Origin of the sequence: Winogradskyella eximia, from assembly GCF_003386165.1 — a bacterium.
GTDB classification, from domain to species: Bacteria; Bacteroidota; Bacteroidia; order Flavobacteriales; family Flavobacteriaceae; genus Winogradskyella; species Winogradskyella eximia.
The window spans coordinates 1,097,998-1,285,026 of the sequence record NZ_QRDV01000001.1; the positions used below are offsets into that span (position 1 = coordinate 1,097,998).

The 187,029-nt window shown below is 32.3% G+C and carries 173 protein-coding genes and 3 tRNA genes; 89 read left to right on the forward strand and 87 right to left on the reverse strand.

Going from position 1 to position 187,029, the window contains the following annotated elements; all coding sequences use genetic code 11:
- Nucleotides 1-282 precede the first annotated feature (282 nt).
- The 4 genes from DFQ10_RS04525 to DFQ10_RS04540 all read left to right on the forward strand — a co-directional run bounded on the left by DFQ10_RS04525 (nt 283) and on the right by DFQ10_RS04540 (nt 3,273).
- Entirely contained in the window at nt 283-816 is a 534-nt protein-coding gene (locus DFQ10_RS04525) for a hypothetical protein (protein ID WP_147299174.1), read from the forward strand.
- 78 nt (nt 817-894) lie between these two features.
- Nucleotides 895-1,353, forward strand: coding sequence for a hypothetical protein (locus DFQ10_RS04530; protein ID WP_115816173.1), 459 nt, complete (start codon nt 895-897; stop codon nt 1,351-1,353).
- A gap of 133 nt (nt 1,354-1,486) precedes the next feature.
- Entirely contained in the window at nt 1,487-2,509 is a 1,023-nt protein-coding gene (locus DFQ10_RS04535; protein WP_115816174.1) for a hypothetical protein, read from the forward strand.
- A gap of 95 nt (nt 2,510-2,604) precedes the next feature.
- The gene (locus DFQ10_RS04540) at nt 2,605-3,273 is read left to right on the forward strand and encodes a leucine-rich repeat domain-containing protein (RefSeq protein ID WP_115816175.1); all 669 of its coding nucleotides are present in this window, start codon (nt 2,605-2,607) and stop codon (nt 3,271-3,273) included.
- A 523-nt stretch (nt 3,274-3,796) separates the two neighbouring features.
- Here the strand turns inward: DFQ10_RS04540 and DFQ10_RS04545 are convergent.
- Genes DFQ10_RS04545 through map form a run of 4 tightly spaced genes read right to left on the reverse strand, consistent with a single transcriptional unit; the run spans nt 3,797 to nt 6,519 of the window.
- Nucleotides 3,797-4,165 (reverse strand): DUF423 domain-containing protein, encoded by a 369-nt coding sequence (locus DFQ10_RS04545; RefSeq protein ID WP_115816176.1) that lies wholly within the window; start codon nt 4,163-4,165, stop codon nt 3,797-3,799.
- 15 nt (nt 4,166-4,180) lie between these two features.
- Nucleotides 4,181-4,945: a class I SAM-dependent methyltransferase gene (locus DFQ10_RS04550; protein ID WP_115816177.1), complete on the reverse strand. Its 765-nt coding sequence runs from the start codon at nt 4,943-4,945 to the stop codon at nt 4,181-4,183.
- A gap of 8 nt (nt 4,946-4,953) precedes the next feature.
- On the reverse strand, nt 4,954-5,688 hold the full coding sequence (locus DFQ10_RS04555; RefSeq protein WP_115816178.1) for a DUF6090 family protein: 735 nt from the start codon (nt 5,686-5,688) through the stop codon (nt 4,954-4,956).
- A 12-nt stretch (nt 5,689-5,700) separates the two neighbouring features.
- Nucleotides 5,701-6,519, reverse strand: a complete 819-nt coding sequence (map, locus tag DFQ10_RS04560) for a type I methionyl aminopeptidase (protein WP_115816179.1) — start codon at nt 6,517-6,519, stop codon at nt 5,701-5,703.
- Between the two features lie 238 nt (nt 6,520-6,757).
- On the opposite strand from map, the gene DFQ10_RS04565 reads away from it, so the two are divergent.
- Nucleotides 6,758-8,023 (forward strand): acetyl-CoA hydrolase/transferase family protein, encoded by a 1,266-nt coding sequence (locus tag DFQ10_RS04565; protein WP_115816180.1) that lies wholly within the window; start codon nt 6,758-6,760, stop codon nt 8,021-8,023.
- Between the two features lie 4 nt (nt 8,024-8,027).
- Here the strand turns inward: DFQ10_RS04565 and DFQ10_RS04570 are convergent, their stop codons facing one another.
- Nucleotides 8,028-8,426: a BT0820 family HAD-type phosphatase gene (locus DFQ10_RS04570; protein WP_115816181.1), complete on the reverse strand. Its 399-nt coding sequence runs from the start codon at nt 8,424-8,426 to the stop codon at nt 8,028-8,030.
- A 195-nt stretch (nt 8,427-8,621) separates the two neighbouring features.
- Nucleotides 8,622-10,139: a 2,3-bisphosphoglycerate-independent phosphoglycerate mutase gene (gpmI, locus tag DFQ10_RS04575; RefSeq protein WP_115816182.1), complete on the reverse strand. Its 1,518-nt coding sequence runs from the start codon at nt 10,137-10,139 to the stop codon at nt 8,622-8,624.
- A 251-nt stretch (nt 10,140-10,390) separates the two neighbouring features.
- Here gpmI and DFQ10_RS04580 point away from each other — a divergent pair, with 251 nt between their 5' ends.
- Nucleotides 10,391-10,786 carry an ankyrin repeat domain-containing protein gene (locus DFQ10_RS04580; protein WP_115816183.1) on the forward strand — a complete coding sequence of 132 codons (396 nt, stop codon included), beginning with the start codon at nt 10,391-10,393 and terminating at the stop codon, nt 10,784-10,786.
- Nucleotides 10,787-10,833: 47 nt separating this feature from the next.
- Here DFQ10_RS04580 and DFQ10_RS04585 read toward each other — a convergent pair whose 3' ends face one another.
- Nucleotides 10,834-11,601: a M48 family metalloprotease gene (locus DFQ10_RS04585; RefSeq protein WP_115816184.1), complete on the reverse strand. Its 768-nt coding sequence runs from the start codon at nt 11,599-11,601 to the stop codon at nt 10,834-10,836.
- Nucleotides 11,602-11,740: 139 nt separating this feature from the next.
- On the opposite strand from DFQ10_RS04585, the gene DFQ10_RS04590 reads away from it, so the two are divergent.
- Nucleotides 11,741-12,166 (forward strand): GNAT family N-acetyltransferase, encoded by a 426-nt coding sequence (locus tag DFQ10_RS04590; protein ID WP_115816185.1) that lies wholly within the window; start codon nt 11,741-11,743, stop codon nt 12,164-12,166.
- A gap of 1 nt (nt 12,167) precedes the next feature.
- Here the strand turns inward: DFQ10_RS04590 and pepE are convergent, their stop codons facing one another.
- Nucleotides 12,168-12,875, reverse strand: coding sequence for a dipeptidase PepE (pepE, locus tag DFQ10_RS04595; RefSeq protein ID WP_115816442.1), 708 nt, complete (start codon nt 12,873-12,875; stop codon nt 12,168-12,170).
- Nucleotides 12,876-13,091: 216 nt separating this feature from the next.
- Between pepE and DFQ10_RS04600 the strand changes: the two genes are divergently transcribed.
- From DFQ10_RS04600 to DFQ10_RS04625, 6 genes are all read left to right on the forward strand, one after another.
- Nucleotides 13,092-13,913 carry a carboxypeptidase-like regulatory domain-containing protein gene (locus DFQ10_RS04600; RefSeq protein WP_115816186.1) on the forward strand — a complete coding sequence of 274 codons (822 nt, stop codon included), beginning with the start codon at nt 13,092-13,094 and terminating at the stop codon, nt 13,911-13,913.
- A gap of 43 nt (nt 13,914-13,956) precedes the next feature.
- Nucleotides 13,957-14,694 carry a peptidase associated/transthyretin-like domain-containing protein gene (locus DFQ10_RS04605; protein WP_115816187.1) on the forward strand — a complete coding sequence of 246 codons (738 nt, stop codon included), beginning with the start codon at nt 13,957-13,959 and terminating at the stop codon, nt 14,692-14,694.
- The gene (locus DFQ10_RS04610) at nt 14,687-15,493 is read left to right on the forward strand and encodes a peptidase associated/transthyretin-like domain-containing protein (RefSeq protein ID WP_115816188.1); all 807 of its coding nucleotides are present in this window, start codon (nt 14,687-14,689) and stop codon (nt 15,491-15,493) included. The genes DFQ10_RS04605 and DFQ10_RS04610 overlap by 8 nt, the downstream gene beginning before the upstream one ends.
- A gap of 46 nt (nt 15,494-15,539) precedes the next feature.
- Entirely contained in the window at nt 15,540-16,049 is a 510-nt protein-coding gene (locus DFQ10_RS04615; protein WP_115816189.1) for a DUF6702 family protein, read from the forward strand.
- Nucleotides 16,050-16,113: 64 nt separating this feature from the next.
- Nucleotides 16,114-18,411, forward strand: coding sequence for a M1 family metallopeptidase (locus DFQ10_RS04620; RefSeq protein ID WP_115816190.1), 2,298 nt, complete (start codon nt 16,114-16,116; stop codon nt 18,409-18,411).
- A gap of 101 nt (nt 18,412-18,512) precedes the next feature.
- A complete protein-coding gene (locus tag DFQ10_RS04625) occupies nt 18,513-18,803 on the forward strand; it encodes a Sec-independent protein translocase subunit TatA/TatB (protein ID WP_115816191.1) in 291 nt (96 codons plus the stop codon).
- A gap of 10 nt (nt 18,804-18,813) precedes the next feature.
- On the opposite strand, the gene DFQ10_RS04630 is transcribed toward DFQ10_RS04625, so the two are convergent.
- The 10 genes from DFQ10_RS04630 to kynU form a co-directional block, all read right to left on the reverse strand.
- The gene (locus DFQ10_RS04630; protein ID WP_115816192.1) at nt 18,814-19,455 is read right to left on the reverse strand and encodes an O-methyltransferase; all 642 of its coding nucleotides are present in this window, start codon (nt 19,453-19,455) and stop codon (nt 18,814-18,816) included.
- A 41-nt stretch (nt 19,456-19,496) separates the two neighbouring features.
- Nucleotides 19,497-20,582, reverse strand: coding sequence for an amidohydrolase family protein (locus tag DFQ10_RS04635; RefSeq protein WP_115816193.1), 1,086 nt, complete (start codon nt 20,580-20,582; stop codon nt 19,497-19,499).
- Between the two features lie 75 nt (nt 20,583-20,657).
- Nucleotides 20,658-21,191, reverse strand: coding sequence for a 3-hydroxyanthranilate 3,4-dioxygenase (locus DFQ10_RS04640; protein WP_115816443.1), 534 nt, complete (start codon nt 21,189-21,191; stop codon nt 20,658-20,660).
- A gap of 28 nt (nt 21,192-21,219) precedes the next feature.
- Nucleotides 21,220-22,002: an SDR family oxidoreductase gene (locus DFQ10_RS04645; RefSeq protein ID WP_115816194.1), complete on the reverse strand. Its 783-nt coding sequence runs from the start codon at nt 22,000-22,002 to the stop codon at nt 21,220-21,222.
- A complete protein-coding gene (locus DFQ10_RS04650) occupies nt 21,999-22,661 on the reverse strand; it encodes a hypothetical protein (protein WP_115816195.1) in 663 nt (220 codons plus the stop codon). Before DFQ10_RS04650 ends, DFQ10_RS04645 begins: the two co-directional genes overlap by 4 nt.
- A 3-nt stretch (nt 22,662-22,664) precedes the next feature.
- Entirely contained in the window at nt 22,665-24,104 is a 1,440-nt protein-coding gene (locus DFQ10_RS04655) for an aldehyde dehydrogenase (protein ID WP_115816196.1), read from the reverse strand.
- Complete coding sequence (locus tag DFQ10_RS04660; protein ID WP_115816197.1) at nt 24,101-24,838, reverse strand: DUF6090 family protein; 738 nt, start codon at nt 24,836-24,838, stop codon at nt 24,101-24,103. The genes DFQ10_RS04655 and DFQ10_RS04660 overlap by 4 nt, the downstream gene beginning before the upstream one ends.
- Nucleotides 24,839-25,273: a RidA family protein gene (locus DFQ10_RS04665; protein WP_115816444.1), complete on the reverse strand. Its 435-nt coding sequence runs from the start codon at nt 25,271-25,273 to the stop codon at nt 24,839-24,841.
- 243 nt (nt 25,274-25,516) lie between these two features.
- Nucleotides 25,517-26,917, reverse strand: a complete 1,401-nt coding sequence (locus DFQ10_RS04670; RefSeq protein WP_115816445.1) for an FAD-dependent oxidoreductase — start codon at nt 26,915-26,917, stop codon at nt 25,517-25,519.
- A 269-nt stretch (nt 26,918-27,186) separates the two neighbouring features.
- Nucleotides 27,187-28,464: a kynureninase gene (gene kynU / locus DFQ10_RS04675; protein ID WP_181897576.1), complete on the reverse strand. Its 1,278-nt coding sequence runs from the start codon at nt 28,462-28,464 to the stop codon at nt 27,187-27,189.
- A gap of 153 nt (nt 28,465-28,617) precedes the next feature.
- Between kynU and DFQ10_RS04680 the strand changes: the two genes are divergently transcribed.
- A complete protein-coding gene (locus tag DFQ10_RS04680) occupies nt 28,618-30,018 on the forward strand; it encodes a sensor histidine kinase (RefSeq protein WP_115816199.1) in 1,401 nt (466 codons plus the stop codon).
- A gap of 156 nt (nt 30,019-30,174) precedes the next feature.
- Here the strand turns inward: DFQ10_RS04680 and DFQ10_RS04685 are convergent, their stop codons facing one another.
- Nucleotides 30,175-30,855 carry a hypothetical protein gene (locus DFQ10_RS04685; protein WP_115816200.1) on the reverse strand — a complete coding sequence of 227 codons (681 nt, stop codon included), beginning with the start codon at nt 30,853-30,855 and terminating at the stop codon, nt 30,175-30,177.
- Nucleotides 30,856-30,894: 39 nt separating this feature from the next.
- Here DFQ10_RS04685 and DFQ10_RS04690 point away from each other — a divergent pair, with 39 nt between their 5' ends.
- Complete coding sequence (locus DFQ10_RS04690) at nt 30,895-31,695, forward strand: class I SAM-dependent methyltransferase (protein ID WP_115816201.1); 801 nt, start codon at nt 30,895-30,897, stop codon at nt 31,693-31,695.
- A 39-nt stretch (nt 31,696-31,734) separates the two neighbouring features.
- On the opposite strand, the gene msrA is transcribed toward DFQ10_RS04690, so the two are convergent.
- The 3 genes from msrA to DFQ10_RS04705 all read right to left on the reverse strand — a co-directional run bounded on the left by msrA (nt 31,735) and on the right by DFQ10_RS04705 (nt 34,455).
- Entirely contained in the window at nt 31,735-32,397 is a 663-nt protein-coding gene (gene msrA / locus DFQ10_RS04695; RefSeq protein WP_115816446.1) for a peptide-methionine (S)-S-oxide reductase MsrA, read from the reverse strand.
- Nucleotides 32,398-32,572: 175 nt separating this feature from the next.
- The gene (locus tag DFQ10_RS04700; RefSeq protein ID WP_115816202.1) at nt 32,573-33,358 is read right to left on the reverse strand and encodes a zinc ribbon domain-containing protein; all 786 of its coding nucleotides are present in this window, start codon (nt 33,356-33,358) and stop codon (nt 32,573-32,575) included.
- Nucleotides 33,359-33,360: 2 nt separating this feature from the next.
- Nucleotides 33,361-34,455 (reverse strand): Nif3-like dinuclear metal center hexameric protein, encoded by a 1,095-nt coding sequence (locus tag DFQ10_RS04705; protein WP_115816203.1) that lies wholly within the window; start codon nt 34,453-34,455, stop codon nt 33,361-33,363.
- Nucleotides 34,456-34,583: 128 nt separating this feature from the next.
- On the opposite strand from DFQ10_RS04705, the gene lpxK reads away from it, so the two are divergent.
- Complete coding sequence (lpxK, locus tag DFQ10_RS04710) at nt 34,584-35,582, forward strand: tetraacyldisaccharide 4'-kinase (protein WP_115816204.1); 999 nt, start codon at nt 34,584-34,586, stop codon at nt 35,580-35,582.
- Here the strand turns inward: lpxK and DFQ10_RS04715 are convergent.
- The 6 genes from DFQ10_RS04715 to DFQ10_RS04740 form a co-directional block, all read right to left on the reverse strand.
- Nucleotides 35,575-37,815 (reverse strand): ATP-binding protein, encoded by a 2,241-nt coding sequence (locus tag DFQ10_RS04715; protein WP_115816205.1) that lies wholly within the window; start codon nt 37,813-37,815, stop codon nt 35,575-35,577. The two genes, lpxK and DFQ10_RS04715, sit on opposite strands and share 8 nt — an antisense overlap.
- Before the next feature lie 50 nt (nt 37,816-37,865).
- Entirely contained in the window at nt 37,866-38,861 is a 996-nt protein-coding gene (gene gap, locus DFQ10_RS04720; RefSeq protein WP_115816206.1) for a type I glyceraldehyde-3-phosphate dehydrogenase, read from the reverse strand.
- Nucleotides 38,861-39,733, reverse strand: a complete 873-nt coding sequence (lipA, locus tag DFQ10_RS04725) for a lipoyl synthase (protein ID WP_115816207.1) — start codon at nt 39,731-39,733, stop codon at nt 38,861-38,863. Before lipA ends, gap begins: the two co-directional genes overlap by 1 nt.
- Before the next feature lie 139 nt (nt 39,734-39,872).
- Nucleotides 39,873-40,418 carry an RNA polymerase sigma factor gene (locus DFQ10_RS04730; RefSeq protein ID WP_115816208.1) on the reverse strand — a complete coding sequence of 182 codons (546 nt, stop codon included), beginning with the start codon at nt 40,416-40,418 and terminating at the stop codon, nt 39,873-39,875.
- Nucleotides 40,409-41,521 carry a glycosyltransferase gene (locus DFQ10_RS04735; protein WP_115816209.1) on the reverse strand — a complete coding sequence of 371 codons (1,113 nt, stop codon included), beginning with the start codon at nt 41,519-41,521 and terminating at the stop codon, nt 40,409-40,411. Before DFQ10_RS04735 ends, DFQ10_RS04730 begins: the two co-directional genes overlap by 10 nt.
- 6 nt (nt 41,522-41,527) lie before the next feature.
- Nucleotides 41,528-41,731, reverse strand: a complete 204-nt coding sequence (locus tag DFQ10_RS04740) for a membrane or secreted protein (protein WP_115816210.1) — start codon at nt 41,729-41,731, stop codon at nt 41,528-41,530.
- A 223-nt stretch (nt 41,732-41,954) separates the two neighbouring features.
- Between DFQ10_RS04740 and aqpZ the strand changes: the two genes are divergently transcribed.
- The gene (gene aqpZ, locus DFQ10_RS04745; protein ID WP_115816211.1) at nt 41,955-42,641 is read left to right on the forward strand and encodes an aquaporin Z; all 687 of its coding nucleotides are present in this window, start codon (nt 41,955-41,957) and stop codon (nt 42,639-42,641) included.
- A gap of 79 nt (nt 42,642-42,720) precedes the next feature.
- On the opposite strand, the gene DFQ10_RS04750 is transcribed toward aqpZ, so the two are convergent.
- The 5 genes from DFQ10_RS04750 to DFQ10_RS04770 all read right to left on the reverse strand — a co-directional run bounded on the left by DFQ10_RS04750 (nt 42,721) and on the right by DFQ10_RS04770 (nt 47,115).
- Nucleotides 42,721-43,512 (reverse strand): anti-sigma factor, encoded by a 792-nt coding sequence (locus DFQ10_RS04750; protein ID WP_115816212.1) that lies wholly within the window; start codon nt 43,510-43,512, stop codon nt 42,721-42,723.
- 11 nt (nt 43,513-43,523) lie between these two features.
- Nucleotides 43,524-44,057 (reverse strand): RNA polymerase sigma factor, encoded by a 534-nt coding sequence (locus DFQ10_RS04755; protein WP_115816213.1) that lies wholly within the window; start codon nt 44,055-44,057, stop codon nt 43,524-43,526.
- A 310-nt stretch (nt 44,058-44,367) separates the two neighbouring features.
- Nucleotides 44,368-45,381, reverse strand: a complete 1,014-nt coding sequence (gene murB / locus DFQ10_RS04760; protein ID WP_115816214.1) for a UDP-N-acetylmuramate dehydrogenase — start codon at nt 45,379-45,381, stop codon at nt 44,368-44,370.
- Nucleotides 45,381-46,571, reverse strand: coding sequence for a pyridoxal phosphate-dependent aminotransferase (locus DFQ10_RS04765; RefSeq protein WP_115816215.1), 1,191 nt, complete (start codon nt 46,569-46,571; stop codon nt 45,381-45,383). Before DFQ10_RS04765 ends, murB begins: the two co-directional genes overlap by 1 nt.
- A gap of 118 nt (nt 46,572-46,689) precedes the next feature.
- Nucleotides 46,690-47,115 carry a DUF1573 domain-containing protein gene (locus DFQ10_RS04770; protein WP_115816216.1) on the reverse strand — a complete coding sequence of 142 codons (426 nt, stop codon included), beginning with the start codon at nt 47,113-47,115 and terminating at the stop codon, nt 46,690-46,692.
- Nucleotides 47,116-47,295: 180 nt separating this feature from the next.
- On the opposite strand from DFQ10_RS04770, the gene DFQ10_RS04775 reads away from it, so the two are divergent.
- The gene (locus tag DFQ10_RS04775) at nt 47,296-49,926 is read left to right on the forward strand and encodes a valine--tRNA ligase (protein ID WP_115816217.1); all 2,631 of its coding nucleotides are present in this window, start codon (nt 47,296-47,298) and stop codon (nt 49,924-49,926) included.
- Nucleotides 49,927-49,984: 58 nt separating this feature from the next.
- On the opposite strand, the gene rodA is transcribed toward DFQ10_RS04775, so the two are convergent.
- The 6 genes from rodA to purH form a co-directional block, all read right to left on the reverse strand.
- Nucleotides 49,985-51,265 carry a rod shape-determining protein RodA gene (gene rodA, locus DFQ10_RS04780; protein WP_115816218.1) on the reverse strand — a complete coding sequence of 427 codons (1,281 nt, stop codon included), beginning with the start codon at nt 51,263-51,265 and terminating at the stop codon, nt 49,985-49,987.
- A gap of 6 nt (nt 51,266-51,271) precedes the next feature.
- Nucleotides 51,272-53,224 (reverse strand): penicillin-binding protein 2, encoded by a 1,953-nt coding sequence (gene mrdA, locus DFQ10_RS04785; protein ID WP_115816219.1) that lies wholly within the window; start codon nt 53,222-53,224, stop codon nt 51,272-51,274.
- On the reverse strand, nt 53,221-53,727 hold the full coding sequence (gene mreD, locus DFQ10_RS04790) for a rod shape-determining protein MreD (RefSeq protein ID WP_115816220.1): 507 nt from the start codon (nt 53,725-53,727) through the stop codon (nt 53,221-53,223). The genes mrdA and mreD overlap by 4 nt, the downstream gene beginning before the upstream one ends.
- A complete protein-coding gene (gene mreC, locus DFQ10_RS04795; RefSeq protein WP_115816221.1) occupies nt 53,720-54,541 on the reverse strand; it encodes a rod shape-determining protein MreC in 822 nt (273 codons plus the stop codon). Before mreC ends, mreD begins: the two co-directional genes overlap by 8 nt.
- 10 nt (nt 54,542-54,551) lie before the next feature.
- The gene (locus DFQ10_RS04800; protein WP_092444594.1) at nt 54,552-55,580 is read right to left on the reverse strand and encodes a rod shape-determining protein; all 1,029 of its coding nucleotides are present in this window, start codon (nt 55,578-55,580) and stop codon (nt 54,552-54,554) included.
- Nucleotides 55,581-55,818: 238 nt separating this feature from the next.
- The gene (gene purH / locus DFQ10_RS04805; RefSeq protein ID WP_181897577.1) at nt 55,819-57,348 is read right to left on the reverse strand and encodes a bifunctional phosphoribosylaminoimidazolecarboxamide formyltransferase/IMP cyclohydrolase; all 1,530 of its coding nucleotides are present in this window, start codon (nt 57,346-57,348) and stop codon (nt 55,819-55,821) included.
- Nucleotides 57,349-57,492: 144 nt separating this feature from the next.
- On the opposite strand from purH, the gene DFQ10_RS04810 reads away from it, so the two are divergent.
- The gene (locus DFQ10_RS04810; protein WP_115816222.1) at nt 57,493-58,746 is read left to right on the forward strand and encodes an ABC transporter permease; all 1,254 of its coding nucleotides are present in this window, start codon (nt 57,493-57,495) and stop codon (nt 58,744-58,746) included.
- A 76-nt stretch (nt 58,747-58,822) separates the two neighbouring features.
- On the opposite strand, the gene DFQ10_RS04815 is transcribed toward DFQ10_RS04810, so the two are convergent.
- The gene (locus DFQ10_RS04815; protein ID WP_115816223.1) at nt 58,823-59,281 is read right to left on the reverse strand and encodes a GAF domain-containing protein; all 459 of its coding nucleotides are present in this window, start codon (nt 59,279-59,281) and stop codon (nt 58,823-58,825) included.
- Between the two features lie 92 nt (nt 59,282-59,373).
- Between DFQ10_RS04815 and xrtF the strand changes: the two genes are divergently transcribed.
- From xrtF to DFQ10_RS04840, 5 genes are all read left to right on the forward strand, one after another.
- The gene (gene xrtF / locus DFQ10_RS04820) at nt 59,374-59,925 is read left to right on the forward strand and encodes an exosortase family protein XrtF (protein WP_115816224.1); all 552 of its coding nucleotides are present in this window, start codon (nt 59,374-59,376) and stop codon (nt 59,923-59,925) included.
- Nucleotides 59,918-60,346 (forward strand): exosortase F system-associated membrane protein, encoded by a 429-nt coding sequence (locus DFQ10_RS04825; protein WP_115816225.1) that lies wholly within the window; start codon nt 59,918-59,920, stop codon nt 60,344-60,346. The genes xrtF and DFQ10_RS04825 overlap by 8 nt, the downstream gene beginning before the upstream one ends.
- A gap of 50 nt (nt 60,347-60,396) precedes the next feature.
- Nucleotides 60,397-60,810, forward strand: coding sequence for an HYC_CC_PP family protein (locus DFQ10_RS04830; RefSeq protein ID WP_115816226.1), 414 nt, complete (start codon nt 60,397-60,399; stop codon nt 60,808-60,810).
- Between the two features lie 73 nt (nt 60,811-60,883).
- Nucleotides 60,884-63,121, forward strand: coding sequence for a TonB-dependent receptor (locus DFQ10_RS04835; RefSeq protein ID WP_115816448.1), 2,238 nt, complete (start codon nt 60,884-60,886; stop codon nt 63,119-63,121).
- A 51-nt stretch (nt 63,122-63,172) separates the two neighbouring features.
- Nucleotides 63,173-63,532 carry a heavy-metal-associated domain-containing protein gene (locus DFQ10_RS04840; RefSeq protein WP_115816227.1) on the forward strand — a complete coding sequence of 120 codons (360 nt, stop codon included), beginning with the start codon at nt 63,173-63,175 and terminating at the stop codon, nt 63,530-63,532.
- 116 nt (nt 63,533-63,648) lie between these two features.
- Here DFQ10_RS04840 and DFQ10_RS04845 read toward each other — a convergent pair whose 3' ends face one another.
- The 9 genes from DFQ10_RS04845 to miaB all read right to left on the reverse strand — a co-directional run bounded on the left by DFQ10_RS04845 (nt 63,649) and on the right by miaB (nt 72,261).
- Complete coding sequence (locus DFQ10_RS04845) at nt 63,649-64,302, reverse strand: DUF6090 family protein (protein ID WP_115816228.1); 654 nt, start codon at nt 64,300-64,302, stop codon at nt 63,649-63,651.
- A gap of 123 nt (nt 64,303-64,425) precedes the next feature.
- A complete protein-coding gene (gene groL, locus DFQ10_RS04850; protein WP_115816449.1) occupies nt 64,426-66,054 on the reverse strand; it encodes a chaperonin GroEL in 1,629 nt (542 codons plus the stop codon).
- Nucleotides 66,055-66,171: 117 nt separating this feature from the next.
- Nucleotides 66,172-66,447, reverse strand: coding sequence for a co-chaperone GroES (locus tag DFQ10_RS04855; RefSeq protein WP_115816229.1), 276 nt, complete (start codon nt 66,445-66,447; stop codon nt 66,172-66,174).
- A 174-nt stretch (nt 66,448-66,621) separates the two neighbouring features.
- A complete protein-coding gene (secG, locus tag DFQ10_RS04860) occupies nt 66,622-66,969 on the reverse strand; it encodes a preprotein translocase subunit SecG (protein ID WP_115816230.1) in 348 nt (115 codons plus the stop codon).
- Nucleotides 66,970-66,971: 2 nt separating this feature from the next.
- A complete protein-coding gene (locus DFQ10_RS04865) occupies nt 66,972-67,931 on the reverse strand; it encodes a hypothetical protein (protein ID WP_115816231.1) in 960 nt (319 codons plus the stop codon).
- Nucleotides 67,932-67,934: 3 nt separating this feature from the next.
- On the reverse strand, nt 67,935-68,462 hold the full coding sequence (locus DFQ10_RS04870; protein WP_115816232.1) for an LptE family protein: 528 nt from the start codon (nt 68,460-68,462) through the stop codon (nt 67,935-67,937).
- A 74-nt stretch (nt 68,463-68,536) separates the two neighbouring features.
- Nucleotides 68,537-69,802 (reverse strand): sigma 54-interacting transcriptional regulator, encoded by a 1,266-nt coding sequence (locus DFQ10_RS04875; protein WP_115816233.1) that lies wholly within the window; start codon nt 69,800-69,802, stop codon nt 68,537-68,539.
- Between the two features lie 41 nt (nt 69,803-69,843).
- Nucleotides 69,844-70,800, reverse strand: a complete 957-nt coding sequence (locus DFQ10_RS04880) for a hypothetical protein (protein ID WP_115816234.1) — start codon at nt 70,798-70,800, stop codon at nt 69,844-69,846.
- A 15-nt stretch (nt 70,801-70,815) separates the two neighbouring features.
- Nucleotides 70,816-72,261, reverse strand: coding sequence for a tRNA (N6-isopentenyl adenosine(37)-C2)-methylthiotransferase MiaB (gene miaB, locus DFQ10_RS04885; RefSeq protein WP_115816235.1), 1,446 nt, complete (start codon nt 72,259-72,261; stop codon nt 70,816-70,818).
- A 252-nt stretch (nt 72,262-72,513) separates the two neighbouring features.
- On the opposite strand from miaB, the gene DFQ10_RS04890 reads away from it, so the two are divergent.
- The 9 genes from DFQ10_RS04890 (at nt 72,514) to DFQ10_RS04930 (ending at nt 83,656) form a co-directional block, all read left to right on the forward strand.
- Nucleotides 72,514-73,299, forward strand: a complete 786-nt coding sequence (locus tag DFQ10_RS04890) for a hypothetical protein (RefSeq protein WP_115816236.1) — start codon at nt 72,514-72,516, stop codon at nt 73,297-73,299.
- 58 nt (nt 73,300-73,357) lie between these two features.
- Entirely contained in the window at nt 73,358-73,789 is a 432-nt protein-coding gene (locus tag DFQ10_RS04895) for a hypothetical protein (protein WP_115816237.1), read from the forward strand.
- A 157-nt stretch (nt 73,790-73,946) separates the two neighbouring features.
- Complete coding sequence (topA, locus tag DFQ10_RS04900) at nt 73,947-76,487, forward strand: type I DNA topoisomerase (protein ID WP_115816238.1); 2,541 nt, start codon at nt 73,947-73,949, stop codon at nt 76,485-76,487.
- A 9-nt stretch (nt 76,488-76,496) separates the two neighbouring features.
- A complete protein-coding gene (locus DFQ10_RS04905; RefSeq protein ID WP_115816239.1) occupies nt 76,497-77,663 on the forward strand; it encodes a formimidoylglutamase in 1,167 nt (388 codons plus the stop codon).
- 165 nt (nt 77,664-77,828) lie between these two features.
- The gene (gene porK, locus DFQ10_RS04910) at nt 77,829-79,175 is read left to right on the forward strand and encodes a type IX secretion system lipoprotein PorK/GldK (RefSeq protein WP_449489485.1); all 1,347 of its coding nucleotides are present in this window, start codon (nt 77,829-77,831) and stop codon (nt 79,173-79,175) included.
- A gap of 82 nt (nt 79,176-79,257) precedes the next feature.
- A complete protein-coding gene (porL, locus tag DFQ10_RS04915) occupies nt 79,258-79,893 on the forward strand; it encodes a type IX secretion system motor protein PorL/GldL (RefSeq protein ID WP_115816241.1) in 636 nt (211 codons plus the stop codon).
- A gap of 46 nt (nt 79,894-79,939) precedes the next feature.
- Nucleotides 79,940-81,514 carry a type IX secretion system motor protein PorM/GldM gene (gene porM / locus DFQ10_RS04920; RefSeq protein WP_115816242.1) on the forward strand — a complete coding sequence of 525 codons (1,575 nt, stop codon included), beginning with the start codon at nt 79,940-79,942 and terminating at the stop codon, nt 81,512-81,514.
- A 67-nt stretch (nt 81,515-81,581) separates the two neighbouring features.
- On the forward strand, nt 81,582-82,493 hold the full coding sequence (porN, locus tag DFQ10_RS04925; protein ID WP_115816243.1) for a type IX secretion system ring subunit PorN/GldN: 912 nt from the start codon (nt 81,582-81,584) through the stop codon (nt 82,491-82,493).
- A gap of 119 nt (nt 82,494-82,612) precedes the next feature.
- A complete protein-coding gene (locus tag DFQ10_RS04930) occupies nt 82,613-83,656 on the forward strand; it encodes an NAD(P)/FAD-dependent oxidoreductase (protein WP_115816244.1) in 1,044 nt (347 codons plus the stop codon).
- A 36-nt stretch (nt 83,657-83,692) separates the two neighbouring features.
- Here the strand turns inward: DFQ10_RS04930 and DFQ10_RS04935 are convergent, their stop codons facing one another.
- Nucleotides 83,693-84,076, reverse strand: a complete 384-nt coding sequence (locus DFQ10_RS04935) for a DUF983 domain-containing protein (protein ID WP_115816245.1) — start codon at nt 84,074-84,076, stop codon at nt 83,693-83,695.
- 111 nt (nt 84,077-84,187) lie between these two features.
- On the opposite strand from DFQ10_RS04935, the gene DFQ10_RS04940 reads away from it, so the two are divergent.
- The 7 genes from DFQ10_RS04940 (at nt 84,188) to DFQ10_RS04970 (ending at nt 93,233) form a co-directional block, all read left to right on the forward strand.
- Nucleotides 84,188-86,098 (forward strand): ABC-F family ATP-binding cassette domain-containing protein, encoded by a 1,911-nt coding sequence (locus DFQ10_RS04940; RefSeq protein ID WP_115816246.1) that lies wholly within the window; start codon nt 84,188-84,190, stop codon nt 86,096-86,098.
- 73 nt (nt 86,099-86,171) lie between these two features.
- The gene (locus tag DFQ10_RS04945) at nt 86,172-87,311 is read left to right on the forward strand and encodes an efflux RND transporter periplasmic adaptor subunit (RefSeq protein ID WP_115816247.1); all 1,140 of its coding nucleotides are present in this window, start codon (nt 86,172-86,174) and stop codon (nt 87,309-87,311) included.
- Entirely contained in the window at nt 87,311-90,508 is a 3,198-nt protein-coding gene (locus tag DFQ10_RS04950; protein WP_115816248.1) for an efflux RND transporter permease subunit, read from the forward strand. Before DFQ10_RS04945 ends, DFQ10_RS04950 begins: the two co-directional genes overlap by 1 nt.
- Complete coding sequence (locus DFQ10_RS04955; RefSeq protein ID WP_115816249.1) at nt 90,498-91,817, forward strand: TolC family protein; 1,320 nt, start codon at nt 90,498-90,500, stop codon at nt 91,815-91,817. Before DFQ10_RS04950 ends, DFQ10_RS04955 begins: the two co-directional genes overlap by 11 nt.
- A 12-nt stretch (nt 91,818-91,829) precedes the next feature.
- Nucleotides 91,830-92,012 carry a CPXCG motif-containing cysteine-rich protein gene (locus tag DFQ10_RS04960; RefSeq protein ID WP_115816250.1) on the forward strand — a complete coding sequence of 61 codons (183 nt, stop codon included), beginning with the start codon at nt 91,830-91,832 and terminating at the stop codon, nt 92,010-92,012.
- Between the two features lie 132 nt (nt 92,013-92,144).
- A complete protein-coding gene (locus tag DFQ10_RS04965; protein WP_115816251.1) occupies nt 92,145-92,987 on the forward strand; it encodes a leucine-rich repeat domain-containing protein in 843 nt (280 codons plus the stop codon).
- 173 nt (nt 92,988-93,160) lie between these two features.
- Nucleotides 93,161-93,233, forward strand: a tRNA-Met gene (locus DFQ10_RS04970).
- Nucleotides 93,234-93,277: 44 nt separating this feature from the next.
- Here DFQ10_RS04970 and DFQ10_RS04975 read toward each other — a convergent pair.
- Nucleotides 93,278-94,621: a sensor histidine kinase gene (locus tag DFQ10_RS04975; protein ID WP_115816252.1), complete on the reverse strand. Its 1,344-nt coding sequence runs from the start codon at nt 94,619-94,621 to the stop codon at nt 93,278-93,280.
- A complete protein-coding gene (locus DFQ10_RS04980; protein ID WP_115816450.1) occupies nt 94,611-95,963 on the reverse strand; it encodes a sigma-54-dependent transcriptional regulator in 1,353 nt (450 codons plus the stop codon). The genes DFQ10_RS04975 and DFQ10_RS04980 overlap by 11 nt, the downstream gene beginning before the upstream one ends.
- Nucleotides 95,964-96,262: 299 nt before the next feature.
- On the opposite strand from DFQ10_RS04980, the gene DFQ10_RS04985 reads away from it, so the two are divergent.
- The 17 genes from DFQ10_RS04985 (at nt 96,263) to DFQ10_RS05060 (ending at nt 119,473) form a co-directional block, all read left to right on the forward strand.
- Entirely contained in the window at nt 96,263-97,513 is a 1,251-nt protein-coding gene (locus tag DFQ10_RS04985; protein ID WP_115816253.1) for an efflux RND transporter periplasmic adaptor subunit, read from the forward strand.
- 88 nt (nt 97,514-97,601) lie between these two features.
- Entirely contained in the window at nt 97,602-98,279 is a 678-nt protein-coding gene (locus DFQ10_RS04990; protein ID WP_092468267.1) for an ABC transporter ATP-binding protein, read from the forward strand.
- Between the two features lie 151 nt (nt 98,280-98,430).
- Nucleotides 98,431-100,830, forward strand: a complete 2,400-nt coding sequence (locus DFQ10_RS04995; RefSeq protein WP_115816254.1) for an ABC transporter permease — start codon at nt 98,431-98,433, stop codon at nt 100,828-100,830.
- 59 nt (nt 100,831-100,889) lie between these two features.
- Nucleotides 100,890-103,307, forward strand: a complete 2,418-nt coding sequence (locus DFQ10_RS05000; protein ID WP_115816255.1) for an FtsX-like permease family protein — start codon at nt 100,890-100,892, stop codon at nt 103,305-103,307.
- Between the two features lie 24 nt (nt 103,308-103,331).
- A complete protein-coding gene (locus DFQ10_RS05005) occupies nt 103,332-105,779 on the forward strand; it encodes an ABC transporter permease (RefSeq protein ID WP_115816256.1) in 2,448 nt (815 codons plus the stop codon).
- Nucleotides 105,780-105,928: 149 nt separating this feature from the next.
- Nucleotides 105,929-108,280, forward strand: coding sequence for an ABC transporter permease (locus tag DFQ10_RS05010; RefSeq protein ID WP_115816257.1), 2,352 nt, complete (start codon nt 105,929-105,931; stop codon nt 108,278-108,280).
- Nucleotides 108,281-108,313: 33 nt separating this feature from the next.
- The gene (locus tag DFQ10_RS05015) at nt 108,314-110,737 is read left to right on the forward strand and encodes an ABC transporter permease (protein ID WP_115816258.1); all 2,424 of its coding nucleotides are present in this window, start codon (nt 108,314-108,316) and stop codon (nt 110,735-110,737) included.
- Nucleotides 110,738-110,753: 16 nt separating this feature from the next.
- Nucleotides 110,754-111,425: an ABC transporter ATP-binding protein gene (locus DFQ10_RS05020; RefSeq protein ID WP_115816259.1), complete on the forward strand. Its 672-nt coding sequence runs from the start codon at nt 110,754-110,756 to the stop codon at nt 111,423-111,425.
- Nucleotides 111,426-111,621: 196 nt separating this feature from the next.
- Nucleotides 111,622-113,043, forward strand: coding sequence for a TolC family protein (locus DFQ10_RS05025; protein WP_115816260.1), 1,422 nt, complete (start codon nt 111,622-111,624; stop codon nt 113,041-113,043).
- 197 nt (nt 113,044-113,240) lie between these two features.
- A complete protein-coding gene (locus DFQ10_RS05030; RefSeq protein WP_115816261.1) occupies nt 113,241-113,771 on the forward strand; it encodes a lipid-binding SYLF domain-containing protein in 531 nt (176 codons plus the stop codon).
- 305 nt (nt 113,772-114,076) lie between these two features.
- Nucleotides 114,077-114,625, forward strand: coding sequence for a helix-turn-helix domain-containing protein (locus tag DFQ10_RS05035; RefSeq protein WP_115816262.1), 549 nt, complete (start codon nt 114,077-114,079; stop codon nt 114,623-114,625).
- Between the two features lie 21 nt (nt 114,626-114,646).
- A complete protein-coding gene (locus DFQ10_RS05040; protein WP_115816263.1) occupies nt 114,647-115,093 on the forward strand; it encodes a response regulator in 447 nt (148 codons plus the stop codon).
- A 3-nt stretch (nt 115,094-115,096) separates the two neighbouring features.
- Nucleotides 115,097-116,878 carry a CHASE3 domain-containing protein gene (locus tag DFQ10_RS05045; RefSeq protein WP_115816264.1) on the forward strand — a complete coding sequence of 594 codons (1,782 nt, stop codon included), beginning with the start codon at nt 115,097-115,099 and terminating at the stop codon, nt 116,876-116,878.
- Between the two features lie 190 nt (nt 116,879-117,068).
- On the forward strand, nt 117,069-117,209 hold the full coding sequence (locus DFQ10_RS05050) for a lmo0937 family membrane protein (protein WP_115816265.1): 141 nt from the start codon (nt 117,069-117,071) through the stop codon (nt 117,207-117,209).
- A 288-nt stretch (nt 117,210-117,497) separates the two neighbouring features.
- A complete protein-coding gene (locus DFQ10_RS18535) occupies nt 117,498-117,638 on the forward strand; it encodes a hypothetical protein (protein ID WP_181897578.1) in 141 nt (46 codons plus the stop codon).
- A gap of 78 nt (nt 117,639-117,716) precedes the next feature.
- Nucleotides 117,717-118,733, forward strand: a complete 1,017-nt coding sequence (locus DFQ10_RS05055) for a helix-turn-helix domain-containing protein (protein ID WP_115816266.1) — start codon at nt 117,717-117,719, stop codon at nt 118,731-118,733.
- Nucleotides 118,734-119,014: 281 nt separating this feature from the next.
- Nucleotides 119,015-119,473: an RNA methyltransferase gene (locus tag DFQ10_RS05060; protein WP_115816267.1), complete on the forward strand. Its 459-nt coding sequence runs from the start codon at nt 119,015-119,017 to the stop codon at nt 119,471-119,473.
- Between the two features lie 101 nt (nt 119,474-119,574).
- Here DFQ10_RS05060 and rho read toward each other — a convergent pair whose 3' ends face one another.
- On the reverse strand, nt 119,575-121,308 hold the full coding sequence (gene rho, locus DFQ10_RS05065; RefSeq protein ID WP_115816268.1) for a transcription termination factor Rho: 1,734 nt from the start codon (nt 121,306-121,308) through the stop codon (nt 119,575-119,577).
- 216 nt (nt 121,309-121,524) lie between these two features.
- On the opposite strand from rho, the gene DFQ10_RS05070 reads away from it, so the two are divergent.
- Nucleotides 121,525-121,935, forward strand: a complete 411-nt coding sequence (locus DFQ10_RS05070) for a DUF4293 domain-containing protein (RefSeq protein WP_115816269.1) — start codon at nt 121,525-121,527, stop codon at nt 121,933-121,935.
- 63 nt (nt 121,936-121,998) lie between these two features.
- Here the strand turns inward: DFQ10_RS05070 and DFQ10_RS05075 are convergent, their stop codons facing one another.
- Nucleotides 121,999-122,493 (reverse strand): metallophosphoesterase family protein, encoded by a 495-nt coding sequence (locus DFQ10_RS05075; RefSeq protein ID WP_115816270.1) that lies wholly within the window; start codon nt 122,491-122,493, stop codon nt 121,999-122,001.
- Between the two features lie 100 nt (nt 122,494-122,593).
- Between DFQ10_RS05075 and truA the strand changes: the two genes are divergently transcribed.
- On the forward strand, nt 122,594-123,343 hold the full coding sequence (gene truA, locus DFQ10_RS05080) for a tRNA pseudouridine(38-40) synthase TruA (RefSeq protein WP_115816271.1): 750 nt from the start codon (nt 122,594-122,596) through the stop codon (nt 123,341-123,343).
- 35 nt (nt 123,344-123,378) lie between these two features.
- Nucleotides 123,379-125,145 carry an ABC transporter ATP-binding protein gene (locus DFQ10_RS05085; RefSeq protein WP_115816272.1) on the forward strand — a complete coding sequence of 589 codons (1,767 nt, stop codon included), beginning with the start codon at nt 123,379-123,381 and terminating at the stop codon, nt 125,143-125,145.
- A gap of 8 nt (nt 125,146-125,153) precedes the next feature.
- On the opposite strand, the gene DFQ10_RS05090 is transcribed toward DFQ10_RS05085, so the two are convergent.
- From DFQ10_RS05090 to folP, 5 genes are all read right to left on the reverse strand, one after another.
- Entirely contained in the window at nt 125,154-125,963 is an 810-nt protein-coding gene (locus DFQ10_RS05090) for a DUF3667 domain-containing protein (RefSeq protein ID WP_115816273.1), read from the reverse strand.
- Nucleotides 125,960-126,751 (reverse strand): DUF3667 domain-containing protein, encoded by a 792-nt coding sequence (locus DFQ10_RS05095; RefSeq protein ID WP_115816274.1) that lies wholly within the window; start codon nt 126,749-126,751, stop codon nt 125,960-125,962. The genes DFQ10_RS05090 and DFQ10_RS05095 overlap by 4 nt, the downstream gene beginning before the upstream one ends.
- Nucleotides 126,751-127,533, reverse strand: coding sequence for a diadenylate cyclase CdaA (gene cdaA, locus DFQ10_RS05100; RefSeq protein ID WP_115816275.1), 783 nt, complete (start codon nt 127,531-127,533; stop codon nt 126,751-126,753). The genes DFQ10_RS05095 and cdaA overlap by 1 nt, the downstream gene beginning before the upstream one ends.
- A gap of 89 nt (nt 127,534-127,622) precedes the next feature.
- On the reverse strand, nt 127,623-128,333 hold the full coding sequence (locus DFQ10_RS05105) for a hypothetical protein (protein ID WP_115816276.1): 711 nt from the start codon (nt 128,331-128,333) through the stop codon (nt 127,623-127,625).
- 3 nt (nt 128,334-128,336) lie between these two features.
- Nucleotides 128,337-129,164, reverse strand: a complete 828-nt coding sequence (gene folP, locus DFQ10_RS05110) for a dihydropteroate synthase (RefSeq protein WP_115816277.1) — start codon at nt 129,162-129,164, stop codon at nt 128,337-128,339.
- A 95-nt stretch (nt 129,165-129,259) separates the two neighbouring features.
- On the opposite strand from folP, the gene DFQ10_RS05115 reads away from it, so the two are divergent.
- The 6 genes from DFQ10_RS05115 (at nt 129,260) to DFQ10_RS05140 (ending at nt 134,267) form a co-directional block, all read left to right on the forward strand.
- Entirely contained in the window at nt 129,260-129,802 is a 543-nt protein-coding gene (locus tag DFQ10_RS05115) for a DUF1599 domain-containing protein (RefSeq protein WP_115816278.1), read from the forward strand.
- 16 nt (nt 129,803-129,818) lie between these two features.
- The gene (locus tag DFQ10_RS05120) at nt 129,819-130,913 is read left to right on the forward strand and encodes a BT_3928 family protein (protein WP_115816279.1); all 1,095 of its coding nucleotides are present in this window, start codon (nt 129,819-129,821) and stop codon (nt 130,911-130,913) included.
- Between the two features lies 1 nt (nt 130,914).
- On the forward strand, nt 130,915-131,991 hold the full coding sequence (locus tag DFQ10_RS05125) for an ABC transporter permease (protein ID WP_115816280.1): 1,077 nt from the start codon (nt 130,915-130,917) through the stop codon (nt 131,989-131,991).
- An 86-nt stretch (nt 131,992-132,077) separates the two neighbouring features.
- Complete coding sequence (gene tpiA / locus DFQ10_RS05130) at nt 132,078-132,827, forward strand: triose-phosphate isomerase (protein WP_115816281.1); 750 nt, start codon at nt 132,078-132,080, stop codon at nt 132,825-132,827.
- A gap of 183 nt (nt 132,828-133,010) precedes the next feature.
- The gene (prmA, locus tag DFQ10_RS05135) at nt 133,011-133,847 is read left to right on the forward strand and encodes a 50S ribosomal protein L11 methyltransferase (RefSeq protein ID WP_115816282.1); all 837 of its coding nucleotides are present in this window, start codon (nt 133,011-133,013) and stop codon (nt 133,845-133,847) included.
- A gap of 147 nt (nt 133,848-133,994) precedes the next feature.
- Entirely contained in the window at nt 133,995-134,267 is a 273-nt protein-coding gene (locus DFQ10_RS05140; protein ID WP_115816283.1) for an ATP-dependent Clp protease adaptor ClpS, read from the forward strand.
- 59 nt (nt 134,268-134,326) lie between these two features.
- On the opposite strand, the gene DFQ10_RS05145 is transcribed toward DFQ10_RS05140, so the two are convergent.
- The 7 genes from DFQ10_RS05145 to DFQ10_RS05175 form a co-directional block, all read right to left on the reverse strand.
- Nucleotides 134,327-134,596: a heavy-metal-associated domain-containing protein gene (locus DFQ10_RS05145; protein ID WP_115816284.1), complete on the reverse strand. Its 270-nt coding sequence runs from the start codon at nt 134,594-134,596 to the stop codon at nt 134,327-134,329.
- Between the two features lie 8 nt (nt 134,597-134,604).
- Entirely contained in the window at nt 134,605-134,808 is a 204-nt protein-coding gene (locus DFQ10_RS05150) for a YgaP family membrane protein (protein ID WP_115816285.1), read from the reverse strand.
- Nucleotides 134,809-134,882: 74 nt separating this feature from the next.
- Nucleotides 134,883-136,289 (reverse strand): MBL fold metallo-hydrolase, encoded by a 1,407-nt coding sequence (locus DFQ10_RS05155; RefSeq protein ID WP_115816286.1) that lies wholly within the window; start codon nt 136,287-136,289, stop codon nt 134,883-134,885.
- A gap of 71 nt (nt 136,290-136,360) precedes the next feature.
- Nucleotides 136,361-137,164 (reverse strand): sulfite exporter TauE/SafE family protein, encoded by an 804-nt coding sequence (locus DFQ10_RS05160; protein WP_115816287.1) that lies wholly within the window; start codon nt 137,162-137,164, stop codon nt 136,361-136,363.
- 1 nt (nt 137,165) lies between these two features.
- Entirely contained in the window at nt 137,166-137,582 is a 417-nt protein-coding gene (locus DFQ10_RS05165; protein WP_115816288.1) for a DUF6691 family protein, read from the reverse strand.
- Nucleotides 137,583-137,584: 2 nt separating this feature from the next.
- Nucleotides 137,585-138,142, reverse strand: coding sequence for a YeeE/YedE family protein (locus DFQ10_RS05170; RefSeq protein WP_115816289.1), 558 nt, complete (start codon nt 138,140-138,142; stop codon nt 137,585-137,587).
- A 57-nt stretch (nt 138,143-138,199) separates the two neighbouring features.
- Nucleotides 138,200-138,835, reverse strand: coding sequence for a Crp/Fnr family transcriptional regulator (locus DFQ10_RS05175; protein WP_115816290.1), 636 nt, complete (start codon nt 138,833-138,835; stop codon nt 138,200-138,202).
- An 87-nt stretch (nt 138,836-138,922) separates the two neighbouring features.
- On the opposite strand from DFQ10_RS05175, the gene DFQ10_RS05180 reads away from it, so the two are divergent.
- Nucleotides 138,923-138,996: transfer RNA gene (locus DFQ10_RS05180), tRNA-Arg, on the forward strand.
- A gap of 147 nt (nt 138,997-139,143) precedes the next feature.
- Here the strand turns inward: DFQ10_RS05180 and DFQ10_RS05185 are convergent.
- Complete coding sequence (locus DFQ10_RS05185) at nt 139,144-141,411, reverse strand: tetratricopeptide repeat protein (RefSeq protein WP_245940616.1); 2,268 nt, start codon at nt 141,409-141,411, stop codon at nt 139,144-139,146.
- Nucleotides 141,412-141,542: 131 nt separating this feature from the next.
- Entirely contained in the window at nt 141,543-141,692 is a 150-nt protein-coding gene (locus DFQ10_RS05190) for an SsrA-binding protein (protein ID WP_115816291.1), read from the reverse strand.
- Between the two features lie 562 nt (nt 141,693-142,254).
- Here DFQ10_RS05190 and DFQ10_RS05195 point away from each other — a divergent pair.
- Complete coding sequence (locus tag DFQ10_RS05195) at nt 142,255-144,216, forward strand: endonuclease (protein ID WP_115816292.1); 1,962 nt, start codon at nt 142,255-142,257, stop codon at nt 144,214-144,216.
- A gap of 79 nt (nt 144,217-144,295) precedes the next feature.
- Here the strand turns inward: DFQ10_RS05195 and DFQ10_RS05200 are convergent, their stop codons facing one another.
- Nucleotides 144,296-146,632 (reverse strand): M56 family metallopeptidase, encoded by a 2,337-nt coding sequence (locus DFQ10_RS05200; protein WP_115816293.1) that lies wholly within the window; start codon nt 146,630-146,632, stop codon nt 144,296-144,298.
- Between the two features lie 2 nt (nt 146,633-146,634).
- Nucleotides 146,635-146,994 carry a BlaI/MecI/CopY family transcriptional regulator gene (locus DFQ10_RS05205; protein ID WP_115816294.1) on the reverse strand — a complete coding sequence of 120 codons (360 nt, stop codon included), beginning with the start codon at nt 146,992-146,994 and terminating at the stop codon, nt 146,635-146,637.
- A gap of 157 nt (nt 146,995-147,151) precedes the next feature.
- Here DFQ10_RS05205 and DFQ10_RS05210 point away from each other — a divergent pair, with 157 nt between their 5' ends.
- The gene (locus DFQ10_RS05210) at nt 147,152-148,102 is read left to right on the forward strand and encodes a calcium/sodium antiporter (protein ID WP_115816295.1); all 951 of its coding nucleotides are present in this window, start codon (nt 147,152-147,154) and stop codon (nt 148,100-148,102) included.
- 73 nt (nt 148,103-148,175) lie between these two features.
- On the opposite strand, the gene DFQ10_RS05215 is transcribed toward DFQ10_RS05210, so the two are convergent.
- Nucleotides 148,176-149,201, reverse strand: a complete 1,026-nt coding sequence (locus DFQ10_RS05215; protein ID WP_115816296.1) for a glutamine synthetase beta-grasp domain-containing protein — start codon at nt 149,199-149,201, stop codon at nt 148,176-148,178.
- A 180-nt stretch (nt 149,202-149,381) separates the two neighbouring features.
- Between DFQ10_RS05215 and DFQ10_RS05220 the strand changes: the two genes are divergently transcribed.
- The 5 genes from DFQ10_RS05220 (at nt 149,382) to DFQ10_RS05235 (ending at nt 155,022) form a co-directional block, all read left to right on the forward strand.
- Complete coding sequence (locus tag DFQ10_RS05220) at nt 149,382-151,568, forward strand: glutamine synthetase III family protein (RefSeq protein WP_115816297.1); 2,187 nt, start codon at nt 149,382-149,384, stop codon at nt 151,566-151,568.
- 225 nt (nt 151,569-151,793) lie between these two features.
- Nucleotides 151,794-151,931, forward strand: a complete 138-nt coding sequence (locus tag DFQ10_RS18540; protein ID WP_181897579.1) for a hypothetical protein — start codon at nt 151,794-151,796, stop codon at nt 151,929-151,931.
- 178 nt (nt 151,932-152,109) lie between these two features.
- The gene (locus DFQ10_RS05225; RefSeq protein WP_245940618.1) at nt 152,110-152,784 is read left to right on the forward strand and encodes a Curli production assembly/transport component CsgG; all 675 of its coding nucleotides are present in this window, start codon (nt 152,110-152,112) and stop codon (nt 152,782-152,784) included.
- Between the two features lie 44 nt (nt 152,785-152,828).
- Entirely contained in the window at nt 152,829-154,007 is a 1,179-nt protein-coding gene (locus DFQ10_RS05230) for an AIR synthase related protein (protein ID WP_115816298.1), read from the forward strand.
- Between the two features lie 10 nt (nt 154,008-154,017).
- Nucleotides 154,018-155,022: a DUF3078 domain-containing protein gene (locus DFQ10_RS05235; RefSeq protein ID WP_115816299.1), complete on the forward strand. Its 1,005-nt coding sequence runs from the start codon at nt 154,018-154,020 to the stop codon at nt 155,020-155,022.
- Between the two features lie 21 nt (nt 155,023-155,043).
- Here the strand turns inward: DFQ10_RS05235 and DFQ10_RS05240 are convergent, their stop codons facing one another.
- Nucleotides 155,044-155,706: an ATP-binding cassette domain-containing protein gene (locus DFQ10_RS05240; protein WP_115816300.1), complete on the reverse strand. Its 663-nt coding sequence runs from the start codon at nt 155,704-155,706 to the stop codon at nt 155,044-155,046.
- Between the two features lie 50 nt (nt 155,707-155,756).
- A complete protein-coding gene (locus DFQ10_RS05245) occupies nt 155,757-156,044 on the reverse strand; it encodes a hypothetical protein (RefSeq protein WP_115816301.1) in 288 nt (95 codons plus the stop codon).
- A 117-nt stretch (nt 156,045-156,161) separates the two neighbouring features.
- On the opposite strand from DFQ10_RS05245, the gene prfA reads away from it, so the two are divergent.
- The 4 genes from prfA (at nt 156,162) to DFQ10_RS05265 (ending at nt 159,654) form a co-directional block, all read left to right on the forward strand.
- Complete coding sequence (prfA, locus tag DFQ10_RS05250; RefSeq protein ID WP_115816302.1) at nt 156,162-157,241, forward strand: peptide chain release factor 1; 1,080 nt, start codon at nt 156,162-156,164, stop codon at nt 157,239-157,241.
- A gap of 33 nt (nt 157,242-157,274) precedes the next feature.
- The gene (gene lepB, locus DFQ10_RS05255; RefSeq protein ID WP_115816303.1) at nt 157,275-157,955 is read left to right on the forward strand and encodes a signal peptidase I; all 681 of its coding nucleotides are present in this window, start codon (nt 157,275-157,277) and stop codon (nt 157,953-157,955) included.
- A 2-nt stretch (nt 157,956-157,957) separates the two neighbouring features.
- Nucleotides 157,958-158,767, forward strand: a complete 810-nt coding sequence (gene pyrF, locus DFQ10_RS05260; RefSeq protein ID WP_115816304.1) for an orotidine-5'-phosphate decarboxylase — start codon at nt 157,958-157,960, stop codon at nt 158,765-158,767.
- A 104-nt stretch (nt 158,768-158,871) separates the two neighbouring features.
- On the forward strand, nt 158,872-159,654 hold the full coding sequence (locus DFQ10_RS05265; RefSeq protein WP_115816305.1) for an ABC transporter substrate-binding protein: 783 nt from the start codon (nt 158,872-158,874) through the stop codon (nt 159,652-159,654).
- A 165-nt stretch (nt 159,655-159,819) separates the two neighbouring features.
- Here the strand turns inward: DFQ10_RS05265 and DFQ10_RS05270 are convergent, their stop codons facing one another.
- Nucleotides 159,820-160,017, reverse strand: a complete 198-nt coding sequence (locus tag DFQ10_RS05270) for a Lacal_2735 family protein (RefSeq protein WP_115816306.1) — start codon at nt 160,015-160,017, stop codon at nt 159,820-159,822.
- 84 nt (nt 160,018-160,101) lie between these two features.
- The gene (locus DFQ10_RS05275; protein ID WP_115816307.1) at nt 160,102-160,809 is read right to left on the reverse strand and encodes a DUF4197 domain-containing protein; all 708 of its coding nucleotides are present in this window, start codon (nt 160,807-160,809) and stop codon (nt 160,102-160,104) included.
- A gap of 224 nt (nt 160,810-161,033) precedes the next feature.
- Here DFQ10_RS05275 and DFQ10_RS05280 point away from each other — a divergent pair, with 224 nt between their 5' ends.
- Complete coding sequence (locus tag DFQ10_RS05280) at nt 161,034-162,164, forward strand: TlpA family protein disulfide reductase (protein ID WP_115816308.1); 1,131 nt, start codon at nt 161,034-161,036, stop codon at nt 162,162-162,164.
- A gap of 364 nt (nt 162,165-162,528) precedes the next feature.
- Here the strand turns inward: DFQ10_RS05280 and DFQ10_RS05285 are convergent, their stop codons facing one another.
- Both DFQ10_RS05285 and purU read right to left on the reverse strand, forming a co-directional pair.
- A complete protein-coding gene (locus DFQ10_RS05285; RefSeq protein WP_115816309.1) occupies nt 162,529-163,629 on the reverse strand; it encodes an OmpA family protein in 1,101 nt (366 codons plus the stop codon).
- Nucleotides 163,630-163,880: 251 nt separating this feature from the next.
- The gene (purU, locus tag DFQ10_RS05290) at nt 163,881-164,735 is read right to left on the reverse strand and encodes a formyltetrahydrofolate deformylase (RefSeq protein ID WP_115816310.1); all 855 of its coding nucleotides are present in this window, start codon (nt 164,733-164,735) and stop codon (nt 163,881-163,883) included.
- Between the two features lie 145 nt (nt 164,736-164,880).
- Here purU and DFQ10_RS05295 point away from each other — a divergent pair, with 145 nt between their 5' ends.
- The 4 genes from DFQ10_RS05295 (at nt 164,881) to DFQ10_RS05310 (ending at nt 170,334) form a co-directional block, all read left to right on the forward strand.
- Entirely contained in the window at nt 164,881-168,294 is a 3,414-nt protein-coding gene (locus tag DFQ10_RS05295; protein ID WP_115816311.1) for a methylmalonyl-CoA mutase family protein, read from the forward strand.
- Between the two features lie 112 nt (nt 168,295-168,406).
- The gene (locus DFQ10_RS05300; RefSeq protein ID WP_115816312.1) at nt 168,407-168,880 is read left to right on the forward strand and encodes an OsmC family protein; all 474 of its coding nucleotides are present in this window, start codon (nt 168,407-168,409) and stop codon (nt 168,878-168,880) included.
- A gap of 245 nt (nt 168,881-169,125) precedes the next feature.
- Nucleotides 169,126-169,665, forward strand: coding sequence for a sigma-70 family RNA polymerase sigma factor (locus tag DFQ10_RS05305; protein ID WP_115816313.1), 540 nt, complete (start codon nt 169,126-169,128; stop codon nt 169,663-169,665).
- A 60-nt stretch (nt 169,666-169,725) separates the two neighbouring features.
- On the forward strand, nt 169,726-170,334 hold the full coding sequence (locus tag DFQ10_RS05310) for a DEAD/DEAH box helicase (RefSeq protein WP_115816314.1): 609 nt from the start codon (nt 169,726-169,728) through the stop codon (nt 170,332-170,334).
- Nucleotides 170,335-170,344: 10 nt separating this feature from the next.
- On the opposite strand, the gene DFQ10_RS05315 is transcribed toward DFQ10_RS05310, so the two are convergent.
- The gene (locus DFQ10_RS05315; RefSeq protein ID WP_115816315.1) at nt 170,345-170,743 is read right to left on the reverse strand and encodes a hypothetical protein; all 399 of its coding nucleotides are present in this window, start codon (nt 170,741-170,743) and stop codon (nt 170,345-170,347) included.
- 117 nt (nt 170,744-170,860) lie between these two features.
- Between DFQ10_RS05315 and DFQ10_RS05320 the strand changes: the two genes are divergently transcribed.
- Nucleotides 170,861-171,304, forward strand: coding sequence for an Lrp/AsnC family transcriptional regulator (locus tag DFQ10_RS05320; RefSeq protein ID WP_115816316.1), 444 nt, complete (start codon nt 170,861-170,863; stop codon nt 171,302-171,304).
- A gap of 41 nt (nt 171,305-171,345) precedes the next feature.
- On the opposite strand, the gene DFQ10_RS05325 is transcribed toward DFQ10_RS05320, so the two are convergent.
- Both DFQ10_RS05325 and DFQ10_RS05330 read right to left on the reverse strand, forming a co-directional pair.
- Nucleotides 171,346-171,723, reverse strand: coding sequence for a VOC family protein (locus DFQ10_RS05325; protein WP_115816317.1), 378 nt, complete (start codon nt 171,721-171,723; stop codon nt 171,346-171,348).
- Nucleotides 171,723-172,934: an MFS transporter gene (locus DFQ10_RS05330; protein WP_115816318.1), complete on the reverse strand. Its 1,212-nt coding sequence runs from the start codon at nt 172,932-172,934 to the stop codon at nt 171,723-171,725. Before DFQ10_RS05330 ends, DFQ10_RS05325 begins: the two co-directional genes overlap by 1 nt.
- A gap of 234 nt (nt 172,935-173,168) precedes the next feature.
- On the opposite strand from DFQ10_RS05330, the gene DFQ10_RS05335 reads away from it, so the two are divergent.
- The gene (locus DFQ10_RS05335; protein ID WP_115816319.1) at nt 173,169-173,768 is read left to right on the forward strand and encodes a DUF1684 domain-containing protein; all 600 of its coding nucleotides are present in this window, start codon (nt 173,169-173,171) and stop codon (nt 173,766-173,768) included.
- A gap of 101 nt (nt 173,769-173,869) precedes the next feature.
- Here DFQ10_RS05335 and DFQ10_RS05340 read toward each other — a convergent pair whose 3' ends face one another.
- The gene (locus DFQ10_RS05340) at nt 173,870-175,390 is read right to left on the reverse strand and encodes an OmpP1/FadL family transporter (RefSeq protein WP_115816320.1); all 1,521 of its coding nucleotides are present in this window, start codon (nt 175,388-175,390) and stop codon (nt 173,870-173,872) included.
- Nucleotides 175,391-175,427: 37 nt separating this feature from the next.
- A complete protein-coding gene (locus DFQ10_RS05345; RefSeq protein WP_115816321.1) occupies nt 175,428-176,474 on the reverse strand; it encodes a hypothetical protein in 1,047 nt (348 codons plus the stop codon).
- A gap of 101 nt (nt 176,475-176,575) precedes the next feature.
- Here DFQ10_RS05345 and proS point away from each other — a divergent pair, with 101 nt between their 5' ends.
- From proS to rpsT, 3 genes are all read left to right on the forward strand, one after another.
- The gene (proS, locus tag DFQ10_RS05350) at nt 176,576-178,054 is read left to right on the forward strand and encodes a proline--tRNA ligase (protein ID WP_115816322.1); all 1,479 of its coding nucleotides are present in this window, start codon (nt 176,576-176,578) and stop codon (nt 178,052-178,054) included.
- Between the two features lie 110 nt (nt 178,055-178,164).
- Nucleotides 178,165-178,236, forward strand: a tRNA-Glu gene (locus tag DFQ10_RS05355).
- Nucleotides 178,237-178,261: 25 nt separating this feature from the next.
- Entirely contained in the window at nt 178,262-178,513 is a 252-nt protein-coding gene (rpsT, locus tag DFQ10_RS05360) for a 30S ribosomal protein S20 (RefSeq protein ID WP_115816323.1), read from the forward strand.
- 100 nt (nt 178,514-178,613) lie between these two features.
- On the opposite strand, the gene DFQ10_RS05365 is transcribed toward rpsT, so the two are convergent.
- Nucleotides 178,614-180,281 carry a formate--tetrahydrofolate ligase gene (locus DFQ10_RS05365; RefSeq protein ID WP_181897589.1) on the reverse strand — a complete coding sequence of 556 codons (1,668 nt, stop codon included), beginning with the start codon at nt 180,279-180,281 and terminating at the stop codon, nt 178,614-178,616.
- A gap of 144 nt (nt 180,282-180,425) precedes the next feature.
- Between DFQ10_RS05365 and era the strand changes: the two genes are divergently transcribed.
- Nucleotides 180,426-181,307 carry a GTPase Era gene (era, locus tag DFQ10_RS05370; RefSeq protein ID WP_115816324.1) on the forward strand — a complete coding sequence of 294 codons (882 nt, stop codon included), beginning with the start codon at nt 180,426-180,428 and terminating at the stop codon, nt 181,305-181,307.
- On the opposite strand, the gene DFQ10_RS05375 is transcribed toward era, so the two are convergent.
- The 4 genes from DFQ10_RS05375 to DFQ10_RS05390 all read right to left on the reverse strand — a co-directional run.
- Nucleotides 181,298-181,798 (reverse strand): GTP-binding protein, encoded by a 501-nt coding sequence (locus DFQ10_RS05375; RefSeq protein WP_115816325.1) that lies wholly within the window; start codon nt 181,796-181,798, stop codon nt 181,298-181,300. The genes era and DFQ10_RS05375 overlap by 10 nt on opposite strands.
- Before the next feature lie 27 nt (nt 181,799-181,825).
- Complete coding sequence (locus tag DFQ10_RS05380; protein WP_115816326.1) at nt 181,826-183,706, reverse strand: OmpA family protein; 1,881 nt, start codon at nt 183,704-183,706, stop codon at nt 181,826-181,828.
- A gap of 10 nt (nt 183,707-183,716) precedes the next feature.
- Nucleotides 183,717-184,658 carry a PorP/SprF family type IX secretion system membrane protein gene (locus tag DFQ10_RS05385; protein WP_115816327.1) on the reverse strand — a complete coding sequence of 314 codons (942 nt, stop codon included), beginning with the start codon at nt 184,656-184,658 and terminating at the stop codon, nt 183,717-183,719.
- 15 nt (nt 184,659-184,673) lie between these two features.
- Nucleotides 184,674-187,029 (reverse strand): gliding motility-associated C-terminal domain-containing protein (locus DFQ10_RS05390; protein WP_147299175.1); only part of this gene is annotated, 2,356 nt, incomplete at its 5' end.

Below are 187,029 nucleotides of genomic sequence, written 5' to 3' on the forward strand. Positions count from 1 at the left end.
AGGTAAAGAAGTATTAAAATCTGAAAATAAAAAGCTAGATGTTTCTAGCTTAGAAAATGGTGTCTTTTTAATTAAAATTGAAGACGAAAACGGAAATGTTTCAACCAAACGTTTTGTTAAGCAATAACGATTAATCGTAGTTATTTTAAATCTCGTAAGTGTTATGCTTACGAGATTTTTTTGTCTTTAGAAGTTGAGATTGTTGTTTCAGAAACTGATACACTAAACCAACGACAGCAACATAGATATTTGTGTTATAAATCTAAAAAAAAACAACCTATTATGAAAACAATTAAAATTTTAAAATTACTCGTTATTACTATTAGTTTCTGTGTCTTAAATTCTTGCGATAGCGATGATTCTGTTACTGTAAAACGAAATGAAGTTAAGGTTAACGCTAATAGTTTTGAAGTTACAAATGCAACACTTTTTGATGATGGAACCTATAATGGAATTACAGAGTTTGAACTTCTTTTAACAGGTTCAGGTATTACTATCGCTTCAAATAGAGATATTAATGGTCATGGAGGTTTTTTGACACTTACGTTATTTTCAAATGAACAAACGGGATTAGCAGAAGGAGATTATAGTTATGATAATCAAAATTCTTTAGGATTTATATTAAATAGAGGTGGCTATATTTTAGACTATGATGCTTCTCTAGGTGATGGTCAAACAGGATCTGTTGATATTGAATCTGGAGATGTTTCTGTTACAGTTGAAAATAGTCAATATACCATTAGCATTGATTTAACAGATGAATTGGGTAATAATGTTACAGGTTATTATAATGGAGACATTACTATTTTAGACTAACAGTATATTGTATAATCTTCATTTTTATTGAAATTATACTAAACTTAGATTCGTATTAAAACCTATAAATACATAATTATGAAAACAATTTTAACCTACCTTATTATAGCATTTACATCATCTATACTTTTTTCTCAAAGTGAAATTCCTACAGAAGCCATTAACGGAACTTACCATTTATTAGAAGCCGAAAAGGGAATAGGCAATAAGCCAACCAAATCTAAGCTTTTTCAATATGGAGAGTTTGCAGGCGATAAGGTATTAGCAATTGCAGTTTGTGCTCAATGTATGCCTGCAATTTATAAGTATCAAAAAGAAGAAAGTAAAGAGTTGGGAATCCCTGTTTTTTATAACGATTACGGACTTTTTGTTATTACATACGACAATGAAAGTTTTGTTATGGTTAAAGCAGCAGATAAAGATAGTGAAGACTGGACGGACTTTAGTTACAGTAATTTTTACAGCAAAAATGAAGCGAAGGTTATTACTATGACACAACAAAAAATTAAAGCGTTTGTTGTAGCGGTTTCAGAATAAATTTCGAATTAATTCAAATTGTTATAAGCCTTATTTTTTAGAAGTTAAAAACGGCATTTCAGAAACTTACTTCATTTTTTAGCTCTGTCATATTCGATATTTGACACGATATAAACTTAAAATTTAACCTATTATGAAAAAAATAATGATAACGGTTGCTCTAATTTTTACAGCAACCATAGCGCAAGCTCAAAAAACCTTTTACGAAGCTCTTGAAGCTAATGGAGAGACAGCAATCTACGAAGGTTTTTCTGGTATATCTATAAATGACGATGGTACCATTGGCATTGTAAGTGGAAAACCAGCGGTAACTATTACCGTAAAAAAATTAGCAACCGGACAACCTGTGGGTTTTGAAGCTAATCCCATTTCAGAAAGTTATGGTGGTTTTGGTATGTCGGAAATAAGCGATTATGGTAGAGTAGATAGTTACCCAAATGTAATGACTATAAAGAATATTCACAAAAGAGGGTTAGATGGTTATATGGTCATTGACGATTTATTATTTAAGATTAGTTACATACCAAGTGAAGGTGTTCCAGAAGTGAAGAATGTCACTGCTGTATATGTTATGGTTAAAGATCGTACTGAAGCAAAAGAAGATTCAGGAAAGAAGAAAGGTGGTTTTTTAGGACGCATGAAAGCTAAGTTAGAAGCTACAGGACAATCACCAACCTATAAGTATATTCAAACGGTAAATATTGAAAAGATATTCAATGATTACGTCACGGCGATGAAAGCCAAACAAGCGAGTCCAATAACGGCCCAAGACAAAAAAGATATTGCAAAAATTAAACGCGCAAGAGAAGCTGGAGACGAAGAAATAAAACGCTACAACGATTCTATAAAGGCTACGCCAGAGTATAAAGACTTGCAAAGAAGAATAAAACAAAATGAGGCAAACTATCAGGCATCAGAGTTAAAAAACACGGTAACACTTCGTAATAACTCGAATCATGAAATTTATGTAGGTAGAGCTGGAAGTAGTAATCCAGGAACAAGAATTAGTGCTGGTGGAACAGCCAGATGGAGCTGTGATCAAGATGCTTATTTACAAAAAATAACGAAGTCTGGTGGAAGTCATGCTTATGATTCTACTAATATCCAAGTGTACCGAAAAAATTCAGGTTGTGGTAATACGGTGTCCATAAACTAATATTCTAGAACAAAGACCAAATAAATTTAAAACTCAAATCGTTATACCATTTCTTGTTTAAAATGAGGAATGGTATAAGCTAAACATTAAAACAAATGAAAATATTTAAACCCGTAACACTACTCTTCGCTATTTTATTAATAACCGCTTGTAATAGTGATGACGATGCCACACCAAATTACGTCTTAGAAAGTGATCGTGATGCACTAATTGAAATTTATAATGCCAATGCAAACAATACCTTATCTTGGGATATTACAACAACCGATGTTTCAACTTGGGATGGTGTTACAGTTGAAGATAGTAGAGTTGCAGTTTTAAGCATAGGAAACTCTAATATTGACGATTTACCTGCAACTGCCTTGCAAAAACTAACGGCATTACGATCTTTGGTAGCAAATAATAATAGTTTTTTAACCATTAATATTAGTCAAAATATTAATCTTAAAAACTTGCAATTATTTAATAATAATCTAACGGCAATTGATGTTTCTAATAATACACTATTAGAACAATTATTGTTAGAAGGTAATAATTTAGAAAATTTAGATGTAAGTATGTTGGTAAATTTAACCGATTTAAAAGGCGGTAGCAATAATTTTACAAATTCTGTAAACATTGCAAACGGAAACAATGCTAATATGTGGAGAATGGAATTGGGATCTAACACTTTAAGTTGTGTACAAGTAGATACTGGAGCTACAGATGGTTTTGCTGGTTGGTCTATTTCTGGTAATGCAAGTTATAGCACACATTGCTTGTAAATACGTGTAATATTAACAGCGTTGCTATTTAATAATTTAAAATAAGTGATTAAGAAAAGTTGGGCTAATTAATTTTAGTTCAACTTTTCTTATTTTAGAATTGTATGAAATACTTAAAACGAAATAAATTAGAACTCTTTCTTTTCTGTTTCTATATTATTATTATTATTATTATTATTATTATTGGGATTTTCTTAATGCGTTTGTTTTATTTATGAAGATGAAAATAAAGAGTTACAAACCTTAAGTTTAAATGTTTTTTCGGAATGAATATCGTTCCTTTTTTTATATTTTTTTAACTGAATAAAGACATTTCTATAGGTTGTCTCTGTGTTAATAAAATGACATTTATTATTTCACATTTTCTTATAATGTATTATTTAAAAAAATAAATTTTTATGTGACCTATCAATAAATTTGGTTTCTTATATGCAAGTGCTATTAGCATTTAAATAAAAAAAAAGTTGTTCCAGGTTAGGGTGGAGCAGCTTTTTTTTTGTTACTAACAACTTTGTCACATTTATTAAAATGTATTAACTAATAAAAGCAACCAGCCTATTACCAAAAGCAATCCACCTATTGGAGTTACAGGACCTAAAAATCGAAGTTTTTTCCCTTTAGTATCTGATAAAACCAATCCGTAAATACTAAAAGAGAATAATATAATACCAATTGTAAAACACCAATACGTTGCTGAGGTCACGTTGGTAGCGCTTAGACCTAAAGCTAGTAATACGATGGCGTGATACATTTGATATTTTACGCCAACTTCAAAACTATGTAATTGATCTGTAGATAAGATTTTCTTTAAAGCATGTGCTCCAAAAGCACCAAAAATTACAGATAACATTCCAAAAAGTGCACCAGTTGCAATAATAATTTGTTGAGTCATTTTAAAAAGTAGTTGTTATTTATAAACCACAGGAATAATTTCACCTTTAGCTAATCGATATTTATCCACAGTTTCATTTGAAAGTTTCGAGGTATAATCCACTTCTTTAACTTTAAAACCTATAGAACGAAGCTTGTTAAAATAATCACGACCATAAACACGAACATGATCGTATTGTCCAAAAATCTTAGCACGCTCATCTCTGTCTGTAATAGAATCATCTTCAAAAGTTACAGCTCTATCTAATTCTTGTGGGATCTGAAAAATACCATAACCACCAGGTCTCATGACTCTGTATAATTCTTGCATGGCTTTAGTGTCATCTGGGATATGCTCTAAGACATGATTACAAAGAATAATATCATAACTATTATCTTCAAAAGGAAGGTCGCAAATATCTGCTTTCACATCCGCAATAGGAGATAATAAATCGGTTGTCGTATATTTTAAGTTTTTAAGCTTTCTAAAACGTTTTAAAAAACATTGTTCTGGAGCAAAATGAAGTACACTTTTTTCTGCAGTAAAGAAATCAGTTTCATTTTTTAAATATAACCACAACAATCTATGCCTTTCTAAAGAAAGGGTAGAAGGTGAAAGTACATTTGGTCGTTGGTTACCGTAACCATACGGTAAAAATGTTTTAAAACTTTTGTTGTCAATGGGATCTGTGAATGTATCTCCTTTTAAAAAGAAAGCTAATATTGGGCGTGCCACGTAGCTTAATCTTATGAGTAAAGGTCTTGGAATTAGATTGAGAATAAGTTTAAAGAGTTTTTTCACGAAAAATTTTAGTCTTTCAAAGCGGTTTCAATACTATTAACTAATTCTTGCGATTGTTGGATTAACTTATCTGCAAAGTTAGTAACGCTATGAGCAAGTGTTAATTCAAGATTAGCTAATCGGTAATATTCCTCAGTCTTCAAATGCTTAAGCATAGTTGGTGTATCAAATACAATATCTGATTCTTTATTTTTTGAGTTATAAGGTCTTAATGAATTTACAAAATTGATATAACCACTGATATAATCCCTTCCTGAAATTTGATATGCATTGCTGTTTTCATAATATGTGATAATATTATTTCTTAAGGAATCACTTTTTATTTTTCTCAAATTACCAGTACTTATAAGTTCGTTATAGGTGTTTGTATTCAGACTCCAATTTACATTTCCAAAAACTCCTCCATAACCAATATCGTCCAAAAATTGTAATGTGTCTTTTATTATATAATTACCTTGGTTGTAGGCTTTACCTTTTTCAAGACATTCTACCTTACGTTCATATCTATTAATGGTAATCCTTTTAAGTAAACTTTGATCATATTCTAAATCACTTTTTAATCTGGTAAGATATTCTTTTTCTAAAATAACATCTTTTCTATTTCCATTCCAATTATTAATTTGAAGCGCAATTAAAATACCAATAACAACAAGAATAATTTCGCCAAGAGCATATTTAATATATTTTCCTGTTTTATTTTTACTTATAAGGTTATATCTAATTTTTCGAAAAAATTTAAGCATTATCAAATATAACTATAAAACAAGTGCATTCTGTCTAAAAGCATCTTCTTCATCTGAAGTAATACCCAAAGCCTCATGCACATAAGCAAAAGTTGAAAGTATTTCTGGTTTCCCATCTACAATAGCAACATCGTGTTCAAAATGTACACTCGGTTTCCCATCTTGCGTTACAATAGTCCAACCATCACTAAGCTGTTTTACTTTATGAGTTCCTAAATTTATCATTGGCTCAATAGCAACTACCATACCTTCAATAAACTTTTTTCCACGACCACGTTTTCCGTAATTTGGCATTTCAGGATCTTCATGCATTTTTCTTCCTAAACCATGTCCAACTAATTCTCTAACAACACCATAGCCTTCCGCTTCGGTGAATTGTTGAATTGCAAAACCAACATCACCAACACGGTTGCCAATTTTTAGTTGTTCAATACCTTTATAAAGTGATTCTTTAGTAATCTGAATGAGTTTCTTAGTCTCCTCTGCAACATTTCCTATTTCAAAAGTATAAGCGTGATCACCATAAAAGCCATTCATAAAAGAGCCACAGTCTACAGAAACAATATCTCCATCTTTTAATGGTATATCAGTAGGTAAACCATGAACAACAGCTTCATTTACACTGCATAGTAATGTTGAAGGACAATCGTATAATCCTTTAAAGCCAGGCAGAGCACCATGGTCTCTAATAAATTCTTCAGCGATAGCATCTAAATGATTAGTGGTAACACCTTCTTTAATCTCTTTAGCTAACATACCTAAAGTTTTAGATACGATGAGCGCACTTTGACGCATTAATTCAATCTCTTCTGCTGTTTTTACTATAATCATAATTTCAAAATATTGAGCGGCAAAGATAGGTAATACCATTTCTTGTTTGAAATTACTATGGGAGAAAATGAGGATTTTTTACTTTAATTAATGACGAAATTGAAAAATGTTGTTTTATTATCCTAATTTCAAATGAGAAATATGACGAGCTAATTAATTTAAAAAATTTTCAAAACATGATGATGGACAGTTTTTAAATAGGCTGTCTATTATAAATTTGCAGTCAAATAAAACTACTATGTATAAAACCGTTACCGCAGAAGAAGCCTTAAAGGTTGTGAAGTCTAATGACCGTATTTATATACAAGCCGCTGCAGCAGCACCTCAAACTTTAATAAAAGCACTGTCTGCTCGCCATGAAGAATTAAGAAATGTTGAAATATGTCAGTTACATACAGAAGGGGAAGCACCTTATGCAAATCCGGAATTAAGAGATAGCTTTCATGTTAATTCTTTTTTTGTTGGAAAAAATGTAAGACATACTATAAAAGCAGGTAACGGATCATATACTCCCGTTTTTTTAAGTGAATTGCCTCGTCTTTTTCAACAACGTATTTTAGAACTCGATGTGGTTTTAATTCATGTTTCGGTTCCAGATCGTCATGGGTATTGTTCTCTTGGTGTTTCAGTTGAGGCTATATTAGCTGCAATAGATAATGCTAAAACAGTAATTGCACAGGTAAATCCACAGATGCCAAGAACACATGGAGCAGGAATTATTCATATCTCTGAAATAGATTTTTTTGTAGAAACAAATGAAGAAATTCCGATACATGAAATGGCAGCTCCTAACGCAATAGAGAGTCAAATAGGAGATTATGTAGCGAATTTAATAGAAGACAGAAGTACATTGCAAATGGGTATTGGTTCTATTCCTAATGCCGTATTAACACGCTTAACAAATCATAAGGATTTAGGATTACATACTGAGATGTTTTCTGATGGAGTTATAGATTTAATTCTAAACAATGTGATTAACGGAAATTATAAAAAGATTAATCGCGGACGCGCACTTTCTACTTTTGTAATGGGTTCTAAACGTTTATATGATTATGTAAATGACAATCCGTTTGTAGAAATGCGTGCTTCAAATTACACAAATAACGCAGCGTATATTAAGCAAAACCCTAAAATGGTAGCAATAAATTCTGCTATTGAAGTAGATCTAACTGGTCAAGTATGTGCAGATTCAATTGGTTCCTCAATATATTCGGGTGTTGGAGGGCAAATGGATTTTATAAGAGGAGCATCACTTAGCGAAGGAGGTAAAGCTATAATAGCATTGCCATCAGTAACTAAAAATGGAATTAGTAGAATTGTACCTTCATTAAAACCTGGCGCAGGCGTGGTAACCACTAGAGCTCATGTACATTATGTGGTTACGGAATACGGAGTAGCCAATTTATATGGACAAACAATAAAAAATAGAGTTAAAGCTTTGGTAGATATTGCTCATCCAGATCATAGAGAAAGTATAGATAGAGCTTATTTTGATATGCTTTAAAATACTAAAACTGCCACCATTTTTTTTTTGCCGTTTTAATTTCTGGTTTTTCGTCAGTAATAAGTTGGTAAACTTCTCCCCAACCTAAAATACCACCTATATTACGATCGTCGATAAAGAGATCAGCATGGATTTTTCGGCTTCTACTATAGTCGTATTTTTCTTCAGGGAAACTTGCGTTTACAGCGTAAAATTCAATGCCGTTTTCTTTACAGAAGTCAACAGCTTCTTGCAATTTTGCGCCACATCTGTAGGTCCAAAGAATTAATCGATGGCCATCTGCTTGTAATCGTTTTAGAGTTTCAAAAGCAAAAATTCGAGTTTTCCCAATTTTAGGATAAGCATCTTCTACGATGGTACCATCAAAATCTACGGCTACTATTAATCTGTTCTGAAAGTTCATGTGGATAATAAATTGAACGGCAAAGTTACAATAATAACAAGTTTTTACCAATTTGAATATCGAATCTTGTAATTAGAGTTGAAATAGTTTTATAATTAATTGACATTAAAACTTATAAGCATACGGATTTTTCGACTAAGGATTTTCAATAAAAAGAAACAAACTCAGACGAAAAATCTTATGCTTAACATGCTATTATACAAGGCTCTTTTGCGTCATTTCTTCTGGCTGAGGTATGCCCATTAATTTTAAAATAGTAGGAGCTATATCTCCTAAAATACCATCTTTTATTTCTTTTAAGTCTTTGTCTATTAATATAATAGGTACTGGGTTTGTAGTGTGAGCTGTATTTGGAGAACCATCTGGGTTAATCATAGTTTCACAATTGCCATGATCTGCGATTAAAATGGTAGTATAATCATTTTCTAACGCTGTAGTAACTACACTTTTTACACATTGGTCTACGGCTTCACATGCTTTTATTGCAGCCGCCATTACACCAGTATGACCAACCATATCTCCATTCGCAAAATTTAAGCACACAAAATCTACTTCACCTTTTTTAAGTTCCGGAACTAAAGCTTCTGTTAACTCATTAGCGCTCATTTCTGGTTTTAAATCGTAAGTAGCAACTTTTGGGGAGTTTCTTAAAATTCTGGTTTCACTTTCAAAAGGTTTTTCTCTACCACCAGAAAAGAAAAATGTCACGTGTGGATATTTCTCAGTTTCCGCAATACGTATTTGTTTTTTATGATGTTTTTCTAAAACTTCACCTAAAGTTTTGGTAAGATTATCTTTATTAAACACCACCTTTATGCCTTTAAAACTAGCATCATAATTTGTTAAAGTGACATAATAGAGATTCAATTTATGCATGTTATATTCATGAAAATCATTTTGCGATAATGCTTCAGTCAATTGTCTACCTCTATCGGTTCTAAAGTTGAAGAATATTACAACATCATCATCTTTAATTGTAGCAACAGGTTTGTGATCCTTATCGGTTACAATTATTGGTTTTAAAAATTCGTCTGTAATATCGTTTTCATAATTGCCTTGAATGGTTTTTAAAACATTCTGTGTTTTTTCACCTTCTCCATTTACCAAACCATCATAGGCGATTTTTACACGTTCCCAACGTTTATCTCTATCCATTGCATAATAGCGTCCTGTTACGGTAGCTAACTTTCCAGATGTTTTATCTAAATGATCTTGTAATTCTGATATAAAACCATAGCCAGACTTTGGATCTACATCTCTACCATCTGTAAAAGCATGGACAAAAACTTTTTCTAAGCCATAATCATGTGTAGCATTAAGCAAACCAAAAAGATGATTGATATGAGAATGAACACCTCCATCACTTACTAAGCCTAATAAATGAATATTTTTATTATTGGTTTTAGCATATTCAAAAGCAGCTTTTAAAACAGGTTCTTCACGTAAGGTCTTGTTTTTTACCGCTAGATTAATTTTTACTAAATCTTGATATACAATTCGGCCTGCGCCTAAATTCATGTGTCCAACTTCACTATTTCCCATTTGACCTTCTGGCAACCCAACATTTAAGCCGTCAGTCCTTAAACTTGCATTAGGATATTTAGTATAAAGTGAGTCTATAAATGGAATTTGTGCATTATCTATTGCCGAAACTTTAGGGTCTGGTGATTTTCCCCAACCGTCTAAAATCATTAAAATAACCTTCTTGTTCATGAGTGTTTTATTTTGTTAAATCAAAGATAATACATAGAATACTATTACTATTCTGTATGTTAAAAAAATATATAATTAATAACTCCCTTTTATGTTTTAATATTTAGAAAATGTTCAGGTTTTGTTTTAATATGCTTGTTTTCAAAATGTTAAATAAATGTTATAATTTTTTATAAGTGTAACACTTTTAGAATTCCGTCGTCTATTTAGTATAATCAAAAACAATCAATATTAATTTAAAATCTTTCATCATGAAAAAATCAACAGTAGTTTTAGCTTTAGCATTAGCCTTTTCAATTAGTAATTTAAATGCATCGAACGAGATTCTAACTTCAGAAACAAAAGAGGTTAGTGTACAAACAGTAGAAGTCAGTCCTTTATGTAAGGCGGTCGCTACAGGTAACACTGAAGAAGTAAAAAGATTAATAAATAATGGTGTGGATGTTAATACCAAATCCAATGGTATGATGCCCATTCATTATGCTGCAAAATATAATCGTGTAGAATTAATAAAGGTTTTAATTACGGCAGGTTCTAAAATACACGAGTCTTGTGATAGCGGTTATACGGCTTTGAGACTTGCAGAAAAAGCAAACGCAACAGATGCTGCACTATTTTTAAAGCGTTTTAAAAAGAAAACAGTATAGTTTAGTTTATTATTTGAGTTAGTTATAAAATGCGTCTTTAAATTTATTTAAGACGCATTTTTATATTTAGCAATAGCTTCTCTAATTTTTTCAATTCTATTTTCAGGGTCTGGATGGGTGCTTTGCATTTCAGGAACTCTATTTGGTCCTGCAGCTGCTTTAAGAATTTCCATTACACCAATCATTTCCTCAGGATTGTAACCCGCATTTAGCATAAATAAAACACCAAGTTCATCACTTTCTAATTCATCTTCTCTTCCGTTTTTAAGAAGTGTTCCGTTTCCTATTTGAGATGCTATAGCTCCCATATCAAAAGCTCCAGCTCCCATAATTAGGGTTTGCCAGTATTTAGAATCTGTAATGCGTTCGTTAGAATGTTTACCTAAAACATGACCAATTTCATGACCTAAAACTCCTGCTAATTGATCTTCGTTTTCGAGTTGAGAAAATAAGGCTTGCGTTATAAATATTTGACCTCCAGGTAATGCAAAAGCATTGATAGTATTCTCGTCTGCTAACAAATGAAATTCATATTTATAAGGGGTATCTTTAGCTAAACTGTTATTTACTAATTTATTTCCAACATTTTCTACTAAAGCTTGGTAATCATTTCTTGGATGTAAACCTCCATGCTGTTGCGCCATTCCTGGAGCACTTTGTAAACCTATAGCAATTTCTTGTTCAGGGGTAAATGATATCGCTTGGGTTCTTCCTGTATAAGGGTTTGTTTCTTGTTGGCTACATCTACGGATAAATGCAAATGCTACAATAGCGATACCAATGAATAGCCTGACTTTAAAGTTACCTCTTCTCATGTTAATTGTATTATTGAGTTTAATTTACAAAAGTTTGACACATAATTTATTTAAAAGTCATTGCTTTTGTATAAATCATTATAATTTTCCTATTTCAATTTGGTTTAATTATTTACATTTATATCAATAATTATAAGCTATGAATTTTCAATTCAAAATAATTCCTAACGATAATTTAGACCAAATTATTCCATTAGTGTACGCATTAAATGATGGTAAAGTAAGTGAGGAATTACTAAAATCGCGTTTCAACGAAATTAAACAACAAAACTATGAATGTGCTGGTGTTTTTACAGATAATGAGCTAATTGCAGTTACAGGCTTATGGTTTTGCACGCGTCATTATATTGGTAAATCCGTAGAATTAGATCATGTTTATATTAAGCCAGAGTTTAGAAACAATGGTTTAGGTAAATTGTTTATGAATTGGATTAATAACTATGTAACAGAAAAAGGGTGTGCTTCGGTAGAACTCAATACTTATGTTCAAAATTATGCGTCACATAAGTTTTACTACAACGAAGGGTATCAGATTTTAGGGTATCACTTTTTAAAAAAACTATAATTTATTTTAAAAACCCTAAATCTGAGTTAGTACTAACTTCATAAGGCGCTTTGTCATATTCAAAAATTCTTACGTCTAATGGTCCTTTTAAGGTGAGATTATTTCCTTTTACAGCAATCCAACTTCCTTCTCTCAGTCCAATGACAGGTTGTGTGTTAAAAGCGTGAAATTCCTTAATGCGTGTTTCTCTAGTTTCTCCCATGTGCTTACTACCTGCAATTGGGTCTAAATAATGTGGATTAATATTAAAGGGTACTAAGCCCAAAGTTTTAAAACTTGGTGGATATACAATAGGCATATCATTAGTAGTATTCATGGTTAGTCCACAAATATTACTACCAGCACTTGTGCCTAAGTAAGGAGTGCCATTTTCAATAGCATTTTGTATGGGTAATAGTACTTTGTTTTTATAGAGTTGAGAAACCAAAACAAAGGTGTTTCCTCCACCAACAAAAATACCTTTTGCTTGTTTTATGGCTTCTGCTGCATTTTCAAATTCATGTATTCCTGTAACCTTTTTGCCTATAGCACTAAAGGCTTTGGCTACTATATTTGTATACTCATCATGAGATATACCTCCTGGTCTAGCATATGGAATAAATAAAATATGGTCCGTAGATTTAAAATGAATTTTAAGTTCATCTAATAAATATTCTAAATAACCACTACCATGAATAGTAGAGGTGCTTGCGATTATAATGGATTTCAAAATTTGATTCTTTTTTGTTAAAATATGAATTCTTTGTGTGATTGAAAAATTATACCAAATGAACTTTAAAAGCAATGATAATAAACGAATTTAATTAATCCTTTTCAATATCGATAGATATAAAAATCATAAATTAATTTTTTAACAAAAGTTTGACCTCATTTTTTATGGTTTTACAATTATTAAACCGAACTTTATTAATCTTAACTAAACAACATGAAAAAAATTATACTCCTAGTATTTGGTATTTTTACTCTAACTGCCTTTGGGCAAAATATTGATAGAATTACCGTAAATGGTAGAATTGTGGTGTCTTCTAATGATAAAGAAGGCGTTTCGGTTTTTAATTCATCATCTAACAAAGGTACTGCAACTGACGTAAATGGTAATTTTGAAATCAAAGTTGCTGTTAATGATTTGGTAGAGTTTAGTGCACTCCAATTTAAGGATTTTAGTGTAACTATTACAGAAAATATAATTGCGTCCAAACAATTAACTGTGATTCTGGTGGAAGAAATTAATAAGCTAGATGAGGTGGTGTTATTGCCTTTTGGTCTTACCGGTAATTTAAATGCAGATTTAGATAATGTAAGAACTCATAATGTAGATTTAGATGCTATTTATTTTGGTTTAGACCATATTGAAGATTTTGAATTTTCAGCAGATTACAAAACTAAAGCCGATAACCTTGCCTTTAACGAGTACAATCCGCAAGTAGTGAATATGGTGAATTTAGTTAATGTCGCAGGTTTTTTAATTAAACAAGTGGTTAATTTTGATACCGTTAAATTTAAATCAGAAAAAGAAAAGCAATTAGTTAAAAAAACGCCTTTTAAACAAGCACTAGATACTTATAGCATCAATTATATTCATTCTAATTTTAATATTCCTTTAGACCAAGTTGAAGCCTTTGCAGATTATGTAGAAAACGAAGGTGTTGATGAAACGTTGTTTGAAAAAGATAAAGAATTGCAATTATTAGAACGAATTTCTCAATTGAGCAAGTTGTTTTTAAAAGATATAAGTGAGGAAGATTAAAATTCTTTGTTTTATATCCGCCTTTTTATTCACATATGTTTTAATGGCTCAACGTAAAAGCATCAGTGGCCAACTAATGGCAAATGATGACGTTGAAGGTCTACATATTCTAAACAAAACAGGACTGAAATATACTATATCTAATGACGATGGTAGTTTTGAAATTTTAGCGCAAACTTTAGATACCATAGTGATTTCAGGAGTTAAGTATCAAAATCAAAAAGTAGTAATTAGTGCTTCAATGATGGAATTGGGACACTTTAATGTGCAACTTGTTGAAAATATAAATATGCTAAACGAAGTTGTTGTGGGTAAGATTTTAACAGGAAGCTTAGAGTCTGATATGGAAAATTCTAATGTAAAACACGAAATTGATTTTTACGATTTAGGTATTCCAGGTTCTACAGACTTACCTGCCACACAAAACGAACAACGATTGTATGATGCAGACCATGGGCAATTTGTTTATTATTATGGTATCGGATTTGCTATTAATGTGCATAAGATATTGAATAGAATTAATGGTGATACAAAGGCTTATAAGGAAAGAGTAAGAATAGAATCTAGTGAAGATTGTATAAATAGTCTACAAGCCGAATACGCTAATATTATTTTTGAGGCCATCCCAATTCCGGAACAGTATAAAACTGAATTTTTTCAGTTTTGTTTAGAAGATGCGCAATTTAATACCATTTGTGAAGACGAAAATCAGATAAATGATGTTGGTTTTCTATTAGAAAAACTCGAAGATTTTAAAAATAAATTAAATGAGGATGATTAAAATTTTTACGCTTTTTATACTTTTCATTTTAGGTTTTAATCTTCAGGCACAAATTAAAGATTTAAGAGGTCAGCTCATTGCTAATGATGAGGTTGAGGGTCTTCATATTCAAAACAAAACAGCAGCAAAGTATACCATCTCTAATGATGATGGTAGTTTTATAATCCCAGCAAAGGTTTCAGATACTTTAGTGATTACTGGAGTAAAATATGAAACACAAGAGTTTATTATTACTGCTTCAATAGTAGATTTAGGTCAGTTTAATGTGCAATTAATTGAAAATGTAAGCGAGTTAAACGAAGTTGTTGTAGGTAAGATTTTAACAGGTAGTCTAGAGTCTGATTTAGAAAATTCAGATGTAAAACCCGAAATTAATTTTTACGATTTAGGTATTCCTGGTTTTACAGGGAAGCCACTAACACAGAACGAACGTAAATTATTTGATGCAGATGGTGGTGACATGGTTGGGTTAGTTGGTGGAATTTATGGTGGTGGCCCAAGTGTTAATCTCTTTAAGTTACTAAATACCATCAGCGGCAGAACTAAAAAGTTGAAAGCCATAGTGGAATTAGATAATAGAGACGCTTGTCTTCAGCGTTTAAAAGATAATTATGAGTCCTTTCTTTTTGAAAAAGATACCTTAGCCGAAAATTTACGAATTGAATATTTTCTGTTTTGTCAAGAGGACGAGGAATTCTTAACCTTATGTAATCAAAACAACGAAATTAAATTACTCGAATTTTTACAAGCCAAGCTTTCTGCATATCAAGAAAATAGAAAAATAGTTACTAAAGATTGAGTCTGGAACGCGTATTGCAAACAATAAAGAAATTATAATAATTATCATGAAGTCATTTAGCCTATTCATAGCTTTTTTAATTCTTCCTTTTTTTACATCTACTACTAATAATAATCATGAGTATTATGTTAGTGTTACACAAGTAGAATATTCTGAAAAAGCACAATCACTTCAAATAATTAGTCAAATTTTTATAAATGATTTTGAAACCTTATTGCGCAAACGATACGATGAAAATATTACGTTAGATACAGAGCAAGAAGATGAGGTTGTTGAAACTTACATGAAACGTTATTTAGCAGATAAACTAAAATTTAGTGTAAACGGAAGTCCGGTAAGTTTTAAATTTATTGGTAAAGAGTATAAAGAGGATATTACTTATTGTTACTTAGAAGTAGAAAATGTTTCAAACATTAAATCCATAGGAGTTACAAATCAACTTTTATTCGATGTGTTTGCAGACCAACAAAATATTCTTCGTTTAAAACTCTTGGGGAAAAATAAGAGCTTTTTATTGGTTCCTGAGAATGATTCGTGCTTGTTAAACTTTAAATAAAATTCTGTTAAAGCCATCTTAAATTCCTATTTTAGGCCTCATAATAAATCACTAAATATTCCATATGAAAATTTTTAAATACCTCTTTTGCGTAATACTTTTTACCTCTTTTAGTGCTTATGCTCAAGATGAAGAAAAGGTAGAGCGTCAACAAGGGCACACTAATCAAAACAAATTCAAACAGTTGTATGATGAGTTTGCAACTCCAAATATGTTTAGAACAGGTTCTGGTGCTCCTGGTCCAGCTTATTATCAGCAACAAGCAGATTACAAAATGGATATCGAAATCGATGACGTAAATGCAAAATTATATGGTGATGAAACTATTACCTATACCAATAATTCACCAGATGACTTAAGATATCTTTGGGTACAATTAGACCAGAATATGCGTGCCAGAGATTCTAAAACTCCTTTGATTGGTAATTCTGGTATTGCACCAGCAACATCATCGTCTAGAGCTGTAAAATCTTATTTAAAAGAATCTTTTGATGGTGGTTTTCATATAGAGCATGTTAAAACTGTTAATGGAAAAGATTTACCGCACACTATCAACCGTACCATGATGCGAGTAGAATTACCAAAGGTTTTAAAATCTGGAGAGAGTTTTTCTTTCAAAATAAAATGGTGGTATAATATTAACGACCATGTAAAAGATGGTGGACGATCAGGATATGAGTATTTTGAAGAAAATGATAACCGTATCTATGTGATGGCTCAGTTTTATCCTCGTATGGCTGTTTATAATGATGTAGAAGGCTGGCAAAATTCTCAGTTTTGGGGACGTGATGAATTTGCTTTACCATTTGGAGATTTTGATGTTAATATTACTGTGCCTGCAGATCATATTGTAGATGGTACTGGTTATTTGGTAAATAGGGAAGAGGTATTTACTAAGGATATGATGAAGCGTTATAATAAAGCTAAAAAGTCGTATGATGAACCTGTAATGATCGTAACACAGGCTGAAGCAGAAAAAACTGAAAAAACTAAAAGTAAAAACAAAAAAACGTGGAAACTTTCTGCACAAATGGTTCGTGATTTTGGTTTTGCTACTTCTCGTAAATTCTTATGGGATATGATGGCTGTTAAAATCGGAGATAAAGATGTTATGGCTGTGTCTCTTTATTCTAAAGAAGGAAATCCACTTTGGGAACAATGGTCAACCAAGGCTGTTGCCAGTACTTTAAAATCATATTCTAGATTAACCTTCGATTATCCTTATCATAAGGCCATTTCAGTACATGCACCAATGGGAATGGAATATCCTATGATTTGTTACAACTTTGGTCGTCCAGATAAGGAAGGTAACTATTCTGACAGAACAAAATATGGAATGATAAGTGTAATTATACATGAGGTAGGACATAACTTTTTTCCTATGATTGTAAATAGTGATGAGCGTCAATGGACTTGGATGGATGAAGGATTAAATACCTTCTCTCAATATGTTGCCGAACAAGATTTTGGGGAATGGTATCCTAAAGCATTATCACCAAATGACAAAGCCTATCCATCAAGAAGAGGTCCTGCTAAAAATATAGTGCGATATATGGGAGGTAATCAAGATTATATTGCACCAATTATGACCAAAGGATTAAATACTTATCAATTTGGTAATAATGCTTACAGTAAACCTGCAACCGCATTAAACATTTTAAGAGAAACCATAATGGGTCGCGAACTTTTTGATTATTCTTTTAGAGAATACGCCAACCGATGGATGTTTAAACACCCAACACCAGAAGATTTTTTCCGTACAATGGAAGATGCTTCTGCTGTAGATTTAGATTGGTTTTGGAGAGGATGGTTTTACACTACAGATTACACTGATATAGGTATTAAAGAAGTTAAGAAATTCGCCGTTACTAGTACTCCAAATGATAATGGTAGAAGATTAGCGGAACAATATAATAGAGATCCAAAAAGTTTGGTTTATTTTATTGAAGAAGGAGATGAAGGTTATGATGATGCCATTAAAAACATGGAAGATCTTAACAACCTACCAACAGTAAAAGAGTACATTATGGACAATTTTACTCCAGAGGAACAAAAGGAGATTAAGAAAGCTCCAAAGTATTTTTATCAAGTTACTTTTAATAAGCCAGGTGGTTTAGTAATGCCTATTATTGTAGAGTTTACATATGCAGATGGTTCTAAAATGAGAGAGACATATCCTGCCCAAGTATGGAGATTAAATGACAAGGAAGTTAATAAAGCTATTGCTAGTGAAAAAGAAATTGTTTCAATAACAGTAGATCCTGATTTAGAAACAGCAGATGTTGATACCACTAATAATTCTTGGCCAATTGAGGTTAAGGATAGTGATTTTGATAAGTTTAAGAACAAGGTAAAGAATTAAATTTAGTTGTTTTATAATATTTAGCCGACTTTTTTAAGTCGGCTTTTTTTTATTTTCAATTAGAAGTACTATAATTGATAAACTCACTTTATATTTGCACTGTGATACATCAACTAACATTATTATTCATTGGAGGTACCGAAATAATCTTCGTATTATTTATTGTGGTACTTGTTTTCGGTGCGGATAAATTACCAGAAATAGCGCGTGGCCTAGGTAAAGGTATGCGTCAACTGAAGGATGCCACCAATGATATTAAGCAAGAAGTTACTAAAAGTGCTAAAGAAAATAATATTATTGATACAGATGTTACTAAAAACATCAATGACGAAATAAAGAAAGTAAAGGATGATTTAGAAGACTTTACCGGATCGTTAAAAAGGAATAAATAATTCTTATCATTTACTTTTTTCTGCTTATTGTCAACCCATCTCTAATTGGTAAAAGAACCGTTTCAATGCGTTCATCATTCTTAAGCAGTATATTATAATCTAAAACCGCTTTTGTAGATTTATCCTTTTCATCTAAAGGCTCAACGACTTTGCCATGCCATAAGACATTATCAGAGAGAATAATGCCTCCTGGATTCAATTTGTCTATAATTAAATGAAAATAATTAGAGTAGTTAGGTTTGTCTGCATCTATAAAAATGAGGTCGAACGTTTGATTTAATTGAGGTAAAATATCTAGAGCACTTCCTGTATGTTGAATAATTTGAGATCCAAAATTAGATTTGTCAAAATACTTTCGTTGAAAGTCAACTAATTCTTCATTAATATCAATAGTATGAAGTTCACCATCTTTATCTAAACCTTCTGCCAAACACAGCGTAGCATAACCTGTAAACGTACCTAATTCTAAAATAGATTTAGGTCTAATTAATTTTGATATCATGCTCAAAACACGACCTTGGTATGGTCCGCTAAGCATAATGGGTTGTAATACCTTTTGATACGTTTCTCTAGTCAGTTGTTGTAGTAGTTTAGGTTCTTGTTCAGAATGATCAACTACATATTTATCTAAGTTTTCAGGCAAGAAATACATACATGATAATTTTAATTATAGGAATAAGGTCTAGGAAACTGCTAGGATAAAATTCTATCGACTAATTTCTTTTTAGCGGCTTCATCATCTCCACATAACCATTGAATAACGTTGTCTTCCCAGATAGCATCACCTTCGGTCTCTGTAATTATCTCGCGCTCTATAGCTAAATCTATGATTTTTCCAGGGTAAGAAGACTGCTTTTCGCTTTCCATTTCTCCAAGTGGATAAGGATCATCTAATCCCATTAAGACTTGTTTAGAGCCTTGATTTCTAATTAATAGTTCTAGGCCACCTGTGTCGTGTACCAGTGTATCAAAGAATATGTTTTTATGACCAACGGCTTTTCTAGGGTGGCTTTTGCCTTCAAATAAATCTGGACGACCATCAAAACCTTGAATTCGTCTTCCTAAGTTAATTTGTGCCAATTGTCCTCCATGTGCAAAGCAAGTTCGCATATTAGGATATTTGTCTTGGTACCCATTTAAAGTTAAGAAATGATACGCATCAGCACATTGTGCTAACATCCAAATTAAGTGAAATCTCCAAGAGGTATTTTCTAGTTTAATAAATTTTTCACCATCGTAAGGATGAATTTCTACGGCAAGATTGTATTTATTTGCTAACTCAAAAATAGGCTCGTTCTCCTCATCAAAAATACAACGCCAAGTTCCAATAGTATCCATGTAATGGGTTGGTAAACATAGAAGTTGAAGGCCTAAAACTTCAACGCAACGTTCAATTTCCCAACATGCTCCTCTAACAAACCCAGGATGAACAACAAATCCACAGGTGAACTTACTTGGATGATTATGTTGGATTTTAGCATTAAAATCATTCTGAAAACGTAAGGCCTGTTTCATCTCCTCAACACGCAGCCCATTTCCATAAAGTTGCGATAGGTTTAAAACAACAGCATGGTCAATATTAAAACGTTCCATCCATGCTAATTTTTCATTTAAGAAAAAACTAGAATCTGTAATTGGACGGTTCCAATCTTTTTGAAGCATGAATTTTCGGTCTTTATCTACCCAAAAAATACCTTTGTCTTGCATAAACTGAGGTATTTCCTCTGGATAAGGAAGTAAATGTGAGTGGCCGTTTATTCTAAGTTTACGTTTTTCCATAGTTATGTCCCGAGAAGGGAGGAATCTTTTTAGTTAGGGTTTAAATTTTTCCTTTCAGGGAAATTAAAAGTGATTTTAATCTACCTGTACTTTTTTGGGAGGCTGCATTACTTCACCGCAGTTTGGACAACAGCGTTTGTCTTTGTCACTATAATAGTTATCAAAAATTTTAGGCATATCTGTCTCAATATTTTCTACCGTAAAATCTTCTTCATATAGTTTTGTTGTACAATTTTCACAGAACCAAAGTAATGCATCTTGAACACCTTTGTCTCTTGGATATTCAATAACCAAACCAACCGTATTAGCTCCACGTTGCGGAGAATGTGGAACTTTTGGTGGTAAAAGAAATATTTCACCTTCTCTAATATGAATGTCTTTAGGTTCACCATTTTCAATGATTTTAAGCACCATGTCTCCTTCAATTTGATGGAAAAACTCTGGTGTTTCATTATAATGGTAGTCCTTTCTGCTGTTAGGTCCTCCAACAACCATCACAATAAAATCACCATCTTTCCATACCACTTTGTTACCAACAGGTGGTTTTAGTAAATGACGATTTTCATCTATCCATGCTTTGAAATTAATGGGAGGATATATTTTACTCATGATTTTTGTTTTTTTATTCTCTATAAAGTTACAAAGATTTTGTTCTTCCGCCATCAACCGGAAGATTAATTCCGTTAATATAAGCAGCGCGTTCACTTGCTAAAAAGGTAATAGCATCTGCTAATTCTTCTGGTTTAGCGAAACGTTTTGCAGGAACCGCATTTTTCATTGCATTAGCCGCTTCTTCTTCTGTGCTTCCAGATTTCGCAGATTTATTTTTAATAATTTGAGTTAATCGCTCAGTACCAGTTGCTCCTGGTAAAACGTTATTCACTGTAATGCCAAATTGGCCTAATTCATTGGCTAAGGTTTTACTCCAATTAGCCACTGCACCACGAATGGTGTTACTAACACCTAAACCATCTAAAGGTTGTTTTACAGAGGTTGAAATCACATTGATGACACGACCATAACCTTCAGCCTTCATGAATGGAACAACCGTTTGAACTAAGACATGATTACATTTTAAATGTTGCGTAAAAGCGGATTCAAATTCGTCTACGTCTGCTGAAAAAACAGGACCTCCTTTTGGACCTCCTGTATTATTAACTAAAACATGAAACCCATGATGTTTAGAAACATAGTCTGATACTTTGGCTTTCAATTCCGTAGGATTCGAAAAATCAGCGACAATATAATCGTGTGGTCTTTGTTGCGGTAATTCGGCTAATGTAGCTTTTAACTTGTCTTCATTTCTAGCAATTAGTGTGACTTGAACACCTTCTGCTGCTAAGGCTAGTGCTGTTGCTTTTCCTATTCCTGCTGTGCTTCCGCACACTAATGCGTATTTGTTGTTTAGTTCTAGATTCATATTAATTTAATACTGTTTTTAAATGCTTTAAATTCATTATGAGCAATTTGCTTTTTTTCTATAGATTGGTGGCAATTAAAGTCATAAAAATAGCCATTGTGCTTTGCTTTGAAGATTTTTAAATCAACTTTAATAGGGTCAATCAAATCTTTATGTTCGTAAAGATATGTTGCATCAAATTCGTAAAAAGAGACACCACTAATTTCAAAAGGTTCATATTTCTTAATAACCTTGAATTCTTTAAGAATATTTGATGTTGCAAGTTTAGAAATATTTAAAACAGATTCGAAATCTAATAAACTAGAGCCTTCTAAATCAGTTTCATGATTAACATTCAAAATTATTGTTGGTGAAAAAAGACCTTCATGTTTAGGGAGGTTTTCATAGTATTTGGTTACAATACAAATTGGATCACCTAATTCTTCATAAATGTCATCTTTAATATAATCACAATAGTCATCTAGAATCTGTTCTTCTTTTAACTTTCCAAAATCTTGTATTTTAATAAAACCCCATGATTTGGGAATGGTAAACATAATCCCTAACTTTTTGTTGATATAATATTCGTCGTGAGTTAACACTGCTTGAAATGGATCAATCATTGTGCCTGTAAGAGCTAATCCGGTAAGTCTTATAAACTCTATTCTGCCAATTCCCATCGCTTAATACTTTATACAAACATTTTTGGCTTCCGTAAAAAAACGCAAAGCTTCAAATCCACCTTCGCGTCCAACTCCAGAAGCTTTTACACCTCCAAAAGGCGTTCTTAAATCGCGCATCATCCAAGTGTTTACCCAAACAATTCCTGCTTGCAGTTGGTTACTTAGTTTCATGGTGCGTTTTAAATCATTGGTCCATAATGTCGCTGAAAGTCCGTATTTAACTTTGTTGGCCATTTCTAAAACTTCGTCTTCGGTGTTGAATGGCATAATAGTTACGACAGGTCCAAAAATTTCTTCTTGGTTCACACGACAGTCGTCATTAGGAACTTCAATAACCGTTGGTTCTAAATAATAACCGTTTTCATAACCTTTAACAGTAATTTCATTACCACCACATAACACAGTTCCATTTTCATCTTTAGCGATTTGAATATATTCTTTTACTTTTTCTAAATGAGGTTTAGATACTAATGCGCCAATATTGGTGTCTTCGTTTGAAGGGTGCCCAACTTTTAACGCTTTTACTTTGGTGACAAAATCTGTTTTGAATTTCTCATAAATAGAAGCTTCTACAAAAATGCGACTTCCACATAAACAGATTTGCCCTTGATTTGCAAACGATGAGCGAACCGTTGTGTTTAGCATGTCTTCATAATCACAATCTGCAAAAATGATGTTTGGATTTTTCCCTCCTAATTCTAAAGATAATTTTTTGAACATTGGTGCAGCTACTTTGGCAATATGCGCTCCAGTTGCTGTGCCACCTGTAAAACTAATGGCTTTAATATCTTGGTGTTCAATAATGGCTTGTCCTGTTGAGGTTCCTAGTCCGTGAACAATATTTAATACGCCTTTTGGTAAGCCAGCTTCATTACAAATTTCGCCTAATAAATAAGCGGTCATTGGTGTGACTTCACTTGGTTTGGCAACCACACAATTTCCGGCTGCTAGAGCTGGTGCGATTTTCCAAGTAAACAAGTAGAGTGGAAGGTTCCAAGGTGAAATACAGCCTACAACACCAATGGGTTGGCGTAAGGTGTAATTTATGGCTTGTTGTCCTACGGATTCATGACTTTCACTTGCAAATTGTGTAATCGCATTTCCAAAGAATCTAAAGTTACTTGCAGCTCTTGGGATATCAACTCCTTTAGCTAAACTGACAGGTTTCCCGTTGTCTTTACTTTCTGCTTCTGCAAAATGCTGTAAGTTGGCTTCCAGTAATTCTGAAATTTTAATTAAGATTCTACTTCGTTCTTCTAGCGTCGTTTTACTCCAAGTTGGAAAAGCAGATTTTGCTGCGATATAGGCATTTTCAACATCTTCTTTTGATGAGTTAGGTATTTGTCCGTAAACTTCACCATTAGATGGATTGTAGTTGTCTATCCAGTTATCTTGAATTGGGACGTGGAATTTTCCATTTATGTAGTTTTGAATGTTCACTCTAAATAGTTTTCTATGTCTTCTTTTAGTTGTTCTGCTTCAAGGTTGACTTCAGTTAAGATTTCCAAATAAGAAATATTTACACCTAAAAAAACTTTTAATGACTGTATATATTCTTTGTCTTTTTTTAGCGTTTCAAAATCATTAGGGATTAATCTCTCAAGAGAATTTTCATCAAAAACAGATGTATATTTTTTTCTGTAATTATCTATCATGTAACTATAAAAATCTAAATGTACTTCTTCAAAACGACCTTTGGTTTCTTTAATTGACGAGGTGTGAAATTCTCCTATTGAAGATCGTAATTTAGGATCTTCAACAAGGTCTGTTCCTATGGATACTAAAGATTGATAGCCACTAGTTTTAAAATGAATATCATCGTAAGCGTTTATAGATCTAAAAGTGTAAGCCAAAGAATCATGATAGGGTTTATTAGTTTCTAGGATATCAATTACTGTATGAATTGAATTAATAGTTCTTTTTAAATTATTGGTTCTTGTATTGATAACTCTATCTAAATCTTGAAGTGTAAATTCTAAATCTGATATAATTTCTGTTAAGACTTGTTGTTCTTTTTCTCTTGTTTTTTTAGCCTCATTCCAGTTGTTAAATTGTAATGCCATGGCTATGCCAATAAAGACCAAAATGATTTCTCCAATGGCGTAGATTAAGTACTTACTAAATTTGTTTTCAGAAAGTAATGATTTTCTAATATGTCTGAAGAATTTAATCATTTATTGAGGCTTATAAGCCATAACCTTAATTTCAACCACTAAATCAGGATGAGGTAATTGATGTACAGCAACGGTTGTACGTGTTGGTCCTGTTTCTTTTTCGAAGAATTCTCCGTAGGCTTTGTTGTAATCGGCAAAGTCATTCATGTTGACTAAAAATGAGGTAACATCCACCACATCTTTTATGCTCGATCCAAGTTTTTGAAGATTTTTATCGATGTTTTTTAAAACTTCTTGAGTTTGGGTGTAAGCGTTTAGTTTTTTTGTTCCCATTTCGTCAATAATATCAACTCCTGCAATGGTGTTGTCTGATCGACGAGAACTTGTGCCTGAAACGAAAATAAAATCGCCAACTTGTTTAACGTGTGGATAGGCTCCTCTTGGTGTTACTCCTGTCCCTGCAGAAGCAGGAATTTTATCATTTGTTTTACTCATCATTTTATTTTTTTATTCCGTTCATTTGCCTTGATGCAAACGAACCAAAAATCACGATCAATCTGAGGAAATTCCTTCGGAACATTCGCTTTCAGAATTCCGTGCTTGAAGCTTCGCTTCGCATCTACATTCCTTCGCTCATTATTTCTGCAGATTGATGTTCAATTCTTTGAATTGATTTGGGACATTAGTATTTACTAATTATTGTTTTCAATCCCAAGTTTTTTAATTTTTTGCTAACAGTTAATGCAATCCAGCAATTCTGTCGTCTTCTAAAATCGCTTCAGTTTCTACTTTTACTTTTTCTAAAATGTCTTTTAAATTATCTTCTGATGAAATAATTTTATCTGTTAACATATTTAAAATAGCCTTGTCTTGTGCTCGTCCTCTTAACATCGCTTGTCTGTAACCAATGTTTTCATTAAAGGTAACCAAACTATATTTTGAAGAATAGGCACTAGGGAATTCTTTTTCTAAAGCCATTTCAATTTTTCGTTTTTCTTGAAATATTGGATTCGCAACATGACCTTTCATTTCATGGAAATTGTCAATGGCTAAATCGGCAATGGCATCTGTGTCTTTCTTTCTGTTTTTTTCGTAGGCTTCAAACGTAGCTTCCCAATGGTTTAAATTCAGGTCTAAAACTTTATCAAATTCTACCACATCTTCAAACGAAGCATTCATGCCTTGACCATAAAAAGGAACTATAGCATGCGCTGAATCTCCCATTAATAAAGTGTTGCCTTTATAATGCCAAGGGGAACATTTTACAGTGCCCAAAGCTGCTGTAGGATTTTCGAAAAAATCATCTACCAAATTCGGCATAATTTCTAAGGCATCTGGAAATTCTTTTTGAAAGAATTCTGTTACCAATTCTGGTGTTGTTAAATTATTAAAATTGTATTCGCCTTCGCTGTAACTTAAGAATAAAGTAACCGTAAAACTACCATCTAAATTTGGTAAAGCAATAAGCATAAAACTGCTTCTTGGCCAAATATGTAATGCGTTTTTATAGGTTTTATAACTGCCATCTTCTTTTGGTAAAAAGGTTAATTCTTTATAACCATGACTTAAATAGTCTTGAGAAAAACTAAAAAGGAATTTCTTCCCTAAATAATAGCTTTTTCGTAATGCTGAGCCTGCTCCATCTGTGGCAATTATGCAATCTGCATCTTCAATAAATTCCTCTTTAGAATTGTAATCTTGAAATGTAGCTGTGGTGTTTTCAAAATCTACAGAGTTACATTTTTTATTGAAATGAATAGAGACATTGTCATGTTTTTCGGCTTCGTCTAGCAATAAACCATTTAATTCACCTCTGGAAATGGAATTGATGTATTCGTAATCCCTTCCGCTGTAATTAGATAAAAACGTGTTGCCTTCTTTGTCGTGAATCATTCTTCCGTTCATAGGAATGCATAATTCTTTCACTTTATCTTCAATACCAACGAGTTTCATGGCTTTGTTTCCACGGTCTGAAAATGCTAAATTGATGGAACGACCTGCAGAAATATCTGTAGTTCTTAAATCTGGACGCATTTCGTAAACATTGACGTTGTAGCCTCTTTGTCCTAGTCTTAATGCTAATAGGCTTCCGCAAAGTCCTGCTCCAATGATTAGTATGTTTTGTTTTTTGTTACTCATATATTTATTTTTTCTGTTCATTTGCCTTGATGCAAACGAACCAAAAATCACAATCAAAATATAGGAAATTGCTAAGGCATCGTTCACTTTCGGAATTCCGTGCTTGAAGCTTCGCTTCGCATCTACATTCCTTCGCTCACTATTTCTGAATTTTGATGTTCAATTCTTTGAATTGATTTAGGACTTGAATATTTAGTTTATAATTATTCAAACGGATTTTCGTTCCTTTCTAAATCTATATTCTCAACGGCATCTGTATTATTAGAGAATTATGTTAAGCTCTTTAATATTTCTTTCATTTTTTCAACCATCAAATAAACATCTTCAAATGAATTATACAATGGTACTGGTGCGCATCTAATGACATCTGGTTCTCTCCAATCGCTAATGACTCCGGCTTCGGTTAATTTATCGTGTAACGATTTATCAGCGTTTAAAACTTGAATAGATAACTGACAACCGCGTTCATCAGGATTTTCTGGTGTGATAATTCTTATGGTGTCTTCTTCTAAGTCTTTCAGTAAAAACTCGAAATATCCGGTTAGTTTTTTCGATTTTTCTATCACTTTATCAATACCAACTTCATTAAACATATCTAAGGATGCTTTAATGGCAGCCATTGATAAAATTGGTGGATTACTTAATTGCCAACCTTCGGCTCCTGGTAAGACATCAAACTCATGTCGCATATTAAAACGTGTGTCTTTGTTGTGACTCCACCAACCTGTAAAACGGTTGAGGTCTTTGTCGTAAGCATGTCGCTCGTGGACAAAACAACCCGATAAACTTCCTGGTCCAGAATTCATGTATTTGTAAGTACACCAAACCGCAAAATCGGCTCCAGAATTATGTAAGTCTAAATTGACGTTTCCGGCACCATGTGCACAATCAAAACCGACTTTACAACCATAACTGTGACCAAGGTCTGTTATACGTTTTAAGTCGAAAAACTGACCAGTGTAATAATTTACACCTCCAATCATTATAAGCGAAATTTCGTTACCGTGAGTTTTAAGAATGCCTTCTAAATCTTCATAATTTAATAATTCTTCACCTTCTCTTGGTTTCCAAAGAATTAAACCTTCCTTGTCATCATAGCCATGATGGCGTAATTGCGATTCTACAGCATATTTATCAGAAGGGAAGGCATCACTTTCAATAAGAATTTTATAACGCTCTTTAGTTGGTTTATAAAACGAAGCCATCATAAAATGAAGATTCGCTGTTAAGGAATTCATTGTTACGACTTCGATGGGTTTTGCACCAACGAGTTTTGCTGTTGCGTCTGTTAAAAACTCATGATAAGGTAGCCAAGGATTTTTAGCATCTGTATGTCCTTCTACACCAAGGTTTGCCCAATCTTCTAATTCTTGATTGATATAAGCTTTTGTTGATTTTGGTTGCAAACCAAGTGAATTTCCGCAGAGGTAAATTAGTTCATTTCCGTTTTTGTCTTTTGGGATATGAAATTGTTTTCTATACTGAGATAATTCGTCTATAGCGTCTTGTTTTTTTGCGTAATCAAGACCGGGTTGATAGTTGGACAATTTGAAAGGTTTTTCGGTTTGTAACAAAAATAGCATAATTATATGATATTTCCGTTAATCGATTAATGTAGAAAGTAGTAGAGAATTAAATAGAATTAAATAGTTTTGTGCATATCTTTCAGGCTAAATTTATAGTCAATAATTATTTTATATATGCTAAAGAAACTATGGTCTTCATATCACCAATGGTATATTGAATATAGTGGGTTCTCTAAAGGAACCAAACAAGATGACTTGTCTTATTTTAGGGATAAACTATTTATCTCTATTTTAATATTAATTCTTCCAATTGGCTTAATTTCTTACATTCCGAGTGCTATTATTGGCATCATACTAGGGAAATGGTTCGTTTTTTATGTAGATACGATTGCTTTTTTTCTTATTTGCTTTTTGTTTTTTAATAATAAAATGAGTTTAAGCTTAAAGAAGATGATTTTTTCAGCTAATTTATTTTTGTTGTCATTTGCTCTTCTGCTATATGTAGGTTTGGAAAGTAGCAATGGTCTGCTTTTATTTATGCTTTGTGTTTTAGTAACACTATACAGCGGAAAAAAAGCAGGTATTAAAACGGTTGTTTATTCAGGATTTGCATATTTATTAATTGCTATAAGTTTCTATTTTAAAATAGTTGACTTGACGGTTTTTAAAGACGAAGTATTTGAAGTCATTGGAATTGTGTTTATTAATAATATTCTATTTATTTTGATGACTGTACTTTCAGTTTCATTTTTAGTTGATCGTTTGCATAATGCGCTATTAAAAGAAAATCAATTACAAGAGGCGCTTATAGAAAAACATAAAAATGTATTAATAGCAAAGGAAAGAGCAGAGCAATCCGATCAGTTAAAATCTGCCTTTTTAGCAAATATTAGTCATGAAATTCGGACACCAATGTATGGTATTTTAGGGTCAGCTGAGCTTTTAAAGGATTATGAAGCGAATAACGATAAGGATTTTAAAGAATTTGTAGGTATTATAGAACAAAATGGTTCTAAGTTACTTGACGTTATTTCTGGGATATTAAATATTTCTGAAATAGAAACAGGTGTAATGAAGATTAATGTTACTACGTTTAATATTGATGAAACAATTTCTACTATTTATAAGCTTTTTTCGCTTGAGGCAGAATTAAAGGGCGTAAAGTTTGTGCTTAAAAATAATGTTTCTGAATCTTTAAAATTAATAAAATCAGATGAAGCTAAAATTACTATTGTCTTAAAAAAGTTAATAGAAAACGCTATAAAATTCACCTCTAAAGGAGATGTTATAACTCTGAGTATTGAGTCTAATAACTCGGAGTTAAATTTTTCTATTAAAGATACAGGTATTGGTGTGCCTAAAGATAAAATGGAAACTATTTTTAATCCTTTCTATCAAGTAGATATTACCAATAAAAATGCACTTCATGGCTCAGGAATAGGCTTATCTATAGCTAAAGCTTATGTGAAGTTGTTAGGAGGGAATTTATCTCTTATTAGTAAAGAAGGTGAAGGTTCTACATTTATGTTTAGCATAACAACACATTTAGAAAATCAACAAAATCAACAGATATAACATCGTTTTTATAAAAGAATAAAGCACTTCCATTAAATAATAAAAGTGCTTTAATATATATAGACGCCATAAGGCGGAAAATGTAAGCTATGCATATTTAAGAAAATTCTTAATACGCGAATCTTACATTATAGATTACAAAAGTAAGTTATATTTTTAGTGATCCAAAGTAATGCCAATGTTTGTAAAATTTAGATTCCATTTACCATCTGCTTTTTTATGGTATGTAGCAATTTTAATGCCTTTATAATCTTTGTAGTTTTCAAAAGTTGTGGTTAGCGAAGGTTCTTTAGAATTTCCTTTTCTGAAAACCCATTCTCTTATTAAAAAACTTTCATCAAAATAAATATCATAAGCATCTCCAGGTGTGTAACCTCCTTCATTTGGATAGGTTATGGTAATCATATCTAATTGTTTTTTACTAATTGGTGATTCAGCTTTTTTAGGTTCTGAAATTGTTGCAGAAGTATCCCAAACCAATTGAAAAGGCACTAATAACCAAAATTTATCATTAACAAATTTTTTGTCAAGTGATATAGATGAGCTATCAAGTTGTTTCCTGTTATAATATGTTGTGTCTTTTCCTATTGTAGACCCAACAACATTTGTAGTCGTTTTCCAACTCCAAGAGCGTTCAAAATGAGTATCATTTTGATCAACGTTAAAAGTGAAATCAATGACTGAAACGTTTTTCCAGTTTTCAAAACCATGAGCATTGGCTATTTTTTCTGCTATAGATAATTGTTTTTCCTCTTCTGTTATTTCAGTTTTTTCTTTGTCAGATTTACAATTGAATGCAAGAAATAAGCAGATTAAACTGAGATATAATGGCTTCATATTAAAAGATGTTTTAAATTACATGCTAAATTAACCAACATGAAAGAGAAAACGAATTATTTTGAAGTTAATAGAGCGACTTGGAATAAAAAAGTTGCTATACATTCACAAAGTGAAATGTATGATTTAGCCGCTTTTAAAAAAGGGAAAACGTCGCTGATGTCTTATGAGTTAAATGCGTTAGGAAATGTAAAAGGTAAATCCCTATTGCATTTACAATGTCATTTTGGACAAGACACATTAAGTTGGAGTAGAATGGGAGCGAAGTGTGTTGGTGTAGATTTGAGTGATGAAGGTGTGAAATTGGCAAAACAGTTAAATGCAGAATTACAGCTTAATGCTCAGTTTGTATGCTGTAATGTTTTAGATACCTCAAGCCATATTTCAGAAACTTTTGATATTGTGTTTACAAGCTACGGAACCATTGGTTGGTTACCAGATTTAAAACCATGGGCAAAAATGATTGCAGAGCGCTTAAACGTTGGTGGAACATTTTATATCGTAGAATTTCATCCTATTGCTTGGATGTTTGATTACATTGATGGTAAATCGGAAATGAAATATCATTACAGTCAAGATGAAGTGATTTATGACGAGTACGAAGGAACTTATGCTAATCAAGATTCAAAAATGGTAAGTAAGGAATATGGTTGGAATCATGGTTTAAGCGAAGTGATAAACTCTCTTATTGAAGCAGGATTACAAATTGATTACCTTAATGAATATGACGAAAGTCCGTATGATGTATTTCCGGATTTAGTAAAAACGGATTCAGGTATGTATAAAATGAAAGATCAAAAGTTTCCGATGATTTTTGAACTGAAAGCTACTAAAATATAATATAAAAAAGGCCTGAACACATGTTCAGGCCTTTTTTAATTAATGCTTCTCGTCTTCCTTTAATAACTCAGGAAATTTAGCTTTAAATTTATTTAATCTAGGAATAGATACATTTCTAATATAACCTTGATTGGGATGTAAACGCTCATAGTTTTGATGATAATCTTCAGCGACCCAGAATTTTTGAAAAGGGTAGACTTCAGCTGCAATAGTTACATTTAGTTCTTTTGCTAAAGCTGCTTTTTTATCTTCAATAATTTTCTTCTGTTCGTCGTTTTGATAAAATATAATAGAGCGATACTGTGAACCATTGTCTGGTCCTTGTCCATTTATTTGCATTGGGTTTTGTGAGCCAAAATAGACATCAACCAATTCCGAAAAAGTAATAACCTCAGGGTCATAAATGATTTCTACGGCTTCTGCATGGCCTGTTTTTCCTGTGTTACTAGCTTCGTAGGTTGGGTTTTCAGTAAATCCGCCTGCATAACCAGAAATAGATTCTTCAACACCTTTAACGCTTTCGTAAATGGCTTCTACACACCAAAAACAACCGCTAGCAAAATAAGCTCTTGCTTTTCCGTCTTTTAACGGAACAACAACAGGTTCTGCATCAATAACTGCTTGTTGTTTTGGGTTGACTTGCGCTTGGTTTTTGCAACTGAATAATAAGGTAATTGTTATAATACTGAGTAGCTTTTTCATTTGTTTCATCAGGTTTATTTCAGAATATCAAAATTTGAATTCTGAGTTTGTAATTTTTCTTTTTCTAATAGTCGTATTAAGATACAATTCCTTAAAACCAATTATTTTAAAATTATCATAAATAAAAAAAGCCTTTGCAAATGCAAAGGCTTAGAAATATTCTATGATGAAAAATTTACTTACTAAGTTTAGCAAATAATTTATTCATTTTTACTTTTTCTTCTTCAGCTAGTGCAGCATCAACTAAGATACGTCCACTATGCTCATCAGTAATTACTTTCTTACGAGAAGCAATTTCTACTTGTACTTGTGGTGGAATAGTGAAGAAAGATCCTCCAGAAGCACCACGCTCAATAGCAACAACAGCTAAACCATTTTTAACGTTGTTTCTAATTCTGTGGTAAGCTTTTACTAAACGGTCATCAATTTTCTTTTGAAAATCTAATGATTTATCGTTAAGTGCTTCTTCTTCTTTTTCAGTTTCCTTCAAAATTTCGTTAAGCTCACCTTTTTTGTGCTTTAAATGCGCATTACGATCTTTTAAACGGTCTTTAGTTTCAGAAATAACTATTTTTTTCTGCTCTATTTGCGCCTTAAACTCTTTAATGTGCTTCTCAGCCAATTGAATCTCTAATTCTTGAAATTCAACTTCCTTAGTTAGTGAGTTATATTCTCTGTTATTTCTAACATTTTTTTGTTGCTCACTGTATTTTGTGATTAAAGATTTTGCTTCTTCAATTAAGTTTTTCTTTCCTTTAATATCATCGTCAATAATAGCTAGGCTATCGTTTAACTTTTCCATTCTTAAGTTAAGTCCTTCAACTTCGTCTTCTAAATCTCTAACTTCTAAAGGAAGCTCACCTCTGACATTTCTTATTTCATCTACTCTAGAGTCAATTAATTGTAAATCATATAGTGCTCTTAATCGCTCTTCAACAGAAACTTCAGCTTTTTTTGCCATAATTATAAATACTTTATCGGATTTGTATTTGTCTTTGATAAAATGATTGCAAAATTAGTGATTTTTTTTGAGAGATAGTCTACTAAAAACGATTTTGTGAACTGTTCGCTTTCATAATGTCCAATATCTGCTAAAACAATCTCGTTTTCTGCACTAAAAAAGTCATGGTATTTTAAGTCTGCTGTTATTAAAATATCAGCATTGGCAGCCTTTGCAGCAGAAATAGCGAAACTGCCAGAGCCACCTAAAACAGCGATGCGTTTAATGGGTTTATTTAAGGGTTTTGAATACCTTATGCAGTCTGTTTGCATCTTAGCTTTAATATATTTTAAGCAATCTTCGGTTTTCATGGCATTTTTAAGCTCGCCTATCATTCCTATACCAATATGTTGATTGTTGTTTTCTAAAGTCGAAATTTCATAAGCAACTTCTTCATACGGATGTGCTTCAAACAATGTTTTTAAGACTTTAGATTCAAGATGTTTCTTAAATGTTACTGATATTGCCGTTTCTTTCTCAGTATGTAATATTCCTTTTTTACCAATAACTGGATTAGAGTCTTCATTGCCTAAATAAGTACCTTCACCTTCTACGTTAAAACTGCAAGATTCGTAATTACCAATACTACCTGCTCCTGCGTTAAACAAAGTTGTCCTTAAAGCTTCTGCATCAGCTTTTGGTACATAGGTTTGTAATTTTTTAATAGTACCAGATTGTGGGATTAGAATTTTCTTATTTGTTAACTCTAATTGGTCACAGATGATAGAATTTACACCTTGAAAAGCATTGTCTAAGGCTGTATGAATAGAGAAAATAGCAATATTATTCTGAATAGCTTTAATCACTACACGCTCTACATATGTTTTGCCTGTTAACTTTTTTAAGCCAGAAAATATAATAGGGTGGAAGCTTACAATAAGATTACAATTATTTTCAATGGCTTCATCTACTAAAGTTTCGAGTGTATCTAATGTGACTAAAATTCCTGAAACCTTCTCGTTTTTGTTACCAACAAGTAGTCCAACGTTGTCAAAATCTTCAGCATAAGCCAAAGGTGCTAAGTTGTGCAAGTGATTAATTACGTCTTGTATAATCATAAGTGTATATTTGTTTCAAAAATAATATAATTTAGTCGTCGTGAAACATCAATTCTCTATTTTGCCTTTAAAACACTATGGTTATTGTGATGTTCCATGTGATAAAAATATGCTATAAATAAAAACACATGAAGTTGATCCGCATCATATTGTTTCCTATTGTTCCAATTTATTACCTAATAACACGTTTACGAAATTGGATGTTCGATGTTGGAATTAAATCGTCTAAGTCTTACGATTTTCCTGTAATATGTGTTGGAAACCTAAGCACAGGAGGAACAGGAAAAACTCCAATGATAGAATATTTAATTCGACTTTTAAAAGATGATAAGAATCTGGCGACATTAAGTAGAGGTTATAAAAGAAAAACGAAAGGTTTTGTTTTAGCTGATGAAAATGCTAATGCAGATACAATTGGAGATGAACCTTTTCAGTTCTATCGAAAATTTAAGGACGTTAGAGTTGCTGTTGATGCAGATCGCCAAAACGGAATTGCAGAACTTAGAAGATTGCAACCACAACCTCAAGTTATTTTGTTAGATGATGCTTTTCAGCATAGAAAAGTAAAAGCAGGATTCAATATTCTGTTAACTGCCTATAATAATCTATACTATAAAGATATGGTTTTACCAACAGGTAATTTACGCGAACCTAGATCTGGAGCGAAGCGTGCGGATTTAATTGTAGTTACAAAATGTAGTAAAGATATTACCGAAATTGAAAAACAGAAAATTACTTCAAAATTAAAATTGCATAACCATCAGCAGTTATTTTTTAGTTATGTGGATTATGGATCTAATGTGATTTCAGATTCTGAAGCAATGGAATTAACTAAACTGTCAAAATTCACTTTAGTTACAGGAATTGCAAATGCGAAACCTTTGGTGGAATTTTTGAATGAAAAAGGATTGAAATTCGATCATCTAGAATTTAGTGATCATTATAATTTTACACCATCTGATATTGAAACTTTAGCTTCAAAATCACTAATTATTACTACGGAAAAGGATTATGTGCGTTTGTCTACTAATGAGAAGTTAAAAAGTAAATTGTTTTATTTGCCTATTGAAATTAAGATAGATAAGCCAGAAGTGTTTAGTACAGCAGTTAAAGTGTTTGTTAGCTAAAGAAACTAGATATTATTTTTTCTCCTGAAAGTGCCGCATGCAATTTATCTTCAAAATCATCTTGTTTAAATGGTTTTGATATAATATCATCGAAACCAGCTTCACCAAACTCGTGCATTTTATCTTCTAAGGTCACAGCGGTAAGTGCAAAAATGGTAAGCTCTTTATCAAATGTTCTGATTATTTTTGTGGCTTCTAATCCGCTAATTCCTGGCATATGGATGTCCATTAAAACAACATCGTATGCAACTTCCTTAACTTTTTCCACAGCAGCTTCTCCGTTATCAACTACATCACAATACAGATCCATTTTGTTCAGAATCTTTTTGGTGATCATTTGATTAATTTTGTTGTCTTCTACAATGAGAATCTTAACGTTGCTTAAATCTAAATTTTCCATCTTATTAACTTTTTTAACTTCTTCTACTTGAGGTTTGTCGGCTTCTTTATCATATTCTAAAGGGATTTCGAAAAAGAATGTAGTGCCTTTACCAAGCTCACTCTTTAAGTATATTTTACCTTTAAGAATTTGAATTAATCCTTTTACAATAGATAAACCTAGACCTGTGCCTCCATATTTTCTGTTAATTTGTACAGAACCTTGAGAGAAGCTTTCAAACATGTGGTCTTGTTTTTCTTTTGTAATACCAATACCATTATCTTCAATCTCAAAGCGTAGCTTGTACATATTATCTTTTTGATCAATTTTGTACGCTCTCACCCAAATGTCTCCATCTTTAGTGAATTTAATAGCATTTCCGAGTAGGTTAATTAAGATTTGGGAAATCTTCAATTGGTCGCCAATAAATGTTTCTGGCAATCCATTTTCATAATTAAAATGTATAGTTGTGTCTTGGTCTTTTGCAGAATTGCTAAGTGCCGAAATCACATTTTCTAATTTGTTTTTAAGGTTGAAATTTTCTGGGTCTAACTCCACTTTATTGGCTTCAATTTTGTTAATTTGAAGAATGTCATTAATGAAAGTTAGTAGGTAATCACCAGAGAATTTTAAGGATTTTAAATGTGGAATTTGATGTTCTTTAGGGTCTTCGTCCAGTAACATATTCGTTAGGCCTGTTACAGCATATAACGGTGTACGTAACTCATGCGTTACAGTAGATAAGAAGTTAGCCTTTGTTTTTGATGCTAATTCTGCTTTCTCTTTGGCCACAATAAGTTCATCATTCTTTTTGTGAAGCATTGTATTGGTGTTTAACCTTATATTATTGTTTTTATATAATGATAAAGTTAAAAGGGACAATATTGTGATTAATGCAATACTTAATATGGTTGTGATTCTTGTAAATGCGCTTTCTGCACTTACCTCTTCAATTTGTGCTTTTAATTGGGCATTTTGAGCGTCTTTATAATTGCTAATATATTGGCCTGATATGCCTGGAGCTAAGTTTTCTCGTTTTACATTTAGTATAGAGTCTGATAAATGAATATGCTTTTTAATAAATTTATGGGACTCTTTATAATTTTCATTTTTTTCATGAATTTCACTAAGTGTAACATAAGCCTCATTTACATCTTCTAAAATTTTATGTTCTTGTGCAATGGCTAAACCTTCTTCAGTTTGTGATAGAGCCATCTCTGAATTGCCTAAAGCAGAATAAACTTTTCCACTTTGTATAAATGCACTACTTAAACGACGGTTTTGATCGTATTTTTTGGCTATAATTATAGTTTTTTCTAATTGTTTTTTAGCTTCTTCATAGCGTTTTTGTGCGATATAAACCTTGGCTTCATTTAAAGTAACCTCCGAAGTGTATTTTTCTAAATCTTCTTGTTCGAATAGTTTTTTTGCAGAATCAAAATAACCTAAGGCGTTTTCATATTCTTCTTTTGTACTATGAATTACACCTTTAATATTATAAGTAATAGCGAGATTACCGTAGTCGTTATTTTGGCGTTGAATTTGAATGGCTTTAGTTAAAGAAATAATAGCTTGATCTTCTTCTCCTACAAAAAATTGCACTTTAGCAATTTTAGTATGGATGGTACCTTGTTGTGATTTGTCATCAATTTTTACGGCAATTTCTAAGGCTTTATCGTAATTGTCTTTGGCATTATAGTAATCACCACGATCGCTTTCAATCCTAGCTTGTTCTATATGTTCTTGTAGTAATAAAGCAAGCATATCCTTATCTTCCACATTAGCTTGTTGCGCGGAAATAAGACTACATAAACATGCTAAAAAAACAAATATGTAATATTTGATCTGGGACATTCAGCTCCTTTTAATTCAAGCAAATATAATTATTTATTCGATAAAAGTGACTATTTGTCGGTTAAATTGCAAATTAAATCTAAAATTCTTGAGCTATAGCCTGTTTCATTGTCGTACCAACCTACAATTTTTACCATGTTACCGATGACTGAAGTCATTTGAGAGTCAAAGATACAAGAGTGTGAGTTGCCAACAATATCAATAGAAACAATAGGGTCTTCGGTATATTCTAAAATACCAGATAATTTATTTTTGGCCGCATTTTTAAAAATAGAGTTGACATTTTCAATTGAAGTAGGTTTTTTAACATTGATGGTTATATCTGTTAAAGAACCGTTTGCAACTGGGACTCTAATTCCACAACCTCCAATAACTTCTGATAAATCAGGAAAAATTTTAGTCAAGGCTTTTGCGGCTCCTGTTGTTGTTGGTACAATAGATTGGCCAGCAGCTCTAGCACGTCTTAAATCTTTATGAGGTTGATCGTGCAGGCTTTGATCTGTAGTGTATGAGTGAATAGTTGTTATATATGCTTGTTTTATACCAAGATGCTCTCGTATAAGCGCAATCATTGGTGCTGCATTATTTGTGGTACAAGAGGCATTAGAAATTATGGTTTCCGTACCTTCTAATATGTCATCGTTAACACCTAAAACAATGGTTTTGATGTCATCCTCTAAAGCCGGAACAGATAAAATAACTCGTTTTGCTCCATTATTTATATGGTGCTGGAGTTCTGCTTTAGTTTTGAATTTCCCTGTAGATTCAATTACAAAATCAGGTTGAACTTTAGACCAATCTATAGTTTCTGGATGCAATTGATTGTATAAAGGAATAGAAATACCATCAACAATAATATGATGGTCATCAAAAGAAACAGTATCACTTAATACTCCGTGAATACTATCATATTTTAACAAATGACTCAAAGTTCTGGCGTCAGCCAAGTCATTAATTGCAACAACTTGTATTTGCGGATGCTTTAATGCTAATCTAAAAACACGACGGCCTATTCTGCCAAAGCCATTAATGGCAACTGTAATCATTAATTAATATGTTTTTGAGCTTTGTAAGAAGATCTTACTAAAGCACTACTTTCAACATGTCTAAAACCTAATTCTAAACCAATTTCTTTGTATTCATTAAATTGATCTGGATTGATAAATTGTTGAACAGGTAAGTGTTTTTTACTTGGTTGAAGATATTGGCCAATAGTAACCACATCAACATCGTGAGCTCTTAAATCGTGAAGGGTTTGAATAACTTCTTCTCGTTTCTCTCCTAGGCCTAACATAATGCCAGATTTGGTTCTGCGCTGTCCTTGTGCTTTTAAATATTTTAAAACACCAAGACTTCTATCATATTGTGCCTGTATTCTCACCTCTCTAGTTAATCGCCTAACGGTTTCAATATTATGAGAAACCACTTCTGGAGCAACATCAATAATACGATCGATGTGTTTTTCTATACCTTGAAAATCTGGAATTAATGTTTCTAATGTGGTATTAGGATTCATTCGTCTAACAGCATTAACTGTTTCTGCCCACATAATGCTTCCCATGTCTTTTAAGTCATCACGATCTACACTTGTTAAAACAGCGTGTTTTATTTCCATGAGTTTAATTGAGCGTGCAACTTTCTCTGGCTCGTCCCAATCAACCGTTTCTGGTCGTCCTGTCTTTACTCCACAAAAACCACAAGAACGTGTACAAACATTACCCAAAATCATAAATGTAGCAGTGCCTTCTCCCCAACATTCTCCCATGTTTGGACAGCTTCCAGACGTACAAATTGTATTTAATTTGTATTTGTCTACTAAAGTTCTAAGTTCTGTGTATTTTTTACCAGTAGGTAATTTTACTCTTAACCATTTTGGTTTACGCTCTGGTAATATATTTGATGCCACTTTGGTTTCCATGCAATTCTCTATTTCAAGACGCAAAGATACAAAGTAAATAATAAAAAGAGTTTATGCAATAAGAGGATAACGCATAGAAAAGCACAAATGATTTACTGATTAAACCAATAAAACGTTTAATGTTTTGTGCTTTAAAAAATTAAGATTTTGTGATAATTGCAGCTAATAGCTTTTTTGCTCTTAGGAGTTTCACTTTTACGTTATTTATAGGTTCATTTAACTCTTCAGAAATTTCTTTATAACTTAACTCTTGAAAAAATCTCAAGTTGATGACCTCTTGGTAATGCGGTTTTAATTTTTTTATATCACGTAAAAGGTTCGCAAGGTTTTGCTCTGTAATAATGCTATCTTCGGGAGTAGGTGAATCATCAACAATATCAAAATAGTTGTCTTCATTGTCTTTAGAAGTATCATTGATAGACTTTTTCTGTTTTCTTACTAAATCTATATGTATGTTTTTAGAAATGGTAATTAGCCATGTCTTAAATTTATAATCTTCATTATAAGTATCAATCTTGTCAAAAGCTTTTGAAAATGTCTGAATTGTAATGTCTTCTGCGTCGTTTTCGTTTTGAGTTCGTTTCAGTTGAAAGGCATAAACATCATTCCAATAAGTATCAAGAAGAAAATTGAATGCGATTTGTTCTTTATTTTTTGCTTTGCTTATGGCTTCTTTTACTTCCAATGTTTAGGCTTAGATATCAAATTAGCAATAAAGATACTTAATTGTGTAGTAATTAAAAATAATTCTAAAATTGGAGCAAGAATTATAAGGTCTGTTTCTTCGAGTTTTTTAGCCGTAAAACCAAAGCATAGCCATTGCATCACAAAGCGTAAGCCAATTAATGATATAACCAATTGCCAAGAAAAGCCTAATACTAAAAGTGAAATTCCAATAATCCAGAATAACAGTTGTGAGATATAAAATGTTGCTAATAAAAATTGATGTTTCAATTTATAAAGACTAGCTGTGCTAATATGTCTTCTTTTTTGAAGAATCCAGGCCTTAAATGTTGTTTTGGGTTCAGAAATGGTAAAGCTTTCTTTTGTAAAACAAATCGATGTGTTTGAGGTATTTGCGACTTCATTTATAAATAAATCATCATCACCAGATTTAATAGTCATATGGTTGTTAAACCCACAGTTATTAAAAAATAGTTCCTTTCTATAGGCCAAATTACGTCCAACTCCCATATATGGCGATCCTAATTGTGCATAAGAGAAATATTGCAATGCCGTCATTACGGTTTCAAACCGAATAAGTTTGTTTAAGAACGAAAATTTCTTTTTTGAGTAAGCTCCGTAACCTAAAACTATAGATTTTTCATTTGAAAAATTTCCAGATAGATGAGTTAGCCATTTAGTAGAGTTAGGTATACAATCTGCATCTGTAAAAACTAAAAAATCGTTTTTTGATGCCTTAATGCCTAAAGTAAGTGCGTATTTTTTATTTCCCCAAAAGGCTTCATTTACTTTAACATCCACGAGTTTGATGTTGCTGTTGTTTGCCTTGAAATCTGTCATTATTTCTAATGTATCATCAAAAGAACTATCGTTGACAAGTACAACTTCAAAATTAGAATAATCTTGGTTTAATATTAAGGGAAGGTTGTTCTTTAGATTCTCTGCTTCATTTTTAGCACAGATAATAATAGAGATAGGAATTTGTTTTTTTAGACGAGTTTCAGCTCGTTTAACCCCAAACGAAAACAAAAACGTACCATAATAAAAAACTTGAATACCAACTACTGCACAAAATGCATAAAAGAGTATTACGGAAAGTGTCATTAAGGCTTAAGAATGTTCAGGTTCGTTGCAATCTTTGTATTGGTCTGGTGTTTTTCCACAAAAACCACAAGATTCCCCTTCTTTATTAAGCATAGGGTTTTGGCTAGCACATGTGCCTGCAAATTTACCATCTTTTTTTGCCCATATTTTTATGGCAATTCCTGCTACTGCTAAAGCTAATAACGCTAATGTAAGTAATAGTAATTTCATCTGTTAATATCTATTTTTCTCTGATTGTGAGATATAATATCCTTAAATTAAGTTCTTATAAAAAAAGAATTTGTTCTGAGATTGTTTCTTTTTAGTACTTAAAACTAATGCAAAGGTAATGCTTTTACATTTATTTTCTACTCAATTTTGTTGTGACTTAACTTCTTGATTCTGTGTCTATATACTATATAAACATTTTTATTAACTAATTAACTTATCAATTATGAAAAAATTATTCGCTGAATTCTTCGGAACATTTTGGCTTGTATTTGGTGGTTGTGGTAGCGCAATATTTGCTGCTGGAATCCCAGAACTAGGAATAGGATTTGTAGGTGTCGCTTTGGCATTTGGTCTTACTGTATTAACTATGGCTTACGCTGTAGGACATGTTTCTGGAGCGCACTTTAATCCAGCTGTATCTATTGGTCTTTGGGCTGGAGGTAAATTTGAAGCTAAAGACTTATTGGGTTATATTATTGCTCAGGTTGTTGGTGCAGTTGCAGCAGCAGGAGTGTTGTACTTAATTGTGTCTGGTAAATCAGGTTTTGAAGGAGTCGGAGGCTTTGCAGCTAATGGCTACGGAGAATTATCACCAGATGGTTATAGTATGGTTTCTGCTTTAATTGCTGAATTTGTATTAACGGCATTTTTCTTATTAATTATCTTGGGTAGTACATATCCTAAAGCACCTAAAGGGTTTGCAGGTATAGCTATTGGTTTAGCTTTAGTACTTATTCACTTAATAAGTATTCCTATTACTAATACTTCAGTAAATCCAGCTAGATCTTTAAGTCAGGCGTTATTTGCAGATGGTGCTTATTTATCTCAAGTATGGTTGTTCTGGGTGGCTCCAATCGCAGGTGCAATTGCAGGTGGTATTATCCATAGAACTTTATTCTCTAAAGATTAAGTTTGAAAATAATTTCAAAAAAAAAAGAGGAGCAATTTTAATTGCGCCTCTTTTTTTTGCTTGTAAAGTATGTTATAGATTATTTATCTTTTAAAGAAATTTCGGCAACTTCAGTATCATTTTCGTTTGTATTGTCACCTTTAGTTCCAATTTTAATACTAAGTGCTAATGCATCTTCCATATATGGAATTTGTTTTAACTTACGGTTAGATTCATCTAAAATACCTAGATTAACCATTCTATCTTGTAACTCAGCCCAAATTTGGTAATACTGATCTTCTGGTAATTGTGGTAACGTTATAACATCAATCATAGACGTTTTTTCTACCGGATTAATATAAGCTACTGTTTTTAAGTTTTTAGCACGCTCATTACCATTAATAACGTATTTCTTAGAATCAGGATTGTTCAATTTAAGTAACTCTCTAGACAACTTGTCTAATTTATAATTGTTACTTTCAATATCGCTTCGTAGGTCAAAAATTTCTTCAACAACAACATTATTTTCACTGTTTAGTTGAATGTTCTTTTGATAAAGCATAAATGAAGTGGCTGCAAATAAAACAGCAGCTGCACTTGCCGCAATGCTATACCATGATGTTTTTCTTCTATGCGCTAATTGAATTACTTTAGTCTCTTTAGGTTCTTCTAAGGATTCCAAGATGTTTTCTAACATATTGTTAGGTGCTTCAACAGCTCCTGCCATTGTTATAATTTCTAAATTGTTCTGAAGTTCTTCGTAAGCTTCGGCAACCTCAGGATAATTAGAAATAAAGTGTTCAACTTCCTTAGATTCTTCCAAAGAAGTGTCTCCAACCAAATACTTATTAAGTAGGTTAGAATTTAAAAAGTTGTGTAATTTTTTTTCCATGATCAAATAATTTATGGATTGTAGACTTTTTTAAGTTCTCTTAATCCTATTTTTAATCTAGACTTAATAGTGCCAAGTGGAATCTCTAATTCGTCGCTGGCTTCTTGTTGCGTCATTCCTTGAAAAAACAAGGCATCTAACACAATTTGATATTTTTCTTCTAGTTTCCCAACATGTTCTTTGATGTCCATGACATCTTGGTTAAAATTTGTTGTTGGTAGAATATATACGTTTGAAGTTTCGATTTGGACTTCTTTATGATATCTATTATTAAAACTTCTTAGTTTGTCTATTGCGGTATTTCTTGCTATTCTAAATAGCCAAGTAAAAAGTTTGGCTTTAGAAGGATCGTATTTAGTGGCATTTTTCCAAACTTTTATAAACGTTTCTTGTAAGGCATCTTGAGCAACTTCCTCGTTAACGGTAATTTTTAAGATAACACCGTAAAGACTGTTGGAATAGTTTTCATATAATAAATTTAAAGCACGTTTATCTTCTTTCTGAAGATAATTGATAATTTTTTGCTCTGTAGGTGTTATGCTCAAAATGTTAAAATATTGATATTATGGTTTTTAAAACGTCTAAAAATGATTTGAGAACGTAAATATAAGTAAATACAATATATATAGATGTTCTATATAAAATATTAGAATGATTTTATCTTCTCAAGAGGTTGATTAATAGCATTTTCAAACAAAATTATTCTAAATTCAAAAGTCGTAATGAAAATTGCGACTTTTGTTTTGACTTTCTATTGTTATCCTAATATGAAATGGTATTTGTTCTCATTAAGCTAATTATGACACTGATAACTTATACTTTGTTTTAGAAAATAGAAGAATAAATAAATGTTCTTTAAATTATATTTACTTCAGTTTCAATACTTATATTAAATATTCTCTTGATGGTGCTTTGAATCAATTGAGCCAATTCTAAAATTTCTTTACCACTTGCATTACCATAATTAACTAAGACTAGGGCTTGTTTATTATGAACTCCATAGTCTTTAAAGCGTTTACCTTTAAATCCTGCTTGTTCAATTAGCCAACCAGCAGGAACCTTTACAGTATCTTCTGATGTTTTATAGAAAGGCACATCTGGAAAATTACTTTGAAGCTTAATAAATTCGTTAAGGGAAATAATAGGATTCTTAAAAAAACTTCCGCTGTTGCCAATTTTCTTTGGGTCTGGTAATTTACTTTGTCTTATAGAGATTACAGCATTAGAAATATCTTGAATTGTAGGCTTAGTTATTCCGTTAGCGTCTAATTCACTTCTTATAACACCATAATCCATGTGCAATTTATGGTTGGCTTTAGATAATTCAATGTTTACACTCGTAATAATATATTGTCCTTTTATGTCTTGTTTAAATATCGATTCTCTGTAACCAAAATTGCAATCAGATTTTGAAAATTTCTCTAAAGACTGATCTTCTATTTTCAATGCTTCACAACTCACAAAAACATCTTTAAGTTCAACACCATAAGCACCTATATTCTGAATTGGTGCTGTGCCAATATTGCCAGGAATTAATGATAAATTTTCAATACCTCCGTAGTTATGCTTTAAACACCAAAGCACAAAATTGTGCCAGTTTTCTCCAGCCATTGCTTTAATAACAACGGTGTTTTCTGTTTCGCTAACAACTTCAATGCCTTTTAAATTAATATGAAGCACTAAAGCTTCAATATCTTTAGTTAATAGCATATTACTACCTCCACCTAATATAAATAATGGTTTGGAATGGTATTTCTTTAAAACAGTACTAAGCGCATCGATAGTGCCAATGTCGCAATAGGATTGCGCATTGGCATTAATACCAAAAGTATTAAAGGGTTTTAAAGATGCATTGTTAATAATAGTCATTAGTCTTTATATACTTTTAATGCTTCTTCTAAGATTTTAACTGATATTTTTAGGCTTTCTTCATTTAAGACATAAGCAATCCGAATTTGATTTAAACCAACTCCAGGAGTAGAGTAGAAGCCTGCAGCAGGAGCTACCATAACGGTATTGTTATTATAATCGAAAGATTCTAATAACCATTTAGCAAAGTCATCTGAATTTTTCACTGGTAACTCAGCAATACAATAAAAAGCGCCATTTGGTTTGGCTACTTTTACACCTTCAATCTTTTCTAATTCATTAATTAGAGTATTTCTACGTTTTACGTATTCTTCAATGACATCATCAAAATAACTTTGTGGAGTATCTAAAGCAGCTTCACTTGCAATTTGTGCTAATGTAGGCGGACTTAATCTTGCTTGAGCAAATTTTAATGCCGTTTTCATTAGCTCTTTATTTTTAGAAACTAAATAACCAATTCTAGCACCACACATGCTGTAACGTTTAGAAACAGAATCAATAACAATAGCGTGTTCTTCTAGTCCAGGTTCTTGTAAAATAGAATAATGCTCAATGCCATCGTACACAAATTCTCTATAAACTTCGTCTGCAATTAAGAATAAATCGTATTTCTTAACAAGAGCGGCAAGTTGTTTTATTTCTTCTTTAGAATATAAGTAGCCTGTTGGGTTTCCTGGATTACAAATTAAAATCGCTTTTGTTTTTGGAGTAATCAATTTTTCGAATTCTTCAATTGGAGGTAATGCAAAATTATCTTCAATTTTAGAAATAACCGGAACGACGTTAACACCAGAAGCCGTTGAGAACCCATTATAATTCGCATAAAATGGTTCAGGAATTATAATTTCATCATCCTCATCCATAATACTTCCAAAAGCAAATAATAAGGCCTCACTTCCTCCAGTAGTTACAATAATATCATTATGTGTTACATGGATGTCATTTCGCTTATAATACTCGGCGATTTTTATTCTATAAGCCTCTGAACCTTCAGAACGAGAATAGGCTAAAATATCCAAAGAGTAGGTTTTTACTGCGTCTAATGCAATTTCTGGAGTTTTTATATCTGGCTGACCTATGTTTAAATAGTAAACCGTTTTTCCTTTTTTGTGAGCTGCTTCTGCGTAAGGAACCAATTTTCTAATTGGTGATTCTGGCATATTGATGCCTTTATTCGAGATTGTTGGCATTTAGTATTGGTTTTAAGTTGCTAAGTTCTGAAAATTCTTAAAGTTTATATGAAAAAAAAGCATAAAAAAATGAGCCCTCAAATTGAGAGCTCATTATTAATTGTTAAAATAAGATTGTTTATTGCTCAATCATACTTTTTTCTTTCTTTTCTAAAACACTTGTTTTATTAGTGTCTACTACTAAACCTTTAATTTTTAAGGCTACAGTTGGAGTTTCTGCATTAGAAAAAACCGTAATAGTTTTTCTAATTGGGTTAACTCTTTTAGTATCGTATTTCACTTCAATCACACCCGTTTCACCTGGCATAATTGGTCCTTTTGGTTTTTTTGGTACTGTGCAACCACAAGTAGATTTTACATTAGATATAACTAAAGGTGCATCTCCTGTGTTAGTAAATTCAAAAACTCTTACTCCATCAGCACCTTTTTCAATGGTACCGTAGTCTATCACATCTGTCTTAAATTCTATTTTTGCAACTTTTTCTTGAGCAAAAGAACCTAGACTCATTAATCCTACAAATAATACTGCTAATAAATTTTTCATCATTTTTATTTTGATTAGTCAAACTTAGTTACTTTTTCATTCCTAACAAAATTTATTAGACGTAATACGCTCCATTTAACAGAAGTTTTAGCTTTTGAACCCATATTAATACACTAATAATTTTTCGAAATAGGAATTATAAGTACTTTTGTCAGTTATATTACAAAAACAATACCAAACATGGATATCCCGTCAAAATATAATGCGTTATCAGTAGAGAATAAGTGGTACGACTACTGGATGGAACATAAATACTTTCACTCTACACCAGATGATAGAGAACCTTATACCATAGTAATTCCTCCACCAAATGTTACAGGAATTTTGCATATGGGTCATATGTTAAACAATACCATTCAAGATGTGTTAATTAGAAGAGCACGTTTATTGGGTAAAAATGCTTGTTGGGTTCCTGGTACAGATCATGCTTCTATTGCTACAGAAGCTAAGGTTGTTGCTAAGTTGAAGGCACAAGGAATTGATAAAAATGACCTAACGCGCGAAGAATTTTTAGAGCACGCTTGGGAATGGACAGAAGAATATGGAGGAGTTATCTTAGAGCAGCTTAAAAAACTAGGTTGTTCTTGTGACTGGGACAGAACTAAGTTCACCATGGACGATGATATGTCAGAGGCTGTAATTAAAGTATTTGTTGATTTATATAGCAAAGGTTTAATTTACAGAGGTTACCGCATGGTAAATTGGGATCCAGAAGCTAAAACAACCTTGTCTGATGAAGAAGTGATACATGTTGAAAAGCAAGGCTTACTTTATTATTTAGAATATAAAGTTGAAGGTAGCGATGAGAAATTAACCATTGCAACTACAAGACCAGAAACCATTTTTGGTGATACCGCTATTTGCATTAATCCTAATGACGAACGATTTACACATTTAAAAGGTAAGAAAGCGATTGTTCCTATTTGTGGACGCGTTATTCCTATTATAGAAGATGAATATGTAGATGTAGAGTTTGGTACAGGATGTTTAAAAGTTACGCCAGCTCACGATGAGAATGACAAGGTTTTAGGCGATAAGCATCAATTAGAAGTTATAGATATTTTTAATGAAGATGCTAGTTTAAATAGCTTCGGGATGCATTACGAAGGTCAAGATCGTTTTGTTGTAAGAAAAGCAATTACCAAAGAATTAGAAGAAGCAGGAATTTTAGTTAAAACTGAAAATCATATTAATAAAGTAGGAACTTCAGAACGAACTAAAGCTGTTATTGAACCAAGATTGAGTGATCAATGGTTTCTTAAAATGGAAGATTTAGCAAAACCTGCTATTGATGCCGTTTTAAAAACAGGTGATGTAAAACTGTTTCCGAAGAAATTTGAAAACACCTATCGTCACTGGATGGAGAATATTCGCGATTGGAATATCTCACGTCAGTTACTTTGGGGACAACAAATTCCAGCCTATTTCTATGGCGACGGAAAAGAAGATTTTGTAGTTGCAGAAACTATTGAAGCCGCTTTAAAATTAGCTCAAGAAAAGACTAACAATTCAGCTTTAAAAGTAGAAGACTTAAAGCAAGATACAGATGCACTAGACACTTGGTTTAGTTCATGGTTGTGGCCAATGAGTGTTTTTGATGGTATTAGAAACCCTGAAAATGAAGAAATCAAGTATTACTACCCAACCAATGATTTGGTAACTGGTCCAGATATTTTATTCTTTTGGGTAGCACGTATGATTGTTGCAGGTTACGAGTATAGAGACGAAAAACCTTTTGAAAATGTTTACTTAACAGGTTTAGTTAGAGATAAACAAAGACGAAAAATGTCTAAGTCTTTAGGGAACTCGCCAGATGCTTTAAAATTAATTGAAGATTATAGTGCAGATGGTGTACGTGTTGGTTTGTTATTAAGTTCAGCTGCCGGAAACGATTTAATGTTTGATGAAGCCCTTTGTCAACAGGGTAAAGGCTTGGGTAATAAAATATGGTCTGCTTTCTATTTAACTAATTTATGGGATGTTGAAGATATAGAACAACCACAATCTAGTAAAATAGCTTTAGAATGGTTTGAGTCTAAATTTCAGAAAGTACTTTTAGAAATAGAAGATCACTTTAGTAAATACAGATTGTCTGATGCAATAATGGCAATCTATAAGTTAATAAATGATGATTTTGCATCTTGGTTATTAGAAATTGTAAAACCAGCTTACCAACAGCCTATAGATTCAAAAACGTACAATGCTGTTATGGCAATTTTTGAAGATATTTTAAAAGTTGCTCATCCATTTATGCCATTTATCACAGAAGAAATCTGGCAAACTATAACTGAAAGAACACCAGAAGAAGCTTTAATTGTTTCTAAATGGCCAGAAGCAAAACCAATTAATGAAACTTTGATTTCAGAATTTGAATTTGCTTCAGAAGTAATTTCTGGAGTAAGAAATATAAGAAAACAAAAGAATATAGCCTTTAAAGATGCTATTGGATTTTCGGTAGTGAATAATGAAAATGTAAATACGACCTTTGATGCTGTTATTTCTAAATTAGGAAATTTAGAGAGTTTTGAATACGTAACAGAAGCTGTTGAAGGTGCTTTAACTTACAGAGTAAAATCTAACGAATACTTTATTCCTATGGAAGGAAGTATTGATATAGAAGCTGAAATTGAAAAGCTAACGGAAGAATTAAAATATACGGAAGGTTTTTTAAAATCTGTTCAAAAGAAATTATCGAACGAGCGTTTTGTTGCAGGTGCACCAGAACAAGTAGTTGCTTCTGAGAAAAAGAAAGAAGCGGATGCTTTAGCTAAGATTGAAACGATAAAAGCGAGTTTAGCTAGTTTGAAGTAATAGATTTCATTTTAGAATTTAAAATAAAAAAGACTGCTGATAGAGTGGTCTTTTTTATTTACCACTCATTAATCTTATTACTATCTAACTTCACAAAAATAAAGAGTAGAATGGTAAAGCCCCAAAGTCCGGAGCCACCATAACTAAAAAAGGGTAGTGGAATACCAACCGTTGGAATTAGTCCCATTACCATACCAATATTAATGGTGAAATGGACAAACAGAATAGCAGCCACACCATATCCATACACACGGCTAAATTGCGATTTTTGAGCTTCAGCAAGAAATAATATTCTTATAATAAGAAATACAAATGCTATAACTACAAAACTTGTTCCCATAAATCCCCATTCTTCACCTACGGTACTAAAAATGTAATCAGTATGCTGTTCTGGTACAAATTTACCAGTGGTTCTTGTGCCTTGTAAAAAGCCTTTTCCTGAGACACCTCCCGAGCTAATAGCTTGTTCAGATTGTATAAGATTGTATGCTTCCGCTTTTTTCATCCGTTCTAATTTGGCAGGATCTTTTTCTAAGCGTAACCAAAGGCTAATTCTATTTTGTTGGTGTGTTTTTAAACCATGTTCATAGAACAATTTTACGCCATAAGAAAAGCTCACAGAGACTAAAAGAACAATCATATATTGTAAGATTGAACCTCGTTTTTTCTTTCTAAAAAAATAAACACTAGCGATAGCTAATGCGGCAATAATTGCTGTAATTAGGATCCCAAATTTTAGTGCTAATACAGCAAGTACTATTAATGATAAGGCAATAATTAAATAGACTTGTTGTAATCCTTCACGATAAAAAACAAAGAAAAATGCCAAGTAGACGATGGTACTTCCGGCGTCATTTTGAAGCAGTATTAGTAAGGCTGGAATAAATATAATTGCAGCAACACGCAACTGATCTTTAATAGTTTGCATATTAGTCTGCAAATCACTAACGTATTTAGCAACGGCAAGTGCAGTGGCGAACTTAGCAAATTCACTAGGTTGAATGGTCATACTGCCAATGCCATACCAAGAGCGTGCACCATTAACTTCCTTTCCGAAAATAAATAAGCCTATGAGAGCCAGCATGGCGACTAGATAAATGATACTGGCAAACTGTTCATAAAACTTGGCCTCAAATGAAAGAATTAAAATTATAAGGACAATAGTTAAGCCAATAAACATTAAATGTTTTCCGTAAAGCTGAGATGTATCAAAATAATCAGTAACCTCTCCAACATGCGATGCAGATAAGATGTTAAGATACCCAAAGCCAACTAATAGCAAAAAGAGAATTATGGTAATCCAATCAAATTTAAAACGTCTTTGGTTTTCTCTAAGCATGAAAGGTTATAATTTTATTGCGCTAGTATTTTGGTTTTCGACAGGATGATTTTCTTCTGTTGCATAGTTGTCAATAACCTGTAGTGAAGTTTGTCCATTAATTTTAAAAGGCTCACCAGAATAAGGCTTTTTATATTCGTTTTCAAGACTATGAGTTAATATCCAATTTTCTAAATCGGTTCTAGTAATTTCACCATTAATATGTTTTTCAATCATAAGACTTGCCATTCTTCCTGCAAAACGACTTCCCCAATATCCATTTTCAACAAAAACTGCTATCGCAATTTTAGGATTGTCTTTGGGGGCAAAAGCAACAAAGATAGAATGATCCGTTAGTTGCGTTTTTACGCTATCAATTCTTACAAAGTTTTCTGCAGTACCCGTTTTTCCACAAATATCAATTCCAGGAACCCTTAAAGATTTAGCTGTACCTTCATTATATACATCAAACATACCTTGTACTACAGGCTCAAAATGGCGTTTATCTATGGTTGTATAATTAGGAGTTTTATATTTTTTTGGTATGGTATCTCCTTCTATGTTTTTAATAATATGTGGAGTGTAGTAATAACCACGATTTCCAATTGCAGCAGCCATATTGGCTAGCTGAATTGGTGTAGCTTCAACTTCACCTTGACCAATAGCATTAGATACAATATAGGTAGAGCCCCAACGATTATCTCCATAAGCTCTGTCGTAATAATCGCCATCTGGTATGCGTCCTGGTTGCCCTACAGATAAATCATTGTTTAAAAAATTACCTAAACCAAAACTTTTTGCATGATTAGCCCAAGTATTCATGCCAACTCCTGCGTCATCATATTTATCAATGATACGTCTATATACATTAACAAAGTATGCATTACAAGATTGTGCAATTCCTGCATTCATGTCAACTGGACTTCTATGATGGTGACAACCTGTTAATTTTCTGCTGCCATAATAATAGCCCATTCTACAAGTCACTTTATCGTCTGTTTCTACAACTCCTTCTTGTAATCCAATAAGTGCATTAATAACCTTAAATGGAGATCCTGGTGGATACTGTGCTTGTAAGCCTCTATCAAAAGTTGGCTTATTTACTTTGTCTAAGAATAATCTCGAAAAATTTTTGTTTCGTTCTCGTCCTACTAATAAGTTAGGGTTATAACTTGGTCCTGTAACCATTGCCAATATCTCTCCGCTACTTGGGTCAATGGCAACAATACCTCCACGTTTATGTTTCATTAGCAATTCACCATAAGCTTGCAAATCAGAATCAATGGTGATAGTGACATCTTTTCCTGGTTGAGGTAATGTATCTAGGGTACCTTCTTTAAAAGGACCAATGTTTTTGTTAAATCGGTCTTTTTGGATAAATTTTATCCCTTTTACTCCACGTAAGGTTTTTTCATACGTTTTTTCAATGCCTTGTTTTCCAATAAGATCACCTAAAGTATAATAAGCATCATTTTTAATAATGTTACGATTAACCTCTCCAAGGTCTCCAAGAACATTAGCTCCAATAGTGGTTTGATAAGAACGTAGCGAACGTTTTTGAATATAAAAACCTTCGAATTTTCGCATTTTTTCTTGTAAAACAGCATAATCTTTTTTTGATAGCTGAGGTACAAATGGGGAAGGGAGTCTTGGTGAATAATTTTTAGCTCTTGCTAATTTCGTGTAATACTCATCTTGAGTAATCTTCAATAATTGACAAAATTCATTTAACTCTAGCGAATCTAAAGGTGATACTTCTCTCGGAATTACCATTACATCATAAGAGGGTTGGTTGGCAACTAAAAGTTTTCCGTTTCTATCATAGACATAACCACGCTTAGGATAGTTAAATTCCTTTCGAATAGCTGTGTCTTCAAAAATATCATAGGCAGAATTATTGTAAACCTGAAGGTAAAATAAACGCGCAATAAAAACGAGACCTACAAGAATTACAGTAGTTAATAGTAATAATTTTCTCATTTTTTGTTTCGGCTAAATAGAATTATAATCAATACACTAAGAATGATAGTGAAAATACTAGAAAATAACGTTTTTTGTAAGATTAAAAGTATATTGGAAATGTTAAAAATTTCTAATGAAAATAAGATTAAGTGGTGAACAACTGTACCTAACGAAATATATGATATTAAACTGCCTATTTCTGTTGTGCTAAACTTTATACTTTGATGCTCATACAGCATTCCGAAAGAACTCTTTAAAAGTATGGGTCTAACATAAGCTAAACTTACTGCTGCTGCTGCATGCACTCCTCCGGAATCTGAAAATAAATCGATCATCATTCCTAACAAAAAACTAGCTAATAATAGGATAAGGCGTTCTTCTCTAATAGGAAATAGAAAAATAAAAATGATATAAATATAAGGGTTGATATAACCAAAGAAATTAATATGATTGCATATTAGAACTTGTACTAATAGTAATAGTACAAACCGAACTATATTTACAGCTAAAACACTATTCATTCGTACTGTTTTCTAAATTATAAATTTCGTTTCGTTCTAAATTTTCTATGATGTAGACTTTTCCAACATTGGTCATGTCGTTAAATAATTTCACTTCAATGTTATAAGTATCTCCACCAATATCGGTTTCAAAACTAGCAATGGTACCAATACCAATTCCTTTTGGGAAAATTGAGGATTCGCCACCAGTTTCAATAGTATCTCCTATTTTTACAGGAGCAAATTGAGAGACATCCTCAAGTTGTACAAACATAGGAGAGTCTCCATTCCATTTTAAAGAACCTATGTGATTTGTAGATTTAATTTTGGCATTAATTCTACTTTTTTTGTTTAAGATAGAAAGTACTCTAGAATATTTATTAGATGTATTATCAATGATTCCTATTATTCCATTAGAAGTCATTACACCCAAATCCCTTTTAATACTGTCTTTTTTACCTTTATTTAAAGTAAGATAGTTGTTAGTTGCAGCGTAACTGTTTTTGTATACATCTGCTGTAGTTACTCGATATTTTGATTTAGCATAAGAACTATCAATAAACGTTGAGTCGATTGTTGTTTTGAAATTTAATAATTGTTCTCTTAAGAGTTTATTTTCTTCAGCTAGTATGTCGTTTTCTGTTTTTAAATTGAAATATTGATCAACAGAATTCATCGCGCCATATAATCCGCCTGTTAAACCATTGGCTGAATTTATAAATTTACTCCTATGATAAGAATGCGATTGAATTGTTAGAGTTAAAGCAATACTAAAAAGCAATATAAACAACAGAAAGGTTTTGTTTCTAATAACAAAATTGAAAATTTGTTGCATTATTTACTTCTTATTTAATCAATACGCTTTTGTATTTAGGTAAGTTTTTAAGCACAATACCAGTACCTCTTACTACAGCTCTTAAAGGGTCTTCTGCGATATAAACAGGTAAATCAGTTTTTTGAGATAGACGTTTATCTAATCCTCTTAACATAGATCCACCACCTGCTAAATAAATACCAGTGTTATAAATATCTGCTGCTAATTCTGGTGGAGTTTGAGATAATGTTTCCATTACAGAATCTTCAATACGTAAAATAGATTTATCTAAGGCTTTTGCAATTTCGCGAAATGAAATTTGAACTTGTTTTGGCTTTCCTGTTAACAAATCACGACCTTGAACACTCATGTCTTCTGGAGGTAATTCTAAATCTTCAGTAGCTGCACCAATCTGAATTTTAATTTTTTCAGCTGTTCTATCTCCAACATATAAATTATGTTGCGTTCTCATGTAATAAATGATGTCGTTTGTAAATACGTCACCTGCAACTTTTACAGATTTGTCACAAACAATACCACCAAGAGCAATTACGGCGATTTCGGTGGTTCCACCACCTATATCAACAATCATATTTCCTTTTGGTTGCATAATATCTACACCAATACCAATTGCTGCTGCCATTGGTTCGTGTATTAAGTAAACTTCCTTTCCATTAACACGCTCACATGATTCTTTTACCGCCCGCATTTCTACTTCGGTAATTCCAGAAGGAATACATACTACCATTCGTAATGCAGGATTGAAAAATTTCTTCTTCAATGCAGGAATGTTTTTAATAAACATACTAATCATTTGCTCCGAAGCATCAAAATCTGCAATTACACCATCTTTCAATGGACGAATTGTTTTAATGTTTTCGTGAGTTTTTCCTTGCATCATGTTGGCTTCTTTACCAACGGCTATAATTTTTCCGCTAATGCGGTCTCTTGCTACTATCGAAGGATTATCAACAACAACTTTGTCGTTGTGAATGATCAGTGTATTTGCGGTTCCTAAATCTATGGCTATTTCTTCCGTTAAGAAATCAAAAAATCCCATGTGCTGTTATAAATTATTTGGGTTATTCTCGTCTACTAATTAAGACTATCTGTAAATGTAGTAAATAATACGATATTTATACGATATTAGACGTTTATTGATAGATTTTTTTTATTTTTTATTTCGCTTTTATAAAAGACGTCTTCAACTCGAGGAATTTAAAGAAAATTAGAGCCTAGAAATAAGATAGTTATGCGTCTTAGTTCTAGGCTCAATATACTTACTGTATTAATAATTTTTAGTGCTTAAAATGACGTGTGCCTGTAAAAACCATAGCAACATTATTTTCGTTACAATAGTTAATACTCAATTCATCTTTTATAGAACCACCTGGTTGAATCACTGCAGTAATACCCGCGTTATCCGCAATTTCTACGCAATCTGGGAATGGAAAAAAGGCATCACTCGCCATAACCGCTCCGTTTAAATCGAAATTAAAGGATTGTGCTTTGTGTATTGCTTGGTTTAATGCATCAACTCTACTCGTTTGTCCGGTTCCGCTAGCACACAATTGTCCGTTTTTTACAAGAACAATAGTGTTAGATTTTGTATGCTTACAAATTTTTGAGGCAAATATTAAATCGTCTAATTCAGTTGAAGTTGCAGTCTTTTTTGTAACTGACTTTAAACCTTCAAGAGAGTCTGTTATATTGTTTCTGTCCTGAACTAAAACACCATTTAAACAACTTCTTACATTGGTTTGTGGCATCTCTATATCTTTTAAAATTAAAAGGATTCTATTCTTCTTACCTTTTAAAATTTCTAAAGCTTCATCAGAAAAAGATGGTGCAATGACTACTTCGCAGAATAATTTGTGAATTTCTTCAGCAGTAGCAACATCAATTTCAGTATTACTAATTAAAACACCTCCAAAAGCAGAAACTGGGTCTCCGGCTAAAGCATCTACGTAAGCTTGGTGTAGAGTGTCGCGCTGAGCTAAGCCACAAGCATTATTGTGTTTTAATACTGCAAACGTTGGTGCGTCATTTTTAAATTCAAGCATTAAATTTACAGCTGCATCTACATCCAAAAGGTTATTGTAGCTTAATTCTTTACCGTGAAGTTTTGTGAAAATTTCATCAAAATCACCAAAAAAGAATCCTTTTTGATGTGGGTTTTCTCCATAACGCAATACTTTACCTTTGTTTTCTGAAATTTTTAAAGACGGAATTTCATGATTTTTGTTGAAGTAATTAAAAATTGCAGAATCATAATGAGAAGATACATTAAATGCTTTTGCAGCAAATTGTTTTCTATCTTCTTCAGAGGTCTCACCATTTTTAGTTTCTAATAACTCTAAAAATTCAGCATAATCGTCAACTGAAGAAACGCAAGTGACGTCAGCATAATTTTTTGCAGCTGCTCTAATTAACGAAATACCTCCAATATCAATTTTTTCAATAATATCTTGATTACTGGCTCCAGAAGCTACTGTTTTTTCAAAAGGATATAAATCTACAATGACTACGTCGATTTGTGGAATATCAAATTCTTTTAATTCTGCAACATCACCATCGTGATTTTGGCGATTTAAAATACCTCCAAATACTTTAGGGTGAAGAGTTTTAACGCGACCTCCAAGTATTGAAGGATAAGATGTTACATCTTCTACAGGTACTACATCGATACCTAAATCTTTGATGAATTTTTCAGTGCCTCCAGTAGAATAGATCGTTACGTTGAGGTCGTTTAATTTTTTTACAATTGGTGCTAATCCATCTTTACTAAATACAGAAATTAGTGCTGATGAAATGGTTTTGTTATTCATAATGTTGTGTTGTGTTTTAGATGCGGCAAAAATACGTATATTCAAAAAGAAAAGCTTGGTGCTAAATACAGTTTCTTTAAGTTTTTTGTAACAATAAATTGTTGAAAACGTCCTATCTTTAAAATGTTATAAAACAATCTTTGCATGCTGGTCTATTTACGCTTATTAAAAGAGAGTTTTTCGTTTGCACTTAACGCACTTCGAAACAATAAACTCAGAACATTCTTATCCCTTTTAGGTGTAACGGTTGGTATCTTCTCCATCATTGCTGTACTTGCAGCTGTGGATTCTTTAGATAAAACGATAACCTCTCAATTAAGTTCTTTAGATAGTAATACGATGTATGTGGCAAATATGTCTTTTGGACCAACAGATGTGCCACGTTGGCAAAGAGAAACTTTTGATGAAGTATCTTATAATGAATATAAAAGTATAAAGTCTTCTGTGTCTGAAGCAGAACATGTGGCATTACAACTATTTGTAAAGCGAGAAAATATTAGATACGAATCTGAATTGGTAAGCAGTGTTAATACTGTTGTGGTGTCTCATGAGTTTATAGATATTCAGGTTATGGAATTCGAAAAAGGTCGTTTTTATAACGAATCTGAATCTAATTCTGGTAAGGCGGTTGTTGTCATTGGTTCTGAAATCGCTAAATCCTTATTTGGAGAACTTGAACCTATTGGGAAAAAAGTGAGACTTTATGGTCAGAAATTTACTGTAATCGGAGTTGTTAAAAAAGAAGGTTCTGGTTTGTTTGGAGATAGTAATGATGTTTCCATATTTCTGCCAGCTAATTATGTTAGAAATAGATATGGAGATAATAATCCATATATGAAGTATATTGTTATTGTTAAACCTAAAAAAGATGCAGACATTGAAGGGTTGAAGGCTGAAGTTGTCCAAGTAATGCGAAACAAAAGAGGTTTAAAGCCAGATGAAATGGATACGTTTTTTATTAGTGTTATTTCAGGACTTCAAGATCTTATAGACACAATTATTGGAAGTCTTAATATAATAGGATGGGTTATTAGTGGATTTTCTCTTCTAGTTGGAGGTTTTGGAATCGCAAATATTATGTTTGTGAGCGTTAAAGAACGTACTAATCTTATAGGTATTCAAAAATCATTAGGAGCGAAGAATAAATTTATACTCTTTCAGTTTTTGTTTGAAGCTGTAATTTTAGCTGTAGTTGGTGGAGTTGTTGGATTGTTTTTGGTCTGGATAGGCACTATAATAGGAAACAGTTTTACAGAAGATTTTGAATTTGTATTGTCACCATATAATATGGCTCTTGGATTCTTCATTTCTTCTATAATTGGTTTAATCTCTGGGGTAGTGCCAGCATTGAGAGCTTCACGCTTAGATCCTGTAGAAGCTATTCGTACAGGGATGTAACTTAGGTTTTTAATTTGAAGCTTAACATAATACCAATCTTTTTACTTCTTCTTTTAAATGTTTAGTTCTTTAAACCTTACTTAATTAAAGAGGCTACTTCCTTGCAAACAAATTCTAGAAAACGTTCATCTGATTCGGTAAATGGATCTGGTGTATTAGAATCAATATCTATTTGACCAATGTTTTCACCATTCACAAAAATAGGAATCACAATTTCTGCTTTGACGGTAATACTACAAGCAATGTAATTATCTTGAGCAGATACATCTGGTACTACAAAATTCTGATTACTAATTGCAACTTGTCCACAAATACCTTTACCAAAGGGAATAATAATATGATCGGTAGGCTCACCAACGTAAGGTCCTAATTTTAATTCGTCTTTATCTCCGTTTTTAAAATAAAATCCAACCCAATTATAATAGCTTATTTGCGCTTCAAGAGTTTCGCAAATTTTTAATAAACGGTCGTCAACACTAAGGTTATCTTGTGCAATAATCGATTTAATTCTAGGTTTAAGGTCTTGTAAAATCATTTGAGTAAAAAACTTTTGGTAAAAGTATCTAAAATGCGCAATTTTCAGTTAGTGTTTTTATAAATTTAACATCGTACAATTATAATTATTATTTGAAAGCACTTTTATTAAAATACAAACCCGTTATTCGTTTTATAGTCACGTTTTTGGCTGTATATGGAATTTTAACCATAGGTTATAATGTGTATTTAAATATGTCTGATGGTACGGAATACTATCCAGATTATTTAACGCATTTAGTAGCAGAGCAAACCAATGCATTATTAAATGGGTTAGAATATCAAACACATGTTATTCCGCATGAAAATGAACCTTCTATGAAGATAATTATGAATGGGAAATACGTGGCTCGTGTTATTGAAGGTTGTAATGCCATTAGTGTTATTATTTTATTTCTGTCCTTTATAGTTGCCTTTGCCGGAAAGTTTAAAACCACTTTACTTTATGGTTTGGCAGGTAGTATAATTATTTATGCGTTTAATTTAATCCGAATTGTTATTTTATCTATTGGACTTTATCATTACCCATGGAGGAGAGAGGTTTTACATACGGTTATCTTTCCGATGTTAATATACGGAACCGTATTTTTGCTTTGGATGGTTTGGGTGAATCGTTTTTCTAAACAAATAAAAGCAAATGAATAAAGTTGTGTCATTTTTATTGATTGTAATTTTAGTGTTGTTTTTAATCTTAATTAGAGCTTTTGAAAACGATTTGTTTTACGATCCGTATTTAACTTTTTTTAAAAATGATTATTTGTACATAGATAGTCCTAGAAGAGAAATAGCAAAGCTCGTTTTGTTTACAACGATAAGATTTGCCTTAAATACATTAATTTCTTTAGGTATTTTATATCTCAGTTTTAAGGATAAGGGTATCATTAAATTTTCTTCATTAATCTATGCTGTTGCCTATTTGTTATTGCTGATTCCGTTTTTGTATTTTGTAATTAACCCAAATCAAGAAGACTATTATTTATTTTTTAATGTAAGACGCTTTTTAATTCAGCCAATTGGCTTAATATTATTGCTGCCAGCGTTTTATTATTATAAACTGAATCGTTAATTGTATTGTAATTCTAAACTATCAATTCAATAATTTCGTAACTTTGCATCGTGAAATTTTCATATACACATAAAACCATTTCAATTGCACTATCATTCTTAGTGTTGTTTTCTACGTTGTCATTAACAATAGAAAAGCATTTTTGTGGAGATGTATTAATTGATGTGGCTATTTTTTCTGAAAGTGAAAAATGTGGCATGGAAATGTCTAAAATAACAGATGTTGAAACTGTAAAAAAAGACTGCTGTAAAGACGAAGTTGATGTTATAGAAGGACTTTCTGAAGTAACTGTTAATTCGTATGAAGATTTAGACACTACACTTAAGCATGTTTTATTCGCTTATAGTTATTCTTACGTTAATCTTTTTGAAGATCTACCAAACATAACAATTCCGCATAACGGATATTTTCCACCCATGCTCATCAAAGACATACAGCGCTTAGATGAAACTTACCTTATTTGATTTATTATAACTTTTTTTGAATATCAAAATGTGCAATCCATGCACTATTAAGTTATACCTACAAATCAAACAAATGAAAAAATTTTTAGTAATAAATTTTATGCTCTTGTCGCTAACATTATTAGCTCAAGATCAGATAAAAGGTATTGTTTTAGAAACAAGCAGTACTAAAGAAATGCCGTTGGCTGGTGCAAATGTCTATTGGTTAGGCTCTTCTATTGGAGCAATTACGGCAGAAGACGGTACTTTTACCTTACCGTATAAGTTCTCATATAACCAATTAGTAATTAGTTATGTGGGCTTTAAAACAGATACCATAACGGTAAAAGAAAATAGATACATTAAGCATGTCTTACAGGCTAGTGATGAGCTAGATGCCGTCAACATTGAGTCTCGTAAACAGGCAACAAGAAAGTCTTACTTGCAGGCTACAAATACATTTACAGTAACTAGTGATGAGTTGCTAAAAGCAGCTTGCTGTAATTTGGCAGAAAGCTTTGAAACCAATCCGTCAATTGATGTGAATTTTGCAGATGCCGTTTCTGGTACAAAGCAAATTAAAATGTTAGGTTTAAATTCGCCTTATATTTTAATTGCTACAGAAAATATTCCAACAATTAGAGGCGCATCTCAAGCCTATGGTCTAAGTTTTATTCCTGGTACTTGGGTAGAAAGCATTCAGATAACTAAAGGAACCGGTAGTGTTGTTAATGGTTTTGAGAGTATTGCAGGTCAAATAAATGCAGAGCTTGTAAAACCCGCAACGGATGATAAGTTGTTTGTTAATCTTTACGGAGCCTCTAACCAACGTTTAGAATTAAACACACATTTTAATACTAAAGTATCAGACAAGTGGAGTACAGGTTTGTACGTGCATGGTAATACTCATCAAGAAAAACATGATGTTAATGACGATGGTTTTTTAGATATGCCACTTTATAATCAAATTAATGTGATGAACCGTTGGCAATATTCTAATCTTGAAAAAGGCTTAGTGAGTTTTATCAATTTAAGATATTTAAATGATGAAAAACAAAGTGGTCAAGTAGATTTTAATCCTGATACAGATAAAGGAACTACCAATTTTTGGGGAAGTGAAATTAATACAGAACGTTTTGAGGTTTCAACGAAATTAGGTTATGTTAATCCTGAAATTCCATATCAAAGTCTAGGTTTGCAAACCGCATTTAGTCACCATAAACAAGATTCTTATTTTGGGTTAAATCTTTATGATATTGAGCATAATAGTTTTTATTCTAACTTGGTTTATAACACTATTATTTCAGATTCTCGTCATAAAGTAAAAACAGGCTTAAGTTTTACCTATGACCACTATGATGAATTGGTAAATACAGATGTGTATGAACGTACTGAAAATTCAGTTGGCGGATTTTTTGAATATGCTTATGATAATTTAGATAAGTTAATAATGACAGCAGGAGTACGTGTTGACCAGCATAATAGATTAGGGTTTTTTGTAACACCTCGTTTTCATTTGCGTTATACACCTTGGGAGAAATCTGCTTTTAGAGCTTCCTTTGGAAGGGGAAAACGAAGTGCTAATATATTTGCTGAAAATCAGAATATTTTCGCAAGTTCAAGGCAAATTAATGTTTTAAATTCTGGTGGAAATATTTACGGTTTAGATCCAGAAATTGCATGGAACTATGGCATTAGCTATTTACAAGGCTTCAACTTATTTGACAGAAAAGCAGATGTTACATTTGACTTTTATCGTACCGATTTTCAGAATCAAGTGGTTGTAGATTGGGAAAACCCTTATGAAGTTAATTTTTATAATTTAGAAGGAGATAGCTATGCTAATAGTTTTCAGTTCGAATTTAATTATAATGCTTTTGAACATTTTGATTTACGTATGGCTTATAAATATTACGATATTAAAACGGATTACCTGTCTGGTAAATTAGAAAAGCCATTAGTGCCAAAACATCGCTTGTTTGCTAACGCGTCTTACGAAACAAAAATTAAGGAAAATGGGTCTCAATGGAAGTTTGATGCTACTTACAATTGGTTAAGTGCACAACGTTTTCCAAGTACGGAATTAAGTCCGACACAGTTTCAATTAGATGATGAAACTCCAACGGTTGGAACCTTAAATTTACAAGTTACTAAAGTATTTTCTCCAAAATTTGAAGTATATTTAGGTGGAGAAAATGTTACAAATGTGAGGCAAGACAACCCTGTTGTTAGTGCAGACAATCCATTTGGCTCAAATTTTGATAGTAACTTTGTGTATGGTTCAATATACGGAAGTATGTATTATGCAGGCTTACGATTCAAAATAAAATAACATAGATTTCTACGAAAGCAGGAATCTCTTAAATACTTAAAACAAAACAAGATGAAAAAAATAATATTAATATTTACAGTATTAATTACTACAGTAACATTTGCTCAAAACAAAAACGCAAAAGCAAACATAGAGGTTGATGGAGTTTGTGGAATGTGTAAAGAGCGTATAGAAAAGGCAGCTATTAGAACAAAAGGTGTGAAATCTGCCGTTTGGAATGTAGATACACACGAGTTGAAATTAATTTTTGATGAGCGAAAAACAGATGTAAAAACTATTTCTAAAAATATAGCAGCTGTTGGTCATGATACTAAAGAGATTAAAGCTACTGATGAACAGTATCATTCTGTCCATGCGTGCTGCTTGTATCGCGATGAAGATGTTAAGAAAGACCATGAGAAAAAAGAATAGGATTAAAATAATTAAAAAGCCTGAATTTATATTCAGGCTTTTTTATGTGTTTTTATTAAATAGAAGTATTAATAATTAGGCAAATAATTGGATAGCGATTAATGTGTATTAGAATTTTAATTTAAAGCCGCATCAATTTCTGCAATAAGAACGTCACAACTCTTAATTCCTAGTTTTGTGGCAGCCTTCTTGTCATCATAAGTTGTTAATAAAGCTCTTACAATATTTTTGAGTTTAATTTCATCTAGAAACGGTCCTTTACCTTGAGGTATCTGGTCGTAATCAGCGTGGTTTACCAAATAATTGCCTAAATAATCTTTTATCAAGCTCGTATGTCTAACGTAATCATCGGACAATTCATCATAATTAGCATAATGTTGTTGAATTGCTGTTTTGAGTTCAAAATCGTCAATCAATTTTAAGTCTCCTGAATTTATTAAGGTTTTATACGTAATGTTTTTAGGACTGAAGTTTACATATTTCACTATTGCAAAAATGTTATTCATCAATCGCATATCCTGATCTTTTTCAGAATTCAACACAGGAATAATCTCTGAGCAAATAATTTGTTTTTTATTTATCGCTTCAATATTTTTTTCAAGCTGAAGTTTGTCAGCTTCAACGTCGCTTTTAAGATTAGTGAGATATTGTTTTTTTAGCTTTTTGTCTTTTATGTTGTCTGCGCACTTGTTCATGCTAAAAGCAATTGTTATACCTAAAATAACTATAATTATTTCTCTTAAAGTGTATTTCCAAGTTGCTTTAGCCATAAGTTTGTTTTATTAGATTTCTAAAGCTAATAAAAATATTCAAAACAAAAGCCTCTGATTTTCATCAAAGGCTTTTAAATTTTAAAAATGACCGAAGTCGATTAATTTATTATGACATTACTATTACATCATACCTGGCATTCCGCCTCCACCCATTGGCATAGCAGGTGCATCTTCTTTAATGTCAACTAAAGCACATTCCGTAGTTAAGATCATACCAGCAACTGAAGCAGCATTTTCTAAAGCAATACGTGTTACTTTCTTAGGGTCAATGATACCAGCTTTAAGCATATCTACGTAAGTTTCTGTTTTAGCATCGTACCCAAAATCTTTCTTACCTTCTAATACTTTATTGATAACAACAGAACCTTCACCACCTGCATTCTCTACAATGGTACGTAGAGGAGCTTCAATAGCTTTGTTTACAATCTGTACACCTGTAGTTTCGTCTAAGTTGTCCGTAGTTATTTTTTCGAGTACTTTTTTAGCTCTTACTAAAGCAACTCCACCACCAGCAACGATACCTTCTTCTACAGCAGCTCTCGTTGCATGTAAAGCATCATCAACACGATCTTTCTTTTCCTTCATTTCTACTTCAGATGCAGCACCAACATAAAGTACAGCAACACCTCCAGCTAACTTAGCTAAACGCTCTTGAAGTTTTTCTTTATCGTAATCAGAAGTCGTTGTTTCTATCTGAGCTTTAATTTGGTTTACTCTAGCTTTAATATCAGCAGCTTTACCTTCGCCATTAACAATTGTTGTATTGTCTTTGTCAATAGTTACTGTTTCAGCAGTACCGAGCATAGAAAGATCTGCGTTTTCTAAAGAGAAACCTCTTTCTTCAGAGATCACAACACCACCTGTAAGGATAGCGATATCTTCTAACATAGCTTTACGTCTGTCTCCAAAACCAGGTGCTTTTACGGCAGCAATTTTTAATCCACCACGTAATTTATTAACTACTAATGTAGCTAAAGCTTGCCCTTCAACATCTTCTGCAATGATTAATAATGGACGACCAGATTGTGCAACTGGTTCTAATATTGGAAGAATTTCTTGTAAGTTAGAAATCTTCTTATCAAATAATAAGATGTAAGGGTTTTCTAAATCAGCAATCATTTTGTCTGAATCCGTAACGAAGTAAGGAGATAAATAACCTCTATCAAACTGCATTCCTTCTACAACATCAACGTATGTTTCCATACCTTTTGCTTCTTCAACAGTAATAACACCTTCTTTACCAACTTTTCCGAATGCTTTAGCGATTAAATCACCAATAGTGTCATCATTGTTAGCAGAAATAGCAGCTACTTGTTTAATCTTATCAGAAGAACTTCCTACTTTTTGAGATTGTTTGTCTAAATCTTTAACGATTGCTTCTACAGCTTTGTCAATACCACGTTTTAAATCCATTGGGTTTGCACCTGCAGCAACGTTTTTAAGACCTTCTTTTACGATAGCTTGTGCCAATACGGTAGCGGTAGTTGTACCATCACCAGCTAAATCATTAGTTTTAGAAGCTACTTCTTTTACCATTTGTGCTCCCATGTTCTCTAGTTCGTCCTCTAGCTCAATTTCTTTTGCTACAGAAACCCCATCTTTAGTAACTTGAGGTGCGCCAAATGATTTACCTATAATTACATTACGACCTTTTGGGCCTAATGTTACTTTTACTGCGTTTGCTAAAGCATCAACACCACGTTTTAATCCGTCGCGTGCTTCAATATCAAATTTAATATGTTTTGCCATTTTGTTTATTTTTTTACTTTTAGAAATTAACACTAGGCTTTTCGCTAAAAGATTTAATTTTTAATTGATTTTTATTTAGAGTGCACTAAAGGCTAACGGCCAATAGTAAAATGCAATTTAGATTATAGCTAAGATGTCGCTTTCACGCATCATTAAATAATCTTTACCTTCAAGTTTAAGTTCAGTTCCACCATACTTTCCATAAAGTACAGTATCTCCAACTTTTACAGTTAAAGGTTCATCTTTTGTACCGTTACCGATAGCTACAACAGTACCTTCTTGTGGTTTTTCTTTTGCATTATCTGGAATAATAATTCCTGAAGCTGTTTTAGTTTCAGCTTTCTTTGGTTCTACAAGAACACGGTCTGCTAATGGTTTAATGTTTAAGCCCATTTGTTATATGTTTTTTAAATTATTTAATTATTAATTTACGCTTTAGCGTAGTTCGAAAATTATGCCAATTCAGAAAGTCTGACAAAGTTTCAGATGTGTCAATCTAAATTGTTGTAAAATAAAAAAGCCAACTTAAAAAGTTGGCTTAATATTATATGTGAAGATAACAATATGTTATTCTGTCGCTGTACCGTTTGTTGTTGCTGCATCATTCGTTGTTGCAGGAGCTGTAATAGGCATTTCAGTTGGTTCGTCTGTGTCTAAAGCTTTAGACTCTGCACTACCGCCAGAACCAATAGTTAAATTAGATGCTAAGATTAAAACGATTAACGCTGTAGCTAAAAACCAAGTACTCTTATCTAAAAAGTCTCCTGTTTTTTGAACTCCACCCATTTGCTGAGTGCCTCCACCTCCAAAAGATGATGATAAACCTCCTCCTTTAGGGTTCTGTACCATAATTACTACGACTAGTAAAAAGGCAACGATTACGATTAGTACTAAAAATATTGTAAATGCACTCATTATTATATTGTATTATTATCCTTTAATTCTTTTACCAATTTTATTTGGTGTGCAAAGAAACTACTTTTTTCTGGATATTTCAAACTTAAAATTTTGTAAGATTGAATTGCTTTATCATAGTTTTTTTGTTCTAAATAAATCCGAGCCAAAGTTTCTGTCATTAAACTGTCTGAAATAGCGTCGTCATTATTAACCAACTTAGGTTTTGGAGCATTGTTAGAAACAGGTTTAATCTTCGGGTTATTGCTAATAAATTTATCTATAATGGCAAGTTTATCTTGCAGTGGAGTAGTAGTTTCTACTTCTATAGCCTCATTTTTAGATGTTGTTTCTTCTTTTTGTTCTATTTCAACATTATCATCATCACGATTAATGGGTTTAAAACTCGTGATTTTTAACCACTCTGTAAATGAATGATTTTCAGATTTGTCAAACTCTAAAGGTTTGCCTATGTTAAGTTGTTTTTCTGCTGTTATATTTTTTACATCTACAGCTATTATGGAATCTTCAATTTTAGGAGCTTCTTGCTCTAATTTTGGTTCAGGTATTGGTTTTGCTTCAAATAAGCCTGGGTCTAAAACTCCTTCGGTGGCTTTAATTTGTTCTTTTAAAGCATCATCAATGGTTACACTTTTGTTTACGGAAATATCGTCTACAGCATTAACTTCTATAGATTTAATATCCTCAATGTTTTGTTTTATGCGCTCTGATATTTCATTCTGATTAAAGACATCTGAAGTAATATAATCGAATAAAACACTACGGTTTGAAGTGTAGGCAGCAGTAATTTTTAAAGCGTTATTGTATTTGTAGCTTTCCTTTTGCTTTAGTCCTTTAAGATAAAGTGCTCTTAACGATTGAAAATATGGATATTGATTTATGGCTGCAGAAAGCGCTTCGGTTTGAGAGGCTGTTATGGCTTCTGGATGTTGTAATAAATATGTGAGTTGCTTAAGCTGCATAATTTACCAGTCTGCTAATGATGCATTAAGAATATCTTGCGTAAGACGTTCTAAAATTTCTTCGAAAGCAGCGTCTTTTATACTGCCTGTAAGTTGGTCGTTTGCTCCATAATCGTAAAAGAATGAAAAACGTTTTTCAAAATCTTTTTCTTCATCTTTTGTATTTATATAGCGCACATTTACAGAAATAGTTAATCTATTTTGTGCTGCAGTATTTTGTGCTGTTGCTGTCATTGGTGAAATACGGTATTCTACAATTTCACCTTCATAAATAACTTCACCGCCTGTGTTTACTAAATTAGCACTTGTTTGATTTACAATTAAATCTTGTAGTGCATTTGTGAATAGTTGATCTAAACCAGGTTCAATTAAATCGGCATTATTCTGAAAAAAATTAACTTGAAACGTTTCAGGTGTTTCCGTAATACCTGTAAATGAATAATTCACTTTGCAACTAAAACTCGTAAGGCAAATGGAAAATATTATAATGTATTTTAAAGCTTTCAATGAATTGGTGTTTGGTTTTTTCATAGTTGTAAAGGCATCAATATAACCTAAAAACTTAAATATGAATATTTTAGTGTTGTTGATTTCATAAACTTATCTTAAAGATCAAACTGCTTAATTTTTCTATATAGCGTGCGTTCGCTAATTCCAAGTTCTGCAGCAGCAAGCTTACGTTTTCCGCTGTGTCGTTCTAAAGATTTTTTAATCAATTCTAATTCTTTATCATGTAAAGATAGTGTTTCCTCTTCTTCTATTTCTTCAGCAAAATGATATTTGTCTTCAGTTTCTGACGGTATAGAGTCATTAACTTCAGTGTGCTCAGGTATTGATAGTACTTCTAAATCTTCAACATTAGTATCGAATTCTTCATCTTTATCTTCTCCGTAAATTTTCTGAATTAAATGTTCATTGTCTTTTTGAACCTCAGAAATATTTCCGTTTTCCATGAGTTTCATAGTGAGTTTTTTTAGATCGTTTAGATCACTTTTCATATCAAATAAAACTTTGTATAAAATTTCTCGCTCACTACTAAAATCACTTTCGGATTTAGAATTATTGACAACAGCAGGTAAATTAGTGCTTGTGTTTGGTAAATAATTTTGAAGTGTTACACCATTAATAGTTCTGTTTTGTTCTAAAACAGAGACTTGTTCTGCTACGTTTCGTAATTGACGAATGTTACCATTCCAACGGAATTTTACAAGTAGAGCTACCGCATCATCCGTTAACTTTATTGTAGGCATTTTATATTTTAAGGCAAAGTCACTCGCAAATTTTCTAAATAACAAATGAATATCTTCTTTACGTTCTCTAAGTGGAGGTAAGTTGATTTCAATAGTGCTTAATCTATAGTATAAATCTTCTCTGAATTTTTCTTTCTTAATAGCTTCAAACATGTTAACGTTTGTTGCTGCTACAATTCTAACATTGGTTTGTTGTACCTTACTAGAACCTACTTTTATAAACTCACCATTTTCTAAAACACGCAGCAAACGTACTTGTGTTGTTAATGGAAGTTCGCCAACTTCATCTAAGAAGATTGTTCCTCCATCTGCGACTTCAAAATATCCAGAACGCGTAGCTGTAGCTCCTGTAAAAGCACCTTTTTCGTGTCCAAATAATTCACTGTCAATAGTGCCTTCTGGAATAGCACCACAGTTTACGGCAATATACTTGCCGTGTTTTCTATGTGATAATTGGTGTATAATTTTAGGAATACTCTCTTTACCAACACCACTTTCTCCAGTAACTAAAACTGAAATATCAGTTGGAGCAACCTGTATCGCTTTTTCTATAGAGCGATTAAGTTTTGGGTCGTTTCCAATAATTCCGAAACGTTGTTTTATGGCTTGAATTGATTCCATAGTTATTTCCTGTAAATTGGGAATTTCTTTTTAAATTACTATTAGTTAACGTAGTTAAAAACTTCATCAATGGTAATATCTCCACTACCAGCGTTTAATAATGCAGAGTTAATACTACCACTTCTATTAATTATTCTTCCTTCTGTATCATAGACTATTTCTAAATCTGAAGAGCCTTCTGGTGTTGTAGCACTTGTCATATTATTAGAGCTTCCCCAAAATGCTTGCCAATGTTCAATTTGGTCATCGTAATTATCATTGAACAACTGTAATTTATAAAAATCTTGAAATATATCTTTTAAAGGATTGGTGTTATCATCATAAGTGTAAGTAAATGTTCTTGCACCATCACCTGTCATTACTGTTGATGTTAAATTACTGTTTGCATCGTAACTGAGAGTTTCGTTTCTAACAGTGGTTCCTTCTGACGACGTTTCTCTTTGTATAAGTCTGTCGTTAGTATCAAAAGTATAAGTGACTATAACTGAAGATCCAACTTCTGTTCTTGTTGCGATATTGTCATTGTGCTCCAGATTGTAAGTGTAATTTTCTTCTGGATACTGATTATCAACAAAATTAATCTGCACTATATTATCGCCGCTGTATGTAATGGTAGTTGTACTGATTTCATTAGTCCCATCAGAAGCTGAAGTTTCTATAATTCGTCCATTATTGTCTCTTACTACAGGTGCTGTACCATCTACAATGATTCCAAACAATTCAACGCGTGTGCTTTGTGAGCCAATTAGACCAGAAGAATTGAGGTAAAAGTCCGTTTCAATTGTAGAAACACCAAATCCACTATCTACCGATTTATCATAACTGTAACTAGAAAGTGCAAAATTGCCTCCGTTAGGATCTCCGCCTCCAGTATTACCGCCTCCGGTATTACCACCTCCATTTTGTTCACCACCATTAGTGTACGCAGGATCTAAAGGTTCATTGTCACAAGAGGTTACTAAAGTTAAAGCTAAAAAGATTAGAACTAATTTTTTCATATAGATTTATTTTTATTAATTGTTTTTTGAATAGTCAATGGCTTTTCCAATAAGTGTTGCGCTTGTGCAATCTGTGATTAAAACATTAACCAAATCGCCTACTTTGTAATGTTCTTTTGGAAATACCGCAACAGTATTATCAGAAGTTCTACCTGACCATTGTAAATCAGATTTTTTAGATGCTTTTTCTATTAAAACTTCAACAGTTTTGTTAAGATGATTACGCGTATTTAGTTCGCTATACTTGCGTTCTAGTTTTACAATTTCTGTTAAGCGACGTTTCTTTACCTCTTCAGGTACGTCATCTTCCATTTTTCTTCCTGCTAAAGTTCCTGGTCGTTCAGAATAGGTAAACATATAGCCAAAGTTATATTTTACATAGTCCATCAATGATAATGTGTCTTGGTGGTCTTCTTCAGTTTCAGTTGGGAAACCCGCTATTAAATCTACACTAATGGAGCATTCAGGGATTATACGTCTAATATTATCTATTAGTTCAAAATATTCTTCACGTGTATGTAAACGATTCATTTCTTTTAAAATACGATTACTTCCACTTTGCACAGGTAAATGTATGTGTTTACAAATGTTGTCGTATTTCGCCATAGTTTCAATAACATCTAAAGTTAAATCTTGTGGGTTAGATGTTGAAAAACGAATACGCAATTTCGGTTGTGCTTTGGCGCATAGTTCTAAAAGATTTGCGAAATTTACAGCCGTAGCTTTTTGAAGGTCTGAAGCATTATTAAAATCTTTCTTTAAACCACCTCCATACCACAAATAGCTATCTACATTTTGTCCTAAAAGGGTTATTTCTTTAAAACCTTTAGACCATAAGTCGTTTACTTCTTCAATTATACTTTGCGGATCTCTACTACGTTCTCTACCTCTTGTAAACGGTACCACGCAAAATGTACACATGTTGTCGCAACCACGAGTAATAGATACAAAAGCTGTAACTCCATTACTATTTAAACGTACAGGAGAAATATCTCCGTAGGTTTCTTCTTTAGAAAGTATAACATTTATGGCGTCCCTACCTTCATCAACTTCTGCTAGTAAGTTTGGTAAATCTTTATAGGCATCTGGTCCTACAACCAAATCTACTATTTTTTCTTCTTCTAAAAACTTGGTTTTTAGGCGTTCTGCCATACAGCCCAATACACCAACTTTCATTTTTGGATTGGTGCGTTTTATAGCGTTATAGTGTTGTAATCGCTTTCTAACCGTTTGCTCAGCCTTATCTCTTATAGAACAAGTGTTTACTAATACAAGATCAGCTTCTTCAAGAGTCTGTGTGGTGTTAAAACCTTGTTCTGAAAGAATTGAAGCCACAATTTCACTATCGCTAAAATTCATAGCGCAACCATAACTCTCTATAAATAGTTTGCGTTGGTTACCTTCTTTTTTATCTAAAACTAAGGTTTCTCCTTGTTTTTTTTCGTCAATATTTTTTTCCATCAGCTACAGTGAATACTTAAATTCTCAATAAGTATGCAAAGATAATATTATTTTAGACTTTATGACAAAGTGGCAGTTGTAATTTAGTTAAGGTTGTTTTAAATACATGGAATTACAAAATCGAATTACAATGAAAGACTGTGATGCAAACTGAGATTAGGATTTTGCATTTATAAGGATGAGGACTTTTTTTCTTGAATATTTCCAAAAAATAGACTTCTTTTGAAGAACTAACTAACCAAATAAAAATAAATGAACACTACAGAAATTAAACGTCGCATTGAAGGAGCAAAAGACCTTGACTTCGGAACCATTTTTAATCAATCCATAGAATTGTTTAAAAAAGTTTGGGTACAAGGATTAGTTACGTTGTTGCTAAATATTGTTTTGGCAATACCAGTAATAATGATTGTGTATATACCATTACTATTTTTTGGCTTTATTAATGCTTTAACTATAAATAATAGTTATGATGCATACGATTCTTATGGGCAATCCGGAATGGGGTTTGCTTTTGGATTGGTGTTTTTAGTGGTCTATATTTTTCTCATTGTAGCCATGAGCGCTATTGGTCTAGGTTTAAAAGCCGCTTTTTACAGAATTTGTAAACTCAAAGATTTAGAGCAAATGGGAAATGAGGATTATTTTTATTTCTTCAAAAAACCTTATTTAGGTAAAACTATTAAATTAGGTGTGGCATTTGCAGGTATCGCAATTTTAGCAACATTATTATGTTTTGTGCCTATAATATATGCTGTTATTCCTTTGTCTTTTATAGTTGTTGTCTATGCTTTTAATCCAGATTTATCAGTTTCAGAAATTGTTAAATTAGGTTTTGATCTTGGAAATAAGAAATGGTTAATTTCTTTTGGACTTATGTTTGTTTCAGGATTTTTAGCCATGATTGTAGGTTTAGTAATGTGTGGATTTGGTATTTATGTAACATCGTCATTTAGTTATTTGCCTGCATACTTTATATATAAAGATGTTGTAGGATTTGATGGTGAATTCGATGAAATGAGACACATTGAGCAATAATTGATATTTTAACGCAACCTTTTTGGTTATTTTACATCTATAGATAAACACATGTCTTATGATATTTAGAAAAGTAGTAACACTTGTATTATTTTCTTTGTTATTAATGAATATGCAATGTGATGAAGATGATGTAGCTATATTACCATGCGGTTCAGAAATAATCATTGATAGTGCAACGTATAACGAAGTAGAGTCACATGCGATTGAGAGTGCTGCTATTAATGACAACTGTTTGGATATCAATATATATGATAGTGGTTGCGATAGTGATAGTTGGGTGATGACTTTAGTAGATTCTGGTGCAATAGCAGAATCAATGCCTCCTCAGCGGTATTTAAAATTGTCACTTTTTAATGATGAAGCATGCTTGGCGGTTTTTAATAAAGAAGGGTCTTTTAATTTATTACCGCTGAGAGTTGAAGGCGCTAATGAGGTTTTGTTGCATGTAGAAGGTCTTTCAGAACCAATATTGTATACCTTTAATTAAGATTTATAAATATTTATAAACAGTAGAAGCCTTGCAAATTGTAAGGCTTTTTCTGTTTTTTAGGACAAAAAAACCACGATAAAATGCATTGTATTTACGACCAAATTAGGTTTGTAACTTAATTTTCATATACATTTGTAAACGCAAAATTTTAAGAATGTCAAAAAATCTCGTTATTGTTGAGTCACCTGCAAAGGCTAAAACTATTGAAAAATTTTTAGGAAAAGATTACAAAGTAGAGTCCAGTTTTGGGCACATTGCAGATTTACCATCTAAAGAATTAGGAGTAGATGTAGAAGGTGATTTTATGCCGAAGTATCAGGTTTCTAAAGACAAGAAAGATGTCGTTAAAAAATTAAAAGATTTAGCAAAGAAAGCAGACATAGTATGGCTAGCAAGTGATGAGGATCGAGAAGGAGAAGCGATTGCTTGGCATTTAGCTGAGACTTTAAAATTAGATAAAGAAAAGACCAAACGAATTGTATTTCATGAGATTACAAAAAGCGCAATACAGAAAGCTATTGAGAATCCCAGAAGTATTGATTATAACTTAGTAGATGCACAGCAAGCAAGACGTGTTTTAGACCGTATTGTAGGTTATGAATTATCTCCTGTATTATGGAGAAAAGTAAAAGGAGGATTATCTGCCGGTAGAGTACAGTCGGTTTCTGTACGATTAATAGTAGAACGCGAACGCGATGTGCAAGCTTTTGAAGCTACAGCATCTTATAGAATAGATGCGGAATTTACTAACGAAAACGGAAATTCGTTTAAAGCGAAGTTGCCTAAGAATTTTGATTCAGAAAAAGAAGCTTTAAAATTTCTAAAAGATAATATTGGAGCTTCCTATGAGGTTTCAGATTTACAAAAGAAGCCTGCAAAAAAATCACCAGCAGCACCATTTACAACTTCAACACTTCAACAAGAAGCATCACGTAAATTAGGTTTTTCTGTAAGTAGAACCATGACTAACGCGCAACGTCTCTATGAAGCTGGTTTTATAACTTATATGAGAACAGATAGTGTTAATCTATCTGAAGAAGCAAAAAAAGGAGCTGAAAATGAAATTACTTCAGCTTACGGATCTGAATATAGCAACCCAAAAAATTATAAAGGAAAATCAAAAGGTGCGCAAGAAGCTCATGAAGCGATAAGACCTACAGATTTTGGAAATCATACTGTAAATGCAGAACGTGATCAAGCACGATTATATGATTTAATTTGGAAACGTGCTATTGCTTCTCAAATGAGCGATGCAAAATTAGAACGTACTAATCTTAAAATTAAAATTAATAGTTCTAATAAAATTAAAGAGCAATTTACTGCAAATGGGGAAATCATCACTTTTGAAGGCTTTTTAAAAGTTTATTTAGAAGGTACAGATGATGAAGATGCAGAACAAGAAGGTATTTTGCCAGATTTAAAAGTTGGTGAAGCACTTCAAAATAAATATATCACAGCTACAGAGCGTTTTACTAGACCACCTGCAAGATTTACAGAGGCATCATTAGTAAAGCAATTAGAAGAGTTAGGTATTGGTCGTCCATCTACTTATGCACCAACAATTTCTACAATTCAGAATAGAAATTATGTTGAAAAAGGAACAAATGAAGGTGACGAAAGAAAGTATAAGCAATTAGTTTTCGAAGATCAAAAAATAAAAGATAATACACTTTCAGAACAAACAGGTTCAAATAAAGGAAAACTTGTGCCTACAGATATAGGTATGATTGTAACCGAGTTTTTGGTTAAGCACTTTGAAAGCATCTTAGACTACAACTTTACTGCTAAAGTAGAAGATAAGTTTGATGACATTGCTGAAGGAAAAGAAGATTGGAGAGAAATGATGAAAGATTTCTACAAAGGTTTTCATCCGCAAGTAGAAGATGTGCAAGAAAATGCAGAACGAGAATCTGGTGAACGTATTTTAGGTACAGATCCAAAAACGGGTCGCCAAGTTAGTGTACGTTTAGGTAAATTTGGTCCAATGGTACAAGTTGGTACTATGGAAGATGAAGACAAGCCTAAGTTTGCGAGTTTATCTCCAGACCAACAACTTAATTCTATTACTTATGATGAGGCTATGGATTTATTTAAGCTTCCAAAAGCATTAGGGCATTATAAAGATGAAGAAGTTGAGGTAAATAATGGACGTTTTGGACCTTATGTAAGATTTGGTGAAAAGTTTGTTTCACTTCCTAAAGGAGTAGATCCATTGAGTGTTGAGATGGATGAGGCATTAATATATATTAAGGAGAAAGAAAAGGCAGATGCTCCAATATATATGTATAAAGATTTAGAAGTCACAAAAGGTAAAGGACGTTTTGGGCCATTTATTAAATGGAATAACATGTTCATTAATGTGAATAAAAAATACGATTGGGATAATTTATCTGAAGAAGATATCGTTACTTTGATCGAAGAGAAAATTCAGAAAGAAATAGATAAGGTTATCCATAATTGGGAAGAAGCTGGTGTAAGAGTAGAAAAGGCAAGATGGGGAAGGCATAACATTATAAAAGGCAAACAAAAAGTTGAGTTGGCTAAGACTGTAGATGTGAGTAAAATGACATTGGAAAAAGCTCAAGACATCCTCGAGAAAAACGCGCCTAAAAAGAAGGCTACTAAAAAGAAAGCCACCAAGAAAACTGCGACTAAGAAGACTGCAACAAAGAAAAAAGCTACAACTAAAAAGTAATAATAAAATATGAATTTTAATTTTCTTTCGCCTGTATCAGATGCGGTTTTAGCTCATAACGAACTAATAGCGCAACAAGCGCTAGGGAAAAAAATTAAGATCCATTCGCGTCAAAATGGATTGCCAGATTTGGAGAACGTCCAAATGGCTATTATCGGAGTAAAAGAAAATAGAAATGACGTTAATTATATAGGATCGAATATTAGTTTTGATACAATTCGTAAAACCTTTTACACTTTATTTCCGGGTAATTGGCATACTACAATAGCAGATCTTGGTGATATTGAGCCAGGCGAAACTGTAGAAGATACTTATTTTGCAATTAGAACTGCTATTTCTGTTTTAGTAGAAAAAAAGATTATTCCTATAGTATTAGGCGGAAGTCAAGATTTAACATATGCCAATTATCGTGCTTACGATTCTCTTTTGCCAATGGTAAATGTTGTAAGTGTAGATACTAATTTCGATTTAGGGGATGCCAGTCTTCCTATAAAGAATAATAGTTATGTTGGTAAAGTCATTGTAGAGGAACCATATAATTTATTCAACTACGCTACAATAGGTTATCAAACTTATTTTAATTCACAAGAAGAAATTGACCTTATAGAAAAGTTGTATTTCGAAGCTTATCGCTTAGGTGAGATCTCTGGAGATATTAGTAAAGTTGAGCCTTTAATGCGAGATGCACATATTGTATCTGTAGATTTAAAGTCTGTTAGAGCAGCAGAGGTTAGTGATAATCAAAAATATTCTCCTAATGGTTTTTCAGGAAAGGAGATATGTGCTATTAGCAGATATGCAGGCATAAGTAATAAAGTGTCGTCTTTTGGTATTTATGAATATAGCGGATCTAAAAATGATAGTGCCACATCAATGTTGGTCGCTCAAATGATTTGGTATTTTGTTGAAGGAGTTAATTGCCGAGTTAAGGATGATGAATTTACCAATGAACGTTATTACCAAAAATATAATGTATTGGTAGATGAGGACGAGTTAATTTTCTATAAAAGTTTAAAAACAGGACGTTGGTGGATAGAAATACCTTTTTTGCCAAACGTTAATAATAAATTAAAAAAGCATACGTTATTACCATGCATGCATTCCGATTATGTGCACGCAACACAAGGTGAAATACCTGAACGTTGGTATAAGGCTTACAGGAAGAATAGCTTCTAAAATAAGCACTTTATCGAATTTTAACATTTTTTTTATCGATGAAATGCTTATTTTAGGGGTGAAATGCAAAAAAAATATAAAAAAAGTTGTTTATTCGGAAATATATAAATATGTTTACGACCTCAAAAATAATAAGGACTAATTTAACCTAGAGTTACTATGAATATTAAGAAGTTTATTTTATTAACCACAGTACTTGTTTTGGTAGCCAGTTGTAATTCTGGAGATCGAGGACAGTTGGTAGGTGTTAAAGGTAAAAAATGGCATCCGGAAAAACCTTATGGGATGACATTAGTACCTGGTGGAGCGTTTATAATGGGTAAATCAGATGATGATTTAGCAGGAGTACAAGATGCACCAACAAGAACAGCAACAGTACGTGCATTCTATATGGATGAAACTGAAATTACAAATAGCGAGTATCGTCAATTTGTAGAATGGGTAAGAGATTCTACTCTAAGATTAAAATTAGCTGAAATGGCTGATTTAGAAGGTAAAACTGCAGGAAGTGGTGATATTGGAGAATTTGCATATGTAGATTCAGATCCAAATAATCTTAATGCCTACGAAAGCTATATGGTAAATACCTATGGTAACGAACAAAGAAAAATTAATCGCGATGTAGAATTATATTTTAGCACGGATGATTATCCAGATGAATTATATGCTGAAGTGATGGATGGTATGTATTTACCATTAGAAGAGTCTTATAATGGTCAACGTACTTGGGATGTTAAGCAATTTAAATTCCAATATACTTATATGGATATTTCTAAAGCAGCTAAGAATAGAGGCTTAAAACGTTCTGAAGTTATAGTTCAACAAGAAGTTGAAGTATACCCAGATACTACGGCTTGGATTAGAGATTTTGCTTATTCTTATAATGAGCCAATGCATAATGATTATTTCTGGCATGATGCTTATGGAGCTTATCCAGTAGTTGGTGTGTCTTGGAAACAAGCTCAGGCTTTCTGTCAATGGAGAACTTTATATCATAATGCAGATAGAAAGAAAAAAGGAAGACATGCTGTAAACTCTTATAGATTACCTTCTGAAGCAGAATGGGAGTATGCTGCACGTGGAGGTCTTCAAGGGGCAACATATCCTTGGGGTGGTCCTTACACTAAAAACGACAGAGGTTGTTTTATGGCTAACTTTAAACCATTACGTGGTGATTATGCAGCAGATCAAGCATTATATACTGTAGAAGCAGATGCTTATGATCCTAATGATTTCAACTTATATAATATGGCTGGTAATGTATCAGAATGGGTAAATGGTTCTTATGATCCTGCATCTTATGAATATGCATCATCAATTAATCCTAATGTAAATGATCCTAACAATGCACGTAAAGTAGTTAGAGGTGGTTCTTGGAAAGATGTTGCTTACTTCTTGCAAGTAAGTTCTAGAGATTATGAATATGCAGATTCTGCAAGAAGTTATATCGGATTTAGAACAGTTCAAGATTACATGGGAACTGAAGTAACTAAAAACGCAGCAACTAATTAAAATAAACTTAACTTAAACTTAATATTAATCCCGAATTGAGTGCAAACAACCAAGCTCAATTGAAAACTAAAATTTAAAAATCATGGCACAAAAGAAATTATCAACAATGAATATGGTCTATGGACTAGGAGCTGCAATCGTAATTATTGGAGCATTATTCAAAATCCAACACTGGCCTTATGGTTCACTTATTCTTACAATAGGTATGATTGTTGAAGCGGTAGTATTTACAATATCAGCATTTGAAAAACAAGGAGACGATTTAGATTGGTCTTTAGTATATCCAGAATTAGCAGGAGGTCAAACTTTAGGGTCTAAAAAGAAAAATATTGAAGCACCTAAGGATGCAGAAGGTTTATTATCTAAAAAATTAGACAACTTATTAAAAGATGCTAAAATTGATGGTGAGCTTATGGCAAGTTTAGGAAACAGTATCAAAAATTTTGAAGGTGCAGCTAAAGGTATTTCTCCAACTGTTGACGCAATGGCATCACAAAAGAAATATAGCGAAGAATTGTCATTAGCGGCAGCGCAAATGGAATCTTTAAATAGCCTTTATAAAGTACAAGTTGATAGTGCAAACCGTCAAGCAGCAATTAACGAAGAAGCTGTAGAAAATGCTACTAAATTAAAAGAGCAAATGCAATCATTAGCTTCTAACCTTTCATCTTTAAATGGTGTTTACGGTGGAATGTTATCTGCAATGAACAAAAACTAATTGGTTTTAATAATCGATTTAATTAACAATTAAAAACTAATTAGAAATGGCAGGAGGAAAACAGTCCGCAAGGCAAAAAATGATTAACCTAATGTATTTGGTATTCATTGCAATGATTGCAATGACAATGTCAAAAGAAGTATTATCTGCATTTGGTTTAATGAATACAAAATTTGATAGCGCTAACGAATTAGCAGCTGCTTCAAATGAAGGTATTCTAAGTCAACTAGAAAAGAAAGCTGAAGAAAAACCACAGGAATTTGCTGTTGTTGCAAGTAAAGCAGAACAAATCAGTAAAGTATCTGATGAATTTTATAAGTTTCTAGGTGATGTAAAAGAAAATGATATCGTAAAACTTGGTGGATACGAAAGAGAAGAAAATGGTCAGTTACCTTATGAAGAAATGGATAAGGGTGATAAATTAGATGAACACTGGTTTACTGGAGATCGTTATACTAAAAGAGGTGATGAAATTGTTGCCGCTATTGAAAAGTATAAGTCTGATATTAAAGGTATCGTTGGTGATGATGTAAAATGGTCTAAAGTAATTGAAAGTTTTGAAAAGCGTTTTAGTCTAGATCCAGTAGTTGATAGTGAAGGAGCAAAAAAGAATTGGTTAGATTATCATTTTCAAGGATTTCCTGCTATAGCATCTTACACAAAGTTAACTGCAATGCAAAATGATGTTAAAGCAACTGAAACTAATATGTATAATGGTTTCTTAGGAAACTTAGTAACAGAAGCTGTATCATTAAAAAATTACAAAGCAATAATTTTAGCTGATAAGTCTGCATTCTTTGCAGGTGAGAAATTTCAAGGTAAAGTTGTTTTAGGAAAGTATGCTAATGTAACACCAACAAAATTAAATGTGCAAGGTCAAGAAATTGATTTAACAAATGCTATTGATTCAACTGGTGCTGCGAAGTTAGATTTTAACGTTGGTAATGTTGGTGAACATCAAGTAGAAGGTCAATTTACTTTTATTGAGGACGGAAAACCATTAGATATTCCAATTATTGGTAACTATGTGGTTGTACCAAGACCTAACTCTGCTACAATTTCTGCAGACAAGATGAACGTAGTTTATCGTGGTGTTGCTAACCCAATGACAATTTCTTTTGCTGGTGTACCAGATAATAAGGTTTCTGCAAGTGGATCAGGTTTATCTAAAGCTTCAGGTATTGGTAAATATACTATGAACCCAGGTACTGGTAGAGAAGTAACAATTAATGTTTCTGCTACTTTAGATGACGGTTCTAAGGCAAGTGATCAACAAACGTTTAGAATTAAAGATATTCCTAAGCCTACAGGTACTATTTCTGGTAAAGATGGTATGGTAAGATTACCTAAGCGTAACTTAGAAATAGGTACTATTGGTGCGGTTTTAGATGATTTTGTATTTGATTTACCAATTAATGTAACATCATTTAAAGTTAAAGTTCCTGGGCAACCTACTGTAATTGTTGCTGGTACTAAAATGAATAGCCAAGCTAAATCTGCCATTGGTAGAGCACGTGCTGGTGATGTTGTTACAATTTTTGATATCCAAGCTAAAATAAAAGGAAACAGCTCTTATCGATTAAAAGGTGTATCTCCTGTAACAGTTGAGGTATCAAACTAAGCGACAATTTATTTAGATAATTAGCGTTATCAATAAAAGAAAATCCCAAATTATAATAAAAAATAAGATGAATTTAAAAAGCTTTTTATGTATAGGAATAGGTGTATTAGCCGCAAACACTATGTTTGCTCAAGCTAATATCCTAAATGCAAAAATACCTGAAGAGGTAGGTATGAAAACTGAAGCACAGTTACTTCTAGATAACGACAAGCCTTTAGAATATGGATATGTTGGTGATAGAGATATCTTATTTTCTAAAATGACTTGGGAAAAGATTGTCTTAGACGAGCGTGCTAACTTTCCATTATATTTTCCTATTGAAGATAACTTAGGGGATGATAGAAAATCATTGTACAGAGTTCTTATGAAAAATGTCAATGACGGTACTATTCCTAAAGTATATGCAGATGATTATTTTACAGAAGAACGTACTATGGAAGATCTAGCTCCTTCATTAAGAAAGGAAGAGATTACTGATCAAGGTATTGATTGGATGAATGCGGAAGGTGTATCTGATACATCTCTTATTCCTGAAGAGTATGTAATTCGTAGAGAAATTGGAGCAGCAGATATTAATTCTTATTTAGTAAAAGGACTTTGGTATTTTGATAAGCGTCAAGGAGAATTAAAGTATCGTATCTTAGGTATTGCACCTGCAGCACCAGATGTTAACTTTATTGATTCTGATGACGAAGCTAATAAAGAGCCAATTGGTTTATTTTGGATATTTTATCCTGAATTAAGAGATATTCTTCATGAAGCGAAAGCTTTCAATAATAAGAATAGTGCAGTGCCACTTTCTTTTGATCATTTATTAAACAGCAGACGTTTTAGTGGAATTATCTACAAAGAGGAAAATGTTTATGGTGATAGAAAGATTGAAGAGTATGTTGCTGAAAATGCTTTAATGCAACTTTTAGAATCTGAACGTATCAAGGATAAGATTAGAAACTTTGAACAAGATATGTGGAGCTACTAATTTGCTTAACATAAAATATAAAAAACGCTCACTTTTTAAGTGAGCGTTTTTTTGTTTTAATACTTATTTTTTAGGTTCACTAAACCATTTGGTGTTTAGAATTATTTACTTTTGTTTCTATGAAAGAAGTAGATTATATTATTGTTGGTTGTGGCTTAGCAAGTATTGCCTTTTGCGAAGAACTAAGAGGAAATAATAAAACATTTGTAGTATTTGACAATAATTCTCAAAAGTCCTCTATAGTTGCTGCAGGATTATATAATCCGGTTATTCTGAAACGTTTTTCAGAAGTTTGGAAGGCTAAAGAACAATTAAATCTAGCAGCACTATTATATTCTAATATTGAAAAGGAGTTAGATATAACAGTTGATTATAAACTTCGCATTTTAAGGCGTTTTACGTCTATTCAAGAACAAAATAAATGGTTTTCTGCTTCAGACAAGCCTAGTCTTGAACCCTTTCTTTCAACACAGCTCGTTAAAAACACAAATTTAGCTATAGATGCACCTTTCGGATTTGGGGAAGTGCAACATGCTGGTCGTTTAGATACGGAAACCCTAATTACTAATTATAAGCAATTTTTAAAGCGGATTAATTGTTTCGAAGAGGTAACTTTTGAACATCAAAATATTAAGTTTGAATTAGGTTCAATACATTATAATGGTATTAAATCTCAACACATTGTATTTGCTGAAGGGTTTGGAGTAAAAGAAAATCCTTATTTCAAAACCATTCCACTTACAGGTTCTAAAGGCGAAATACTCACTATTAAGGCACCCGATTTAAAAATTGATTATGCTATAAAATCATCGGTATTTGTAATTCCACTTGGTGATGATTTATATAATGTTGGGTCTACTTATAATAATGACGATAAATCTAATACACCAACGGAATCAGCCAAAGAAGAATTAATTTCTAAATTAAAAACATTTTTAAAATGTGATTTTGAAGTCGTGAGTCATATTGCTGGAGTTAGACCTACAGTAAAGGATCGTAGACCATTAATTGGTAGACATCCAAAACATAACAATTTATACGTGCTTAATGGACTTGGTACAAGAGGTGTGATGATTGCTCCTTATGTCGCTAAAGCGTTATATAATTTTATTGAAAAAGGAGAACTCTTAGATGCTGAAATTGATGTGAATAGATTTTTATAACTTAAATAATACTATTTAAGTCTTCACAAAAAGATATCATTTTTTAACTAAATTTTTATCATAACTCATAAATATATTAATCCATATATTTCGAGATAAGCGCATAATTATAGGGAAAAAGCAAACTAAAGTGGCTACAATTGCTATAAAAGCAGTTGTTAAAGAAGATTCTAAAATGTTATAGCTTATAATAAACGCAGCGACAGCAAAGGCAATACCTACAGCATAACTTACATACATAGAACCATAGAAAAACGAAGGTTCTATTTGATATTTTGTATGACAATGAGAACATTTCTCATGCATTTTTACAACATCAGAAAGAACGTAAGGGTTTTTATTTATATACATAGATTCTTGATGACATTTTGGACATACACCAAAAAGAATACTATAAAGTTTCATTCCTTTTCTAATCATAACTAAAACCTTTACTTTTGCGTTTTTTAAGACTAAACAAAGGTAAAATAATATAACTGAATTTTTGTAACAATTGTAACTCAAAATTCAATTGTAATATTCAAAAAACTTATGCTAAATATCCATAATCTTTCAATCTCATTTCAAGGAGAATATCTTTTTGAAGAAATAACATTTAAACTTGGTCTTGGCGATCGTATTGGTTTAATTGGTAAAAATGGAGCAGGTAAATCCACTATGCTTAGAATTCTTTCTAAAGAGCAAGAACAAGATACAGGACAAATTGCGGCTGACAAGGATATGAAAATTGGTTTCTTAAAACAAGATATTGATTTTGATTTAGGTAAAACAGTTTTAGAAGAATCTTACCAAGCATTTAAAGAAATAAAAACCTGTGAAAGGCAACTCGAAGAAATCAATACGCAATTAGCTGAGCGTAAAGATTACGAAAGTGATGCCTATCATCAATTAATGGTTGATTTAAATGATATACAGCATCAATACGAAATTTTAGGTGGTTATAATTATCAAGGAGAAACCGAAAAGATTCTTCAAGGGTTAGGTTTTAAACGCGAAGATTTTGATAAACTTACAGATACGTTCTCTGGTGGTTGGAGAATGCGAATAGAATTAGCAAAACTTTTACTTCAAAATAACGACTTATTGCTTTTAGATGAGCCAACAAACCACTTAGATATTGAATCTATAATTTGGTTAGAAAACTTTTTGAAAGGTTATACAGGAGCTGTGGTTATTGTTTCTCACGATAAGATGTTTTTAGATAATGTGACTAATCGTACTATAGAGATTTCGTTAGGGAGAATTTATGATTATAATAAGCCATACTCGCAATTTTTAGTATTGAGAAAGGAAATGAAGGTTCAGCAGTTAGCTGCACAGAAAAATCAAGAGAAGCAGATTCAGCAAACTGAAAAATTAATTGAGAAATTTAGAGCAAAGGCTTCTAAAGCTACAATGGCTCAATCCTTAATTAAAAAATTAGATAAAATTGATCGCATTGAAGTTGATGAAGATGACAATAGTGTGATGTCTTTAAACTTTCCTGTTTCTGTAACTCCTGGTAAAGTGGTTGTAGAGATAGATAATGTATCTAAACGATATGGAGATCTTCAAGTCCTTCATAATGTAAATTTATCTGTTCCTAGAGATATTAAAACTGCCTTTGTTGGTCAAAACGGTCAGGGAAAATCCACTTTAGCAAAAATAATTGTTGGAGAATTAGAGCACGAAGGTAAACTCACTTTAGGACATAATGTACAAATTGGGTATTTTGCCCAAAATCAAGCAGAATATTTAGACGGAAACAAAACCGTACTAGATACTATGATTGATGCAGCTAATGAAACTAATAGAAGTAAGGTTAGAGATATTTTAGGATCCTTTTTATTTAGAGGTGAAGAGGCAGAGAAATATGTAAGAGTCCTTTCTGGTGGTGAGCGAAATAGATTGGCATTAGCAAAATTACTATTGCAACCGTTGAACGTGCTTATTATGGATGAGCCAACGAATCACTTAGATATAAAATCTAAAAATGTACTAAAAGAAGCTTTAAAAAAGTTTGAAGGTACATTAATATTAGTCTCTCACGATAGAGATTTTCTTCAAGGACTAACAGATACAGTTTACGAATTTAAGGATCAGAATATTAAAGAATATTTAGGTGATATAGATTTTTACTTAGAACAGCGTAATCTTGAAAACTTAAGAGAAGCCGAAAAAAGAACTGTGGTTGCTAACCAACCTAAGGAAAGTAATAAGCAAAATTACGAAGACCAAAAGAAATTAAAATCTTTAAATAATAAACTCAGTAATATAGAATCTAAAATCAATCAGCTTGAAAAAGATATCAAAAGTGATGATGTGAAGCTCGCTACAGATTATGATAAAACAGCTTCAGATCCTAAATTTTTTGATGCATACCAATTAAAGAAAAAGACTTTAGGTAAACTAATGGAAGATTGGGAAGCTGTTCAGTTTGAGCTGGATGACATTTCAAATTAACAATTAAGATTTTTTTAACGATTTCACTTGTTGATAAGGTTAGCTTTGCAAAATACTGACCACGATCAACATTATGTTAAGAAAAATTATTTTATCCGTTTTAGGAGTTCTATTTATATTAGGAGCCGTTCTTTTTGCTAATTATCTCATTGATAATAAACATAAGCCAAAACCAGTAATTCCTAAAATGGTAAAAACAGTACTTACAGATACTGTAAAAAACAGCACCATTCCTATCGTAATTTCTGCAAATGGTAGTCTCACAGCTAAACAACGTGTTGAGTTATATTCTGAGGTTCAAGGGATTTTTAAAACAGGTTCAAAACTTTTTAAGCCAGGTCAAAAATTTAATAAAGGAGAAGCATTAATTCGTTTAGATGCTTCTGAGTATTATGCAGGTGTACAATCTGCTAAAAGTAGTTTGTATAATAGTATTGCAGCCGTTATGCCAGATTTACGCTTAGATTTTCCTAATGTATTTCAAAAATGGCAAAGCTATCTAAATAGTTTTGATTTAAATAAAACGACTCCAAAGCTACCAGAAATTTCAGATGAAAAAGAAAACTATTTTATAACTGGTCGTGGAATAGTTAGCGCTTATTACAGCGTTAAGAATTTAGAACAGCGATTAACCAAATATAGAATAATAGCTCCATTTTCAGGCATATTAACAGAGGCCTTAGTTACAGAAGGGACTTTAGTAAGGAGTGGACAGAAATTAGGAGAATTTATTAATCCTTCCGTTTACGAGATGGAAGTCGCCATTAGTAAATCTTTTGCAGATATTTTAAAAGAAGGAGAAAGTGTGAGTCTTGCAAGTTTAGATCATACTAAAGCGTATCAAGGTGAGGTATCGCGAGTAAACGGAAGTATCGATGCAACTACACAAACTATAACGGTTTATATAGAAGTTAAACATGCAGACTTAAAAGAAGGTATGTATCTAGAAGCCAAATTAAATGCTGAAAAAGTAGATAATGCTATAGAAATTGATAGAAACTTATTATTAGACACTGAAGAGATTTTTGTAGTTAATGATAGTTTACTTGATGTTATTCCGGTTAAGCCTGTACATTTTTCTAGTGAAAAAGTGGTTTTAAAAGAGGTGCCAGATGGAACTATCATTTTAAGAAAACCAGTTCCTGGTGCTTATGCAGGTATGCATGTAAAAGCGGCAAAAGATATGTCTTCAACCTCTGATTCTATTCAATAATGAGAAAAATAATTGAATATTTTATACGATATCATGTTGCTGTAAACATCTTTATTATTGCATTCTTTGTCTTTGGTATTATAGGTGTAACATCTTTAAAGTCGTCGTTCTTTCCGCTTACAGAATCTAAAATAATTAATGTCAACATTACATATCCAGGAGCTTCTCCTCAGGAGATAGAAGAGGGTATTGTTCTTCAAATTGAAGATAATCTTAAGGGATTAAAAGGTGTTGATAGAGTGACGTCAACATCTAGAGAAAATAGTGGTTCTATAACAGTTGAAATTGAGAAAGGCGAAAACATAGATTTCATGCTGCTCGAAGTTAAAAATGCAGTAGATAGAGTACCCTCATTTCCAACAGGAATGGAGCCTTTAATAGTTTCAAAACAAGAAGCTGTAAGGGAAACGATTTCTTTTGCCGTAAGTGGTAAAGATATTCCGTTAGTGACATTAAAACAGTTAGCAAGACAAGTAGAAACGGATTTAAGAGCTATTGATGGTATTTCTCAAATTGAAATATCGGGTTTTCCTGATGAAGAAATTGAAATTGCAGTTAATGAACTAGATTTATTAGCTTATAATCTTACATTTAGTGAGGTTGCAGAAGCCGTTAGTAGTGCTAACATATTGGTTACTGGTGGAAATGTAAAAACCATTGCCGAAGAATATTTAATCAGAGCCAATAACAAACAATACTACGGTAAAGAACTTTCTAATATTATTGTAAGAGCATCTTCTGATGGCAAAGTGATACGATTAAAAGATATTGCTATTATTAGAGATCGATTCTCTGAAACGCCTAATGCAACTTATTTTAATCAAGAATTAGCAGTAAATATTTCAATTACAAGTACCAATAATGAAGACTTAATTTCATCAGCAGACAAAGTCAAAGAGTACATAGAAGAATACAATCAAAAATACACCAACGTTCAATTAAATGTTGTTAGGGATTTATCAATAACACTAAATCAACGTACGCAATTACTGACAGAGAATGCCATTGTAGGTATGATTTTAGTATTGGTGTTTTTATCTATATTTTTAAATACCAGATTGGCATTATGGGTAGCATTTGGTTTGCCTATTTCGTTTTTAGGTATGTTTATTTTTGCGGCTCAGTTTGATGTAACAATTAATGTATTGTCACTTTTTGGGATGATAATAGTGATTGGTATTTTGGTGGATGATGGTATCGTTATCGCAGAGAATATTTACCAACATTATGAAAAAGGAAAAAAACCAATTCAAGCAGCTATTGATGGTACAATGGAAGTTATTCCGCCTGTAGTATCAGCTATTATTACAACACTGTTAGCTTTCTCTTTATTCTTCTTTTTAGATAGTAGGATAGGTGAATTTTTTAGTGAAGTTGCTGTTATAGTAATTTTAACTTTAGTAGTGTCTTTAGTTGAGGCACTTATTATTCTACCTGCTCACTTAGCGCATTCAAAGGCATTAAAACCTAGAAAAGTAGATGAGAATCCTTCAAAAATAAAGCAGTTTTTCTCATTTATGAGAGCAATTAATAAGGGAGGAGACCGGTTTATGTCTTTTTTAAGAGATAGAGTTTATACACCTATTTTAAATCGTGTATTAAAATATAAACTATTCTCTTTGGGTGTTTTTGTAGCCTTATTAGTTTTAACTATTGGTTCGCTTGGAGGTGGAATTATTGGTGTTACTTTATTTCCGAGGGTCGCTAGTGATGCTGTAAATATAGAATTAGTAATGCCAGCAGGTACTAATGTGAAAATCACAGATTCTATTATTTCTATGATTGAAGAAAAGTCATTCATAGTTAACAAAGAACTTAGCGATAAATATCTAAAAGGAACTGATAAACAATTATTTGAAAACACTATTGTTGAAATTAGTAGTAGTTCTAGTGCGAGGTTAAGAATTAATTTATTACCAGGCGAAGAACGACCAGATGAAATAAAGTCAGATTTAGTTACCAATCGATTAAGTGAGTTGGTTGGTCCTGTAATAGGTACTGAACGATTAATTTACGGCTCTGGTGGAAATTTTGGTGGTAGTCCAGTATCAGTATCCTTGTTAAGTAATAATATTGAAGAATTAAAGGCTTCTAAATTAGAGTTAAAAAAGTATTTGGAATCTAATCCGTTACTTAAAGATATTGGTGATAATGATCCTGCAGGTATTAAAGAAATTAGATTAGAGCTTAAAGAAAGTGCCTATTTATTAGGTCTCGATTTAAGAACGGTGATGGCACAAATTCGTTCAGGATTTTTTGGGGCACAAGCTCAACGTTTTCAACGTGGACAAGATGAAATTAAAGTTTGGGTGCGTTACGATAAAAATAACAGAAGCTCTATTAATGATTTAGATGCCATGCGCATTGTAACACCTACAAATGAGCGTGTCACTTTAAAAGATATTGCTAATTATACTATCGCTAGAGGAGATGTAGCGATAAACCACTTAGAAGGTAAACGTGAGATCCAAGTATATGCAGATCTAAAAGATCCTAGCACAAGTAATACAGATATTATAGATGATATTAGAACGGTTTTTATACCAAAACTACAATCTAAGTATCCTACAATAAATGCTTCTTTTGAAGGGCAAAACCGTGAGGCCAGTAAATTAACAGGATCGTTAAAACTTGCAGGACCAATAATCTTGTTATTAATTTATATTACCATAGCATTTACGTTTAGAAGTTATTCACAGCCATTTTTACTTATTTTATTAATTCCATTTAGTTTAACAGCTGTAGCTTGGGGACATTGGTTATTAGGTTTTCAAGTTAATATTCTGTCCCTTTTAGGAATTATAGCGTTAATAGGTATCATGGTAAACGATGGATTAGTTCTAATAGGAAAGTTTAATAGTAATTTAAAGGAAGGAATGTCTTTTGATTATGCTTTGTCCGAAGCCGGAAAGTCGCGTTTTAGAGCAATTTTCTTAACCTCGTTAACAACCATTGCAGGTTTAGCACCTTTGTTATTAGAAAAAAGTAGGCAGGCACAATTTCTAAAACCTATGGCAATCTCTATATCATTTGGTATAGCTTATGCCACTATATTAACGTTATTAGTCTTGCCATTATTTTTATCATTTAGTAATAGTATTAAGCAGAGTGGAAAATGGCTGGTAACAGGTAAAGAGGTGACAAAAGAAGAAGTAGAACGAGCAATTATAGAACAAAATGAAGCAAATGATGACTAAAGTAAAACTGACATTTCTGTTTTTATTGTGTTGCTTTGGTCTGCAAGCACAAGAAGTTTTAACTAAGGAAGCCGCTGTTTCTGTAGCTCTAGAGAATAATTATGGAGTTAAAATAGCTAAAAATGCTGTAGCTGTGGCTGAAAATAGTACTAGTATTCTTAATACTGGGTTTCTACCAACACTTGCAGGTAATGCAGGAGCAAATTATAATTTAGATAATACAGAAGCTGAATTTTCAGATGGAAGACCTGATGCCGTTTTAAATGGGGCAGAAAGTTCTAATTATAATGCTAGTATAACTTTAAATTACACTCTTTTTGATGGTTTAGGGAGGCATTATAATTATAAACGGTTAAAAGAACAATATCAATTATCAGAGTTGCAAGCGAGAGCAACTATTGAATCTACTATTCTTCAATTATTTTCAGCATATTATAATGTCGCTCAATTTTCAGATAATTTGAATGCCTTAGAAGAAACCCTAATGATTACAAAAGATAGGTTAGTAAGAGCGAATTATCAGTTTGATTATGGCCAGAATACAAAACTAGGAGTCTTAAATGCAGAGGTAGATATTAACACGGATAGTATTAATATCATTAACACTAAACAAAATTTAAAAATCGCCAAGCGTGATTTAAAATTAGTTTTAGGAGAAACATATACTAATGATTTTAATGTAGATACAGAAGTTGTTTTTACACTTCAATTAGAAAAAGATAGTTTATTTGAAAAAGCAAAATCTAGAAATATAGCTTTACTTCAAACCGAAAAAAACATTGCAATAAGTAAGCTAGATATTAATTCTGGAAAATCAGATTTCTTGCCAACAATAGGATTATCTGGTTCTTATGGATGGAATAAAAACAATAACAATGCAGTAGCACTTTTAGCCGTTTCTACTAGTACTGGTTTGTCTGCAGGTTTAAATTTAAGTTGGAATCTTTTTGATGGTGGCTCAACAATTACAAGGGTGAGAAATGCGAAGATTAACTTAGAAACGCAACAACTTCAAAAAGAAAGTATTTTACTAAGTATAGAACGCGATTTTAATAATGCTTGGGATAATTATCAAAACAAATTAGAAATTTATAATATTCAGGAAAAGAATATTATTACGGCTCAAAATAACTTTGATCGTACCCAAGAAAAGTTTAAGATAGGACAAGTCAATTCTATTGAATTTAGACAGGCTCAGATTAATTTACTAAATGCAGAATTAAGCCGTAACCAGGCGAAATTTTCAGCTAAATTATCAGAGTTAGAGTTACTACAGATTAGTGGTGAACTATTGAATGTTCAATTTTAATTTAAGTAAGTAATGCACGAACATTTTTTTCAATGTCCTTATTGTTGGGAACAGATTTCTATGCTAGTTGATGTGTCTCAAAGGCATCAAAAATATATTGAAGATTGTGAAATATGCTGTAATCCCATTCAGGTTTCAATAGTGGTTGATAATCAGCGTGTTGTATCTTTTCAAGCTGAAAACATAGAACAATAATATTTTTGTAATTAGTTGGTGTTCAGATTTATAGTTGTTTTTGTTGTGTAGTTGGTCGAAAAAAGTTGCGGTTGATGGGGGTTTCTCGTATATTCGTAGTGTTATTGTGTCCCTCCACAAAAATCTACAATTATGAAGACACTAAAAATAACATTACTTTTCTGTTTCATTTCAGTATTCACTTTTGCAGAAGTCTCGCAAGATCAAAAAAATGCACTTGTAGATTTATTTAATAAAACCAATGGTGATTCTTGGAACCACAAATGGGATTTAGAACAGCCTGTTTCAAAATGGTATGGGATAACATTAGAAGGGGAAAATGTTATAGCGTTAAATTTAAGCTTTAATGGTTTAAATGGGAATCTTCCAGAATCAATATCAGATTTAGTTTATTTAAAAGTTCTTAACTTATCCTTCAATAAATTAGGAGGTGAATTGCCTAGTACCTTAGTGAACATGATTAATCTTGAGGAGTTAAAATTATACTCTAATAGCTTTAGCGGTGCAATACCTTCAGATATTGGGAACTTAACAAGTTTGAAATCTTTAGAATTATTTAATAATGAATTTTTCGGTCAGATTCCATCTTCAATAGGCAGTTTAACAGAACTAGAAACGTTAATTTTAAGTAGTAATCAATTGATGGGAAAACTTCCATCAAGTTTATCTAATTTGAAATCTTTGAAAGTATTAAGTGTTTTTGACAATAATTTAATTGGTACTATCCCATCTTCAATAGCTGAGTTAAAAGATTTAGAAGAGTTAGTATTATCTAATAATGCATTTTATGGTAACCTTCCAGGTGTTCTAGTAGAATTAAAAGGTTTAAAGACTTTATTATTAAGTAACAATCAATTTAAAGGAAATTATGCAGTTTTGAGAGAAGAGCTTCCTAATATTATTGATTTTGACTTAGATGCTGCTAATTTAGAGGGAGCATTGGCAACTTTGGATGACGAAGAAGACGAAGATTAATTATTTTTAGCCATGTAATTATATAAAAATAACGCTCATATAAAATTTGTGCGTTATTTTTTTGTTTAGTCTTTCATAATATAAAAAAAGTATTATCTTTGCAGTCCTAAAATGATTGAGTCGGCATTATGAACCGAAAGTTAAGAGCTAAGAAAATCATTTTTAGATTAAATCGCGGGATAGAGCAGTAGGTAGCTCGTCGGGCTCATAACCCGAAGGTCACTGGTTCGAGTCCAGTTCCCGCTACTAATAAAACCTTCAACTATTGTGTTGGAGGTTTTTTGTTTTTATTAAAACACCAAACTAAATACAGAACCTTCGCCTTCTACACTTTTTACAATAATTCTGCCTTTATGAAGCAACATAATTTGCTTACAAAGGCTTAATCCAATGCCACTTCCTGTCGTTTTACTAGTAAAGAACGGTACAAAGATATTTTCTAAAATGTCTTTAGGAATTCCAGAGCCATTGTCTAAAACCTTAATCACAATATCTCTATTTGGGTTTTCAGAAGCAAGGACTTTAATTTCGGGATGGTCTCCGTCTTTACAAGCATCAACAGCATTTAAAATAAGGTTGATTAAGACTTGTTCTATAAGATGGGTGTCAATATCCAACTCTAATTTGGGAGAGGTAACATTAAATTCTATACTTATGTTTTTCGCCTTTATTGAAGGTTCCATTAACAACTGAAGATTATTAAATAAGTCTTCAATTTTAACACGTTGTAGGTTGAGGTGTGTGACTTTACTCAAACTTCTATAGGTTTTCGCAAATTTTAAAAGACCTTCACTACGGTTTTTAATGGTTTTAACTCCTGCATTTAAATCGTCTAACTCAAGGCGTGTTTCTTCAGGTTGTTCTATGGCTAATTGTAAGTTTTTTTGAAGGGTATCTGCTAAGGATGAAATCGGAGCAATAGAATTCATGATTTCATGAGTCATCACGCTTAAAAGCTTTTTCCAAGATTCCGATTCATTTTTATTTAAAGTATCATCGATATTCTGAATCACAATTAATTTGAAAGCATCATCTTTAACCTGAAATACGGTATCTGAAATTAATATTTTAATACTTTCATTTTGAAGCGCTATCGAAATGGAATTTGGTTCTCTATGATAGGTTTCAAAAATGGTATTGAATAATTCTGGTTTTCTGTTTTCTACAAACCGAATATTTTTAAACGAAGGCATATCTAGCGTTTCCCCAAAAGAATCATTACTCCAAAGCACGTCGCCAGATTCTAGATTATACGCAATAATCCCAATGTCTACCATTTCTAAAATCTTTTGAAGGTAAACGTATTGCGCTTCGTTTTGAGAGTTGATTTCTTTAATCGTTCTATTAATTTCATTAAAGCCTGTGTATAAAAAACGAATATCTTTTGGACCTCTGTCTTCTGGAAACCATCTCGAAAAGTCACGATACTTAACTGCTTCAAAAAAATCATCCATCACCACAAACCTTCGTTTTACAAATGTGTAGGTATTAATACATAAGTAAAGTAGTGCAATGCTAATTACTACGATGTAAGCAGTCTGTTCCTTGTATATGGTATAGGCTAATGCAAGTATGGTACTCACTAAAAGAAGAATTTTAAAAAAGAGCCAAAAGATGTAACTTCTATAGTTCATACTTTTCTAGTCTTCGGTATAAAGCAGCTCTTGTAATGCCTAGTTCTTTAGCCGATTTAGACACGTTACCCTTATTTTTTTCAAGGACATTTAAAATCGCATTTTTTTCTAAATCGTCTAAGTTTAAACTCTTCGTGGTAATACTTGTCGCTGAGGACGGACGTTCTATAGATGAAAACACTAAGTCTTCAGGTTTTAAAACGGAACCATCGGTCATTATTACAGCACGTTCTAAAACGTATTGCAATTCTCTAACATTGCCTGGGAAGTCGTGATTTTTTAATTTTGAAATAAATCCGGAATCAAATGAAAACGGACTTTTATTATATTTTTCGGCATATAAGGTGACAAAATGATGTGCTAATTCGGTAATATCTGTGCCACGATCTCTAAGTGGTGGCGCAATAATGTCCACCGTATTTATTCTGTAAATTAAATCTTTTCGAAATTTCTTTTCGTCCGCTAAAATTTGTGGATTAATATTTGTCGCACAAACTAACCGAATGTCAATAGGAATTGAAGTATTAGAACCTAAAGGCGTCACTTGTCTATTCTGTAAAACGGTGAGTAATCGTGCTTGTTGGGCTAAACTAATATTGCCAATTTCATCTAAAAATAATGTACCACCATGGGCAGCTTCAAAACGGCCTTTTCTGTCTTCTCTAGCGTCTGTAAACGCACCTTTTTTATACCCAAATAATTCACTTTCAAATAACGATTCGGTTAAAGCGCCAACATCGACTTTTACAAACGGTAGGTGTTTTCTGTTGGAGTTATCATGAAGCGCACGAGCAATTAAATCTTTACCTGTACCGTTTTCACCAAGGATTAAAACGTTGGCATCTGTGGGCGCCACTTTTTTAAGTTTGGTAAAGACATCAGTCATAACGTCACTGTCGCCAATGATTTCAACGGTATTGCTATTAATGTTTTTCTTTTGAGTGTTTTGGGATTTCTTTTGACTGAGAATCGTTGTAATCGTTTCTACGATTTTTTCATTCTTCCAAGGTTTCATCAAAAAATCAGAAGCTCCTTCTTTTAATCCTCTTATCGCTAAATCAATATCAGCATAAGCGGTCATTAAAATAACAGAGGTTTCAGGTTTCTGTTTCCGGATTTTATTCAACCAAAAAATACCTTCGTTACCTGTATTGACCAAACCATTAAAGTTCATGTCTAAAATGATAATGTCGTAGGAGGTACGCTCAATTTGAGACGTAATATTACTCGGATTTTTTTCGGTAACCACTTCCTTAACCAGTGGTTTTAAAAGCAGGCGTAATGCTGTTAATACATCAACATCATCGTCTATAACTAATATTGTAGCGTTTTTTAATACCATCACTCGATAATCGAGGTTTATTTATTAGGAAGTCCCTTCAAAGCCCAACGTCATTCTTCGGAAATTACGTATAGAGCTCATTCTAAGGTTGTGTTTACAATATTACGATTTTATCTTGGGCTTATAAAAATTACAAAACCTAAATTTTTAGAGCCTTCAAAAGTGTGCGTTTTCGAACATAAAGTGTATCAAAAACGGACACTTTTATTTTTAAGTTAAAATATAAAATATTGGTAATTAGTTATTTAAGTATTTGGCACTATCTTCACTATATAAATGGTATAAATAAAAGAGATATAATGGACGTTCCAATTCAGAAGAAGAAATTTTCAAATCAAAAACTAGGATTAGCTTTAGGGATTTTAGCCATAGTGGCTTTAATCGTGTATGTTATTTTTCAAACGTCAGGTGGTTCAAAATTGAATGTTGAAAAAGAACGCATTTCAATCAATACCGTTTCAAAAGGAGTGTTTCAAGAGAATATTCCTGTTAATGGTATTGTATTGCCTATCACCACTATTTATTTAGATGCGTTAGAAGGCGGCCGAGTAGAGGAGAAGTTTGTTGAAGATGGAGCTATGTTAAAGAAAGGCGAACCTATTTTAAGATTATCGAACACTGATTTGGAATTGAGTTTAGTGAACCAAGAAACATCCGTATATAACTTGTTAACGCAAATGCAAATCTCTCAAAATGCAGCGCGTCAAAATACCATTAACAGACAAAATCAATTTACTGATGTTGAAAATAATCTGATTGAAGCGGAACGTGTTTATAATTTGAATAAACGCTTATATGAAAAAGGAGCCATAGGACGAATGGACTACGAGTCGTCTCAGAATAATTATGAGTACCAAAAAGAACGTATGAAACTGGCTAAACAAGTCTTAACTGAAGATACTATTTCGTCTAAATTAGAAGTAAGCCAAGCAAAAAACTCTTATGCCAGAACCCAAAGTGCTTTAGAATTAATGCGAAAAAAAGTAGGAGATTTAGTGGTTAGAGCACCAATTGATGGGCAATTAACATCTCTTGATGCTGAAATCGGACAATCTATAAATAAAGGAACACGATTAGGACAAGTTGATGTCACTAGTGGTTACAAGGTAAGAGTTGATATCGATGAGCATTATATTTCTAGAATCTATAATGGTCAAATCGGAACCTTCACATTGAATAACAAAACCTACACGTTGGTCATCAAAAAAGTATTTACACAAGTAACGAATGGTCGTTTTCAAGTGGATATGAAATTTGAAGGAGATGTGCCAGAAGGTATAAGAAGAGGGCAGAATTTACAGATCCGTGTGGCCTTAAGTGCCGAGAAAGAAGCCTTATTAGTTTCAAAAGGTGGGTTTTTTCAAAAAACAGGAGGCAATTGGGTATTTAAAGTGAGTGAAGATGGTAACACGGCCTATAAAGTAAATATCAGATTAGGAAGTCAGAATACAGAATACTACGAAGTACTTGAGGGATTAAATCCTGGTGATAAAGTAGTGATATCGAGTTATGATTCTTTTGGTGATACGGAAGAGTTGATTTTGAAATAGAAACAAGAGAATAGAGAAATAATTAAGATTTAACAACTAACAAGCTAAAGGCTAACAGCTAAGGGCCAACAGCCAAAAAACGAATACAATGATACAAATTACGGACTTAGAGAAATTTTATAAAACCGAAGAAGTGCAAACCATCGCTTTAAATAAACTGTCTTTTAATGTTAAAGAAGGTGAGTTTGTGGCAATCATGGGACCTTCAGGATGTGGGAAATCCACGCTTTTAAATATTTTAGGATTGTTAGATGATCCAGATGGAGGCAGTTTTATGTTTAATGGTACTGAAGTCGCAGGTTATAACGAGCGTAAACGTTCAGAATTACGTAAACATAACATCGGTTTTGTATTTCAGAGTTTTAATCTTATCGATGAACTTACCGTTTTTGAAAACGTAGAATTACCATTAATCTACACAGGTGTAAAACCTGCAGAACGTAAAAAGCAAGTAGAAGCAGTTTTAGAAAAAATGCAAATTATGCATCGTCGTAATCACTTTCCACAGCAATTGTCTGGTGGTCAGCAACAACGAGTGGCAGTAGCGAGAGCGGTGGTTAATAATCCAAAATTAATATTAGCCGATGAACCAACAGGAAATTTAGATAGTACTAATGGTAATGAGGTGATGGATTTATTAATCGATCTTAATGAAGCCGGAACAACCATCATCATGGTAACACACAGTGAGCATGATGCTAAATACAGTCATAGAATTATAAGAATGTTAGACGGACAAAAAGTAACTGAAAATATATTAGCGTAGTCTATCCTGCAAGGTTTTGAAAAACTTGTAGGTATATAATGATCAATCAATCAGGTGGAAATACTTCAGTACGTCATCAACCAACCAATCAACTTGTACTGAAGTGTTGAAACCAAATCAATCAAGAAACGAACAGTAATTTATAGAAATCATGCTAAAAAATTATTTCAAAATAGCGTTTAGGAATCTTATTAAAAATAAGGTGTATTCATTTATCAATATTTCAGGTTTAGCTGTTGGCATGGCAGCGACGATAATGATTGGTTTATGGGTCACTGATGAATTAAATTTTAATAATCATTTTGAAAATAAAGAGACCATAGCTCAAATTTTTCAAAGTCAGACTATAAATAATACTATTGGAACAGGTCCTGCAATTCCGAGACCATTAGAGTTTGCCTTACGTCAAGATCATACGGATAACTTTAAACATATTGTGATGTCATCTTGGGAGCAACCACGATACCTGAAATTTGGTGAAACCAACATTTACAGAACAGGAAACGCGATGCAAGAAGGAGCAACCGATATGTTGGACTTGGATATTATTGCAGGTGTTAAAGATGGCCTTAAAGAGAAGCATTCAATCATGCTCTCTGAATCTGCTGTCAATGCTTTATTTGGGAATGATACGGCACTTGGTAAAATCGTAAAAGTAAATAACGAAGATGATTTAGTGGTCACTGCAATCTATAAAGATATACCAGCTAATAATTCGTTTAGCGACATGAAATATATCATTCCATGGAAACATTATGTCACCACGCAAGATTGGATTGAATGGTCTAAAGAATCATGGGGAAACAATTCTTTTCAGTTGTTTGTGCAAATCAATGCGAATACCACTATGGATGTGGTCAATTCTAAAATTAGTGATGTAAAGAAAAATGCTTCATCCGAAACAGCTCAATTTAATCCGCAACTATTTTTATTACCAATGAAAGATTGGTATTTGCGAAGTGAGTTTGAAAACGGAGTGCAATCTGGCGGACGTATTGAAAACGTTTGGTTGTTTGGTATTATAGGTTTGTTTATTTTGTTATTAGCCTGTATCAATTTTGTGAATTTAAGTACCGCACGTTCAGAAAAACGAGCGACCGAAGTTGGCATTAGAAAATCGATTGGCTCACAACGTAGTCAGCTTATTTTTCAATTTTTAAGTGAATCGTTTTTAATAGTTTTTCTCTCATTTATTGTTGCACTTGGTTTAGTGTTATTATTCTTAAATGGATTTAATAACCTAGCGAGTAAAGCCATTGTTTTTCCGTGGACAAGTCTTCAATTCTGGTTGATAGCATTAGTGTTTGTAATTATTACGGCATTTTTAGCAGGAAGTTATCCGGCATTGTATTTATCGTCTTTTAATCCTGTAGCGGTATTAAAAGGTACTTTTAAATCTGGTCGTTATTCATCCTTACCTCGAAAAATTTTGGTGGTAGCCCAGTTTACCGTTTCTGTAGCATTGATTATAGGAACATTGGTGGTAATGAATCAAATTCAATTTTCTAAAGATCGCCCAGTTGGATATAATAAAGAAGGTTTGATTCAAATTCCTGTAATGAGTAACGAGTTTATCGGGAAAAAAGATATCATGAGGAATCAGTTTATAGCCTCTGGAGGTGCTTTAGAAATGGCAGGGACAAGTGGACCAATGACTAATGTGTGGTCTAACCGATCTGGCTATACTTGGGATGGTAAGCCTGAGGGGTTTCAAGAAGATTTAGCATACACTTCTGTGTCTTATGAATTTGTTGAAACTTTAGGTTTAAAAGTACTAGAAGGGCGAGGGTTTTCGAGAGCATTTGCTTCAGACTCTAATGCGGTAATTCTTAATGAAACCGCTGTAAAATATATGAATATCAAAAATCCTATTGGGAAATATATAAGGGATTCTGATACTGAAGACCCAAGTCCACCTTTAAAAATTGTAGGCGTTGTTGAAGATATGATTATTCAATCGCCTTACAGTCCAGTAAAACAAGCGATGTATGTTTTTGATAGCGAAGATAATACGGCGTTTTATAATGTAAGGCTTAATCCAGAAAAAAGCACTAGTGAAAATTTAGCGCTTATTGAAACTGTCTTTAAAAAGAACTTCCCAAACACACCTTTCGATTATCAGTTTGTGGATGAAGAATATGGAGCAAAGTTTAAGTCGGAAGAACGTGTTGCCAGTTTAGCAAGAGTATTTACGGCATTAGCGATTTTTATAAGTTGCTTAGGACTTTTTGGATTGGCATCGTTTGTCGCAGAACAACGCACAAAAGAAATTGGAGTCCGAAAAGTATTAGGAGCATCAATCAGTCAGTTATGGTTATTGCTTTCAAAAGATTTCATCACGCTTGTAATCATAGCTTTGTTAATTGCATCTCCGTTAGCTTATTATATTATGGGACAATGGTTGCAGAAATTTAGTTACCGCACCACCGTAAGTTGGGACGTCTTTGCGATTGCTTGTTTTGGAGCATTAATCATTACACTAATCACTGTAAGCTTCCAAGCCGTAAAAGCAGCTACGTCAAATCCTGTGAAATCACTTAGAACAGAATAAATCAATCAATCAATCAATCAATCAATCAATCAAAAAACGAACAGTAATTCTTAGAAACTATGTTTAAAAATTATTTCAAAATAGCACTCAGAAACCTCTGGAAGAACAGAACATTCACAGCACTCAATGTCGTAGGTCTTACAGTAGCATTCGGAGTAGCTCTATTATTAGGCATGTTTGCGGTTTTTCAATTGTCTTTTGATCGCTTTCATGACCATGGAGATACGATTTATAAAGTGTATTCAGAAGATAGTGGACCATACGGTATTGAAGCCAATACCTCAAAATCTGAACCTTTTGCGGCAGCACTTCGTGATGAGGTTACAGGAGTAGAGAAAATTACACGTTATAGTGGTTCTGGAGTTTTATTAACGTATCAAGACAAGCAACTCGGTATGGGGACTGCTTATGTGGATCCCGACTTTTTTGAAATGTTCAGCTTTCCCATTGTAAAAGGAGATACGGAAAATCCAATAACGTCAGAGTCTTCGGTTGCGATGACAGAACAGGCTGCAAAACGCATATTTGGAGATGAGAATCCTATAGGGCAAACCGTTACTATTTTAAGAGATGAAGTAGAAGTGCCTTTTAATGTCACCGCGATTATTGAAGATTTTCCGGATACAAGTTCTATAGGTTTTGATATCGTGCTCAATTTTAAAAGCCAAAATGAACATGCCTACGCCAGAACTGTAGGACGTTGGGACATGGAGAATCATGAGGTGTATATGCAACTTTCTGAAGGTTTAAAACCTGAGCAATTTGAGAAAAGCACAGCAGATTTTACCCAATTACACTATAAAAATGAGATTGATAATGCCAAGCGTGATGGTTTTGAGCCTAATGCAGATGGCCTTTACAGACAAATAAAAGTATTGCCGTTGGCAGATGTTCGCTTTGCTAATTTTAATCAAGGAGTGGTTAGTGTCAATCGTACCATGCCGTATTTAGTTTTGGGAATTTCTTTTTTAATTCTGTTTATCGCTTGTGTGAATTTTATAAATATGAGTATTGCCAAAAGTTCACAACGTTTGCGCGAGATTGGCATGCGAAAAACACTTGGAGCCAATAAAAAACAGCTCTTCTTTCAGTTTTGGGGAGAGAGCATTTTAGTGTTTTTAATGTCTATAGGTTTAGGGATTTTATTAGCTGTGGTGTTACTGCCTTATTTTCAAACACTCTTTAGAACGCAAGCTTCATTGGCAACGTTACTAAATCCATCATTACTGATTTTGCTAATTTTTAGTGTTTTGCTAATTACATTAATTGCAGGTGGTTATCCTGCATTACTCATGAGTCGTCTTGGAACTTTACAAAGTTTAAAAGGAAAGCTACAGGTCAATGGTAAAAATCGTTTACGTAATAGTTTAATGGTTTTACAATTTGGGATTGCTATTTTATTGATAAGTGGTACGCTTGTACTTTGGGATCAGGTAGAATTTATGCGAACTAAAGATTTAGGGTTTAATAAAGATCAGGTCATTGCTTTTCCGCTTAATGGAAAACTCAACGATCAAAAAGCTATAGAATTACTTCGAAATACGCTTCAGGATAAGCCGAATATTGTGAGCATCACAGCATCCAATAATATTTTAGGTATTGGTAAAGATGGTAATCGAACAACGAGTGTCTTAGGTTTTGAGCACAAAGGGCGTGGAGTGGATACGCATATGTTAGTTGTTGATGCCGATTATGTTGAAACTTTAGATTTGAATATTATTGAAGGCCGTTCATTTCGAAAGAATTTAGTGAGCGATAGTCTATCGGTTATTATCAATGAAGCGATGGCCAAACAGATGAATGAAGACGATATTTTAGCATCTCAAATCACACTAGATGATGCTTCATACAATATCGTTGGAGTAATTGAGGATTTTAACTTTCAGGAATTAGATCAGCATATTGCACCTATGACCTTATTTGCACTTCCTAATTGGAATCTAAGAAATGTCTATGTTAAAGTCACATCTCAAAATTTAGAACAGGCTTATGATGATGTAAAAACAGCTTGGAATACCATAGAGCCTAATGTGGAGTTTCAAGGCTCATTTTTAAATGAAAATATAGAACGGACCTTACGCAACGAACGCACTATGATTACCATGATTGGTAGTGGATCAATACTAGCGATTATCTTAAGCTGTATCGGTTTGTTTGCCATGTCATTGCTTATTGTGGCACAACGACGAAAGGAAATTGGTGTACGTAAAATTGTTGGTGCGAGTGTCTCTGCAATTACGGTATTGCTTACCAAAGACTTTCTGAAATTAGTTGTTATTGCATTTCTTATGGCTACACCTATTGCGTGGTGGACCATGAATAAATGGTTACAGAACTATCCGTATCGTATTGATCTTAATATTTGGATTTTCCTTGCAGCTGGTGGAATTGCCGTGTTAATAGCCATGCTAACCATAGCTGTAAAGACAATAAAAGCCGCAACATCTAATCCTGTAGAATCTTTAAGAACGGAATAACTAATCCATTAAATCATACACATCATGATTAAAAATTATTTCAAAATAGCCTGGAGGAATCTTATGAAGCATAAGGTGTTTTCTCTAATTAATATCATAGGTCTTACTATAGGGTTAAGTGCGTCGTTTGTAATTGGTTTAATGGTGTATTATGATGCTACCTTTGATGACTTTCATAAAGATGGTGACCGCATTTATAGAGTGGTTACCGATTTAATTAGTCCAGAAGATACCTTTTCTATTTCTGGAGTCACCTTAGCATTAGAAGATGAAATAAAGGATGATTCCAATTTTGAAACGGTTGGTAGCTTTTATATAGAACGCCCTTCAAAAGTTGAAAATAGAGAATTAGGTTCGCAATTTAAGTGGCCAAACTTCGTCATTTTTACAGATGCCAATTATTTTAAGATTTTCAATTACACGTTTTTAGCAGGAGATGAAACTAACATCTTATCACATCCAAATAGTGTTATACTAACTGAAAATAGAGCAGCAGATTACTTTCCAAATACGGTGCCTTCAGATATTATAGGAAAGACTCTAGTTTATAACGATTCCCTTAATGTTACTGTAACAGGTATTGTTGAAAATTTTAAAGAAAGAACCGATTTTGTGTTCGAAGAATTTATAGCAAAACCTCTTCTTTTGCAAACCCGATTACGAGAAAATTTCCTCAATTTAAATTGGAATAATACAAATGATGCTTCACAACTCTTTGTAAAAGTAGCTTCTAATGCCGATGTATCAGCCATACAAAATCGTCTTGATAATTTAGCTGCAGCGCACCAAGATGAAGATTCAAAAAAATATGGTGATGAGCAAAAGTTTGGATTACAACCGCTATCAGATATTCATTTTAATGAAAAATATGGCATCTATGATTGGACAAAAGGGCAAGCCAATAAATCACTATTGACAAACTTGGCTTTAGTGGCTGTATTCCTCTTATTATTAGGCTGTATCAATTTTATTAACCTCAATACAGCTCAAGCATCTCAACGCGCCAAAGAGATTGGTATTCGTAAAACCTTAGGGAGTTCTAGGAAGCAATTGATTAGTCAGTTTATGGGAGAGACCTTTTTATTGGTGCTTATATCTGCTCTATTGTCTGTTTTACTTTCTAAATGGTTAATAAATGTGTTTTCAGATTTTGTGCCAGATGGTCTAAATTTTGAGCTTTTTAAATCGCCTTTAATTGTTGTAAGTGCCATCGTTTTATTAATTATAGTAACCTTTTTATCAGGATTTTATCCAGCCCTAATTTTATCAAAATTTAATACCGTTTCCGTATTAAAAAATCATTTAGCTGTTGGCGATAAAAAGGTGAAACTAAGAAAGTTTTTAACCATTTTTCAGTTCACCATTGCTCAGATTTTCATAATTGCCACCTTATTGGTTGGTAAACAAATTAATTTTCTACTCACTACAGATATGGGTTTTAAAACGGATGCTATTATTTCTGTTTATAGTCCAAGAGGTGAGCGTGAAGTTTCCAAAAAAGAGCTTTATGCTGAAAAATTAAGAGCTATTCCAGAAATAAAAGAAATTAGTATAGGTGGTACACCTCCAGCATCGATATCTACAAATAGCACCTCTCTTTCCTATAACAATGGTGAAAAAGAGGTTAATACCGATTTGCAATTTATTTTTGGGGACATTAATTATTCTAAAGTCTTTGAGTTAGATATTTTAGCAGGAAGAAGTATAAGAAATGATACGGTTAAAGAGTTAGTCATAAACGAAACCTGTAGAAAAAAACTAGGTTTTAAAAGTCCAGAGGAAGCCGTTGGTAAGATCGTTTTGTTAGGTGGTGAGAATGTTCCGATTGTGGGTGTTATGGCCGATTTTTTTCAACGTTCATTGAAAAGTAATATTAAACCTATGGCATTTCGTGGCGATTGGAACCGTCCAGATTGGAGTCAATTTCAGGGACTACATTTAGCGTTGCAAAATGAATCTTCCGAAGGCTTAAAAACAACATTGTCTAAAATTGAAAATGCTTATAAATCCGTCTATACAGAAATAGATGATTATCGCGTAGAGTTTTTAGACGAAAGCATTCAAAATTTCTATAATCGCGAACGTAAAATGTCTAAACTATTAAATTGGGCTACGGGCTTATCTATTTTAATTAGCTGTTTAGGATTATTGGGTCTTGTAATTTATACCACAAACAGACGTGTAAAAGAGATAGGAGTACGCAAAGTTTTAGGTGCTTCATTATTTCAAATTAACACAATCCTATGTAAGGAATTTTTAATCTTGGTTGCGATTGCTTTTGTAATTGCGGCACCAATTGCTTGGTATGGGATTAATAATTGGTTGCAAGATTTTGCCTATAAAACGAGTATTGGTTTCTGGGTGTTTTTAGTAAGCGGATTAGCTATGATTTTCTTTGCTTTAATAGTCATCAGTGTAAAGACGCTTCAGGCTGCAAATGCCAATCCTGTAGATTCATTGCGTTCAGAATAAAGTGTTCGATTACGAACAAATAGTGTACTAAAAACGAACACTATTAAATTTTGAATTAAAGTTAATTTGTTGATAGTCAATAGTTTATGGTTTTGGCATCATCTTCACTATATAGTGAGTAGAAGTAATTAATTCAGTTGAAAAATAGTATGATTTTAAATTATATAAAAATAGCATTCCGGACGTTACGTAAAAATAAAGGGTATAGCTTTCTGAATATTTTCGGATTAGCCATAGGAATTACGTGTGCCAGTTTAATCTTTCTATGGGTTGAAGATGAGTTGAGTTTTAATTCGGAATTTGATAAACAAGATCAAGTCTATTATGTGCCAACGCATCAAGAATATGATGGAGAATGGCGAACGTTCAATTCTACACCAGGACCATTTGCGGAAGCTATGAAAACTGAAATTCCAGGAATTGTTAAGGCATCGCGTACCAAGCATAGAGACTTTTTATTTGCGGTTAATGATAATGCCATTAATAGCGGTGGACGTTTTGTAGATGCCGATTTTATTGAGATTTTTAGTTTAAAGTTTGTAGAAGGAAATGCTAAAGACGCCTTTAAGAATCCGGAAGCTATTGTTATTACTAAAGAAACCGCAGAACAGCTTTATGGAGAAAACACCAAAGTATTAGGCAACGTCTTAACTATAGATAATAAAGACCAATACCTCATTACTGGAGTGATTGGGAATTTGCCGAAAAACGTGACGTTTCCTATCAACTGGATTGCACCATTTGAACGTTGGAGTGGAGATAAAGAATGGACCAATGAATATGGTAGTTTCTTTGCAGATACCTTTGTAGCATTATCACCAGAAGCTGATTTTAATGCTGTTGATGCACAAGTAAGAGGTTTATTAGAGAAAAAAACAGGAGATAGTGATTCAAAAGCATTTTTACATTCCATAAAAGATTGGCATTTAAGAGATCATTTTGAAAATGGAAAGCAAGTGGGAGGACGCATTGATTCGGTTAGACTATTTACCATCATTGCTTTAATTATTTTACTCATTGCGTGTATCAATTTTATGAATTTATCTACAGCACGAAGTGAAAAACGGGCTAACGAGGTTGGAGTGCGTAAAGCCATGGGCTCTGGTCGTACACGATTGATTTTTCAATTTATTTCAGAAGCTTTAATTCTGGCGTTTATAGCAACTTTAGTGAGTGTTTTATTACTTTTTATGTTATTACCACAATTCAATTTACTTATAGAGAAAGATTTAGTTTTAGGATTGGCTAAGCCGTTACATATGGTCTTTTTATTAGGGATTACGTTGGTGTGTGGCATCTTCGCAGGACTGTATCCGGCTTTTTATCTATCCTCATTTAAGCCTGTTGAGGTTTTAAAAGGATTAAAAGTTACACAAGGTTCTGCAAATTATATCCGGAAAGGGCTCGTTGTTGGTCAGTTTACAATTTCAATCGTTTTTATCATTTGTACGATTCTCGTGTATCAACAACTTCAGCATATAAAAAATAGAGACTTAGGTTTTGATAAAAACCAATTGATTTCATTGAATGTCAATGGGACGATGATTGAAAAATTTGATGTCATCAAACAAGATTTAATACAAACAGGAGCGGTTTCAAGCGTCGGTTTAAATAATTCTGGGATTCTAAATGGAGGTAATAATGGTTCTAACTTAACTTGGACAGGAGGTACAAATACTGAAGATGTATTAATTTTCTTTAGATATGTCAGTTCCGATTTTTTAGAAACTGCAGGTATGGAAATCGTTGAAGGTCGTGGGTTTTATGAAAATATGGCAAAAGACAGTGCGAGTGTTTTAATTACAGAATCGTTTGCTAAACTGATGGGACAAGGCAGTGCAATTGGTAAAAAGATAGATCGAGGAGATGTGTATACAGTTGTTGGCGTTGTAAAAGATTACCTATTTGATGACATGTATGGACAAAGCGACCCTGTGATGTTTTTTAACTATCATGGTGAAGCGAGTTATATGTATTTAAAAACAAATCCTAAAATAGGAACTAGCGATGTGTTGTCTAAAATTGAAGCGGTAATGAAAAAACACAATCCAGCGTTTCCTTTTGAATACAGCTTTGTAGATGATGCTTTTAATGCCAAATTTAAAAGTGAACAACTTGTCGGAAAGTTATCTCAACTCTTTGCTTTATTAGCAATTCTTATTTCGTGTTTGGGACTTTTTGGACTGGCGGCTTATACCGCAGAGCAGCGTAGTAAAGAAATTGGAGTTCGTAAAGTTTTAGGAGCAAGTGTTGCAGGCATCGTAAAATTATTATCTAAAGACTTTTTAAAACTCGTTGGTCTTGCCATTGTAATTGCTATTCCTATGGCTTGGTATGTTATGGATAATTGGCTAGGAAATTATGCATATCGTATAGAAATCAATTGGTGGGTTTTTGTCATAGCTGGTGCCGTAGCGATTGTAATTGCGATGGTAACGGTAAGCTTTCAGGCTGTAAAAGCAGCATTAGCAAATCCTGTGGATAGTTTAAAAACGGAATAAAATGATTTTGTAAAAGAAAAAAAATATAAGATTATGATTAAGAATAACATAAAGTTAGCATGGCGTAGTATTCGGAAAAACCGTTTGTTTTCAATGATTAGTCTTACAGGATTAACTCTTGGTCTGTTAGCTTGCATAAGTGTTGTCAGTGTTGTTTTGGATGATTTCTCATACGATTCGCAATGGTCGCGCAAAGATGATATTCATCGCCTGTTGACGAATGTAGATATGGGTAATGATGTGTCTAATAAAATGTCGGCGTCTTGGGCAGGTTTAAGACCAGCATTAATGGATAATTTCCCAGAGGTAGAAGCGGTAACAAATATTTATACAGTAGATCGACATATTAAAAAAAATATAGAGGACACTGATGTTATAGATTTAAAGGCATTGGAAACGGATTCTCTTATTTGGGATTTGTTCGATTTTAAAGTAATTTCTGGTAATCCAAAACAGTTCATTCATGGTAAATCAAATCTTGTTTTAACTAAAACATTAAAGGATAAATTATTTCCAGATGAGGATGTTATTGGTAAAATTGTTTTCAGCATTCCAAGTTTTGGTAGCGAACCAACCCCGTTTTTAATCACAGGTATCATAGAGAATATACCTAGTAATACACACTTAAGGGCAGAAGCACTCATAATTGAGAAAGGGCGTTTAGAGGCATTGTATAAAGAACAGTATGGTTCATTTACGAGAAATTATGTTCTATTTAAAACAGGAACAGATGTCAATAAATTTTCAGAAAAACTAAATACTTGGTATACAGATTTTGTAGGTGGTGAAACTAAATATTCTTATGAATTTCAGCCCATTTCAGATACTTATCTTAATTCAGAATTTGATAATGAAATTGATATTAAAGGTAATAGGTCAACAGATTATATTTTACTGGGAGTTGCTATTTTAGTATTGTTTATTGCTTGTGTCAACTTTGTGAATCTAAGTGTTGCACGATCTTTAACACGTATTAAAGAAGTTGGTGTACGAAAAGTTATTGGTGCAGATCGAAAGCAGATTATCACTCAATTTTTAGTAGAATCATTAATGTATTTCGTGATTGCTTCTTTGATAGCATTACCAACGTTTTATCTCATAATCCCTTTTATAGAGCAGTTTATTGGTCATGCTTTACAAGTATCATTATTAAGTAGCTTAGAATATTTGAGCTTAGGATTTGTAGCTGTTTTTATAGTAGCAGTAATAACAGGTACATATCCTGCATTTTTAATTTCTGGTTTTAAGCCAATGAATTCTTTAAAAGGTTTAATTAATAAGAATGAAATTTATGGCCAACAATTCATTCAAAAAGGATTAGTTGTTGTTCAATTTTCTATCGCAATTATAGTATTAGTTTCTGTATTTATAGTTAAATCTCAACTCGATTTTATCAATAATAAAGATTTAGGTTATGATGAAGAAAATCTGTTAGCTATTAACCCAACATCATGGGATGGTAAAGGAGAAAGTTTTCATAAGGAAATAACCAATATTCCAGGAGTAACCTCTGCAAGTCTTGCAAATTGGAGACCTACATTTGGTTCTGGTGGGATGCTAAAATCAATTGATAATCCAAATAATCTAGGTTCAAAAATGCAAGTCTGGTTTATTGCTGGTGATGTGCATTTACCAAAAACATTAGGTGTTAAGCTGATTTCTGGGCGATTGTTTGATGAAAAATTGATAACAGATGCACCACAATCAAAACCAATTGCATTTAATAATGAAGAGAAAAAAGTAAATACGCAACCTTCAATATTAACCGAGTTTACAGCTAATGCATTACAGGTTACAAAAATGAATACAACAATACCAGAATTAGAAACAAATCCAATTGGCATTGTAAAAAGCTTTCATACCCAATCTTTGAGATATGACTTTAAGCCTGTTGTTATTGTTGGAGAATCGAATCCTGATTATAGTAGTATGCTTATTAGAGTAAAAGAAGGAACTTCGAGTGAGGTTACAGCGAAAATAAACAAGATTTGGAAACAAATGTTTCCGAATAAATATCTCGCAATGAATTGGGTAGATGATCTTGTGGAAAAGCAATATTTAGAAGAAGATCGTTTGCAAAGCTTCTTTTCCTTTTTTAGTATGTTAAGTCTTTTATTGTCTGCAATAGGTGTTTTTGGTCTTGTAGCGCAATCTACAGAACAACGTATTAAAGAAATAGGAGTACGTAAGGTTCTTGGAGCATCAGTTAAATCGATAGTCGTTTTATTTAGTAAAGATTATGTAAAGTTAGTGGCCATTGCGATTGTGATAGCTTTACCTATTGCTTGGTTTGCAACATCAAAATGGTTACAAGATTTTGCTTACCGAATATCAGTAGAATGGGTAGTTTTATTATTGGCGGCTTCAATAGTTTTGGTTATTGCATTAACAACAGTGGTAGTTCAGTCAATTAGAGCAGCCATAAGAAATCCTATAAAAAGTTTAAGAACAGAGTAAAAACACATCAATCAAAATGAAAAACACACTATTAAGTCTAAACGAAGCCACCAGAACCGTAAACTCAGGTAGCAATAAAGTCACGTTATTAGATAATATCAATTTGAATGTAGAGGTGGGAGAATTCATATCACTAATGGGACCTTCTGGTTCTGGGAAATCAACCTTGTTGAATTGCATTGGCATGTTAGATCATTTTACAGATGGAGGCTATACGTTTTTAGGAGAGCCTGTGCATAGCATGAAAGAAAAAAACAGATCCAAATTGTATAAAGAGTACATCGGATTTGTATTTCAAGCCTATCATCTTATTGATGAATTAACAGTTTACGAAAATATTGAAACCCCTTTACTCTATAAAAGTGTAAAATCTTCGGAACGCAAAGCGATGGTAGCCGATATGTTAGATCGTTTTAATATCGTTGGAAAGAAAGATTTATTCCCAATTCAATTAAGTGGAGGGCAACAGCAATTGGTCGGCATTGCTAGAGCATTAATAGGAAAGCCAAAGTTGATTTTAGCAGATGAGCCAACAGGGAATCTAAACTCTAAGCAAAGTGAAGAAATTATGGAGCTCTTTGCGCAATTAAATAAAGAAGGAGTCACCATAATCCAAGCCACACATTCAGAAAGTAATGCCGCTTATGGCTCTCGAATTATAAATTTACTAGACGGAAAAATAGTCTAATTATCATAAATAAAAAGGCATTTCGATAACGTTGCGTCACTTCGAGTGAAATTTTCGCTTTTCAGAAAATTTTGTATCGAGAAGTAATATGTAGATATAAGATTCTCGATACATTTCTCGTTCGCTCGAAACACTCGAATTGACGATGCTGTAAGATTAATTATTCGACACCTAAATAATTAAAAAGAAACAAATCATGATACATAAACTTGTAAGATTAATCATCATTGTACTGATGAGCTGGGCTGGTTTTGCTCAAAATGAAACAAACAAAAGTTATACTTTAGACGAATGCATTGCAGTCGCTTTAGAGCATAATCTCGATTTAAAATCAACCAATTTACAAGCCAATTCAGCAAAAGTAAATTATCAGCAGTCTAAAGCTAATTTGCTGCCAAGTCTTAATGGAAATTTTAGTCTGGGTGTTAATGACGGAAGAAGTATTGATCCATTTACCAACGCTTATATTAATCAAGAATTGACATTTTCAAATTTAGGTTTGAGTTTAGATATGACCATCTTTAATGGCTTTCGATTATTGAATTCGGCTAAACAAGAGCGATTGAATAAAAAGGCATCAGAGTTAGAAATTGAAGCCGCGCAACAAGATTTAATTTTGAATGTAACTTTAGCATATCTTCAAGTTTTAAATGCTAGAGATGTTTTAGAATTAACTAAAGCACGACTAAAAACGACTAAACAACAACTTAAAATTCAACAAGATTTTTACGACAACGAATCTGGAAATCCAGCAGATTATGCAGATATTTTAGGACAAGTGGCAAGCGATGAAACTAGTGTTTTGTCTTCTGAAAGTAGCTTAAATAATACCAAACTGAACTTAGCACAATTAATGAATTTAAAAGAAAACGTCAATCTAGCGACAGATGGATTAATCCTGGATTTTGAAAAATACAATTTAAGTTCGGATGCCGTTTTTGAAGAATCTATTCAAAATTTAGCCACATTTAAAGCTAAAGAATTACGTGTTGAAGCCGCTAAAAAAGGTGTCAGTGTTGCAAAGTCTCAATTTACACCCGAAATATCGCTTTTTGGTGGTGTCAATACCAATTACTCAAGTGCCGCAGAACTGTTTACGGCAACAGGATCAAACGTTGTGGGAACTGGCGATTTTGTTACGGTTGATGGTCAAAATTTACCAATTATGACAGAGCAAACTAATTTTGCTTCAAAAAGTATTGGTTACAAAGATCAATTAGATAATAACTTAAATACTGTGGTTGGCGTTGCAGTAAATGTGCCATTGTTTAATGGGTTTAGAGCAAAAAACAATGTGGCTTTAGAAAAAATTAGAGTAGAGGAGTCTATCATAGAATTAGAGCGTACCCATGTAGATATAAAAAATGCCATTGCTCAGGTTTATTTTGATATGGAAGCTGCCTATAACCGTCATCGAAGTTTAGAAAAACTAGTTGACGCTTACCAAGAATCCTATCGCATTAATGATATCCGATTTAAAAATGGAGTGTCTAATTTCTTAAATTATATTACGAGTAAGAACAATTTAGACAATGCCAAAGTGAACCTTGCCAATGCAAAATATGAATACTTGTTACGTGTAAAAGTTCTAGATTATTACAGAGGCATTCAGATTTAATTTAGGAATTGTAGTTTCATTTTTATGATGTGTTTTAGTTTTAATTAGTAGTTTATCAGGATTTACTAATAGCATTAATAATTAAATGTTTTGAATTAATCAGTGCTAGTTCTAAATTATAGTTTTACGATATGAAAGTTAGAATACTATTCTACACTTTCTTAAAACGAAATGTTTAATCTATAAAACTAGAAATTATGAAAATTAAAAATTCAATAGTATCGATGGCATTACTGTTTGTAACTGTATTTGCATTTGCTCAAAATAAAGATGATATGCGCGTTATGAAAGATGCTGAAAAAGCGATAACAACTTTAAAACAATTGGATAGAGGATTAGAGAAATTTTTTAATAATGCTTCAGGCTATGTTGTATTTCCAAATGTAGGTGAAGGAGCATTGATTATAGGAGCTGCATCGGGAAACGGTGTATTATATGAAAACGGAGTGTCAACTGGCATGGCTGAAATGAAAAAACTAGACATTGGGATGCAAGCTGGTGGAGAAGCTTATACACAAGTTGTTTTCTTTGAAACCGAAGAAGCCTTAAATGAATTTAAAGAAGGGAATTTTGAGTTTTCTGCTGAGGCTAAAGCTGTAATTATAGATGAAGCTGTAAGTAAAAATGCAAACTATAATGATGGAGTAGTTGTGTTTGCAAAATCTAAAGGTGGAGTTATGGCAGATGTTTCAATTGGTGGTCAGAAGTTTAGTTATTCTGAGTTTTAAACCAATCTTCAAATTATAAGTTAAAGCCGATTATTAAAATCGGCTTTTTTATTGTATTCAAATTAATTTACAATTTAAAGGCGTGTTTAATTTATTAAAATTATGCAGCTCTGATGAGAAGTTATTCTTTATAAAAGTGATAGAATTCTATTTCGTCTTTAAGTAAATATCCTCATTCATAATATATGTTCTTTTTTAATATTAACAATTCCTCAAAATAACATAGTGATTTATGTGAATTTTAATATTAAATTTGATTAAAATCAAAATTGAGTAAATATTAATCTAGTGCTATAGGCTTTATAATGAAATTATTGTTAAAATTCGATTTTACTAAAGTTTGCAATGCTGTTTTAAAGCAGAAGTTGGAAACACATCAATTCAATTATCAACAAACAGCTTTTGGTGAGATAGAATTGATGGATAAAGTGTCTGAGGAACAATTAAAGACTTTTCATGAAGATATTAATAGTTTTGGAATTGAGGTTGTTGAAGATCCTAAAAAAATTGTGATTCAAAAAATTAAAGATGTTATTGTAGATATGGTCTTTAATGAAAAGGATATAAACGTGAAGACTTCAGTTTACTTAGCTGAGCAGCTAGAAGAGAATTACAACTATTTGTCTAATCTGTTTTCAGAAGTGACGTATACTTCCATAGAAAATTTTATTATCTTACAGAAAATAGAATATACTAAGATTTTATTGACAAGTGAAGAACTTTCGCTCACCGAAATAGCATTTAAACTTAACTATTCTAGTGTGGCGCATTTAAGTAAACAATTTAAAAATACAACAGGTATTACACCTTCAGCTTTTCAGCGTATTATTGCTAAAAGAAAACAAATAAATTAACCTAACCGTAAGTTTGTAAATATGAATAGCGATTATATTAATATAGCTTTGGCTGATGATGATGAGGACGATAGGTTGTTTTTTACAGAGGCCTTCGAAGAGTTGAAAATAAAAAGTAAAGTGTTGCTTTTTAAGGACGGTATAGAATTAATGGAGTATTTAAATGATTCCGCTAATACGCTACCAAACTTATTGTTTTTAGATTTAAACATGCCAAAGAAATCTGGACTAGAATGTTTAAAAGATATTAAGGCGACTAAACGGTTAAGTGATATGGCAATTGCGATATACTCCACGTCTGCATCAGAAGAAGATATCGAAAACACCTTTGTTAAAGGTGCCAATGTATATATTAAGAAACCCAACGATTTTGAAAAACTTAAGAAAGTACTTTCAGAAGTCGTAACTACTAACTGGCAATATCATACCAGTGGTTTAAATAAAGACAATTTTTTATTAAGATTATAATCTATGCCAACACCTTCTAGCAGATATCTTAGAACCGCCTTTGTAGTCGGACTTTTCGTTATTTTATGTATAGGTGGTTTTACGTATAAACATATTAGCGAACTATCTCAAACATCTAAAGTTGTTAAGGATAATTACTCGTTAAGAAGTGAGTTAGAGCTTATTATTTCTAATCTTAAAGATGCAGAAATAGGACATAGAGGTTTTTTACTAACGCACGATTCTTTATTTCTTAATCCGTATAAAGAAAGTCTACAAAAAATTACAAACAACCTTTCTAAATTAGATACGCTAATTGTCCCTAAAGGAGAGCAAGTTGAAAAACTAAAGGAGTTAAAGGGTGATATAGCTCAGCGATTTAAGAATTTTGATAAATCTTTTAGTCTCGCTAATGATGATGATACGTTACTTACACAAGATTTATTATTCTTACTGCATGAAGGTGAAATTAGAATGGACAGAATCCGTGCAGATATCAACGAAATGTTAGATTTGGAACAGCGTCTATTAACCCATAACCAGGAGATTAATGAAGAGAAAATAGGATTAACACCCTTGTTGTTTTATGGTTTATTAATAGTTACGTTAGTTATTCTTTTATTAGCCTATGTAAAAATGACTACGGATTTAAAAGCTCTAAAAGAAAGCAATACAGAACTAGAAATTTTCGAAAAATTAACCAAGCAGTCAGAGGTTGTGAGTAATACCAGTACTTGGGTTTGGTATATTGAAGAAAATGTATTTGAATTTTCAGATAATTTATACCGTTTAGTAGGTGAAGAACCACAAAGTTTTGAACCAACTTTAGAAAATTTTTATAAATACGTACACGAAGAGGATATTAATAATTTGGGGCAGCAAGTTAATATGATGATGCGTGAAGAAGAATTGCCTTTTACAACGTATCGCGTAGTGCATAAAGATGGCACTATTAGGTATCTAAAGGCGTATTCTAAACTTATGGATGATACTGAAGGTGATAAAAAAATGTTTGGTGTCACTATTGATATTACAAGTGAAGTCGAAAACTACCGAATCATCGAGCAGCGTAACCAAGAGTTAGAACGTACTAATAAAGAACTCTCTGCGTTTAACTATGTTGCTAGTCATGATTTGCAAGAGCCTTTAAGAAAAATTCAGACCTTTATGTCGCGATTAGAAACTAAAGAAAAGGATCATATTTCTGAAAGTGGGCAACTCTACATTCAAAGAATGAAGTCGGCATCTGCGAGAATGCGTATGCTTATTGAAGATTTATTACAATATTCCCGAACAAATACATCCGAAAAGGAATATGTAAAGACTAATATAAATATGCTATTAGAACATGCTAAGACAGAGCTTTTAGATAGCATTGAAGAGAAACAAGCTAAAATTATATGTGATGGTTTGCCTACAATGGAGGTGATTTCATTTCAAATTCAACAGTTGTTTATCAATTTAATAAGTAATTCATTAAAATATAGTAAAGAGGGAGTTCCTCCAATAATCGAAATTACTCACGAAGAGGTACGTTCTAGAGATGTAGACGAGATAAACAAATCCTTATATAAGTTTCATCACAAAATTACTTTTAAGGACAATGGTATCGGTTTTGAGCAGATTTATGCTGAAAAGATATTTTTACTCTTTAATAGATTACACGGTAAATCTGAATATTCTGGTACAGGTATCGGTTTAGCAATATGTAAAAAGATTGTAGAAAACCATAAAGGAATTATTATAGCAGATGGTAAACCTAATGTTGGCGCTACATTCACAATTTATTTACCGTTTTTAAAATAATCTAAATGGCCCTATTTATTAAAATAGTATAAACATTTTCTGAAATTGTATAACATGCTCTATTCTCAATTGAGCATATTTGTTAAGCGTTTTACTCGGCGTTATAATTTTTGCTTAAACTATGTTTTAAACCTGTTTACCGCAAATTTCTATTTAGAGTTGAAGCCCTTAATAAAATCGTTTTTCTACAATGAAGACTTTTCTTTACGTTTTTTTAGTGCTATTGGTCATACTTTGGGCCATCGGATTTTTTGTTTATGCATTATCTGCAATAATTCACATCCTACTATTAGTCGCTATTATTTTACTCATAGTTTTAAATAGAAAATAATTCTAATTATCAACAAAACCCTGTTCAAGGTTTGTCTAATTGAAGCTATTCTAGTTATCTATACTTTTTAATTTTCAGTTTTTCTTGTATTCTTTAGTATTTGTAAAGCCATTGGTTTAGGATAAGTCAATGTTTGGCTTTTGTTCTAAATCACTATACATCACACTTTTTTGTGTTTTGTTTAACACTTTTTTGTAATCATGTAACAAAACTGAGGAATTGTATAACATGGCAAGCGTAAAGAGTTCGTTACTTTGACAAAAGAAAAATAACCTAATCAATTACATTATGAAAATATCATCTAAACATTTACAAAAGCAATTTGCAAGAGTTGGTAGAATTTTTCCAAAACGCAAAGTTGAAGCTGTTTATTCAGAAATAGAGTATTCAAAACTGAAAACTATAGAAAGCACCAAAACAATCTTTTAAACCTACAAGATTTACATTCCTAATTAGTAAGACTATTAGGATGAATAAAAATTACTATCTAACCAAAAACAAACACATATGAGAACTATAGAGATTAAAGCAAATAATTTACAATTTATGTTTCACGCTTTAAATAATGAAGTTGGTGGAACTTTTACAACAAACCTTAAAGAGGTAGAGTTAAAAATTGATAATGAGTTAGGTGAAGGCTTAATTAGAGGTATAGAATTAGAAAGAAATACTGTATTTATTGAGTTTGATGTAAAATTTAAAGAAGACGTTAAGTTCATAGTTGAAAGTCCAAAGCGATCAGTAGTTAACTTTTTATACTGTTCAGAAGGAAAATTAAAACATTCTTTCAATAATAATGATGCAACAAACACAGTTGAAACGTTTCAAACAGGTGTTTCTGCTAATATTAATACTACTGAAAATCATATAAGTTTCTTTAAAGACGTCTATGTAAACTCTACAATCATTTCGGTAAATACGTCCGAAAAGAGTTCTGCGAAGCACCATATAAATAGTATGGTATCAGAACGTTTTATAACAGGTAAAATAGCAGATTATAGTTATGTAGGTTCTTATAACTTAAAAATTGCAGAAAATATTAAGCAACTTAAGGCCATAAAACAAGATGGTGTTGTAAGAACACTATTGATTCAAGGATTAGTAAATTTTATATTAGCAATGGAGATTGAACAACATTCAATAGATATAGAAAGTGCTCAGAATCCTACAGGTTCGCTTACAGCATTTGAATTGAAACAAGTGAAGGAATTATCAGAATACATTAATAACTTCCCTGAGACAAACCTTAGTGTTACTGAGCTTGCCGCTAAGATTTCAATAAGTCCAGCAAAAGTGCAAGAAGGATTTAAGTTAATGCATGGCAAAACTTTAAACAGTTATATAAGATTTGTTAGAGTTAAAAAATCGGAAGAGCTTATAAAAACTACAGATTTAAACATTTCAGAAATTGTATATACTTTAGGTTTTTCTAGTAGAAGTTACTTTTCTAAAATCTTTAAAGAACAATACAATTGCTCACCAATTGATTATAAGCAAAACATTAAGTTAGCTGCAACAGCATAATATATTCAAAAAAAGTTCATTGAAAAAGAATGAAAAGAGAAATGTCGCATTGAGTGCAGTCGAAAAACTTAAAGGGATTTAATTCTTCGACTGCACTCAATCTGACATAAGTTTAACAATATGTTCGCATAAATACATATTGATTACCGTAAAGATTAAGTTAGCTGTAACAGCATAATATATATCATATGGAGGTTGTATAAATATTAATTGAATATTTATCCAACCTCTTTTTTTTGGTTTATTCATCAAATAATAACTCAAATTTATATTTTTGATTCATGAATGATAATTTTACCAATGAATTCTTCGGAATAGGAATCCAAAATGGAAAAACACCAGAAAACCTTGGTGTGTTATGGAGATCAGCCCAAAACCTTGGAGCAAGCTTTATATTTACGATAGGTAATCGTTACGCAAAGCAAGCTTGTGATACACACAATGCTGTAAAATCCATGCCATACTTTCATTATGATACATTTGAGGATTTCTTTAGTAATTTACCTAAAGGAACAAGACTTGTTGGTGTAGAATTAACAGATGATGCCCTACCGTTAGAAACATTTAATCACCCAAGACGATGTGTATATTTACTCGGAGCAGAAGACCATGGGTTATCTAACAAAGCCATTGAAAGCAGTCATTTTTTAATAAAATTTAAATCGCAATTAAGCCTTAATGTATCTGTTGCTGGTAGTATTGTAATGTATGATAGAGGTATAGATAAGCCACGTGTTTAATTTTTAGAACACGTGTTAGTTATTCTTTTAAATATAAAATTCCATAAAAAAACCTTGAACTATTAATTCAAGGTTTTTTGTTTTATAAATTCTGAAAAGGTTTAACCATTCATTGAGATTAAAAACTCTTCGTTGTTTCTAGTTTGTTTGAAACGATCATTGATAAATTCCATAGCTTCAACTGGGTTCATATCTGCAAGATACTTACGCATTACCCACATTCTTTGAATCGTAGTCGCATCTAATAAAATATCATCACGTCTTGTACTAGAAGATGTTAAATCGATAGCTGGATAAATACGACGGTTAGAAATCTTACGATCTAACTGTAATTCCATATTACCAGTACCTTTAAATTCTTCAAAGATAACTTCATCCATTTTAGAACCTGTTTCAGTTAAGGCTGTAGCAATAATTGTTAATGATCCACCATTTTCAATATTACGAGCAGCACCAAAGAAACGTTTTGGTTTATGTAAAGCATTAGCATCTACACCTCCCGAAAGAATCTTACCAGATGCTGGTTGTACAGAGTTATAAGCTCTAGCCAAACGTGTTATAGAATCTAAAAGAATCACAACATCGTGACCACATTCTACCAAACGTTTTGCTTTTTCTAAAACGATATTAGCGATTTTTACATGCTCATGTGCTTCTTTATCAAAAGTAGAAGCAATGACTTCACCACGTACATTACGTTGCATGTCTGTAACTTCTTCTGGACGTTCATCAATTAATAAAATCATTTGATATACCTCAGGATGATTTGCTGCAATAGCATTTGCAACATCCTTTAATAACATCGTTTTACCCGTTTTTGGTTGTGATACAATCATACCACGTTGTCCTTTACCAATTGGTGCGAACAAATCCATAATTCGAGTAGAAATTGTCGCTTGCTTTTCGGCAATATTAAATTTCTCTTGAGGAAATAATGGAGTTAAGTGTTCAAAAGCAACTCTGTCTCTTACCACATTTGGGCTTTGACCGTTAATTTTACTGACTTTAATTAAAGGGAAATACTTTTCACCTTCTTTAGGTGGACGTACATTTCCTAAAACAGTATCACCAACTTTTAAACCAAATAATCTAATTTGAGATTGAGATACATAAATATCATCTGGAGATGACAAGTAATTATAATCCGAAGATCTTAAAAACCCATAACCATCTTGCATAACGTCTAAAACTCCTTCGCTTTCAATAATAGCATCGAATTCAAAATCTGGCTCACGATAGCGATTTCTGCTGTCTTTATTACCGTTATTTTTATTTCCGTCTTTACCGCGTGGTTGTCTGTTATCCTTGTTTTGAGGACGTCTATTGTCGTCTTTACGTGGATTAGGTTTTCTTTGTTCTCTTTGTTCTTGAGGTTTATTATGAGTCTTATCTTTTACAGGCTTATCTGTTTTAGATTTGTCTTCATTTGGTTTAGTCTCCTGAGCTTTGTTTTCTTGAGATTTATTCTCCTGAGTTTTTCGCTCTTGAGGTTTACGAGGAAGTGGCTTTCTCTGTTCTTGAGGTTTTGCGGTTACCTCTTCTTTCTTATCAGCACCATCAGAAAATTCTAAAGATTTTTGCTCTTTATTATCTTTTGGTTTTTGAGGAACTCTAGCACGTTTTACTGGTGGTTTGCTTTGTTTTGGCTTAGGTTCTGAAGGAGTTTCTGCTGCAACTGTTGTTTTAACAGCGTCAGGGTTTGTTGCTTGGTAATCTAAAATCTGATAAACCAAGTCTAATTTTTTTTGTGTACGGTATTTAGGTACGTTTAGTTGTTTAGCTATCTCCTGTAATTCAGGAAGTTTTTTAGCTTTTAACTGAGAAATTTCAAACATTCTGTATGTTGTATATGTATTATAATTTGATATTATTAATTCAAGATTTTCTAAATGAAAAAAAAAGAAAAAAAGTGAGATTAATTTGGAAGATTAGAAGGATGCAACTCAGTTGGTTACTTCTTTCTATTGCAATAATACAATTTTATTTTAAAACAATTTCTATCTTTTTAAAAAATAAACTCCTAATTTTGCAGAGCTTTTTTAATAAAAGATATGATTCAACGCATTCAAACTCTATATTTATTTTTAGCTGCTGTAATTTCAGCAGGCTTAATATTTGTGTTTCATTTGTGGACTGATAATAATGATGTAAAGATATTTGCTCTAGATGATTTTTTGTATTTAGGTTTATTTCTTGGTTCAGCTTTATTATCTTTGATTTCAATATTTAGATTTAAAGACAGGAAATCTCAATTTGTTTTGGGACGACTCAATATAGTATTAAACTTTGTTTTACTAGGAATCTTTGTATATCAATCTCTAAACTTATCTGGAGAAATTAACGTTTCTGAGAAAGGTATTGGGATGCTTCTTCCTATTTTTTCTATTGTGTGTTTAGTCTTGGCTAACAAGGCTATAAAAAAGGATGAAGATCTCGTAAAATCTGTAGATCGATTACGATAGACCTAAAATCTTAGTAGTATTAGTGTGAAAAACCCAGACGCTGCCGTCTGGGTTTTTTTTGTTTTATCGCTTTTCAAATTCAATGACTTCTAAGTCTTTAATGTTTTTACCATCAATTTTAAAACGAAGCATAGTTCTTACTTTATGAAATCCATGTGTGCCAGCTGCACCAGGATTCATGTGTAATAAATTTAATTTTTTATCTGGCATTACTTTTAAGATGTGAGAATGACCAGTGATAAAAATATCTGGTGGATTCGCTACCAAAGCTTCTTTTACTTTATTATTGTATTTAGGTGGATAACCACCAATATGTGTTATCCAAACATCAACATCTTCGCACATAAATCTGTTATCTAGCGGAAATTCAGTTCGGGCTTTAGCGTCATCAATATTACCGTAAACACCTTTAAGAGGTTTTAATTTTTTTATACTGTCCGTTACATTTAAATCACCAATATCACCAGCATGCCATACTTCGTCTGCTTGTTTTACGTGTCTTAAAATTGCATCATCTATGTAACTATGCGTATCTGATAAAAGGAGTATTTTTTTCATATTTAATCTTGGAGAAATCGGTAAACTATAACTTCATATTTTAGGATTTCTTTAGCATCTAAAACTGTAACTTTGCACTTTAACAAAAGTAAGATTTCTATTGCGATTTTTCATTGAACTTTCATATAATGGTAAAGCCTATCATGGTTGGCAAAATCAACCTAATGCAATTTCTGTGCAAGAAGTACTAGAAAAAGCACTTTCTACTATCTTGAAAACTAAAATTGCGATTGTAGGAGCTGGCAGAACAGATTCTGGCGTGCATGCGTCTCAGATGTTTGCTCATTTCGATTTTCAAGGAGATTTTGAATCTAAAGATTTAGTCTATAAATTGAATTCGTTTTTACCAAAAGATATTGCGGTGACTTCTGTGTTTGAAGTGAAACCAGAAATACATGCTAGGTTTTACGCTTCAAGTAGAACGTACCATTATAAAATTTCAACATCTAAAAATGTATTTGATTATGATTTTGCGTATCAGGTGCATTTGCCCTTGAATATTGAAGCGATGAATGTTGCTTGCAAGATCTTATTACAGTATAAAAATTTTCAATGCTTTTCTAAAGTAAATACTGATGTTAAAACTTATAATTGTGATATTAAAACCGCTTTTTGGACACAAAATGGAAATCAATTAATTTTTACTATTACAGCAGATCGTTTTTTAAGAAATATGGTGAGGGCTATTGTAGGCACTATGATAAATATTGGTTTAGGTAAAATGAATTCGGAAGATTTACATGGGATTATTGCTTCTAAGAGTAGGAGTGAAGCTGGATTTTCTGTACCTGCACATGGTTTGTATTTGGTAGAAATAGTGTATCCAGAAACTATAAGATTAGAGTGTTAAATTGATAAGATTTCCAATTGATTTGGGAAATAAATATGGCAGATAAAAAAAAGAAAATATTTGATGTATCGTTGTTTACGCGATTGCTGCAGTACATAAAACCGTATCGTGCTGTTTTTGTGGTGTCATTAATTTGTGTGATTGGCTTGGCATTATTTGGTGCCTTTAGACCTTATGTTTTAAAAGAAGCAATAGACGTTAAGATAGCAAATAAAGAGTATAACGGCTTTGTTGTTTATATAGTGATTATGCTCGCATTGTTGCTGTTAGAGGTGGTTTCACAGTTACTTTTTATCTACTATGCAAGTTGGTTAGGACAATCGGTGGTGAGAGATATACGTGTTAAGTTATTTAAACACATGCTTAAATTTAAAATGACATATTTCGATAAATCTTCGGTAGGTGTTTTAATAACAAGAGCAGTCACAGATATGGAGCGTATTGCAGATATCTTTGGTGAAGGGTTATTTATGATTTTTAGTGATATCTTAAAGATGTTAGTGGTTGCTGGTTTTATGTTTTACATGAATTGGAAATTAAGCCTTATCGTTATTGTAACATTGCCAGTTGTTTTGTTTGCGACTAAGATTTTTCAGAAGTACATGAAACGTGCGTTTGAAGATGTAAGAACGGAAGTGTCTAATCTAAATTCCTTTGTGCAAGAACGTGTAACAGGAATGAAAATATTACAATTATTTACACGAGAAGATACAGAATATAAAAAGTTTAAGGCCATTAATGAACGTCATAAAAAAGGCTGGTTAAAAACGGTTTGGTATAATTCTATTTTCTTTCCTATTGCAGATTTTATTTCATCTTTAACCATGGGAGCTGTGATTTGGTATGGTGGTTTAAATACCGTGATTGGCCAAACAGCAACTTTAGGAGATTTAATTGCCTTTACCATGTTTATCCCAATGTTGTTTAGACCTTTAAATCAAATTGCGAATAAATTTAACACGTTACAAATGGGAATGGTTGCTGCAGATCGTGTATTTAAAGTGTTAGATACAACATCTAATATTGATGATTCTGGCACTATTGAAGCTAAACATTTTAAAGGGAATATTTCGTTTAAAGATGTTCGATTCTCATACATTAAAGACGAAGAGGTTTTAAAAGGTATTTCGTTTGATGTTAAAGCAGGTGAAACTGTTGCTATTGTTGGTGCAACAGGTGCTGGGAAATCTACCATTATTAATTTATTGAATCGTTTTTACGAAATCAATTCTGGTACTATAAAAGTTGATGATACGGATATAAAAGACATGACCTTAAGCTCTCTGAGAAGTCAGATAGCAGTGGTGTTGCAAGATGTATTTTTATTTGCAGATACTATTCTTAATAATATAACTTTAAATAATGAGGATATTACGGAAGAGGATGTTGTGAATGCAGCAAAAGCTATTGGAATACATGAGTTTATATCTAGTCTTCCAGGTGGTTATCATTATAATGTAAAAGAAAGAGGTGTGATGTTATCTTCTGGCCAACGTCAATTAATCTCGTTTTTAAGAGCTTATGTGACTAATCCAAGTATTTTAATTTTAGATGAAGCAACTTCTTCGGTAGATTCATATTCAGAGCAATTAATACAAGATGCTACAGACAAGATAACTAAAGGAAGAACTTCTATTGTAATTGCACACAGATTAGCAACAATACAACAGGCAGACAAAATTATAGTTATGGATGCTGGTCAAATTGTTGAAATTGGAACGCACAAATCACTTCTAGCAAAAGAAACGGGTTACTACAAAAATCTATATGAAGTTCAGTTTTTAAAGGTAGAAGTGGCTTAATATTTTCATTATTTAGTTGCTTCAAACGTAGCTTTTTGTGCTTCAATAATTTCTTGCATAAAGGCAGAATCTTTGAATAGTAATGCCATAACAATTCCGAGAATAACACACAGAATCATTACAGCCAGTAAGATTCCAAAGAAGAACATTAACTTTAGTATTAAACTAGGTATAGATAACTTGTACAGACGTTTATAGCAATATCCAAAATATGCCATTTGTAGAAAAATACTAGTGGATCCTAATATACTTGAAGGAAGATGAAGCACTAATAACATTATGTTTAAAAATGAACTAACCAATGAAAATTGAGCCATCATAAACATGGCCATTACGAGATGTTCAGTAAAGTTATATTCCTTTCTATTTACAAAAACCAAGCGCGATATTATTGCATAAACTGGTATTAAAAGTATCATTACAAAAGAGTAGTACTTTTGCATAATTTTGACCATTTCTTTAGCAATTACTTCCTGTTGCTCAGCACCAGCTGACGACATTTCTATCATGGCATTTGGAAAATACCTATTAAGAATAAGCATATATAATCCTCCTACTGTAAGTGATAATGCAACAAAGCTAATCGGGTTAACATAGCGTTTTCTTACACCACTGATATAACCACCTATAACAACTTCTGGCTTTTTAAATAGATCAATTAAAGTGCGAAGTATCTTGTTGTCATAATTAAAAAACGTTTCACTAATGTGCTCAAAAAGATTTCCGAAAGTCAGACGATACCTAATCACTTTGCCGCCGCAACATTTACAATAGTCATCTTGTTCTGAGAGTTCTGTATGGCAGTTTTTACAATTCATTTATATATGGCAATGCCAATTATTATAACTATTATTAGCATTAGTAATCCAATGATCATAAATGACCCAATATAGATTGCCATTACGAGTAAAAATCGAGCAAAGGTCTCCCAAAAAGTGGTTTTAAATATACGTTTTAGAACATAAAATAAATACGCAAAAGTGGGTATGTATATTATAGAAGATATTACAAAGTAATTTAATCCCAATACTAAAAATAGTATAGTGAGTAAAGCGGTTACAATGATTACTTGAGCAGAGTAGTATAAATTAATAACAATATGTTCTGTAAAATTATAGCTTCTTTCTCCAATAATATAATAGGCAAGCCAACTCCCAAGAGCGGAAAACGGAACGGTTAAAATGTAAATTAATCCTTGATAATTATTGATACTATTAAAATCAATATCTTTAAAAGGGTTGTCAGCTTTAGCTGATGAAGCATTAAAACCTTCAGCAAACCCAGATCCAAAATCCATTGATTCTTTAAAAAAAGTAGACATTAAAAATACTTGAAAACCAACTAAAGTTATTGATATAGCAAAATACTGAATCACATCAATATATTTTTTTCTAGTACCGTTTATGTAGCCAATAATTACAGTTTCAGGTGTTCTAAATAAGTCTATAAATGTTCGCAGAAACTTGTTGTCAACACAAAGAAATTGTTCGTTAACTTGTTGGGCTAAGACTTTTGGCTTTAGGCGATTCTGAATCACTTTTGCGCCACATTCATCACAAAATTTTTGTGAGTCTCTAAGATTGTTATTACAGTTTTTACAATTCACTACCCTAAATCTGTTTTTATTTTTTGGGTAAGCTCGTCTGTATCTTTAAATATCACAAACTCTCCGTTTTTAATATAAGAAATTTGCCCAGTTTCTTCACTCACACAAAGTGCTAAAGCATCTGTTTTTTCTGTTATACCAATGGCAGCTCTGTGTCTTAATCCAAAGCGTTCAGGAATATTTTTTTCATTATTAACAGGAAGAATAACACGTGTGGCTTTAACAATATTTTTATCAATTATTATTGCACCATCATGGAGAGGGCTATTTTTAAAAAAGATACTTTCAATAATGGGTTGTGAGACTAAAATATTCATTTCGTCTCCGGTATCGGTTAAGAAATCTAAGTTGTTATTACGTTCTATTACAATTAACGCTCCAGTGTTAGTTGTTCCCATTTTGTTGCAAGCCTTAATAATGGCATCAACATCTGTAGAGGTTTGGTCTTCGTTTTTAAGAAACTTAAAGTTTTTAAAAAGATTTCGTTTGCCACCAATATTGGTAGAGCCAACCATTAGAAGGAACTTTCTAATTTCTGGTTGAAAGACGACGATTAAAGCAATAATACCAACCTTCATAAAACCATCAAAAATGCTATAAAGCATCTGCATATTGAGGTAATCGGTTAATCGCCAAGCAAAATAAATAATAAGGATACCAATAAAGATATTGATAGCAACAGTACCTTTTACAAGCTTGTAGATGTAATAAAGAAGAATAGCAACAAGGAAGACATCCACGAAGTCTATAAATCTAAAATCCCAAATTTGTAAGTTTTCCAAATGATTTGTCTTTTTGCTAATTTAAGAATTTATGTGAATTAGAAGATTATAATTGTACTCAATAATCCAAAATTTGTTAGATCTGGTGCTTAATAGATGAATTCGTTAGAGGTAATTTTTAGCTTTTCTGTATTTAATTTTTCTAATGTAGACTTCATTGAAATATAGTCTTGAAAGCTTAAGTGTCCATCAAAATATATGTTGAGTGAAAATCCAGAGGTTATGATATTTTTATCAGGCATAGCCGTGTAAATTGCTTTCTGGTATTGTAAAATAGGTATTATTAAATTTTCGAAATCAGCTTTATTGCCATTGTCAATTACTAAGTAAGTTGCAGGAATTGGTAATTCAGAAATAACAGCATCGTCTATGGGTTTTAGCTGCAACGCATGTAGATTAATAGAGTCTTTATGGCTATTAACCATTTCATAGTAAACATCGGTAAACTCTAAAAATCCTAAATTTTTAATACTTGTATCATTACATGTAAAATAATTCTTAGCATTTTCATTCTTATGCATTTCTGCATTACGTTTTTTGTCTTGCAAAAATTTAATATGCGGAATCGCTTGTTTTAATGTTAGACGTTTATCTACATTCACTAACCAATTCGTTGTAATTATTAAATTTTTACGGTTTAACAATGTGGAATCTGGTTGTGTTTCATCATAAAAAATATAACCAGGTGAGACATCTAAAACTTCTGTGGTTTTAGCATTTTCAATTTCAGGTAAAAGTAAAACACGTTCGTTATTGCAACTTAGGCAACATAAAAAAATAAGTAAATATATAATACGCATGGATTAATTAGATTTCAATTGATTGTAAAGTGTTACACATTCCATCGCTTCTTTTACATCGTGTACACGTAATATTGATGCTCCATTTTCTAAAGCTACCATATGCAAAGCTGTTGTACCGTTTAAGGCCTCTTTAGCTGTTGAATTTAGTGTTTTATAAATCATAGATTTTCTAGAAACACCTGCTAAAATAGGTTGGTCTGTGAGTTGTAGTAATTTTAATGAATTCAGTAATTCAAAGTTTTGTGCTATGGTTTTTGCAAATCCAAAGCCAGGATCGATAATTATATCGTTTATTTTTTCTTTGCGAGCAGCCGCTATGCGTTCAGCAAAATAAGCGATAACATTTTTGGTTATATCGTTGTATTCTGTTTGTTGCTGCATGGTTTTGGGATTGCCTTTCATGTGCATCATTATGTAAGGTACACCAAGATTTCCAACGGTAGAAAGCATTTTTGTGTCTAGTTTTCCTGCAGAAATATCATTAACTAAAGCAGCTCCGTTTTCAATACTTTGTTTGGCTACATCGCTTCTAAATGTATCAATGGAAATTAAAGTGTCAGGGAAATGTTTCAAAATAATTTTAACTATTGGAACAACTCGATTGAGTTCTTCAGCTTCACTAACATCATCTGCATTAGGTCTGGAGCTGTAACCTCCAATATCTATAAAAGTGGCATTTTGTTTCAACATAACCTCCACCTTATTTAAAATATCAGCTTCATCTTTATATTTTCCGCCATCAAAAAAGGAATCAGGTGTAACATTTAAAATTCCCATCACTTTTGGTGTGGATAAATCGATCAGTTTGCCTTTGCAATTTATATTCATCTTTAATCTAAAAATAACGTTAAGAAAACTTTAAACCTCAAACTTTGAACTTCTAATTTATTTATGCGAAATTTACGCAAATTTTAATGTAATAGATGCAAGATACTTCAAAACAATACGATGCTGTTATCGCAAAATGTAGAGCACTTTTTATTAATAAGATGAGTGATTATGGTAGTGCATGGCGAATTTTAAGATTACCATCATTAACCGATCAAATTTTTATTAAGGCTCAACGCATTAGAGGCTTACAGCAAAATGCAGTAAGAAAAGTTGATGAAGGAGAAGTAAGCGAATTTATAGGCATTATTAATTATTGTTTAATGGCACTGATTCAATTAGAAAAAGGTGTTGTTGAGCAACCAGACTTAAACACAGAAGACGCTACTAAACTTTATGATGAAAAAATTGCAATCACAAAACAGTTGATGCTCGATAAAAATCACGATTATGGTGAGGCTTGGAGAGATATGCGTGTAAGTTCTTTAACAGATTTGATTTTGCAAAAATTATTACGAGTTAAGCAAATTGAAGACAACGCAGGTAAAACAATTGTGAGTGAAGGCATTGATGCGAATTATCAAGATATGATAAACTATGCGGTTTTTGCTATGATTCATTTAGGAGAAAGTAAGTAAATAGATTTTATTAATTATGAAATACATAGTACAAATTAGCAGAGTATTTACGGGAATATTATTTATTATCTCAGGATTTATAAAACTGAATGATCCACTTGGTTTTTCATATAAGCTTGAAGAATATTTTGGAGCAGATGTTTTAAATCTAGAATTTCTAATTCCGTATGCACTTGGTATTTCTGTAATTGTTGTGGTATTCGAAGTTGTTTTGGGTGTCTTTTTATTAATAGGCTATAAACCAAAATTTACGGTTTGGAGTTTATTGTTAATGATTGTGTTTTTTACATTTCTTACCTTTTATTCAGCGTACTTTGATAAAGTTAAAGATTGCGGCTGCTTTGGTGATGCCTTAAAATTAACACCTTGGGAAAGTTTCACTAAAGATCTAGTATTACTTGTACTAATTTTAATATTGTTTGCAGGTGTAAAATACATTAAACCATTGTTCTCAAAATTGCCAACAACTATAATTGCATTATTTAGCTTTATTCTTTCTTTATGGTTTGGCTATCATGTGTTAATGCATTTACCAGCTATAGATTTTAGAGCTTATAAGATTGGATCTAACTTCCAAGAAGGTATGTCAACACCAGAAGATGCAGCAAAAGCAGTTTCAGAATATACTTGGACGTTTAATGTTAATGGAGAAGAACAAGAATTTGTAACCAATGGTAGTTATCCAAAAGTAGACGGTGAGTATGTTGGTGTAGAAACTAAGGTAATAGATGAAGGTTATGTGCCACCAATTCAAGATTTCTCTATAGAATCTGATGATGAAGATTTAACTGCACAATTTTTAGAGGTAGATAAACTTCTTATCGTTGCTATGTATAGTATTCCAAAAGGTGAGTTAGAAGGAGTTAATAAACTAAAAACGTTTACTGATAACGCAAAATCTAAAGGTTATACTGTGATAGGGTTAACCTCTTCAGGACCTCAAGATAAAGCGCAAATAAAGCAAGATCATAATCTTAATTTTGAGTTTTATTTATGTGATGAAAAAGTGATTAAAACCATTGTGAGATCAAATCCTGGAATAGTAATTTTAAATAAAGGAACAGTTATGAACAAAGCACATTGGAACGATATTGAAGATATAGAACTTTAATTTGGTCAGGTATCTTATAAATAAAATCCTTTATGCTTTTATCACCTTATTAGGTGTTATTACTGTCATTTTCTTTTTATTCAATATTCTGCCAGGCGATCCTGCTAAGATGATGTTAGGTCAAAATCAAACAGCAGAACAAGTTAAAAACGTAAAACAGAAATACGGTTTTGATAAACCTATTAGTACACAGTTTTTTTATTATCTAAATGATTTATCGCCAATTTCATTTCATTCAAATACAGTAAAGGATTATACACACTTAAGTCCAAATAAATATACAGCAACAGCGCTTTTTACTATTGGGAATACAACAACTGTTTTAAAAGCACCTTATTTAAGAGAATCCTTTACCAAACAAGGTAAAAAAGTATCTCAAATTATAGGAGAGACTATTCCTAATACATTTGTGTTAGCCGTTTCAGCAATCGTTATAGCCATTGTTTTAGGTATTGTTTTCGGAATCATTTCAGCATTATACAAGGATACTTGGGTAGATAAAACCATTCAAATTCTAAGCACTTTTGGTATGAGTGTACCCTCTTTTTTTAGTGCCATTTTATTTGCATGGTTATTTGGTTTTGTATGGCATAAATACACTAATTTAGAAATGACAGGTAGTTTGTACGAGCTAGATGATTTTGGTGAGAAAATAAACATTAGATGGAAAAATTTAATACTTCCCGCAATTGTTTTAGGCATAAGACCTTTGGCTGTTGTAATTCAGTTAATGCGAAACTCATTATTAGAAGTTCTAAACCAAGATTATATTAGGACAGCGAGAGCTAAAGGGTTGAGTGAGTTTCAGGTGATAAAAAATCATGCCGTAAAAAATGCTTTAAATCCTGTAGTAACAGCAATTTCTGGTTGGTTTGCATCTATGTTGGCAGGAGCCGTTTTTGTAGAGTATATTTTCGGTTGGAATGGCTTAGGTAAAGAAATCGTAAACGCACTAAATACATTAGATTTACCAGTAATAATGGGATCTGTTTTAGTAATTGCTATCATATTTATAACCATAAATATTTTTGTAGATATTATATATGCTTGGTTAGATCCACGAGTAAAGCTAGCTTAATGAAATACTGATAATTGTCAATTTACTTTCATCATTATTGTGTTATTTTTGTGTACTAAACTTAAGAATTCAATATACTTTATATTATGAGAAAAAATATTGTTGCCGGTAACTGGAAAATGAATAATGATTTACCTCAAACAGAGGAATTAATCACAGAATTGTTAAAACAAAATCAAACCTCAGACGCTGAGGTGATGATAGCTCCAACCTTTACAAACCTTTGGCAAGCTTTTGAGTCTCTTAGACAAGAGTCAATAGAAGTTATTGCACAGAACATGCACTTTGCAGAAAACGGAGCTTATACAGGCGAAATTAGCGCTGGTATGTTAAAAAGTATCGGTATTCAAACTGTAATTCTTGGTCACAGTGAGCGTAGAGCGTATTATAATGAAACAGATGAGTCATTAGTAAAAAAAGTTGATGCTGCATTAGCACATAACATGCGTATTATTTTCTGTTTTGGTGAAGAATTAGCAGATAGAAAAGCAGGTAATGAAGAAGCAGTTGTATCTAGCCAAATTAAAAACGCATTATTTCATTTAGGTGCTGATGCATTTAAGCATATTGTTTTAGCATACGAGCCAGTTTGGGCCATAGGTACAGGTGAAACAGCGAGTCCGGAGCAAGCACAAGACATGCATGCCTTTATTAGAAAAACGTTAGCTGATAAATACGGAAATGACGTCGCTGATTCTGTTTCTATATTATACGGAGGAAGTGTAAAACCAGCAAATGCAAAAGAGATTTTTGGTAAGCCAGATGTAGATGGTGGACTAATTGGTGGAGCAGCTCTTAAAGCAGAAGATTTTTATGCGATAGTAAACGCATTTTAAGCACTAAATAATTTGGGCGTTACTTTTTACTTAACACTATGGGTTAAGTAAAAAGTCGCGTCATTCACTATATCTTTTTTGCTTTTAATGGCAAAAAAGGATGCCGTTTCTACCGCTAACGCATTCACCAAATGGCAATAATAATCAGACAAACATTAGTACATCAATAATTGTAAATTAAAAATGTCCAATACAATATACCTAGGTTACAACTTTAAAGTAGACCCATTACAACCAGCAACCGAAATTTTAATTGCAGAACTCGGTTATGCCGGATTTGAAAGTTTTGTAGAAACCGGAGAGGGAGTAACAGCATACATTCAAAAAGAAGAATGGAATGAAAATATTCTAGAGGATATTTATATTTTAAATTCAGATGAGTTTAAAATCACATTCGATTTTAATGAAATTGAACAAACTAACTGGAACGAAGAGTGGGAAAAAAACTTTAATCCAATAATTGTAGATGATTTAGTGTCTGTACGTGCACCATTTCACGAGAAGCCAGATACCAAATTCGATTTAATCATTGAGCCTAAAATGAGTTTCGGTACAGGACATCACGAAACCACACATATGATGATTCAGCATATTCTAAGAAATGATTTTAAAAACAAATCAGTTTTAGATATGGGTTGTGGTACAGGTGTTTTAGCTATACTAGCAGAGAAAGTAGGAGCAACTAAGCTAGATGCTATTGATATTGATAACTGGTGTTATCTTAATAGTATAGAAAATGTAGAACGTAATGATTGTTCTAATATTTCAGTTTATGAAGGAGATGTAACGTTGTTAGAAGGTAAAAAATATGATAGTATTATTGCCAATATTAATAGAAACATATTGTTGTCAGATATTGGAAGTTATGCTAAATGTTTAAATCCAAATGGGACATTGTTTTTGAGCGGTTTCTACGAAGAAGATATTCCTATTATAGTAGAAGAATGCAATAAGCATATGTTAAAATTGAATGAAACTATACAAAAAGGGAAGTGGGTTTCGTTAAAATTTATAAATTAGTATTATATAATATAAACGAGCTGATTCATTGAAGGTTAATGAATTGAGTATGCGTTTCTATTAAACGTGTGTTTTAGAGCAATTTAAAATGCAGTTATATATATTAAAAAAAATATAAAACGAGAAATTCTTAAATCTGTTAAAGCAATGACAAAAGAAAAATACTCAGAAGAACTACTTTTAAAAGAAGAAGAGTTAAAACAAAACGAGATTGTTTTATTTAACGATGAAGTAAATACATTCGATCATGTTATAGATACACTTATTTATGCTTGCGATCATGTGCCAGAGCAAGCTGAGCAATGTGCTTTGCTAGTGCATTATAAAGGCAAGTGTACAGTAAAAACAGGCTCGTACGAAGATTTAGAGCCAAGATGTTCTAAGCTTTTACAAGCAGGACTTAGTGCAGAAATAGTATAATAAAAAATCCCACTTAAAGTGGGATTTTTTTATGTTTCAAATTAAGATTTTCTAATCTTTTATTTTGTCATTCTGCCTACAGCACAGCTCACAAATGACTTTGCTTTTTTAGGTAAAGAGTTGGCATCTCCTTCAATTGGGTAGCCTAAATCTGATAATTTATTTTTCACATTAACAATTTCACTATCAGTAATAGCATCAAAGCTTACTTGGTTAGTTTCGTTATTAACTTCAACTTCAGAAATACCTTCTAATTTAGATAATTGTGTAATGATGGTGTTTGCACAACCACCACATTTTAAGTTTTGTATGTTAAATGTATTTTTCATGTTTGTTTTTATTTGCGCTTACATGTATTCCATCCAAATAAAGTGTATAAAGGACAGAAATTAATAAAGCTAGTGATTAAAAATATTATTGATACAGCCATAAGAATATAGGCTAACGTTCCTTCAAGAATATTAAAGTAGTAAAGCAAAGCGATAATAATTGCAACTGCAATTCTCACACTTTTATCTAAAGTACCCATGTTTTTTTTCATAATAAATCTTATTTATAAGTAGCTTAAAAACCAATGAGATTATTAGCTTTATCTAGCTAGGTCTATTTAATGTTTTATAGTGTTGAAGGGCAAACAAAATCTGTGGTTTTTATATCAGTGTCTTTTATGGCTGCATATCCACCAAGTACATCAATAAGTTTATTAAAACCTCTTGCTTTTAAAATAGATTCAGCAATAACAGAACGATAGCCACCAGCGCAATGCACATAGTATGTTTTGTCTTTATCAATTTCATTCATTTTCTCATTGATAGAATCTAATGATAAATGTTGAGCTCCTTCAATATGTGTAGATTTATATTCACCGTCATTTCTAACATCTAAAATATTAATCTTATCTGTTTTTGCACGTTTTGCAAAGTCTTCCGCCGAAATTGATTCTAATGTTTCAATTTGTTTTCCGGCTTTTTGCCATGCATCTATTCCTCCTTCAAGGTAACCTAATGTATTATCGTAACCCACACGAGATAATCTCGTAACAGCTTCTTTAGATTTTCCTTCAGGAACTACTAAAATAATAGGTTGCTTAATGTCTTTAATTAAAGCGCCAACCCAAGGAGCAAAGCCTCCATTTAACCCAATAAATATTGAATTAGGAATGTGTCCTTTTAAATAATCAGATTGTGTTCTTACATCTAAAACCAATGCAGCTTCATGGTTTGCCAAAGCTTCAAATTCTTCACTATTAAGAGGGACATTTCCTGTTTTTAAAACCGAATCAAAAGCATCATATCCCATTTTGTTCATCATTGCGTTTTTTGCAAAATACTGCGGTGGCGGTGCAATGCCATCTAATACTTCTTTTACAAATTCGACTTTTGTCATATTAGCACGTAATGCGTAATTTGTTTTTTTCTGTTCTCCTAAAACACCAACGGTTTCTTTACTTAAATTTTTTCCGCAAGCAGAGCCTGCACCATGAGCAGGATATACAATAACATCATCCGCGAGAGGCATAATTTTATTGCGTAACGAATCGAATAACATTCCGGCTAAATCTTCTTTTGTTAAATCAGATTTAATAGCTAAATCAGGACGTCCAACATCTCCTAAAAATAAGGTGTCTCCAGAGAAAATAGCATAATCTTTTCCGTTTTCGTCTCTTAGTAAATAGGTTGCAGATTCTAATGTATGTCCTGGTGTATGTAAAACTTTAATAGTTACTTTTCCAAGTTTAAGTTCTTCTCCATCAGTTGCTGCATGAATATCATATTCCGTAGTTGCTCCTGGTCCAAATACTATAGTTGCACCCGTTTTTTTGGCTAAATCTACATGACCAGATACAAAATCAGCATGAAAATGAGTTTCTAGGATATATTTAATTTTTGCGTTATTAGCTTTTGCTTTGTCTATATATTGTTGAATTTCTCTAAGCGGATCAATTATAGCAACCTCACCATCAGATTCAATATAGTAAGCACCTTGTGCTAAACAGCCAGTATATAATTGTTCAATTTTCATAGTTAAAATTTAATTTGTTGCAAATTTACAAAACTTCATTTTTTGAAATGTGATAAATATCACAAAAGGTTTTAAAATAACTCCTTGTAAATTATATAGATTGCCATTAATAGGGTGAAATATCCAAATCCTTTTTTTAGTCCTTTTGCACTTATTTTTTTAGAAAGTGCTAAGCCAATAAAAATACCTAGAATAGAAATTATGGTAAACGTAATTAGAAATTTCCAGTCTATATCTAACGTTTTTAAATCTCCCAAAAATCCAATTAATGATTGAATGGCAATAATAAATAATGAAGTACTTATGGCTTTTTTTATAGGTAATTTTACTAATAATACTAGTGCTGGTACTATTAAAAATCCTCCGCCAGCACCAACTAAGCCAGCTAAAGCACCAATACCTATAGCTTGTGTGCCAATTGCAAAATAGTGTGTATTATCAAAATCTTTAATCGCATTTTCACTGTTGATAGTTTTAGATTTAATCATTGACCAACCCGCTAAAAGCATTATTACCGCAAAGATGAGCATTATAAAAAGTGAGTTGGTAAGTGAAAACTTACCAATAGTCAATATAACTTCTGGTAAGTTAGGAATGACTAAGCTTCTCACCATAAACACGGTTATTATAGAAGGAACAGCAAAGATGATTGCCGTTTTAAAATCTATGGTATTCTTCTTAATGTTTCGAAAAGTACCTACCAAAGCTGTGCTACCTACTACAAAAAGAGAATAGCTTGTGGCAATTATTGGGCTAAACCCTAAAAAATAGACTAATATAGGAACAGTTAAAATAGAACCACCTCCACCAATTAAACCTAATACAAGTCCAACTATTAAAGCACCGATATAACCTATTATCTCTGTTAATTCCATATTAATGTGGGAGTTTGTTTTTTAATAAACCATAAGCATAAGTACCTAAAAGTGCAGCAAGAATGACTATTGATATAGAGAAAGCACCAGTACCTATTAAAATGTACATTGGTCCAGGGCAAGCGCCACATAAGGCCCAACCTAATCCAAAAATAGTTCCACCGATGATGTAACGTGTAAAGCCACGCTCTTTTAAGGGTACTCTTAAAGTATTGCCTTCAGTAGTTTTAACTTTATTCATTTTTGATAGCATTAATAGAATAATACCAGTACCAACAGCAGTTCCTATAATACCATACATATGAAAAGATTGAAACTTAAACATTTCAAAAATGCGATACCATGAAACAGCTTCAGATTTTACGAGAACAATTCCGAAGAAAATACCAACAACAAAGAATTTTATATATTTTCCCATAATTAAAAAAGTATTGGATAGATAAGGTGAATCATAATTATGCCTCCTAGAAAGAAACCAATCACAGCAACTAGCGATGGTAGTTGCAGGCTGCTTAGTCCTGTAATGGCATGGCCAGAGGTACAACCACCAGCATAACGTGTGCCGAAGCCAACTAGAAATCCTCCAATAATTAATATTAGAATGCCTTTAATACTAAATACAGCATCCCAACTAAATAATTCTGGAGGTAATAAACTTTGCCCTATATCATTAAACCCTAATGCTGTTAAATCATTAATAGTGGCTTCACTGAGGTCCATGTTTATAGGATTCGATAAAAAATAGTGAGCAATAAAGCCTCCAAAAATAGCTCCGAGTACAACGACGAGGTTCCATCTTTGACTTTTCCAATCAAATTTAAAAAACTCCACACGTTTTCCTGCACCACCAATAGCACACAAGGTTCTTAAGTTTGAAGACATACCAAAAGTTCTTCCAAAATAAAGTAGAAGAAACATGATGATAGCAATGCATGGACCCGAAATATACCAAGGCCATGGCTGTAAAATATATTCCATAGAATTAATTTAATACAAAAGTAAAGTTCTGTTATTTAGGCTGTGTAATAAAAGTGACTAAAATTCTAAAACATTGATCTTGTTTCTGCCAAGTTCAATCTTATTTTCTTTTTCTAATTGCTTTAATAATCTTGAAATAACAACTCTAGAAGTGTTTAGATCTTCAGCAATTTCTTGATGTGTGACTTCTAAATGTGTAGAAGCAGATAATTTTACCTGATCTGTAAGGTATTTAAATAAGCGCTCATCCATTTTCATAAATGCAAGTGTATCAATGGTTTCTAGCATTTCGTCAAAACGAATTTGGTAACTCTGTAATATGAAATTTCTCCAGCTTTCGTTGGTGTTAAACCATAGTTTCATGTTTTCTATTGGTATCATAACAACGGTTGCATCCTCATCTGCAATAGCACGTATTTTACTAACAGATTTTACCATGCAGCAAGTAAGTGACATCGCACATGTATCTCCCGACTCTAAAACATATAATAAAAGTTCATCTCCGTGACTGTCTTCTCTTAAAACTTTAATATTTCCACTAATTAATAAAGGAATATAGTTTAAATCTTGACCTATATCTATGATGATATCGGATTTATGAAAGGTTTTTAGGACGGCAACATTAGCAATGTTATCGATTGTTTCTGAATCGAATAAGTAGTTGAAAGGTTGGAGTAGTGTTTTAGCAATCATCTATCAAAAATACTAATTTTAAAATTTGAAATAAATAGTTTGCATGTTTTTTAATAAAATTGTTATATTTGCACCCACTTAAAAAATGGCCTCGTAGCATAACTGAATAGTGCACCACATTACGGCTGTGGAGGTTGAAGGTTTGAATCCTTCCGAGGTCACAAAAAAGTATTAAACCCAGACATTAAATCAAGCTTGCTTGAATTTATAAGTTTGGGTTTTTTTATGCACAAAAATATTAGAAGTCGCCTTTTTCTTATTTCTTTGTCGTCCTTTATTTAAAACGAATAACATTTTTTGATTAAACATTAATTAAGCTGATTTAGGAATTCTAAATACTGAGTGTTGCTTGGATAAAGGTGAACTAATCTAGACATTACCTTTTTAGCTTTATTTTTTTGATTGGTAATTGAATAATGATAGGCTAAGGCATATAATAAACTTTCATTGTTTGCGTCAATTTTTAATCCATTAATGAGTGTTTGTTCTGCATGTTTACGGTCCTGTTTTTTATCATATAATAGGCTTAAATTGTAATAGGTACGTGTGTTTTCTGGCATATGCTTAACAGCATTTTGCATTTGTGTTATAGCATCATCAATTCGATTTAGTTCTGCATATAATAAAGATAGCGAGTAATAAACAGGTCCATATTCTGGTTCTTGTTCTATTACAGTCTTAAATGCTTTTTCTGCTTCAATAAAATTTTGATCTTGATAATATAAGTTTGCTAAATTTAATCGTATTTGATTATTGGTGTTGTCAATTTCTAAAGCGCTTTCATAGCCTTCAATGCCACGTTGTAAATCGCCTTTTTTAATATAATAATTCGCTTTTTTCATTCTGCCTCCAACAAAATCAGCGTTAGTATTTAAATTGTCAAAAAACTCTTTTTTTACTTTTTTATAGCTGTCTTTATATTTTTCAGGTATCTGTAATTCTGTTAAACCTCCAAGTCCGTAAAAAGCCTTAACCCTTACACTTCTTTTACTATCTTCTAGCAATGGTAAAAAGTAAGAGGCATATTCAGTATTATTGGTTTGGCTCATTACATCTAGAGTTGCTCCTCTAACCAAAGGAGATTCGTCATTTAAGAGTGCAAGATATTGATCTATTAAATTTTCTGCATCATAATGAGAAATGGCTTTAACTGCTGAGGCTCTAACTATTTCTGGCTGTGTTTTATCATTCATTAATTCAGCTAAACCTATTTCAGCATTTGCTTGGTGAGCAATACCTGGAGCTAATTTTTCTGAATAATGATGAGCGTCTAATTCTCCATATTGTTTTTTAAATTCTTCCCAAGCCCATTCGTCATCTTTGTCTTCATGGCATCCTGTACAGGCATTTGGAGTGTCATATTTTAAGCTTAAATCTGGCCTTGGAATTCTAAAACTATGGTCTCTTCTAAAATCATTTCCCATATAATATTTTCCAGGCATATGGCAATTAATACATTGAGATGCTTCTGTGTTTTCTTTATGAAAATGATGTTTAGGCGTCTCATATTTTTCAGGTAAATGGCATTGTGCACATAATTTATTGCCTTCAAACTTTAGCTTTAATGAGTGCGGATTATGACAATTAGTGCAAGTGACATTGTTTTGATACATTTTACTCTGAGTGAATGAGCCATAAACATAAACTTCATCTAATATTTGTCCATCAGGATAATATAAACCCTCTTGTAATATCTGTGGAAAGTAATGATCTAACATGGTTCCTTCAAAATTGAAATGCGAAGAAAATTGTTCTCTTCTCATGTGGCAACGCGCACATTCATCTACTAATTCTTTTGGTTTAGTATCTAATGTCATTTGCAAAGTTCTGGTAGAAGAATAGTTTTTGCCAAGTCTTTTAACATCCTCTACGTGTTGTTTTCCTGGACCATGGCAGGCTTCACAATTAACATTGATTATAGCAAATTTAGTGTCGTAGCTATGGGTTTTTTGGTCGTAATTTTTTCTAACGTTGGTTGAGTGACAATCGGAACACATATTATTCCAATTTAAGCCTCCTCTAGACCAATGCAACCACTCAGAATGTACAACCTTAAAATCAGGGTATAGGTCAAACCATTTGTTTTCTTTAGTATCCCAAGCCGTTCTCAAGCATTGGTAATGTCCATTTGGAAATTGTACAATATACTGTTGTAAAGGTGTTATACCAAAAGTATAAATCACCTTGTAGTCATGGTATTTTCCATCTGGTCCTTCGGTATTAACATAGAAATCAGTGTCTTTTTTATAAAAACGAGAGGTAATACCTTGACTCGTAAATGTTTCATCTTTAAAATTTGCTAATACCGTGATACTATCAGCAATCTGCATGGCTTTATCGTGATGTGAACCTTGCCAGTCTTTAAATTCATCTTTATGGCATTCTTTGCAATTATTATCGCCTAAAAAATGGTTGTCAGGAATTAGTTTACCTGTTAGAAATACAGACTCTTTTGTTTCAATAGCTTCGTATTTGTTATTGTCTTTACATGATAAAACAATTGAAAAACAACTTAATAACAGAATTATTCCTCGATTTGTAAGCTCTATTTTTGAATTGGTGATTTTTAGTTTCAAGGGTAAGAATTTAGTGTATTAAAAGTACATAAAAATTTACTTTTTAAACCCTAAACTTTGTCATAATATCCTGAAATTAGACATCACAATGTCTCTTAATAAGTTGTAGTGTAATTACTGTGAAAATCCTATTAAAGTGCATTTTTAGTTACATAAGCACGCCAACCTATTATAGCTAGTTGAAGCTTAGAGGCTTTACTAAGATCTAATTGTTTTTTAGTGTAAGATGGAAGTATGGCTTTGTTTAGTAAAGCCAGAACTCTAAAGATGTCGTTTTTCATTTTAAAATTGAATAATCAATCTTTAGTAAAAGTAGTAAAACTTATTCTAGAACTAAGTTTTACTTTTATTTGATTGGTAAATCAATTGTGGTTTAAAGTGTTGATATAATGATATCGATAATAAGTTTAGCTAGTGTGATCATAATTTTTTGGTTTTAGTGGTTAATAAAATGTATTGTTTGTTTGATTGAGTTTTCAATATATATTTTCAACTCGCTATGTTCCAAGTGTTTTTATTAAAATCGACGAATTTGAATTCTTATTTATAACTAAAATTATTATTGTGATTATAATAATTTGTGACTTATCTACATGTAAGTAATGATTTATAACTTAAAATTAGATATTTGTTTCAATTTTATACTTTTGTAGAGGGTTTTAGGAGTGGTTTTTAGAAACGTAGGCGGATTTGATGATTAAACCAGTACTATTTGCATGTTTTGTCTTTTAATAAATTTTATTTCATGATAAATTTCATGTTTTAATTACCTCTTTTTTTGTAATTAATTATGGCTTAACTTTTAGATTTAATAATAGGTTATCTTTGTAAAAAAAATATAAAATGAAAAGAATTACTTTTATTGTAGCCTTACTCATTTCTGGATTCAGTTGGTCTCAGGTTTTATTGATTAACGAATTAGATGCAGATACTCCTAGTATAGATACTCACGAATTTATTGAGCTGAAATCTCAAACGCCAAATTTTTCGACTGATGGTTACATATTAGTATTCTTTAATGGCTCTAGCAGTGGAGGTGATGCAAGTTATTTTGTATATGATTTAAATGGATTAACTACAGATATTAATGGTTTGCTCGTTATTGGTAGTGATAATGTTTCTCCATTTCCACAGGCTTTAATGTCAGAAAACGTTATACAGAATGGACCAGATGCGGTTGGGATTTACCAGGCTTCTGTAAATGATTTTCCTGAAGAGACCGTTGCAACTCAAACCAATTTAATTGATGCTATGGTTTATGGTACAAACGATTCTGATGCTACTGGTTTATTAACTAAACTAGGGCAGACCACTCAGTATAATGATAATGGTACAAATGCTAATCCTAAATCTATTCAACGTTTTGTAGATGCTATGGATAATGTAACATTTGGTGCTCAAACTCCAACTCCTAGACGAGATAATGATGGTAATGGTATTGCTATTAATCCCATTGCGATTTCAATTGTAGAGACTCAAATTGACGAAGGAGCTACTTTTGATATTACTTTTACAGCGGAAACTATGCTAACTTCAGATTTAAATTTTACTATTAGTTTAGATAATTTAGGTTTTGGAATTTCAGATTTTACAGGAAGTACAAGTCTTACAATTTTAACTGGTGAAACTACGACGACGACGACAATTTCTTTAGTTGATGATACAGAAGATGAGGGAGATGAAGTTTTAAAAATTAGATTTTTAGATTTAATTGAACCAATTGTAGCTGCAAATGGAGCTGTACAGATTAGAGTTGTAGATAATGATTTTACAATGGCAGCTTGGGGAACGCCTTTAACACCAACTTATGGGATAGTAGAGAGTACACAACCAGATGGCTATTATAATAGTTTAGATGGGTTAGCAGATACCGAATTAAGACAAGCCTTACAAGATATAATAGCAGATCCTTCGATTGTAAGAGCACAGACTTATGCTGATGTAGTAGATATTTTAAAAGAAGCTGATCAAAACCCTCTAAATAGTAACCAAGTTTGGTTAGTGTATTTAGAAGAAGGTCGTGCTAAGTTAGATTACCAAACGACGTCGTTAAGCACAGGGAAATGGAACAGAGAACACACGTTTCCTAGATCTAGAGGTGGTTTTGATAGTATAGAAGAGGATGAGATTGCAGATGGTATTGATATTTATTGGACTACAAAAGCAGATTCATTACGTCATGGTAATTCTGATGCACATGCTTTGAGAGCTGCAGATGGTCCTGAGAATAGTACTAGAAATAACCAATTTTACGGTGAATATAATGGGCCAGATGGTACCGCAGGTAAATTTAAAGGCGACGTAGCTAGGAGTGTGTTTTACATGGCTGTGCGTTATAATGGTTTAGAAATAGTAAACGGTTTTCCTGAAGGGATTGTTGGAGAATTTGGTGATTTAGCAACGTTATTAGATTGGCATAGAAATGATCCGCCAGATGATTTTGAAATGAATAGAAATAATGTGATTTATAATTGGCAGAAGAATAGAAGTCCGTTTATAGATCAACCAGATTTGATAGAGTATATTTGGGGTGATAGCGTTGGTTTAGCTTGGGTACAGCCGTTAAGTGTTAATGAAAATGAGTTATTAGAGGTTACTGTTTATCCAAATCCAACAAATGGAAAGGTTTATTTTTCTGGACTAAAAACAGAAACAAATATTGAAGTTTACTCTGTAGAAGGTAAACTTTTGAAGCAATATAAATCTATAGATAATTACATAGATTTAAATCTAACATCAGGTTTATATCTGTTAAAGCTGATAAACGATAATGGTTATATCACAAAGAAAATAATAATTGAATAAAGACTAAATATTTATAATGAAAAAGCCAAACTGATAATTTTAGTTTGGCTTTTTTTTATTCAGTGAGTGAATTCTTTTTTTAGTCGAAATGCATTGTACTTGTGTGCACTTTTAATTTTCCGGAATCCATACCAAATTCAATAGTAGGTATGCCATCATCATCTTTGTATGTTGCACTAGTTTCATTACCAGACTCATTCTTTAACGCTATTTTTATACTGACTATGTGATTGGCTTTGTTGCGTTTTATTTTAGAATACTTAACTGATATTCCAGATTTTTCTAGATGTTCTTTTTGAACTTGTAGTATAGCATCAGTTGAGTTTTTAGAGATATAAACCAAAGTGCCATTTTTTAAAGGATTATCGTTATCTACATAAGTGGTACTCATGGAAATTGTTCTAGTAGTGTTCTTTGCATTAGAGACTGAAGTTGTTGCAATGTTATTGTCTGCCTTTGTTGTCATAATTATGACTCCATTTTTGCCTTTGTCTCCATATTTTTTAATAGCACTTTTATCTTTTAAAACAGTCATGCTTTCAATGTGGTTGGCGTTTAAAGATTTTAACAAATCATAACTTGCTTCCTTGCCATCAACTATAATTAATGGCTCAGAATCTTTTTTTGTATAATTTGAAATTATTTTATAACCTACCTGAGGTTGGTGAATAATGATTTCTTCATTATTATCGGTAAATTTTACATTTTTTTCACCTTCGTAAAAAAGATTGGGTTTTTCTTGAGAGAAGCGTTTAATTTCTAATGAATCAACAATTCCATAGTGTAAGGTGTCTGTTTTAACTAAAATTGAATCTTGTTTTGGTAAATTATCTACTCTAATGACTTCAACAATGTTTACGTTTTCTTTGATGGTTCCAACTCTAAAACTTCCATCATCTTTAGTATTAAAGTAAAATGATTTTATGCCATCATCATTTTTAGCACTGTAGTTGCTAGAACCAGTTTTAGTTTTAAAATCGATATCAATATCTGTGATTTCACTGTTTTTATCTCTTGTTATATGTTTCACTACCATTTTAATATCAATAGACTTTAATGTTTTTTTAATGTCTTCTAGCTGGTTATCTGTGGTTGTCTTTGTGAATACAATTTCAATTCGTTTTGGGTCAGTAACTTTAGGTTTCTCAATGACCTTATCTTTTAAATTATACGTTACTAATAATTTATTAATTCTATTAGTAAATGATTTTATAGCTAGATTATTATTTGAGTACTCACTATCTGTATCTAAGTAGAACGTTCCGTTGCCATACCTGCCAATAAAGCTTCCTTTTTTCTCAAAAAGCTCTTTATATATTATAAAAGATTCAATGGAGATATGGTTATTAGATTCGTATTTTGTATCCGCTAATTTTACAGCAATATTTGTAATTTCATTATTACTATTACGCTTTAAATCATTAAAATTAAGTGAGATCTCTTTTTGTTTAAACTTATTGATAATGCTTTTTAGTTCAGAATCTTTGGTGTCTTTAGTAATAATTGAAAATACTTTGTCTTCCTTAGGTATGGTTTCATTATTAATTTTACTTTCAATATATACTTTTTCTGTATTTACACTCATTAATAAGCCAGCTAAAAGTGGTAGCATTAATAAATATCTCCATTGTTTTTTTCTGTTTGATTTCGATTTGTTTAACATAAGAATTCGTTTTTTGATAGATGAATTATAAAAATTATTGGGTAATGAAATGTTGTGATTAGCAACACTGGTTTTTAATAATAAACGTTGATATTCTTTTTCGTTTTCAGAAATGGTTTGTGTTTCTGAATCTGCGATGTATTCTAAGTTTTGTCGTACTTCTTTTCTGTAAAACCATATTAAGGGATTAAACCAAAATATAACACAGGCTAATTGGGTTAATAATATATCTATAGAGTGTAATTGGTTAGCGTGTACTTTTTCGTGAGTTAAAATGAGGTTGAGTTCATTCTCTTTTAAAGTAACAGGATTATAAACAATCCATTTAAAGAATGAAAATGGTGAAATTTTACTTTCAATAATCACATAAGTATAGATACCATCTTTAACTTTTGAGTTTTTGATTAATAGTAAAGCGAGTGATCCAAATTGAAATATAAATTGAATTAAGAAAAGTGCTAATCCTATACTGTATGCAATGGGAATTAAGGTTGTCCAATCAAAATTTCTTTGAACTGGTGTTGCCTCTATAAAGTTAGCAGATGCTATTTGGTTATATGCTATTTCAGGAATAACTTGAGGTTCTACTGTTATATAAACGGGAATCACTAACAAAGGGAAAACTATAGCAGTTACTAAACCTATAAATAGAAACCATCTGTTGTGTTGAAAGAATGTCTCTTTTTTTAAGAAGATGACATAACATAAATAAAATAGGATAATTACAGCTGATGCTTTTAGAAGATATTCCATAATTAATTCTTGTTTTCAATTAATGAAATTATTTCTTTAAGCTCATCAACACTAATTTTCTCCTCTTTTGCAAAGAATGAAACAACGTTTTTATATGAGCTGTTAAAGTAGTTTTCAATAGCAGTATTCATAAACTTTGTTTTGTAGTCTTCTTTAGAGACAATAGGAAAGTACTGGTGTGTTTTTCCATAAGCATTATAACTAACATAGCCTTTTTCTTCTAAGTTCCTTATAATGGTAGATAAGGTGTTGTAATGTGGTTTGTCTTCCGTTATTTCAGCTAATACATCTTTTACAAAAGCTTTTTCTAGCTTCCATAAAATGTGCATAATCTCTTCTTCTTTGTTGGTTAATTTTTGCATAGCTTAATTATTGTATGAATCAAATCTATAACTATTTTTATAGTTATACAACTAAAATAATAGTTATTTAACGAAAAATATAGTTTTTAGTTTCTGTAAAAAGGAAATGTTATCTTCGCGCCTTTAATAAAATATGGTACTAAATAATTGTAGATAGATGAGTGTATTTCTTGTTCTTATTGGTTTAGCCTTGTTGGTTGTTGGTGGTGATTTTTTGGTTAGAGCTTCTGTTGGTTTGTCTTTTAAGCTTAAACTATCTAAGTTGGTCATAGGTATGACGGTAGTGTCTTTTGCGACTTCTGCACCCGAATTACTTGTGAGTTTACAAGCGGCTTTAGAAGGAGTTTCGGATATTGCTTTAGGGAATGTTATAGGATCTAATATAGCTAATATAGGATTGGTTTTAGGAATAACAGCTATTATTTCTCCACTAGCAGTAGATAAAGATTTCTACAAATTGAATTGGCCAATGATGATGTTATCTTCCTTTGTGTTGTATTATTTCTTGTGGAATGACAATGTACTTACAGCGATTGAAGGCTTAATTTTATTTGTAAGCTTAATTGTGTTCTTGGTTGTTTTAATTAGAAGTTCTAGAAAATCTATTAAAGCAAACATAGAAGAAGTAGATGACGCTCTTGCTGTGGTTTCTAATTTTAAAATTGTAATGTGGTTATTAATTGGAGCAGCAGGCTTATATTTTGGTTCGCTTTGGTTAGTAGATGGTGCTAAGCAACTAGCAACAGCAGTTGGTATTAGTGATTATGCAATTTCTGTAACCGTTATAGCGATTGGTACTAGTGTGCCAGAACTTGCAGCTTCGGTTATTGCAGCATTGAAAAAAGAAAAAGCTTTATCGTTAGGAAATCTTATCGGTTCTAATATTTTTAATATCGCTTCTGTTTTAGGCTTAACGGCAATTATAAAACCAATTGCTGTGAATCCTGAAACTCCAGAAATACTATCAACTAATATTTGGTGGATGATTGCTTTTGCAGCGATTTTAATTCCTTTGATATTAATTCCTAAACGTCTTGAAATAGGAAGGCTAAAAGGGATGCTTCTTTTTGGTGGTTATTTGGTATTTATATATACAGCGCTTAAGTAAAACCGTTATTAAAAGACATAAAAAAAAGGCTTGTAAATATTTACAAGCCTTTTTTAATTTATATAATCGCTAATTAAGAAATATCAGCGCTTTTTACAGTTTTAATAATTCTTCCTGCAATCTTATATGGATCACCATTAGAAGCTGGTCTTCTATCTTCTAACCAACCTTTCCAGCCTTTCTCTACTACGATAATTGGTATACGGATTGAAGCACCTCTATCTGAAACTCCCCAAGAAAAATCAGTAATGGCAGCTGTTTCATGTAAGCCTGTTAAACGTTGGTCGTTAAACTCACCATAAACTTCAATATGTTCTTTTACAACCGGACGGAAAGCTTCACAAATTTTAGCATAAGTCTCTTTATCTCCACATGTTCTTAAAACTTCGTTAGAGAAATTAGCATGCATACCAGAACCATTCCAGTCCATATCCTTACCTAATGGTTTCGGATGGTATTCAATATAGTAACCATACTTTTCAGTTAAACGATCTAATAAGTATCTAGCAATCCAAATTTCGTCTCCAGCTTTTTTGGCACCTTTAGCAAATAATTGGAATTCCCATTGACCTGAGGCAACTTCTTGATTAATACCTTCAAAGTTTAAACCAGCATCGATACATAAATTTGCATGCTCTTCAACTAAAGCTCTACCGTGAGTATGTAATCCTCCAACAGAACAATAATACATACCTTGAGGCGCAGGATAACCACCAATAGGGAATCCTAAAGGCAATTGTGTTTTAGTATCCATAATAAAGTATTCTTGCTCAAAACCAAACCAGAAATCATTATCATCATCATCAATAGTAGCTCTACCATTAGAAACATGAGGTGTGCCATCAGCATTTAAAACTTCATTCATGACTAAGTATCCATTAATTCTGTCTGGATCTGGGTAAATCGCTACAGGTTTTAATAAACAGTCAGAAGATCCACCTTCGGCTTGTCTTGTTGATGAGCCATCAAAAGACCACATACCTAATTCTTCTAAAGTACCTTTAAAGTTTTCGTGCTCTTCTACTTTGGTCTTACTTCTCATATTTTGAGTTGGGAAGTAACCATCTAACCAAATGTATTCTAATTTAATTTTTGCCATAATGAAATTTTGTTTATATCTAAAAATATTATTACAAATATTGCTTTTTTTTTCTTTCGGTCAAAAAAAATAGGGCATTTTAGATGAAATGTTATTAATTATTGTTGAGAACCCTAATTTTTGGTGGGTGATTGTTCAAATTTTAAATATTTCGTATTTTTGAACAAAAATATTATCAATATGTCAACACTTAGATTTCATGCTATAAAAAAATCTTTAAAAAGGAAACCAGTAAAGATTAAAGCAGAAAAACGACGTTCTGAAATTTTTGGTCAGAATGTGTTTAATGAAGCCGCAATGCGTCAGTATTTAACTAAAACGGCATTGACGAGTATAATGGGAGCTGTCGAAAAAGGTACAAAGATTGATCGATTAGTAGCAGATCATATTTCTACCGGAATGAAAGAATGGGCAATTTCTAAAGGGGCAACACATTATACACATTGGTTTCAACCATTAACAGGTGCTACAGCCGAAAAACATGATGCTTTTTTTGAAACAATAGGAGATGGACTTGCTATTGAGAAATTTGGAGGAGACCAATTAGTGCAACAAGAACCAGATGCTTCTAGTTTTCCTAATGGAGGAATTAGAAACACATTTGAAGCTAGAGGTTACACGGCTTGGGATCCAACGTCTCCAGCTTTTATATATGGTACAACATTATGTATTCCTACCGTTTTTGTATCCTACACAGGAGAAGCGTTAGATAATAAAACTCCACTTTTACGTGCGCTACAAGTAATGGATAATGCAGCTGTTGCAATTTGTAAATACTTTGATAAAAATGTTAAAAAAGTAAATGCTTCCTTGGGTTGGGAGCAAGAGTATTTTTTAATAGATAGTGACTTAGCGGCTTCGAGACCAGATATTGTATTAACAGGTAGAACACTTTTAGGGCATTCTCCAGCAAAAGGTCAGCAGCTTGATGATCATTATTTTGGTACTATTCCTAATAGAGCGATGTCTTATATGCGAGATTTAGAGAATGAATGTATGTTGCTTGGTATTCCTGTAAAAACAAGGCATAATGAAGTCGCACCAAATCAGTTTGAATTGGCTCCAATATTTGAGGAAGCAAATTTAGCTGTAGACCATAACTCATTGTTAATGGATGTGATGCAAAAAATAGCAAAGCGTCATAATTTTAAAGTATTGTTGCACGAAAAACCGTTTGCAGGTGTTAATGGTTCTGGTAAGCATAACAATTGGAGTTTAAGTACAAATACAGGTGTTAATTTGTTGTCACCTGGTAAAACTCCTATGAGTAATTTACAGTTTTTAACCTTCTTTATTAACACCATAAAAGCAGTACAAACTCACGAAGAATTATTAAGAGCAGCAATTGCTTCAGCAAGTAATGATCATCGTTTAGGTGCAAATGAAGCACCACCTGCAATAATTTCTATTTTTATTGGAGAGCAATTAACAAAAGTATTAGAAGAGCTAGAAAGCGTTTCTAAAGGGAAATTATCGCCTCAAGAAAAAACAGATTTAAAATTGAATGTAGTTGGTAAAATTCCGGAGATATTGTTAGATAATACAGACAGAAATAGAACTTCACCGTTTGCATTTACAGGTAATAAATTCGAGTTTAGAGCAGTTGGTTCTACAGCCAATTGTGCTAATCCCATGACTGTTTTAAATACCATAGTTGCTCAGCAGCTAATGGATTTTAAAGTTGAAGTGGACGAGTTAATTGATAAAAAGACCATGAAAAAAGATGATGCTATCTTTAATGTGTTAAGAGAATACATTAAAACATCTAAAGCTATTCTTTTTGAAGGTAACGGTTATGGAGACGCATGGGAAAAGGAAGCTAAAAAGCGAGGATTGAGTAATAATAAAACGACTCCAGAAGCACTGAAAATTAAAATTGCAAAATCTTCAATTGATCTTTTTGAGAGTTTAGGAGTAATGAATAAGGTAGAGTCTGAAGCACGTTATGAAATTGAAATGGAAGAATATATTCTACATATTCAAATAGAAAGTCGTGTTATCGGAGATATTGCAAGAAACCATATTGTACCAACAGCTGTTCGTTATCAAAATATATTGATAGAAAATGTTACTGGCCTTAAAACTATTTATGGAGATAAGTTTAAGGATTTTGCCAAAGAGCAATTATCGATTATTGAACAGATTTCTCATCATATCGAAGCGATAAATTCATTAGTTACTAAAATGACGGATGCACGTAAGTCGCTCAATAAACAAACAGATATAGAAAAGAAAGCTAATGGCTATTGTAATAAAGTAAAACCATTGTTTGAAGAGATTAGATATCACTGTGATAAACTAGAATTAATGATAGATGATGAGCTTTGGCCTCTAACCAAATATAGAGAGTTATTGTTTACTAAATGATAACATTTCAGTGACTTAAGGCTGTTTTAATGATAACTAAGTATTAATGCATACGTACTACTACGTATAAAATGACATAAACTAATTGTGTTTTGTGTCGTTTGTCGATAACTTCAAACTTATCATCGAAAAGGTAGTGGTTTCGTGCTAAATAATTGAAAATAACCATTTTCAAACTGCGATTGTTCCGTACTTTTGTAGGGCTATTAATCAATATTTGTAAAAATGAAAAAGTTACTACTTAGTGTAGCTATACTTGTAGGTGCAACTCTAATTCTTTCACAAGGTAAATCTGATGATTTAAACAAAGTGACAAAGGATGATGTTGTTAACATACAATCAGCGCTACAAGCTGAATCTTAAAAAGTCAAAAAGTATTTATTACTATTAAGATAATAGGATGAAATCGATAATTCGGTTTCATCCTTTTTTATTTTTAAAATTTTAATTATTGATTTTCAGTATTTTATAAATATTTATATATATTGCCAACCCTTCAAAAATCTACGCAGGAATAGACTTATCTTCTAATTAAAGATATATGATTCCTAAATTCAATGCAATTGTATTAAGTATTGCAATGATTTTTATCTTTTTTAATTCAGCGTTTTCACAAGATGAAGACGCAAAAAGTGAAAAAACGATTAATCGAAGATATGCTTTCTTCAATTTACGAGGGTCCAATGCTATAGATGCAGCAGCTGGTTCTTTAATGGTGGAAGGTGATTCTCCAAAATCGGAGTTTGCTTTATATTTTAGAATAGGTTATAAACGCCATCTTACCAGTCACCTAAATATTAACTTTACTTTCAATAAATACGACGTTGTAATTAAAGAGGATTACAATGAAGGTTTTATGTCTTTCGATTTAAATTTAGAATTCTTGTTTAGCCCATCTACAAAATTTACACCTTTCATATATGCAGGTGCAGGATATAATGCTTCTAATTATTTTGTAAGTACAACCTATAAAGCTCAAGGAGGTATAGGTTTTGAGTTTATGGTAGTGGAGGGAGTTGGTTTAAAACTTTTAGGTGAATATAATTATATGCTTACAGATGAAATTGATGGAATTATAGAAGGGAACACGGATGATGTGTTGCTTAGAATGGGATTAGGGCTTAATATTTACTTTGGTGGTAACAAGAAAAAAGAAGCGTTACGGAGAAAAATGAAAACTGTAATTAATTCCAACCTAATCATTCCTTATAATTAAACGCAATTCTTACTTTTGCAAGACCAATACAAATAAAAAGTTCCATGAGTAATTCGGTTAGTAAAAGATATGCACAAAGAGGTGTTTCTGCTTCAAAAGAAGATGTCCATAACGCAATTAAGAATATTGATAAAGGTTTATTTCCTAAAGCATTCTGTAAAATAGTACCAGATTATTTAACCAATGATAATGAGTATTGTCTTATTATGCATGCAGATGGAGCTGGTACAAAATCGTCTTTAGCTTACATGTATTGGAAAGAAACTGGAGATTTATCCGTTTGGAAAGGTATAGCACAAGATGCCCTAATTATGAATATTGACGACTTACTTTGTGTTGGTGCAACTGATAATATTATGCTATCATCAACCATAGGTAGGAATAAAAATTTAATTCCTGGTGAGGTTATTTCTGCTATTATTAACGGAACAGAAGATTTAATAGAAGATTTAAAATCCTTTGGTGTTACCATTCATTCAACTGGTGGAGAAACTGCAGATGTCGGAGATTTAGTAAGAACCATTATTGTAGATTCTACGGTAACAGCTCGCATAAAGCGCAGTGATGTTATTGATAATGCAAATATAGTTGCAGGTGATGTAATTGTAGGTTTAGAATCTTTTGGACAAGCAACTTATGAAACCGAATATAATGGAGGAATGGGTAGTAATGGATTAACTTCAGCAAGACACGATGTGTTTTCTAAATATTTAGCAAAAAAATATCCTGAAAGCTATGATGCAGCTGTACCAGAAGATTTAGTGTATTCTGGAAAAACAAAACTTACAGATGCTGTTGAAAATTCACCAATAGATGCAGGTAAACTAGTGCTTTCTCCTACTAGAACCTATGCGCCAATAATAAAAGCAATTTTAAATAAATACAATAGTGATGTTATTCACGGCATGGTGCACTGTAGTGGTGGTGCGCAAACTAAGATTCTTCATTTTATAGATCACCTTCATATTATAAAAGATAATATGTTCAATATTCCACCGTTATTTAAGCTCATTCAAGAACAATCTAAAACGGATTGGAAAGAAATGTATCAAGTATTTAACTGTGGTCATCGTATGGAGCTTTATGTAAAACCAGAAGAAGCAAATGCAATTATTGAGATCTCTAAGTCTTTTAATGTAGATGCTAAAATTATTGGTAGGGTAGAAGCTTCAGAACAAAAGAAGCTTACCATAAAAAGCGAATATGGAACGTTTGATTATTAATTTTTAAGGTATGAAAAGCTATTCGTGGTTTCTTTTTGGAGTATTTATTTTGTGTACAGGTATCTTATCAGCACAACCAGATTCACTATATTTTAAAAAGAAAAAACAAGCGCCTATTAAGTTGGGTTGGAGAACAAAAAAAGAAGTTGGCTTAAATCTTAATCAGGTGTCTTTTACCAACTGGAATTCTGGTGGTACCAATTCAATTTCGGGCATAATAGTTGGTAAAGCTGAGGCAAAATACAAACAAGAAAAATGGTTCTGGAACTCTAACTTTAATGTGCGTTATGGTTTAAATAAGCAAGATGCTGAAGTCATTAAAAAAACGGATGATGTTATAGAAGTGATTTCTAATGTTGGACTAGAAAAAGATTCTAAAAGTAATTGGTTTTATTCTGCTCGATTTAGTCTTAATACACAGTTAGCTAATGGTTATAACTATCCTGATAGAGATAATCCTATTTCAAGGTTTTTGGCTCCTGGATATATGTTTTTTGGTTTAGGTATGGAATACGGAAGACATATTGAACGCTTGTCTTTTTATGCGTCTCCATTCACTTTAAAAACGACTTTTGTTTTAGATAAAGACTTAGCTAATAAAGGAGCATTTGGTGTTGATCCAGCAATTTATGATTTAGAAGGTAATATTCTTAAGGATGGAAAAAAGGTAAGACAAGAATTGGGTATTCTTTTAACTAATCAATTTCAGGAAGAAGTATTTGAAAATATAAAAATCACAAGTCTTTTACGCTTGTATACAGACTACATCAACAGTTTTGGAAATATTGATGTAGAATGGGAGCTTAACTTAGATATGAAAGTGAACAAATTTGTAAAAGCTACATTAGGTTCTCACCTAAGGTATGATGATGATATTAAAGTTGAAGTAGAAACTAATGAAATAACCAACGAAGAGATTGTAATTATTGGCCCAAAACTACAGTGGAAGCAAATTTTAGGAGTAGGTGTTGTGGTGGATTTAGATAATATTATTAAGTCAAATACGTCCTCATAATATTCTATAAAAGAGTTTAATCTAATTTAGGGCACCTTCACTTAAATACTGGTAATCTTCAAGTTCGGTAAGCTTTTTAATCTGTTTTGTAGTACCATTTTGTAATAGATAGATAACGTCAGAAGCTTCAATTATGTGCTGATACATGTGATCTGAAATAATAATAGCTTTCATTTTCTTTTCTTCGGCAATGAGCTGTTTTATAGTTTCAATATGTAGAGGTGATAAATGTGAAAACGGTTCATCTAAAAATACAATCTTACTTTCTGATTTCAGAATAATATAAGTTTCAATAAGTCGCCTTTCACCACCAGATAAGGCTTTAAATTTATGATTTTTGTAAATTGAAAAAGCATCGAATTTTTCAGTAAACACATCCCAATCAAGTGCATATAATTTAAAAATAAACGATAATTTCATTCCGTTGGGAATAAAATTATATTGAGGTAAATATTTAGCAATTCCTGTTGAGTACAATGGTTTTAGTTGCGGTTTGTTATTTAACCTAATCAATTTATATTTTGGTTTTAAATTTCCAAATGCAATATTGAGCAAACTACTTTTACCACAGCCATTTCGGCCTAAGATTGCAGTCACTTTTCCTGTTTCTGCTTTTAAGTAAATACCGTTTAAAATGCGTTTGTTTTTAAAGTAAAGTTCTACATTGTCTAATTCAAATATCATTTAATATTTAGTGAAATATGTTTTATATACTTTCAAAATTTTATGAGAACCTAAGTGAATTCTTTAAAAATAGTGAGGTAAATAACAGTTAAAAAGCAATCCACTATAAACATAATAGAAAAAAGCTTCAATGGCGAAATGCCTATATTTTTATAAAAGGTTAATTTTCGTTTGTTTGGAGTTTCACTCACGTAATACCATGCGAAAACCGTAAGAAATAGTTTAGTAGCAATTGCTGGTGCAATCTGTGCATTGAAAAATGCAACGACAACAGTTACCAGAAGCGACCAAACCACAAACGGCTTGTAAAATGATAGTATAGCTAGGAAACGATACATATTACATACTAAACGTTCATTTTAGAGTATTTATTTTTTGATTGTAAAAATGTCCTGATAATGGAAGCAAGAGAATCCATAAAAAAACGTATTTTTGAATTCCAATTTTGAAGAGAGATGTTAGAGAAATTACAAATTATAAAACAACGATTTGATGAGGTAAATGACCTTATCATTCAACCAGATATTATATCAGATCAGCAACGCTACACAAAGCTGATGAAAGAATACAAAGATCTTAAGCTAATTGTAGATAAAGGTGAGATTTATAAAGAAGCTACCGATAACGTTACTGAAGCTGAAGAAATAATTGCTGATGGTTCTGATGCCGAAATGGTAGATATGGCCAAAATGCAACTTGAGGAGGCTAAAGAAACTATTGATAAATTAGAGGAAGAGATTCGTTTTATGTTGATTCCTAAAGATCCAGATGACGCTAAAAATGTGGTCGTTGAGGTACGTGCAGGAACAGGTGGAGATGAAGCTAGTATTTTTGCTGGTGATTTATACAGAATGTATTCTAAATATTGCAGTGATAAAGGCTGGAGAGTAGATGTTGTAAGTCAGAGTGATGGAACATCTGGTGGTTTTAAAGAAATAATTTTTGAAGTTTCTGGAGAAGATGTTTACGGAACCTTAAAGTTTGAAGCAGGTGTTCACCGTGTGCAACGTGTACCTCAGACAGAAACTCAAGGTCGTGTGCATACCAGTGCAGCAACCGTTATGGTATTACCAGAAGCAGAAGAATTTGATTATGAATTAGACATGACAGAAGTGCGTATTGAGCGTACTACATCAACTGGTCCTGGTGGTCAGTCGGTGAATACAACGTACTCAGCAATTAAGTTGCATCACGAGCCAACAGGAATGATTGTAAGTTGTCAAGATCAGAAATCATCTCACAAAAACTTAGAGAAAGCCTTAAAGGTTTTACGTTCGCGTTTATACGATTTAGAATTAGCAAAACAACAAGCTGCAGATTCTGAAAAACGTAAGAGTATGGTAAGTTCTGGTGATAGATCTGCTAAGATTAGAACCTACAATTATCCACAAGGACGAGTAACGGATCATAGAGTACCAGGTTTAACACTCTACGATTTGCAAAATATCATTAATGGTGATATTCAAAAAATAATTGACGAATTAATGTTAGCAGAAAACACCGAGTTGTTGAAAGCTAGCGATGATGTAATTTAAACCAAATTCCTGCGAAAGCAGAAATCTAAATTAATGAACTCAAAGAAAACCATTCTTTTTATTGTTATTGCTTTCTTCTCAGGAGTATTGTTATTTAGATGGTCTGGTGTGTTGAAATCTTTTCATGTGGAGTCTACATCTAACGAACCGAATTTAAAACATGGATCAAGATTTTTGGGCTCTAGTTTAAGAAAGCCAGAACGATTAGATTTTGTGTATTTTAAGTTTTCTGATAGTTTAGATGCAGGAGGCATGACAATCGTTAAGAGGTTAATTGCTATACCAGGTGATACTTTAGAATGCAAAAACGGTTATTATTATATTAACGGTAATAATATTGATGAAGGAATAGATTTGAGATTTCAATACGAGATGACAACTGAATCTTTTAACGCTAACGTTCTTGGTAAAGTTGATAATCCTGAAGCATATCCTAGATATAATTCTGAAACAATTATAGTTTTTTTAGATGATTCTTTTGTGAAAAATCTTCCTGTTAAATTAGAGCGATATTCTTCTTCTATAAGAGGTAACTTGTCAAAAGAAGTTTTTTCTAATCATATAGACTGGACAGTTAATAATTTTGGACCAGTTGTATTACCTGAGGAGAAATATTTCTTTTCTGGTGATAATCGAGATAATTCGTATGATTCAAGATGGCGAGGATTTGTAGATGAAGATAATATTAGTGGAACTCTCATATTACAGTTTTAAAAATGACAACACAAGAACTTATATCCCAAATCAAAAAAAAGAAATCTTTTCTCTGTATAGGATTAGATGTCGATTTAAATAAAATTCCAAAACATTTATTAAAGGAAGAAGATCCAATATTTGCTTTTAATAAAGCGATTATAGATGCAACACATCATTTGTGTGTGGCGTATAAGCCAAACACTGCATTCTACGAAGCCTACGGAATAAAAGGCTGGCAAGCCTTAGAGAAAACGATTAACTATCTCAACGACAACCATCCTGAAATTTACACTATTGCAGATGCCAAGCGTGGAGATATTGGTAATACAAGCACTATGTATGCTAAGGCATTTTTTGAAGATTTAGGTTTCGATAGTGTTACTGTTGCACCTTATATGGGAAAAGACTCAGTAGAACCATTCTTGGCTTTCAAAGATAAACATACCATTCTGCTAGCATTAACATCAAATCAAGGAGCATTCGATTTTCAGACAAAAACGATTGATGGTGTTGAGTTGTACAAACAAGTATTAGAGACTTCTAAATCTTGGGAAAACTCACAAAATTTAATGTATGTAGTTGGAGCTACTAAAGCTGAATTTTTAGGTGATATTAGAAAAATTATTCCAGATAGCTTTTTATTAGTTCCTGGTGTTGGTGCGCAAGGAGGTAATCTTCAAGACGTTTGTAAGTATGGAATGAACGATTCTGTCGGTTTATTAATTAATTCGTCTCGAGGTATTATTTACGCCTCACAAGACGAAAATTTTGCAGAAGCTGCAGCTCAAAAAGCTGAAGAATTACAAAAACAGATGTCTGTTGAATTGTGAACTGTCATTACGAGGACTTAAGACGAGGGAATCTCCTGAAACAGAATTTTAATTAAACAGATTGCTTTACTCAGCTTATACTGATCGCGGCCAAAGTATTCATAATGACATATATCGACCAACTTAAACGAGAAATCCAACTCAATAAAATACCCAAACGTATTATTTCGTTAGTGCCTTCTCAGACAGAATTATTAGTAGATTTAGGTTTAGAAGCTTCAATTGTTGGCGTTACTAAGTTTTGTGTGCATCCGAAACATCTTAGAATGTCTAAGGCCGTTGTTGGAGGGACAAAACAAATCAATATTGAAAAAATAGAAGCACTTCGTCCAGATATTATTCTTTGTAATAAAGAGGAAAATACTAAGGAAATAATTGAAAGTTTAAAAGAAATTGCGGCAATTCACGTAAGTGATATTTATAATTTGAAAGATTGCTTTGAGCTCATTAACATGTATGGAGAGATTTTTAATATTAAAAGGACAACTTCAACTTTAGTATCAAATATTCAATTAGAACGTGAAGCATTTCAGCTTCAATTTCAAAATAGAGATAAGTTAAAAGTCGCTTATTTCATTTGGAAAAAACCTTGGATGGTTGCAGCATCAGACAACTTTATAGATGTTATGATTACAGAAGCTGGTTTTGTAAATGTTTATAAAGAAGAAAAACGCTATCCGGAAATCGACCTAAATAATTCGAAATTAAAAGAAGCTGATCTTATTTTTCTCTCTAGTGAACCATTTCCGTTTAAAGAAGAGCATGTTTTAGAATTACAATCTAAATTTCCAGAAAAGACAATCAAAATTGTAGATGGTGAATTGTTTTCTTGGTACGGCAGCCGATTATTAAAATCTTACACATACTTTAAAACACTTAGTTCTTAGGTAAAAAAAAGTCGATACCTCACTAAATACCGACTTAAAACTAATAATTCTAAATTTAAGATTTAACTAACTCAATCTCTTGCATTGCAAAGATGGTTATATTCTGTAAGTTGTACGTTATGTTAATATTAGGATATAATTAAATAAAAACTTTTTATTAATAATTTAATTAGCTTGTAGTTGCGTATCTCCAATGACAAATTCTAACTTATTAATTTTATGTAGCACTTTAGTAGCTTTATATTCAGAAAAATCACTTAATGCATGATCTGTTGGTCTTAAATTATAAGCATCTTCAATAAGCTGTCTATATTTTTTATGTAGTCTTTTCTTTTTATTTAGAAGTCTATTTAGATTTGCCACAACGAAACGTATTAATACGTTAGTTGTTTAAAGTTAGTGATTTATCTTTAGAATCAATAAAAAAATATAAAATTCAACTTTTATTTAATCCTGAAGTGCAAATACTTTCTTCAATAATTCTGTGCTTCGAGAAGATGTCTTTTCTCTTATTTCCTTTTCTTCAACAGCAATCATTGTGTATACACCTTTTAGAGCTTCATTTGTAACGTAATCCGTTAAATCAGGATTTACACTACTCGTTAATGGAAGGCTATTGTATTTTGTGATTAAGTTAGTCCAAATTTTGTCTGCACCTACTTTACTAAATGAGTTTTCAATAACAGGTTTAAACTTACTATAAAGTTCTATTTGTGTTTTTGAAGTTAAATAAGATGTAGCAGCATTATCTTCACCTAGTAAAATATTTTTAGCATCAGCAAAAGTGATATCTTTTACAGCACTCACAAAAATTGGAGTGGCTTCTTTAACAGCATCTTCTGCAGCTCTGTTTAATATTTTAAGACCTTCATCTGCTAAGCTACTCAAGCCTACTTTACGTAAGGTATTATCTACTTTTTGTAATTCTTCTGGTAATACTATTTTTACTAATTCATTTTTAAAAAAACCATCTTCTTGAGTCAATTTACTAACCTGTTTGTCAATACCAAGATCTAAGGCTTGTCTTAAGCCAGCTGCAATATCGGTATTGCTAAGTACTCCTTCTGCTTGAGGCAATGAATCCACAACTTGTTGCAATTCTGCGCAAGAAAATAAAAGAGAAAGACATAAAACTGAGGTCAAAAATTTTTTCATAAGTGTATTTTTTTGCAAAGATAAAATAAAACTTCAGCTATAGTGTTATTATTATCCAAATGAATCTTAAAAGTGCTTTTCTGTTTTCAGGTTATAATTTGGTTAATTTTAAATTATTAATGTATAATTACTTCAAGGTATTGTTGTTAAATGAGTTTTTATTTTTTCAAATCCTTATTTTAGCATCATATTTGATTATACCTTATTAAAAGATAATATAGTTTATGGAATTGTATAAAAAAAACCTATTTGGATTGCTTTCATTTTTAGTGTGCTTTAGTATTAATGCACAAAACCAAATTAAGGTTTCTGAATTTTTACAAGAATCTAATATAGCAACACCAGATAACAATAAACTTTATTTTGTTGATTTTTGGGCGACTTGGTGTGGTCCATGTATTACGGCTAAGGAACATTTAGGGGTGTTGCAAAAGCAATTTCCTAAAGATTTATATATTGTATCAATGACTAAAGAAAATCCACTTACTGTAGAGCGTTTTTTAGAAAGGAAGCCTGCAGAACTAGCCATTGCTATTGATTACAATGGTGAAACTCATAAAGAATTTAATGTAACCGCAATACCAGACGGAGTTTTGTTTAATAGCAAAGGTAAAGTATTGTGGAGAGGTGGTGCGCCAGATTTAAAAGCAAATATTGTAGCTAAATTTTTAAAACAACAAACGTCAAATACATCTCTTAGTGCCTTTTTTGAAGTGGTTACAGAAGAAGAGGACTTTAACGAAGAATATATACCAAAAGAAGCTTTAGAGATAAAGCCATTGTCTGTTGAAGTAGAAGATTTATCTGTAGTAGATGCTGATAACTATTTAAAGCTAACAGGTTCGTTAACGCGTATTGTAAGTTATTTAGCCAAAATATACAAAAATCAAATTGTGTTAGACGAAGAGTTAGATACCAATTATGAGATTTATTTTAAAAAGCCATTTAACGAAAATGAAAATCTTGCTGTTAAGCTTATTACCGAAATGAAACTTGGTATAAATAGAAAATACAGTGAAGGTGAAGGAATTAGTTTTGTGGTAACAACTCCTCGATTTTGGGGCACAGATCAAATAGATTGGGGTAAAAACAATGCGAAGTATTTAGTTGGTGATTCTCAAATTAAAGCTGATAACGTATCTTTAAAAGATATTGCATATCAATTGTCTTATGTCTTAGATATGCCAATAATTGTTCCTGATGATAATGAAATTAGCCTCTCACTTCACGATTGGGATTTTCATTATAAGTTTTTTCAATTGATGCAAACCGACTTAGAAGATAATTTTGGTATTACTGCAGAAAAGAAAATAGTGTCTTACCCAGTGTATCATATACAAAAGAATACTCCTTAAAATACATACGTAGTCCTAAAATCTAACTTATAAATATTAGGATATTATCTTTTTGATTAATTGACTAATAGCTGTTTTGGCCTATGCAATATTGTAATAGTCTAGAATTAAGATAGAGGTTGTTAGTCAATGCTATTAGTTTATCAGTTCTAGAACAGGGTATTCCTTTATTGTATTACAAACAGCTATGGCTCTAAAATCGAATTATAACACTTAAGATGCATTAGTTTGGTGTTATAGTATGAATTATACGGCAGTTACAGGTTAATTGCAGAAGTTATAAAGTTTAGAATATTGATGAATGCGTATAAAAAAAGAGCTCCTATAATAGGAGCTCTTTGTAATATTAAAACTTACTTAATTCTTAGTTACTTAAAACTCTAAATTCAGTACGTCTGTTTCTTTGGTGTTGTGCTTCTGAACAATCAGAACCATTAGAACATCTGTTTGTTAATCTAGTCTCACCATATCCTTTTGCAGATAATCTGCTTCTTGAGATACCTTTAGATACTAAATAGTTTACGACAGAATTAGCTCTCTGTTGAGATAAAGATTGGTTAAAATCATCATTACCTCTAGCATCTGTATGAGACATAATTTCAATACTTACGTTAGAATCCGTTAAGATTGGTAATAAAGTTTCGTCAATAGTCTTTTTAGAAGCAGGTGTCAATCTTGCACTACCTAATTCATAAAATACAGGTAATACGTTTGGATCTAATAACTCACAATCAACTTCTTCCCAAGTAGTAATACCACCTTTTTTGTCTAAAACAGTTCTTGTTACAGTTTGGTACTGTGCAGCAATAGTATTTGTAGTTGTAGAAGCAGGAGTTGCTATTACTTTTCTTTTGATAGTTTTGTACTCAGCAGGAATTTGTATTTCATCCATTCTTGCAGGAGTCTTAATAACACGTTTTGTGTAAGTGGTAGTTTTTTCTGATACAGGAACAGCATTTGTGCTAGCGTCTGAAGATAAAGTTGTAAAACTTACATCTCTAGATTGTGCAGGATACTCAACGAAACATGCAGCAACACAATCATCTTTATTTACTGAAGGACAATCTTCTAATACTTTATATTCCCAACCAGAAGTTTGAGGGTGAACTTCAAAAGTTCTTGAGTCATTACCAAAACTAGCTGGTATAACTTTTAAATCTGTACGTCCTTCTTGATTTACGTAAGGCACTTCAACATTTTCGTATGTAGCTGGTACGTAAACAAATTTCTTTGTAGCTTCTTTTACTAATACACTTTCTTCTACAGTTTTGTAAGTTGCAGGAATAACTTGTAAAGTAGTGTAAGCAGGATACGTTTGTATTGTTTCTTCTACTTCTTTAAAAGAATCTTTAGTGATACATTTTACGTAACACTTTCCTGGTTCTGGGTTGGTTGGTAAACCTTGTGCTTGCGAAAATCCAATTCCTGCAATAAAGCATACCAATAATAATAGTTTTTGTTTCATGGTTAAAAAAATTAATTTGTTAATAGATTATATCTTGTGGTAAGAAAATTTAATGCCTTACATCTTATTAGAGACAATAATTTAAGATAGGTCACATTAACTTTTTATTAAGACTTGTATTGAGGGAATATTTTAAGCTAAAAGAAGCCTTAATAGTAGATAAATAAAGAGGTGTGTAGTTTAGTGTGAAAAATTAGAATTTAAAATAATTTTTATTTCTAAGTAAAAAAACGGACTAAGAATGGTGAATTTTAAGAGAAAATAACAGTTTTATTATTAAAAACCATCACCTTTCTATCTGCATGAAGTTTTATAGCATTAGATAATACGATTTTTTCCAAATCGCGTCCTTTTGCAATAAGATCTTTAATTGAGTGTGTGTGTGATACGTGAGCAACATCTTGTTGTATTATCGGACCAGCATCAAGCTCTTCAGTAATGTAATGACTTGTAGCACCAATAATTTTCACACCTCGTTTGTAAGCAGAATGATAAGGTTTAGCACCAACAAAGGCAGGCAAAAATGAATGGTGAATATTAATTATTTTATTTGGGTATTTATCAATCAATGTTTCAGAAACAATTTGCATGTATCGCGCTAAGACGATAAAATCAATACCATGTACTTCAAGCAATTTTAGTTGCTCTTGTTCAGCTTCCTGTTTTGTTGCTTTGGTTACAGGTACATGGTAAAAAGGAATATTAAAATTGTCAGCAATTGGTTTTAAGTCGAGATGATTACTTAATATAAAAGGAATTTCAAGATGTAATTCACCTGAATTGTATCGACCTAAAATATCATACAAACAGTGGTCATACTTAGAAATGAACAATGCCATTTTAGGTTTTCTTTCAGCTGCGAAAATTTTCCAATCGAGTTTAAATTTGTCTGCTAAAGTCGTATTGAATAGTTGTTTAAACGCTTCCAGTGAAAATGAATGAGATCCAAATTCACATTCTAAACGCATGAAAAAGATGTTTTGTTCTCTATCGACGTGTTGATCTATGTAAACAATATTACCATCATTTGAAGCCATGAAATTAGTGACTGAAGCAATGATATTTGGTTGATCTTCACAATGAATAAGTAACGTAATTTTCTGCATAAAACTAAACTTGAATGTATTGTTAAAAGTAATTAAAAATGTTAGCGATACTGAGATTTTTCAAGTTTTAGATATTTATCGATTATTGCATTAATTTTTTGAATATTCCTTAAATTTGCCACTCAAATAAGCTAGATTTTTAAGAATGGAACAAGTTGCACCTTATAAACCAAAATATAAAGTACGTATAGTAACAGCTGCATCGCTCTTTGATGGGCATGATGCTGCTATAAATATTATGCGTCGTATAATACAATCTACAGGAGTAGAAGTGATTCACCTAGGTCACGATAGAAGTGTAGAGGAAGTTGTGAATACGGCGATTCAAGAAGATGCAAATGCGATTGCATTAACCTCTTACCAAGGTGGTCATAACGAGTATTTTAAATATATGTATGATTTGCTCAATGAAAAAGGAGCTGGTCATATCAAAATCTTTGGAGGTGGAGGTGGAGTTATTCTCCCTGAAGAAATTAAAGAATTAATGGATTATGGAATTACCAGAATCTATTCTCCAGATGATGGAAGAGCACTTGGTTTACAAGGTATGATTAATGATTTAGTACAACAATCCGATTTTGCCATTGGTGATACACTAAGTAACGAAGTAGATATGCTTCCTACTAAAAACCCAAGAGCAATTGCTAGAGTCATTTCTTCAGCAGAAAATTTCCCGGAAGTTGCAAAAGCGACATTAGACAAAATTCATATTAAAAATAAAACGTCTAAAACACCAGTTTTAGGTATCACAGGAACAGGTGGAGCTGGTAAATCCAGTTTAGTCGATGAGCTAGTGCGTCGTTTTTTAATCGATTTTCCAGAAAAAACCATTGGTTTAGTCTCAGTGGATCCTTCTAAGCGTAAAACAGGAGGAGCACTTTTAGGGGATCGTATTCGTATGAATGCGATTAACAACTCAAGAGTGTATATGCGTAGTTTAGCAACACGTCAGTCTAACTTAGCCTTATCAAAATACGTAAACGAAGCTATTGAAGTTTTAAAAGCTGCAGAATATGATTTAATCATATTAGAAACGTCTGGTATTGGTCAGTCTGATACTGAAATTATAGAACATTCAGACGTGGCATTATACGTTATGACTCCAGAATTTGGTGCAGCGACACAACTTGAAAAAATCGATATGTTAGATTTTGCAGATTTGGTAGCTATTAATAAGTTTGATAAACGTGGTTCTTTAGATGCGTTGCGTGATGTGAAAAAGCAATACATGCGTAACAATAATCTTTGGGATGTGCATCAAGACGATTTGCCTGTTTATGGTACCATAGCTTCACAATTCAACGATCCAGGAATGAATACGCTTTATAAAGCCATTATGGATAAATTGGTAGAAAAGGCAGACTCAGAATTAAAATCGACTTTCGAAATTTCTAAAGAAATGAGCGAGAAGATTTTTGTGATTCCACCATCAAGAACACGCTATTTATCTGAAATTGCTGAGAATAATCGCGCGTACGATAAAACAGCAGATGCGCAAGTTGAAGTTGCCCAACGTTTATACGGTATTTTTAAAACATTAGAATCTGTTTTAGAGGCAACTCCAGAATTAGATAAAGCAGGAATTGCTTCAGAATCTATCTCGGAGAATGACGGTAATGAAGATTTTGTAAAACTTTTAGTTAGCGAATTCGACCGTGTAAAGTTAAACTTAGATCCTTACAATTGGGAAGTTATTACAGGTTGGGATGAAAAAGTAAACAAATACAAAAATCCAATTTATAGCTTTAAGGTAAGAGATAAAGAAATAAAAATAGAAACACATTCTGAGTCGTTATCGCATTTACAAATTCCACGAGTTGCCTTACCAAAGTATCAAGCTTGGGGAGATTTATTACGTTGGACATTGCAAGAAAACGTACCAGGAGAATTTCCATATACTTCAGGATTATATCCTTTTAAACGTACAGGCGAAGATCCAGCACGTATGTTTGCAGGAGAAGGTGGACCAGAACGTACCAACAGACGTTTTCACTATGTAAGTGCAGGTTTACCAGCAAAACGTTTATCTACCGCTTTTGATAGTGTAACGCTTTACGGAAATGATCCCGATTTAAGACCAGATATTTATGGTAAAATTGGTAATGCAGGTGTTAGTATTTGTTGTTTAGATGATGCTAAAAAACTATATTCTGGTTTTGATTTAGCAAATGTAATGACATCGGTAAGTATGACTATTAATGGTCCTGCGCCAATGTTACTAGGCTTTTTTATGAATGCTGCCATAGATCAACAATGTGAGTTTTACATTAAAGAAAATGGTTTAGAAAAAGAAGTTGAAGCAAAAATTACTAAGCTTTATAAAGGTAAAGAACGACCATCTTATAATGGTGAGTTACCAGAAGGAAACAATGGTTTAGGTTTAATGCTGTTAGGTGTTACAGGAGATCAAGTATTACCATCAGATGTGTATGCCGAGATTAAAAAGAATACGATTGCTCAAGTTAGAGGAACCGTTCAAGCAGATATTTTAAAAGAAGATCAAGCACAAAACACATGTATATTCTCTACAGAATTTGCGTTGCGTTTAATGGGAGATGTTCAAGAGTATTTTATTGAGAATAACGTACGTAACTTCTATTCGGTATCAATTTCTGGATACCATATTGCAGAAGCAGGAGCAAACCCGATTACACAATTAGCGTTGACGTTATCTAATGGTTTCACTTACGTGGAATATTATTTAAGTCGTGGAATGGACATCAATAAATTTGGTCCAAACTTATCATTCTTTTTCTCAAACGGAATCGATCCAGAATATGCTGTAATTGGTCGTGTGGCACGTAAAATTTGGGCAAAAGCCATGAAGCACAAATATGGTGCAAATGCAAGAGCACAAATGTTGAAATATCATATTCAAACGTCTGGACGTAGTTTACACGCTCAAGAAATTGACTTTAATGATATTCGTACAACGCTTCAAGCTTTATACGCTATTTATGATAACTGTAACTCATTGCACACTAACGCGTATGATGAAGCTATTACAACACCAACTGAAGAATCGGTTAGACGTGCAATGGCAATTCAATTAATTATAAATAAAGAACTAGGATTAAATAAAAACGAAAATCCAATCCAAGGGTCTTTTATTATTGAAGAATTAACCGATTTAGTAGAAGACGCAGTTTTACAAGAATTTGACAGAATTACAGAAAGAGGTGGTGTTTTGGGTGCCATGGAAACGATGTACCAACGTAGTAAAATACAAGAAGAAAGTTTATACTACGAAACGTTGAAACATAACGGGAAATTCCCAATTATTGGTGTAAATACCTTCTTAAGTAGTAAAGGGTCACCAACGGTTATTCCTGCGGAAGTGATTAGAGCCACTGAAGAAGAGAAACAATTTCAGATTAAAACGTTAGCGAACCTTCATGAAGCAAATGATACAACAGCATTGTTGAAAGATTTACAACAACGTGCCATAAACAACGAAAATATTTTTGAAGCTTTAATGGAAGTTTGTAAAGTATGTAGTTTAGGAGAAATTACGTCATCTTTATTTGAGGTAGGAGGACAGTATCGCAGAAATATGTAAGCAGAGAACCACTATTTGTCATTCATAGTGTAGTGAAGCATCTCAAATTAAATAGAATAACTAAAAGCGTTTCAAAATGAAACGCTTTTTTTACATCAACAAATAAAATAACATGTCGATAAAACACACTTTTAAAGCCACTGTTAACTGGGAAATCAATGATGGCGAAAGCACGCAAAACCCAAGAACCTTCAGTAGAAATCATGAGGTGATAATAGACAACAAAGCAACACCATTAAATGTTTCTGCAGCAAAAACCTTTAGAGGTGATGATAGTTTATACAATCCAGAAGATTTATTATTATCCGCTTTAACATCGTGCCACATGATGTCTTACTTATACGTTTGTTCTCAAAACAATATAGAAGTATTAAGCTATACAGATGATGCTGAAGGTGATTTAAAAGTCAATGTTTCAGGTAGTGGTAGTTTTAAAACAGTACGATTAAAACCTGTTGTAACCATAAAGGATATTAATCAAAAAGAATTAGCGCTGAGTTTACATAAAGAAGCAAACAGCTTATGCTTTATAGCCAATTCTTGCAACTTTCCAATTACTCACAAAGCACTGATATTGGTTAAATAGTTCAGCTTCAATAAATATTCTCATCTTTTTTGCATCTTTTTTAGGATTATCTCGTCTATTATATGAACATAAAAAATAGATGTCATGAAAAATAAAGAATGTACTTGTAACTGTGAAGGTTGCTCAAAAGGAAATTGTCAAAATTGTACATGTGATAATTGTACATGTACAAATTGCAATTGTTAAATTAGTGTTAGTTCGGATGCAAAGTTTTGTGTCCGAACTAATTTTAATTACTTTAGAATATGACTACGAAAGATGTTTGGGGAATTTATGCAGAAGACATAAGACGCTTTATTTTAAGTAAAGTAAAGAATCCTGTGATTACGGAAGATATTCTTCAGGAAACTTTTATTAAAGTACACACGAAGTTACATACCTTAAAAGATGAAAATAAGCTAAAACCATGGCTGTTTTCCATTGCGCGCTATACTATTTTGGATTACTTCAGAATGAATAAAAAAGAAATTCCGGTAGAAGATTTAGAAATAGAATCAGAACCAGAACCTAAAGAGCATTCCGAGCAAGATTGCCTTAGAGGTATTATAAAAAGCTTGCCTAAAAAATATAGAGACCCTTTGTTTTTGTATGATATAAAGGGCTTAAAACAACAAGAGGTTGCTAATCAATTACACTTATCCTTACCAACGGTAAAATCTCAAATTCAACGTGCTAGAAAACAGATAGCGCAAGGATTTATGGATTGCTGTGGCTTTAAAATGAACGAAGACGGCCATTTAGTTGGAGAAATACAAGAGAAAGCCGACTGTAAAGTTTGTCAATAATAGTATCTTTGAAACTTCTATAGCTAAATTGTTAATCAAGCTATATTTATAAACAGTAAGATGTCTTTCAAAAAACTACACCCTTTATTAAAAGAATCCTTAGAAAACGCAGGATTTGAAACTTCAAATGCATTTCAGAAAAAAGTATTACCCACTTTAAAAGGTGGTTCAGATGCTTATGTGATTGCACCAAAAGGAAGTGGTAAGACTACAGCATTAATTATAGCAACTATTCATAAATTAAGAGCAGAAGCTTTTGAAGATTCACCACGAGCTATCATTACTGTAAAAGATAAAGCGGATGCTTTAGCTTTAAAAGATGAATTTGAGCGTTTTACAAAAAATACAGATTTAAGAGTTTATGCGCTTTATGATGAATATGATATTGAAAAGCAAAAAACAGAAGTCTATTACGGACAAGATATTGTAATAGCGACACCTTCGCGATTAAGTAAACTCTATTTTCTTAATGGAATTCATTTAGGGGAAGTTCAATTATTTGTTATTAAGGATGCAGATTATTTAGGTCGTAACAATGCTTATAATCATATATTACGACTTTCTGAAAGTGTTACTAAATGTCAGTTCTTAATTATTGCAGATGCAATGAATTCTAAAATTCAGAATTATCAGAATAATTTTATGAGTAATGCCCACATTATAAAGTAATAATAATGGCTTATAAAGTCATCATCATCCAATGGTGCTTTAATTTTCTGAATTTTCTTAATTCACCTCTAAGAATAGGCAAATAATCTCTACCATTACTATTGGCCATTTCTAATCTCTTGCAATTTCTGTATAATCGCGTTGTTAAACGATCTAAACTTTCGAAATACTTATTTTTTTTATCAGAACAGCTTTCTTGTTCTGCATTAATAATTTGAGGTGCAAGATTTGTAGATTGTTGGATAATGTCGCCAGTGAAATAAATATGCGGATCTTCTGAGCCATCTGCATTTAAATACTTTAAATCCTGATTTAAATACGTTGAGATGCTTCGGGAAAGCACAAGGATGTCCATAGCCTTCTGGTAAACAGGTAATTCTGAAAAATGCAATGGTAGGTTATAGTTCATAATTTTAATAGCAACGTTCACGAAGTTAAACCCAAAAATTCAATTCGTACTTTAATGTTTAAAGTTATTCTGTATATTTACTTTAATATTTATGTAATTATAGCTTATTTTCTTTAAATGAAAATCGATGAATTAAACTGGAAGATTTTAAAGTGTCTTCAAAATAATGCACGTATGTCTAATGCAGAAATTGGTAGACAGGTTGGGATAACATCACCTGCGGTTTCTGAGCGCATAAAAAAAATGGAGGATGCTGAAATTATTCAGGGTTATACCACATTTATATCTCCTTTTGAAGTTGGTTACCAACTAAAGGCATTAATAACTTTACGCGCGTTTATGGGAATGCTAAAGCCGTTTTTAGAAAAAGTAAAAACATATGACGAAGTGGTTAATTGTTACCGAATTACAGGAAACGAAAATATAGTAATGGAAGTGGTTTTAAAAAATCAAAAACATTTAGAATCGTTTATAGATCAATTAATTAGCTTTGGTGAAACTAAAACACAAATTGTGTTGTCTCATGTTGTAAAACATAGTGAAATAAAGGCTTTAGAGTAATTTCATAACTTTTAGTTGAAAACATGTGTCTTCAATATTATTCAATTTACTCTCCAAGGTGGATTCTTTCTATTCTCTCCAGCGTGATAAATGATAATATGATTGCCATTAGGGTCGTTAAGATGTGCTTCGTTCCATAGCCAAGGTTGTTCTAAGATTTCAGTATTAAAAATAATTCCTTTTTGTTTCAGCGTATTTACTGTTTTTGAAAGATTCTCTACTTCAAAATATAAGGTTATTTTATTACCTGTGGGTAAGTCTTCAACTCTATGAATAGAAAATGTTGAATCACCATTAGAACATTCAAAACGCACATATTTTGGTAAAGCATTTACAATTAAATTGAAACCGAGGGCTCTGTAAAATACTACTGATTTTTCAACTTCTAAAGATGAGATTGTAATTTGATTTAAATTCATTATAGGTTATTTTTTATGCGTTTTTGCAACCAAATAGACAAAATAACAGCTATTAAACTGTATGATCCAGTGATTATCCAATTTATAGTGTAGCCATAATTTTCAATAATATCCATTCCTATTTTTGGGCCAACAATAAATGCAAGCGCAAAAGACATGGTGTATAGCGCCATATAACTGCCTTCACTCCCTTTTTTTGCTCTACTTAAAGCAAATGCATTAGTGTATGGGAAGCCAATCATTTCTGCAAAGGTGAGTAGTATAATATTTATGATGAGTATACCAGCCCAAACATCAAATAATAGAACAAAATAACTAAGCGCAAATAATATTGAGCTAAATAATATGAGCCTTGTATTAGGTACTTTTTTAGCTTCCAAATAAGCAATAAGTGGCATTTCAAAAATTACAATTAGAGCTCCATTTATAAACATAATTAAGCCTGTTTGTAATTCTGTTAAGCCATATTTATCAAAATGATAAATAGGCATTGATGTAATTAATTGAAAGAATGATAAGGCGATTAAAAAACTAATAGTAAAAAAAATTAGAAATGATTTGTCTTTTAAAGCTGCGTTTTTGTTTTGCTGGTTAATTAATTTTTCTTCAATGGATACCTTTTTAACGGTTTCTTTTATTAAAAACTTGAATAATAATATGGCTAAAATACAAGTGATACCATCAATCCAAAATAAAAGCGAATAACCATCAAGTCCAATGATTAATCCAGCGATGATTGGTCCAAAAGCCATTCCTAGATTTATAGCTAATCGTAGTAATGTAAGCGAGCGTGTTTGATTCTCAGGTTTGCTATAAGTTTTAAGTGAAACAAATAATGCAGGTCTAAAGGTGTCTGCAATACTCATAAGTACTAATATGCCTATACATAAACCAAGAAATGATGTAATGTATTGTAAAATAATAAAGCCAAATCCGGTAAAAAGTAAACTATAAAACATCACTTTGTAGAATCCAATCTGATCTGTTAGTTTACCACCTAGCCATGAGCCAATTAGTGAGCCGATTCCAAAGAACATTAAAATTGTACCAGCATCTGGTATTGAAAATTCTAGGTTTTCTTTAAGGTATTTAGATAAGAATGGTATTACCATGGTACCAGCTCTATTTATTAGAGTAATAAGTGCTAGTAACCAAACTTCCTTTGAGAGTCCTTTAAAGTTATTTATATAGTTAGTATATATTTTTTTCATTTTGGTGGTTGGTATAAATATAAAAAGTCCGACGGTTAGGTCGGACTTTTAAATATTGTTTAATAGTATATGTGAATAGTTACAATAGATAATGCGTCCGAATTACTTCCCAAGAAATAACGGTAGTTTGCTTTGTATATCTAGTAACTTTTAACATCGTTTTTATTTTATTACTTACTCAAAGCTACAATAAAATTTGATATGTTGTATTTTTGGGATTAAAATTTATTGAAAATGAAGAATTTATTGTTACTTTTTTTAGTGGTGTTTTCGTTTAGTTGTGCACAACACAATGAAAAGACTACAGAAGAAACTCCATTTCAGAAAACTATGAATGATGAATTTAAGGATGCTTCAAAATCTCCTTTAAAAGCTAAAGATTTAAAAACTTTTGAGGGTTTAGACTTCTTTCCTTATGATTCCGTTTTTGTTGTAAAAGCTTCATTAAAACGCTTACCAGATACAGAATGGTTTAACATGAAAACAACAACTGATCGCTTATCTAAAGAGCGTGTTTTTGGTATATTAACTTTTGAGCTGAAAGGAAAATCTTTTGAATTGAATGTATATCAAGGCCAAGAACTTATGCAAAAAGAGGGTTTTGAAAATTATTTGTTTTTGCCTTTTCTAGATAACACCAATGGAACTTTAACTTATGGTGGTGGACGATATATAGATTTAGAGATTCCTGACGGAGATACTATAGAAATTGATTTCAATTCTGCTTATAATCCTTATTGCGCCTATAATGAGAAATATTCTTGCCCAATAGTTCCTAGAGAAAATTATATTGACATAGATGTTGAAGCCGGAATAAAGGCTTTTAATAAATAGGTTTTATTCTTCTGAGATCAACATAATTGCTTAGTAAATAGGCATAAAAAAGCCTGAACATTACTGTAATGTTCAGGCTTTTTTTATGTTTTAGATTTTATTTATAAATTAAATCCAAGAGTTACTACAAAATCTGTATAATTTGTTTCAATAGACGCTGCATCTGTAAGTCCAACATTATATAATTGATAATTGGTATCTCGTGTTGCTTGGCTAAAAGCAAGATCTAAATTAATACTACCAAAATTATAACCAATACCTAAAGAGTACCCTGTTAAATCCCCATAAAAATCAGTGTCTTTATATGGGCTTTCTTCAAAACGATAACCACCTCTAAAGCTAATTTGCTTATAGCGATATTCGCCACCTAATCTAATGGTGGCTGCTGAGGTTAATCTGTCGTTAATGTCGTTATTTATGGCAGAAAAATAGGCGTCAGAAGTCGGTTTAAATTTTGTATTACTATAATCTTTCATTGAATAATCAAGACTCAATAAACCACGCTTTCCAAAGACATAAGCTAAACTTCCTGTAATTTTAGCAGGAGTTTGTAATTTGTATTCTTCGTATACGTTAATGACATTTGGGTTAATAACTTGATTAATGTTTTGTCCGTCTTCTATTCTATTAGTTGATAAATACTGAGATGTTTCATCCGAAACTCTATACCATGTAGGTGAGTTGTAAGACAATCCAACTCTTAATTCTTCAGTAATTTTTGCAATACCTCCTAATTGAAGAGAGAATCCAGTACCTGTTGTAAGTAAATTATTTTCAAAATTGACATTAGTTACTGTAGAGCTTACATTTGAATTTCTTTCATTTAAAAATGTAGAGCGTTCATAATTTATAAAATGTGAATTTAGATTCAGTCCAAAATAAAATTTATCGTTGTAGCTAGTGGCAAAGTTAAATGCTAATTTGCCATTGTAACCTGTGCTTGCATAAGCAAAGCGTTGGTTGTAATCGCCACCGTTTATGTTAGAGGTGTAATTTGTATTTTCATCGGTATCTTCTAATGGGTTAATAATATAACCTTCGTATCCTAAAAAAGCTTGTTGATTTTGAAAACCAAATAGCGAGCCAATTTCTGAATAAGCTTGTGATATCGATTCTCCAGGTAAGGCAGAAATTTCATCTAGTCTTAATCCTTGAGCATTCAATCTAAAATAATCACCAATAGAATTGTTTGGGTTAGTTCCATTTGCAACCCAGTCATCATCAAAATTCCCAGAGCTATCATATGCTACACTCAATGAGAATTTTTTCCAAAGTGAATTTGAATTCATATTATCAAAAACAAAAACAGCTCCTAATTGATTTAAATCTACGTTCAAGTCTGAAGAAGAATTGATACCTCCAAAGTAGTTAATATCGTTACTCTTGTTATATAAGCCTAATGAAACTGATGCATGACTGTTGTTAAAGATAGCAGAACCTGCCGGATTGATGTTAACACTAGACATATCGCCTCCTAAGGCTCCAAAAGCACCACTCATAGCCTTAAAACGTGCAGTACCTTGTATTTCATCCATAGAATATCTAACTGCATCCGTAATGTCTTGTGCTAAAATAAAAGATGAGCTTACTAAGCCTATGCATAGCATAAGTAATTTTTTCATAAGTAAAGTTTTTTTAATTTGGAATTATTTTTAAAGTCTAACCTCTTCCTCGTCTGCTACTGCTAGATGAACTACTTCTAGTACTACTGCTACTAGATCTAGAACTTCCTGAAGATCTTACACTGCTAGATGAAGATCTTGAGCTACTAGAACTAGAACGCGTGGTTCCACTTGATCTTGTACTTCTTGTTGGTGAAGTTGACCTAGTACTATTAGAAGATCTAGTTGTAGATGGTCTGGTAATTCTAGTATTAGATCTTGTAGTACGCGTTGTTGGAGTGGTAGCTCTTGTATTTCTAATTGTTCTTGTTGGATTATTAGATCTAAGAGATGTATTTCTAGTGTTTCTAGATATACTTGATGAATTCGACAATCTACTTGTTGAATAATTTCGTCTTGATGATAATGCAGAATTACTTCTACTACGGCTCAAATTATTATTGTAAAGTAAGGATCCTCTTCTAGAATTGCTGTAAGCATATCTACTTGTGTTTCTATAATACCCATTATTGTAGTAACCGTTATTCCAGCCCCAATTGTTGTAGCCGTAACCGTAGCCATAGCCGTAATTCCATGGTGAGTTATAACCATAAAATCCGCCATATGCCCAATGATTGTTCCAGCCCCAATTGTTCCAACCCCAAGGTCTTCCCCAGCCGTAGTAATTATAACCTCCATAGTACATCCAAGGGCTGTTATAACCATACCAACCATTATCTATGTAATTTATAGTTATAGTGTTATTGTCTTGTCCCCAACCACCATATGCTGGTCGTTGTTCTAAAGTATCCGTAGCTTGTTCTACATAGTTACCTTCATAAGAATCTATATCTGTAAATATTTCGCTTTCTTCTTTTATAGCATCTACTTCTGCAGAATTCTCTGCGAAATAGTTTTTATAATAGTTAGAATCATTAGTAGAAGTCGTTACTACAGTTTCATCAGTTTCGTAATCTTCAGTAGAATAGATACCATCATTATCGTATCCTGAATACTGAAACGAACCACAAGAAGTTAACACGGCGGCTAAACCGATTGCAACAAAAAATGGCAATTTTTGAATTAAAATAGTTTTAAATTGCATATCTCTTTTATTTTATTGTTGAACATAGCAAAAATAGTTAGTTTTGCTGAACTATTTATTACATTTAACATAAGCACAATATTTGTGCCAAAACACTGAAAATGAGCAAAAATCTTACGAGTAGAGCTGAAGATTATTCAAAATGGTATAATGAATTGGTTGTAAAGGCTAATTTAGCAGAGAATTCTGCCGTTAGAGGTTGTATGGTAATTAAACCATATGGCTATGCTATTTGGGAAAAAATGCAGGCTGAATTAGATAGAATGTTTAAAGAGACAGGTCATGAGAATGCCTATTTTCCATTATTTGTGCCGAAAAGTTTATTTGAAGCAGAAGAGAAGAATGCGGAGGGTTTTGCTAAAGAGTGTGCTGTTGTTACGCATTATAGATTGCAAAATGACCCTGATAATCCTGGGAAATTACGTGTTGATCCTGAAGCCAAATTAGAAGAAGAACTTGTAGTTAGACCAACAAGTGAAGCGATAATATGGAACACTTATAAAGGATGGATTCAAAGTTATAGAGATTTACCTATTTTAATAAATCAATGGGCTAACGTAGTACGTTGGGAAATGCGTACACGTTTATTTTTACGTACAGCAGAGTTTTTATGGCAAGAAGGTCATACTGCACACGCAACAAAAGCTGAGGCTTTGGTTGAAGCAGAACAAATGAATGATGTGTATGCCAAATTTGCAGAAAATTTTATGGCTATGCCTGTCATTAAAGGTGTTAAAACAGAGAGTGAGCGCTTTGCTGGTGCTCTAGATACGTATTGTATTGAAGCCTTAATGCAAGATGGAAAAGCGCTTCAAGCAGGTACTTCTCACTTTTTAGGTCAAAATTTCGCAAAAGCTTTTGATGTTAAGTTCACCAATAATGAAGGTAAGTTAGATTATGTTTGGGCAACGTCTTGGGGAGTTTCTACACGATTAATGGGAGCATTGATTATGACTCATAGTGATGATAAAGGTTTGGTTTTACCACCAAATTTGGCGCCATTTCAAGTGGTTATTGTTCCTATTTATAAGAATGATGAACAGTTTGAAGCAATAACGGAGAAAGCAGAAAGTATAATTAAAGAACTTAAAGCATTAAACATAAGTTGTAAGTTTGATAAAAGAACAACTCATAGACCAGGTGCTAAATTTGCACAGCATGAATTACAAGGTGTGCCTTTGAGAATTGCAATAGGACCAAAGGATTTAGAAAATAATACTATTGAATTAGCAAGACGAGATACGTTAACAAAAGAAATTGTTCAAATAGATGAACTAACGTCTACAATAAAAGATCTTTTAAAAGTTATTCAAGATGAATTATTTAATAAAGCCTTAATTTATAGAGATGATCACATTACTGAGGTAAATGATTTTGAAACATTTAAAAAAGTTTTAGAAACAAAAACAGGCTTTATTTCAGCGCATTGGGATGGAACAGCTGAGACTGAACAAAAGATAAAGGAACTAACAAAGGCAACGATTAGATGCATCCCTATGAACAATAAGCAAGAAGATGGTGTATGTGTTTATAGTGGAAAACCATCATTGCAAAGAGTGCTTTTTGCAAAGGCATATTAAATTTTTTTAAAAAAAATTAATAAGGTTGTTGCACAATTTAAAAATAGTTGTATTTTTGCATCCGCAATGGAAACGTTGTAGGTTCATTTAAATAATTTAATAACCAAAATGGCCCGTTCGTCTATCGGCTAGGACGCATGGTTTTCATCCATGTAAGAGGGGTTCGATTCCCCTACGGGCTACAATTTTTAATAAGAAAAAAATATAATGGCAAATCATAAGTCAGCTTTAAAAAGAATAAGAAGTAACGAAAAGAGACGTGTACTTAATAAGTATCATCATAAAACAACTCGTAACGCTATAAAGAAGTTACGTGAAATTACTGATGCAAATGAAGCTCAGAAAATGTTACCATCTATTATTAGTATGGTAGATAAGTTAGCTAAAAAGAATATTATTCATGCTAACAAAGCTGGTAACTTAAAGTCACAGTTAACTAAATATGTTGCTTCAATATAATTGTAGTTTCTATTAAAATATTTAAAGTCTTTCCGAAAGGAAAGACTTTTTTTTGTTAATGAAATTTGAATTGTGAAATGATCATATTTTTTTTGAAATTTTAGAATAACCCAGTAATCTCTCCACTATCGCTTATGTCTATACCTTCTGAGGCAGGATGTGCTGGCAAACCAGGCATTCTCATAATATCTCCAGTAATAGGTATCAAAAAGCCAGCTCCAGAAGCAATTTCAATTTCTCTAACGGTAATAGTAAAGTTTCTAGGTCGTCCTAGAAGCTTCGGATTATCTGATAAAGATTTTTCAGTTTTTGCAACACAAATAGCTAATTGATCTAAGCCAAGGTTTTTAATACGTTTTAGTTGACGTTTAGCATTTGAGGTATATTCTACATGGTCAGCACCATATATCTTTTGTGATATCGTTTCTATTTTAGACTCTATTGTGTCTTCCCATTTATATAAAGGCTCAAAATTAGTTTTATTAGATTCAACGACTTCAATGACTTTCTTAGCCAATTCAATAGCTCCTTCGCCACCTTTAGCCCATACATCTGCAACAGCAACGCTTATGTTTTTAGTTTTAGCAAAGTCTTTTATCAATTGTATTTCTTTAATACTATCAGATTCAAATTTGTTAATTGCAATTATTGGAGTAAGCCCAAATTGCTGTATGTTTTCAATGTGTTTTTCTAGATTTGGAAGTCCTTTTTCTAAAGCTTCCAAATTAGTAATAGTTAATGATTTTAAATCAGCACCTCCATGATATTTTAATGCTCTAATTGTTGTTGTGAGTACTACAGCTTTAGGAGAGATATCTGTACTTTGGCATTTAATATCTAAAAATTTTTCTGCACCTAGGTCACAACCAAATCCAGCTTCCGTGACAGTATAATCTGAAAATGTCATTCCCATTAATGTGCCAATTACAGAGTTAGTGCCTTGAGCTATGTTTGCAAAAGGCCCTCCATGAATAATAGCAGGATTCCCTTCAATCGTTTGTACCAAATTTGGTTTTATTGCATGTTGTAATAAGGCTGCCATTGCTCCAGCTACTTTTAGATCTTTAGCGTAAATGGGTTGGTTAGAAAATGTATAACCTATAAAAATATTACCGATGCGTTTTTTTAAATCACTTAAATCTTTAGAAATACAAAGAATTGCCATGATTTCTGATGCAGCTGTAATATCAAAACCTGTTTCTCTGGGTACGCCAGAATTAGTTCCACCTAATCCAACAATAATTTTTCTTAAAGCTCTATCATTTACATCAAATACGCGTTTCCAGGTAACTGTTCTGGGATCAATTCCTAAAGAGTTTGTTTTACTCTGAATATTATTGTCAATTATTGCTGCAAGTAAATTATTAGCTTTCTCAATAGCCGAAAAGTCACCAGTAAAATGTAAATTAATATCCTCTAACGGCAAGACTTGTGCATATCCTCCTCCTGTTGCACCTCCTTTTATTCCAAATACAGGACCTAATGAAGGCTCTCTTAGTACAACAGTAGTTTTTTTACTCAATCTATTTAGAGCTTCAGATAATCCAATTGAGATGGTTGTTTTACCTTCTCCGGCAGGAGTAGGTGATGTTGCAGATACCAAAATAAGATTGCTAAGGTCTGCTTTAGTTTTATCAATGCAGGAAATAGGGATTTTAGCTTTATGTTTTCCATACATTTCTATAAGTTCAGGATTTATTCCGAATTTTTCAGCTATTTCCGTAATTGGTTTTAGTATTACCTTTTTTGCAATTTGAAGATCTGTCATAATAGAAAGAAATAATAGTTTATCTCTCAAATTTAGAAGAAAAATAGTGTTCTAATTGTGATTTTTGTCATGTGTAAAATTGTATTTCAACTCTTTTATGACTTAATGAGTTAAAGATTGTAACTTTGCAATAAATTTTTAAAGATGCACAAAGCTGGTTTTGTAAATATTATTGGTAACCCTAACGTAGGTAAGTCTACGTTGATGAATGCATTTATAGGTGAGAAATTGTCTATAATTACATCTAAAGCACAAACTACAAGACACCGAATTTTAGGTATTGTAAATGGTGAAGATTTTCAGGTGATATTAAGTGATACACCAGGAATAATAAAGCCAGCATACGAACTGCAAGAATCTATGATGGATTTTGTGAAGTCTGCCTTTGATGATGCAGATGTATTGATTTATATGGTAGAAATAGGTGAGAAGGAGCTTAAAGATGAAGCATTTTTTAATAAAATTACCAATTCAAAGATTCCAGTGCTATTATTATTAAATAAGATTGACACATCCAATCAAGAACAATTAGAGGAGCAATCAGAATTATGGCAAAGTAAAGTACCTAATGCTGAATTTTTTCCTATTTCTGCCACAGAGGGATTTAATGTTCAAAATGTATTTGATAGAATTATAGAGTTATTACCAGAATCTCCTGCATTTTACCCTAAAGATCAATTAACTGATAAACCAGAACGTTTTTTTGTTAATGAAGCGATAAGAGAAAAAATCTTAATTCACTATAAAAAAGAGATTCCTTATGCTGTTGAGGTTGATACTGAAGAATTTTTTGAAGAAGAAAATATCATCAGAATGAGATCGGTTATAATGGTAGAGCGCGAAACCCAAAAAGGAATTATTATAGGGCATAAAGGTTCTGCTTTAAAGCGTGTTGGAGTTGAAGCGCGTAAAGATTTAGAAAAGTTTTTTGGAAAACAAGTACACTTAGAACTATATGTTAAAGTAAATAAGAACTGGAGAAGTAATCAGAACCAATTAAAACGTTTTGGTTACAATCAACGATAAACTCTAATTGTTTCTTTCATAAAGGCATGTAGTTTGTGCATTTCTGGCATGCCTTTAGATCTACCAATTCTTCCTGAAAAGTACAATACAAACCAAATTATTATCATCAATAGCGTTAGAAATAGTTGTATAGAGTAAGCACTTCCTAATGTTGCATTTGTATATGCCCAAATTCCGAAACCAAAAGATAAACCTGCAACTATAAAGTGTAAAAACATAAACATGGTCCAAACCGTCGGATTTGGTCCAAATAAGCCATTCACAATACATTTGTTATGATCTTCGCTGTTAATCTCTAAATGTAACTGAGGTGACCAAAAGTGTTGATTTTTTTTGGGGAATTTAATAAAAACATGATCGTCAATCCTCGAGACTATAAATTCAGTTTGGCTAGATTTTGTTTGTTCAAAACCCTCTAACAATGTTTCGTTACTTGCTGCGACTTCAAACTTGAAGCGTGGTCTTAAAACAATGTCATTAGAAAGGGCCATAATTAATTAGGGTATAAGTAAGCTCCCTTATTTTAGAATAAGGAATTCACAGCGCCTATTAATTGAAAATTCTGTTTCTGTACAGTCATCACCACATGGTACTAATGGTTTAGTTTCACCATATCCTTTTGAGGTTAATCTCGATCTTGATATACCATTCTCTACCATATATTCTAATGTAGCTTGTGCTCTTTTCTGTGATAATTCTAAATTAAATTCAAAACCAGCTCTAGAATCAGTATGTGCTCCTAATTGAATTTCCATACGTGGATACTTTGTAAGCAATGCCACTAATACATCTAAAGTTTTTGCTGCTTGAGGTCTTATGTCCCATTTTGCAAAATCAAAATAAATATTTTCTAATTCAATATAAGTGTTACCTTCTTCATCATCCGTTACTATTTCTTCAGCGTCTTTATAAGATTCAATTTCTAGCTCAATATTAAATTCTATATTGCCCTTGTCATTAGTGTCAAAAAATTCGATTTGAGGAATATATTTTGGTTGAAAACCTTCAACAGAATACTTCTGATTAGGCTTCGTAGTTAATTGATATTTTCCGTCTTCTCCTACGAGTTGTTCTGCAATGACATTACCATCTTCATCAAATAGAGTTACTGTAGTATTAGGTAATATTTCACCTGTTACTTTATCTGTAACTAATCCTTCAATAGTATAAGTTCTTTCATTTTCAATACGTTTAAAGGTATAGATGTTATCTTCTCCAGTTCTATTAGATGATAAGAATCCTGTGTTTAGAGAGTCTATAACTACAAATGCGAAATCATCTTTTTCTGTATTTATTGATTCCCCTAAATTGAGGGCATCTAAGTATTTTGAGTTTTTATAACTGCTAGAAAATAAATCTAAACCACCAAATCCAATTTTACCATTAGAAGCAAAATATAGCGTACTGTCTTTTGCTACAAATGGAAATTGTTCTCTACGGATAGTATTAATGTTTTTACCAAGATTTACAGGTTCACCAAAAGAATTAGTGTCTAAGATATCTACGTAGAAAATATCAAAAGATCCTAATGTGTTTGGCATATCACTAGAAAAATAGAGTCTTGTTTCATCACTATTTAAAGCAGGATGCATTGTAGAGTAGGTGTCACTTGAAAAAGGGACAGGTTCAATATTTGTCCATTCGTCATCAACTAATTCAGCTTTAAAAATGCTTACTACCGCAATTTTTGTGGAATCTAAATCGATACGTTTTTTTAGATTTCTAGAAAAATACATGGTTTTACCATCTTTGGTAAACACAGCATTACTTTCATGTTGTTTAGACGTATTTATTTTTTTGTTAAATGGTTCTATACTATCTAATGTTATAGAATTTCCAACGGTAACTTTACCTTCATATAAATCTAAATAGGGTTTACTATTCCATTCATAATTTGGGTTTTTTAAGTTTTTTGTTGAAGCAAATGTAATTTTATCACCATAAATACCCACACCAAAATTAGAACCTCCTATATCTTCAGTTAGGTTTATGAGTTCATATTCGTATGGAATAATACGCTTTAATAGAGATTTAAAACTTTTGGTATTAATTGGATTGTTTAAATGAAGAGTTGAAATTTCATCGGATTCTTCATATTTTCTAATTCCTTTTAATACATCAAAATACTTGAAATAAAAGTCTTCACTAAGTTCTGTATTATCTTTTAAATCGTAAACTTGTTTATAGGCTTGATAAGCTCTATCGAATTCAGAATTATAATAATAGCAGTCTCCTAACTTTTCTAAGTTAACAGCTGTTTTAGGAAGTTCAGAATAAATCTCTGCAGCTTCAACATACGCTCTGTTTTCATATAAGGCATCAGCTTTACTAGATTGTGAAAAACAAAGATTCCCTGTTGTTATTACAGCAAATAAGATATATAGTTTAAACGTTTTCATTTGTCTTTAATTAGAAAAATCTTGGTGATTTGTCGTAGCCTTTTCCGAGTTTGCCAATGTTAAATAATAGCATTATTTCGTGAGATCCAGAATTAAATCGACCTAAATTAGAAATTGTATGGTCATATGCATAACCAATACGAATAGCGTCTGTCATAGAAAAATTAACCATACCACTATAAGAATCATCAAAGCGATAACCTGCACCTAGTTCTACTAGATCATTAATTAAAACATTAGCATTTAAATCTATAGATAAGCGTGCTCCATTGACATGCTTGGCCATAAACGAATGTTTAAATTTAAAAGTATCACTTAGATCTATAACATAGCCACCTGTAAAAAAGTAGTGTATATTTTCAGAACCTTGAGATACAACACCACTATCTTCCTCTAGATGTTTTGTTTCTAAAAGATTTGGTGCTGAAAAACCTAAATAATAATGATCTGAAAAAAAGTATAAACCTGCTCCTATATTAGGAAATGTTTTACTTATGTTTTCAGCGAATGCTGGATCCTCATTTATTGGATCTGAATAAACAAAACCATCAAAATTTGTATTGAAAATAGTAGCACCAGCTTTAACTCCAAAAGATAATTTTGTATTAGTACCAACGGGAAGTACATAGGCAATATCTGCAAAAGCACTTGTTTGTTTAACTACATCTCCTATTTCATCATGTACTACAGATAATCCTCCTTCTAAGCGGCTTGTAATGGTAGAATGTACAAAGTATGTACCTGTGGTAGGCCCTCCAACAGCCTTAGCCCATTGATTACGGTAAAGCAAACCAATGTTCATCATTGTATTATCGTCTGTAGCATATGCAGGATTTATAACACTCATATTATACATATATTGAGTGTATTGCGGATCTTGCTGTGCATGCGATAATAACCCTATAGTTAGAGTTGTTATAGCAATGAAATATTTTATTAGCTTATCTATCATTTTGATTTGTCGTAATTATCTACTTAAATAAACTCTACCTTGTACAGGCTCTGTCTCTCCATCATTAAATTCTATAATATAAAAATAGACTCCTACAGGTAAAATGGTACTGTTATTTTTCCATGTACCGTCCCATTGAGGTGTATTTTTATTTCCTTCGTAAAGAATGTTTCCATAGCGATTATAGACACTAACTTTATAGTTTGGATAAAGGTCTTCTAAAAATAGAATGTCAAAAACATCATTTATACCATCATTATTTGGTGAAAATCCATCAGGTATAACAAGGTCTCCTATACACTCTATAAAACTGACAGTCGCTTCTAAACGAATTTCGCTCTCACAACCAAATGCAGATCTAATAGAAGCATAATAAATAGTATCTTCTTCTAATATTTCATTATTGTTATAAGCCGTTCCATCTGTTAATTGATCGTACCATATAACTATTTCACCATCTTCATAATTAACATTTGTTATATTATTAGATAAATCGCTTATTGTTGAATTATCTTCTAAACAAAACTCCGTACCATTGTCAATCAAAATTGGTGTAGGAATTTTTTCTACCACTATTTTAACAGGATCTATACCAGTAGTTATAGCACTACAACTCTGTCCAAGAACAAATAATTGTGAAAGGGTAACCATCGTAATACCAGGGTTTTCAAGTAAAGTTTGAGGAATAGTAAATGTTGCATTTCCACCTGAAATCGAAATCGCTACAGTATTTACTGAGACATTAGACTCAGAAAGTTGATATACAATTGAGTAATCTCCATCTGGTAATTGATTAGCACCTGTAATGTCAATTATAGCATCTTCTAAGCCTACACAAATTACATTATTATCCATAGACATTGTAAGACCTGTAACATCTGGAAGATCTAGTATGGTAACCGTAACGTTTGCAGAAACCGTAATATTACATTCTGTTGAAGTTACAGAGTATGTATAGATACCATCATCATCTATGGTTGGGTCAAAAATTCCTGATCCACTAGTTAAAGCAGGAGACCAAGTACCTCCAATGTCTGGATTTCCTTCAAGGCTTTCAAATAAATTAATAGTATTAGTTTCATCTATACATAGAAGAGCTGTACCATCTGTTCCTGCATTTGGTAATTCAGTAATTGAAACTTCGATTGATGCTGTAGCTTGTGGACAACTAGATGCACTATCAGAAACGGTATAAGTATACGTACCTGCCGCATCTATTGTTGGATCAAATATTCCTGTTCCACTATTAAGTGTAGGAGACCAAGTTCCATTGATATCTGGAGTTCCTTCTAAACTTTCAAATAAATTGATAGCAGTCGCATTACTGCATAATTCAATAGAGGTGCCAGTACCAGCATCATTAGGATTAGAAGTTGAAACTGTGACTTCCGCAGAACTTGTTCCACAAGAATTACTTATAGTATACGTATAAGTACCAACAGTATCTGTATTAGGATCAAATATCCCAGTTCCACTAGTTAATGTTGGAGACCATGTTCCTCCTGTATCAGGTGAGTCTAATAAGGCATCGAATAAATTAGCTGTTACGGTTGCGTCACTTAAACATATATCTAATAATCCATCAGTTCCAGCATTTGGTGCTTGCAAAACCGAAACTGTTACTGTTGCAGAATCATCAGGACATGCTGGTGATGAGCTAGAAACTGTATAAGTATAAATTCCAGGAAGATCTATTGTTGGATCAAACATGCCTGTTGTACTTGTTAAAGCAGGAGACCATGTTCCTCCAATATCTGGAGTTCCTCCTAGACTATTGAATAAGTCTACAGGCATATCAGTACTACAAAGTTCAAGATTACCATTATCTCCTGCATCGCTATTGTTAGTTGAAATAGTGATAGTGGCAGAGCTACTACCACATGAATTACTTACAGTATAAGTGTAAACGTCAGCAGTATCAGTACTAGGATCATAAATGTTTGTACCACTACTAAGTGCCGGTGACCAAACACCTCCTGTTTCTGGTGTTCCGGTTAGAGTATCAAATAAATTAACCGTATTTGTAGAATCGCATAAATTTAGTGTTCCGTTGCTACCAGCATCAGGTGCTTGTAAAACCGAAACCGTTACTGTTGCAGAATTATCAGGACATGCTGGTGATGAGCTAGAAACTGTATAAGTATAAATTCCAGGAATATCTATTGCTGGATCAAACATGCCAGTTGTACTTGTTAAAGCAGGAGACCATGTTCCTCCCATATCTGGAGTTCCTCCTAGACTATTGAATAAGTCTACAGGCATATCAGTACTACAAAGTTCAAGATTACCATTATCTCCTGCATCGCTATTGTTAGTTGAAATAGTGATAGTGGCAGAGCTACTACCACATGAATTACTTACAGTATAAGTA

Bases quoted from the DNA above. Each gene is read 5' to 3' on its own strand.
- DFQ10_RS05280 (WP_115816308.1), top strand. From the start codon at position 161,034: ATGGAATTGTATAAAAAAAACCTATTTGGATTGCTTTCATTTTTAGTG.
- DFQ10_RS04840 (WP_115816227.1), top strand. From the start codon at position 63,173: ATGAAAAAAATAATATTAATATTTACAGTATTAATTACTACAGTAACA.
- DFQ10_RS05195 (WP_115816292.1), top strand. From the start codon at position 142,255: ATGAAAAGAATTACTTTTATTGTAGCCTTACTCATTTCTGGATTCAGT.
- DFQ10_RS05335 (WP_115816319.1), top strand. From the start codon at position 173,169: ATGAAGAATTTATTGTTACTTTTTTTAGTGGTGTTTTCGTTTAGTTGT.
- DFQ10_RS05075 (WP_115816270.1), bottom strand. From the start codon at position 122,493: ATGAAAAAAATACTCCTTTTATCAGATACGCATAGTTACATAGATGAT.
- DFQ10_RS04665 (WP_115816444.1), bottom strand. From the start codon at position 25,273: ATGAGTAAAACAAATGATAAAATTCCTGCTTCTGCAGGGACAGGAGTA.
- DFQ10_RS04940 (WP_115816246.1), top strand. From the start codon at position 84,188: ATGCTAAATATCCATAATCTTTCAATCTCATTTCAAGGAGAATATCTT.
- pyrF (WP_115816304.1), top strand. From the start codon at position 157,958: ATGACAACACAAGAACTTATATCCCAAATCAAAAAAAAGAAATCTTTT.
- DFQ10_RS04640 (WP_115816443.1), bottom strand. From the start codon at position 21,191: ATGAGTAAAATATATCCTCCCATTAATTTCAAAGCATGGATAGATGAA.
- era (WP_115816324.1), top strand. From the start codon at position 180,426: ATGCACAAAGCTGGTTTTGTAAATATTATTGGTAACCCTAACGTAGGT.
- rpsT (WP_115816323.1), top strand. From the start codon at position 178,262: ATGGCAAATCATAAGTCAGCTTTAAAAAGAATAAGAAGTAACGAAAAG.
- DFQ10_RS05175 (WP_115816290.1), bottom strand. From the start codon at position 138,835: ATGATTGCTAAAACACTACTCCAACCTTTCAACTACTTATTCGATTCA.
- DFQ10_RS05010 (WP_115816257.1), top strand. From the start codon at position 105,929: ATGATTTTAAATTATATAAAAATAGCATTCCGGACGTTACGTAAAAAT.
- DFQ10_RS05295 (WP_115816311.1), top strand. From the start codon at position 164,881: ATGGAACAAGTTGCACCTTATAAACCAAAATATAAAGTACGTATAGTA.
- tpiA (WP_115816281.1), top strand. From the start codon at position 132,078: ATGAGAAAAAATATTGTTGCCGGTAACTGGAAAATGAATAATGATTTA.
- DFQ10_RS04765 (WP_115816215.1), bottom strand. From the start codon at position 46,571: ATGCCAACAATCTCGAATAAAGGCATCAATATGCCAGAATCACCAATT.
- DFQ10_RS04810 (WP_115816222.1), top strand. From the start codon at position 57,493: ATGCTGGTCTATTTACGCTTATTAAAAGAGAGTTTTTCGTTTGCACTT.
- DFQ10_RS05385 (WP_115816327.1), bottom strand. From the start codon at position 184,658: ATGATAGATAAGCTAATAAAATATTTCATTGCTATAACAACTCTAACT.
- DFQ10_RS05315 (WP_115816315.1), bottom strand. From the start codon at position 170,743: ATGAACTATAACCTACCATTGCATTTTTCAGAATTACCTGTTTACCAG.
- DFQ10_RS04715 (WP_115816205.1), bottom strand. From the start codon at position 37,815: ATGTCCCAGATCAAATATTACATATTTGTTTTTTTAGCATGTTTATGT.
- aqpZ (WP_115816211.1), top strand. From the start codon at position 41,955: ATGAAAAAATTATTCGCTGAATTCTTCGGAACATTTTGGCTTGTATTT.
- DFQ10_RS04630 (WP_115816192.1), bottom strand. From the start codon at position 19,455: ATGTATTTCTTGCCTGAAAACTTAGATAAATATGTAGTTGATCATTCT.
- DFQ10_RS04605 (WP_115816187.1), top strand. From the start codon at position 13,957: ATGGCTCAACGTAAAAGCATCAGTGGCCAACTAATGGCAAATGATGAC.
- mreD (WP_115816220.1), bottom strand. From the start codon at position 53,727: ATGAATAGTGTTTTAGCTGTAAATATAGTTCGGTTTGTACTATTACTA.
- DFQ10_RS05090 (WP_115816273.1), bottom strand. From the start codon at position 125,963: ATGAATTGTAAAAACTGCCATACAGAACTCTCAGAACAAGATGACTAT.
- DFQ10_RS05340 (WP_115816320.1), bottom strand. From the start codon at position 175,390: ATGAAAAAATTACTTATGCTATGCATAGGCTTAGTAAGCTCATCTTTT.
- DFQ10_RS05050 (WP_115816265.1), top strand. From the start codon at position 117,069: ATGAAGACTTTTCTTTACGTTTTTTTAGTGCTATTGGTCATACTTTGG.
- DFQ10_RS05300 (WP_115816312.1), top strand. From the start codon at position 168,407: ATGTCGATAAAACACACTTTTAAAGCCACTGTTAACTGGGAAATCAAT.
- DFQ10_RS05235 (WP_115816299.1), top strand. From the start codon at position 154,018: ATGAAAAGCTATTCGTGGTTTCTTTTTGGAGTATTTATTTTGTGTACA.
- topA (WP_115816238.1), top strand. From the start codon at position 73,947: ATGTCAAAAAATCTCGTTATTGTTGAGTCACCTGCAAAGGCTAAAACT.
- DFQ10_RS04975 (WP_115816252.1), bottom strand. From the start codon at position 94,621: ATGAACTATAGAAGTTACATCTTTTGGCTCTTTTTTAAAATTCTTCTT.
- proS (WP_115816322.1), top strand. From the start codon at position 176,576: ATGAGCAAAAATCTTACGAGTAGAGCTGAAGATTATTCAAAATGGTAT.
- DFQ10_RS05000 (WP_115816255.1), top strand. From the start codon at position 100,890: ATGTTTAAAAATTATTTCAAAATAGCACTCAGAAACCTCTGGAAGAAC.
- groL (WP_115816449.1), bottom strand. From the start codon at position 66,054: ATGGCAAAACATATTAAATTTGATATTGAAGCACGCGACGGATTAAAA.
- DFQ10_RS05170 (WP_115816289.1), bottom strand. From the start codon at position 138,142: ATGGAATATATTTTACAGCCATGGCCTTGGTATATTTCGGGTCCATGC.
- DFQ10_RS04620 (WP_115816190.1), top strand. From the start codon at position 16,114: ATGAAAATTTTTAAATACCTCTTTTGCGTAATACTTTTTACCTCTTTT.
- DFQ10_RS04935 (WP_115816245.1), bottom strand. From the start codon at position 84,076: ATGATTAGAAAAGGAATGAAACTTTATAGTATTCTTTTTGGTGTATGT.
- DFQ10_RS04570 (WP_115816181.1), bottom strand. From the start codon at position 8,426: ATGAACTTTCAGAACAGATTAATAGTAGCCGTAGATTTTGATGGTACC.
- DFQ10_RS04545 (WP_115816176.1), bottom strand. From the start codon at position 4,165: ATGACTCAACAAATTATTATTGCAACTGGTGCACTTTTTGGAATGTTA.
- DFQ10_RS05245 (WP_115816301.1), bottom strand. From the start codon at position 156,044: ATGTATCGTTTCCTAGCTATACTATCATTTTACAAGCCGTTTGTGGTT.
- DFQ10_RS05225 (WP_245940618.1), top strand. From the start codon at position 152,110: ATGATTCCTAAATTCAATGCAATTGTATTAAGTATTGCAATGATTTTT.
- miaB (WP_115816235.1), bottom strand. From the start codon at position 72,261: ATGGAAAAAAATATTGACGAAAAAAAACAAGGAGAAACCTTAGTTTTA.
- DFQ10_RS05330 (WP_115816318.1), bottom strand. From the start codon at position 172,934: ATGAAAAAAATATATACTAACTATATAAATAACTTTAAAGGACTCTCA.
- DFQ10_RS05155 (WP_115816286.1), bottom strand. From the start codon at position 136,289: ATGAAAATTGAACAATTATATACTGGCTGTTTAGCACAAGGTGCTTAC.
- DFQ10_RS18535 (WP_181897578.1), top strand. From the start codon at position 117,498: ATGAAAATATCATCTAAACATTTACAAAAGCAATTTGCAAGAGTTGGT.
- DFQ10_RS05310 (WP_115816314.1), top strand. From the start codon at position 169,726: ATGTCTTTCAAAAAACTACACCCTTTATTAAAAGAATCCTTAGAAAAC.
- DFQ10_RS05200 (WP_115816293.1), bottom strand. From the start codon at position 146,632: ATGGAATATCTTCTAAAAGCATCAGCTGTAATTATCCTATTTTATTTA.
- DFQ10_RS04995 (WP_115816254.1), top strand. From the start codon at position 98,431: ATGCTAAAAAATTATTTCAAAATAGCGTTTAGGAATCTTATTAAAAAT.
- DFQ10_RS04955 (WP_115816249.1), top strand. From the start codon at position 90,498: ATGATGACTAAAGTAAAACTGACATTTCTGTTTTTATTGTGTTGCTTT.
- DFQ10_RS04825 (WP_115816225.1), top strand. From the start codon at position 59,918: ATGAATAAAGTTGTGTCATTTTTATTGATTGTAATTTTAGTGTTGTTT.
- DFQ10_RS04835 (WP_115816448.1), top strand. From the start codon at position 60,884: ATGAAAAAATTTTTAGTAATAAATTTTATGCTCTTGTCGCTAACATTA.
- lipA (WP_115816207.1), bottom strand. From the start codon at position 39,733: ATGGAAACCAAAGTGGCATCAAATATATTACCAGAGCGTAAACCAAAA.
- DFQ10_RS04580 (WP_115816183.1), top strand. From the start codon at position 10,391: ATGAAAAAATCAACAGTAGTTTTAGCTTTAGCATTAGCCTTTTCAATT.
- mreC (WP_115816221.1), bottom strand. From the start codon at position 54,541: ATGCAACAAATTTTCAATTTTGTTATTAGAAACAAAACCTTTCTGTTG.
- DFQ10_RS05160 (WP_115816287.1), bottom strand. From the start codon at position 137,164: ATGGAATTAACAGAGATAATAGGTTATATCGGTGCTTTAATAGTTGGA.
- DFQ10_RS05365 (WP_181897589.1), bottom strand. From the start codon at position 180,281: ATGACAGATCTTCAAATTGCAAAAAAGGTAATACTAAAACCAATTACG.
- DFQ10_RS04815 (WP_115816223.1), bottom strand. From the start codon at position 59,281: ATGATTTTACAAGACCTTAAACCTAGAATTAAATCGATTATTGCACAA.
- DFQ10_RS04875 (WP_115816233.1), bottom strand. From the start codon at position 69,802: ATGGAATCAATTCAAGCCATAAAACAACGTTTCGGAATTATTGGAAAC.
- DFQ10_RS05215 (WP_115816296.1), bottom strand. From the start codon at position 149,201: ATGGCAAAAATTAAATTAGAATACATTTGGTTAGATGGTTACTTCCCA.
- DFQ10_RS04600 (WP_115816186.1), top strand. From the start codon at position 13,092: ATGAAAAAAATTATACTCCTAGTATTTGGTATTTTTACTCTAACTGCC.
- DFQ10_RS05070 (WP_115816269.1), top strand. From the start codon at position 121,525: ATGATTCAACGCATTCAAACTCTATATTTATTTTTAGCTGCTGTAATT.
- DFQ10_RS04895 (WP_115816237.1), top strand. From the start codon at position 73,358: ATGATATTTAGAAAAGTAGTAACACTTGTATTATTTTCTTTGTTATTA.
- DFQ10_RS04615 (WP_115816189.1), top strand. From the start codon at position 15,540: ATGAAGTCATTTAGCCTATTCATAGCTTTTTTAATTCTTCCTTTTTTT.
- porN (WP_115816243.1), top strand. From the start codon at position 81,582: ATGAATTTAAAAAGCTTTTTATGTATAGGAATAGGTGTATTAGCCGCA.
- DFQ10_RS05305 (WP_115816313.1), top strand. From the start codon at position 169,126: ATGACTACGAAAGATGTTTGGGGAATTTATGCAGAAGACATAAGACGC.
- DFQ10_RS04800 (WP_092444594.1), bottom strand. From the start codon at position 55,580: ATGGGATTTTTTGATTTCTTAACGGAAGAAATAGCCATAGATTTAGGA.
- prfA (WP_115816302.1), top strand. From the start codon at position 156,162: ATGTTAGAGAAATTACAAATTATAAAACAACGATTTGATGAGGTAAAT.
- DFQ10_RS04645 (WP_115816194.1), bottom strand. From the start codon at position 22,002: ATGAATCTAGAACTAAACAACAAATACGCATTAGTGTGCGGAAGCACA.
- DFQ10_RS05105 (WP_115816276.1), bottom strand. From the start codon at position 128,333: ATGCGTATTATATATTTACTTATTTTTTTATGTTGCCTAAGTTGCAAT.
- DFQ10_RS05210 (WP_115816295.1), top strand. From the start codon at position 147,152: ATGAGTGTATTTCTTGTTCTTATTGGTTTAGCCTTGTTGGTTGTTGGT.
- DFQ10_RS05380 (WP_115816326.1), bottom strand. From the start codon at position 183,706: ATGAAAACGTTTAAACTATATATCTTATTTGCTGTAATAACAACAGGG.
- DFQ10_RS05150 (WP_115816285.1), bottom strand. From the start codon at position 134,808: ATGAAAAAAAACATGGGTACTTTAGATAAAAGTGTGAGAATTGCAGTT.
- DFQ10_RS04960 (WP_115816250.1), top strand. From the start codon at position 91,830: ATGCACGAACATTTTTTTCAATGTCCTTATTGTTGGGAACAGATTTCT.
- DFQ10_RS05005 (WP_115816256.1), top strand. From the start codon at position 103,332: ATGATTAAAAATTATTTCAAAATAGCCTGGAGGAATCTTATGAAGCAT.
- DFQ10_RS05055 (WP_115816266.1), top strand. From the start codon at position 117,717: ATGAGAACTATAGAGATTAAAGCAAATAATTTACAATTTATGTTTCAC.
- DFQ10_RS04965 (WP_115816251.1), top strand. From the start codon at position 92,145: ATGAAGACACTAAAAATAACATTACTTTTCTGTTTCATTTCAGTATTC.
- DFQ10_RS05025 (WP_115816260.1), top strand. From the start codon at position 111,622: ATGATACATAAACTTGTAAGATTAATCATCATTGTACTGATGAGCTGG.
- DFQ10_RS05045 (WP_115816264.1), top strand. From the start codon at position 115,097: ATGCCAACACCTTCTAGCAGATATCTTAGAACCGCCTTTGTAGTCGGA.
- DFQ10_RS04540 (WP_115816175.1), top strand. From the start codon at position 2,605: ATGAAAATATTTAAACCCGTAACACTACTCTTCGCTATTTTATTAATA.
- DFQ10_RS05375 (WP_115816325.1), bottom strand. From the start codon at position 181,798: ATGGCCCTTTCTAATGACATTGTTTTAAGACCACGCTTCAAGTTTGAA.
- rodA (WP_115816218.1), bottom strand. From the start codon at position 51,265: ATGCTTAGAGAAAACCAAAGACGTTTTAAATTTGATTGGATTACCATA.
- DFQ10_RS05085 (WP_115816272.1), top strand. From the start codon at position 123,379: ATGGCAGATAAAAAAAAGAAAATATTTGATGTATCGTTGTTTACGCGA.
- DFQ10_RS04590 (WP_115816185.1), top strand. From the start codon at position 11,741: ATGAATTTTCAATTCAAAATAATTCCTAACGATAATTTAGACCAAATT.
- DFQ10_RS04950 (WP_115816248.1), top strand. From the start codon at position 87,311: ATGAGAAAAATAATTGAATATTTTATACGATATCATGTTGCTGTAAAC.
- DFQ10_RS04980 (WP_115816450.1), bottom strand. From the start codon at position 95,963: ATGGTATTAAAAAACGCTACAATATTAGTTATAGACGATGATGTTGAT.
- DFQ10_RS04985 (WP_115816253.1), top strand. From the start codon at position 96,263: ATGGACGTTCCAATTCAGAAGAAGAAATTTTCAAATCAAAAACTAGGA.
- DFQ10_RS04990 (WP_092468267.1), top strand. From the start codon at position 97,602: ATGATACAAATTACGGACTTAGAGAAATTTTATAAAACCGAAGAAGTG.
- DFQ10_RS04855 (WP_115816229.1), bottom strand. From the start codon at position 66,447: ATGGGCTTAAACATTAAACCATTAGCAGACCGTGTTCTTGTAGAACCA.
- DFQ10_RS04610 (WP_115816188.1), top strand. From the start codon at position 14,687: ATGATTAAAATTTTTACGCTTTTTATACTTTTCATTTTAGGTTTTAAT.
- DFQ10_RS04870 (WP_115816232.1), bottom strand. From the start codon at position 68,462: ATGAAAAAACCAAACACCAATTCATTGAAAGCTTTAAAATACATTATA.
- lpxK (WP_115816204.1), top strand. From the start codon at position 34,584: ATGAAGTTGATCCGCATCATATTGTTTCCTATTGTTCCAATTTATTAC.
- DFQ10_RS05165 (WP_115816288.1), bottom strand. From the start codon at position 137,582: ATGGGAAAATATATAAAATTCTTTGTTGTTGGTATTTTCTTCGGAATT.
- DFQ10_RS04680 (WP_115816199.1), top strand. From the start codon at position 28,618: ATGCTAAAGAAACTATGGTCTTCATATCACCAATGGTATATTGAATAT.
- DFQ10_RS05230 (WP_115816298.1), top strand. From the start codon at position 152,829: ATGAGTAATTCGGTTAGTAAAAGATATGCACAAAGAGGTGTTTCTGCT.
- DFQ10_RS04535 (WP_115816174.1), top strand. From the start codon at position 1,487: ATGAAAAAAATAATGATAACGGTTGCTCTAATTTTTACAGCAACCATA.
- DFQ10_RS05220 (WP_115816297.1), top strand. From the start codon at position 149,382: ATGTCAACACTTAGATTTCATGCTATAAAAAAATCTTTAAAAAGGAAA.
- DFQ10_RS05140 (WP_115816283.1), top strand. From the start codon at position 133,995: ATGACAAAAGAAAAATACTCAGAAGAACTACTTTTAAAAGAAGAAGAG.
- DFQ10_RS05115 (WP_115816278.1), top strand. From the start codon at position 129,260: ATGCAAGATACTTCAAAACAATACGATGCTGTTATCGCAAAATGTAGA.
- DFQ10_RS05265 (WP_115816305.1), top strand. From the start codon at position 158,872: ATGACATATATCGACCAACTTAAACGAGAAATCCAACTCAATAAAATA.
- DFQ10_RS05145 (WP_115816284.1), bottom strand. From the start codon at position 134,596: ATGAAAAATACATTTAACATACAAAACTTAAAATGTGGTGGTTGTGCA.
- DFQ10_RS04945 (WP_115816247.1), top strand. From the start codon at position 86,172: ATGTTAAGAAAAATTATTTTATCCGTTTTAGGAGTTCTATTTATATTA.
- DFQ10_RS04705 (WP_115816203.1), bottom strand. From the start codon at position 34,455: ATGATTATACAAGACGTAATTAATCACTTGCACAACTTAGCACCTTTG.
- DFQ10_RS04905 (WP_115816239.1), top strand. From the start codon at position 76,497: ATGAATTTTAATTTTCTTTCGCCTGTATCAGATGCGGTTTTAGCTCAT.
- DFQ10_RS04775 (WP_115816217.1), top strand. From the start codon at position 47,296: ATGGATATCCCGTCAAAATATAATGCGTTATCAGTAGAGAATAAGTGG.
- DFQ10_RS04555 (WP_115816178.1), bottom strand. From the start codon at position 5,688: ATGCTTAAATTTTTTCGAAAAATTAGATATAACCTTATAAGTAAAAAT.
- DFQ10_RS04770 (WP_115816216.1), bottom strand. From the start codon at position 47,115: ATGAAAAATTTATTAGCAGTATTATTTGTAGGATTAATGAGTCTAGGT.
- DFQ10_RS05275 (WP_115816307.1), bottom strand. From the start codon at position 160,809: ATGAAAAAATTTTTGACCTCAGTTTTATGTCTTTCTCTTTTATTTTCT.
- map (WP_115816179.1), bottom strand. From the start codon at position 6,519: ATGATTATAGTAAAAACAGCAGAAGAGATTGAATTAATGCGTCAAAGT.
- lepB (WP_115816303.1), top strand. From the start codon at position 157,275: ATGAACTCAAAGAAAACCATTCTTTTTATTGTTATTGCTTTCTTCTCA.
- DFQ10_RS18540 (WP_181897579.1), top strand. From the start codon at position 151,794: ATGAAAAAGTTACTACTTAGTGTAGCTATACTTGTAGGTGCAACTCTA.
- DFQ10_RS05345 (WP_115816321.1), bottom strand. From the start codon at position 176,474: ATGCAATTTAAAACTATTTTAATTCAAAAATTGCCATTTTTTGTTGCA.
- folP (WP_115816277.1), bottom strand. From the start codon at position 129,164: ATGAATATAAATTGCAAAGGCAAACTGATCGATTTATCCACACCAAAA.
- DFQ10_RS05240 (WP_115816300.1), bottom strand. From the start codon at position 155,706: ATGATATTTGAATTAGACAATGTAGAACTTTACTTTAAAAACAAACGC.
- DFQ10_RS04650 (WP_115816195.1), bottom strand. From the start codon at position 22,661: ATGGGAATTGGCAGAATAGAGTTTATAAGACTTACCGGATTAGCTCTT.
- DFQ10_RS04845 (WP_115816228.1), bottom strand. From the start codon at position 64,302: ATGGCTAAAGCAACTTGGAAATACACTTTAAGAGAAATAATTATAGTT.
- purU (WP_115816310.1), bottom strand. From the start codon at position 164,735: ATGCAGAAAATTACGTTACTTATTCATTGTGAAGATCAACCAAATATC.
- DFQ10_RS04660 (WP_115816197.1), bottom strand. From the start codon at position 24,838: ATGATTAAATTCTTCAGACATATTAGAAAATCATTACTTTCTGAAAAC.
- rho (WP_115816268.1), bottom strand. From the start codon at position 121,308: ATGTTTGAAATTTCTCAGTTAAAAGCTAAAAAACTTCCTGAATTACAG.
- DFQ10_RS04565 (WP_115816180.1), top strand. From the start codon at position 6,758: ATGTATAAAACCGTTACCGCAGAAGAAGCCTTAAAGGTTGTGAAGTCT.
- DFQ10_RS05205 (WP_115816294.1), bottom strand. From the start codon at position 146,994: ATGCAAAAATTAACCAACAAAGAAGAAGAGATTATGCACATTTTATGG.
- DFQ10_RS04750 (WP_115816212.1), bottom strand. From the start codon at position 43,512: ATGGAAAAAAAATTACACAACTTTTTAAATTCTAACCTACTTAATAAG.
- DFQ10_RS05060 (WP_115816267.1), top strand. From the start codon at position 119,015: ATGAATGATAATTTTACCAATGAATTCTTCGGAATAGGAATCCAAAAT.
- DFQ10_RS05325 (WP_115816317.1), bottom strand. From the start codon at position 171,723: ATGAATTTAAATCAAATTACAATCTCATCTTTAGAAGTTGAAAAATCA.
- DFQ10_RS05020 (WP_115816259.1), top strand. From the start codon at position 110,754: ATGAAAAACACACTATTAAGTCTAAACGAAGCCACCAGAACCGTAAAC.
- gpmI (WP_115816182.1), bottom strand. From the start codon at position 10,139: ATGAACAAGAAGGTTATTTTAATGATTTTAGACGGTTGGGGAAAATCA.
- DFQ10_RS05035 (WP_115816262.1), top strand. From the start codon at position 114,077: ATGAAATTATTGTTAAAATTCGATTTTACTAAAGTTTGCAATGCTGTT.
- DFQ10_RS04635 (WP_115816193.1), bottom strand. From the start codon at position 20,582: ATGGAAAAACGTAAACTTAGAATAAACGGCCACTCACATTTACTTCCT.
- gap (WP_115816206.1), bottom strand. From the start codon at position 38,861: ATGATTACAGTTGCCATTAATGGCTTTGGCAGAATAGGCCGTCGTGTT.
- msrA (WP_115816446.1), bottom strand. From the start codon at position 32,397: ATGAAAAAGCTACTCAGTATTATAACAATTACCTTATTATTCAGTTGC.
- purH (WP_181897577.1), bottom strand. From the start codon at position 57,348: ATGAATAACAAAACCATTTCATCAGCACTAATTTCTGTATTTAGTAAA.
- DFQ10_RS05285 (WP_115816309.1), bottom strand. From the start codon at position 163,629: ATGAAACAAAAACTATTATTATTGGTATGCTTTATTGCAGGAATTGGA.
- DFQ10_RS04880 (WP_115816234.1), bottom strand. From the start codon at position 70,800: ATGAAAAAATTAGTTCTAATCTTTTTAGCTTTAACTTTAGTAACCTCT.
- prmA (WP_115816282.1), top strand. From the start codon at position 133,011: ATGTCCAATACAATATACCTAGGTTACAACTTTAAAGTAGACCCATTA.
- DFQ10_RS04690 (WP_115816201.1), top strand. From the start codon at position 30,895: ATGAAAGAGAAAACGAATTATTTTGAAGTTAATAGAGCGACTTGGAAT.
- DFQ10_RS04890 (WP_115816236.1), top strand. From the start codon at position 72,514: ATGAACACTACAGAAATTAAACGTCGCATTGAAGGAGCAAAAGACCTT.
- mrdA (WP_115816219.1), bottom strand. From the start codon at position 53,224: ATGAGAAAATTATTACTATTAACTACTGTAATTCTTGTAGGTCTCGTT.
- DFQ10_RS04865 (WP_115816231.1), bottom strand. From the start codon at position 67,931: ATGCAGCTTAAGCAACTCACATATTTATTACAACATCCAGAAGCCATA.
- secG (WP_115816230.1), bottom strand. From the start codon at position 66,969: ATGAGTGCATTTACAATATTTTTAGTACTAATCGTAATCGTTGCCTTT.
- DFQ10_RS05190 (WP_115816291.1), bottom strand. From the start codon at position 141,692: ATGAAAAACGACATCTTTAGAGTTCTGGCTTTACTAAACAAAGCCATA.
- DFQ10_RS04740 (WP_115816210.1), bottom strand. From the start codon at position 41,731: ATGAAATTACTATTACTTACATTAGCGTTATTAGCTTTAGCAGTAGCA.
- porM (WP_115816242.1), top strand. From the start codon at position 79,940: ATGGCAGGAGGAAAACAGTCCGCAAGGCAAAAAATGATTAACCTAATG.
- DFQ10_RS05030 (WP_115816261.1), top strand. From the start codon at position 113,241: ATGAAAATTAAAAATTCAATAGTATCGATGGCATTACTGTTTGTAACT.
- DFQ10_RS04530 (WP_115816173.1), top strand. From the start codon at position 895: ATGAAAACAATTTTAACCTACCTTATTATAGCATTTACATCATCTATA.
- DFQ10_RS04700 (WP_115816202.1), bottom strand. From the start codon at position 33,358: ATGGCAAAAAAAGCTGAAGTTTCTGTTGAAGAGCGATTAAGAGCACTA.
- DFQ10_RS04735 (WP_115816209.1), bottom strand. From the start codon at position 41,521: ATGACACTTTCCGTAATACTCTTTTATGCATTTTGTGCAGTAGTTGGT.
- DFQ10_RS05320 (WP_115816316.1), top strand. From the start codon at position 170,861: ATGAAAATCGATGAATTAAACTGGAAGATTTTAAAGTGTCTTCAAAAT.
- DFQ10_RS04930 (WP_115816244.1), top strand. From the start codon at position 82,613: ATGAAAGAAGTAGATTATATTATTGTTGGTTGTGGCTTAGCAAGTATT.
- DFQ10_RS04670 (WP_115816445.1), bottom strand. From the start codon at position 26,917: ATGAGTAACAAAAAACAAAACATACTAATCATTGGAGCAGGACTTTGC.
- DFQ10_RS04525 (WP_147299174.1), top strand. From the start codon at position 283: ATGAAAACAATTAAAATTTTAAAATTACTCGTTATTACTATTAGTTTC.
- DFQ10_RS04685 (WP_115816200.1), bottom strand. From the start codon at position 30,855: ATGAAGCCATTATATCTCAGTTTAATCTGCTTATTTCTTGCATTCAAT.
- DFQ10_RS05120 (WP_115816279.1), top strand. From the start codon at position 129,819: ATGAAATACATAGTACAAATTAGCAGAGTATTTACGGGAATATTATTT.
- porL (WP_115816241.1), top strand. From the start codon at position 79,258: ATGGCACAAAAGAAATTATCAACAATGAATATGGTCTATGGACTAGGA.
- DFQ10_RS04585 (WP_115816184.1), bottom strand. From the start codon at position 11,601: ATGAGAAGAGGTAACTTTAAAGTCAGGCTATTCATTGGTATCGCTATT.
- DFQ10_RS05040 (WP_115816263.1), top strand. From the start codon at position 114,647: ATGAATAGCGATTATATTAATATAGCTTTGGCTGATGATGATGAGGAC.
- murB (WP_115816214.1), bottom strand. From the start codon at position 45,381: ATGACTATTATTAACAATGCATCTTTAAAACCCTTTAATACTTTTGGT.
- DFQ10_RS05015 (WP_115816258.1), top strand. From the start codon at position 108,314: ATGATTAAGAATAACATAAAGTTAGCATGGCGTAGTATTCGGAAAAAC.